Annotated in this window: 211 protein-coding genes, 4 tRNA genes and 7 pseudogenes (2 of these 222 cut by a window edge); 136 read left to right on the top strand and 86 right to left on the bottom strand. The window is 62.4% G+C overall.

Translation table 11 applies throughout. The features are described 5' to 3' along the window. The 6 genes in view from ctaD to WOC76_RS04570 are tightly spaced (at most 59 nt apart) and all read left to right on the top strand, a layout consistent with a single transcriptional unit that may run on beyond the window. A protein-coding gene (gene ctaD, locus WOC76_RS04595) for a cytochrome c oxidase subunit I (protein WP_341431295.1) crosses the window boundary here: on the top strand, positions 1-686 show its 3' portion. It extends 1,261 nt beyond the left edge of the window; only the last 686 of its 1,947 coding nucleotides appear in the window; the start codon falls outside the window, past its left edge; the stop codon is at positions 684-686. Then, entirely contained in the window at positions 679-1,269 is a 591-nt protein-coding gene (locus tag WOC76_RS04590) for a cytochrome c oxidase subunit 3 (RefSeq protein WP_341108634.1), read from the top strand. Before ctaD ends, WOC76_RS04590 begins: the two co-directional genes overlap by 8 nt. A gap of 4 nt (positions 1,270-1,273) precedes the next feature. Further along, on the top strand, positions 1,274-1,720 hold the full coding sequence (locus WOC76_RS04585) for a hypothetical protein (RefSeq protein ID WP_341108635.1): 447 nt from the start codon (positions 1,274-1,276) through the stop codon (positions 1,718-1,720). After that, complete coding sequence (locus WOC76_RS04580) at positions 1,708-2,976, top strand: cytochrome c oxidase assembly protein (protein ID WP_341431294.1); 1,269 nt, start codon at positions 1,708-1,710, stop codon at positions 2,974-2,976. The genes WOC76_RS04585 and WOC76_RS04580 overlap by 13 nt, the downstream gene beginning before the upstream one ends. Positions 2,977-3,035: 59 nt before the next feature. Beyond that, positions 3,036-4,166 carry an HlyD family secretion protein gene (locus WOC76_RS04575; protein WP_341108638.1) on the top strand — a complete coding sequence of 377 codons (1,131 nt, stop codon included), beginning with the start codon at positions 3,036-3,038 and terminating at the stop codon, positions 4,164-4,166. Next, entirely contained in the window at positions 4,163-5,719 is a 1,557-nt protein-coding gene (locus WOC76_RS04570) for a DHA2 family efflux MFS transporter permease subunit (RefSeq protein WP_341108639.1), read from the top strand. Before WOC76_RS04575 ends, WOC76_RS04570 begins: the two co-directional genes overlap by 4 nt. 4 nt (positions 5,720-5,723) lie before the next feature. Here WOC76_RS04570 and WOC76_RS04565 read toward each other — a convergent pair whose 3' ends face one another. The 6 genes from WOC76_RS04565 to WOC76_RS04540 all read right to left on the bottom strand — a co-directional run bounded on the left by WOC76_RS04565 (position 5,724) and on the right by WOC76_RS04540 (position 13,987). Then, positions 5,724-7,343: an amidase gene (locus WOC76_RS04565; protein ID WP_445928455.1), complete on the bottom strand. Its 1,620-nt coding sequence runs from the start codon at positions 7,341-7,343 to the stop codon at positions 5,724-5,726. Then, positions 7,340-8,779, bottom strand: a complete 1,440-nt coding sequence (locus WOC76_RS04560) for a SagB/ThcOx family dehydrogenase (RefSeq protein ID WP_341108640.1) — start codon at positions 8,777-8,779, stop codon at positions 7,340-7,342. The genes WOC76_RS04565 and WOC76_RS04560 overlap by 4 nt, the downstream gene beginning before the upstream one ends. Before the next feature lie 2 nt (positions 8,780-8,781). Next, the gene (locus WOC76_RS04555) at positions 8,782-11,037 is read right to left on the bottom strand and encodes a TOMM precursor leader peptide-binding protein (RefSeq protein ID WP_341431293.1); all 2,256 of its coding nucleotides are present in this window, start codon (positions 11,035-11,037) and stop codon (positions 8,782-8,784) included. 171 nt (positions 11,038-11,208) lie between these two features. Further along, the gene (locus WOC76_RS04550) at positions 11,209-11,568 is read right to left on the bottom strand and encodes a hypothetical protein (RefSeq protein WP_341108642.1); all 360 of its coding nucleotides are present in this window, start codon (positions 11,566-11,568) and stop codon (positions 11,209-11,211) included. A 162-nt stretch (positions 11,569-11,730) separates the two neighbouring features. Continuing rightward, complete coding sequence (locus WOC76_RS04545; RefSeq protein WP_341108643.1) at positions 11,731-13,410, bottom strand: carbamoyltransferase family protein; 1,680 nt, start codon at positions 13,408-13,410, stop codon at positions 11,731-11,733. Positions 13,411-13,576: 166 nt separating this feature from the next. After that, on the bottom strand, positions 13,577-13,987 hold the full coding sequence (locus WOC76_RS04540; RefSeq protein ID WP_341108644.1) for a hypothetical protein: 411 nt from the start codon (positions 13,985-13,987) through the stop codon (positions 13,577-13,579). Positions 13,988-14,502: 515 nt separating this feature from the next. Between WOC76_RS04540 and WOC76_RS04535 the strand changes: the two genes are divergently transcribed. Next, positions 14,503-15,366: an alpha/beta fold hydrolase gene (locus tag WOC76_RS04535; protein ID WP_341108645.1), complete on the top strand. Its 864-nt coding sequence runs from the start codon at positions 14,503-14,505 to the stop codon at positions 15,364-15,366. Positions 15,367-15,488: 122 nt separating this feature from the next. On the opposite strand, the gene WOC76_RS04530 is transcribed toward WOC76_RS04535, so the two are convergent. Then, the gene (locus tag WOC76_RS04530) at positions 15,489-17,627 is read right to left on the bottom strand and encodes an Ig-like domain-containing protein (protein WP_341431292.1); all 2,139 of its coding nucleotides are present in this window, start codon (positions 17,625-17,627) and stop codon (positions 15,489-15,491) included. A gap of 159 nt (positions 17,628-17,786) precedes the next feature. After that, positions 17,787-23,234 carry a peroxidase family protein gene (locus tag WOC76_RS04525; RefSeq protein ID WP_341108648.1) on the bottom strand — a complete coding sequence of 1,816 codons (5,448 nt, stop codon included), beginning with the start codon at positions 23,232-23,234 and terminating at the stop codon, positions 17,787-17,789. Between the two features lie 719 nt (positions 23,235-23,953). Here WOC76_RS04525 and WOC76_RS04520 point away from each other — a divergent pair. From WOC76_RS04520 to WOC76_RS04505, 4 genes are all read left to right on the top strand, one after another. Further along, complete coding sequence (locus tag WOC76_RS04520) at positions 23,954-26,095, top strand: type I secretion system permease/ATPase (RefSeq protein WP_341387511.1); 2,142 nt, start codon at positions 23,954-23,956, stop codon at positions 26,093-26,095. Beyond that, positions 26,095-27,570, top strand: a complete 1,476-nt coding sequence (locus WOC76_RS04515) for an HlyD family type I secretion periplasmic adaptor subunit (protein WP_341108649.1) — start codon at positions 26,095-26,097, stop codon at positions 27,568-27,570. Before WOC76_RS04520 ends, WOC76_RS04515 begins: the two co-directional genes overlap by 1 nt. Further along, positions 27,571-29,055, top strand: coding sequence for a TolC family outer membrane protein (locus WOC76_RS04510; protein WP_341431291.1), 1,485 nt, complete (start codon positions 27,571-27,573; stop codon positions 29,053-29,055). It abuts the gene before it with no gap. A gap of 103 nt (positions 29,056-29,158) precedes the next feature. Beyond that, complete coding sequence (locus tag WOC76_RS04505) at positions 29,159-29,428, top strand: hypothetical protein (RefSeq protein ID WP_341108651.1); 270 nt, start codon at positions 29,159-29,161, stop codon at positions 29,426-29,428. A 1,119-nt stretch (positions 29,429-30,547) separates the two neighbouring features. Here WOC76_RS04505 and WOC76_RS04500 read toward each other — a convergent pair. After that, positions 30,548-30,637, bottom strand: a tRNA-Ser gene (locus WOC76_RS04500). A 206-nt stretch (positions 30,638-30,843) separates the two neighbouring features. On the opposite strand from WOC76_RS04500, the gene WOC76_RS04495 reads away from it, so the two are divergent. Beyond that, positions 30,844-30,933 (top strand) — tRNA-Ser (locus WOC76_RS04495). Positions 30,934-31,376: 443 nt separating this feature from the next. Continuing rightward, on the top strand, positions 31,377-31,721 hold the full coding sequence (locus WOC76_RS04490) for a hypothetical protein (RefSeq protein ID WP_341387510.1): 345 nt from the start codon (positions 31,377-31,379) through the stop codon (positions 31,719-31,721). A gap of 335 nt (positions 31,722-32,056) precedes the next feature. On the opposite strand, the gene WOC76_RS04485 is transcribed toward WOC76_RS04490, so the two are convergent. From WOC76_RS04485 to WOC76_RS04475, 3 genes are all read right to left on the bottom strand, one after another. After that, a complete protein-coding gene (locus WOC76_RS04485; RefSeq protein WP_341108653.1) occupies positions 32,057-32,518 on the bottom strand; it encodes a hypothetical protein in 462 nt (153 codons plus the stop codon). A 153-nt stretch (positions 32,519-32,671) separates the two neighbouring features. After that, positions 32,672-34,531, bottom strand: a complete 1,860-nt coding sequence (ftsH, locus tag WOC76_RS04480) for an ATP-dependent zinc metalloprotease FtsH (RefSeq protein WP_341108654.1) — start codon at positions 34,529-34,531, stop codon at positions 32,672-32,674. Between the two features lie 199 nt (positions 34,532-34,730). Further along, entirely contained in the window at positions 34,731-35,837 is a 1,107-nt protein-coding gene (locus tag WOC76_RS04475; protein ID WP_341108655.1) for a fatty acid desaturase, read from the bottom strand. 543 nt (positions 35,838-36,380) lie between these two features. Here WOC76_RS04475 and WOC76_RS04470 point away from each other — a divergent pair. Beyond that, positions 36,381-37,685, top strand: coding sequence for a UDP-glucose dehydrogenase family protein (locus tag WOC76_RS04470; protein ID WP_341108656.1), 1,305 nt, complete (start codon positions 36,381-36,383; stop codon positions 37,683-37,685). Positions 37,686-37,784: 99 nt separating this feature from the next. Continuing rightward, positions 37,785-38,432: a YdcF family protein gene (locus WOC76_RS04465; protein ID WP_341108657.1), complete on the top strand. Its 648-nt coding sequence runs from the start codon at positions 37,785-37,787 to the stop codon at positions 38,430-38,432. A 30-nt stretch (positions 38,433-38,462) separates the two neighbouring features. On the opposite strand, the gene WOC76_RS04460 is transcribed toward WOC76_RS04465, so the two are convergent. After that, the gene (locus tag WOC76_RS04460) at positions 38,463-39,365 is read right to left on the bottom strand and encodes a FecR family protein (RefSeq protein WP_341108658.1); all 903 of its coding nucleotides are present in this window, start codon (positions 39,363-39,365) and stop codon (positions 38,463-38,465) included. A gap of 1,613 nt (positions 39,366-40,978) precedes the next feature. On the opposite strand from WOC76_RS04460, the gene WOC76_RS04455 reads away from it, so the two are divergent. After that, a complete protein-coding gene (locus WOC76_RS04455; protein ID WP_341108659.1) occupies positions 40,979-41,191 on the top strand; it encodes a hypothetical protein in 213 nt (70 codons plus the stop codon). Between the two features lie 101 nt (positions 41,192-41,292). Here the strand turns inward: WOC76_RS04455 and WOC76_RS04450 are convergent, their stop codons facing one another. From WOC76_RS04450 to WOC76_RS04435, 4 genes are read right to left on the bottom strand one after another with little or no spacing between them, the layout of a single operon-like run. Then, on the bottom strand, positions 41,293-41,457 hold the full coding sequence (locus WOC76_RS04450) for a hypothetical protein (RefSeq protein WP_341108660.1): 165 nt from the start codon (positions 41,455-41,457) through the stop codon (positions 41,293-41,295). Then, a complete protein-coding gene (locus WOC76_RS04445) occupies positions 41,454-41,693 on the bottom strand; it encodes a hypothetical protein (protein ID WP_341108661.1) in 240 nt (79 codons plus the stop codon). Before WOC76_RS04445 ends, WOC76_RS04450 begins: the two co-directional genes overlap by 4 nt. Continuing rightward, positions 41,690-41,908 (bottom strand): hypothetical protein, encoded by a 219-nt coding sequence (locus WOC76_RS04440; protein ID WP_341108662.1) that lies wholly within the window; start codon positions 41,906-41,908, stop codon positions 41,690-41,692. Before WOC76_RS04440 ends, WOC76_RS04445 begins: the two co-directional genes overlap by 4 nt. After that, the gene (locus WOC76_RS04435) at positions 41,898-42,026 is read right to left on the bottom strand and encodes a hypothetical protein (protein ID WP_341108663.1); all 129 of its coding nucleotides are present in this window, start codon (positions 42,024-42,026) and stop codon (positions 41,898-41,900) included. The genes WOC76_RS04440 and WOC76_RS04435 overlap by 11 nt, the downstream gene beginning before the upstream one ends. Positions 42,027-42,241: 215 nt before the next feature. Between WOC76_RS04435 and WOC76_RS04430 the strand changes: the two genes are divergently transcribed. Together WOC76_RS04430 and WOC76_RS04425 are read left to right on the top strand one after the other, a co-directional pair. After that, positions 42,242-42,460, top strand: coding sequence for a helix-turn-helix domain-containing protein (locus WOC76_RS04430; RefSeq protein WP_341108664.1), 219 nt, complete (start codon positions 42,242-42,244; stop codon positions 42,458-42,460). Between the two features lie 61 nt (positions 42,461-42,521). Then, positions 42,522-42,797, top strand: a complete 276-nt coding sequence (locus WOC76_RS04425; protein WP_341108665.1) for a general stress protein — start codon at positions 42,522-42,524, stop codon at positions 42,795-42,797. Here the strand turns inward: WOC76_RS04425 and WOC76_RS04420 are convergent. Continuing rightward, positions 42,774-43,256, bottom strand: a complete 483-nt coding sequence (locus WOC76_RS04420) for a hypothetical protein (protein ID WP_341108666.1) — start codon at positions 43,254-43,256, stop codon at positions 42,774-42,776. The two genes, WOC76_RS04425 and WOC76_RS04420, sit on opposite strands and share 24 nt — an antisense overlap. Positions 43,257-43,259: 3 nt before the next feature. Here WOC76_RS04420 and WOC76_RS04415 point away from each other — a divergent pair, with 3 nt between their 5' ends. Beyond that, entirely contained in the window at positions 43,260-43,460 is a 201-nt protein-coding gene (locus tag WOC76_RS04415) for a general stress protein (RefSeq protein ID WP_341108667.1), read from the top strand. Between the two features lie 2,033 nt (positions 43,461-45,493). On the opposite strand, the gene WOC76_RS04410 is transcribed toward WOC76_RS04415, so the two are convergent. From WOC76_RS04410 to WOC76_RS04370, 9 genes are all read right to left on the bottom strand, one after another. Further along, entirely contained in the window at positions 45,494-46,627 is a 1,134-nt protein-coding gene (locus WOC76_RS04410) for a phage major capsid protein (RefSeq protein ID WP_341431289.1), read from the bottom strand. Then, the gene (locus WOC76_RS04405) at positions 46,611-47,270 is read right to left on the bottom strand and encodes a hypothetical protein (protein ID WP_341108669.1); all 660 of its coding nucleotides are present in this window, start codon (positions 47,268-47,270) and stop codon (positions 46,611-46,613) included. The genes WOC76_RS04410 and WOC76_RS04405 overlap by 17 nt, the downstream gene beginning before the upstream one ends. A gap of 73 nt (positions 47,271-47,343) precedes the next feature. Further along, a complete protein-coding gene (locus tag WOC76_RS04400) occupies positions 47,344-47,805 on the bottom strand; it encodes a hypothetical protein (RefSeq protein ID WP_341108670.1) in 462 nt (153 codons plus the stop codon). Between the two features lie 349 nt (positions 47,806-48,154). Further along, a complete protein-coding gene (locus tag WOC76_RS04395; protein ID WP_341431288.1) occupies positions 48,155-48,835 on the bottom strand; it encodes a hypothetical protein in 681 nt (226 codons plus the stop codon). 355 nt (positions 48,836-49,190) lie between these two features. Further along, on the bottom strand, positions 49,191-51,578 hold the full coding sequence (locus WOC76_RS04390; protein ID WP_341108672.1) for a DUF3987 domain-containing protein: 2,388 nt from the start codon (positions 51,576-51,578) through the stop codon (positions 49,191-49,193). Beyond that, positions 51,578-52,003 carry a hypothetical protein gene (locus WOC76_RS04385; protein ID WP_341431287.1) on the bottom strand — a complete coding sequence of 142 codons (426 nt, stop codon included), beginning with the start codon at positions 52,001-52,003 and terminating at the stop codon, positions 51,578-51,580. Before WOC76_RS04385 ends, WOC76_RS04390 begins: the two co-directional genes overlap by 1 nt. Positions 52,004-52,215: 212 nt before the next feature. Beyond that, positions 52,216-52,443: a hypothetical protein gene (locus WOC76_RS04380; protein ID WP_341108674.1), complete on the bottom strand. Its 228-nt coding sequence runs from the start codon at positions 52,441-52,443 to the stop codon at positions 52,216-52,218. A 104-nt stretch (positions 52,444-52,547) separates the two neighbouring features. Beyond that, entirely contained in the window at positions 52,548-53,288 is a 741-nt protein-coding gene (locus tag WOC76_RS04375; RefSeq protein ID WP_341431286.1) for a hypothetical protein, read from the bottom strand. After that, the gene (locus tag WOC76_RS04370) at positions 53,285-54,472 is read right to left on the bottom strand and encodes a tyrosine-type recombinase/integrase (RefSeq protein WP_341431285.1); all 1,188 of its coding nucleotides are present in this window, start codon (positions 54,470-54,472) and stop codon (positions 53,285-53,287) included. The genes WOC76_RS04375 and WOC76_RS04370 overlap by 4 nt, the downstream gene beginning before the upstream one ends. 172 nt (positions 54,473-54,644) lie before the next feature. Between WOC76_RS04370 and flgF the strand changes: the two are divergent. From flgF to WOC76_RS04300, 14 genes and pseudogenes are all read left to right on the top strand, one after another. After that, positions 54,645-55,334, top strand: a pseudogene (gene flgF / locus WOC76_RS04365) (flagellar basal-body rod protein FlgF); the annotation flags it as partial. A gap of 6 nt (positions 55,335-55,340) precedes the next feature. After that, a complete protein-coding gene (locus tag WOC76_RS04360; RefSeq protein ID WP_341431284.1) occupies positions 55,341-56,660 on the top strand; it encodes a FliI/YscN family ATPase in 1,320 nt (439 codons plus the stop codon). Positions 56,661-57,246: 586 nt separating this feature from the next. After that, a complete protein-coding gene (locus WOC76_RS04355) occupies positions 57,247-57,975 on the top strand; it encodes a flagellar basal body L-ring protein FlgH (RefSeq protein WP_341108678.1) in 729 nt (242 codons plus the stop codon). A gap of 58 nt (positions 57,976-58,033) precedes the next feature. After that, positions 58,034-58,570 (top strand): flagellar basal body-associated FliL family protein, encoded by a 537-nt coding sequence (locus tag WOC76_RS04350; RefSeq protein WP_341387508.1) that lies wholly within the window; start codon positions 58,034-58,036, stop codon positions 58,568-58,570. Further along, positions 58,567-59,355 (top strand): flagellar type III secretion system pore protein FliP, encoded by a 789-nt coding sequence (gene fliP / locus WOC76_RS04345; protein WP_341108680.1) that lies wholly within the window; start codon positions 58,567-58,569, stop codon positions 59,353-59,355. Before WOC76_RS04350 ends, fliP begins: the two co-directional genes overlap by 4 nt. An 88-nt stretch (positions 59,356-59,443) precedes the next feature. Beyond that, the gene (locus WOC76_RS04340) at positions 59,444-60,655 is read left to right on the top strand and encodes a tyrosine-type recombinase/integrase (protein WP_341387507.1); all 1,212 of its coding nucleotides are present in this window, start codon (positions 59,444-59,446) and stop codon (positions 60,653-60,655) included. Positions 60,656-61,091: 436 nt separating this feature from the next. Beyond that, entirely contained in the window at positions 61,092-61,715 is a 624-nt protein-coding gene (locus WOC76_RS04335) for a hypothetical protein (RefSeq protein WP_341108681.1), read from the top strand. A gap of 12 nt (positions 61,716-61,727) precedes the next feature. Next, positions 61,728-61,931 carry a hypothetical protein gene (locus WOC76_RS04330; protein WP_341108682.1) on the top strand — a complete coding sequence of 68 codons (204 nt, stop codon included), beginning with the start codon at positions 61,728-61,730 and terminating at the stop codon, positions 61,929-61,931. 14 nt (positions 61,932-61,945) lie between these two features. After that, entirely contained in the window at positions 61,946-62,200 is a 255-nt protein-coding gene (locus WOC76_RS04325) for a hypothetical protein (protein ID WP_341108683.1), read from the top strand. Further along, complete coding sequence (locus WOC76_RS04320) at positions 62,197-62,508, top strand: hypothetical protein (protein WP_341108684.1); 312 nt, start codon at positions 62,197-62,199, stop codon at positions 62,506-62,508. The genes WOC76_RS04325 and WOC76_RS04320 overlap by 4 nt, the downstream gene beginning before the upstream one ends. A gap of 221 nt (positions 62,509-62,729) precedes the next feature. After that, positions 62,730-63,044 carry a hypothetical protein gene (locus WOC76_RS04315; RefSeq protein WP_341108685.1) on the top strand — a complete coding sequence of 105 codons (315 nt, stop codon included), beginning with the start codon at positions 62,730-62,732 and terminating at the stop codon, positions 63,042-63,044. Between the two features lie 118 nt (positions 63,045-63,162). Then, positions 63,163-63,483: a hypothetical protein gene (locus WOC76_RS04310; RefSeq protein WP_341387506.1), complete on the top strand. Its 321-nt coding sequence runs from the start codon at positions 63,163-63,165 to the stop codon at positions 63,481-63,483. 1 nt (position 63,484) lies between these two features. Next, a complete protein-coding gene (locus WOC76_RS04305; RefSeq protein WP_341108687.1) occupies positions 63,485-64,033 on the top strand; it encodes a hypothetical protein in 549 nt (182 codons plus the stop codon). 293 nt (positions 64,034-64,326) lie between these two features. Next, complete coding sequence (locus WOC76_RS04300) at positions 64,327-64,689, top strand: hypothetical protein (protein WP_341108688.1); 363 nt, start codon at positions 64,327-64,329, stop codon at positions 64,687-64,689. 62 nt (positions 64,690-64,751) lie between these two features. Here WOC76_RS04300 and WOC76_RS04295 read toward each other — a convergent pair whose 3' ends face one another. From WOC76_RS04295 to WOC76_RS04285, 3 genes are read right to left on the bottom strand one after another with little or no spacing between them, the layout of a single operon-like run. Continuing rightward, positions 64,752-65,222, bottom strand: a complete 471-nt coding sequence (locus tag WOC76_RS04295; protein WP_341108689.1) for an ImmA/IrrE family metallo-endopeptidase — start codon at positions 65,220-65,222, stop codon at positions 64,752-64,754. Continuing rightward, a complete protein-coding gene (locus tag WOC76_RS04290; protein ID WP_341108690.1) occupies positions 65,212-65,505 on the bottom strand; it encodes a hypothetical protein in 294 nt (97 codons plus the stop codon). Before WOC76_RS04290 ends, WOC76_RS04295 begins: the two co-directional genes overlap by 11 nt. Continuing rightward, entirely contained in the window at positions 65,502-65,774 is a 273-nt protein-coding gene (locus tag WOC76_RS04285; RefSeq protein ID WP_341108691.1) for a transcriptional regulator, read from the bottom strand. Before WOC76_RS04285 ends, WOC76_RS04290 begins: the two co-directional genes overlap by 4 nt. Positions 65,775-65,884: 110 nt before the next feature. Here WOC76_RS04285 and WOC76_RS04280 point away from each other — a divergent pair, with 110 nt between their 5' ends. The 9 genes from WOC76_RS04280 (at position 65,885) to WOC76_RS04240 (ending at position 72,088) form a co-directional block, all read left to right on the top strand. Continuing rightward, on the top strand, positions 65,885-66,055 hold the full coding sequence (locus WOC76_RS04280; RefSeq protein ID WP_341108692.1) for a hypothetical protein: 171 nt from the start codon (positions 65,885-65,887) through the stop codon (positions 66,053-66,055). 382 nt (positions 66,056-66,437) lie between these two features. Then, a complete protein-coding gene (locus WOC76_RS04275) occupies positions 66,438-66,698 on the top strand; it encodes a hypothetical protein (RefSeq protein ID WP_341108693.1) in 261 nt (86 codons plus the stop codon). A gap of 84 nt (positions 66,699-66,782) precedes the next feature. Further along, entirely contained in the window at positions 66,783-67,022 is a 240-nt protein-coding gene (locus tag WOC76_RS04270; RefSeq protein WP_341431283.1) for a hypothetical protein, read from the top strand. Between the two features lie 65 nt (positions 67,023-67,087). Then, positions 67,088-67,423, top strand: a complete 336-nt coding sequence (locus WOC76_RS04265) for a hypothetical protein (protein ID WP_341108694.1) — start codon at positions 67,088-67,090, stop codon at positions 67,421-67,423. Next, complete coding sequence (locus WOC76_RS04260) at positions 67,420-69,921, top strand: DUF3987 domain-containing protein (protein ID WP_341431282.1); 2,502 nt, start codon at positions 67,420-67,422, stop codon at positions 69,919-69,921. The genes WOC76_RS04265 and WOC76_RS04260 overlap by 4 nt, the downstream gene beginning before the upstream one ends. After that, a complete protein-coding gene (locus tag WOC76_RS24220) occupies positions 69,918-70,664 on the top strand; it encodes a single-stranded DNA-binding protein (protein ID WP_445928454.1) in 747 nt (248 codons plus the stop codon). Before WOC76_RS04260 ends, WOC76_RS24220 begins: the two co-directional genes overlap by 4 nt. A gap of 286 nt (positions 70,665-70,950) precedes the next feature. After that, a complete protein-coding gene (locus WOC76_RS04250) occupies positions 70,951-71,187 on the top strand; it encodes a hypothetical protein (protein WP_341108698.1) in 237 nt (78 codons plus the stop codon). Beyond that, a complete protein-coding gene (locus WOC76_RS04245) occupies positions 71,184-71,591 on the top strand; it encodes a hypothetical protein (protein ID WP_341108699.1) in 408 nt (135 codons plus the stop codon). The genes WOC76_RS04250 and WOC76_RS04245 overlap by 4 nt, the downstream gene beginning before the upstream one ends. 137 nt (positions 71,592-71,728) lie before the next feature. Next, positions 71,729-72,088, top strand: coding sequence for a Rap1a/Tai family immunity protein (locus WOC76_RS04240; RefSeq protein ID WP_341108700.1), 360 nt, complete (start codon positions 71,729-71,731; stop codon positions 72,086-72,088). 713 nt (positions 72,089-72,801) lie between these two features. Here WOC76_RS04240 and WOC76_RS04235 read toward each other — a convergent pair. From WOC76_RS04235 to WOC76_RS04205, 7 genes are all read right to left on the bottom strand, one after another. After that, positions 72,802-73,203, bottom strand: a complete 402-nt coding sequence (locus WOC76_RS04235; protein ID WP_341108701.1) for a hypothetical protein — start codon at positions 73,201-73,203, stop codon at positions 72,802-72,804. A 662-nt stretch (positions 73,204-73,865) separates the two neighbouring features. Continuing rightward, complete coding sequence (amoB, locus tag WOC76_RS04230) at positions 73,866-75,008, bottom strand: bacterial ammonia monooxygenase, subunit AmoB (RefSeq protein WP_445928453.1); 1,143 nt, start codon at positions 75,006-75,008, stop codon at positions 73,866-73,868. 278 nt (positions 75,009-75,286) lie between these two features. Then, a complete protein-coding gene (amoA, locus tag WOC76_RS04225; protein ID WP_341431281.1) occupies positions 75,287-76,045 on the bottom strand; it encodes a bacterial ammonia monooxygenase, subunit AmoA in 759 nt (252 codons plus the stop codon). Between the two features lie 323 nt (positions 76,046-76,368). Further along, complete coding sequence (gene amoC, locus WOC76_RS04220; RefSeq protein ID WP_341103640.1) at positions 76,369-77,136, bottom strand: bacterial ammonia monooxygenase, subunit AmoC; 768 nt, start codon at positions 77,134-77,136, stop codon at positions 76,369-76,371. A 561-nt stretch (positions 77,137-77,697) separates the two neighbouring features. Continuing rightward, entirely contained in the window at positions 77,698-78,177 is a 480-nt protein-coding gene (gene folK, locus WOC76_RS04215) for a 2-amino-4-hydroxy-6-hydroxymethyldihydropteridine diphosphokinase (protein ID WP_341103643.1), read from the bottom strand. Positions 78,178-78,180: 3 nt separating this feature from the next. Continuing rightward, positions 78,181-79,035, bottom strand: a complete 855-nt coding sequence (folP, locus tag WOC76_RS04210) for a dihydropteroate synthase (RefSeq protein ID WP_341389762.1) — start codon at positions 79,033-79,035, stop codon at positions 78,181-78,183. Next, on the bottom strand, positions 79,028-79,402 hold the full coding sequence (locus tag WOC76_RS04205; protein WP_341103644.1) for a 4a-hydroxytetrahydrobiopterin dehydratase: 375 nt from the start codon (positions 79,400-79,402) through the stop codon (positions 79,028-79,030). The genes folP and WOC76_RS04205 overlap by 8 nt, the downstream gene beginning before the upstream one ends. A gap of 104 nt (positions 79,403-79,506) precedes the next feature. On the opposite strand from WOC76_RS04205, the gene WOC76_RS04200 reads away from it, so the two are divergent. The 3 genes from WOC76_RS04200 to WOC76_RS04190 all read left to right on the top strand — a co-directional run bounded on the left by WOC76_RS04200 (position 79,507) and on the right by WOC76_RS04190 (position 82,186). Further along, entirely contained in the window at positions 79,507-80,475 is a 969-nt protein-coding gene (locus WOC76_RS04200; RefSeq protein ID WP_341431280.1) for a beta-ribofuranosylaminobenzene 5'-phosphate synthase family protein, read from the top strand. 138 nt (positions 80,476-80,613) lie between these two features. After that, positions 80,614-81,342, top strand: a complete 729-nt coding sequence (locus WOC76_RS04195; RefSeq protein WP_341103649.1) for a DUF5765 domain-containing protein — start codon at positions 80,614-80,616, stop codon at positions 81,340-81,342. 37 nt (positions 81,343-81,379) lie between these two features. Beyond that, the gene (locus tag WOC76_RS04190) at positions 81,380-82,186 is read left to right on the top strand and encodes a hypothetical protein (RefSeq protein WP_341103651.1); all 807 of its coding nucleotides are present in this window, start codon (positions 81,380-81,382) and stop codon (positions 82,184-82,186) included. Between the two features lie 78 nt (positions 82,187-82,264). On the opposite strand, the gene WOC76_RS04185 is transcribed toward WOC76_RS04190, so the two are convergent. From WOC76_RS04185 to WOC76_RS04165, 5 genes are read right to left on the bottom strand one after another with little or no spacing between them, the layout of a single operon-like run. Beyond that, complete coding sequence (locus tag WOC76_RS04185; protein WP_341103652.1) at positions 82,265-84,553, bottom strand: hypothetical protein; 2,289 nt, start codon at positions 84,551-84,553, stop codon at positions 82,265-82,267. Between the two features lie 45 nt (positions 84,554-84,598). Continuing rightward, positions 84,599-85,264, bottom strand: a complete 666-nt coding sequence (pdeM, locus tag WOC76_RS04180; RefSeq protein ID WP_341103653.1) for a ligase-associated DNA damage response endonuclease PdeM — start codon at positions 85,262-85,264, stop codon at positions 84,599-84,601. Then, a complete protein-coding gene (locus WOC76_RS04175; protein WP_341431279.1) occupies positions 85,261-87,726 on the bottom strand; it encodes a ligase-associated DNA damage response DEXH box helicase in 2,466 nt (821 codons plus the stop codon). The genes pdeM and WOC76_RS04175 overlap by 4 nt, the downstream gene beginning before the upstream one ends. Further along, positions 87,710-89,449: an ATP-dependent DNA ligase gene (locus tag WOC76_RS04170; RefSeq protein WP_341103656.1), complete on the bottom strand. Its 1,740-nt coding sequence runs from the start codon at positions 89,447-89,449 to the stop codon at positions 87,710-87,712. Before WOC76_RS04170 ends, WOC76_RS04175 begins: the two co-directional genes overlap by 17 nt. After that, positions 89,446-90,465, bottom strand: coding sequence for a ligase-associated DNA damage response exonuclease (locus WOC76_RS04165; protein ID WP_341389754.1), 1,020 nt, complete (start codon positions 90,463-90,465; stop codon positions 89,446-89,448). Before WOC76_RS04165 ends, WOC76_RS04170 begins: the two co-directional genes overlap by 4 nt. A gap of 132 nt (positions 90,466-90,597) precedes the next feature. On the opposite strand from WOC76_RS04165, the gene WOC76_RS04160 reads away from it, so the two are divergent. From WOC76_RS04160 to WOC76_RS04120, 9 genes are all read left to right on the top strand, one after another. Next, entirely contained in the window at positions 90,598-91,089 is a 492-nt protein-coding gene (locus tag WOC76_RS04160; RefSeq protein WP_341103659.1) for a hypothetical protein, read from the top strand. A gap of 102 nt (positions 91,090-91,191) precedes the next feature. Beyond that, positions 91,192-91,905, top strand: coding sequence for an ABC transporter ATP-binding protein (locus WOC76_RS04155; RefSeq protein WP_341103661.1), 714 nt, complete (start codon positions 91,192-91,194; stop codon positions 91,903-91,905). Beyond that, on the top strand, positions 91,902-94,367 hold the full coding sequence (locus WOC76_RS04150; RefSeq protein WP_341103663.1) for an ABC transporter permease: 2,466 nt from the start codon (positions 91,902-91,904) through the stop codon (positions 94,365-94,367). The genes WOC76_RS04155 and WOC76_RS04150 overlap by 4 nt, the downstream gene beginning before the upstream one ends. Continuing rightward, complete coding sequence (locus WOC76_RS04145) at positions 94,357-95,397, top strand: lipocalin-like domain-containing protein (protein ID WP_341103665.1); 1,041 nt, start codon at positions 94,357-94,359, stop codon at positions 95,395-95,397. The genes WOC76_RS04150 and WOC76_RS04145 overlap by 11 nt, the downstream gene beginning before the upstream one ends. A gap of 81 nt (positions 95,398-95,478) precedes the next feature. After that, positions 95,479-95,862 (top strand): hypothetical protein, encoded by a 384-nt coding sequence (locus WOC76_RS04140; RefSeq protein WP_341103667.1) that lies wholly within the window; start codon positions 95,479-95,481, stop codon positions 95,860-95,862. 136 nt (positions 95,863-95,998) lie between these two features. Next, positions 95,999-96,751, top strand: coding sequence for a bestrophin-like domain (locus WOC76_RS04135; RefSeq protein ID WP_341103669.1), 753 nt, complete (start codon positions 95,999-96,001; stop codon positions 96,749-96,751). Between the two features lie 25 nt (positions 96,752-96,776). Next, a complete protein-coding gene (locus WOC76_RS04130; RefSeq protein ID WP_341103670.1) occupies positions 96,777-97,118 on the top strand; it encodes a hypothetical protein in 342 nt (113 codons plus the stop codon). A 216-nt stretch (positions 97,119-97,334) separates the two neighbouring features. Further along, positions 97,335-97,712, top strand: a complete 378-nt coding sequence (locus tag WOC76_RS04125; protein ID WP_341431278.1) for a hypothetical protein — start codon at positions 97,335-97,337, stop codon at positions 97,710-97,712. A gap of 417 nt (positions 97,713-98,129) precedes the next feature. Further along, positions 98,130-100,133, top strand: coding sequence for a methanol/ethanol family PQQ-dependent dehydrogenase (locus WOC76_RS04120; protein WP_341103672.1), 2,004 nt, complete (start codon positions 98,130-98,132; stop codon positions 100,131-100,133). Positions 100,134-100,308: 175 nt separating this feature from the next. On the opposite strand, the gene WOC76_RS04115 is transcribed toward WOC76_RS04120, so the two are convergent. The 5 genes from WOC76_RS04115 to WOC76_RS04095 form a co-directional block, all read right to left on the bottom strand. Further along, positions 100,309-100,524: a SlyX family protein gene (locus WOC76_RS04115; RefSeq protein WP_341103674.1), complete on the bottom strand. Its 216-nt coding sequence runs from the start codon at positions 100,522-100,524 to the stop codon at positions 100,309-100,311. A 99-nt stretch (positions 100,525-100,623) separates the two neighbouring features. Then, on the bottom strand, positions 100,624-100,995 hold the full coding sequence (locus WOC76_RS04110; protein WP_341103676.1) for a hypothetical protein: 372 nt from the start codon (positions 100,993-100,995) through the stop codon (positions 100,624-100,626). Positions 100,996-101,079: 84 nt separating this feature from the next. Beyond that, entirely contained in the window at positions 101,080-101,730 is a 651-nt protein-coding gene (locus WOC76_RS04105) for a hypothetical protein (protein ID WP_341103678.1), read from the bottom strand. Positions 101,731-101,768: 38 nt separating this feature from the next. Further along, the gene (locus WOC76_RS04100) at positions 101,769-104,807 is read right to left on the bottom strand and encodes an ATP-binding protein (protein WP_341431277.1); all 3,039 of its coding nucleotides are present in this window, start codon (positions 104,805-104,807) and stop codon (positions 101,769-101,771) included. A gap of 152 nt (positions 104,808-104,959) precedes the next feature. Next, the gene (locus tag WOC76_RS04095) at positions 104,960-105,397 is read right to left on the bottom strand and encodes a hypothetical protein (RefSeq protein ID WP_341103684.1); all 438 of its coding nucleotides are present in this window, start codon (positions 105,395-105,397) and stop codon (positions 104,960-104,962) included. A 111-nt stretch (positions 105,398-105,508) separates the two neighbouring features. On the opposite strand from WOC76_RS04095, the gene WOC76_RS04090 reads away from it, so the two are divergent. Then, complete coding sequence (locus tag WOC76_RS04090; protein WP_341103685.1) at positions 105,509-105,793, top strand: hypothetical protein; 285 nt, start codon at positions 105,509-105,511, stop codon at positions 105,791-105,793. Between the two features lie 449 nt (positions 105,794-106,242). Here the strand turns inward: WOC76_RS04090 and WOC76_RS04085 are convergent, their stop codons facing one another. After that, positions 106,243-107,322: a PAS domain S-box protein gene (locus WOC76_RS04085; RefSeq protein ID WP_341103686.1), complete on the bottom strand. Its 1,080-nt coding sequence runs from the start codon at positions 107,320-107,322 to the stop codon at positions 106,243-106,245. Positions 107,323-107,517: 195 nt separating this feature from the next. Beyond that, entirely contained in the window at positions 107,518-107,670 is a 153-nt protein-coding gene (locus tag WOC76_RS04080; protein WP_341103687.1) for a hypothetical protein, read from the bottom strand. 273 nt (positions 107,671-107,943) lie between these two features. Between WOC76_RS04080 and WOC76_RS04075 the strand changes: the two genes are divergently transcribed. Continuing rightward, positions 107,944-109,068 carry an aminotransferase gene (locus tag WOC76_RS04075; RefSeq protein WP_341389739.1) on the top strand — a complete coding sequence of 375 codons (1,125 nt, stop codon included), beginning with the start codon at positions 107,944-107,946 and terminating at the stop codon, positions 109,066-109,068. 489 nt (positions 109,069-109,557) lie between these two features. Continuing rightward, entirely contained in the window at positions 109,558-110,070 is a 513-nt protein-coding gene (locus WOC76_RS04070) for a hypothetical protein (RefSeq protein ID WP_341103690.1), read from the top strand. Between the two features lie 89 nt (positions 110,071-110,159). Here the strand turns inward: WOC76_RS04070 and WOC76_RS04065 are convergent, their stop codons facing one another. Then, a complete protein-coding gene (locus WOC76_RS04065) occupies positions 110,160-110,351 on the bottom strand; it encodes a hypothetical protein (RefSeq protein ID WP_341103691.1) in 192 nt (63 codons plus the stop codon). A 163-nt stretch (positions 110,352-110,514) separates the two neighbouring features. Here WOC76_RS04065 and WOC76_RS04060 point away from each other — a divergent pair, with 163 nt between their 5' ends. The 7 genes from WOC76_RS04060 to WOC76_RS04030 all read left to right on the top strand — a co-directional run bounded on the left by WOC76_RS04060 (position 110,515) and on the right by WOC76_RS04030 (position 118,177). Beyond that, positions 110,515-110,733, top strand: coding sequence for an Arm DNA-binding domain-containing protein (locus WOC76_RS04060; RefSeq protein WP_341103694.1), 219 nt, complete (start codon positions 110,515-110,517; stop codon positions 110,731-110,733). A gap of 294 nt (positions 110,734-111,027) precedes the next feature. Then, complete coding sequence (locus WOC76_RS04055; RefSeq protein WP_341103696.1) at positions 111,028-111,435, top strand: hypothetical protein; 408 nt, start codon at positions 111,028-111,030, stop codon at positions 111,433-111,435. Between the two features lie 600 nt (positions 111,436-112,035). Beyond that, a complete protein-coding gene (locus tag WOC76_RS04050) occupies positions 112,036-112,254 on the top strand; it encodes a hypothetical protein (protein WP_341103698.1) in 219 nt (72 codons plus the stop codon). 101 nt (positions 112,255-112,355) lie between these two features. Then, positions 112,356-112,838 carry an ATP-binding domain-containing protein gene (locus WOC76_RS04045; protein WP_341103700.1) on the top strand — a complete coding sequence of 161 codons (483 nt, stop codon included), beginning with the start codon at positions 112,356-112,358 and terminating at the stop codon, positions 112,836-112,838. Then, complete coding sequence (locus WOC76_RS04040; RefSeq protein WP_341103702.1) at positions 112,745-113,503, top strand: hypothetical protein; 759 nt, start codon at positions 112,745-112,747, stop codon at positions 113,501-113,503. The genes WOC76_RS04045 and WOC76_RS04040 overlap by 94 nt, the downstream gene beginning before the upstream one ends. A 172-nt stretch (positions 113,504-113,675) precedes the next feature. Continuing rightward, a complete protein-coding gene (locus WOC76_RS04035) occupies positions 113,676-115,478 on the top strand; it encodes a hypothetical protein (RefSeq protein WP_341103704.1) in 1,803 nt (600 codons plus the stop codon). Between the two features lie 122 nt (positions 115,479-115,600). Continuing rightward, positions 115,601-118,177, top strand: a complete 2,577-nt coding sequence (locus WOC76_RS04030; RefSeq protein ID WP_341389732.1) for a hypothetical protein — start codon at positions 115,601-115,603, stop codon at positions 118,175-118,177. A 527-nt stretch (positions 118,178-118,704) separates the two neighbouring features. Here the strand turns inward: WOC76_RS04030 and WOC76_RS04025 are convergent. Further along, positions 118,705-119,022 carry a hypothetical protein gene (locus WOC76_RS04025; protein ID WP_341103707.1) on the bottom strand — a complete coding sequence of 106 codons (318 nt, stop codon included), beginning with the start codon at positions 119,020-119,022 and terminating at the stop codon, positions 118,705-118,707. 864 nt (positions 119,023-119,886) lie between these two features. After that, the gene (locus tag WOC76_RS04020) at positions 119,887-120,630 is read right to left on the bottom strand and encodes a hypothetical protein (RefSeq protein ID WP_341103709.1); all 744 of its coding nucleotides are present in this window, start codon (positions 120,628-120,630) and stop codon (positions 119,887-119,889) included. 687 nt (positions 120,631-121,317) lie between these two features. Between WOC76_RS04020 and WOC76_RS04015 the strand changes: the two genes are divergently transcribed. Beyond that, on the top strand, positions 121,318-122,010 hold the full coding sequence (locus tag WOC76_RS04015; RefSeq protein ID WP_341103710.1) for an RNA polymerase sigma factor: 693 nt from the start codon (positions 121,318-121,320) through the stop codon (positions 122,008-122,010). Between the two features lie 22 nt (positions 122,011-122,032). After that, on the top strand, positions 122,033-122,281 hold the full coding sequence (locus tag WOC76_RS04010) for a hypothetical protein (RefSeq protein ID WP_341103712.1): 249 nt from the start codon (positions 122,033-122,035) through the stop codon (positions 122,279-122,281). A gap of 374 nt (positions 122,282-122,655) precedes the next feature. Here the strand turns inward: WOC76_RS04010 and hemA are convergent, their stop codons facing one another. The 3 genes from hemA to WOC76_RS03995 all read right to left on the bottom strand — a co-directional run bounded on the left by hemA (position 122,656) and on the right by WOC76_RS03995 (position 126,534). Beyond that, on the bottom strand, positions 122,656-123,942 hold the full coding sequence (hemA, locus tag WOC76_RS04005; RefSeq protein ID WP_341103714.1) for a 5-aminolevulinate synthase: 1,287 nt from the start codon (positions 123,940-123,942) through the stop codon (positions 122,656-122,658). A gap of 224 nt (positions 123,943-124,166) precedes the next feature. Next, positions 124,167-124,442, bottom strand: coding sequence for a hypothetical protein (locus tag WOC76_RS04000; protein WP_341103716.1), 276 nt, complete (start codon positions 124,440-124,442; stop codon positions 124,167-124,169). A 547-nt stretch (positions 124,443-124,989) separates the two neighbouring features. Then, entirely contained in the window at positions 124,990-126,534 is a 1,545-nt protein-coding gene (locus WOC76_RS03995; protein WP_341431276.1) for a DHA2 family efflux MFS transporter permease subunit, read from the bottom strand. A gap of 335 nt (positions 126,535-126,869) precedes the next feature. On the opposite strand from WOC76_RS03995, the gene WOC76_RS03990 reads away from it, so the two are divergent. Both WOC76_RS03990 and WOC76_RS03985 read left to right on the top strand, forming a co-directional pair. Further along, a complete protein-coding gene (locus WOC76_RS03990; RefSeq protein WP_341103720.1) occupies positions 126,870-127,781 on the top strand; it encodes a LysR family transcriptional regulator in 912 nt (303 codons plus the stop codon). Between the two features lie 517 nt (positions 127,782-128,298). Beyond that, positions 128,299-130,026 carry a sensor histidine kinase gene (locus tag WOC76_RS03985; protein ID WP_341103722.1) on the top strand — a complete coding sequence of 576 codons (1,728 nt, stop codon included), beginning with the start codon at positions 128,299-128,301 and terminating at the stop codon, positions 130,024-130,026. An 867-nt stretch (positions 130,027-130,893) separates the two neighbouring features. Here the strand turns inward: WOC76_RS03985 and WOC76_RS03980 are convergent. Both WOC76_RS03980 and WOC76_RS03975 read right to left on the bottom strand, forming a co-directional pair. Beyond that, a tRNA-His gene (locus tag WOC76_RS03980) sits at positions 130,894-130,970 on the bottom strand. Positions 130,971-131,057: 87 nt separating this feature from the next. After that, positions 131,058-131,585 (bottom strand): DUF721 domain-containing protein, encoded by a 528-nt coding sequence (locus WOC76_RS03975; protein WP_341103723.1) that lies wholly within the window; start codon positions 131,583-131,585, stop codon positions 131,058-131,060. Positions 131,586-131,636: 51 nt separating this feature from the next. Between WOC76_RS03975 and mutY the strand changes: the two genes are divergently transcribed. The 4 genes from mutY to WOC76_RS03955 all read left to right on the top strand — a co-directional run bounded on the left by mutY (position 131,637) and on the right by WOC76_RS03955 (position 135,335). Further along, on the top strand, positions 131,637-132,698 hold the full coding sequence (gene mutY, locus WOC76_RS03970) for an A/G-specific adenine glycosylase (protein ID WP_341431275.1): 1,062 nt from the start codon (positions 131,637-131,639) through the stop codon (positions 132,696-132,698). Positions 132,699-132,720: 22 nt separating this feature from the next. Beyond that, complete coding sequence (locus WOC76_RS03965; RefSeq protein ID WP_341103726.1) at positions 132,721-132,981, top strand: Imm74 family immunity protein; 261 nt, start codon at positions 132,721-132,723, stop codon at positions 132,979-132,981. 730 nt (positions 132,982-133,711) lie between these two features. After that, entirely contained in the window at positions 133,712-134,122 is a 411-nt protein-coding gene (locus WOC76_RS03960; RefSeq protein ID WP_341389722.1) for a c-type cytochrome, read from the top strand. 34 nt (positions 134,123-134,156) lie between these two features. Next, positions 134,157-135,335, top strand: coding sequence for a S1C family serine protease (locus tag WOC76_RS03955; RefSeq protein ID WP_341103729.1), 1,179 nt, complete (start codon positions 134,157-134,159; stop codon positions 135,333-135,335). Between the two features lie 43 nt (positions 135,336-135,378). Here the strand turns inward: WOC76_RS03955 and glpK are convergent, their stop codons facing one another. After that, a complete protein-coding gene (glpK, locus tag WOC76_RS03950; protein ID WP_341103731.1) occupies positions 135,379-136,863 on the bottom strand; it encodes a glycerol kinase GlpK in 1,485 nt (494 codons plus the stop codon). A gap of 310 nt (positions 136,864-137,173) precedes the next feature. On the opposite strand from glpK, the gene WOC76_RS03945 reads away from it, so the two are divergent. Next, the gene (locus tag WOC76_RS03945; protein WP_341103733.1) at positions 137,174-137,410 is read left to right on the top strand and encodes a (2Fe-2S)-binding protein; all 237 of its coding nucleotides are present in this window, start codon (positions 137,174-137,176) and stop codon (positions 137,408-137,410) included. A gap of 25 nt (positions 137,411-137,435) precedes the next feature. Continuing rightward, the gene (gene bfr / locus WOC76_RS03940) at positions 137,436-137,912 is read left to right on the top strand and encodes a bacterioferritin (protein WP_341103735.1); all 477 of its coding nucleotides are present in this window, start codon (positions 137,436-137,438) and stop codon (positions 137,910-137,912) included. 91 nt (positions 137,913-138,003) lie between these two features. On the opposite strand, the gene WOC76_RS03935 is transcribed toward bfr, so the two are convergent. Continuing rightward, positions 138,004-138,621, bottom strand: a complete 618-nt coding sequence (locus WOC76_RS03935) for a helix-turn-helix domain-containing protein (protein ID WP_341103736.1) — start codon at positions 138,619-138,621, stop codon at positions 138,004-138,006. A 191-nt stretch (positions 138,622-138,812) separates the two neighbouring features. Between WOC76_RS03935 and WOC76_RS03930 the strand changes: the two genes are divergently transcribed. Together WOC76_RS03930 and WOC76_RS03925 are read left to right on the top strand one after the other, a co-directional pair. Continuing rightward, positions 138,813-139,667 (top strand): UDP-2,3-diacylglucosamine diphosphatase, encoded by an 855-nt coding sequence (locus tag WOC76_RS03930; RefSeq protein WP_341103737.1) that lies wholly within the window; start codon positions 138,813-138,815, stop codon positions 139,665-139,667. Next, the gene (locus tag WOC76_RS03925) at positions 139,668-140,756 is read left to right on the top strand and encodes a glycosyltransferase family 4 protein (RefSeq protein ID WP_341103738.1); all 1,089 of its coding nucleotides are present in this window, start codon (positions 139,668-139,670) and stop codon (positions 140,754-140,756) included. A 16-nt stretch (positions 140,757-140,772) separates the two neighbouring features. On the opposite strand, the gene WOC76_RS03920 is transcribed toward WOC76_RS03925, so the two are convergent. Further along, positions 140,773-141,795 (bottom strand): bestrophin-like domain, encoded by a 1,023-nt coding sequence (locus tag WOC76_RS03920; protein ID WP_341103739.1) that lies wholly within the window; start codon positions 141,793-141,795, stop codon positions 140,773-140,775. Between the two features lie 124 nt (positions 141,796-141,919). On the opposite strand from WOC76_RS03920, the gene WOC76_RS03915 reads away from it, so the two are divergent. Further along, positions 141,920-142,702: a HesA/MoeB/ThiF family protein gene (locus WOC76_RS03915; RefSeq protein ID WP_341103740.1), complete on the top strand. Its 783-nt coding sequence runs from the start codon at positions 141,920-141,922 to the stop codon at positions 142,700-142,702. Here WOC76_RS03915 and WOC76_RS03910 read toward each other — a convergent pair. Continuing rightward, positions 142,686-143,039, bottom strand: a complete 354-nt coding sequence (locus WOC76_RS03910; protein WP_341103741.1) for a RidA family protein — start codon at positions 143,037-143,039, stop codon at positions 142,686-142,688. The genes WOC76_RS03915 and WOC76_RS03910 overlap by 17 nt on opposite strands. Before the next feature lie 132 nt (positions 143,040-143,171). Here WOC76_RS03910 and WOC76_RS03905 point away from each other — a divergent pair. The 3 genes from WOC76_RS03905 to WOC76_RS03895 all read left to right on the top strand — a co-directional run bounded on the left by WOC76_RS03905 (position 143,172) and on the right by WOC76_RS03895 (position 145,623). Beyond that, positions 143,172-143,247: transfer RNA gene (locus WOC76_RS03905), tRNA-Phe, on the top strand. Positions 143,248-143,683: 436 nt separating this feature from the next. Continuing rightward, positions 143,684-144,364, top strand: a complete 681-nt coding sequence (locus tag WOC76_RS03900; protein ID WP_341103743.1) for a hypothetical protein — start codon at positions 143,684-143,686, stop codon at positions 144,362-144,364. A 479-nt stretch (positions 144,365-144,843) separates the two neighbouring features. Further along, the gene (locus WOC76_RS03895; protein ID WP_341108703.1) at positions 144,844-145,623 is read left to right on the top strand and encodes a prephenate dehydrogenase; all 780 of its coding nucleotides are present in this window, start codon (positions 144,844-144,846) and stop codon (positions 145,621-145,623) included. A gap of 97 nt (positions 145,624-145,720) precedes the next feature. Here the strand turns inward: WOC76_RS03895 and WOC76_RS03890 are convergent, their stop codons facing one another. Continuing rightward, positions 145,721-146,683 carry a helix-turn-helix domain-containing protein gene (locus WOC76_RS03890; RefSeq protein ID WP_341103745.1) on the bottom strand — a complete coding sequence of 321 codons (963 nt, stop codon included), beginning with the start codon at positions 146,681-146,683 and terminating at the stop codon, positions 145,721-145,723. A gap of 122 nt (positions 146,684-146,805) precedes the next feature. Between WOC76_RS03890 and WOC76_RS03885 the strand changes: the two genes are divergently transcribed. The 4 genes and pseudogenes from WOC76_RS03885 (at position 146,806) to WOC76_RS03870 (ending at position 150,653) form a co-directional block, all read left to right on the top strand. Then, positions 146,806-147,462: a cysteine hydrolase family protein gene (locus tag WOC76_RS03885; RefSeq protein ID WP_341103746.1), complete on the top strand. Its 657-nt coding sequence runs from the start codon at positions 146,806-146,808 to the stop codon at positions 147,460-147,462. Between the two features lie 679 nt (positions 147,463-148,141). Beyond that, positions 148,142-148,648 (top strand): GNAT family N-acetyltransferase, encoded by a 507-nt coding sequence (locus tag WOC76_RS03880; protein WP_341103748.1) that lies wholly within the window; start codon positions 148,142-148,144, stop codon positions 148,646-148,648. 570 nt (positions 148,649-149,218) lie between these two features. Continuing rightward, complete coding sequence (locus WOC76_RS03875; protein WP_341103749.1) at positions 149,219-149,743, top strand: DUF1993 domain-containing protein; 525 nt, start codon at positions 149,219-149,221, stop codon at positions 149,741-149,743. Positions 149,744-149,826: 83 nt separating this feature from the next. Further along, positions 149,827-150,653 (top strand): annotated as a pseudogene (locus tag WOC76_RS03870) (integrase core domain-containing protein). A 70-nt stretch (positions 150,654-150,723) separates the two neighbouring features. Here the strand turns inward: WOC76_RS03870 and WOC76_RS03865 are convergent. Next, the gene (locus WOC76_RS03865; protein ID WP_341103750.1) at positions 150,724-151,233 is read right to left on the bottom strand and encodes an HXXEE domain-containing protein; all 510 of its coding nucleotides are present in this window, start codon (positions 151,231-151,233) and stop codon (positions 150,724-150,726) included. Between the two features lie 149 nt (positions 151,234-151,382). Here WOC76_RS03865 and WOC76_RS03860 point away from each other — a divergent pair, with 149 nt between their 5' ends. After that, the gene (locus WOC76_RS03860) at positions 151,383-151,937 is read left to right on the top strand and encodes a hypothetical protein (protein ID WP_341103751.1); all 555 of its coding nucleotides are present in this window, start codon (positions 151,383-151,385) and stop codon (positions 151,935-151,937) included. Next, a pseudogene (locus WOC76_RS03855) lies at positions 151,918-153,292 on the top strand (carotenoid oxygenase family protein). Before WOC76_RS03860 ends, WOC76_RS03855 begins: the two are co-directional and overlap by 20 nt. 100 nt (positions 153,293-153,392) lie before the next feature. Here the strand turns inward: WOC76_RS03855 and WOC76_RS03850 are convergent. Further along, complete coding sequence (locus WOC76_RS03850) at positions 153,393-153,860, bottom strand: SRPBCC family protein (RefSeq protein ID WP_341103752.1); 468 nt, start codon at positions 153,858-153,860, stop codon at positions 153,393-153,395. A gap of 162 nt (positions 153,861-154,022) precedes the next feature. Here WOC76_RS03850 and WOC76_RS03845 point away from each other — a divergent pair, with 162 nt between their 5' ends. After that, the gene (locus WOC76_RS03845; protein ID WP_341103753.1) at positions 154,023-154,607 is read left to right on the top strand and encodes a TetR/AcrR family transcriptional regulator; all 585 of its coding nucleotides are present in this window, start codon (positions 154,023-154,025) and stop codon (positions 154,605-154,607) included. 185 nt (positions 154,608-154,792) lie between these two features. On the opposite strand, the gene WOC76_RS03840 is transcribed toward WOC76_RS03845, so the two are convergent. Genes WOC76_RS03840 through WOC76_RS03830 form a run of 3 tightly spaced genes read right to left on the bottom strand, consistent with a single transcriptional unit; the run spans position 154,793 to position 157,001 of the window. Then, complete coding sequence (locus WOC76_RS03840) at positions 154,793-156,103, bottom strand: sensor histidine kinase (RefSeq protein WP_341103754.1); 1,311 nt, start codon at positions 156,101-156,103, stop codon at positions 154,793-154,795. A 47-nt stretch (positions 156,104-156,150) separates the two neighbouring features. After that, positions 156,151-156,816 (bottom strand): response regulator transcription factor, encoded by a 666-nt coding sequence (locus WOC76_RS03835; RefSeq protein WP_341103755.1) that lies wholly within the window; start codon positions 156,814-156,816, stop codon positions 156,151-156,153. Next, positions 156,813-157,001, bottom strand: coding sequence for a PepSY domain-containing protein (locus WOC76_RS03830; protein WP_341103757.1), 189 nt, complete (start codon positions 156,999-157,001; stop codon positions 156,813-156,815). Before WOC76_RS03830 ends, WOC76_RS03835 begins: the two co-directional genes overlap by 4 nt. Before the next feature lie 300 nt (positions 157,002-157,301). On the opposite strand from WOC76_RS03830, the gene WOC76_RS03825 reads away from it, so the two are divergent. The 4 genes from WOC76_RS03825 to WOC76_RS03810 all read left to right on the top strand — a co-directional run bounded on the left by WOC76_RS03825 (position 157,302) and on the right by WOC76_RS03810 (position 159,261). After that, positions 157,302-157,589 (top strand): PepSY domain-containing protein, encoded by a 288-nt coding sequence (locus WOC76_RS03825; protein ID WP_341103759.1) that lies wholly within the window; start codon positions 157,302-157,304, stop codon positions 157,587-157,589. 107 nt (positions 157,590-157,696) lie between these two features. Beyond that, positions 157,697-158,263: a cytochrome b/b6 domain-containing protein gene (locus tag WOC76_RS03820; protein WP_341103761.1), complete on the top strand. Its 567-nt coding sequence runs from the start codon at positions 157,697-157,699 to the stop codon at positions 158,261-158,263. 130 nt (positions 158,264-158,393) lie between these two features. Next, positions 158,394-158,747 carry a DUF1924 domain-containing protein gene (locus tag WOC76_RS03815; RefSeq protein ID WP_341103763.1) on the top strand — a complete coding sequence of 118 codons (354 nt, stop codon included), beginning with the start codon at positions 158,394-158,396 and terminating at the stop codon, positions 158,745-158,747. Positions 158,748-158,763: 16 nt separating this feature from the next. Next, positions 158,764-159,261: a hypothetical protein gene (locus tag WOC76_RS03810; RefSeq protein ID WP_341103766.1), complete on the top strand. Its 498-nt coding sequence runs from the start codon at positions 158,764-158,766 to the stop codon at positions 159,259-159,261. A 255-nt stretch (positions 159,262-159,516) separates the two neighbouring features. Here WOC76_RS03810 and WOC76_RS03805 read toward each other — a convergent pair whose 3' ends face one another. Next, positions 159,517-159,801 (bottom strand): hypothetical protein, encoded by a 285-nt coding sequence (locus tag WOC76_RS03805; RefSeq protein ID WP_341103767.1) that lies wholly within the window; start codon positions 159,799-159,801, stop codon positions 159,517-159,519. Between the two features lie 325 nt (positions 159,802-160,126). Here WOC76_RS03805 and WOC76_RS03800 point away from each other — a divergent pair, with 325 nt between their 5' ends. The 9 genes from WOC76_RS03800 to WOC76_RS03760 all read left to right on the top strand — a co-directional run bounded on the left by WOC76_RS03800 (position 160,127) and on the right by WOC76_RS03760 (position 164,733). Beyond that, positions 160,127-160,471 (top strand): ArsR/SmtB family transcription factor, encoded by a 345-nt coding sequence (locus WOC76_RS03800; RefSeq protein ID WP_341103768.1) that lies wholly within the window; start codon positions 160,127-160,129, stop codon positions 160,469-160,471. Further along, the gene (locus WOC76_RS03795) at positions 160,455-161,357 is read left to right on the top strand and encodes an SRPBCC family protein (protein WP_341103769.1); all 903 of its coding nucleotides are present in this window, start codon (positions 160,455-160,457) and stop codon (positions 161,355-161,357) included. The genes WOC76_RS03800 and WOC76_RS03795 overlap by 17 nt, the downstream gene beginning before the upstream one ends. A 95-nt stretch (positions 161,358-161,452) precedes the next feature. Then, a complete protein-coding gene (locus WOC76_RS03790) occupies positions 161,453-161,818 on the top strand; it encodes a hypothetical protein (RefSeq protein ID WP_341103771.1) in 366 nt (121 codons plus the stop codon). A gap of 35 nt (positions 161,819-161,853) precedes the next feature. Further along, positions 161,854-162,279 (top strand): SRPBCC family protein, encoded by a 426-nt coding sequence (locus tag WOC76_RS03785; protein ID WP_341103772.1) that lies wholly within the window; start codon positions 161,854-161,856, stop codon positions 162,277-162,279. Beyond that, on the top strand, positions 162,273-162,797 hold the full coding sequence (locus WOC76_RS03780; RefSeq protein ID WP_341103773.1) for an SRPBCC family protein: 525 nt from the start codon (positions 162,273-162,275) through the stop codon (positions 162,795-162,797). Before WOC76_RS03785 ends, WOC76_RS03780 begins: the two co-directional genes overlap by 7 nt. 80 nt (positions 162,798-162,877) lie before the next feature. Then, on the top strand, positions 162,878-163,057 hold the full coding sequence (locus WOC76_RS03775; protein ID WP_341389698.1) for a VOC family protein: 180 nt from the start codon (positions 162,878-162,880) through the stop codon (positions 163,055-163,057). A gap of 268 nt (positions 163,058-163,325) precedes the next feature. Beyond that, positions 163,326-163,661, top strand: a complete 336-nt coding sequence (locus WOC76_RS03770) for a YciI family protein (RefSeq protein WP_341389696.1) — start codon at positions 163,326-163,328, stop codon at positions 163,659-163,661. A gap of 263 nt (positions 163,662-163,924) precedes the next feature. After that, positions 163,925-164,284: an ArsR/SmtB family transcription factor gene (locus WOC76_RS03765; protein ID WP_341103776.1), complete on the top strand. Its 360-nt coding sequence runs from the start codon at positions 163,925-163,927 to the stop codon at positions 164,282-164,284. Continuing rightward, positions 164,281-164,733 carry an SRPBCC family protein gene (locus tag WOC76_RS03760; protein WP_341103778.1) on the top strand — a complete coding sequence of 151 codons (453 nt, stop codon included), beginning with the start codon at positions 164,281-164,283 and terminating at the stop codon, positions 164,731-164,733. The genes WOC76_RS03765 and WOC76_RS03760 overlap by 4 nt, the downstream gene beginning before the upstream one ends. Positions 164,734-165,356: 623 nt before the next feature. Here WOC76_RS03760 and WOC76_RS03755 read toward each other — a convergent pair. Further along, on the bottom strand, positions 165,357-166,109 hold the full coding sequence (locus WOC76_RS03755; protein WP_341103780.1) for a class I SAM-dependent DNA methyltransferase: 753 nt from the start codon (positions 166,107-166,109) through the stop codon (positions 165,357-165,359). 339 nt (positions 166,110-166,448) lie between these two features. Between WOC76_RS03755 and WOC76_RS03750 the strand changes: the two are divergent. The 8 genes and pseudogenes from WOC76_RS03750 to trbL form a co-directional block, all read left to right on the top strand. After that, positions 166,449-166,693 (top strand): annotated as a pseudogene (locus WOC76_RS03750) (SRPBCC domain-containing protein); the annotation flags it as partial. Between the two features lie 350 nt (positions 166,694-167,043). Further along, positions 167,044-168,411, top strand: a complete 1,368-nt coding sequence (locus WOC76_RS03745) for an HTH domain-containing protein (protein ID WP_341389691.1) — start codon at positions 167,044-167,046, stop codon at positions 168,409-168,411. 155 nt (positions 168,412-168,566) lie between these two features. After that, on the top strand, positions 168,567-169,136 hold the full coding sequence (locus tag WOC76_RS03740) for a hypothetical protein (protein ID WP_341103783.1): 570 nt from the start codon (positions 168,567-168,569) through the stop codon (positions 169,134-169,136). Beyond that, positions 169,133-169,450, top strand: coding sequence for a winged helix-turn-helix domain-containing protein (locus WOC76_RS03735; RefSeq protein ID WP_341103784.1), 318 nt, complete (start codon positions 169,133-169,135; stop codon positions 169,448-169,450). The genes WOC76_RS03740 and WOC76_RS03735 overlap by 4 nt, the downstream gene beginning before the upstream one ends. Positions 169,451-169,547: 97 nt before the next feature. Then, positions 169,548-170,054 carry a class I SAM-dependent methyltransferase gene (locus WOC76_RS03730; protein ID WP_341389687.1) on the top strand — a complete coding sequence of 169 codons (507 nt, stop codon included), beginning with the start codon at positions 169,548-169,550 and terminating at the stop codon, positions 170,052-170,054. Beyond that, positions 170,051-170,461 (top strand): GNAT family N-acetyltransferase, encoded by a 411-nt coding sequence (locus WOC76_RS03725; RefSeq protein WP_341103787.1) that lies wholly within the window; start codon positions 170,051-170,053, stop codon positions 170,459-170,461. The genes WOC76_RS03730 and WOC76_RS03725 overlap by 4 nt, the downstream gene beginning before the upstream one ends. A gap of 30 nt (positions 170,462-170,491) precedes the next feature. Continuing rightward, positions 170,492-170,962, top strand: a complete 471-nt coding sequence (locus tag WOC76_RS03720; RefSeq protein WP_341103788.1) for an OsmC family protein — start codon at positions 170,492-170,494, stop codon at positions 170,960-170,962. A gap of 180 nt (positions 170,963-171,142) precedes the next feature. Continuing rightward, a pseudogene (trbL, locus tag WOC76_RS03715) lies at positions 171,143-171,766 on the top strand (P-type conjugative transfer protein TrbL); the annotation flags it as partial. Positions 171,767-171,777: 11 nt separating this feature from the next. On the opposite strand, the pseudogene WOC76_RS03710 reads toward trbL, so the two are convergent. Then, positions 171,778-172,197, bottom strand: a pseudogene (locus tag WOC76_RS03710) (transposase); the annotation flags it as partial. A gap of 92 nt (positions 172,198-172,289) precedes the next feature. On the opposite strand from WOC76_RS03710, the pseudogene WOC76_RS03705 reads away from it, so the two are divergent. The 5 genes and pseudogenes from WOC76_RS03705 to WOC76_RS03685 all read left to right on the top strand — a co-directional run. Continuing rightward, positions 172,290-172,963, top strand: a pseudogene (locus WOC76_RS03705) (DUF6596 domain-containing protein); the annotation flags it as partial. Between the two features lie 251 nt (positions 172,964-173,214). Beyond that, entirely contained in the window at positions 173,215-173,619 is a 405-nt protein-coding gene (locus WOC76_RS03700) for a VOC family protein (protein WP_341103790.1), read from the top strand. Between the two features lie 171 nt (positions 173,620-173,790). Then, positions 173,791-173,967, top strand: coding sequence for a hypothetical protein (locus WOC76_RS03695; protein WP_341103791.1), 177 nt, complete (start codon positions 173,791-173,793; stop codon positions 173,965-173,967). Between the two features lie 51 nt (positions 173,968-174,018). Further along, entirely contained in the window at positions 174,019-174,492 is a 474-nt protein-coding gene (locus WOC76_RS03690) for a VOC family protein (RefSeq protein ID WP_341103793.1), read from the top strand. 280 nt (positions 174,493-174,772) lie between these two features. Beyond that, on the top strand, positions 174,773-175,285 hold the full coding sequence (locus tag WOC76_RS03685) for a DinB family protein (RefSeq protein WP_341103794.1): 513 nt from the start codon (positions 174,773-174,775) through the stop codon (positions 175,283-175,285). Between the two features lie 1,394 nt (positions 175,286-176,679). On the opposite strand, the gene WOC76_RS03680 is transcribed toward WOC76_RS03685, so the two are convergent. The 4 genes from WOC76_RS03680 to WOC76_RS03665 all read right to left on the bottom strand — a co-directional run bounded on the left by WOC76_RS03680 (position 176,680) and on the right by WOC76_RS03665 (position 179,460). After that, positions 176,680-177,180: a hypothetical protein gene (locus WOC76_RS03680; protein ID WP_341103796.1), complete on the bottom strand. Its 501-nt coding sequence runs from the start codon at positions 177,178-177,180 to the stop codon at positions 176,680-176,682. Beyond that, positions 177,170-177,823, bottom strand: a complete 654-nt coding sequence (locus WOC76_RS03675; RefSeq protein WP_341103798.1) for a hypothetical protein — start codon at positions 177,821-177,823, stop codon at positions 177,170-177,172. Before WOC76_RS03675 ends, WOC76_RS03680 begins: the two co-directional genes overlap by 11 nt. Positions 177,824-177,996: 173 nt before the next feature. Continuing rightward, positions 177,997-178,977 (bottom strand): esterase/lipase family protein, encoded by a 981-nt coding sequence (locus WOC76_RS03670; RefSeq protein ID WP_341103799.1) that lies wholly within the window; start codon positions 178,975-178,977, stop codon positions 177,997-177,999. Between the two features lie 234 nt (positions 178,978-179,211). Beyond that, positions 179,212-179,460, bottom strand: a complete 249-nt coding sequence (locus WOC76_RS03665; protein WP_341389678.1) for a DEAD/DEAH box helicase family protein — start codon at positions 179,458-179,460, stop codon at positions 179,212-179,214. Positions 179,461-179,505: 45 nt separating this feature from the next. Here WOC76_RS03665 and WOC76_RS03660 point away from each other — a divergent pair, with 45 nt between their 5' ends. Together WOC76_RS03660 and WOC76_RS03655 are read left to right on the top strand one after the other, a co-directional pair. Continuing rightward, positions 179,506-179,853 (top strand): hypothetical protein, encoded by a 348-nt coding sequence (locus tag WOC76_RS03660; RefSeq protein WP_341103800.1) that lies wholly within the window; start codon positions 179,506-179,508, stop codon positions 179,851-179,853. A 1,177-nt stretch (positions 179,854-181,030) separates the two neighbouring features. After that, positions 181,031-181,303 (top strand): hypothetical protein, encoded by a 273-nt coding sequence (locus WOC76_RS03655; protein ID WP_341103801.1) that lies wholly within the window; start codon positions 181,031-181,033, stop codon positions 181,301-181,303. A 51-nt stretch (positions 181,304-181,354) separates the two neighbouring features. Here the strand turns inward: WOC76_RS03655 and WOC76_RS03650 are convergent, their stop codons facing one another. Continuing rightward, positions 181,355-183,322: a beta-galactosidase gene (locus tag WOC76_RS03650; RefSeq protein WP_341389674.1), complete on the bottom strand. Its 1,968-nt coding sequence runs from the start codon at positions 183,320-183,322 to the stop codon at positions 181,355-181,357. A gap of 162 nt (positions 183,323-183,484) precedes the next feature. Between WOC76_RS03650 and WOC76_RS03645 the strand changes: the two genes are divergently transcribed. The 3 genes from WOC76_RS03645 (at position 183,485) to WOC76_RS03635 (ending at position 187,044) form a co-directional block, all read left to right on the top strand. Next, positions 183,485-184,951 (top strand): pyruvate kinase, encoded by a 1,467-nt coding sequence (locus WOC76_RS03645; RefSeq protein WP_341103806.1) that lies wholly within the window; start codon positions 183,485-183,487, stop codon positions 184,949-184,951. 31 nt (positions 184,952-184,982) lie between these two features. Continuing rightward, positions 184,983-186,071: a CorA family divalent cation transporter gene (locus WOC76_RS03640; RefSeq protein WP_341103807.1), complete on the top strand. Its 1,089-nt coding sequence runs from the start codon at positions 184,983-184,985 to the stop codon at positions 186,069-186,071. Between the two features lie 82 nt (positions 186,072-186,153). Further along, positions 186,154-187,044: a GNAT family N-acetyltransferase gene (locus tag WOC76_RS03635; protein WP_341103809.1), complete on the top strand. Its 891-nt coding sequence runs from the start codon at positions 186,154-186,156 to the stop codon at positions 187,042-187,044. Between the two features lie 41 nt (positions 187,045-187,085). Here WOC76_RS03635 and WOC76_RS03630 read toward each other — a convergent pair whose 3' ends face one another. After that, positions 187,086-187,856, bottom strand: coding sequence for a lysophospholipid acyltransferase family protein (locus tag WOC76_RS03630; RefSeq protein WP_341103811.1), 771 nt, complete (start codon positions 187,854-187,856; stop codon positions 187,086-187,088). A 111-nt stretch (positions 187,857-187,967) separates the two neighbouring features. Here WOC76_RS03630 and WOC76_RS03625 point away from each other — a divergent pair, with 111 nt between their 5' ends. Both WOC76_RS03625 and WOC76_RS03620 read left to right on the top strand, forming a co-directional pair. Next, entirely contained in the window at positions 187,968-188,573 is a 606-nt protein-coding gene (locus WOC76_RS03625; RefSeq protein ID WP_341389671.1) for a CPBP family intramembrane glutamic endopeptidase, read from the top strand. Between the two features lie 111 nt (positions 188,574-188,684). Continuing rightward, positions 188,685-188,936, top strand: coding sequence for a YdcH family protein (locus WOC76_RS03620; RefSeq protein ID WP_341103813.1), 252 nt, complete (start codon positions 188,685-188,687; stop codon positions 188,934-188,936). Positions 188,937-189,122: 186 nt separating this feature from the next. On the opposite strand, the gene WOC76_RS03615 is transcribed toward WOC76_RS03620, so the two are convergent. The 6 genes from WOC76_RS03615 to WOC76_RS03590 form a co-directional block, all read right to left on the bottom strand. Continuing rightward, on the bottom strand, positions 189,123-189,647 hold the full coding sequence (locus WOC76_RS03615) for a DUF3833 family protein (RefSeq protein ID WP_341103816.1): 525 nt from the start codon (positions 189,645-189,647) through the stop codon (positions 189,123-189,125). A 200-nt stretch (positions 189,648-189,847) separates the two neighbouring features. Next, complete coding sequence (locus WOC76_RS03610) at positions 189,848-190,726, bottom strand: SDR family NAD(P)-dependent oxidoreductase (RefSeq protein WP_341103818.1); 879 nt, start codon at positions 190,724-190,726, stop codon at positions 189,848-189,850. Positions 190,727-190,737: 11 nt separating this feature from the next. After that, positions 190,738-191,970 carry a lipase family protein gene (locus WOC76_RS03605; protein WP_341103820.1) on the bottom strand — a complete coding sequence of 411 codons (1,233 nt, stop codon included), beginning with the start codon at positions 191,968-191,970 and terminating at the stop codon, positions 190,738-190,740. 97 nt (positions 191,971-192,067) lie between these two features. Beyond that, entirely contained in the window at positions 192,068-193,453 is a 1,386-nt protein-coding gene (locus WOC76_RS03600; protein ID WP_341103821.1) for a flavin-containing monooxygenase, read from the bottom strand. Between the two features lie 20 nt (positions 193,454-193,473). Further along, positions 193,474-195,171 (bottom strand): polyketide synthase dehydratase domain-containing protein, encoded by a 1,698-nt coding sequence (locus tag WOC76_RS03595; protein WP_341103822.1) that lies wholly within the window; start codon positions 195,169-195,171, stop codon positions 193,474-193,476. A gap of 40 nt (positions 195,172-195,211) precedes the next feature. Beyond that, the gene (locus WOC76_RS03590) at positions 195,212-202,588 is read right to left on the bottom strand and encodes an SDR family NAD(P)-dependent oxidoreductase (protein ID WP_341431274.1); all 7,377 of its coding nucleotides are present in this window, start codon (positions 202,586-202,588) and stop codon (positions 195,212-195,214) included. Between the two features lie 399 nt (positions 202,589-202,987). Between WOC76_RS03590 and WOC76_RS03585 the strand changes: the two genes are divergently transcribed. From WOC76_RS03585 to WOC76_RS03525, 13 genes are all read left to right on the top strand, one after another. Continuing rightward, a complete protein-coding gene (locus WOC76_RS03585; RefSeq protein WP_341389661.1) occupies positions 202,988-203,575 on the top strand; it encodes an ABC transporter substrate-binding protein in 588 nt (195 codons plus the stop codon). 29 nt (positions 203,576-203,604) lie between these two features. Further along, complete coding sequence (locus tag WOC76_RS03580) at positions 203,605-204,339, top strand: ABC transporter ATP-binding protein (protein ID WP_341103833.1); 735 nt, start codon at positions 203,605-203,607, stop codon at positions 204,337-204,339. Next, entirely contained in the window at positions 204,336-205,454 is a 1,119-nt protein-coding gene (locus WOC76_RS03575; protein WP_341389659.1) for an ABC transporter permease, read from the top strand. Before WOC76_RS03580 ends, WOC76_RS03575 begins: the two co-directional genes overlap by 4 nt. A gap of 49 nt (positions 205,455-205,503) precedes the next feature. Then, on the top strand, positions 205,504-206,376 hold the full coding sequence (locus WOC76_RS03570) for an MlaD family protein (RefSeq protein ID WP_341103839.1): 873 nt from the start codon (positions 205,504-205,506) through the stop codon (positions 206,374-206,376). 50 nt (positions 206,377-206,426) lie between these two features. Continuing rightward, a complete protein-coding gene (locus tag WOC76_RS03565) occupies positions 206,427-207,575 on the top strand; it encodes a patatin-like phospholipase family protein (RefSeq protein WP_341103840.1) in 1,149 nt (382 codons plus the stop codon). Next, the gene (locus WOC76_RS03560; protein ID WP_341389655.1) at positions 207,572-209,404 is read left to right on the top strand and encodes a hypothetical protein; all 1,833 of its coding nucleotides are present in this window, start codon (positions 207,572-207,574) and stop codon (positions 209,402-209,404) included. Before WOC76_RS03565 ends, WOC76_RS03560 begins: the two co-directional genes overlap by 4 nt. Before the next feature lie 187 nt (positions 209,405-209,591). Then, positions 209,592-210,257 carry a peroxiredoxin gene (locus WOC76_RS03555; protein ID WP_341389653.1) on the top strand — a complete coding sequence of 222 codons (666 nt, stop codon included), beginning with the start codon at positions 209,592-209,594 and terminating at the stop codon, positions 210,255-210,257. A gap of 74 nt (positions 210,258-210,331) precedes the next feature. Beyond that, positions 210,332-211,537, top strand: coding sequence for a SorA family sulfite dehydrogenase catalytic subunit (gene sorA / locus WOC76_RS03550; protein ID WP_341431273.1), 1,206 nt, complete (start codon positions 210,332-210,334; stop codon positions 211,535-211,537). A 13-nt stretch (positions 211,538-211,550) separates the two neighbouring features. Then, positions 211,551-211,862, top strand: coding sequence for a SorB family sulfite dehydrogenase c-type cytochrome subunit (gene sorB / locus WOC76_RS03545; RefSeq protein WP_341103844.1), 312 nt, complete (start codon positions 211,551-211,553; stop codon positions 211,860-211,862). Positions 211,863-212,108: 246 nt separating this feature from the next. After that, positions 212,109-215,786 (top strand): nSTAND1 domain-containing NTPase, encoded by a 3,678-nt coding sequence (locus WOC76_RS03540; RefSeq protein ID WP_341431272.1) that lies wholly within the window; start codon positions 212,109-212,111, stop codon positions 215,784-215,786. Positions 215,787-215,790: 4 nt separating this feature from the next. After that, positions 215,791-216,807 carry an amino acid ABC transporter substrate-binding protein gene (locus WOC76_RS03535; RefSeq protein WP_341389650.1) on the top strand — a complete coding sequence of 339 codons (1,017 nt, stop codon included), beginning with the start codon at positions 215,791-215,793 and terminating at the stop codon, positions 216,805-216,807. A 79-nt stretch (positions 216,808-216,886) separates the two neighbouring features. Continuing rightward, the gene (locus tag WOC76_RS03530) at positions 216,887-217,795 is read left to right on the top strand and encodes an SMP-30/gluconolactonase/LRE family protein (protein WP_341103850.1); all 909 of its coding nucleotides are present in this window, start codon (positions 216,887-216,889) and stop codon (positions 217,793-217,795) included. Positions 217,796-217,802: 7 nt separating this feature from the next. After that, positions 217,803-219,077, top strand: coding sequence for an alpha-hydroxy acid oxidase (locus tag WOC76_RS03525; RefSeq protein ID WP_341103852.1), 1,275 nt, complete (start codon positions 217,803-217,805; stop codon positions 219,075-219,077). Here the strand turns inward: WOC76_RS03525 and WOC76_RS03520 are convergent. The 4 genes from WOC76_RS03520 to WOC76_RS03505 are packed head-to-tail and all read right to left on the bottom strand — an operon-like array spanning position 219,074 to position 224,037. Then, on the bottom strand, positions 219,074-220,717 hold the full coding sequence (locus tag WOC76_RS03520; protein ID WP_341389648.1) for a GMC family oxidoreductase: 1,644 nt from the start codon (positions 220,715-220,717) through the stop codon (positions 219,074-219,076). The genes WOC76_RS03525 and WOC76_RS03520 overlap by 4 nt on opposite strands. Beyond that, entirely contained in the window at positions 220,708-221,331 is a 624-nt protein-coding gene (locus WOC76_RS03515) for a gluconate 2-dehydrogenase subunit 3 family protein (protein WP_341103853.1), read from the bottom strand. The genes WOC76_RS03520 and WOC76_RS03515 overlap by 10 nt, the downstream gene beginning before the upstream one ends. Then, on the bottom strand, positions 221,306-222,253 hold the full coding sequence (locus tag WOC76_RS03510) for a hypothetical protein (RefSeq protein WP_341103855.1): 948 nt from the start codon (positions 222,251-222,253) through the stop codon (positions 221,306-221,308). Before WOC76_RS03510 ends, WOC76_RS03515 begins: the two co-directional genes overlap by 26 nt. After that, on the bottom strand, positions 222,250-224,037 hold the full coding sequence (locus WOC76_RS03505) for a thiamine pyrophosphate-requiring protein (RefSeq protein WP_341389645.1): 1,788 nt from the start codon (positions 224,035-224,037) through the stop codon (positions 222,250-222,252). The genes WOC76_RS03510 and WOC76_RS03505 overlap by 4 nt, the downstream gene beginning before the upstream one ends. A gap of 231 nt (positions 224,038-224,268) precedes the next feature. Between WOC76_RS03505 and WOC76_RS03500 the strand changes: the two genes are divergently transcribed. From WOC76_RS03500 to WOC76_RS03490, 3 genes are all read left to right on the top strand, one after another. Beyond that, complete coding sequence (locus WOC76_RS03500) at positions 224,269-224,529, top strand: hypothetical protein (RefSeq protein ID WP_341103856.1); 261 nt, start codon at positions 224,269-224,271, stop codon at positions 224,527-224,529. Positions 224,530-224,633: 104 nt separating this feature from the next. Beyond that, complete coding sequence (locus tag WOC76_RS03495) at positions 224,634-225,461, top strand: cytochrome c oxidase subunit II (RefSeq protein WP_341103858.1); 828 nt, start codon at positions 224,634-224,636, stop codon at positions 225,459-225,461. Between the two features lie 46 nt (positions 225,462-225,507). Further along, positions 225,508-226,426, top strand: the 5' portion of a protein-coding gene (locus WOC76_RS03490; protein ID WP_341103860.1) for a cytochrome c oxidase subunit I. 848 nt of this gene lie beyond the right edge of the window; only the first 919 of its 1,767 coding nucleotides appear in the window; it begins with the start codon at positions 225,508-225,510; the stop codon falls past the right edge of the window.

The raw sequence follows: 226,426 nt of genomic DNA, 5'->3' as shown, positions 1-226,426 counted from the left end.
TCTATGTCTGGTTCCCCAAGATGACCGGGCGCCTCCTCGACGAGCGGCTCGGCCGCTGGAACTTCTGGACCGTCTTCCTGGGGTTCAACATCGCCTTCTTGCCCATGCACTGGACGGGCCTCGCGGGCATGCCGCGGCGCATTTACACTTATCCCGAGGGCCTCGGCTGGACCGCCGTCAATGTCGTGACGACCATCGGCGCCTTCATTCTCGCGGCGGGCGTTCTGCTCCTTCTCGTCAATGTCCTGGTGAGCCGCCGCCATGGCGCGCCGGCGGGGCCGAATCCATGGGGCGGCCCGACGCTTGAATGGGCGACGCCTTCGCCGCCGCCCCCTTATAACTTCGCCGTCATCCCTGCGGTCGCCAGCCGGCATCCGCTCTGGGAAAGGGATCTGCGGGAGAGCGGCGAACATTCCTCGATCCAGCGGGGCATGGCGCTGGACGAAGGCAAGGAAATGCTGTCCACATCCGCCCTCGACGCCGAGCCCGAGCTCATTCAAAAAATGCCGGAGGACACGCTCGCGCCGCTCCTCACGGCGCTCGCCGCGACGGCGCTCGGAGCGGCGGCGCTCGTCCACGCCTGGATCGCCGCCGCGATCCTCGCGCTTTTGCTCCTCGCCGCCGTTCTCGCCTGGCTCTGGCCCCGGCGCGAGATGGGTCAGATTTCGGAGCGGCGCCATGCATGACGCCCCGCTCATGCGCCTTCCCGTCGGCAGCGTCGGCCACAAGACCTTCGGATGGTGGGGCATGACGACCGTCGTGATGACGGAGGGCTCGCTCTTCGCCTATCTCCTCTTCATCTACTATTACTTCGTCGTCCAATACGGCCGCGTCTGGATCCCCGAGACGCCGAGCCTGCGGCTGGCCGCGCCCAACACGGTCATTCTCCTGCTGAGCAGCGTTTTCGTCTGGTGGGGGGAGAACAGCGCCGCGCGGGGGAGAACGCGGCGGCAGTCGCTCGGGCTGGCGATCGGCCTTCTTCTCGGCCTGATTTTTCTTGTCGTTCAGGCCTTCGAGTGGCGCGACAAGCCGTTCACGATGAGCTCGACGTCTTACGGCTCGTCCTATTTCGTCACCACCGGATTCCATATGGCGCATGTCGCCGTCGGGGCGCTCATGCTCGCATGCGTTCTGCTCTGGTCCCTGCTCGGCTATTTCGACCGGGAGAGACACGCGGCGCTCTCGATCGCCGCGCTCTACTGGCACTTCGTCGATCTCGTGTGGCTGACGATCTTCTTCACCTTCTATCTGACGCCTTACATGGGATGAGCCAATGTCCGACGAGATCATGAAAGCCTATGGCGTCGAACATCCGGCGCCGCATCGGACGCGTATCCCGGATGCGGCGCTCTTTTCGGCGCTGCTCGCGCCGCCGCTCGTCTGGTCCGCGCAGCTCCTCTTGAATTATGGGCTCGCGAGCCATGCCTGCTTTCCGAGCTGGAGCCCGAAAGCGTCGCCGATGTGGGGATGGCTCTACGCGAGCCTGCTCGCGATCAATCTCGCGGCGCTCGTGATCGCCATCGCAGCTACGGTCGTCTCTTTTGTCCTGTGGCGGCGCGTGAGCCGGGAAGCGGCCGGAAGCCATGAGGATCTACTCGACGCGGGACAGGGCCGCACGCGCTTCTTCGCCATCTGGGGCGTGTGGTCGGGCGTCTGGTTCATCGTGCAGATTCTCTTCGGAACGATCGCGGCCGTCGGAGTTCCCGGATGCGGAAGCTAACGCCGCTTCTCTGTCTTGCCGCAGCCTCCGCGCCGGGAGAAGCCTTCGCGGATGCGGGCCACATCGCGCAGTGGAGCCCCCATCCCTATGCGCTGCTCATTCTGACGCTTGGAGCCTTGCTCTATGGAAAGGGCGTTCACACAATCATCCTGCGCGGCGCCTTTGGCCGCGTCATCGGGGCGCGGCGCGGCGCCTGTTTCGCGCTCGGGCTCGCTCTTTCCTATGCGGCGACCGCATCGCCGGCGAGCGAATGGAGCGAAAGGCTGTTTTCCACCCATATGGCGCAGCATCTCGTGCTGATGCTGGTCTGCGCGCCCCTCTTCGTTTCCGCAAGAGCGTCGCAGGCCGTCCTTCTCGCCCTTGCGCCGGCGCTCAACGCGCGCGGGCTCTCGGCGCTGCTGAGGCTGTCGCGTTTCGTGGCGGGACCGGTGGCCGTCTGGCTGTGCTTCACCGGCCTCTTCCTGTTGTGGCATATGCCGAGCCTCTATGGCTGGGCGCTGCGCAGCGAGTCCGGCCATGCGCTGGAGCATGGAAGCTTCTTCATCGGCGCCTATGGCTTCTGGTCCCTGGTCCTCGCGCCCGTGCGCGGGCGGGCGCCGGGGCATGGCGCGCGGCTGCTCTTCGTCGGGACGGCGGCGCTCATGAGCGGCCTGCCGGGCGCGCTGATCGCTTTGGCCTCGCGGCCGCTCTATCAGATCGATTCCGCGCAAGCCGCGCGCCTCGGGCTGACGCCGCTCGAAGACCAGGAACTCGCAGGCCTCGTCATGTGGATACCCGGCGGGCTCGCCTATCTCGCCGCTGTTCTAGGGCTCCTCGCCGGCTGGATAGGAGAGGCGGAGAGACGCGCCTTGCGTCGCGCCCCCGGCGCGAAGCTTTCTCTTTTTCTCTGCCTCCTTTTCCCGATGGCGCTCGCGGGCTGCGACGACGTCTTGCCCGAAGGCTCTGGCGCGGAAGCCGCGACGATTTACGATACGGGCGGAAATCCGCAGAGGGGCGCGGAGGCCATCGCCGCAATCGGCTGCGGCGCCTGCCACACCATTCCGGGCGTGAACGGGGCGAACGGGCTCGTGGGCCCGCCGCTCAACCGCATCGGACGGCGGCTCTATATTGCGGGGCTCTTGAGAAACACGCCCGAAAATCTGGAAGCGTGGTTGCAGGACCCGCAGACGATCGTTCCGGGTAACGTCATGCCCAATATGGGCATCTCAAAAGAGCAGAGTCGCGACATCGCCGCCTATCTTTATACTTTGAGGTAATCTCCCGCATGGGCTTCCGGCCTCGCCACGTTAAGTGATCAAGGGCGAGGCTTTTGATTATGACACAGACAATCGAGCGACGTGGATCGGCTGGCGTCGTCGATGCGGCCGCCGCAGCGCGGCCCCGTCGCGCCACATGGCGGCGCCCGCTCACGATCCTTTTGTCTGTGGTGGCGGCGCTGGCGCTCGCGGGCGCGGGCTATCTCTATTGGGACCACGCCTCGCATTTCGAAAGCACGGACGACGCCTTCATCGACGCCCGGCAGTTTCCCATCTCGCCGAAAGTGTCCGGCTATATCACCGCTGTCGCCGTGACGGACAATCAGCATGTCGCCGCCGGCGCGCTCATCGCCAGAATAGACCCGAGAGACTACAGGATCGCGCTCGACCGGGCGCAGGCGCAGCTTTCCGCCGCCGAAGCGAGCGTCCGCAATCTCGACGCGCAGATCGAGGCGCAAAAGGCGCAGATCGCCGCTTCGCAGGCCAATGTGCAGCAATCTTCCGCGGCTCTGCGTTTTGCGCAGCAGGAAGCCCAGCGTTCAAGAACGCTGGTGCAGCGCGGAACCGGCACGGTGCAGCGCCAGCAACAGGCGTCGTCGACGCTCGCACAGGAAGAGGCGCGTCGCAGAAGCGCGACCGAGGGAGTCGAGTCGGCGCGCGCGAAAGTGCAGTCGCTCGAGGCGCAGCGCGGCAGCGCCGAGGCCAATGTGGCTCAGGCGCGCGCCGAACGGGACAAGGCGCAACTCGATTTGTCCTACACGACGGTCACGGCCGCCGAAGCGGGCCGCGTCGTGCGCCTCACGGCCGCCGTCGGACAGCTCGCGCAGGCGGGGACCAGTCTCGCCATGTTCGTCCCCGACCGGCTTTGGGTGACGGCCAATTTCAAGGAGACCCAGCTCGATCGCATGCGGCCGGGACAACCCGCCGACATTCGCATCGACGCCTATCCGGAGCATAGCGTCAAAGGAAGCGTCGTCTCCATTCAGCCGGGCTCGGGGACCGCCTTTTCGCTGCTGCCCGCGGAGAACGCCACCGGCAATTATGTGAAGATCGTCCAGCGCGTTCCGGTGAAGATCGCCATGAAAGAGACGCCCCCCGGCGCGACGCTCGGTCCCGGCATGTCTGTCGTTCCGACAGTGCGCGTGGAGGCTGCGCCGTCGCTCTACGAGCGTTTGAAGGACACCCTGTGACGGCGGCCGGCGGGCGGGGCGAGCGCAATCCCTGGCTCATCGCCATCGTGGTCTCCGTCGCGACCTTCATGGAAGTTCTCGACACGACGATCGCCAATGTCGCCTTGCCCTATATCGCCGGCGGCATGGCGGTCTCGGCGGATGAAGCGACCTGGGTCGTCACGACCTATCTCGTCTCCAATGCGGTGGCGCTGACGGCGAGCAGCCATCTCGCCAAGGCGCTTGGCCGCAAGCGGTTCTTTCTCATCTGCCTTGCGCTTTTCACCGGGAGTTCGATCCTCTGCGGCCTCGCATGGGACATTCGCTCCCTGCTCTTCTTTCGCATCCTCCAGGGGCTCGGCGGGGGCGGCATGGTGCCCGTGTCGCAGTCGATCCTCGCGGACGCTTTTCCGCCCCATAAGCGTGGTCAGGGCTTCGCGCTCTTTGGCGTCGCGGTCGTCGTCGCGCCCGTCGTCGGGCCGACGCTGGGCGGATGGCTTTCGGACAATTTTTCCTGGCATTGGTGCTTTCTCATCAACGGGCCCATCGGGCTGCTTTCCGCGGCGCTCGTCTCCATCGTCGTCGAGGAGACGCCCGCGCTCGACGGCGCCATGCGCTTCGACATCGTCGGATTCGTGCTGGTCTCGACCTTTCTCGGTTCGCTCGAAGTTGTGCTCGATCGCGGCGAGATCGAAGACTGGTTTTCCTCCTCCTTCATCCTCGCGTTCGCGGCCGTCGGCGCCCTTGCATTCGCCCTGATGATCCCCTGGGAAGCCCGGCATGAGAGCCCCGTCGTGGACATCAGGATGATCGCGACCCGGCAGTTCGGCTCCTGCTTCTTCGTGATGATGGCGATCGGCGCGATCCTGATTTCGACCACGCAAATGTTGCCGCAACTGCTGCAGCTGAATTTCGGCTATACGGCGATGCTCGCCGGCCTCGTCCTCTCTCCCGGCGGGCTCGTGACAATGGGCATGATGTTCGTCGTCGGGCGGCTCAGCGGACGCGTGCAGCCCAAATATCTCATCATGATCGGCGCCGGCGTCGTCGCGCTGTCGATGTATAATCTCACTTCGCTCTATGGCGATCTCGACTTCTGGTTCTTTGCGCGCTCGCGCATCTATATCGGCATGGGCCTGCCGCTGATCTTCATTCCGATCACCGCCGCCTCCTATAATGGAATCCCGCCGCATAAAACCGACCAGGCCTCGGCGCTCATCAATGTGGCGCGAAACATCGGGGGCTCCATCGGCGTTTCGCTTGCTCAGAACGTGCTGGCGCATCGCCAGCAGTTTCACATGAGCCGCCTCGCCGAAGCGACCATCCCCTCCAATATCGCCTATCAGGACGCCTTGCGGCGCCTCACCGACTATTTCGTCTCGCTCGGAAGCTCGGCCTCGGTCGCGCGGCGGCAGGCGACGCAATGGATCGGACGGCAGATCGAGACGCAATCGGCCATGCTCGCCTATATCGACGTGTTTTATACGCTGATGCTGCTCGCGGCGCTGGTGATTCCGCTTGCGATGATCCTGCGGCGCATTCCGCTCGGCGCGCCCGCGCCCGCCGCGCATTGAGCGTTCAGGCTTTGCGAGAGGCCCGCGGCTTGTCGTTCATCAGCGGGGGGGCAAAGCCGCCGAATGCGCGTTCGAGAAGCGCCGCGAAGGCGATGGTCGAGCGGTCCTCGAGAGAGGGGCCGATGATCTGCACGCCGATCGGCAGGCCCGAGCCGTCGCGGCCGATCGGCGCGACGGTCGCCGGGAGGCCCGCGACGGTCGCCGGCGCCGCCCAGATCGTATGAGCGTCGAGATAGGAATAGAGCCTGCCGTCGACGCGGAGGCGCCGGGCCTCCATGGGCTCCGAATGATCGTGCGGGAAGGCCGTCGTCGGCGCCGCCGGACACAGCACCACGTCGATCTCACGAAATAGCGCGCGCCATTTCTGCTGGATCGCCGCGCGTTCGGCCTCGGCGCCGCGCCATTCGCGAAAGCTCGAGACCGCGCCGCGCGCACGCTCGGCCGCGAGGCTGCGATCTTGCGAAGAAAAGGCGTCGGCGTCGCGGAAAAGTCTTTCATAGGCGCCGAAGGGAAGCCCCGCGCCCCAATAGGCGGAGAGAAGCCGCGCATGAAGCCGCGTCGCCTGCGCGAGGTCCGGAGCCAGATCCGATGCGAGGCCCCGCTTCTCGGAAACGCGCGCGCCGGCCCGGGCGAGATGTTCGGCCAATGTCGCGAGCGCTGCGCGGATGGAGCCCGCCGTCGGCCCCAGCGGATGCCTGTCGATCACAAGGACGCGAAAGTCGCTCAGCTTCTCGTGGCGCGGGGGCGGCAAAGCGAGCCGGTAGCCGAGGCCCGCGTCGATCTCGTCCGGCCCGGCCATCACGTCGAGCGCCAGCGCGAGATCGGCCGCGCTGCGCGCCATCGGACCGACGACGGCGAGCGCGTGCTCATTGGCCAGGGGCGCGTTTCCCGGCGGCGCATGGCCCCGGCGAGGGATCAATCCCAGCGTCGGCTTGTGGGCGTAGACCCCGCAATGATGCGCGGGCTGGCGCAAGGACCCGCCCATGTCGGAGCAAGCCGACAGCGCGCCAAAACCCGCCGCCAGCGCCGCCGCCGACCCGCCCGACGATCCGCCCGGCGTGCGGCGGAGATCGAACGGATTATTGGTCGTTCCGTAAACGGCGTTGTAGCTCTGCCAGTCGCTCAGCCATTGCGGCGCATTGGTCTTGCCGAGAATGACGGCGCCGGCCTTCTTCAGCCGCGAGACCGCGACCGCGTCGTCTTCGGGCATGAACTGCGCAAAGCGCGGGACGCCCCAGCATGTCGGCAGGCCGGCCACATTGAACGATTCCTTCACGGTGACGGGAACGCCGAGCAGCGCGCCGGTTTCTCCCTTCGCCCGCGCCTCATCGGCGGCGCGGGCTGCGGCGCGGGCGCGCTCGAAGTCTCGCACCGGCACGGCGTTGATGGCCTTGTCCAGCGCCTCGATGCGCGCAATCGCGAGATCGACGAGCTCCATGGCCGAGACGCGGCGGGCTTGCAGCGCGGCCAGGAGGTCGCCGGCCGAGGAATATTCCAGATCCGGCGCGGCCTGCGCCGCCATGATCGAGCCGCCGCAGGCCAGAGACGCGGCGCCGACGCCGGCCTCGATGAGAAAAGCGCGCCGCGTCGGGCAAGCGGCGGCCGGACGCCTGTCTTTGATCATCCCTCGTGATCGCGAGAATCCGCGGCGGCGCGGCCGATCGCCATCTGGCCGACGGCGCCTTCGACATGGAAAGGCAGGCCGGTCATGCGGGCGAAGAGGTCGATGTCGCCGGCGCCGATGGCGCAGGCGCCGAGCTCCATGTCCGTCGCCATCAGATAGAGGGTCTGCATGACGACGCCGACATGCTTGAGGACGAGCGAATAGGCGAAGCCGCTGTATTTCCAGGAGACGCGCCCAAAGCGCGCCGCCAGCGTGATCATGATTTGCGGCGGCCTCGGCGCGCCCATGGCGAATTGCCCGTCGTCGATCATCGCCCCGACCTGACGCTCGGTCGCGCCAATCGCCACGAGCGCGTGGCGGTCGGCGTCATAGTGATAGAAACCGCGCGGCAGCCCGTCGCATCTGTCGACGGCGAGATAAAATTCGAGCTCATAGCTCGCCCCGCCGGAGGGGTAAGGCCGCGCCGCGATCTCCGTCTCCCCTCCATGGTCGTCGCGAAACGTCCGCCGCGCGCAGATGCGCGCGGCGCCGTCCAGAAACCGCGCGACCTCGGCGAGCGTAATGGGATGCGCATCGTCGAAGACGCGATCGGAATGGCGCCGGCGCAGCAGCGCCGCCACATCGGAGTCGGCCGTAGCGGCGAATCTGTCGAGGTCGATCGCGGGGCCGGGCCAGGCGGGCCGCACGGCCGGCGGCTGCGGCGCGAGATGCGCCTGGGCGTACAATCCGCCGGTCGGATTGGCGTGCCGGCCGTTGGTGCTGCGCACATGGAAAAGGAGATCGTGAACTTCCCACAGCGCGAGCGCCTCGTCGCCCTCGCTGGCGCGCAGGCCTTTACCGGGGTCGGGCGTGAAGGCCATCTTGCAATCGACGAGCAGCCCGAGAAACGCCTCTCCGGGAAAGCCCGAGTCCGCGCTCAGTTCGGCAAGCGACGTCGGCTTCGAGAGGCGCGCTACGGCCCCGATGGCGCCGCCGTCGCCGAGGCGGATGGCGGCTCCGGAGAGAGGCGACTCGAGCACCATATCTTCTCCGCGCCGCCGCAGCGTGGCGAAGCGCGAGAGGATATATCGCCGCATCTCGTGGAGTTTCTCGATGTTGGGGCGGTAATCCCGCATCTGCGGCTCGATCGTCACGAGATCGGGGCCGTCCGGCGCGCGGGCGAGGCGATATTCGACGAGGCCGTGCAGGGCGAGGCGCTCGACGAGGGCGCGCAGCTCCTTTTCCTCGGGCGCTTCGCCCTCGCGGGCGCTGGACAGCGGCAGGCCCGTCGCGAGCGCATCGGCGCCGCGCAGCGCCGTGGCGCTGAACCGGCCGAGGAGTAGCGTTTGGCCGTCGAAGAGCGCCGACAATACGCCGCCTGCTCCTTCCTTCAGAGAGACGCCGGGGTTCAATCTGGCGAACAACCTTGCGGGCGCGGCGCGGGAGTTTTCGCTCACTGTCACGTCCGGGGGAAAAGAGGATTGAGGTCCCGCTCCCGCGTCGGCCGCTGCCGCCAGCCGAGCGCGACGGGGACGTCATAGAGCCGGCCCGGCCCGAACCGCCGGTAGAAATGGCGCAGGCCGGGCGCGATCACCCGCACGACCGGCGCCTCGATATCGGGCCGTGTCTGGTCGAGAACCAGGAAATCGAATCCCTTCCTCGCCATATGCGTCACGCAGGCGCGCACCTGTTCGCGCCGGTCGCGCATGGCGAACTCACCGAACGGCGACGGGCCGAAGACGGCGGCGCCCTCGGGACGCAGCCAGGCGTGCTTGCTCAGCGGCAGCGGATCGCTTCCGTAATCGTCGGCCCCGCTTCCTTCCGGCCGGCCCCTCAGCCGCTCGATGGCCAGGAACTGGTTGAGCTCGGTCATGGCGCGCAGCGTCGCGATGCGCGGATCGAAATGCGCGCCCGCCGCGACCTCGATGAACTCGCGCCCCTCTTCCTTCCAATGCGCCACGGCGATCACGACGGGAATGCCGATATCGTTGGTGACGTCGAGCGCCCACACGTCGCGGCCCATGGCGGCGAAGGCGGCGCGCAGGTCGCAGACATAGCTGTCGCCGAGCGCATCGAGGTCGATCCCCGGACGGCGCACCCTGTTGTACCACCAGATGGCGTAGGCGTCGCGCTCCACGAGTTCGAGAAAGCCCTGGAGAATGGCCTCCTCGATCGTATTGCCGGCGGCGCAGCCATTGGAGTCGGCGCTCAGCCGGTTTTCCGATTCCGACTCGTGGAAGAAATAGAGAAGGCCGGTCGGCGCATATTTGAAGCGGTCATCGCGCAGCGACCAGACCGGCGACCATTCGGTCTCGGCGGAAGGATCGAAGCGGCGCGGCGCGCCATCGCCCGAGCAGCAGCCCTTCGCGCTCTCCGCATATTGCGCGTCGCTGTAGTGGAGGATCTCTTCGGGATGGATCGCCTCGCCGGCCGGAAAATCCACGAAGCGGCGGGTCGTCCTGATCTCGTCGCCCTGGAAGATGCCGCTGTAGCGTTCGATCGCCTCCATCAGCGCGCTGGCTTCGCCCTGCTCCGCCGTACTGCCCTTGCCATAGCTGTCCCCGCTCAGGCCAGCCTGAAGCGCCTCGACGGTCTCCGGCGAAGGCGAGAAATTGTGACGCGCCACGAAGCTGGCGTCGAGCGGCTGATCGCTGCTGATTCTCTCGAGATGCGAAACGACGCCGGTCAGCGGACTCACATGCTTGCGATGGCGAGCGACCGTCTCCGCCGGCGTCATGGAGCGGTAGCCGCCGCTCGTCACGACGATCCGTCCTCCGGCGCGCAGCCTTATGGGAACGGGCGTGCGTTGCGGATCGCGCATCGTCGCGTCGCCGCAGACCGGGCATTGCGGGCGCGCCGGCACATAATGGCGCGCGACCTCCGAGCCCAGCATGTCGAGGCTCACGATGTGCTGCCCGAGATCGCTGCGGAAGCCGCTGGCGATGGCCTTGCCGATCTCCGCCGCCGCCAGCGAGACGCCGGCGCTCCCGAGAATCTCTGCGCCGAGCGGCGACGCCGAGACGCAGCGCGCTTCCTTGCGGTCGAGAAAGGCCCTGATCTGGCGGTTCCATTTCATCCGGTCGGAAAGGCATCTCCAGCAGGCGCCCCTGCCGGGGCTGAAGATGGGGCCGACGAGCGGAAAAAGCCCCGTGGCCTGAACGGGCAGCCAGTCCTGCTTGTCCTCGAGGCGCCGCTCGTTGAAGGCGGCGAGCCCCTCGTCGAGATAATCGCCCACGAGCGCGATCGTGAGATCGCTCGCGTCGTCCGAGACTCTGACCCCGAAGCCGCGCAGCGCGGCCGTGAGCCCCTCCCGCCCGCCGGCGCCGAGCGACTCGACACGAACGCCCACCTTTTGCAAATTCTCAGCCGCAGCGACCGGATTCAAACCGAGGCTCGCCCAATAGGCCGCCGTTGCGTCCTGAGCGACGGTGGAGGCGACGATGAAGCGGCGATCGAGCAACCGCTGGAACGCCTCCTCGATCTTTGACGCCGGAAACTGAACCGAAAGAGCGTGAACGATCGACGCCCGGTCTTCGCCAGACCCGATCCGCTCGGCGAGCGCGCAATACAGCGCGCCGCGCAGAAAGAACTTGCGGCTTTCGGAGTAGAGACAGACGACGTCGGGAGGCAGAAGATAAACGGAATAGTTCGGGGCGAACCGAAGGGTGTCCCCGATGCGTCCCTCTGATCGCCGCGCGGGCGCTTCCATCGTCATCTGTCGGCCGCCAGCTCAAAGCCCGTCGCGTCGAGGCGGATAGGCGCGCAGGCCGAACGACATGCCTTGCGCGACGAGAGGCGCATGCCGTCGGACAAGGGCGCATGACGCCGCCCGGGGGCTATGCCCGCGCGGCGCAGTCGACTCCAATGAGCTGCAATCTTGCGGAGTTTAGCCGCCGCAGCCGCGACAGCCCCTGCAGCCGCCGCAACCTCTACACCCGCCACAGCCGCGGCAGCCGCCGCAACCACGACAGCCGCGACAGCCCCATCCCCACCAGGCGACGGTTTCGGGCTTCGCGTCCTTGACGTCTTCACGGTCGAACAGGCGGAAGGAACTCAGGCCGACGTCGAAAACCTCCTGCTCCTGGAGATCGTCGATCATGCGGACATTGCCGCTCGCCGGCTGGGTCGCCGCTTCGGCGGGGCCGCTCTGGTTGCAGGCGACGCCTGCGATCAGGGATACGCCGAGGACGCCGAGCGCCTTTTTGCCTCGATGGGGGCCATTAGAGTGGTCCGATGATCGCGCCATTTGCCCTACCTCCGCAAAAAGATAAAAACCCACTACCCCAACAGCGGCAATTTAGCACCCGACCCGGCGCCGTCAATGCCCCCCGCAGGGCGGCTGAGCTTCTCACGGCTGCAATTCAGCCTGTTTGCTCATCGCCTCCGCGTGTCGATTCCTATCCGCGCCTCAGTTCTCCGCCGTCAGGCAAATGTCGCCGATGAACAGGGCGTCGAGCCCCGCGCCGCGAAATGTGGCGATGGCGTGGGACGGCGTGCAGACGATGGGCTCACTGTCGTTGAAAGATGTGTTCAGCACGAGCGGCACGCCCGTTCGCTCGAAAAAGCGGGAGATCAGCTCGTGGTATCGCGGATTGGCCGCTTGCCGGACGATCTGGACGCGGGCGGTGCCGTCCTCATGGATGACAGCTGGAATGCGCGCCGCGCGCCCGGGCTTGGTCGGGCAAGCGAAAAGCATGAATTCGTGACTGGGCGACAGCGGGCCGAGATCGAACCAGTCATCCGCCTGTTCGGCGAGGACGCTCGGCGCGAAGGGACGAAAATCCTCCCGATGCTTCACGCGGCGATTGAGGATGGCGCGCGTGTCCGGGCGGCGCGGATCGGCGAGAAGGGAACGGTTGCCCAGCGCGCGCGGCCCGAACTCCATCCGCCCCTGGAACCAGCCGACAATGTTGCCGTCCGCGATCATCTCGGCGGCCTCGAGCGCTGCATTGCTGCATTTTCGGGGTTTGAGGCCGGCGGCGCGGATGGCCGCCAGCGCCTCCCGCTCGCTGTAGTGCGGACCAAGATAAGGCGTCGCGCCGCCGGACGGGCGGCTCGCGCCGCGTTCCGCGCAATGGGCGACGAGCGCCGCCCCTATCGCCGTTCCGGCGTCATGCGGCGCCGATGGGATGAAGATGTCGCTGAAGCCGCCCCCACGAGCGAGCCGCGAATTCGTCACGCAATTGAGCGCCACGCCGCCGGCGAGGCAGAGAGCGCCGCCGCCCGTCTCTCTTTCCAGACGGCGCGCAAGGGACAGGACCGCGAGGTCGGTCGCATCCTGAAGCGCCGCCGCGACATGCATATGATGCGGCAGAAAGGCCCCGTCGGGCGCCCGCCTCGGCCCGAAGAGCGCGTCGAGGCCGCGCGGTTCGAGGGCGTCAAAACCGATGGCCTGCGGGTCCACCGCATAGCTTTCGTCGGCGACCCGGATGATCGAGGAGAATTCCCGACGGAAAACCTCGGGGTCGCCATAGGCCGCAAGACCCATGACCTTTGCGGCGTCATAGGCTGAAAAACCCAGATAAACGCTCGTATGCTCCCACACGAAGCCGAGAGAATGCGGGTAGGCGAGGCTTTCGATCACGCTGATACGGGCGCCTTCGCCGCGCGCCAGCATCGAGCAGTCGGCTTCGCCGATCCCGTCGATGACCAGAATGGCCGCTTTGTCGAAGCCCGAAGGATAATAGGCCGAGGCGGCGTGCGCGAGGTGATGGGGGATGTATTTGAGCGCGCGGCCAAAGCGCCGGCCCATCAATCTGGCCACAGCCTCGTCGATCTCGTCCAACCGCTCCAGGAAGATGTCTTCGAGGCTGCTGTCCGGCCACCATTCGGGCCGGAACTTCGTCCGCCTCAGCCGCGGCTCGAAGGAATAGGCGACCATGTCGACGTCGTGGGGCCGCAGCCCCGCATGATCGAGACAAAAGCGCACCGCCTGCTCCGGCAGTTCATGCGGATTGTCGACCCGCGCCTCCTTTGCGTGTTTGACCCGCGAGAACCTCTCTTCCTCACAGGCCGCCACAACTTTCCCACCGACCACGAGCGCCGCCGCGGATTCATGAAAGACGGAATTAATGCCGAGAATATTCATTGGCGGCAGGCTCGCTCTCGCCCGCGCCTCGCAATTTCGGGGAAGGCGCGGAGTTTTTCGTCTCGCGAGCCTGGGAGACAGACCCGCGCCCCGGACGGGCATCATGCCAAAAATGGATTGGGAAAGAAAAGGCGGCGCCCCGCCGCAGGGGCTACAGCGTCGCGGCTCAGGCTCCGCCGCAGATATGTTGCGCGTCGGGAAGAGACCACTTTTCGTGTGTCCTAAGGTTCACGGCGAGATAGGTTTTTCCGCGTTCGTCCCCTTTCGGGCATCCGACGTAACGCGAGACGAGACACAGTCGAACCCTGTCGCCCACCCTCGACCTTTCTGAAATGGCGGGGACATAATCATAAGAAACCCCGCCGACGCCGTTTGCGTAGCGGATCGCCGTCCCCACATCCTTCGGATCGCCGGGCACGAATTTCCCATTGATCTCCTCGCCGATCCGCGCGGATATCTCCGCGATCGTCGTTACCGAGCAGACCGGCGGCCTTACTTTCGTCTCGCGAGGTCCAGCGTTTGCCTGCATTGCCGCGCAGGAGGCCAACGCCAGGAGAATCAGACGCAGTGATCTCATTTCTCGCCTCCGGGCAATTTGTCGAACGCTTCTGCGCGCGGCGGCTGTGCGCCCGCTTTCGGAACCCGGCCGCCGATTGGGCGGTCGGGTCTCTGTGTTACTTCCCGATTGCGACCTTCTCGATCGCATGGGCGAGAGCCTCCGGAAGTCTCGCGATACGACGAAGCGCATCTGCTGTGGCCGGGATTATAAAGGCTCTAACCGACTCCGCGCTCTTGGCGACAAATTGGGTCATACTCGTCTGGCTCCCTATTAGCAGCCTGTTGTCCGCGCACGACTTTGCCTACGATCTTATGATGCCACACTTTCTGATCGGGAGACCGGATACGAGGATTTACCCTTAAGAAATACCTAAAATCCCTGCTGCCTGCTCGAAGAAGACCGATAACCGAGCCATTGCCCTTGTCTTTCGAGTACGTAACGATACCTATTATCAATGCGCCGCCGTCGCTCCTATGATCCGCAACGGGATTTCATTTACGTCAGTTTCTTTTGCAGAAGCATAGGAAATCGGAATGCAGGCAATTGATTTCGAGTGCGGAACGATCGCCACGCGCGATGACGTCAGGCTGCATTATATCGAGGCGGGCTCGGGAACGCCGCTGGTTTTCATCCCCGGGTGGTCCCAGACGGCTGCAATGTTCCGCTTCCAGCTGGAAGGTTTGCGGGAGCGCTTCCACGTCATCGCGATCGACATGCGCGGCCATGGCAAATCGGACAAGCCGGCCCATGGCTATCGAATTGCGCGGCTCGCGGCGGATCTGCACGACGCCCTCGACGCCCTCGAACTGTCAGGGGTCATCCTGGCCGGGCATTCGATGGGATGCTCCGTCATCTGGAGTTACCTCGAACAATTCGGTGAAAGCCGCATTTCCAAGCTTATTTTAATTGATCAGGCCCCAGTCATCACAGCCCGGCGAGCCTGGACCGAGCAGGAAAAGGCCGACTACGGCTCCATCTTCACGGCGCAGGACCTCTTCGACGCAGTGGAAAAATTCGAGGGACCGGGCGCGCTGCTGGAGACCCGGAAATTCATCGAAAAACGTTTCTTCACGCCAGCTTTTCCGCAGCAAATGATCGACTGGGTGACAGCGGAAAATCTCCAGATGCCCAGACCTCTTGCCGCCCGCCTGCTCCTGGATCACGGCGCTCAGGATTGGCGGGACGCCATCACCCGCATCCGGCTCCCTTCGCTCGTGGTCGGCGCCGAGAAAAGCCTGTTCACCGTTGCGTCCCAGAAATGGATCGCCGCCAGCATCCGCGGCGCGGAGTTGCAGATATTCAACGAGAGTGAGGGCGGGAGCCATTTCATGTGGCTGGAGAACCCGTCGAGGTTCAACGAGCTCGCCCAGGCATTCGCCTGCCGGCCGCCGCCATGAAGAGCGCCGGAGCCTACCGGCCCTGGCGGCGCCCTGAACGAAAACACGCCGCTGATGGATACGGCCATCAGCGGCGTGTTTTTCTTCAGCCAAGACGCACGAAGGGTCTCCCCTTCGACGTCTCACGTCACCTGGAAATCGCCGGCGGAGAGCGTGCCCACCATGCCCGACGGCGTCAATGTGGCGAACTGAATGGGCGCCGCGCCATTCTGTGAACCGTCGGCGTCGTACAGCAGCGCGCCGGTGGTCTGATTGAAAATAATATGTTGGCTCGCCGTCTGGGCGCTCGTCGCGTCGGGCGCGCTGTAGAAGGCGTCGGCGGAGAGGTTCCCGAGATCCAGCGCGGCGAAGGCGGATTGCGAGAGTTCGATGTAGTCTTCCTGAACTACAAAATCACGCACTACGTCGATCTGACCACTGACAGGCGTCGTGTCGAAAACGAAGGCGTCCTGCCCCGCGCCGCCGCGCAGGACATCCGAGCCCAGCCCACCCGACAGCCAGTCGTCGCCGACGCCGCCGGAGAGAAAATCATTTCCCAGGAGACCGGAGAGCGAGTCGGCGCCGGCGCCTCCACGCATGAAGTCGTTCCCCGCCGTTCCGGTCAGCGTATCGTCGCCCGGCGTGCTGCTTCCAAAGGAGTTATAATGCCGCCCAGACTCAGAAAGGAATGCATCGCGGTACTCCTGAAACAGGTCACGCGAATCATTCATGAGATTGGTGAAGAAGCTCGAAACGCGCGCCGCCAGAGAGCTCGGCTCCAGCGAATAGAGTTCGACGGCAGCCTTTGGCCCGGTCCCGTCCATGTCGACCGAAAGCGACCTTTTGGCGGGATCGAAGATAAGCTGCGGCCCTGCGGCTGTTGCACGGTCGCCGAAGACGAGATGATCGAGGCCCAGGCCGGAGCCGATTGCTTCCGCTGCGTTCGGACCCGTGCCGTCGCTGTCGAAAGACAGGGTGTTTGTCGTGAAGTCGTAGAGGAGCTGCGCTCTCGCCGCCGTCGGCTCGGCGCCGAAGACAAGCGCGTTGTCCGTCATGGCGGCCATGAAATTCGGATACACAGTCCCTGAGCCATTGCTCGCAGGCGCGGGATTTTGCGCGGCCAGCGGATTGAGGACGAGACTCTGGACCGGGCTCACATTGCCTGCCGGGTCCGTCTGAGTGGCGGAAACGCTGATCGACTGGGTCCCGGTGAAGGCGCCGGGCTTGGCGACGTAGAAGTCGAGACCATTCACGGTCGTCTTGACGAAATCCGCGGCGACCTGCTCGGCCGTGAGCTTCTGGCTCGCGACGAGGATCTCGACAGCCGCGCCCGCGGTGACGCTGAAGCCGCTGTCGATGTTGGCGGCCGAGCCGGCGATGTGGCTCAGAGCGGGCGCCGCCGGCGGCGCCGTGTCGACGACAAAGACGAGCGGCTGACTGAGCTGGCTCGTTTCACCCGCGAGGATCGCCGCGGCCGTGTAGCTGTAAGTCCCATCGGACAGCGCGCCGATCGTCTTGCTCCAGCTCCCGTCGGCGCCGGCGGTCACCCGATAGGCTTCGGAGCCGTTGCGATAGATCACCACCTCCGCGCCGGCCGCCGCTTTTCCCGAAAGCGTCTGGTCCACCGTATTGTGCGCGGCGTTGACAAAGCCATTCACGACGGCGATGTCCGAAATCGTCGGGGCGGTCCCCGGCGCGGGGACATTGTTGAGGAGCATCGTCTGAGCCGAACTGCGGTTCCCCGCATCGTCGGACTGCGTGGCGAGCACGGAAATGACTTCGTAACCCGTGAAGACCCCGGGATTTGCGAGATAGGTGTCGAAACCGTCCGCTGTCGTCCTGGTGAAGTCAGCCGCCAATTGCTGATCCGTGAGCGGCACGCCGCCGACAGACACGATGACCGCCGCGCCAGCCGTCACGCTGAACCCATTGTCGCGCGCCGGGTTGGAGGCGTCCGCGACATGCTTGAGCACGGGCGCCGCCGGCGGTTGCGTGTCGACGATGAAATCGAGCTGCGCGCTGGGGTCGCTGGAGACGCCGTTTACAGTAGCGACGGCGATATAGCTGTAACTGCCGTCCGGCAGGGTGCCGATGACCTTGGTCCACCGCCCGTTCTGACCGGCCGTGACCGTAAAGGCGGGAGACGTGCCGCCATTGAAGAAGATATGAATCGTGGCGCCGGGGTCCGCGGTCCCCGAGAGCATCTGGAAAGGCGCGTTATTATCTTTGTTGACGTAGCCGTTCGTCGCCCATGCGTCGGTAATGGTTGGCGTCTTCACCATCTCGAAATGCCCGCTGTTCCTGGTCAAACACAGACGCAACGCAACTCGTAAGGAGCCATCGCGCGGAACGGCGAGGGCTCCCGAAAAACCGGCAAGGCCTGGCGACTGACGCCGAGGACCGAGAGAGCGGGCGCCGACAAACCGGCGCCCGCATTGTTCTTAGAGACGAACGTTGGCCCCCGGGAGAGCGGTGACGCCGGTGAGGTTGATCGCAAAATCAGCCCCGGTCGCCCCGGTCGTATTCAGCTCCAGCGTGCTGTTGGCGCCATTGACGACGAGACGCGCCTGACCCGCGGCCGTAAACTGCTGGCCAGCCCCGAGCAGGGTGAACGCCTGATCTCCGGCAACCGCGCTGTTGGCGTCGATTCCACGCAGATCGATGATATCGCCCTGCGCGGCGGAGAAGTCGGTGATCGTGTCCGTGTAGAGCGACGTCGCGGCCGAGCTGTTGGCGTTGTTCGTCACGTCCAGGTTGCTGAACACGAAGGTGTCTCTCCCGGCGCCGCCCGTCATCACGTCATTGCCAGCGCGGCTGGTGATCGTGTTGGCGCGCAGATTGCCGTTCATCGTATCATTGCCAGCCGTGCCGGTGATGTTCGGCCGCGCCAGAGTCGACGTGAACGTCTGGCCCGGCGTCCCCGGATTCGCAGGCAGCGCGCCGCCGCCGCCACCCCCGCCCGTGGCGAAGATGAAGTCGGCATTGGTCAGCGACGTGACGCCGTCCATCTGGATCTGGAAATCCGAGACGCCGTCGCCGTTCGTGTCGCCAAACAGGACGCCTTGATCGAGACGCAGCTGGCCTGCGACGTTCGAGAAGGCGCTGGCCCCGATGTAGGTGAAGCCCTGCACGCCGGCCTGGTTCCTGTTGCCGTCGACGGCGGAGAGATCGAGCTTATCGGTCCCCGACGTGAAGTCGCGGATGATGTCCCGCGCGTTGACGGCGTTGCCGATGTCGGCCGCGGAGCTGAACACGAAGCGGTCGGCGCCAGCGGCGCCCGTCATCGTGTCGGCGCCCGCGCCGCCATTGATCGCGTCGACGCCGGCATGGCCGGTGATCACGTTCGCGGCGGCGTTGCCGGTGAGGGCCGCGGTGAGGCCCGCTCCGATCAGCGACGCATCGAGGTTCTCCACGTTGTTCTGCAGCGTGTAGGTCGTATTGACCGTGCTGCGGAGCCGGATGGTGTCGACGCCGCCCGTCGCCGCGGTGAAGCCCGCAGCCAGCGGGATCGCCGAAGACGGCGCATCGGTCCCCGTGACCGGAGCGCCAAAGACCGCGTCGGCGTTGGCGCCTTCGACGATCGTATCCTGGAGGCCGTTGCCGGCCCCATTCACGTCGACGAGGTAGACGTCGTCGCCAGCGCCGCCAACCAGCGTATCCGCGCCCGCGCCGCCATCCAGGATGTCGCCGGCGTCGCCGCCGGTGATGCTGTTGGCGAGCGCATTGCCCGTGCCGGTGAAGCCAGCGAGGCCCGTGAAGACGAGATTCTCCATGTTGGCGCCGAGAGCATAGCTCACGAGCGAGGTGCGGACCGTGTCGACGCCGCCGGTGTCGGTCACCACGTCGCCGATATTGTCGACGACGTAGATGTCGTTTCCGGCGCCACCCTGCATGTTGTCCGCGCCGAGGCCGCCGTCGAGCGTGTCGTTGCCGGTCCCGCCGACGAGCGAGTCAGCCCCATCCATGCCCCAAAGGACGCTGCCGGCGTTCGACGCCGTGAGCGTATCGGCGAAGGCCGATCCTCTCGCGTTCTCGATGCTCGTGAGGACGTCATTGTCGCTGTTCGCGCCGGTCCGGAGATTGACCGACACGCCCGTGGCCCGGTGCTCGTAGGAGACCGTGTCCGCGCCAGCGCCGCCGTTGATGCGGTCGGCGCCCGCGCCGCCCTCGATCTCATTCGCGCCACCGTCGCCCGTCAGCGTATCCGCAAAGGCGCCGCCGCGAATGTTCTCGATGCTCGACAGCGTGTCGTTGCCGTCCGCGCCGGTGGAAACGCCGCTATTGGGCGTTCCCGCGGGCGAACCCGCGGCCGGCGATGTCAGCGTGACAGTGACCGCCCCGGCCGCATGTTCATAGGAGACCGTGTCGAGGCCGTTGCTGCCGGTGATGGAGTCGTTGCCGAGGCCACCCTCGAAGGTGAACTTTACGAAGACATTCTGACCGTTCGTACCCGCGGCGTTCGGCACCACCTCCACGCCATACTGATTGACGAGCACCGGATTGCCCAGCGCGTCGTTCTGGTAGATCGGGTTCGGATTGGCGGCGTTGCCGCCCTGGCTCGCCAGCATCGTGTCGGCGAAGCGCGTGCCGCGAGCGCCCTCCACATTCAGATAGGAGTCGGGCGGGGTCTGCGTCGGCGGAACGATCGCCGCGCCGACGACGCCGAGGTCGATGGTCAGACCCGTGTTCGGGGTCGGGCCAACCGCGAGCGAATAGTCGACAACGTCGAAGCCGGTGCCGCCATCGACCGTGTTGCCACGGCCGAATTCGGCGGCGTCCATGACGAAGACGTCATTGCCTTCGCCGCCGGCCAGGACGTCGAGGCCCGTGCCGCCGATGATGGTGTCATTGCCGTCGCCGCCGTCGATCGTGTCGGCGCCGCCGCCGCCATAGATCGTGTCGTCGCCATTGCCGCCCTTCAGGAAGTCGTTGCCGAGGCCGCCTTCGATGAAGTCATTGCCGCCGTCGCCATAGACGGTGTCGTTGCCATCCAGCGCATTGATGCGGTCGGCGTTCGCCGTGCCGATGATGGTCTCGCTGGCGACGCCGGCGCCGTTCGGGCTGAGCACGCCGCGGGCGTCGAGATAGTCGCCCGCATTGCCGTAGAACGTATTGCCGACAAAGCCCGCCGTGCCGACCGTGACCGGATTGCCCAGCGCGTCGGTGGTGGCGATCTTCACGGCCTTCAGCGCCGCCAGCGTGCCGTAATCCTTGCTCTGGTCGGCCGACAGCTTGTTCATGTCGACCGTGTCGTCCGCCGCCGAGAAGATATCGGCGTAGAGATGCTGCGCATTGGTGTTGCGCATCACCAGATCGGAGAACAGCTGGCTGTCGATCGTCGTCAGCATGTCTGTCCCGGCGAGGCGGTTCAGATAATACAGGCGATCGGCGTTTTGCAGCTTGATGAGCTGGTTGGCGAAGACGAAGTCGAAGGTCGACCCGAGCATGCCGCCCGACACCTTCTGCTCGGCGAGGCCGCCGATCCACAGATCGATGCTGTTCATGGCGTCATAGGCGGCCGAGCCGGCCCCCGCCGTCATGAAGGCGGTGTCCTGGCTGGCGGCGATGGCCTTGGCGCGCAGATCGAGCGCGTTGAGCGCGAAGGTCTTCTGCTCGGGCGTCAGCGTCGCGTCGTTGTTGACGGCGTCGATTTCCGCCTGGGTCGCATGCACATTGGCGAAGTCCGTCTTGAGGACCGTCTCCGCATAGGCCGCGATGAAGTTCACGATCGATTCGGGATGCACGAGATTCGCGCCGAATTCATCCCAATTCGCATAGGGCTTCAGCGAGGTCAGGCCCGTCTGCGCGAAGAGGTCCGCGCGGACCACGTTCAGGGCGGCGGTTCCCGTGTCCCGGCCGCGCACCAGATTGAGCGTCGCGAGATCGAGCGGCAGGCCCACGAGGTTGTCGCGCAGAACCGGCGTAACCCACTCGTCGATCATGTTGCCGACGGCGTTGGTCGTGCCGCGCATGATGTTGCTTGCCGTATCCGCATTGTAGTTCAGCGGATCGAGGAAGCCCTGCAGCAGCGGAATGGAGACGTCCGTCCCGTCAGCAAGAGTTTCCTCGATGTTGTTCGTCATCATCGAGTGGCCGAAACGATAGACGGCGTTCGCGAACTCCGACGTCACGGCCGGATCGATCGTAATGTCGTAACCGGCGAAGGCGTTGATGTTCGGGCTGAGCTTGCGCGCGAATTCGGCGAAGACGAGATGCTGATACTCCATCTCGGTCGCGCCCTTGGCGGCCTGGAAGATATCCTCGCCCGTCCAGGCGCGGCCTTGCGTATCGACGTAATTGCCGTTCGCGTCCTTGAGGTAAACCGCGCCAGCCTCCCCAGCGACGCCGCTCGTCACCTGGAAGTGCGACAACACCTGCTGCACATTGTTGGCGTGCTCGCTGTGGAAGATGTCGTGGATCGTGGTGAGGCCCTGGTTTTCGTTGGCGCGACCATCGCCGGCGATGACATGGGCGTTGAGCAGCGCCGCATTCGTGGCGTCGATGATGTCGCCCGCAGCGTTCAGATTATTGCCGAGCGCGGCGTTCGCCGCGTGCGCAATATCGTCGAGGAACGCCTGCGGATTGGTCAGAAGCTCGAGATTCGCAGCGGCGAGCTTGTCCTTGGCCGTGTCCTGGACATAAACGACCGCGCCGGTCGTCTTGTCGGTCGCGACGAGCCAGGCCTTGCCATTGGCGTCGAAATAGGTGCTGCCGTCCGCATTGTGACGGAAAACCGGCACGCCATTCACATTGTAGTCGTGCAGGGTGATGCCGATGCGAAGCGCATTCGTCTTGATGTCCGACCAGCGCGACACGCCGGTGCTCGTCCCGCCATTGAGAACGGAGCCGCCCGCCGTATTGCCGCTGACGAGCTCGCCGGTCGCCTTGCCGTTCGCATCATATTCGCGAAGGAAGACAGTGTGATCGCCGATCGAGCCGTAAGACTGGCTGAGATCGATGAAGGGCGAAATCGTGTTGAAGCTGTCGCCCGCCGCGGGCGTCAGAGTAAGCCGACCTGCGCCGTCGAGCGACGCCGTGACCCCGGTCTCTCCCGTGACGGCGTTGATCGCCGACAGGATCGCCTGATCGCCGGCGGCGCCGCCGTTGCTGGCCGGAATGGCGATCAGCCGGCCGTTGAGAATGATATTGCCCCCGGCGGTCGCGCCGAGCGCGCCGGCGCCCGTCACCGCAGTGAAGGAACGGCCTCCCTCGACGCCATTCGCGCCGAGCAGATCCTGCAACACCTGGTCGGATCCGCCGGCGCCGAAAGCGACGGCCGCCGTATTCGTGCGCGACGCGAGGAAGCCCGGCGGGACATTGGCCTGAGTGGCCTGCGCATAGAGCGGATCGCCCGCGTCGAGCGGCACATAAACCACGCCGTCGGCGCCCTTCTTCACGAAGTCGAGACCGTGATCGAAGAACTGGCCAAAAAAGCCCATGAAGGAGCTGGCGGCCAGCGGATTATCCGCGCCAGTCAGCGGCGACACGCGACCATTCGGCGTCTTGGAAGGGTCGTCCTGCACAGCGAGCTTCTGCTCGCCCGGCGTGGTGTAACCCAGCGCCGCCAGCGCTCCGGGATTGGAATTCGCGACCCAATTGCTGATGTTGCGAGGCTGCCCGTCGATGAGGTTGACGCCGCGCGTCGCATAGCTCGTCGGCGTTAGGACCGGCTGGAACGTCGCGTCCAGCGTTCCCTGGGCGTTGCGCCACTGCGCCGCGGTGAGACGCGGGAAGAGCTGATTCGTGTTGCCCCAGCTCGGATTGAAAACATTGTTGCCGGCGCCGGAGACGTCGCGCAAACCGGTCGGATCGGTGGGGAACGCAGGGGTATTGTTCGGCAGATTGATCTGGTTCCACCAGAAGTTCAAATCGGTCAGCGTCAGTTTCATCCTACGTTCCTCGGCAGCGTGCAGCAGTAACGACTCTGGTTACATCGAGTTTCATTCGGCAACAAGATAAATTGGGGCCAAGATAGAAAAAAAGTTTGGCGCCAGAGACTGTTAACGATTTTTTAATAATTGAGCTTGCAGGCCGTACGCTCGCGCGTCGCCCGCGTTCCCCACGACAGGGCGCCGACGCCCACTGGCGGATAGCCGAAAGACGACGGGCGCGGACGTTTTGGGCGCCAGGATCAAACCCTCGAGCCGGCGATCATGATGAAAACTGATCGCTATCCTTTGCGTTCCCGCCTAATTATCCACGGTTTTCCGGGAAGCGCCCCGACGCGATTTTCGCGCCTTGTTTACTCACCGTTTCCGGGCGCAGCCCTGGCGTCTGCGCTCAAAAAAGCGGCACGCAGCCCCTGAAGCGCGTGTTTACTATCTATTTACGAATCCGTTTCGGTGAGTTACAAAACTCGCTCATGTATCCGAACGTGCGATTCGAAGAAACAAAGTGTGGTCGTCGGACCCGCGCATACGTTTGATTCGCGTTTGGTTTCGGCGCTGCGGCCTCACGAGCCGGGCGCCTGGATAGCGGCGCCGCGCGTGCGCCTTCCTTCATGGCCGGTTGTGAGAGGGTCCAGCACGCACATGTCTCCAAGCGCGTTTTTCCAGCCGCGACGCGTCGGTCGCCTCGGCGAGGTCGGTGGCGCGCAAGCTGAGCCAAGATGACCCAAAACGCACCCGACTCGGGCCTTCTCTCTTTTTGCGCCATCGCAGGATACTACCGCGTGGCGGCCGACCCCGCGCAGATTCAGCGCGAATTGTCCCTACAGGGGCGCGCTGCGGAGTCGCGCGATCTTCTCCATGCGGCGAAGCTGCTCGGCCTGAAGGCGCGCATGACGGACGCTGCCGTCGTCGAGCGCCTCATCAAGATCCCGGTCCCCGCGATTGCGCGGCGGCGGGATGGGCGTTTCGTTGTCTTCGGAGGCAAGCAACCTTCAGGAAAATTCCGCTTCGTCGATCCGGTCACGCGGCAGCATCAGGAACTCTCCCCCGAGGAGACGCTCGCGACGGTCGAACCGAACATCATCCTGGTGTCGCGTCGTCTCGGCGGCGCGGGCGTCGATCCGCAGACGTTCAGCCTTCGGTGGTTTCTGCCGTCGATCTGGCGCTACCGGAAGCCGCTGGGGCATGTGCTGCTGGCGTCGCTGTTCCTGCAGATATTCGGCCTCGTCACGCCGCTGTTTTTCCAGGTCGTGATCGACAAGGTGCTGAGCCACAAGGGCTACGATACGCTGTTTGTGCTGATGGGCGGGCTGCTGGTCGTCAATGTGTTCGACGTCGTATTGCAGTATCTTCGCACCTATGCGCTGACCCACACGACCAATCGAATCGACGTGGAGCTCGGGCGGCGCCTCTTCTTCCACCTGTTCCATCTGCCGATGAACTATTTCGAGACGCGCTCGGCGGGCCAAACGGTGGCGCGCGTGCGCGAGCTCGAAACCATCAGGGGCTTTCTGACCGGACAGGGATTGTTTTCTGTCCTGGACATTCTTTTCACCATCATCTTCATCATTGTTTTGATCATGTATTCCTGGAAGCTGACGCTGATCGTGCTGCTGTCGATCCCGCTTTATGTGATCGTCGCCGCGGTCATTCGGCCGGTTTTGCAGGAGCAGATCAAGGAGAAGTTCAATCGCGGCGCAGAAAGCCAGCAAATGCTGGTGGAAGCGGTCGTCGGCGCGCAGACGATCAAATCCGCGGCGATCGAGCCCGCCATGCAGGTTCAGTGGGAAGAGAAGCTTGCAGCCTATGTCTCCTCTTCGTTCGACGCCGGGCTTCTCGGCGCCTCGGGCCAATCGGCAATTCAGCTCGTCAACAAGCTGACGACCGCTCTTCTGCTGCTCTTTGGCGCGAAAGCGGTCATCGACGGCGATCTCTCCATCGGCGAACTGGTCGCCTTCAACATGATCTCGGCGCAAGTGTCGCAGCCGATCCTGAGACTGTCCCAGCTCTGGCAGGATTTTCAGCAGGTCCAGATCTCTGTCGACCGCCTCGGCGATATTCTGAATACGCCCATGGAGCCGCTGAACCTGGCTCATGGCAATCTGCCGCCGGCAAAAGGCGCGATCGAATTTCGGGGCGTCACCTTCCGATACAATCCGGGCTCGGCCGAGGTGCTCAAAAACGTCTCGCTGACCATCAGGCCGAGCGAGGTCATCGGCGTGGTGGGGCGCTCCGGATCAGGAAAATCGACGCTCGCAAAACTCATACAGCGCTTCTACATCCCCGAGGCCGGACAGGTCCTTGTCGACGGCGTCGACGTCAACCAGGTCAACCCCTCGTGGCTGCGCTCGCAAATTGGCGTCGTCCTCCAGGAAAATCTGCTTTTCAATCGGTCCCTGCACGACAATATCGCGCTTTCCAATCCAGGGATGACGCGCGCTCAGGTCATCCAGGCGGCGCGCCTGTCGGGCGCCGACGAGTTCATCAGTCGTTTGTCGAACGGCTATGACACGATCATCGAGGAAAGAGGCGCCAATCTTTCCGGTGGGCAGAGGCAACGCATCGCCATCGCCCGCGCGCTCGCCATCAACCCGCCGATTCTGATCCTCGACGAAGCAACCAGCGCGCTCGATTACGAGAGTGAGAAGCTGATCCAGGAAAACATGTTCAATATCGCACAAGGCCGAACCGTCATCATCATCGCCCATCGCCTTCAGGCGGTGCGCCGATGCGATCGCATCGTCGGCATGGAGGGCGGCCGCATCGTCGAGGTCGGCTCGCACGACGAGCTGCTGAAAAACGACAAGGGGCTTTACGCACATCTCTGGGCGCTGCAAACGCATATGACAGGAAACGGCTGATGCAGATTGGCCGCATGTCCCTGTCCGTCTCCGACAGAATCAAGAGCCTCGTCTTCGCGAAGCGTGCGCGTGACGATCAGGAATTTCTGCCGGCGGCAATTTCGATTCTCGAGACCCCGCCCTCGCCTGTTCAGGTCGTTTTGATCTGGGTGATTTGCGTTCTCGCGGTTTTTGCGTTGCTGTGGAGTTATTTCGGACAGATCGACATCATCGCCCTCGCGCAGGGGAAGCTCCAGCCGACGGGACGCGTCAAGACGATTCAGCCCTTCGAGCCCGGCAGGGTTGTCGATGTGAAAGTCGAGAATGGGCAGCGCGTCAAAGCAAATGACGTTCTCATCGAGCTCGACAAAACCGAGGCGGTTGCGGACGAAACGGCCTCGAAAAGCGCGCTCGAGTCTTTTCAGGCGGAGAAGCTTCGGCGCAGCGCAGTGCTGGACATCGTCAAAAAGGACATGCTGAAGGATACCGAGGCCAGCGCGCCCGCCATCAGCTGGCCGAGCCATATCACTGGCAAAATCAGAGAGCGTGAAGAGCGGGTCATGAAGGCCGATCTTCAGCAGCTTGAAAGCATCGTCAGGAATATCGACGCCCAGGTCGCTCAAAAGAAAGGGGAGATCGCCCGTCTCGAGGCGATGATCGTCTCGGAGGAGCAGCTCGTCGAAACATTGAAGCAGCGCGTGGATCTGCGTTCGGCGCTGCTCGCCAGAGGATCCACGCCGAAGGCCGCGGTCATCGACGCCATGGAGTCCCTGCAGTCGCAGCAAACGACGCTGGCGATGCAGAAAGGCCAGCTCGTGGAAGCCAACGAAGGGCTTCGCGTCCTCGCCAGCGAAAGGCAGAAGACGATCGACGCTTTTCTGGCGGAGAATGAAGCGAAGGCCAATGAAGCCGAGCGGCAAATCGACGATCTCGAACAAAAACTGAGCAAGGCGCGGGTCAGGACCGCGCGCATGGTTCTGACGAGTCCGATCGCTGGCACGGTTTTGGGTCTGACCGTGACGACGCGCAACCAGGTCGTGCAGTCTGGCGAAGAGTTGATGCGCATCGTGCCGGATGATGGGGGGCTCGAGGTCGAGAGTTACGCCCAAAACAAGGACATCGGTTTCATCAAGAACGGTCAGCCGGCGATCGTGAAGATCGAGGCCTTTCCCTTCACGAAATTCGGGACGGTGGATGCGCAGGTCACGAGAGTCGGTCGCGACGCCATACCGGATCCGGAAGCGCAAATGGCCGAAGGCAATCCCGCGAGGTCACAGAAATCAGGAATGTTCGTCGGCGCGCAGAGGATTCAGAATCTCGTGTTTCCGGTGACCTTGAAGCTCGGCAAGACATCCATTGGCATCGACGGCGTCGATGTGCCGCTAACGCCTGGCATGGCGGTGACGGTCGAAATCAAGACCGGCAAGCGACGCATCATCGAATATCTCTTGTCGCCATTGGTCGAAACGACCTCGAGAGCGATGAAAGAGCGCTAGATGCTGGCCGAGACGCAAAGCCAACCAGATGGAGCGGGCAGGACGGGGCAGGCTTTTCGCCGACGGTTGCGCCTCGTCTGCTGCATGGTTGCGCTTGCGCCGCTTGTTTGCCAACCCTCTCGGTCGGAGGCCGAAACAATTCGCGGCGCATTGGCCAAGGTATATGTGAATAATCCTGAATTGGATGAGCAACGGGCTGTCGTGCGCGTTCGCGACGAGGAAGTCCCGAAGGCGGCCGCAGGGCTGAAACCCAAGGCAAGTCTCTCGTTCAACGGCGGACCGCAGCGGACCTATATCAAGGCGCCCGCCGGCATCAATCAGTTCAGCGCTAGAGTCTTTCAGACGGACGAATACTCCGGCCTGCCGCGAACGGGCACATTCAATCTGCAACAACCTGTCTTCGACGGCTGGAAGACGAAAAACGCAATGTCTCAGGCTGAATCCATGGTCGAGGCCTCCCGACAGGCGCTTCGACAAACAGAGCAGCAGACGCTCGAAAAGGGCGCGACCGCCTATATGAATGTGCTGCGCGACACCGCCGTGCTGGGACTGAGAAAGAAGAATATCGAGGTTTTGCAGGAACAGTTGCGCGTGACCAAGGACCGTCAGCTGTTCGGTGAGGTGACACGGACGGATGTGGCGCAGGCGAACGCCGCGCTTGCGCAAGCTCAGGCAGATTACGCCGCCGCAGAAGGCGCCCTCCAGAACAGCGCCGCGATCTATCAGCAGATCGTCGGCGAAGAGCCAAAAAGGCTCGACCCCCCGCCATCGCTTGCGCATCTTCTTCCCCAGAGCCGTGAGGATGCGATTGCGCGCGCCTTTGCCGAGCATCCGTCCATCATCGAGTCCGGGCACCAGGTTGCAGCGGCAGAGGCGGCGGTTGGCGTTGCCGAAAGTCAGCTTATGCCGACTGCCAGCGTCGGCGCCCAGGTCATTCAGCAATATGACTCCTATTTCGGCTATCCGCACACGCGCCAGTTCGGCGCGCAACTCATGGCGCAGCTGAACGTGCCGCTCTATCAGGGCGGTTCCGAATATTCATTCATCCGGCAGGCCAAGGAGCAACTCGGTCAGGCGCGCATCCACGCAACCGTGCAGCGCAATGCCGTGCGTGCGGCCGTTGTTCAGGCGTTCAGTCAATTCTCGACAGCCCGGGCGTCGGTTACTTTCAACCAGAATGCAGTCAAGGCGGCGGAGATTGCTTTGCGCGGCGTTCGCGACGAGGCCGCTTTCGGGCAGCGCACGACGCTCGACGTCCTCAACGCCCAACAGACATTATTGAACACTCGCGTCAATCTCATCACATCGCAGCGCGACGTGGTCGTTGGCAGTTACGCCGTGCTGTCGGCGATGGGGAGCCTCTCCATCGACATGCTGGATCTGGAAGTGACGCCTTACGAGCCGAACAAACATTTCAGCCAGGTCAAAGACAAATGGATCGGCGTATCGGGTCCCGAAGACGCGACGGAAAGACGCTATCCTTAGTCCAATCGGCGCATGCACGCCGCGATGTGCGCTCCCGCACGGTGGGGCGCCCACGCCTCCTCTAGGTTGCTTTCATCGACAAAGCAGTTTCTTGGAGGGAGCCATGAAGACCGCAAGCAAGATCATCACCTGTTCGGTCATCGTTCTGGGCCTTGCGAGCATGATCGCGGCGACGCCGGCTTCGGCGGGCGGGTACTATCGTCGCTCGGGCCCGGATGCGGGCGCGGTCGCCGGCGCTGCGATTGCGGGCATGGCTGTCGGCGCGATGGTTGGAGCCATGGCCAGCCAGCCGCACTATGATCGTGGTGACTATGACCGTCCCGGCTATGGCTACGACCAGCCCCGCTACGGTTATGACGGCTGTGGCTATTAATAAGAGGAGCAGGGATCGGCTGCGCCGTCGCTCCCTCCAAACCCAAGCAAGGCGCAGTGTGGGAAGGCCGTCAGAAAATCTGGCGGCCTCCTGTCTTGTTAAATTTCGTCAGCGCACCGGAACGCGCCCCGTAAAGGGGCGGTAAGGCGTAGGCCGCCCCGGCCGCCCGACCCCAAGGCCAACTCTCCCCGGGCCACCGACGCCTCCGAACCCCCTGACGCCCGGACGGCCAACCCCCACGCCCGGCCCTGCGACCCATGCATTGGCTGTCGAGTTGGCCATGGCGAGCAAGGCCGCCGCGCCGATCATCATTAAAACTCTGCGCATGTTTGATTCTCCGTCCTCTTTGCGGCGCAAAACTTACACTTGAGCGGCCGCAGTTGAGAAGTGATTTGCTCTTCCGCAAGTGAGATTGCATGACCTGCGATTAGTTTAGGCCACAGCATTTCGGCCAGCGCGAACATGGCGCCGTCCCCTTTTGGAATCACGAAGTCCAGCCCGTTGAGCGGAATGCCCGTTGATGAGAAGTGTGGGCTCCGCGGGTCGCGGAGTGGCAGCGGGCGCTGATCGATGCATGTGATCTCTACTTGGAACGCCAAAGGCGCAATCGCCAATAGCAAGGCCATCGGGCGCAAGGCTTCTCGGCGGCCTCGGTCGCTCTAGGCCTCTAATCCAAATTGGCCGGCTGAATGCCCCTCTGCCGACCTGTTTAGACTGCCGCAATCCCAAGTATAGCGCCGTCGATATCGGCATGACGAAGACTGGCCTTGTTACTTGGCGCCGTCATGCTTGCGGCAAGGAGCGCGAGGTCTCCAATTGGCAAGGCACATTATGGGGCGTGAGCAAGGCCGCGCCAACGAGATAGCGATTCGCTTTTAAGCCGTTGCAGGGCGGAGCAACTTAAACGAGACTTTTACTCAGAGTTTGCAGGGAGTTGAGAACAAGCGCCCCTCCCGACAGAACCAAAGCGAGTGAGGTTCGCCCGGAATGAGACGAAAGAGACCGATTTCGGCTCGGCCCACCAGTCTCAGAGGTTCGGTGCGAAACCGCAAACCCTTCGGGAATATGAAAGGTTTCCGCCGCAGATCAGGCGGTCCCTGGAGTTCGCTTCTGCTTGGCTGGCGGAGGGGGCGGGATTCGAACCCGCGATACGGTTTCCCGTATACACACTTTCCAGGCGTGCGCCTTCAACCACTCGGCCACCCCTCCAATGGCGCGCACTATATTCATGGCGGCCGAGAACGCAAATGCAGATTGCAGATCCTCCCAAAAAGCGGCGCCGCGGTGTGAAATCTTCATGTCTGCGAGAAACTCACGCAGCCGCTCGGCTGGGGGAGCTTGATCAGGGGGGCGCCCCATGCTATTGGCCGCTCACCACACTGGTTTGGCCGTTCAAAGGCCGGATCCCGGGCCGCGGAGAGGTGGCTGAGTGGTTGAAAGCACCGCACTCGAAATGCGGCATACGGGCAACTGTATCGGGGGTTCGAATCCCTCCCTCTCCGCCACTTCCGAAATCGATGGAGAAGGCCCTTTTAGGGAGCGCCGACCAAGGGGGGCTCCTCCCTTATGGGGTCGAGGCGGCTCGTGATCAGGCGCGTCGTTTGTCTGAATCGCGGCGAGGCTATGGTCTCGACCGACTCGCCGCCTCTTGAGCAATCAGGACGGAGCGGCAGGCCCGAAGCCGGCCAAATCCGCGGCGAGCAATAGCCCCTACAACAAGCAGAAATTGACCTAGACCAAGGCCTTTGTAATCCTGGCAAGATTCTCGGGCGGCGGCGATTCGTTGCTCATTCCAAGGGGGTATTTTTTCACCATGAAAGACGCAGCCAGACGCCTCCCGGCAACGACTCAAGCCACAAAAGCTGCGGCGTTTTTGGTGGCTTTTATGCTGTCAGCGACTGGCGGGGCTGTCGCACAAGAGGAACCCAAGGATTTGCCCACCGGGCGCGTGAACATTGAACAGGTGCAGATTGCCTTCATGGGCTCCGGCGCTCTTGGAGGCGGAACGCTTCAGTTCCGCGGCAAGACCTACAAGTTCAAGATGGGCGGCTTGGGAGTCGGCGGCATTGGCGCGTCGCGCCTCAGCGCCTCTGGAGATGTCTATGGCCTGACCAATCTCGCGGACTTCGAGGGTCCCTATGGCGAAATCCGAACTGGCTGGGCCATCGGCGACATGGGCAAAGGCCGATTCTGGTTGCGCAACCCCAAGGGCGTCTATCTCAAGCTTCAAGGAACGCGAGAAGGGCTTCAGTTGAGTGGCGGCGCGGAAGCGGTCGTAATCAAACTCGAGTGACCGAAGAGGAACGCGGCGTGCTGGGATCGAGCCCCTGGTTCGGGCCGTTCAATTCGAGCTACGCCGCTAAACCTTCCGCTCCAGGCCGACCTCCTGCTCGTGGTTCAACGCCAGTTAGGGGCTATTCGGATCGCTCACGAGACCTCCCCAAAGACCGGCCGCAGAAGATCCACCGCCGATCCAGTCACACTGGGCATGTAACATTCGCGGAAAAAGGCCCCGCCGCTGTTTCCAAATGACGCCGCATCGCCCGACGGACGTTCGGCCGCGCGTCGTCGGGAGAAGCGGATCATGACGCACGGGCGGCGGCGGGGGATAGGGGCGCGACGCCGCCTTCAGCGGGCGGCGTTGCGGCCGGCGATTTCTTGCGGAGGCCGCCAGACAATCCCCGAAGCGGGCGCGTTCGCCGCCTGTCTGTTCGCGGGCTGATCGCGTGAGCTCGAGCGCGCCAGCGCAACAGCGTCCGCGGCGATCCGCCAGTCGTCCGTCGTCCAGTTTTTCGAGTTCGCCGCTGTCGAACCTTTTGGCTCCTCGCCAGACGTGGCCGCCTCGCCCGAGCTCTGGCCGGGAGAGGCGGAGCCAAAGGCGTTTGGCGGCGTCCGCCGCAGCATGGAGAGGAAGCTTTCGTTGGAGGATGTTTCGGGCTCGGGTGTGGCCACTCTGACGGCTTCGTCAGGGAGCCTTGCGATCCGACGATGGTCGCCCGCCATATTGGCCATATAACCCAGGCCAAGCAGCGCCAGCGCGATCGCCGAAACGCCCACCATGTGGCGGTTGAATTCGGGTAGCTTCACCATGGCTCGCTCCTGCGTTATTCCAAGGTGACGCCTCAACGCCTGCGAAGAGCGTTGGTTTCAATTCTGATCTGAGAAGAATCCGCTTGACGCCCGCAATCGCCGCGGGCGCAGGTTTCCTGCAAAGGGATTGGGCCGAGGCGCGCGCCTGCGTCGTCACGGCGCGGACCTTGCGGCCGGAAGGCTTTGCATCCTTTGCCTGACAGCCGCACAGATCGCGGCGAGTTCGCTCTCGCCGAAGGTTTCCTGATCGAGCAGGCGCTCCGCGGAATCAACATGCACCGCCGAACAGGCCGCCAATATTTCGGTGGCGCGGCGAAAGGCCTGTTCGACGAGATCGTTGATGGCCGAGTCTATGCGCGCATTGGTCTCGTCGCTCATTTCGGATTTCTGCGGTCCCAGACCCTGCAGATCGAGGTAACGTGGACGCTCCATGACAAAGGAAGCCTGGCCGATGTCGCGCTCCATGCCGTATCGCGTGACCATGGCGCGCGCGATCTCGGTCGCGCGCTGCAGATCGTCGGCGGCGCCCGTGGTCGCTTCCTTGAATATCAGCATTTCCGCCGCCCGCCCTCCCAGAAGGACTGACATGCGGTGCATCAGCTCCGTTCGCGTCATGAGATAGCGGTCCTCAGTCGGCATCTGCATCGTATAGCCGAGCGCGCCGAGCCCGCGCGGCACGATTGAAACCTTCTTGATCGGATCCACGTCCGGCAGGGCCATGGCGACGATGGCGTGGCCGATCTCATGGTAAGCGACGATGCGTTTTTCGCGCGGATTGAGAATCCGCCGGCGTTTCTCTGGCCCCGCCAGGACCCGCTCGATCGCCGAAGCAAAATCTTCGAACGACACGGCGTCGGCCTTTCGGCGCGTCGCGAGCATCGCCGCCTCATTGACGAGATTGGCGATGTCCGCCCCCGTGAAGCCCGGCGTCATCGCTGCGATCTTCGCCGGATCGACGTCGGGCGCCAATTTGATTCTGGTCAGATGCACCCCGAGGATCGCGAGACGACCATTCTTGTCGGGCCGGTCCACCGGGATCTGGCGATCGAAGCGCCCGGCGCGCAGCAGCGCCGGATCGAGCACTTCGGGCCGGTTCGTGGCAGCCAGCAGAACGACGCCAACCGTGGGGTCGAAGCCGTCGAGTTCGCTGAGGAGCTGATTGAGCGTCTGCTCCTTTTCGTCATGTCCGCCGCTCAGCCCGGAAATCCCCCTGGCGCGGCCGAGCGCGTCGAGTTCGTCGATGAAGATGATGCAGGGGGCCGCCGCACGGGCCTGGTTGAAGAGATCGCGTACGCGCGCCGCGCCCACGCCCACGAACATCTCCACGAATTCCGAGCCATTGATGGAGAAAAAGGGAACGCCCGCCTCCCCGGCGACGGCGCGGGCCAGCAGGGTCTTTCCGGTCCCCGGGGGACCGACGAGCAGGATGCCCTTGGGCACATGGGCGCCGAGTCGCCCATAAGTGACGGGATCTTTCAGGAAGGCGACGATTTCCTGAAGCTCTTCCTTGGCTTCGTCGACGCCGGCCACGTCCTTGAAACCGACCTTGATGTCGGTCTCGACGAAAATCTTGGCCTTGCTCTGCCCGACCGACATGACCGAGCCAAGCCCCTGCCCCACGCGCCGCGCGAGATAGCTCCAGATGAAAAAGAAGAAGGCCGCCGGCACGATCCAGGACAGAAGCGTCGAGATCCAGCCCTGCTCCGCCGCCCCCGAATATTTGACCTTGGCCGCTTCGAGCTCCTGGGCGAAATTCGGATCGACCCGGACGGCGACGATCTGCTTCCGGCCGTCCGGCAGCGGCTTTTTCAGCGTCGCGCGAACCGCCTTGTCGCCCACCTGGACCTCGGCGAGCTTGCCCTCGCGAAGATCGTCGTAAAATTCGCTGTAGGGAACGACGTTGGTCTCGCTATAGGTCTCCCAGACCTGTTGAAAGACGAGGATGGCGATCGCCGCCAGAAGGAAATAGCCGAAATCGAAGCGCCATCCCCTCTTTTCGTTCGCCACAGCCATCGCCGGCGCCTCTTGCGGAAAGGCTGCGGTCGCGGGCGCCGCCCTTTCGTTCCAAATCCCAGCTCCAAATGTTTTATCGGTAAAGGCGAGCCGCGTCCAAGGCGATGCGTCGAAACACCGCGCGGCAAGCGAAACGCGGGCAAGAAACGACGGCGCCGCCCATTGGGCGGCGCCGCTTCATTCAATAGGGCCGAAGCCTTCAGGCTTTCGCCGCCTCGCCCAGCGCCAGGAGAACCGCGCGCATCGCGTCGCCGTTCTTCAGCTCCTCATAGACGTAGCCGCATTCGGTCATGGCCTTGCGGGTCGCCTCGCGCATCTTGGGCAGATTGCGCCGCGCCATGGTCGGGAACATGTGGTGCTCGATCTGGCTGTTCAGGCCGCCGGTCAGCCAGTCCAGGAAAGCGGAGGTCGGCGTGTTGCGCGTCGAGCGGGCCTGCCGGTCGTAGAAGCCTTTCGCCTCGGTCGCGTCATAGATTTCCATCCCCGTGTGATTGAGGACGAAGACGAAAGCGAGGATGAAGCCGCCCAGAAGCTGCGCGCCGACGAACCAGAGCCAGCCCGTCCAGGCGGGGCCCGGCGTCAGAAAGCCTGCGAGCGTCAGCCCGACAATCCAGTGCAGGGCGCAAAGCGCGGCCTCGAGGTTTTTCTCCCGGCGCGCGGCGGTCTCGATGCTCTGCCAGCTCCAGTTGAAGCGGGCGAGAGAGAGTAGCGGGAAGAACAGGGGGACCTGAAAGCGCGGCATCACATAGGCGAGAAGCCTGGCGAAGGTCGAGTTGCGCGCCTTGTCGTTGTAATCCACGAGCGCCTTGTCCCAGACGATCCAGGGCACGGAATCGATGTCGCCGTCGATGGGGACGAGCACGCCGTCCTCGCCCATGCGGCAGCCGTTGGGAAAGGAGTGGTGCAATTCGTGTTTTTCGACCCACCAGGAGGCGCCGAAGCCCTGGAACAGGGCTACGAGACCGAGCATGGCGCGAGGTTTCGCCTCGTCGCGCGGCCCCCACTGGTTGTGGGCGAGGTCATGGCCGAGATACGCCGTTCGCGGATAGTGGACCGCGAGGAGGAGGGCGCCGGCGAGAGCGAGCGCGCCGCCCTGCGACAGCAGGAAGAAGGCGAGCGCCGGAACAGCCGCGAGTTCGACGCAACGAAGCGCCTGCTCCCACGCCGGGACGTTGAAATATCCCTTTTCCTTCGCCTGCGTTTTCAGTATTGCCATGCGCTGGGCCAGCGCCCTGGCGTCCGGCCCGCAAACGTCATGCCCGCAAACGTCATGGCCTCCGGCCGTGGTTTCGATTGTGTCGGTCAATTGTTTCCCCGCAGCGCCTGATTGGCTTGTTTTGTTTTTTTGCCGCGCCATTCCCTTCGACTATAGCTCTGCGCTTGTCAAATGTTTTGGGGTCAACCGGCGGGACCGGTTGCCTTTTTGAGAGAAAAAGCCGACTGGCGAGACGTTTTGCCGCGTCAAAAGTCCGGCAGAAGCAAGTGGCGCCAAGTTTGTGCGCCGGGCGACTGGCCAATGCGCGGCTAATTATTCCTGAACTTATCTCGCAATGCAGCAAATCAACTTGGGATTAATCGAACCCGCGCGCTGCGCTCTGGCCGAGCGACCTCCGACGCGGTCTCATCCGACCGTCATAAAATGGTTGCCAAGGACGCGCACTCCCTCCTCGGCGCAGGGAGGACGCGACGAGGCCTCGGAAGAGCGAACGGCCTATCTCCAAGACTCCAAAGCCCCTGGCGTCGACAATACTGTTGATTGCCTACCCCCGTCAGGGAATTTGACAAAGCGCCCGATGGAAACAATGACTGTCCGCCGCATCATCAGGCGTCCTCAGGAGAACTTTACCAGATGAACATCACGATGATTGGTTCTGGCTATGTCGGTCTCGTCTCGGGCGCCTGTTTTGCGGACTTTGGCCACACTGTGATTTGCGTCGATTCGGACGAGGGCAAGATCGAGCGGCTGAAGCGTGGCGAGATACCGATCTATGAGCCGGGCCTCGACGAACTCGTCGCCAATAACGTCAAGCAGGGACGGCTTGCGTTCACGACCGATCTCGCGCCGGCCGTGAAGGGAGCGGACGCCGTCTTCATCGCGGTCGGCACGCCCTCGCGTCGCGGCGATGGCCACGCCGACCTCTCCTATGTCTACGCCGCCGCCAAGACCATCGCCTCGGCGCTCGACGGCTTCACCGTCGTTGTCAACAAATCCACCGTGCCCGTCGGCACGGGCGACGAGGTGGAGCGCATCATTCGCGAGGTCAATCCGGCCGCCGACTTCACCGTCGTCTCCAACCCCGAATTCCTGCGGGAAGGCGCCGCAATCGAGGACTTCAAGCGCCCCGACCGCGTGGTCATCGGCGTCGAGGATCCGCGCGCGCGCGAGGTGATGGAGGAAATCTACCGCCCGCTGTCGCTCAATGCGCCGCCGCTCGTCTTCGTCGGCCGCCGCACCTCGGAATTGACCAAATACGCCGCCAACGCCTTTCTCGCGACCAAGATCACCTTCATCAACGAGATCGCCGACCTTTGCGAGAAAGTCGGCGCTGACGTGCAGGATGTCGCCCGCGGCATCGGCCTCGACAAGCGCATCGGCGCGAAATTCCTGCACGCCGGGCCCGGCTATGGCGGCTCCTGCTTCCCGAAGGACACGCTGGCCCTGATCAAGACGGGTCAGGACGAAGGGTCGAGCCTGCGCATCGTCGAGACGGTGGTCGCCGTCAATGACGCGCGCAAGCGCGCCATGGCGCGCAAGATCATTCAGGCGCTCGGCGGCTCGGTGCGCGGCAAGAGGATCGCGCTGCTCGGCCTCGCCTTCAAGCCCAACACCGACGACATGCGCGACGCGCCGTCCCTCGCCATCGTCGCCTCGCTCGCGGGCGATGGCGCGCAGGTGCACGCCTATGACCCCGAGAGCATGGCGCAGGCGCGCCCGCTGATGCCGGAAGTAACCTTCCACGACGACGCCTATTCGGCCATCGAAGGCGCCGACGCGCTGGCGATTGTGACCGAATGGGACGCCTTCCGCGCCCTCGACCTCGCGCGCGTGAAACGCCTGCTCAAGCAGCCGGTCCTCGTCGATCTGCGCAATGTTTACCGGCCTGCAGAAGCGCGCAAGCACGGCTTCGCCTATGTGAGCGTCGGACGCCGCTGATTGCAGCAGGCGCGCGGGCGGGCGTAAATGCGTTCAGCCCCGGCCGCAAGGGAATGGCGGGTCGCCTGCGACTGCGCGCGGCCGCCGAAGAGATCAGGAATGCTCGCACAAATCGTCGGACGCGTTTGCCTCGGCGCCCTGGTGACAGGCGTCGGTTTTGGCTTCGTCGCCTTCGACGATTTCCACACGCCGCCTGCCGATGTGATCCGCGGCGCGGTCGTCTCCATCGTCTTCACGGGCGCATTCGAACGTGTCGACGCCGGTCTCCGGCTCCTCGAAGCTGGCGAAACGCCGCGTCTCTTCATTTCAGGCGTGAATGTCGGCGCGGGCATTACCCCAGACCGGTTTCTGTCGATCTTCGCGCCGCGCAATCCGAAGATTGCCGACCTCCCCTGGCTGGTGGCCTGCTGCGTCGAAATGGGAGAAGTCGCCGACAACACCATCGAGAACGCTCTGGAAACAAGATCCTGGCTGGAACGACGCAAGATCGGCGGCCCCGTGGTTCTCGTTACCTCCCGGCTGCATATGGCGCGCGCCCGCGCCGCTCTGGCCGCCGAGATCGGCAGACGGCAAATCATTCCCTATCCAGTGGAAGATGAAACGAGCGCCGACGATCCGCTGCGGCAGAGGGCCGACGAATACGTCAAATATCTCGCGACGCTGGTCCTCGTCAGATTTCCGTGGCTTCTGGAGGACAAGCTCCTCCCTGCGAGACGTTCGATCCACGAGTCCCAGCTGCGCCGGTGAGCAAAAGCCAATCGACGGGCTGGCGAAACCTCACTCGCCCGTTCTTGGGGGCGGCGGGCGGCTGCCGTCGGCCGAGGCGGGGCTGCCCGAGTTGAAGAAGGGCGGCGGCAGTGAGCCATGGTCTTGCCCGGCCAAGCCACCCCCGATTCCGCCGCCGATCGCGCCGAGGGCGGCGGCGGGCGCAAGGATGGAGCCCAGGCCCTCCCCCGGAGCCTGTCCAAACTGCTGCTGAACCTCCGTGAAGGTTTCCCGAGTGCACATGGCGCCGCCGCAGTCGATCATCTGGTTCGGGGAGCCGTATTGCGCGACATTCAGCGAGCAGACATGAACGACGCCCTCCAGGACATTGATGGTCGACTTGCCCTCCCTGCCCTCGATGGTCGCGCTCTGCCCAGCGCCGATGTCGGCGCATTTGGGCTTGCATTTCTTGTCCCTCTCGCCTCCACGAGCCTCGCATCTTTCTTCGGTTTTCTCCCGCCGACCCGTGCCGGTGTAGGAGAACTCGAAAATCGTGCCGCGAACGCCAATGGTCGCGACCGGAGATTTTATTTCATAGGCGTGCTTGTCCGACGTGCCCGTCGCGAAGCGAAGCGCGCCCTTGGCGAGATTGATTGTCGCCTTCTGGTAGCTCGAATCGCCGGAGAAAACGAATTTGTCCAGCTTGACGACGGAATTCGGCCCGATGGAGAGATTTGTGCTGTCCGTAAACACCACCTTCGCGGCGCTGTCGGCGACTGTCTTGATGATCTCATCGCGAACGATGCCCTCGCCAACGTTGATCAAGGCCGTCCGGCTCGGCAAAACGCCATTGACGTCGTTGCGGACATAAGAGGCGACGCCGATATTGTCGTAGGCCCACGCGCCGCAGGCCATCGTGACGGCCGCCGAGGCGACTCCGGCAAAAAGCAATGTGTTGGGAAATTTCTTCAACATTTCACGCGCCCCTGTCCTAGGCGAATAACCAATGCGCAACTCATTAGCCGCGCGTCAGGCGGCGCGCAAACTTTGCCTTAAATTCCGTTAGGATCAAGCAAAATTGCATTGACGCGGCGCCCGAACGGCATGCGTCCCTGCGTGTTTTTTCGGCAGGCTCGACAATCTCCGACCCCGCCATTGATGCTGGCCAGACCCGGGATTTGTCAGGGTCAAGGTCGCGCGCGCCTCTGTTTTCATCCAAGGCGCGGCGCCTCGTCGCTGGATCGACGACGCGCGCCTCGCGCAAGCTTCACCCGTCAGAACCTTAAGGAAAGGAAAACGCAGGGCGCGTCATGCAACCAACTTTTTACGTTACGCTCTCCTGCAATGTTGCTTCGTATCTAGTTGTTTTTTAATGATATGACTGCGACGCTCAGGGGTTAGTCCCCCAGCCCACCCGCCAGCTTCCGCACGTTTATAGCGGAGCCGCCCCCCATGCCTTTTGATTCACTCCCTCCCGAAATAGCCGAGGCGATGCTCGCCGATCCGAAGCTCCAAGAGCTTCCGGCCACCTTGTTTAAGACTTGGGTAAACCTTCACCTTATAGCCGCGAGCTACGGCGGCGCTCTCCCGTCGCTGTCTGAGACGGCGTTCCACCTTCGCGCCGGCAAGAAAACGGTAGAGCGCCAGCTGGAGCAGCTGAAGGCCGCGGGCCTGCTCGAAGAGGTGGAGGGCGCATTAATCCCTACCTACCGGGAGCGCCGCCGGCCAACCGTTGAGCGCGCCGTGGTCGTCTCCTTCCCCGTCAAGGACCGCACAGCCGCGGAACGGGCACGGCGCTACAGGGAACGGCGGCGTGTGGCGGGAGGCGTGACGGAGACCGTGACGGAGAGCGTGACGCGTCACGGTGACAGAGAGATAGAATATAAAAATTCACAAATAACTCTCTCTCCCGACCGTGACGGCGTCACGCGTGACGGAGGTCCTTTTCGTCGCTTTTGGGGGGCGTTTCCCGACCGTGGCGACGACAATCCGCAGACCCCGGCAATTGTGGCGTGGCGGAAGGCGCTCGCGGCGGGCGCGGACCCGGAGCGGGTTATTGCGGCGGCGGCTGCCTATGCGGCGGCCGTAACGGGCCGAGAGAAGCGGTTTATTTGCTCGGCGGCCCGATGGCTCTCAGAAGGCCGCTGGCGCGACGCTGCGCCTGTCTCTGCGCCTTCTCAGCCTTCGGGCGTATGGCTAGCGGCCGGCTCTCCCGGCTGGAATGCTTGGTCTGCATGGTGGAAGGAGCATAGGGGAGTGACGCCGCCAAGGGATAGCAGAGATGGCTGGCGCTTCCCGGCGCCAATGCCTCCAGCACGGAAGGCTGCGTAACACGGATAAGGACTTTGTCGAGTGGGCGAACCGCTAGCGAGCTAAACGACATTTTGTCGTTTAGCTCTATTCCCCCCGGCTTTTCGGCTGTTTGAAATCAAGGGGCGGCATGAAAAACGCCCCGCCGATACATCCACGGTCGGGACGGCAGGAGAGGCGGCGCGAGATATGTCCATTGCCGGCTTTAGGGGAGGCACTACTTTGAGAATTGCCACGCCCGCCTGCGCCAATAAGGCGGAGTGAGAGGGGAGGATGACATGCGTGAGATCGCCTTTTTGATTGCCGCTTTATCGCTAGCGATCAGCGTTCCGGCGATAGCGCAAGGCTATCGCGAAGGTGACGAGCAAGACATTGGGGGCCATTATCGGCACATGCACCGCGATTGGAGCCGTCAGGAGGGACGCCACGTCCATAGTGTTTGCTGGGAATGGGACCCGGGAGAGGGATGGGTGTGGGTCTGCCGCGAATAACCGCAGAATGAAAAACGCCCCGCCAGTTCATCCGTGGTCGGGGCGTCTATGAGCCCGGCGCGCAGCTCAGGCACTGCTGATGTTTTAACTCACTGATTCCGCTAAGACAAGCCGCGACGCGCCGCTTGCGCTTCGCACGATTCCAGTATGCGCTTCCCGATCGCGGCGAGAAGCCGGTTCGGCCGGTCGGTTAGGTAGGCCGCGCGCAGTAGCGCCTTGGCGATCGCAAGGCGGGCCAGGAGGTCGCGGCGCCAGAGAAGGCTCATTTGTTGCCGTCCTTCGTATACAGAACGTGAAGCGCGGCGCTGGCATGGTCCGCGAGGGAGTCGGCCAGCTCCAAAACGGCGAGGTGATCCCGCTCGTCTATGAAAATGTTTTCGTTCGAAACCGCCACGTAAATCGCGCGCGCGAGGCGGGCCGTTATACGAACGTGATCTTCTAGCCCTTCGAGGCATTTCGCGCGGGAGGGCGCGTGAAGGATTTTCTCTCCGACGTTGCTCATTGCTCTTCCTCTTCCTGCTCGCGGGCAATCCGCTTCCCTAGGCTTTCCAGCTCGCCCATGGCTCCGTCGAGGATGGCGGACATGGCGTCGCCAGGCTCATTGTCGCCGATTGCATGGGCGAGCCCATAAATTGCCAAGCTAAGGCCGCGAAGATGTATCCTGATTTTGTCCAACGCGTCCTCGATGTCGCGACGTTCAAGAGGCTTAGCGGCCATTGCGGCCTCCTTTGCGAACGGCGGCGACGGCGCGGCGCGTCTCGGCGATCGTGAAGGCTGCCCACAAGGGCGCGAGCGGCGCGAGGGCGATCAGCGTCGCGGTCGATTGCCAGCTCATATTAAACCCCCAGCGATCACGGCGGCGACCAGGGCGAGCGACGCGGCTAGCTGGAGCCAAAGCATTGCGTCGATTGTTTTTCTGAGCATTGGATAAGCCTTTCCCGTTCGCCGGGAAGGGCATTTCCCCGGCGTTGCTCCTAAGAGCGGGTTGTGATATTTGCACTTGTGAAACTAGCACAAGGATTGCGACTTGTGAAGCCTGCACAAGTGAGGATGGCTAGAGCCGCCTTGAACTGGTCCCTTGCGGACTTGGCCGCCGCGTCGGGCGTCCATCGAAACACGATCTCGAATTTCGAAACGGGCAGATACGGCGGGAGCGAAGAAGCGATCTCCGCCATGCGCGCCGCCCTCGAAGCGGCCGGCGTCATCTTCGTCGACGAGAACGGCGAGGGGCCGGGCGTGCGGCTGCGGAAAACGAAGGCCGGCGCATAGGCCCGCCATTTGCAAATAGCGCAGCTTATGTATTACTGCGCGAAGAAGGAAACGGCGGGCCATGAACGAATTAGAACCAAAACCGAAGGGCAAGCGCGGCTTCGCTTCCATGGATCCGGAAAAGCGGCGGCAGATCGCCAGCCTCGGCGGGAAGAGCGTCCCGCCGGAGAAGCGCAGCTTCTCGCAAAGCGCCGATTTAGCCGCCGCTGCCGGGCGCAAGGGCGGTGTGGCCGTCGATCCGAAAAAACGATCCTTTTCGCGCAGCGCCGAGCTTGCTTCTAGCGCAGGAAAGAAGGGCGGCGCCGCATCGCATTCAGGCGGGAAAAGCAAAAGCTGAGTCCGCGCGCGCCGAGACGCGCTCGCCGGCCTTGGCGCGGTCTATGAGAGGCTTGCGTTCGTCGGGTGTCATCTTAGCAAGTGCGTCGAGTTCATATCCCTTGTCGAGGCTCGTTCCCTCTAGTCCATCAATATCGTCTCCAAGGGCCTTGCCGCGTGCGGCGGCGCGTTCAATTGTGCGACGGTCCTTTCCTGTTGCTTCGGCAGTAATTTCAGCAAACGACAAATTGTCGCTTGCTGATTTTTGACGAGCCTTACCACCAGATACGCCAGCCCGAGTCTCCGGGTGTAGTTCCTCATATATCGCTTTCCGACGCGAGACGGCCGCCGCCTGTTGCGCCGGGGTGTAATTTGAGCGCATCAGGTTCTCGTCGATCATCGCCAGTTCGGCGCGCAGATCGTCAATTGTTACAACGAGCGCGTCAATGCTTTCCCTTCCAAGTTTCTTGATCGCCGCCAACCTATGCGCGCCAGCAAAGGCGGGAAGAGCGTTCCAGCCGAAAAGCGTAGCTACTCGCAAAATCCTGAGCTTGCCGCCGCCGCCGGCCGCAAGGGCGGGCAGAGCGTCAACCCTGCGAACCGGTCATTTTCCAAGAACTCCGCTCTTGCATCGGAAGCTGGCAAGAAAGGTAGATGCGCGTCGCATGGTGGAGGCCGACCCTAGGACGCGTGACGCCCCAATAGACAATGCCCTCCGATATCCACGGCAGGGGCGTTCTCTGGTAAGGGGAAGAGGGTTGCCTGTAGAGCACACCCTTGCGCCGATTAGCACCAATTATCTTACTGTGCTGGCGGACATCTTCTCACGCCGATTCTCGAGGCGTTTAGTCTGTTTGATCTATTTTGCTGCTGGTAGCAGGAAGCAGTGCATGAGTTAGCGATGCGGAGCGCGTTGTTGCGATCAGCGTCGGAGCGAGCTCTCGCCAACGCCCCAGTAAAAACAGCGTTGCATTGCCCGTTACAGCTATCAAGTTGCCCAGAGGCTGATGTCAGAGCCGCTCTCCATGCTGCACATATATCCGGCGAGGAATAGCCGTTATTCCCTCGTCCACTCGATCTACCGCTCTCGTATTTCTCGCGTGTCCAACCGGGGGAGCCGGGTCCTTCAGCGGGCGTCCCTCCGCCGCCGCCACCGGAACCATGGGATATCTGGCGCTGCGGCAACTGTTGTGTCGGCTTCATGCCGCCGCTCTCGTTATCGCAACCCACTTCGAACCAACCTCCTTGAAAAGGACAACTAGGAGTGCTGCCAAACCGCGTGCAAGTAATATGGCCGTCTCCCAATGCGATTCCGTCGCAAATTCGTCTCCCTAAACGGTTGTAGGCACATACAGTGATGCGTTTTTCACAACCGTTATTAAAATGCCACTCAGTCGATGCATCATCTGTTTTCTCTTGCCCGGGCGTGATGCAATAACCATCGCCTGTTGGTTTGAGATGACGACAGTTAGCAATTGCTGGGGACAAGCCGCACAATACGAACAGGGCAATTAGATACACACCTTGAAGGAAGAACTGGTCATTCTTCTTTTTCATAGGACCGCCCCAGCTGTTGGCAATTTCGCGCGACTAAACACTGGCCGCAAATCAGAAATACCTTCGCCTTCACCCAGAGGCCGAAACAACTCAAGGGAAGCGTAAGCCAGTCTCTGCTCCACGGCGTGAAAATGTGACATGTTGAACTGGCTAGGGCAACGTGCGGAGCTGCATTAGCTCCCGTTGCGGACAATACAAGCGGGCGTTTCGGTGTTGGATAGCCATATTGTTGGGCGAGACATTCAGATTACCATGCCGCCGCAATACAACGAACCGAACTGGCGACCAACTTAACCTGCTCTAAGGGCCATCGGGCGTGCGCCCGACAATTGGACCAAAGCGTATGCGTAGCTTTTAAAGGTCGACAAAAGAAGCATCCGATGCGTCTGTAATAGCAAAGACGGGGGGAAGCCCCGGCGTGCGCCTGAAGCTTGCGGTCGTTCGCCAAGGTGTCGAGAACCGAGATCCAACTATCCGCTGGCGCTTCGATTTCCGCGACAGGATGTAGCAGCGCACGAGGCCGCCGATGGCGGCGATCCAAACCTCTCGCTAGGCGAACGTGAGAGAGTCCCAACGGGGCGCCATCATCGCGGTCCACCCGCCTTGAAGGCGTGGGAGGCGATCGCCGACGCTAGGGACTGACACACCCCTTTCCGCTTTACGTAAAGGACGCGCCGCTCTTGTAGCTCGGCGTCTGGACCTTTAGTCTGGGGAGGCTGGAAGCTGTCTAGCTTCTGTCTGGGAGCCTCGACGGCTGCAACCGCTTTGGCTCCCTTTTTCACGTCTTCCATCTTTCGTTATCTCGCCTCCATCAGCTCGGCTTAATCACCCGCGCAAGGCTCGCCAGCGTCATAGAAATCCGAATAAGGCGAGACGGGCGTGACCCTGATTTTTCTGCTGCGGACACGGCCATTCACTCCCCTAGATGAGGTGAGACTGAGGTGGCGACGCGGGCAGCGACTACGAGGTTACGCTGCCCGCGCCCGTTGCGCGTCGCCGGCAAGAGGGGCGCGCATCGGCCCAGGGAGACCAATCCCCGGGCGCCAGTTCCGCCGTTCTCAGGCCGGCGGATTCCCTGCAGGCGGAGCGCATGAACGTTAAGTTCAAATGCGCCCCGCCAATTTCGCGCCGTATGACACTAAGCGCGAAAACAAATCTCAATTACCGCGCTGCCAGCGTCGCGAAGGCGCTGCGCTGCGTTCCATCCGTCGCAGTCACCGGCGCGCCGAGCAACGGCGCTCCATCGACGCGGCAGACTGCGCGGAACACGGATTGATCGGAGGTAAAGCCTGCGTGTCCGCTCACGGCGATGCCGGTATTTCGCAGCAACGTGTAGAGGCTCAGGTCGGCGAGGATGATGTCGCCCAGGGAACCGAGCGCTGGGCAGTTTTCAGTCGGGATCACCGGGCGGCCGTATAGCGTCGCGTAACAATCGGCCGACGTTTCGCTCGGGCGAGCGTAGTAAAAGGTTCCGGGATTCGTCGCGTTGATTTTATTCAACTGGCGCTCGACGCCCTCGCCGATCAGCCACACGGCTCTCGAGCGCAGCGGATATGCAATCGCGTCAAAAAGCTTGTCGAGATTCTCTTTGACGATTGTTCCCCCAGCCTGCCCGACTTCCTTCGCGACTGTGATAGTCGCCGGGCTGTGAACAATGCCAAGAGGCTGTCCGGCCCCCGTGCCTTTAACGATGGCGTCTTCGATCCGGTATGCCAGTTCACCGGTGAAACTGCGCTCCAAAAACGGGCTCAGAAGATCATCGGAATCCATCACGAGCTCGTTCGTGGCCCATGCGATAGCCAAGACCTTGCGTGGCGTCAATTCGATCATCTCGACTTTCGGCTTTCCGGCAGTTGGCTGCGTTCCTTCGTCTACCCATGTCGAGACGACGCCGCCGAAACGAAGATTATCGGCGCGCGAGGTTTCGTCAATTCGAGGAAACTTGTGGGGCCGTCCGTCTGACGATTCGATAACCATGCAGCGGCTCAAAATTGGCGCTGCTTCATAAAGCGATTGCAGGAACTTCCGCTCATATTCGGGAGCGAAAAGGAAGCCGCCGCTCGCCGGATCGACTTCGCCCATGCCCTGCGGCGCGCGCTCAAGAGAAGCCCGCGCGAGACGGTCATTGTGCGTTTCAAAGATCCCGGAATCGAGCGCGGCGCGGGCCATGTCGCCGAGGCTCGCAAAAACGGTCCGGCCGCCCGTGCGCGCGACCTCCTTCAGTTCATCGATCGAGTATACTTCGCGTGCGGCGCTACCGCGTCGGTTGGCGGGAAAATTAACGGGCTTCGTCATCGGTCGTCACCGTGTTTTCGATTTTCGGGAGCGCCTCTTTGAGCGCGGCGATTTTCGCCGTGGCGGCGGCGTCATCGGGTTCGATCTGGAGGAGCGGAACCTCCTCTTGCAGAATACGAATGATGGCTTTCTGACGCGCCGCGAGAGCGGATGAGTTGCTTGTCACGGTCTCGCGCTTGCCGACGAGAGTCATTTCGATGTTGCGATCGATCACCAGATGCTTACGCAACCCGTAGGTTTCGTCGAGAAGCCAGCGCGCAAACTCTGCTACCTCGGGGGAGCAATTTTCGCGGAGTTCGCCAGCGTAAAGCTGCACAAGTCGGTCGTGTTCGAAGATCGCGCTTGCTTTCGCCGAACGAGCAATTCGCGCGCTCGAAATCGCATCCGCCCAGGCGAGCTCAGCCTCGCGAACGGCCTGGACGGCGCGTTCAATTGCGAGTTCGAGTTCCGGGATCTCGGCTGACAGCGCGGCGTCGGCTTTTTCGAGGGCGCGACGTAGCGCCGTCCGTTCACGCAAGCGCGACGCGGCCAGCTCGGCGCGAATTTTGCTGCCGATTTCGCTGCGTTCGATCGCGTCGAGAATGTGCTCGCGATCGGGCTTGCTCGGCGCGTGGGTGTGGTGTGCGGGCGGGGTGAGTTTCATGGCGGTTGCTGCTCTCGTCATGGCGACATGAGAGCGCACCGCCTGGCTCAAATCATCCTGAAAAATGAGCCACTTATTCGACGGCCCGCCGAATGGTCGAATATGATATGTCATAGGCGCCGATCTCGCGGGCGAACGCCTCGTGGCGGAATAGGTAGTTCTGGACCTCGTTTGAGAGCGTGCGCCCCTCGAGCCCAGGGAACTTTTCGGCCGCCAGAGCGCGCAGGGCCTCAATCCGCGTCTTGCGCTTGCGCCATGACGGGACTGGCGCGGCCGCCGCGCGCCGCCCGGCGCTATAGCCGCTCCACACCCCCTTTATGGCGACGTAGCGTGCTTCGGGCGGCAAGGCGTCGATGGCGTCCGCGAGGTCCTGCGGGATCGTGTAGAAGCCCTGCACCATGGGCACGCCATCGGGGCCGATCTCCCAGCGGGCGGGGCCGCGCTTCTTCGATGGCGCGCGGCTAATCCGCTCGGCGGGGTTTATAGGCGCGCTTTCGTCGCTCGCGTTGATTTCGGCTCCCGAAGTGATTTCCATCCGAAGTTTTCCCAAGTTTCCGAAGTTTCAAAGAGTTTCAAGTTTGCTTTTAACTTCAACGCGTTACGTCGCATGTCCGTTTGATTTTTTGAATTTTTTGAATTTGCTTTTCCGCTAGTATTCCAAAAGGGGCGACTGGCGCCTCGTCCGTGTTCAGGCGCGACTAGGAAGCATTTCCGAGGGGCTAGGAAGTTAATCCGAAGTCTTCGACCCACACCTAGTTTTCGGCCTGATTTGATTTTGTTCCCCAGCGCGAAAAATTCTCTGCGTGAGCCCATCGCCGGTAGCCGCTCCCGATTAAACCGCTCAAGAATAACCCCCCCCCTCCGGCAGGGCGAGCGCAGAATTATCAAGGCACAGCCATGGCGCTGGAGCCGGGCAGCATTGCTCGGTCGCGCTCAAACGCGCGCCGCAACAGCGCATCAACGCGGATTCGACTATCTCCAAATAGCCCCAAGCAGCCGTTGCGAACGGAAGACCGGATCAGGCGAACAAGTTCAATATCTTCGTCACAGAGGCAGAGAGCCTCAATACGGCTCAACCAATCGAGATGGTCGGCATCTATATCGTCCCACTGCGGCGGCGCTTCGCCACCGATAACGCGCTTTCGCCTTTCACTCTCCGCCTTGCGCTCGGCCCTTTCGGCCGCGCGTTGCGCCTTTTTGCGAGCCCTCTCTTCGTCACGGCGGGTTGATTCCACTTCACAGGCGCGAGCGCGATCGACTTCGCATTCCCTCCAGGCGGCGACAGTCTTTTCGATTTCGTCCATTTCGCGTTGTCGCTGGGATTGCGACATTGCCATCCACTCGCGCATCGATGCGTCTATGTCGAAATCGACGTTGCAGCTGCTCGATGAGGCGCAGTGGTAATAGGAAGCCCGTTCGATGGCCTCCCGCGAAAATTCGATCCCGAGGTCGGCGGCGAGCCGGCCGCCGACATGGCGGCACGCCTGACGCTGGCCTTCGGTAGCCGCGGGGTCCTCATGCAAAGCGAGGATTTTTTCCAGCTTGGCGAGGCGGGCGGCGGTCATGCTCTACCCCGCGCCGGCGCGCAGTCGTCGCAACGCCAAACCTCACGCCTGTTCCCCTCGGGCCACGCCATCATTGCCAATGCGCCGCATCGACACCAACGGTCGCTTATCCCACCCTTTCGGGCGGCTTCATTGCGGCGATCAGCGATGGACTGGAGGGCCTCGGGGTCGTAAATTGGCTTCGGGGAAGACGGACTTTCTGCGCTGGCCTCCTCCCTCGGATGCGCATCATCCGGCGAAAAACATAAACCCTCGGAACTGCCATTACTGCCAAAACCCCCTTTTGGCAGTTTTGGCAGTGGCTCAGGTGTGTGTTTTTGCTCGGTGAGGGCGCGGAGCTTTTGCAAGTAGCGGCTCATGCCAGCGCCCTCGGGTTAACAGTGAAGGTTGTGGTAGGGCGACCTCCACCCGTCCCATCCTTTTTGGTGGGTGCTAGATAGTTGAGGTCCGCCAGGAGCCAGACGCCCGCCTTCACATGCTCCAGATCGGTTAGGCCGCTCCATTTGTTGCGCCACAGCTCGCGGGTCGTGAATCCGTCCTTCAGGTCGCCGGAGCGGATACGCTTCAGTATAGCCGTAGCAGCGGTCGTTTCGGTCTCGCCTCCGGCTGCATAGGCGCGGCGGGCGTGGCTCTCCAAGTATTCGGCAAAGGCGAGCGCCCGCAGGACGGCCGTCTCTCCGATGGCGTCACGCCCACCATCAGAGACATGATTGATAAGCGCGAGCGCCGGGACGGTTTTACGAAACTTGGACAGGTGGCTTTCAAGCGCTGGGGACAGTTCCCCGGAGCGAAGCCGCTTCTCTAAATCCGCCCTCCATTCTCTGAAAGCGTCGAGAGCGGCCGGGGCGAAGCGGAAATAGGGGAGCCCTTCTTCCTCCTGCGTCGCCCCAAAAGCACAAGGATCATAACTGCCAAAACTGCCAAAAGTCTCATAGGCCCGTCGGCGGGGCTCAGTAAGCGGATAGCGGTCCTCGTCGCGCCATGCGGGCGACTGATCCGGCCATGCCAAAAGGCTAAAGCGCTGGATCATCCCATCATCGCCCGACCCGCCCGTCGTAGCGCGGCCGATATACTCGGCAAGCCGCCCCGGCTGTGTAGAGCCGAGCATCGAGACGCACGCGGCCTCAATATGAGTTTTGCCGCGCGTCACCCGGTCAAAGGCATAGCCCTGCGTGCCGCCCCAGGCGGTCAGATAGAATCCACGGGCGCCGGCATATTCCTCGCGGTCGAGCGTCTTCAAAAGCGATATCAGTTCGTCACGGTACGCGAGCACCCCATCAGGATTATCAGCGAGGATTTCGCCCAGCTTTTCATATGTCGTGTCGTTAGTAACAAACCGCCTGGCCTTTGGCTCTTCCGGCTCTCCGCATAGGAGAATGCCATCGGTGCTCAGTCCCTTCTTCAACGCATCGCGCGCCCGCGCGGCCTGTATGTCCTTCCCAATCTTGTGGAGCGCCACGTTGGCTTCATATTCCTTCAACTGCTCTTCATGATCCTTACGGGCATTGGCTTCGAGGCGATGCAGAGGCTTCAAAGCTTCCTGCATAGCGGGCGACTTCATTGCCCCCGGGCGCCCGACGATGCAGGCCCACAGGTTAGGAACCTCGGTCCAGTCAGTCTGAGCTTGCGGTCGAATGCCTACCTTCCGGCCCAATGCGGAACCGAGCGCAACGATAGCGGCGATGCCGACAAAATCCGGGGGACACTGCATCCGGTCGGAAATGTCGCCCACCCACGCCGAAATGCTTTCCGGCAGGTAGTCGAGGGCAAACGGCATGACTGGGAGCAGCCCGCAGGGAAGCGGCTTCGGCTCAAGCCATTCGCGCCCGCCGGCAGTCGCCTTGTCGCCCACCTCGAAAGCTTGCTTGACAGCGGCCTTACCGCGCTTGATCGCGAAGTCGTTCCAGTCCGTGCCATCGTCGCCGTCTCCACGATTAAACGGCGGGACTGCGACGGAAGCGCCAACTTTCTCGGCCGCTTCCCGCGCCTTGGTGAGTCCCGGATTGCCATCCGTTTTAAAGTCGTCATCGGCGGCAATGACGATGCGCGCATTCCGATGGTGCTCACGGATGGCACGCGCTGCCGGCCCGAGGTTGCCGGCGTTGAAGGCAATGGCGATGCAAAGGCCCGTCGCCTCAAAAATGCTGGCGCCAGTCGCGAAGCCCTCGCAAACGACGATGCGCTCGCCCGGCGCGCCAAGCGTGTAATAGAGCCCCGTCACGCGACCGCCCAGCAGGAAACGCTTTTCTCCGCTCGGCGCGATGCGCTGCAGGTTCAAGATGCGCTCGCCGTCCGTTATCGGGATCAGCAATTCGCCGTTGAGTTCACGGGCTCCGTTCGGCCCTATCTGTTTTTTGGCAAGGTAAGCGTGCGACGCCGATGCGCCGAGACCGGCGTCCTGCCACATCTGGCGCGCATTTTCGGCGGCCTCCTCCGCCTTGCGCTCGCGCTCCGCCTCGCGCTGCCTGATTTCCTCTTCCAGCCTGTCCCGCTCTTTTTGCGGGAGAGGTTCGGAACCGCGCGCCGACCATTTGAAGGATGCGTCGTTTCTTCGCCAATCGCCGAATGCTCCGGCCGGAATACCGTCCAAGTGAAGTTTATACCACCCAGCCGTGTCATTGCCGGCCTTCGTCGGGAACCTATGCAGAGCGCCGTCCGCGATTATTTCCTTCGGCGCAGTCCCCAAATTCATGATGATAGCGTCGCGAAAGGCGCCAATCGTTTCAGAGTGCGAAAATTTCATTAGCGTGTTCCACGGAAAGCGCGGGCGAGAAGGCGATCGACAACGGCAATCTGCTTGTCGGTGAGGTCATGGCGATGGAGCTGATCCGCGATTGACTCGATGAATGTGCGCTCCCAAGCGCTCAGCCATTTTTGCTGGATCAAGTAATCAACCGCTTCTAGGCGTTCGTCATCATCGAGTTCCCACCAGCTACGGACGCTTTGGCGGTCGGAATGTTTGCTACGGCGCGGCTCTTTTTTTCTGACATTTTCAGGGGCGACGGCTCCGCGCTCGAACGCAACAACCACGTCGTGCCAGTCTGCATTGGCGCCATTAAGCACGCGACCAATCGCTCGCGCGGTCGCGACAATTTCGCCCTCGTAATCCGAAGCCAGTCGGGGGATCATCGTGGCGATCTTGCGGGTTAAAGAAGGAACCAATTTCATCGCGTCGCCTCCAAAGTCGTGAAGGCGATCTCCGCCACGGCGATGGCCATAGCGGGTAACAAACGGAAGCGGCGCGCAAGAAAGGCGGCGCGACGGGTTGCGAGGTCGGGTGAGGTTTTGATAAACTCGTGGGCGTCGCTGCCGAGCTGACAAATCCCATGAGCCCCGCCGGTCTTATCCCCCGGCGGGCTCTTTGCTTTCGGGGGCATGGATTAAGCCGCCGCCTCCGTCTTCACGACACCGCGGCGCGGGATATAGTCGCGCGCGACCGGCCCCGCGATGCGGGTAGCCCGACCGAATTTCTCCACAGGGAGCAAACCGGCGGCGATATCCTCGTAAACAACAGACTTCGACGTGCCTTTGAACTGGCACAACTCGGCGATGCTCAGGAACCCGCCGACGATTAGGCGTTGGGCGATAGTGGGCGCAGTTGCTTTCATTCACTTTCTCCACTGCTATCCGCGCTGGATTGCGCGGCCTAACATGGAGAGTGGCGGAAGATTTACTGCGCAAAAACCGCGTAGGCGAAGAAAGTCGAAAGCCCCTACGCGGTATTTTCCTTCCTTGCTTTACGCCCCCTCTTCGGTGGCGTCCCGATTAGATCAGCGTCGCGGAGGATCGTGGTGAGCGCCTTTTCCTCGGGCATGGTAACATTAGCCGTTTGCAAAATCGCCCGAAGGGTCCTCACGAATATCCCTTGTTTTGCCGGACTTGGGCGCTCGCCAAATACGCGGTCATACGCAACTGCGATGTCTTTCACCAACGTCCTTACGGCCGGGTCGGTGCGGCTCTCAGACACCGCGCAAATCTTCTGCGTTAGAAGTGCGCCGGCGGCACTTGCTGCGCGTCCTGCAATATCGCCAGAGTTCTTTAATTCCCCGATATCGGCGCGAGCTTTCTGAAGCTGTCTATCGACGACTAGATTATCGTCCGATGGTTCAAATTTGCGAGTATCGAGAAAATAGCGCTCGGAAAGCTCCCCCCAGCTACCTCCGTCTAATCCCTCGATTGCCTCTCTATATTCCGACGCGGCCTTTTGCAGGCGCTCAAACTTTCGTGCTCTAACTTCCATTTCGCGTTGATGTGGGAGAGCGAACTTTTCGTAAAACTGGAAAGCCTGAGCAGCTCCGGCCGCGAATTTCTCGTGCTGAAATTTCGTCCCCGGTAGAATTTTCTGCAACTCTTCGAGTAAATCGCCAAGCTGATTTTTGTCCGCATTTCCGATCCAGACCGACTTAACGCGAGCGACTGGCGCTCGCCCTTTTTTCAGCCTGCAATTTGTCATGGCTGGCTCGCGGGTTCGTATTTCTCGTTCTGTGTGACGTAATCGGCCCACGCTTGCATCAGCGCGCGTCTCTTTTCGAGAGCATCGGAACGCCGGTAAGCGCGCTCAGTCGCGTCACCGACAACGTGGGCGAGAGCGACTTCCGCCAGCTCTCGGGGGAAATGCGTTTCGTTTCCGGCCCAGTCGCGGAAGGTCGATCTCAGGCCGTGAACCGTCGTGGCTTCGATTAAGCCCAGCCTCTTCAGCAGTTCATGAAAGGTGAATGCCGACATAGGACGCCCACGAGAACGGCCCGGAAATACGTAATCGGACAAGCGGCGTCCTCGGGCTTCGAAAACAATTTCCACGGCTCGCGTCGACAGAGGGACCCTGTGCTCACGTGCCGACTTCATTCGAGACGCGGGGACAACCCAAACGCGCTCTTCCAAGTCGAATTCCTCGAAGGTAGCGCCGAGCACTTCGGCCTTGCGAGCCGCCGTCAGAAGCAGGAACTCCAGCGCCAGCGCGGTTATCGTTTCATCGGCGCGGAGAAGTGCTACAAGTTCGGGGACGCGTTCATAAGGGAGCGCCGCATAATGCTGGCGCGAGAGCCTATGCCGCGGCGGCGGTAGGAGATGAGCGAGATGGCCACGCCACGCCGCGGGATTCTGGCCTGTTCGCAATCCGCGTGCTGTCGCGGCGTCGAGGACGGCCTCAATTCGGGAACGCAGCCGTGAGGCCGTTTCCGGCGTCTTTGTCCAAAGCGGCTTCAGGACACGTAACACAGCCTCCGTGTCCACCTCGTCGGCCGGGAGCGGACGGAGGGCGGCCGCGCCTTCAATAAGAGACGCGCGCCACTGCCTGGCGTGCCCAGGGTGCCGCCACGTCGGCTCTTTCGTTGCGAACAATTCGTCCGCGACCTGCCCAAAGGTCAGGCGACCAGCTCGCGCGTGCTGCCAGCGACGGCGTTCGTCTATCGGATTAATGCCGAGGCGGCGAAGGCGTTTCGCCTCGTCACGCAGCGCGCGAGCCTCGGCAAGCCCGACGCCATCGGCGACGCAGCCCAGGCCCATCTCGGGGCGTCGTCCGCCAAAGGAAAACCTGTAGACCCATGTCCGCGAGAGCGACTCGGAGACGATCAGGTAAAGGCCGTCGCCATCAAGCCATGCTCCGGGCCCGGCCGTCGCCACCTTTCTCGCCGTCAAGCGTCCTGCCAAGTCGCCAGCCCCCCGGGTAGTCCCCCAATTTAGCCTGGATTATAGTGGACAGGCACGGACTCGCAAGGAACAACGAACCTTGAAACGCGTCAAATCTCTGGTATTCTAGAAACGAAGGCGGAAGCCTGCGGACTAGGACTTCGAGGATACGCTCTCCTCGCAGGTCGCATTGGACAAGCGTCTGACGACGATTGCGGAGAATGTGGCCAACGCCTCGACCGTCGGCTATCGCGCCACGGGCGTGAGCTTCGATACGGTCCTGTCGAAAACGTCGCCCGCGCCGACCGCCTACGCTTCCGCCGGCGCAGATTTCATCTCGCGCGCCTCCGGCGGCCTGACCAAGACGGACAACCCCTTCGACGTCGCCGTGATCGGGGACGCCTGGTTCGGGATTCAGACGCCTCAGGGCGTGGCCTATACCCGCGACGGCCGTTTCAAGATGCTGGAGACGGGCGAGGTGCAGACGCTGCTCGGCTACCCCGTGCTCGACGCGGGCAATGCGCCCATCGTGCTCGACCCGACCGGCGGCGCGCCGATGATCTTTCGCGACGGCATGATCCAGCAGGGCGAGCGCCAGTTCGGCGCCATCGGCCTCTTCGAGATCGACCCGGCGGCGACGCTGCGCCGGGCTGAAAATTCGAGCGTCGTCCCGTCGACGCCCGCGACGGCGGTCGTCAATTTCACGCTCAACGGCGTGGCGCAGGGCCACCTCGAAAACGCCAACGTCAGCGCCGTGAGCGAGATCACGAAGCTCATCCTGGCGCATCGCAGCTTTGAAAACGCCACCGCGGCCTATGACATGCTGGACGCGTCGCAGCGCGCCGCCGTCCGCACGCTCGGGGGCGGCTGAGCGATCATGGCGGACGCGCTCTCGCGGCTCGGCGAGGCCGCAACTCATTTCGCCCGAAGGAACGCGCGCCTCTCCGTCAGCGGCGTCGTGACGGAAGTATCGCCTTCACATTTCCGGGTCGAGGGATTGTCGCAATTCCTGCGCCTCGACGATTGCGTGCTGCTCGAAGGCGCCGGTCGCGCCTGTCACGGACAGGCGATCCATATCGATCGCGCCGGCGTTCTGGTGAAATCCTTCGAGAGCAACGCCGGCGTCGGCCTCGGCGCGCGGGTGACGCATCTCGGCCCTGTCGAAATCGCGCCGCATCCTGGCTGGAAGGGCCGCGTCATCGACGCGCTCGGCGCGCCGATCGACGGGCTCGCCCCCCCGCCGCAGGGCGCGCCGCGCGTGCTCGACGCGCCTCCGCCCACGCCCATGTCGCGCGCACGCGTTCATGCGCCGGCGCCGACGGGCGTCGCCGCGATCGACGCATTCACGCCGCTGTGCCGCGGCCAGCGCGTCGGCGTCTTCGCCGGGTCCGGCGTCGGCAAGTCCACGCTTCTTTCCATGATGACCCGTTCCGCCGCTTTCGATTCGGCGATCATCTGCCTCGTCGGAGAGCGCGGACGCGAAGTGCGGGATTTCCTGAGCGAGGCGCTCGGCGCCAGCGCCGCCAATGCGGTGGTGGTGGTCGCGACCGGAGACGAAAGCCCGATGATGCGCCGCCTGGCGCCGCTGACCGCGACCGCAATCGCCGAAAGCTATCGTGACGAGGGCCAGTCGGTTTTGCTCATCATGGATTCGGTCACACGCTACGCGCATGCGCTGCGCGAGATTGCGCTCGCGGCCGGAGAACCTCCCACGGCAAACGGATTTGCGCCGAGCGTCTTCGCCGATATTCCGCGGCTCCTCGAGCGCGCCGGTCCCGGCGTCGACGGGGGCGGATCCATCACCGCCATTTTTTCGGTGCTGGTCGACGGCGACAATCACAACGACCCGATCGCCGATTGCATCCGCGGCACGCTCGACGGCCACATCGTGCTGGAGCGCGAAATCGCCGAACAGGGACGCTATCCGGCGATCAACATTCTCAAATCGATCTCGCGCCTCGCCGATCGGGTCTGGAGCCCGGCGGATCGCGAGACCGTGACGAAAGCGCGCGCGCTCGTCGCGCGCTACGAAGATACGCGCGATCTGCGTCTCCTCGGCGGCTATCAGCCCGGCGGCGACGCGGAGCTCGACAGGGCCGTGCAACTGACGCCCGCGATTTATCGCGCGCTTCAGCAGGCGCCGGAGTCGCCGCCAAAACCCGCCGTCATGGAGGAGTTGGCCGCCATTCTCTGTTGACGGCGACCTCCCCCAGTCACGCGCAAGCCCCCTCCCCTCCATGCTTCGTGAACCATGACAAAACGACTCGGGCCAAAGCAGAAAGAACACGCCGGCGCCAGGCGGCGGCCGGTGATGGGAAGCGCCATCGTCCCGCTCTTCATCACGCTGGCGAGCGCGCCGGACGCCGGCGCCGGCCAGGGCGCGGCGAGCCGCGAGCAGCAGCAATTTTGCGCCAGTGTCGCCGCCTCCGCCGAGACGCTGCGTCTGGAGCACCGCCGAAAGGAGCTTGCCCAGATCGAGACCGAAATCGCGGCGCGACTGCAGGCGCTCGATGCGCGGCAAACCGAGCTGCGCGTCATCATCGACCGCCTCGACGCCTTCGAGCGCAACGCCGGCGAGGCGCTCGTCGGCCTCTATTCCCGCATGAAGCCGGAGGCCGCGGCTGCGCAGTTTTCCGAGCTCGACGACGATGTCGCGGCGGCGCTGATGCTGCAGCTCAAGGGAAAGGTTTCGAGCGCGATCCTCAACGAGATGCCCCCGCGCGGGGCGCCGCGCTCATCAAGAAGATCTCGGAATTACGCAAATCCAGCGCCGCGAGAAAGCCATGACCCGCCCCTTCGTCGCCGGCGCGCTGGCGCTCGCGCTATCCGCCTGCGCCACCGACCCCCGCGACTTCACACGCGAGCCGATCATGTCGCCGGTCGGCGCCGGCCTCAATTTTTACGACGACGAACTGCCGCTCGGCAGGCTGCGCAGCGCATCGCTCGGTCCGGGCATGCAGCTCGACGAAAACCGCGTCAACCTGTTCAGGGACGTAAAGGCGATGAGCGTCGGCGACGTCGTCACCGTGGTCATTTCGATGGACGACCGGGCGATTCTCGGCAATTCGACCGACCGCTCGCGGGAAGCCAAGGTGAAATCCAAATGGAGCTTTTTGCTTGATCTCGTCCCCGCGCTCGGCGGCCTCGTCGGGTCGCAGACAAAACAAACCGGCGCCTGGCAGAACGATATCGACTCCAAGTCCGAGACGCAGGGCCAGGGGTCGATCAATCGCTCGGAGCAGATCAAATTCACGCTGGCCGCAGCCGTGACCGCCGTCATGCCGAACGGGAATCTCGTTCTGCACGGCTCGCAGGAGATTCGCGTCAACAATGAGCTGCGCATCCTCACCATCGGCGGCGTCGCGCGGCCGCGCGACATCAACAAGGACAACTCGATCTCCTACGACAAGATCGCCGAGGCGCGCGTGTCATATGGCGGGCGTGGCCGCCTGAGCGAAGTTCAGCAGCCCGCCTGGGGGCAGCAGCTCTACGATAATTTCGTCCCATTCTAGAGAGGCGATGATGGAAATCGGCGGGAAATCCAAAGACGCTGAAGGCGGATGGAAGCGGTTGCTCGTTCCTCTTATGGCGGTCACGGTCATGGGCGGCGGTGGAGGCGGCTTTGTCGGCTTTTCCCTCCTCGGCCCGAGAGAATCGGAGAAGGCCGAAGCCGCCCCCGTGGAGACGAAAGAAAGCGGCACAGATCATTCCGGCCAGGGGGCGCACGGTGACGCGCAGGGGGGCGGGCACGGCGGGGAACATGGCGACACGAAGGGCAAGGAAGCGGAGCACGGGCCCAAGGGAATGCGGGCGCAGCTGAAGGTGAGGGAGCTTCCGCCCATTGTCTCCAATCTCGGCGGCAAGGAGAGATCCTGGGTCCGGATTCAATCGGCCATCGTCTACGATCCCCACGAACTGGAGCATGTCGACGCGCTGATCCCGGTTCTGCTGTCGGACATCACGGCCTTCATCGGGACTCTGGAGCTTTCGTCGATCGAAGGGCCGGATGGCTTGCGGCGGCTTCAGGAGGAGTTGAACGAACGCGCATCGACCCGCTCCGAGCGGCATGTTCGGGAATTGATCATCGAAGCTTTGGTGGTCCAATGAGAGCCGCGCTTCTCATCGTCCTCCTGCTCTCGCCGAGCGCGGGTATCGCAGCGGAAGGTTTCGATCTCGGCGCGCTGCTGCCGAATGCCGGCGCCTCCACGAGCGGGCGGATGATTCAGCTCATGGGCGCGTTGACGATTCTGTCGATCGCGCCCGGCCTGCTTGTCATGGTGACGAGCTTCACGCGCTTCGCGATCGCGCTGTCGTTCCTGCGAGCCGGCCTTGGCCTGCAAAGCACGCCAGCCAATCTCGTGATGATCAGCCTCGCGCTTTTCATGACCTTTTACGTTATGGCGCCAAGCGGAGAGAAAGCCTGGGAAACCGGCGTCCGGCCGCTTGTCGAGGGCAAGATCGGCGAAGCGGAGGCTTTCAACAAGATTTCCGCCCCTTTCCGGCAATTCATGCTGGCTAATGTGCGGGACAAGGATCTCCGTCTTTTCGAGGACCTGCGGAAGCCGGAACCGTCCTCGTCGAAGGATGGCCCGCGGCTCGATGTCTTGGTGCCGGCCTTCATGACCTCGGAACTCAGGCGCGGATTCGAAATTGGCTTCCTGATTGTCGTTCCCTTTCTCGCGATCGACATCATCGTCGCGGTCATCACGATGTCCATGGGTATGATGATGTTACCGCCCACGACAATCGCGCTGCCGGCCAAGATTCTGTTTTTCATATTGATCGACGGCTGGAATCTGCTCATCGGAAGCCTGATCCGGTCACGTCCAATCCACGGCGATTTACGTCCGAACAAGCGGCTCCAAATGCCCTTTGAAAATCAAGGCCAATAGTCTATCGTGATCCACGAGAGCACACCGCAGGCCGATCCAATCGCGGCGCAAGTGGTGTGGTACCTGGTGTGGTACTTGGGGCGGAACGATGGCCGGAACCCTTTCAGCACGCTTTTTTGAGACCGTGAAGCACAAGGGGGGAGACAAGCCCGACCTCTATCTGGACGGCGATTGCCTCTATCTCGTGGTTTTCAGGGACGGCTCGAAAGGCTTCCTGTTCAAGCCTCGGTTCCGGGGGAAGAAGATCGAGATCAGGTTCGAGGCCGACAGCCTCAAGGAGGCCCGCGACAAGCGCGCCGCCTATGCGCTGCAAATGCGGGCCGGCCAGGACCCGCGACAGATCAAGCGCCAGGAAAAGGCGAGCGCCTCGAATGCGGACACCTTTGGAGCCGTGGCCGACCAGGTTTACCAGGCGAAGCGATCAGGCTGGCGCAGCGAGAAACACGCCGACCAATGGCGGCACTCTATATTTAAGGACTGCCCCAGGCTGTTGGGCATGCGCGTGGCGGAAATCACGAGCAAGGACGTGCTCGAAACCGTCCTGCCCATTTACAAACGCTCTTACACCGCAGGAAAGCGGACCCAGGAGCGCATTGCCGTCATCCTCGACACCGCCCGCGAAATGGGGCTCATGCCCTACGACCGGCGCAACGCGGCAGACATAAAGAACCTTGTGCCCGCGAAGCCGGATGTTGAGCGGAAGCATCATGAGGGCTGGCATTACAGCCAAATTCCGCAGCTTTTTGAGGCGCTTAGGAAGGTCGAGACGATCGCCGCCAGGTGTCTTGAGTTTCTCTATTTGACCGGTTGCCGCTCTAACGAGGCGCGCGCCGCGCGTTGGGAGGAGTTCGAGGGTCTAGGGGGCGAGAGCCCAACGTGGATATTGCCCGCCAGCCGCATGAAGCGCGGCCGCGCCCACCGCATTCCCCTCTCGCCGCAGGCCGCGCGCATCCTCTTGGACCTGAAAGCCAGGAGCGCCAGCCAGTTTGTGTTTGAGGGGCGCGGGAGGAAAGACCCTCATATCTCCAACCAGGCGCTCCACGACTGCCTCGACAAAAATGTGGATAAAACCCTCACCGTTCACGGGAGCAGATCAGCCTTTCGCGGCTGGCTGGACGAAGTGCGCCGCGTCCCGATCACGAGGGCCCGCCAGGCGCTTGCCCACAAGACCGGCACGGACATCGACGAGGCCTATCTTCGGACAGATGGCCTCGACGAGCGCCGAAAGGACATCGAGGCATGGGGGCGCTACTGCTACGGGATCGATGCCACCGTCACGCCCTTGCGGCTGCCGGCTTAACCCGCTTCGCTTTATGCTAGCCAGTTGTTTTCCTATCTCTTTGTTATATACGCGTAAAAGAAGAAGAAGCTTAGCAATAAGGGCTTTACACGACGCGAGGGCACACCATTGGCCGGTCGCTGAATTTTTGTAGAATGGCCCCCTCCCCCTACCCTCAAAACCCCTAGAACCGAGTCCGCAGGTTGCCATGGCGGACCTCGGGGCGTGCGAATTTTCGCGAAATGAGCCCTCCCCCCTACCCCTAAAACCCCCTAAACCTCTACTTGAGGAAGCTGGCGGGCTATCGACCAAGCGGGCCAGAATGTTTCAGCCGCTCGCTTGCGTCCGTTGGGCACGACCCTCCCCCCAATTCTCCATCCTGCGGCCACCCCGCCATTGACCCGCCCGGCCGATGTAATGTTATAACGTTACAATCCGCACGCGCAGGTAAGGCCGCATGAGCGACGCCAGCCAGATACGCCGACCCGCCCCAGACCGTTTCGAGAAGCTCGGCTATGGCCCGAGGCATCAGCGCAAGCCTCTCACGGCGCTCGACCTCCGCTCTCAGCTCATGCTTGAGTATATGCTCGTCGGCTGTCAGCACCGGGACATTTGCGACCGCATCGGCGTCCAGGTTGGCGAGCCCATGACGCAGCAGCAGGCGAGCGACGCCGTTGGCTTCCGGCGCAGAAACGGCCGCTTCGTCTTTCAGCAGGCGATCTTTCAGAAGGGCTTGGCCAAGGGCATCGAGGAGCTTCGATCCGGCGCCAGGGTCCAGGCGATCCGGCGGATGATCGAGCTGATGAACGACCCGGGCGACGGGTCCGCAGCCTGCAAAACTGTCCAGCTAAAGGCGGCCTCCGCGATCATGGGCGACGAGAGCAAATCGGCCGTCACCGTGAACGTCGGCGTTTCAGCTCAGCTTTCGCCGGGCGTGGTCATAAGACTTCCGGCCGAGGTCAAATCCCCGCCGCTCGAACAAGCCCAACCTCCGATTATCGAGCACGGCGGCGCCATGCGGACGAGCCCGATCGACGGCCAGCTCCGATACCTCCCCGACGACGAGGACGCCAATGGCTGACAATCCCGCTTCATGGCCGCAGAGCTGGCCGCCGACGCGGAGCGGGATTTTTCTTCGCTTCAGCGTCGCCGGCCAGAGATCGACGCGCGCCTCATGAAAATGGGCCAGGCCGAGCGCGATGAATTCCAAGCCGAGTTGCGGCGTCTTTTGAAGCGTCACGAAATCACGAAGAGCCAACCGAGTTTCCGGCGCGGCTGGAAGAGCGCCAAGGATTAACAGGAGAGAACGACATGGCGGCCAAGGGCATCAGCAACTCGCGAACCCCCTATAAATGCACGCAGGGCCAGACCTCGCGCATCGTCAATTCCGGCAAGACCGGCGCGGCTCCCCGCGTTGTCCCCAAGCCCGACGCCGCATCGTTGCGCAGAGTTGCCGAGGGCTCCATCGGCCGCGACCTGGCGCCGACGACCGGCCGCAAAACCGGCTTGCCGGCTGACCTCACGCCCGCCGCCGTCCAGGCCCGCAAAGAAGGACAGAGCCAGTGATCACCGCCGAAGCAACCCTCCGCTCGCCCGCCGGTTTCTTGCTCGCGATCCAGGCGAAGGCCGCGCGCCTTGGTTGGGATCATGCGCAACTCTTGGCCCGCGCGAACGTCTCCCCCGAGGAATGGACGGCCCTCGAAGAGGCTCTATCCGCAGCGAGCGGCGAGACGTGGCGTCGGTTGAGCAATGCCGTGAAAAGCCAGGCGTGCCTCAGCGTGCAGACCAGCAAAGTTATCGAAGACGCGACCGGCTGTGCGACCGATGCGAGCTACGGCTCCGAATGGTCGAGCCACTTCGGCGACCACGGCTGACACCATGTCAGAGGACCGCGACGAGCCCCGCCAGCAGACAGAGCCCGCCAGCTCTTGGGCCCCAGGCGAGCGCGTTGTCCCGCTGCATTCGGTTCCGCCCCCAACCGCTGATGAAATCTGGCGACGGCATCTTGAGGACAATCTTCGCCGCCGCGATGAGCAACCAAAACCGCCGCCGAGACCGCGCGGCATCCAACGAAGAGTTTGAACGGAGAAGAAACATGGCAAACGAACGCGGCTTTGGACGATTTGCGAATGGCGAGACGCGGGTTTACGCGTCGATAAACTCGCCGCTCGGCATCCTCCAGGCAATTCTCGATGTTGCCGATTTCCACGGCAAGTCGGTGGATCAGCGCGACGTTCTCGCGTTGGAGGAACAGCTCGGGCAGATCGACGAGAAGCTTTTCAGGCGCGTCTTGAACGGCGTCGATTTTCACCCGACGCAGCTCGTCCTAATCGAGGCATTCGAGCAGGTTCCGGCCCGCAGCACAATGCAGCCGCGCGACGTTGGTTCGCAGTTCGGCGCGGTCGCGTAACGCAGAGGGCGGCGCGATGACCGGAATTACAGTCTTTTCCTTGACCGTCTCGCCGCCGCCCGAGGGCATTGATCGTTTGCACCGCGTGCTCCTGACGCATGGCCGCATCCGCGATTGCATGGGCGAAATCGCCTATCACTATTTCGTCAAAGCCAGAGGCGACACAACCGCTGGCGTGTTGGCGGACATCGTGAACGCTGCGCTCCCCGACAATAAATTTTTCATCGCGCAGCTCCATCACGAACGCTTGGCCGGCTTTATCAGCGATGAGACAGTCGCATGGTTGAAAGCGGACGCGCCGCCGCCCCGCAGCGCGGATCACCAGCCAGACGCCGACGCGATCGCGCGCCTGCCACTATTGGCCGGCCTGCGATACGCCGCCCGCATGCGCCGCCGTTCCGAGCGGCTGATGCAATGCCAAATCGAAGGACACGCCTGACATGGGAGCCGCCGCACCTTTCCTCTCGCTTGCCGCCACCGGCTTGGGCGCCATGGGAAGCATTTCCGCCGGCAACACCGCTGCGGCAAACGCGCGACAGGCCGGACAAGACCAGTGGATGAGCGCCTTCTACAGCTCGGAGCAAGCGCAGTTGGCAAGCCAAGTTGGCATGCTCAGGGCGCAGCAAACCGACGCCTTCATGAGAAGGCAGCAAGAGGGCGTGAGGGCGAACCTCGACGCGGTTCTTGCGTTGAATAACGCTTCTGACCGAAGCCCAAGTTCATGGGCTGTTCGCTCGCGCTACGAGGCGCTTTCCGATGAGGCGCGCACTACCGCCGTCAGTAATATCCGAATGGATGCCGCTGCGAAGAGAAATGCCGCCGCTTTGTATGCGATGAGCGGCCAACGCGCGATGAGTTTGGCCGACGCGAACGCGAACAACCTGCAAATGAATGGAATACTCGGCGCGGCCGGTGGGCTGTTGAAAGCGATCGCGCCAAACCGACCAGGCGACCCCTATAGCAATGGCTTTGCTGGTTTCTATTTTTGACTTGCCTCGCGCCTGTCCCTCCGCTGGCTTGCCAGTGTAAAATAAATACGCGGACCGACACCAAAGCATCGCGGAAAGACCCCGTGGCGAGGGGATTTTATCCTCTCCGGGCGAGCAAGGCATTGAAAGACATCGACAAAGTAATGATGTAAAAAAAATACCGACGACGTAGATTTTCTACTGCAAAAACAGAGGCTTGCGCTGTTTACAAGCTGGCTGATTAGTGCATATTTATTGCTGTGGCCGATTTGTAATAGGCCGCGCAGAACTAATTAAGCAGAGGGATTTTTCAAATGGTCACCAAGAACTTGCAACGCGCGATCGACAAGCATCGCAAAGCCTTCAACGGCTTTTTCAATCACCCGAACATCGACACTATGCCAGGTGAAGATGCGAGAAAGCTTTGCTGGGCGGAAGAAACCGCCGCCCGCAGGATTGCGACAATGAAGCTCGCAAACGACGCGGACTTTATGCATGCGCTTCGATACCTGACCCTTCGTGCGCGCAAGATTTGGGGCGACCCGGACAACGGTTTCGATCTCAGCGACGTCGCCGTGCTGATCGAGCAATATTTCGGACTTTCCGACGAAGAGGCGGACCAGGTTTTTGGCGGTGCGCGAGAGGCGGCGCGCGACGCGGAGCAGATCGCCGCTTGAGAAACGAAAGGCCGGCCCCTGGCGGAGGCCGGCCGCTCTTCCGTTGGTCGCACAGCAACGATTTAAGCTGCGAAGCTTTTCAGGCGCAGTTCCTTGATCCTGATTTCAGCAACGGTTGGCGAGACATGAAACGCCTTGGCAAGTAGCTCAGGCGTATCGGCTCCAGCCTTCCATTTCTCGTCCACAAGCGGGGCAGGCATGAGAATAGACGCGGCGTAGCTATTAGCTTGCCGCTCAACTGCATCGCCTCTGTCGCTGCGATATAACGCGCTGTCCACTATTCCGTCTCCGATCAGGTGACGGTGCAAAATGTAATGGGCGATTTCATGGGCAAGCGTGAAGCGTTTACGCGTTTCGCTATGACGGGCGTTTATTGTAATCAGGTATCCGCCATCAAGGTCCCGTTCGATCTTTCCAGATGCATCGCCAATATTCGCGTCAATCACGCGCAGCCCGAGCGTTTTCGCCAACCCGGAGACGTTTACCGGGGCCGACTGAGTGTATTCACTGATCGCGTTGAGGCTAGCCCGCATTGCCGTCATCCTTCGCCGCGCCGGCTCCATATCCCTGGTCCTTACCGTATCTTCTATCCAGCTCTTCGGCTACCAGCCTGGGGCCATGTTCTTGCAGATACGATCGAGCTTCCTTTTGCGCGATCTTTTTAGCCGCCCTTGCCGCCGCTTTGGCGGCTTCTTTTGAGATTTGGGAGTAACCCCAGATCGCTGCAATGCCGATGAACACGGCGAGGACGGTGATGATTACTCCTAGAGCTGCGAGCATCGCAGCAAAGTAATCTGCTTGGCTCCAGCCGCTCATACCTTAGCGCCGCTCCCCTTCCGTAACCGAACCCCGGGCCCCTCGCCGTTCTCCTCGACAAAGATCACGCCGGCTTGCTCCAGCGTCGAGCGGACGATCGCCTGATTTGCCGCCGTCATCGCAATAGCCCCGTCGACATTCTCTGCCCTGCGGAGCGTAGCAATCCCTACCTTCGTCTTCTGCGCCAGCTCCTCGGCACTCCAGCGTAGCAGTGCTCTAGCCGCTCTGAGCTGCGCCCCGGTGATTGCTTTCAGATCATTTGATTGCATATTGACGATGTTCCGTATCAGATGATACGATTCATATCACAGGATGCGTAACCCATCAATCCAAACCAACGCCGGGACACCGCTTCCCGGCGAACGCCGGAGCTCGTCCGATGGACTGGAAAACCGCCGCCACCCTTCTCGCCGTCGCGCCTTTCCTGGCGCTGGCCATCGCCTTTCTTGCGGTCGAAACAGCCGCGATCTTCGAGGCGCTGACAGCCGGGCCGCGCGCCGCCGCCTGTGGACAAGCCGAGAGAGGCGAACCAGCGCCGCCGGCCGCGTGACAGATTATCGAACGCGCGGGGATAGGCAGGCCAGCCAACAAGCGGGAAAGCATCGCCCGTTTCCCCGCGTTCCATTCGATGCTCGCGGATGCTCGCGATGAACGAAGACGAATGGCTGGCCGAATGCGCGCGGCGCATAAATTCCGTCGCCGGCTTGGCTCCAGACACCGAAACCATTCTCGGCGTCCTGCTAATGGACGATCAGATATGGCGTAGATTTGAGAAAATTCTCGAACCGCCAGCGGAGCCAGTGAAGCCGCGCGGCCGCCCTCCGAAGATTTCCAGATGGAGACTGCGCGCCCTCAGAAAGGCTTACCAGGGATGGGCATCCGCCGATCCGCGCCGGAGAGCGAAGAGCAAGACCGACCAAGCCGGCTGCTTCATGAGACACCTGGCAGGCAAATTCGAGTGGGCGACGACCCGCTCGAGTAGAGGGGAGCCGGTCCCCGTGCAGACGAAATCCTTCGCCGCAGTCCTTCTGGAGGCGGAGAGGCAGGATCAATCCGAGCGCATGCGCATGATGATCCGCCTCGCGGCGCAGCTCGGGAAAAAGCCTCACGCGGCGCGCCGGCCAGGGGAGCTCGTGGCCGAGTACCTCGCCAGGGAGGAGCTTTTGAAGCTCTGGAGGAGCCGCGAGAAATAATTGCCGAGAAATTCGCCGCCTCGTTTTTCTCGGCAGTCTCTCAGGCTTCAATCCGGTCCACGAGAAACCGCATGAGTTGAGGCCATGGAGACAATTATCAACCACAGCGACATCCGGCCGGCCAGGGGGCGGCGCCAGCAGCCCGTAAGGTTCTCCCCGCTGGAGCGCCTGCACAACGGCGGCGCGCTCACGATCGACGAGACGTGCGCTTTGAAGAATGTCAGCCGCTCGAAGTTTTTCTTGGACCGCAAGGCCGGCCTCGTCGAGACGCAGGGCGGCCGCGTCCTCAACCCCTCGGCCCGCAAGTATCTCGGCCTCGACTAACAAAAAACCCCGCTAACGCGGGGTTTGTGGGCCGTGGCAACGGCGCTCGTTTTTAGGCAACAACGATGAACTACTCGCTCTTTGAAGCCGCGTCCAGTGACGCGCCACGCACCGCGCCGAGCCGTATCGTGGACCGCGCGACGAACTATGTCCGACTGGAGAAAAATAGCCGTAAAGGCTTCTTCGATCTTCATTTGACCTGCGGCATGGTCATTCGCCGCTGCGTCCACCACGACCAAGGGCACGGTCCGAAAGTTCAGTTGCCGGCCAGGGAGTATATCGACCCGAACGGCGCGATTAGGCCGGCTTACATATTCTCGTGGGCCGACGACGAGACGAAACAGCGATTCAATGCCGAGGCCCGCCAGGCGCTCCTCGAGCTTCTCGGAGTGCGCCAATGACGCCCGCCACCGTCGCCGCTCGCGACATCCACGGAAGGGGCTGGAAACCCCTTCCCCTCGAGGCCAAATCGAAGCGCCCGCTGGCCAGCGATTGGGTCAACTACACCCTCAACCCCGCGAATATCGAGACCGAGTTCGCGGGGGGAAAGAATGTCGGCGTGATCCTCGGCGCCCGCAGCGGCGGGCTCATCGACATCGACCTGGATTGCAGCGAGGCGGTTGAGCTCAGCCACCTCCTGCCCGCGACCAAATCGAAATTCGGGCGTCCGAGCCGTGGCGTCTCCCACTTCCTGTACCGCGTCACGGGCGACACCGGCACCAAAAAATTTGCGGACCCGGTGCGGCAGCACATGGCGAGCGCCGATCGCGCCTACCGCGAAAAGGCGATGATCCTCGAAATTCGCGGCGACGGTTGCCAGACCATGGCGCCCGGCTCGATCCATCCCGACAACGAGCCGGTCGAGTGGTACGAGAACGGCGAGCCGGCGGCGATCACCCGCGAGGAGCTCGAACGCGCCGTTCTCAATCTCGTTGAGGCAGTCCTTGTCGCGCGTCACGGCGAAAACGCTTACGAGTTCGACATCGTGAAGCAGTGGCGCATCGACATCGACCGCTTGCGGTCGAAGCTGTCTGAGCGGGCGATGGCGAAGCCGCCTGCCACGCCGGCAGGCGAGCGCAAGGCGTGGGGCGAGGCCGCGCTTGCGGATGAATGTCAGGCCGTGCGCGGGACTGGGGAGGGCGGCCGCAACGACCAGCTCAATGTGTCAGCCTTTCGCATCGGGCAGATCATCGCCGGGGGCCACATAGGGGAGCGCGACGCGCAGGAAGCCCTTTTGGCCGCCGCGCTCGATTGCGGCCTGCCCCGCAAGGAGGCGCTCGCCACCGTCCGCTCTGGCCTCAAGAGCGGCGCGCAGAGCCCGCGCGGGCCGGAGCCGAGGGCGAATAGCCTGCCAGAGGGGCGGGCGGTTTCCGCGTTCCAGGTCATCGAGCCGGAGAAGGCCGAGGCCCGCGACTGGCCGGCCATCGTTCCGATTACTGGCGCGCTCCTCCCCGTCGAGCCGTTCAACCCTGAAACGATGCTCCCGCCGGCCTGGCGCGGCCACCTCGTGGACGCCGCCGAGCGCAGCCAGCTCCCCCTCGATTTCTTCGCCGTCTCGGCAATGGTTTCTTTCGGCTCCCTTGCCGGCGCACGCATCCGCGTCCGGCCGAAATCTCAGGACACTGAATGGGCCATGCCGGCCAATCTTTGGGGCGCCCTCATCGGTCGCCCTTCGGTCGGAAAATCGCCGCCCATGGCGACGGCGCTCGCGCCGATCAAAGAGCTCGAGGCCGAAGCCAGGAAGGTCAACGAAGAAGAGAAGAAACAGAAGGCGGCGGCCGACCGGGCGCTTAAAATCAAGCGCCAGGCGATCGAGGCGGCGGCGAAAAAGGCTCTAGAAAAAGCCAAGACGGACGAGGAGCGGCAGAAGGCCGAGAGGATGCTGGACGAGCTGCCCGCCGAGGCGGAAGCCGATCCGGTCGCCATGCGGTTTCTCACGAACCAGCCAACGGTTGAGAAAGTCGGCGCGCTTCTCAACGAAAACCCGCACGGGCTTTTGCTCAACCGCGATGAACTGAGCGGCTTCCTTGCGCAGGTTTCGGGCGATGAAGGCCAGGCGGCGCGCGCGTTCTATCTGGAGAGTTTCAACGGCACGGAAAGCTACTGCCACGACACAATCTCGCGAGGCAGCCTTTACATCGAAAGTACATGCCTTTCGATCCTTGGAGGCATCCAGCCAAGTATCTTGCAAAAGCTCGTTCGTGGCGCGCGCAGCGGCGAGCAAGATGACGGATTAATCCAACGCTTTCAGCTCGCGGTCTATCCCGACGTTTCGGAGACGTGGCGATATATCGACCGGCCGCCCGACGCGCGCGCACGGAGCGATTACTTCAAATCGTTCCGCGACCTCTATGAATACCGGAAGGGCATTCAGGAGCGGATTTATTTCAGCTTCTCTCCGAAGGCGCAGGAAGCGTTTCGCGCTTGGCTTTCCGATCATGTTCCAGAAGTCCGCAGCGGTAAATTTTCAAGCACGCTGGAGAGCCATCTCGCGAAGGCCCCGAATGCCGTCGCCGCAATCGCTCTGCTGTATCAACTCGCGGACGGCGACCGATCCAAGGGCCTGATTGAAGAGCCGGCCATGGCTTGCGCGCTGGCATGGGCGAAATATCTGCGCTCGCACGCCGCGCGCATCTATGATTGTGGCGATGCGGCGATTGCCATCGCGGCCAAGACGCTCCTCGACCGGCGCGCGCAGCTTCCTCCTCGCTTCACCGCGAACCAGGTCGCCGGGAAGGACTGGGGGAATGGGCTCAATGACCGTGAGACGGTCGCCCGGGCCCTCGACCTGCTCGACCGCAAGGGCTACGTGCGCGGCGAGCGATCGAGGATTTGCGACGCCGGCGGCCGGCCCACGATCTACTTTCAGTGGAACCCCGCCCTTGAGACCGAGAAATGAGCCAGAGCGCCTTCGATATGGCTCTGGCTCGGGAGCGCGCCCGATGGGAAAGCGAAAAAGCAGCAGCGGCGGCGCCGCCCGCCGAACCCGCCACCTTATTCGACATCGAAGCCCTTGAGGAAAGGGCGCGCGAGCGAAACGCCGTTGCGAGAGCAGCGCACATCACCAACCGATTTTGCCGGTGTGGCCAGCTCGCACAGGTCGCCTTCACCGTCGATCACAAAGAAAACTGGGTGTGCGACGAATGCCGCGCGCCGTGGCAGCAGGAGAGAAAAACCATGTCGTTCACAGGAACCCTCTCGGGTTACGTTTTCCGTGATCCAGAGACGCGCACCGCCAAGAGCGGAAAAGATTATGCCATCGTCACTGTCAAAGACCGGAACGGCGAGCGCAACGACTTCTGGCGCTGCATGATTTTCGGAGACGCGATCGCAGCGGCCATGGAGCTTCGCGACGGCGAATTTTGCGAAGTGACGGGCGAGCCGAAGTTTGAACTCTACACCGACAAGGAAGGCAAACCCCGCATCGGGCTCAGCCTCTTGTCCCGTGAGATCGCGCGCGCGGAGCCCCAGCAGAAACGCCAGGCGCGAGAAGACGCGCCACGGCCCCCCGCTGGCCAGCCCGCCGATTGGAGAGCGCGCCAGGGGCGGCAGCGCACGCTTGAGGAAATGGCGGCGAACGGGGGCGACAGGCACATGCCTGCCCGCGGCCACGCGGGCTTAGACGATGACATCCCGTTTTAAGGCCAGCCAGTCGGTTGCCTTTCGCCCCGGCCAGGTCCGCCTCGCCGGGGTTTTTCGTAATTGGAGGGTTTCGGGGGTTTTGAGGGGCGGCCCCCCGGCCATTTTCTTTGAAATTCAGCCAGCCAGTGGGGTGCGCGACAGGGTTTCGGGGGTTTTGAGGGCTACCCACTCCCCCGTTTTCCCTGAAATTCATCCGCCCTCCGAGAGCGTTTCCATCCCGGTTTTAGGGGTTTCAGGGGGCCAGGGGGTAGCCGTTTTTTCCAAAATTCGAGAGGAGCGAGTCACCATGCGAACCGCATACGGACCCCACCCCGAGAAGCGCCGCATCCTGCGCGCGATCAAAAAAGGCGAGCTGACCATTCCGCAGGCCGCGCGGCGGTTCGAGCTGCCCATCGGCGGCGTTGTCACCATGATGCGCGCGGCAGGACTGCCCATCCCGCCGGAATACGAGCGGCCCCGCCGCGAGCGCAGCGGAGAGCCTCTATCGCGCGCGGCCCTGGGCCAGTGGAGGCGCGGGGAGTGACCGACCTCGACACAATCGACCTTACCCGCGCCAGAGCATTCGCGCGCGCCCGGAGATGGATCGTCTGCCCGAAGCCATTCTCATGGCGCATCCTGGCGGACGGCGAGCGCATCGACATTTGGGACCATGAGCCAGAGTTGCCGCCCCATTGCTCGAGGCCCGTCTTCTTCCGCCGGCACGATGGCCGCGTGACAGCCATCCTCGCGCAGCGTGTTAGGCCAGACGATCACGCCGCATGTCAGGATTTTGCCCAGGCGCATGGTCTCACCGTCGAGACGCCCGAGGAATGGCCGGGCGCCGTTCTGTGGACGCGTTGCCCCATCGCGATCAGGCGCGAGGAAGCCGCCAGGACGGAAGCGCGATGGCGCGAGATGGGGCGAGAAGCGCTGCGGAGGACACTTTAATCGGCGTCGCCCTGTAATGAGGTCCCACGGGAAGGCGAATACGCGATAGGCTCAACAGGAAGCCTACAATCTCAGTGCAAAGTCGACCTGGTACGCTAACGCAATTGCAAAAAAAACCAGACAGGAAGAAATCCTCCATGAAGATGAGAATCTTTTTCGCCGCTTGTTTAATCCCGATTTTAATTACAGAGAAGGCGGTAGGCGGCACCACTGGGAATGATCTTTTGCAGTCATGTATCGATTTTGTAGAGCAGAAAAACAATAGCGGGTTTTTCAACCAAGGCGTCTGCGCCGGTGCTGTTAATACAACTTTGATACTCTCCGAGATAATTTTGCAAAGAAGAAGTTGCCCACCGAACGGCGTAACAACAGCCCAAGCCGTAAGAGTAGTCATAGCCTACATGCAGCGTCACCCAGAGGGTCTGCACAATGATATTGCGGCTATCGCAATCGTTGCTCTCGCCGAGGCGTGGCCCTGCGCTAATCGCCAGCAATAAATTTTTCGTGCCCATGGGAATATTCAGGGGCCAAATTTTTTGGAGCCGGGCGTAAAAGCGACTTTCAGGCCAATAGTCCGGAATGTTTTCGGGCCACAGAATTTCGGGAGAGGGGCCGGGTGTTTCGGCGGGGGAGGCGTTGTGGAGATCGTGATAGCCTTGTGCTGCCGGCTCCGCTTGCTTGTGCGGGATATTTCACGGGTTATAAAAGCGCGGGTTACTGTTTTTCTCTGAGAACGAGCAATGTTTCAGGACGGTCGGAAGGCGCTCGCCGCCGCTATCGTGTTTGCAGTCGTCGTCTTCGGGTGGATGTTTCGCTACGAAGAGATCAGTGGTGGCTGGCATCATCGGAATCGCTTTACGGGGGTTTGGTGCCCCATTTCCCAAGACTGCTGGTTTAAGAGCGGCATCCAAGATTAGCCGCAACGCGCTACCAGCGAATCGGAGCCGAACCTCCGCGCGGGTGAAATTCCGAAGAACGCCAGAAGATCGAACTACAGACAGGCCGCCTGGAAACATCCAAGCGGCCAAAATGTTTTCAGCCAGCCAAATCTCCGAGACACCCAAAAAATTTAGAGAGGGGTCATTCCTGTCCGATCCTGGACCATAGGAACCCGATCGCCATTTTTCCCCTGGGTGGCATGGGGGTGGGGGTCTCGCGGCAGGAGGGCGCGACCATCCGACAGCCGTGGCCGCGACCGCACGGGCTGGCGTCAGCGCGTGGGGCGATCGAGCCGCTCCCAAGAAGCCAGTTCGATGACGGCCGGTGGTTCTTCGCGAGGCGCAGGGAGAGCGGCGAAGACGCGGTCGCTGGGCGGGCACAGGATCGGAAGACGAGAGATCGGACACCACGCGATGCTGGAGCAACGCCACGTGACCGGCGGAACCCAGGCATCGTCAGCGACGGCGATCAGCTTCATACCTAGAGCGCCGAGCATCGAGGGCATCGACATATCGCCCATTCTCTTTTTTCCACAAAACAGGGTCGAGCTATAGCCCGACTGCAAGCCCGCCGCGTCATCGAGCGCTAAGTTGGTGATGTTCAACTCCCGCCTGCGCAGATCGCAGGCTCCCGCTATTTCGGAAGGGCTCTCGACAATGGCGACGATATTCATGGAAGGCTCCGGTGTTGCTTCACCGGCGCGGACTGTAACCGAGCGCAAACGGTGTGGAAAGCGGTGTGGTTTATGCCATTGCCCGCCGGTATCTTATTGGTTTTCATGCAGGCATGATCGGAAGCCTGATCCGCTCATTTGGCTGACGCGCCCCCCGCGCAGACTTCAATCGGGCGGCGCGGGCGGGTCACAAAAACCGTCCAAGTGGAATGCGGTTCGGCGCAAGAAAGCGCGTCAAGACAAGGAGCGGGAGGCCCGGTCCGACGCACTCGGATCGAAAATGGCGCTCGTCGGCGATCCACCATTCCCGGCGATCGCCTGCCTCCGTGCGGGTGGGGCGGGCATCTGTCTTGATTGACGATCGGCAGCCTAAAAGATCGCGTCGCGGGTGATGTAATTTGAAATGGCCCAGCGGCGTTGAACTAAGAAGACCGGGCAAGGTGGACCCCGTGGGTGATATTCGCGCTTACCTCTTGGCATATATGAACGCCGTCGAGCTCTGCTCGGCGAGCGCGTACAGCGATTGGCGACAAGGGGCCCTCAAGGGGCCCTAACGCCTCGGATCGTGCAAAAGACGGAAATTCCGGCATTGGAGCCGGAAATAAGAAAACCGGCCGGATCTTTCGATCCGGCCGGCTTTTTATTCAGCGATCGCAGTTCGCTTAGGGCATGTCGCCGGCGACGAACTTCGGAATCACCGGGCCGCCGATTTCAGCCGCAAAGCGCTTGCCATCCGGCGTGAAGAAGAACAGCAGGCCGCCGATCTGGCTGTCGGTGTCGTAAGCCAGGTCAGACAGACGCTCGATGTCCCAACGCGCGTCCTGGATCTTCACAACGATCTCCTTCGACTCGCCGGGCGCGATCGTGTCGTCGTTCGACAGGCCGCGGTCAGCAAGCAGGTAGTCCGGGAAGTCAGGCTTCGAGGTGAACACCGACGGGTTCAGGAAGCGCAGGCCAGCGGCGGTATATTCGCCGAGGCGCACCGGCTGAGACGTGCCGTTCTTCACCTTCACGTTGATCGTCAGCTCACGGCCCGGAACCTTGTAGACGCCGCCGTTCAGCTCGGTCGTCACCTGCTCCTTGCCGACGCCAGCCGTGCCTTCCGTCTCGATCGGCGTCAGAGGCTTCTGCAAGCCGGCCTGAAGCGGGATCGTGCGCGGGAAGGTCGAGTTCGTCACGGCGTAGCCGACGATGGTCGCCAGGATCGTCAGAGCGAGAACAATCGCGCCAATGCGACGGTCGTCATCGCCGATCACGTCATCCGGACGGCCTTCCGCGACCTTGATGTAGGACGCGATGATGCCCTTGCGGATGAACCAGAACAGGATCCAGGCGGCGCCAACCGCCATCCACGGCAGATGCCACGCATAAACGCGGCTGATGCCGTAGTGCTCGAGGTCAACGGTCGAACCGTCGAGGAGCGTCACCGGGTCGGTGAAGTCCTTCATGTCGCCCTTGATCTCAATCCACTGGCCGGGTCCGATGATCGGGCCGCCGCCTTCAACGTTGATCTGGGCATGGACGTGCCAACGGCCAGCGCGACGGCCGCGCAGGTTGATCGAGAAGGCATAGTCCTTGCCGATCTCGAGCGAAACCGAACGCGGAGCGAACTGCTCGCCGATGAACTGCGCCGTGCGAACCAGAACCGGGCCGGGCTCGCCGGCGTTCAGGAACGAAACGCGCGGGTTGGCGACCGCCTGCGGCCACGCCGAGAAGACGTGAACCTTGCCCGACAGAACCATGTCCTCGTTGACGTTGACCGTCGTCTTCGACCACGCAACGTCATACCAGTTCAGCGTGCGCATGCGAAGGAACGCCTGCTGCGACTTCTCGCCGTGCGCCGAAGCCGGAGCGACCGCCCGAGCGTCGCCGCCACAGCAGCCGCCGCGCCAATGGCGGCGAGCTTGACTAGCTTTTTCATGAACAAACCTCCCAGGTTCCTCTTCCGGCCGGCGCCTCGCGCGCCAGCCGATTTTTTTCATCGCAGTCCGTCAGGCCAAATCGCCGATCCAACCCAAACAAAACTGCGTTTTTCCGTTTCGAGACAGGCCGCGACCCACAAGTAACCGCGGCCCAGCCCGCATCAGATGGTGTCGATCACCTTGGTCGTGGAATACCAGCGACCCATGAACCACCACAGGAAATACACCATCATCGAGACGAAGCCCGAGAAGAACGCCGCAACCGGCACAACGTCCTTACCGAACGTGCGCAGCGTGCCGCGCTCGACCATGCGGATGTATTCCGGCATCGACGTGCGGACGTAGTGGAGGCCGATCAGGTCAGCAAGCGTCATCAGCTGACCATGCTGCTCGGTCGCCTGGTGGAAAGCGGCAATCGCCGGCCAGTTGTTCGGATAGAACAGCAGACCCCAGCCCAGCGAACCGACAACCGCCGTGATCACATAGGAGCCCGACAGCAGCAGGATCACGTCAAGCCAGATCGCCGGAACGATCAGAGCAGACGGGAACACGAGGCTGATCGGGAAGTAGGTCCAGCCCCAGAAGTTGACGTAGCGGTTGATCCACTCGCCAATCAGGAGGCCCAGAGCCGCGAAAACGGCGCCGAACGGAAGGCGGAAGTTAACCCACCAGAAAGCCTGCGACGCCGCGCAGAAGGTCACGCCCAGAATCGGCACGACCGTCGGCCACATACGACGATCCTTCCAGTCGACCCAGAAGTCCCAGTCGCCCGCCGTCAGCATGAAGTGGACGTGGTAGCCGCCCAGAACGGCGAAAAACAGCAACACAAGAAGCATCCAGTCCGTCGCCTGAACGCAACCCGCCGCCTCGGCGACGGAGTTGAACGGACCAACCGCCCCCCCGCTTTTCGATTGTGACATCACTCTTCTCCTTGGTGTTTCTCGGAAGCGTCGCATCCGAGCTTTCTTTTTGTCGCGAGATCGGAACTCGCGCCCCGAACCCGCGCCCGAACCCAATGCGCCCGTAAGCGCCCCGCGTCCGGTTTTCTCTTGCGCAACGCCTGAAAACGAAGCGCCGCGAAACCTTCCCCTTACCGACCCGGCTCAACCCCGGATCGCGACACAAGAAGCCTTCCCCCGCCGCTCAGCAGCAAGTTCAAATACCGCTCATGTCAGTGGTGTAGCGAAAATCCCGCCAGGGCAATCCGCCCGCGCCTCACCGACGCGGGCGGTCTTGGTCCCGATTACTCGGTGAGGAGGGCGACGCCTTCCTTGCCGATCAGCGCATGGATGCGCATCAGGATCTGCAGCACGACGCCGAAGACGCCCAGGGCCATCCAGCCGAAGAACACGAAGCCCCAGTGAAGCGGAGCAACGAACAGCTCTTCCATGAACCAGAAGGTGTGGCCCCACTCATTCAGGCCAACGTTCGGGATGATCATGAACGGGCCGATGGCGACGATCAGGAACGCCAGCGAGTAGCCATGAGCAAAATACGGAATGCGGGTCTTCGCATAGAAGAACGCGCCAACCGCGATCACCGAATAGATCGGATAGCTCATGTAGAACTCGATGATGTGCGACGGCGTGAAGTCCGTGTCGCGAATCACCGTCATGTGCCACGTGCCGTCCTGCTCCGTGAAGAACGAAGCGCCCCAGTAAATGGCGATGCCGTAAACGACAAGCCACTGAACCAGAACAACCAGGCGGCGCATCTCTTCACGCGGCGAAACCGCGTCAACGTTGCGGTCGCGGGTCTTCCACAGATAGCCGGCAAGGCCCAGACCGGAGACGAGCTCCAGCGGAATCTCCGTCCACAGGATCGACATCCAATACGTCTGGAACTCAGGAGCAAAAGAGTCCAGGCCAGCGCGCCAGCCGTAGATCTGCTCGTAAATGCGGACGATCAGATAGAAGATGTTCAGGACCGCAAGGCCAATCCACATGCCACGCAGATCGACTACTTGTACCTCAGCAGCTGCGCCAGCAGCTGCGCTCGTCGTCGAAGCCATATTAACTCCTCCTATGTGCTCCCAGGGATATGCGCGTGACCGGTATCGCTCCGCCTCCCAGAACGGAACTGCTTCGTCCTCGTTTGTCGTAAACGTTAGGCAGGGCCCCCGTAAGGTCGCCACACGCCATACCGCCCTTTCTTGACGCGGCCTTCGAACGAACCGTCTCCAGAAAAAATTCCCGAAAGACCGAACATTCAATCCTGCCGCTTGTTGTTATCGGACGAACACCGACGTCGCCGCCTAAACAAAGCCTCCAACCCAGCCCTCCCGGACCAAACCAGAAGACCCCGTTTAGCGTGGCCCAACCATTCCCCCTCACCAACATAATGACAATATCCCTTGGTATAGCAAAACACTGTCTATCGAATAGTAATAACAGCCCCAGTGGGTGGGTTTTCGCCTACCTGAGTTCCGTCGGGAGCACGCGCGCGGCAGTTTCTTTAGACAGCGCAATATCCCTAGAATCGCCGGGTATAATTGACAATTTGGAAGTTTAGACGCGCGGTCGCGCCGCTTGCATGTTGCAATGCGGCAATACCACCATCGGGGGTAGGCGGATCAACCTTCGAACCAGGGTCTGACCCCCGCCGCATCCACCTCCCCGAGCGCCTGCGCGACAGGGACGCCGTCGAGCACGAGGTCGGGAGCGATCTCGACCAGGGGCATCAGCACGAATCCGCGCCCGAAGAGCTCCTTGTGCGGCAAGGTCAGCTCCGGGTCGTCGAGCGTGTGGTCGCCAAGGAAGAGAATGTCGACGTCGATCAGCCGCGGCCCCCAGCGGCGGGTTGGCTCCCTGCCCATGTCGGCCTCGATCGTCTTGACCGCCGCGAGCAGCTCATAGGGTGAAAGGGCCGTCTCGCCGATGGCGCAGGCGTTGGCGAAATCGCCCTGATCCAGCACGCCCCAGGGCGGAGTCCGGTAAATGCGCGAGACCGCCGTCAGCCGCGCGATCCCGCGCTCTTCCAGCAACCGCAGCGCCTCACGGATGTTCCCGGGTTTGTCCCCGATATTGCTGCCGAGCCCAAATCCCACCCGCATGGCTTACCCTTCCGCCCCGCGCAACGCCGCAAACACCTCGAACGCGGCGCGATGCTCTGCCACGTCGTGAACGCGAAAAATCTGCGCTCCCGCGCCCGCGGCCATCACATTCGCTGCGATCGTGCCAATGATTCGCCCCTCGATCCGGCCATCGGGCAAGCCCTTGAAGATCGATTTTCGTGATACGCCGATCAAAAGCGGAAAGCCGAGCTTCAGAAGCTCCGGCGTCGCCTTGAGCGCGGCGTAGTTCTGCTGGCGGCTCTTGCCGAAGCCCACGCCCGGATCGAGGGCGATATGGGCCGCGCTCACCCCGGCCCGCCGGGCGATCTCGAGGGACCGCTCGAAAAAGCGCAGCATCTCGTCGACAATGTCGACGTCTGGATCGACATCGGCGCGGTTGTGCATCACGACGACCCCGGCCCCCGCCTCGGCGATCGCCGGGGCCATGTCCGGGTCGCGCTGGAGACCCCAGACGTCGTTGACGACCGCCACGCCCACTGAGAGCGCCCGCCGCGCCGTGGCGGCCTTGTAGGTGTCGATCGAGACGGGAACCCCCGCCTCGGCGACCAGGGCGGCAAGAAGGGGCTCGAGACGCGCCCATTCCTCCTCGGCCGAAACCGGCGTGTGGCCGGGCCGGGTCGATTCGGCGCCCACGTCGACGATGTCGGCGCCTTCGGCCGCGAGCTTCTTCGCCTGGGCGAGCGCCGCCTCCCGCGCGACGAAAAGCCCGCCGTCGGAGAAGGAGTCCGGGGTGACGTTGACGATTCCCATGATGACTGGGCGCCGGGCGACGGGCGCAAAGAACCGGTCCCGGGCGGCGACGATGGCCGCCCGGTCGAAAGACGAAGGCTCAGTCATATTTTATATAGGCGAACCGCTGGTCTGTCTCCGGCGTGCCTTCGAGCGCGCCGCCCTCCTTGCCGGGGCGCCAGGCGACCACGTCCTCGATCTTTCTGGCGAGTTCGAAGTCCTTCTCGGTTATGCCCTTTGCGGTGTGCGTCATCAGCTTCACCTCGACCCAGGCATAGGAGGCGGCGATGTCTGGATGGTGCCAGGCGGCCTCGGCAAGATGGCCCACGGTGTTGACCACCATCAGCGTGCCTTTCCAGCTGTGGGTCTTGTAACGGCGGCGGATCCAGCCGTTCTCATAGCGCCAATGCGGCAGCTCGCGGCCGAGCCGCTCGACGACGTCGCTCTCCGGCAGCGCCTTTTCTTCCTTGCTCATCTCGAATCTTCCCTCCCGAGTCCCCGCCGGGGACTTCTTTCGCCCAAAGCAGATATAGCCTAAACGAATGGGAAGTCTTGCGCGATCGACGGACAGGGAGCGACATGTCGGCAAAAGTGAGCGTCACGGCGACGGCCCGGCTGCATCTCGGTTTTCTCGACATGAACGGCGGACTCGGGCGCAAATTCGGCGGGCTCGGCCTGTCTCTCGACGCCCCCGCAACGCGGCTGACCCTTTCCCCGGCTCCGCAAAACGCCGTCGAGGGGCCGGAACAGGCGCGGGCGGCGCAGCTTCTCGCCAAGGCGCAGGCCACGCTCGCGCCGGGCGCCTGCCACCGGCTCACCGTCGAAGACGCGATCCCGCCCCATTCCGGATTTGGCTCCGGCACCCAGCTGGCGCTCGCCATCGCGGCCGCCGTTCGGCGGCTTCAGGATCTGCCGCATGACGCCGCTGCCGACGCCGCGCTCATGTCGCGAGGCGCCCGGTCGGGGCTCGGCGCGGGGCTCTTCGTCAGCGGGGGACTGGTGGTCGACGGCGGTCGCGGGCCGGATACCCGGACGCCCCCGGTGATCGCCCGCGCCGAATTTCCGGAAGAGTGGCGGGTGTTGCTGGTCTGCGACCCTGCGGCGGTCGGTCTGCATGGGGCCGATGAGAAAGAGGCTTTCGTGGCGCTGCCCCCCTCGACGCCCGCCGAGAGCGGCGAGATCTGCCGGCTCGTGCTGATGCAGGCGCTCCCGGCGCTCGCCGAGCGGGCGCTCGGTCCCTTCGGCGCCGCCGTGGCGCGCATTCAGGACATCGTGGGCGACTATTTCGCGCCCCGCCAGGGCGGCCAGCGCTTCACCAGCGCCAGGGTCGAAGCGGCGATCGGCAGATTGACGCGCGAGGGCGCGACCGGCGGCGGCCAGACCTCCTGGGGTCCGACGGGCTTCGCCTTTGTAGAGAGCGACGCCGCTGCGCGCGCGATTCTCGCGCGGGTCGAGCCCGAGGCAAGGGCGGACGGGCTCGAGATTTCGATCCGCAAGGGGCTGAACCGGGGCGCGAAGATCGACGCGGTTTATGCGCGAATGGCTTGAAGACATAAGCCCGCTGGCGAGCTCATGGGGCGCTGGCGCCGGCCGGGGCGCCTAACCCCCTCCCGCATCACTTAAAAACCATTGCCAAAGCGTTGCCGTTAGGCCATCCTTGCCCCGAATCTGTGCAAGGAGCGCCTTATGTGCTGGGGTCCGGGCGTTTCCGCCACGATCGTTGGAATTGGCCTTGCCGCGACCGTCGTCACGGTCCGGCGCAAGGTCCCCGCCGCCTTCTCGGTCGCCATCGCGTGGTTCACGCTGATGGAGGCGCTCCAATTGGCCGGTTATCTGGTGATCAACCAGTGCGACAATCCGGTCAATCAGGCGATAACGCTGTTGTCCATCCTGCACATCGTATTTCAGCCCTTCTTCATCAACGCCTTTTCGCTCGAACTGGTCCCGGAGGACATCCGCCGACGCGCCCGTATTCCGGTCTATGTCCTTTGCGGGGTTTCCTCCGCGATCATGCTGTTGCAGCTCTATCCGTTCGCCTGGGCGGGAAGCTGCGAGCCGCATGTCAATATGTGCGGGTCGCCTCTTTGCACAGTGTCGGGAAACTGGCACCTCGCGTGGAACGTTCCCTATAACGGGCTCCTCGTCCACGTGGACCAGATGATCGGCATGCAATGGGGATTCCCCTCTTACATGGTCGTCTCGTTTCTCGTGCCTTTGTGCTACGGCGCCTGGCGATTCACGCTTTTCCACGCGATTTTCGGGCCTCTGCTGGCGGCGCGGCTCACCGGCAATGTGAACGAGGTGCCGGCCGTTTGGTGCCTGTTTTCGCTCGGTCTCGTGTTGATGGCCCTCAACCCGGTGTTTCGGCAGAATTTCGAATGGCGGCGGGCACGCGCGTCGAGCACGGCTTTCTAGAGGATCGGGCGTGACCCTTTCCAGCTTCGGATCCCGCATGACGAACCTCTTCCCGGCCATTCTTGCCTGCGCGCTTGTCGCGCCGACGGTTTCGAACGCCGCCGCGGCATGTGCGCCCGCGGAGCCGCCCGCCTCCTGGAGTTCAGAAAAAGAAGCCGCGCCAGCAAGCCCGCCAAACGACCCGAAATCCGTGAATCCGCTCACGCTCGTCATCTTCCGACATGCCGAAAAGCCTCTGGGAGACGATGGCGTAATGGTCGAGGATGGCAATCTGGGTCACGACGCCGAAAAACGCCTCTCGGGCCTCCCCGACAGTCTGCTGAGCCAGTTCGGTTGTCCGGATATGCTGGTGACAACCAATCCCTCGGGTAAAATGCTGAACAAGAAGACCGGGCGATATTTCAATTACGTCAGGCCGCTCGCGACGATCGCCCCGGTGTCTCGGCGCATCGACTTCCCGGTTTGGACGCCCTATGGCTACAAGGAAAGCGAGTATCTGGCGCGCGATCTCTTGAGCGACCACGCCTTTCTTCCTGATGAAAGCGGGAGACCGAAAACAATCTTCATTTCATGGGAACGCAATGCCGTCGGGAAGCTCTTCGATTATCTGAAAGACCTTGGAGGCCTCCGCTCGCTCTCCGGCGGAACTCTGACCGTCGATGGCGTTCAGACACGGTGCGAAGAGCCGAAAAAGTGGGCGCAATGCGATTTCGACTCGATCTGGCTGGTCCGGATCAAGGATGGCGCGATTTGTCTCACCGTCAAAAGCGAGGGGCTGAACTCCGAAAGTTTCCAGAGACGTTGCAAAGGCGCGGAAAGCACCACTGACAGCCAAAAACAATAGGCCCGCGCCCGTCGCGACCGGTCCCGGCGGTCTTGGCTGTTTCCGTTTCTGACTCTCGAACCTCGCTTCGAGAAAAATTCACCGTCGGCTCGAAAGCTCCCGCATCAAACCCGCGAGCGGCCTGAACGCGAAACGCACCACATGGCGTCCCTCGGGGATGGCGACCGCGCGGAACATCGTATTGGCCCGCAGGATTTCGGCGTCTTCCCCGTCGCGCGTGGCGAACCACCACGGGTGCCAGACGTCGTAGAGGACGAGCCACCCGCCACCGGGCGGCGCGTCGGCTTCGACGACGACCTCAGTATTGGCGTAGGAGAGAATCCGCGCCCGCGCGGCGTCGGGCGGCAGCCCCTTGCGCGAATGGCAGATCGGCGGCTCCTCCAGCAGCACGGTCTCGCGATAGTCGGCCTCGGGCCATTCGCCCGTCTTCTCCATGTCCTCGAAATCGACGTGAAGGGCGCAGGTTGCGACCATCACGCGCGGGAAGGCGCTCCTGTTTTCGTAGATGTGGACCTTGCCGATCCGGGTCAGCTCCGCGAAATCGCCGGGCTTGTAGCGCCTGTCGATCTCTTCGATCGGAACCCCGGTCGCGACGAAACGCAGGCCCAGCATGTCGGAGAGCGGGGAGCGATAGGCGGGATAGAGTTTCGAAAACTCACGTTGTTCGGGAAGCGCCAGATGGTCGCCGGCGCCGGTGGCGTCCTCCAGCAGTTTCAGGCGGATCGGATTGTAGCCGAGATCATGGTCGAGCCCATGGACGAGCGTGGCGTTCGGCCAGTGGAAGTCGATCGCCGCGAGCTCCACGCGGTCGCGCCGGTCGGGCGCGGCGGTCGCGGCGAGCCGCTCTTTCAGGAAGCCGATGACAGGGTCTCTGGAATCGGCGCGCAAAACGTCGAATTGCTCCGGCGGCAGCGCCGTCGATTCATTGGGGCCGTTGCTGAAAGCCAGATCGGCGGCCATGAGAGCGGCGACGGCGGCGAGGAGCGCGACGCCGCGCAGCCGCCCGGCGCCCGCCGAGAGAAGAAGAAGGACGGCGGCGGCCGCGAAAGCCGCGCCCATCGCCAACGGCGCCGCGGCTTGCGCGAGATGATCCTTCGAGGCCGCATGGACGGCGGCGAGCGCAAAGAGGCCGGCCAAGGCCGCCGCGAGCGGCAAGGGACTCGGCCGCGCCTCGCCGCGCTCGATCAACGTCAGCCCATAGCCGGCGAGGATCGCGAGGGCGAAGCCGAAAAGGAAGGTCGCGTCGGCCGGGCGGCGCCAGAGGTCGACGCCGGGGATGTGATAAAGGAGCGCGAAGGCCGGCGTGTAGCGGCCGAGGGCATAGAACGCGAAAAAGACCAGCGCGCCCGCGAAGAAACGCGCTTCCTTATCCGCGAAGAAGCGGCGCCCGAGCGCGGCGACGACGGCGGCGAGGGTCAGCGCGCCGGCGTAGACATCCGTCATGTTGCGGGCGAGGAAGAGATCGGCCTCGCCGTTGGGCGGTCCCCAGAAGGCCGCGAGCGGCCCATCCGTGCCGAACATGTTGGCGGACAGCAGCGTGAAGAAGGAGGCCGGCGGCAGCGACCCCTTGTGCGCGCCGTCGAGGCTGATCTCGGGCCGGTTGGAATGGGCGGCAAGTTCGAGCGTGAAGGCGAGCGGCGCGGCGAGGAGCGCCGCGCCGACGGCGGCGCCGGCAAGGAGCGGCGCGAGGGCGCTCTTCACGGGCGCCGCATCGGTTGCGATCCGGTGGAGCGCGTAAGCGGCGAGGAGGAGCAGACCGAGAAACGCGACCTGATCGCGCCCCAGCGCCATGAAGGCCGCGGCCGCCCCGGCGGCGGCGCCGTAGGCGGCCGAGCGGCGGTCGAGCGCGCGCGCCAGCAGCCACAGCGTGACCGGGAGCCAGGAGAGGCTCATGATCTGACCCGTGTGCTGAAGGCGCCAGGCCGCCGAACCGCCGAAGGCGAAAGCGAGCGCCGAAAGCAGAGCCCCGGCCGCGCTCCACCCCCGATCGCGGACATAGGCGATGAGCGCCAGCCCGCCCATGATCAGCATGCCGAAGACGATTCCATCCTCGAGGATGAAGGAGGGCTCGGGAACGAGCGCCGCCGCAAGGAGGAAGAAGGGCGCAAAGATCAGCGACTGCGGATCGGCGATCTGCGGCATGCCGGCGAAGACGTTGGGCGTCCAGGAGGGCGACTGGCCCGAATGCAGCGCATGGGCCAGAAAGGCGAACTGCGGCTGGAAATGCGCCTTGGCGTCCCAGGGGATGGTGACGCGGCCCGAGAGCCAGGGAAAAGCGAGCAGCAGCGCGCAGGCGACGAAGAGCGCGGCGGCAAGCGCATAGGGCTCGTCTCGCGCATCGAGCTTCCGGGAAGGGATCGTCCTCATGCCCGCGCTTCTAGCGCCTCCGCGCCGCGGCGCAAAATGGCCCCCTCAGCGCGGGACGGGGAAGAGACGCGTCCCCGTGGTCACGACGAGTTGGCGCCAGTCGCAGGGATCGACCGGATGGCCGCCGGTGAATTCGCCAAAGGCGGGCAACACGATTTCCCGGCCGCGCAGGCAATAACAGGGGAGCCGCAGCCTGTCGCGGCCGGGCCCCGACAGCCGCGCGACGGGATGAAGATGGCCGGCGAGGATCGTCGGGCCATCCTCGGCGCCCGACACGCGGGCCTCATGCCAGCCCTCGACGCCGTCGAGGGCGAAAGGCTCGTCGACGCTCGTAAAGCCGCATTCGGCCGGCGCGTCGCCGGCCTGTGCGTCGTGATTGCCGCGCACGACGATGCAGTCGAGATCGGCGCGCGCCTCCCGCCACCCGCGCAATTGCGCGAAAAGGCCGGCGTTCCGCCCGAGGCGTCCGTGCAGAAAATCGCCGAGCACGACGAGGCGGCGCGCCGCATGGGCGTCGGCGAGCGCGCCGAGACGGGCGAGATTCTCCTGCGTCGTGCCGCGCGGCACGGGCTGGCCGAGCGCGCGAAAGCTCGCCGCCTTGCCGAGATGCAGATCGGCGATCCAGAGCGTTCGCGTCTCCGCCTGCCACACGGCGCGCTGCGGCAGCAAGACGAGGCCGCGATGTCGGTAGGACGCCGCGTCCGGGTTCATGCGTCGGCGGCGGAATTGAGCTGCGCGAGCAGGCGCTCGATGCGCGCGTTGAAGCTTTCCGTGCTCAGACTCTCGCGGAAGCGTTCGGCGACGAGCGGAAAGGCGAGCGGCGAGCAGCGCTTCAGCGCCACGCAATCGAGGCGCCGCGCATTCATTCTCACGAGCGCCTCATGCAGTCGCTTCACCTCGAGTTCGTCCTCCAGAAGCTCCCGCTCGGCCTGTTTCAGCAGGCCGTTCTCGGGATCATATTTGCGAAAGACGTCGTAGAACAGGCTGGAGGACGCCTGCAACTGTCGCGCGCTCTTGCGTTCGCCCGGATAGCCCGTCGTCACGAGGCCGGCGATCTGGGCGATGTCGCGGAAGCGGCGGCGGGCGAGTTCGGCGGCGTTGAGGCTCTCGATCACCTCGTGGCGCGTCTCGTCCAGGCCAGGGGCGGCGATGAGGCGCGGCAGTTCGGCCGCCCAGTCGCGCGCGGAGGCGCTCAGCAGTTCGAAGCCGTAATCGTTCACGGCGATCGAGAAGGTGCCCGGCGCGATCGTCGCCGCGCGCCAGGCGAGGAGGCTCGCCAGTCCCAGATGCGCGTTGCGTCCGGCGAAGGGATAAAGAAAGAGGTGCCAGCCTTCGCGCGATTTCAGCGTCTCGGCGAGCAGCGTGCGCGGCGTCGGCAGCGCGGACCAGCGTTGCTGCAATCGGATGAGCGGTTCGGCCGCGCGCAGTTCGGGCGACGACATGTCGCCCTCGGCGGCGCGCGCGAAGGTCTCGACCATTTCGTCGGCGAGCGTCGTCGACAAAGGCATGCGCCCCCCCATCCAGCGCGGCGTGGCGCCGCCGCCCGTCGCCTTTTTGACGAAAGCGGTGAGATCGCGCACGCTCACGAGCGCCAGCAGGCGCCCGGCGAACCAGAATTTGTCGCCGGGCTTCATGCGCGCGACGAAACTCTCCTCGACGGTCCCGAGCTTCTGCCCGCGCGGAAAATATTGCACGACCATGCTCGCATCGGAGACGATGGCGCCGATGTTGAGGCGATGGCGCAGGGCCAGTCTTTTATCGCGCGTGCGCCACACGCCGTCAGGGTCGGGCGCGACCCGCCGGTAATCGGGATAGGCGCGCAGCGTCGGGCCGCCCTGCCGGACGAAATCGAGGCACCAGCGCCAGCTTTCTTCGGAAAGAGATTCATAAGCGACGGTGTCGCGCACTTCCTCGACGAGGTCGTCTGGCCGAAAGCCGCCGCCGAGGCCGATGGTCACGAGATGCTGCGCCAGCACGTCGAGCGGCGCGGAAGGCGAGACGCGGCTTTCGATGCGGCCCTTGCGGATCGCGGCCTGCGCGGCGGCGGATTCGACGAGTTCGAGACTGTGGCTCGGGACCAGCGTCACTCGCGAGACACGGCCCGGCGCATGGCCGCTGCGGCCGGCGCGCTGGAGAAGACGTGCGACGCCCTTGGGCGAGCCGATTTGCAGCACGCGTTCGACGGGCAGAAAATCGACGCCGAGATCGAGGCTCGACGTGCAGACGACCGCCTTCAGATCGCCGGCCTTGAGCGCGCGCTCCGCCGCGTCGCGCTCTTCCTGTGCAAGCGAGCCATGATGGAGCGCGATGCAGCCCTCCCAGTCGGGGCGCAGACGCAAGAGCTGTTGAAGCCACAGTTCCGCCTGCGCGCGTGTATTGGTGAAAAGTAGCGTACTTTTGTGGGCCTCGATCTCGGAGACGACTCTCGGCGCCATTTTGAGGCCGAGATGGCCCGCCCAGGGGAAGCGTTCCGGCGCCTCGGGAATGAGCGTGTCGATGACGAGCTTTTTCTCGAGCCGCGCCTCGACGAGCGCGCCCGCGCCGCGCGGCCCGAGCAACGCGCGCTTCGCTCCTTCGAGATCGCCGAGCGTCGCCGACATGCCCCAGGTGACGACGCCGGGGCGCCAGAGGCGCAGGCGCGCCAGAGCAAGCTGCGTCTGCACGCCGCGCTTGTTTCCCAGAAGCTCGTGCCATTCGTCGACGACGACGACGCGAAGAGTGGAAAAATAATCGCGCGCATTTTCGCGCGAGAGCAGCAGCGACAGGCTTTCGGGCGTGGTGACGAGCAGGCGCGGCGGCTTGCGGGCTTGCGCGGCGCGCTGGCTCGACGATGTGTCGCCGGTGCGCATGCCGAGCGTCCAGCGCGGCGCCGTCGGGTCGAGCGCCTCCAGGGCGGAAAACGCCTCGGTCAGCGCGCGCATGGTGTCGGCGGCCAGCGCGCGCATGGGCGTCACCCAAAGCAGAGTCAGCCCTTGCGGCGCTTCTCGCTCAAGCGCCTGCCAGGCGCCGAGCGCGACGGCGAGCGTCTTGCCCGCGCCGGTCGTCGCGTGCAGAAGGCCGCCCTCCCCCGCCGCCATGCGCGCCCAGACTTCTTTTTGAAAGTCGAAGGGCCGCCAGCCGCGCGCCTCGAAGAATCGCGCGATGGCGCGCCCCTGATCAACCCGCTCGAGCATGGGGCCCCGGCAGAAGTTCGCGAAGGCTTTGCAGCGTGTCGGCCTCCTCGACGGGCTTGTCGAGCCGCCAGCGCAACATGCGCGGGAATCGCACGGCGACGCCGCTTCTGTGCCGCTTGCTCTCCGCGATGCCCTCGAAGCCGAGTTCGAAGACAAGCGTGGGCGTCACGCTGCGCACAGGGCCGAAGCTTTCGACCGTGGTCTTGCGGATGATGGCGTCGACGGCGCGCATTTCCTTGTCGGTCAGGCCCGAATAAGCCTTGGCGAAGGGAACGAGCCTGCGCTCGGGCGCGCCCGGAGGATCGCTCCACACCGCGAACGTATAATCGCTGTAGACGCCGGCGCGCCGCCCGTGGCCGCGCTGCGCGTAGATCAGCACGGCGTCGACGCTCATCGGATCGAGCTTCCATTTCCACCAGACGTTCTCGCGATCCGAGCCCTTGCGGCGGCCAATGCCATAGGCGCCCGCGCGCGCTTTCAAAATCATGCCCTCGACGCCGAGCGCGCGGGCGTCCTCGCGTCGCGCATGAAGCGAGGGCCAGTCCGGCGCGGCAAGCTCCGGACTCAGCCGCAGCGGCAATGCGGCGCCGAAACCCCGCGCGCGCGACAGCGCGTCGGCGACGAGGGCTTCGAGCTTCGCGCGCCGCTCGACTTGCGGTCCGGCGCGCAGATCGGCGCCGTCCTGTTCGAGAAGATCGTAAGCGATGAAGGCGACTGGCAGGTCGCGCAGCATTTTCGCGCTCACGACCTTGCGTCCCAATCTCTGCTGAAGGAGCGCGAAGGGCTGGAGACCGGATAGATCCTGCGGCGAAGCGGCGCCCTCGGCGCGCATCACGACCAATTCGCCGTCGAGCGCCACGCCGTCGGCAAGCCAGCGGGCGAGTTCCGCAAGCTCGGGATAGGAGTCGGTCACGAGCTCCTCGCCCCGCGACCAAAGCGCGAAGCCGCCGCCGCGCTGGACATATTGAGCGCGAATGCCGTCGAATTTCCATTCGACGATCCAGTCGCGGACCGGCCCGAGCGCCTCGGCCATCTCCTCGACCGGCCGCTGAAAGGGATGGGCGAGATAGAAGGGATAGGGCCGGCCTTCCTCGAGCGCGGCGTCTTCGTCCGCGCTGGCGGGCGCGGTCAGCGCGGCGAAATCCGTGGCGCCGGGCGCGCGGCCCGCCTGCGTATAGCCCATCATGCGCTGCGCCATGCGCGTCTGATCGACGCCGGCGGCGAGGGCGAGCGCCTGCGTGACCTGCAGGCGCGAGACGCCGACGCGCAATTCGCCGGTGATCAGCTTGAAGAAAACGAGGCGCTCCGGCTGCGGCAAGGCGCGCGTCCATTGGCGCAGACGCGCGTATTTCTCGTCATCGGGCGCCGCCCGCAAGGGCAGAAGGCGCGCGCGCATCCAGCTGTCGAGCGAAACCTCCTCGGCGGCGGCGGCAAGCGGCAGCAGCAGCGCCAATGTCTCCGCGAGATCGCCGACGGCCTGATAACATTCGTCGAACAGCCATTCGGGAAGCGCCGCCTCTTCCTGCGCCAGGCGGCGAAGAAGCTTCGTCGGCGCGAGCTGGCGCGGCTTGCCGCCGGCCAGAAAATACACCGCCCAGGCGGCGCTCGCATGTTGCGCGGGATCGTTCATCGCGGCGCCGAGGTAATCCGCGAGCGCCTGCTGCTTTCGCTTGATGGCGGTCGCGGCGTCGAGGGCGCGATAGAGCGCGGCGAAGGCCCTCACGGGGCCTCCTGCGCGTCGTCGGCGGCGCTCTCGGCTTCCTCCTCCCCATATTCCGTATGCATCATGCGCGCGTCGAGCCCGGTCTCGCGCAGATAACGGGTGAGCGCGCCGGCCGCGCCATGGGTGACATGGATGCGCGCGGCGCCCGTCGCCTTTATCGCCGCGAGGAGCCCCGGCCAGTCGGCGTGATCGGACAAGGGGAAGCCCTGATCGAAGCCGCGCCGGCGCCGGTTGCCGCGGATCTGCATCCAGCCGCTCGCGAAAGCGTCCGAATACTCGCCGAAGCGGCGCGTCCAGGCGGTCCCCGCGGTCGAGGGGGGCGCGATGACGAGCGCGCGGGCGAAGGCGTCCTTGCCGGACATCTGCGAGACGAGCCGCGTCGGCGGCAGCGCGACGCCCTGCCGGCGATAGATGTCGTTGATCGGCTCGACGGCGCCATGCGCGACGATCGGTCCGATCGCGGGATCGACATGGGCGAGCAGGCGCTGCGCCTTTCCCAGTCCATAGGCGAACATCACGCTAGCGCGCCCGGCCTCCGCATTCTCGCGCCACCACGCGTTGACGTCGGCCATGATCTCGTGCTGCGGCCGCCAGCGATAGATCGGCAGGCCGAAGGTCGACTCGGTGATGAAGACATGACAGCGCACCGGCTCGAAGGGCGCGCTCACCCCGTCCGGCTCGGTCTTGTAGTCGCCCGAGGCGACCCAGACCTCGCCGCCGCATTCGACGCGCACCTGCGCCGAGCCCAGCACATGGCCGGCGGGATGGAGCGACACCGCGACGCCGTTGATCTCGATTCGCTCGCCGTAGTCGAGCGTCTCGATGGAGATGTCGCCCAGGCGCCTGAGCAGAATGGGCGCGCAGTCGCGATGGCAGAGATAGCGCGCCGAACCCCGGCGCGCATGGTCCGAATGGCCATGGGTGACGACCGCGCGCGCGACCGGCCGCCAGGGGTCGATGTGGAAATCGCCTTGCGGGCAATAGAGGCCCTGCGGCGTTGCGGTGATGAGATCCATCCAGGCGCTGCGATATGGTGTCTGGCTCTCAAGATGGGTTTTCGCGAAAAGCGCGGCAAGGCGCCGCCGCGGACCGATGGCGCCGTGTTTGCGAGGGTGCGCAGGGGAAGCGCGGGCGCGGAGCGCAGGCAGATGGATTTCTCTCTCAAAGAGGAAGGCGTCGATTTCGGCGCCCTTCCAGGCCCGGTCGACATGCTCTTGCGGCAGGGCGTCGTCGCCTGCCAAAGCGACAGGCTGCGCGCCGACCGCCTGTTCAGACAGGCGCTCGACCTCGCCCCGGAGGCCCTGCCCGCCTATTTTTGTCTGTATCGAGTCCACGCCTCCATGGGCAATCTCGACGCCGCCCGGGCCGCGGCGCGCGATGGGCTGCGGGAGGCGGCGCGGCAGGCGGGCTGGCCCGCCGATCCCCGCCGCTGGCCACAGAGCCAGTCCCCGACGGAGGGGCCGGCCCGTTTCGCGCTGTCCACGCTCCAGGCGCTGGCGCACATCGAGCTGACGCGCGGCGACCACGAGGCGGCGCAGGCGCTGTTCGACATTCTCGCCGCCGTCGACCCGGCGGGACGCGTCGGGCGGCCCGCGAGCTCCACAAGCGCCGATGGCGCGGTGACCGCCGTTTGGGACTGAATGTCTCAAAAGCGACGGGCGCGGCGTCAGGCTTTCGCCTATATGAGTAGTCGACCCGCCACGCGGGACCGATCCTGTCAACGCCAGCCAGAAGGCCCTCGCTTGAACGCCTTTACGGCAAGCGCGCCGTCCGCCGCGCCTGCGCCTCTCGCGCCGCTGCTCCGCGTCGTCGGCCTGCGCAAATCCTATCCGACGCCGCAGGGCCCGCTGCCCGTGCTCGCCGGCGTCGACCTCATGCTTCGCCCCGGCGAGACGCTCGCGCTGATGGGCGAGTCGGGAAGCGGCAAGAGCACGTTGCTGCATCTCGTCGGCGCGCTGGACCATGCCGACGGCGGCGAGATCTTCCTGAATGGCTGCGACATCGGCCGGCTCCCGGAAGCCGCCCGCGCCGCGCTGCGCCGGGAGACGATCGGCGTCGTCTTTCAGCAGTTCAATCTCATTGCGAGCCTCACGGTCGCCGAGAACCTCGCCTTTCAGGCGAGACTCGCCGGAAGCTTCGATCCCCTCTGGCAGGCGCGCCTCACCGAGCGTCTGGGCCTTGCGGCGCTCGCCTCCCGCTATCCCGAGGAACTGTCCGGCGGCCAGCAGCAGCGCGTCGCCGTCGGCCGGGCGCTCGCCGTGCGGCCCAAGCTCCTTCTCGCCGACGAGCCGACCGGCAATCTCGACGAAGCGGCGGGCGACGCGGTTCTGGCGCTGACGCTGGAACTCGTCGCGGAGACGGGCTGCGCCTTCCTCATGGTCACCCACAGCGCCCGGCTCGCGGCGCGCCTGGAGCGCCGGCTGGTTCTCGAAGCGGGAGCGCTCCTGTCGGCATGAGAGAGGCGCTCTACACTTTCATCGCGCTCATGAGCCATTGGCGCCGCCACAAGGCCAATCTGGCGACGCTCGTTCTGGGCCTCGCCATCGCCACGGCCTTGTGGAGCGGCGTGCAGGCGCTCAACCAGCAGGCGCGCAAGAGCTACGACAGCGCGGCGCGCATCTTTTCCGGGGGCGAGACCCAAAATCTCGTGGCCGCGCGCGGCGGGCTTTTCCCTCAGTCGCTCTTCGTCGACCTCAGACGCGCGGGCGTGAAGGTTTCGCCCGCGCTCGAGGGCGCGGTGCGCATCGGCGAGAAAAGCATCCGCCTCGTCGGCGTCGAGCCGCTGACGCTGCCGCAATCGACGCCGCTCGCGCCGCTGCGCGACGATGACGAAGCCAAAAACATCCTCGCCGGCGACGGCCGCGCCTTTGCGCGCGCGGAAACCTTGCGCGCGCTGCATCTGGCGGAAGGCGCGCGGGCCGCGACGGAACGGGGTTTTCAGCTGCCGCCGGCCTACGCCATGGAGGCGGCGCCGCCGGGCGCGATGATCGTCGATATCGGCGTCGCGCAAAAGGCGCTCGACAGGCCGCAGCGCCTCTCGCGCCTGCTCGTCTCGCCCGAAACGCCGATCGACGCGGCGCGCCTGCGCGACATCGCCGGAGACGCGCTGCGCCTCGTCGAGCCCGAAGAGGAGGGCGACCTCTCGCGCCTCACCGACAGTTTCCACCTGAATCTGACCGCCTTCGGCCTGCTCGCCTTTCTCGTCGGCTTCTTCATCGTCGCCGCCTCTTTCGGCCTCGCCTTCGAGCAGCGCCTGCCCATGGTGCGCACGCTGCGCGCGCTCGGCGTCTCGGCGCGCGCGCTGGCCGCGGCGCTCTTCTGCGAGCTCCTGCTCTTCACGCTGCTTGCCGGCGGGCTCGGCGTTTTGGGCGGCTATCTGATCGCGGCGGCGCTGCTGCCCGACGTCTCCGCCAGTCTCGAGGGGCTCTATGGCGCGGCGCTCTCCGGCGAGCTGTCGCTCGGCGCGCGCTTCTGGCTTTCGGGCCTCGCCATGGCCGGGGCCGGCGCGCTGCTCGCGGCGGGAAGCGGCCTTGCGAAAACCCTGCGCCTGCCCGTGCTCTCCGTGGCGCGGCCCGTCGCCTGGCGCGCGGCGCATCGACGCTATCTTTGGCGCCAGGGGGCGCTGGCGGCGCTGGCGCTGGTCGGCGCCCTCGTCGCGGGTCACGCGACCGAGGGGCTGCTGATGGGCTTTCTGGTCATCGCGGCGGCCCTGCTCGGCGCCGCGCTCCTCTTGCCGCTCGCTCTCGCCGCGCTGCTTTCGCTCGGCGAAGGCGTCGCGTCGCGCCCGCTCGCGCGCTGGTTCTTCGCCGATGGCGGCCGGGAAATCGCCGGCCTGTCGCTGGCGCTGAAGGCGCTGCTCCTCGCGCTCGCCGCCAATATCGGCGTCGGCGGCATGGTCGAGGGCTTTCGCTTGACCTTCACGGACTGGCTCGACGCGCGCCTGACGGCTGAAGTCTATTACGAGGCCGCAACGCCCGCCGACGCCGCCGATATCGAAGCCTGGGCGAAGTCGCGGCCCGAGATTTTTGCCGTGCTCCCCGTCTGGCGCGCCCGAACGCGCCTCTCCGACTGGCCGGTGGAGATCATCGGCATGGCTGCGCACGAGACCTATGCGGCGCATTTCCCGCTGCTCGAGGGCGGCGCGGACGCCTGGCGCGCGCTTCACGCGCAAGACGCTGCGCTCATCAGCGAACAGCTCGCGCGCCGGCTCGGGGTCGGCGTCGGCGCGACGCTCGCCATTCCAACTGAGACCGACGCCTGGCGCGCGCGCATCGTGGGCATCTTCCCCGACTATGGCAATCCGCGCGGCCAGCTGCGTCTCGATCACGCGCGTCTCGCGCAGCATTTCAGCGACGCGTCCCGCATCCATTACGCGCTGCGCGTCGCTCCCGCCGACGTCCCACAGGTCATGGAGGCCATGCGCGCCCGCTTCGGAGCGCGGATCGCGCGGCTCGTCAACAACGCCGAAGTGAAGAAGATATCGACAGACATCTTCGAACGCACCTTCACGGTGACCGCGGCGCTCGATACGCTGACGCTGCTCGTCGCGGCCGTGGCGCTGTTTTCCAGCCTGCTGACGCTCAGCAGCCTGCGCCTCGCGCAGATCGCGCCGGTCTGGGCCATCGGCGTGACGCGCCGCCGGCTCGCCGGGATGGAGCTGTTGCGCATCCTGCTCTTTGCGGCGGGCGCGGCGCTTGTCGCCATTCCCCTCGGCCTCTTCATGACATGGGCGCTGGTCGACGTCGTCAATGTCGCCGCTTTCGGCTGGCGGCTGCCGCTGCATGTCTTCCCCGCGCACTGGGCGCAGGTCTTCATCGTCGCGCTGCTCACGGCCTTCTGCGCCGCGCTGGTCCCCACCCTGCGGCTCGCCCGCAGCGCGCCCGTCGATCTCCTCAAGGTCTTCGCCAATGAACGGTAAGAGCCTCGCCCTTCTCGGCCTGCTGCTGCCGGCGCTGGCGCAGGCGCAGGGCTATGGCGGCCTGGCGGCGCCCGCGCCCGGCTTCGAGACGCCGAAGCCGGGAACGCCCATCGCCTTTCCGAAGGACCACGGTCCCCATCCGAGCTTTCGCACGGAATGGTGGTATCTCACCGCCAATCTGAAAGGCGCCGACGGCGCGCAATACGGCGTGCAATGGACGCTCTTCCGGCATGCGCTGGAGCCCGGCGACGGCAAGGGCTGGGATGACCGAAACGTCTTCATGGCCCATGCCGCGGCCACGAGCGCGGCGCGGCACGACTTCGCCCAAACCATGGCGCGCGGCGGCGTCGGCCAGGCCGGCGTGACGGCCGCGCCCTTCTCGGCGCAGATCGACGACTGGTTTTTCACCGCGAAGGACGAGAATTTCACGAGCGCGCGCGTCTTCGCGCAAGGGCCGCATTTCTCCTACCGGCTCGATCTGACGCGCCAGGGGCCCTTCGTCCTCCAGGGCGACGCCGGTTTCAGCCTCAAATCGACCGCCGGGCAGGCGTCGCATTATTACAGCGCGCCCTTCCTCGCGGTGGAGGGGACGCTGGCTTTCGACGGGCGCGACATCCGCGTCGCGGGTCGCGCCTGGATGGACCGCGAATGGAGCAGCCAATCGCTCGCGCCCGATCAGAAGGGCTGGGACTGGTTCTCGCTCCATCTCGCAAGCGGCGACAAGGCGATGATCTACCGATTGCGCGGGGCGCGGACCTATCTTTCCGGCAACTGGATCGCTCCCGACGGAACGACGAGCGTGCTCGCGGGCGACGATATTTCCCTGACCCCTCTCGACCATGTCGCAATCGACGGCAAATCCCTGCCGATCCGCTGGCGCCTGCGCGTCAAGAGCCGGGGATTGGACGTCGAGACGGCGCCGCTCAATCCGAAAAGCTGGATGGGAACGGCGCTCTCCTATTGGGAGGGGCCGATTGCGCTTGCCGGCTCGCGGCGCGGCGAGGGCTATCTGGAAATGACCGGCTACTGATCGGGGGCCAGCCAATTAACAGGCCGCTTCGCCTTGCAAACGACAAAGCGCGACTCGAAGATCGGCTCGGAGGTTTTTCAAATGAGGGTCCTGTTATTGCTCGCGCCGCTGTGTGCGAGCCCGCTTCTCGCTAGCGTCGCCACGGCGGCAGAGACGCGTGCGCCGCGGCCGCCGATGTTCATCGCTCCCGAGCCTGCGCCCGCATGGTCGGGCCTTTATGTGGGCCTCGGCGCCGGGCTCTCGTTTGCTGAGCGAAATACTGCAACTTCTTTCTATCAGAACGCGGCGCCGCAGTTTGCGTCGGTCCCGACGGGCGTGTTTGCAGGATTTTCGACGATCGGCGCGACAGGATGGAAACCGCCGGCGACAAACTTCTCGGCCGGTGCGCAATTCGGCTACAACTACAAAGTAAACGAGCGTCTCGTGCTCGGCGTCGAAGCGGACATTCAGGGCGCGCGCTTCTGAACGCTTTCATCCCTCGAGGGAACGACGTAAATATTGTCGAGATCGAGAAGCCTGCCTCTGGCTCGCTTTTTCTATTCCCGGCGGCTTGCGGGAGATCGCGCGCGAGTCGTCCTCCTTTGAAAGGCGCGCCGTCTCCATGAGCCCCTTGTCCATCAGCCTGGTTGCTTTTCTCTGTATTTTCGGCGCCGCAATCGCGGGAATATTTTTGAAGGAACATCTCCCAGACCATTTTCTGAGCGAGGAATCTCGGACGATCATAAAGGCGGCGAGAGGCGTCGTCGTCGGCCTCGCGGCCTTGACGCTCGGTCTTCTCATCGCCACCGCGAAAGGCTCCTTCGACCTCAAGGAGACGGAACTCAAGGACGCCGCGGCGAAAATGATCGCCCTGAGTCACCTCCTGCACAAATATGGAAACCAAGCGGAAAAGGCGCAGGCGTCGCTCCGTCGGGTCGCGCGCGGCGGCATCGAGGTCATCGAAAAAACGGCCAGGAGCGGCCTGCATGCAGACGACGTGAAAGGCACGACCATCGACGATCTGCTGACCGACCTGATCGCGCTCCCCGAGCAGAACGCCAGCCAGACATGGGTCAAGAACAGCGCCCTTTCGCTTGGAAACGAAATTGCGACATCGCGCTGGAAAATCTACCAGCGCTCTTCCAGCACGGTTTCTCCGCTGTTTCTCGCGGTTCTCGTCTTCTGGCTGATGACCATATTTTTTAGCCTCGGCCTCATTTCTCCCTTCAATGCGGCAGTCGTCTCGGCGCTCTTCACGGCGTCGCTGTCCATGACGGGAGCGATCCTCCTCACGCTGGAACTGGACCAGCCTTACGGCGGCCTCATCAAGATGACGACCGAGCCTTTGAAGATGGCGCTACAGCAGTTCAAGTGAATGGAGTCTGCCCGAGCCCCGGCCCATGTCGCTGCTTTACATTAGCGGTCGCACAAATCTTGTGTTGCGCCGCAGCGTCATTGCAATGGTGTCACAAAAGCGCAACGTGGCGCCAAAAATAAAGCAACTGGAGCAGTTTTCACTCGCGCGCATCTTGATCGATCGCCAAGTTGGCGCGACGTTATGTCATAGGTTTTGTAATTGCATCGCCGGTTTCGGCGAGGAGGCGCGTGATGAAGAAAAATCATCCGGGAGATCGGGATCCGATCAAGGAATTCTTGCAGAGCCTCGCCCCGACGCAAGCCTTTTCGCAGGCGGCCCTCGTCAAATGCGGCTTGCCGGCGCGGGCGCGCCCGGGGCTTTCTGAAAAAACCCGACTGGGCGACGCCCGGCGGCTCCTCATCGGCTGCCGGGCGAACTGATTTCTTATCGATCGACGCCGATCCGCTCGGGGCTCGCAGCGCGAAACGCGAGTTTTCGGATCGGCGGTTCGATGATTTCTTGCCGATGATTTCTTGCCATTGCCGTCGGCGCCTGCTCTCGGATAGGGTCGAAACTCTCCCTATTCCGAAATCATTTCGAAATGATCGGCATGACGCACCGCAGGATCGCCGCAATCGCCCTTGGGGCGTCATTGTTTTTCGTGTTCCCGTCCGCCGCGCAAGAAGCGCCCACTAGCGGCGACATCGCGCCGAACGCCGCGTCCGTCCCGCCGCACAACGTCAAACAACGCGCCCGGAGCAGGGGCGAGAGAAGCGCCGCCGCAAAGACCAGTCCCAAAAATGAGGCGCCAGAAGGCGCTTATATCGAAGCCCTGGCGAATGGGGGGTACGACGTCACATGGCCAGACGGCTGTGTGGCGCGCTATGACAAGCAAGGGCGGCCATTCAATTACAGCGAAGCTTGCGATGAACCGAAGGCCGCCGAGTCCCAGCTGATCGTCGACTCCTACAGGCGATGACCATGAGCATATGGCTGTTACGTTCACGCCAGGAATCTCGATCGTTTCGCTGACGCCTGTGTGCGCGAGACGTGGGCAGGGACAATCCGATATCGGAAGTTGTAAAAGGTGGAAGGCGGCCGGACTGGTTCTCGGTCGCGGCTTAGTTTATGAGATCGAGCGGGCGCCGATGATTTCGACAGCGGCCCTGGCGAGAGGACCCATGCCCAAGGCGCGGCTGCTTGCTGGGCGGGCGTCGAACGGCCGTTTTGGATGAAGGATTGGGCTGGGCTCCAGCCTGCCGCCGCGAAAGGCGCGGATTGGCCGAGATGCACGCTGGCGAGCACAGCCGGCTGTGCAGCTCCCGCAAAGGAAAAAATCAAAGCGATGGCGCGCCGCGGGGCGGCGGTGACGTCGCAGAGTGACAAGGAGTGAGGCATGAAAACAGATACACGCAATCTTCTCGCCACGACGGCGGCGATCTGGCTCGCGGGCGCGGGCGTTTATTATGTCGGCAACTCTCTGACCGAGAGCAAGGCGCCCCACCATGAAGCGTCCGGCGAGGAATCGAGGCATGCCGCGGCGCCCGCGCCCGCCTCCGAACCCGCCGCCTCGAGCCAGCAGGCGAGCGCCCCCGCCCCGCAAGCGGCCGCTCCCGCCGTCGCCTCTGCCGCCGCCTCGTCGTCCTCCGATGAACTGCTCGCGCTGCAGAAGGACGCGAAGCAGTGGGTGTCGCCGACGGGCGACTACGCCAATGTCCGCCACTCGGCCCTGAAGCAGATCACCGGCGACAATGTCGGCAAGCTTCAGCTCGCCTGGCAGTTTTCGACCGGCGTGCTGCGCGGCCACGAGGGCGCGCCGCTGGTCGTGGGCGACGTGATGTTTTTGCACACGCCCTTCCCGAATATCGTCTACGCCCTCGACCTGAAGGATCCGGACCACAAGATCCTGTGGAAGTATGAGCCCAAGCAGGACCCGTCGGTCGTGCCGGTCATGTGCTGCGACACGGTCAACCGCGGCCTCGCCTATGGCGACGGCAAGATCTTCCTCGCCCAGGCCGACACCACCCTCGTCGCGCTCGACGCCAAGACCGGCAAGCTCGTCTGGTCGGTGAAGAACGGCGATCCGTCGAAGGGCCAGACCTCCACCGCCGCGCCGCATGTCTTCAAGGACAAGGTGCTCGTCGGCATCGCCGGCGGCGAGTTCGGCGTGCGCGGCCACATCACCGCCTATTCGGTGAAGGACGGCAAGCAGGTGTGGCGCGGCTACTCCATGGGCCCGGACGCCGACACGCTGATCGACCCCGACAAGACCACCCATCTCGGCCAGCCGGTCGGCAAGGACTCGGGCATCAGCACGTGGCAGGGCGACCAGTGGCAGACGGGCGGCGGCACCACCTGGGGCTGGTACAGCTACGATCCGGAGCTGAACCTCGTTTACTACGGCTCGGGCAATCCCTCGACCTGGAACCCGGTGCAGCGTCCCGGCGACAATCGCTGGTCGATGACCATCTGGGCGCGCGACCTCGACACCGGCAAGACCAAGTGGCTCTATCAGATGACGCCCCACGACGAGTGGGACTATGACGGCATCAACGAGATGGTTTTGGCCGACCAGCCGATCGGCGGCAAGACGGTCAAGACGCTCGTCCACTTCGACCGCAACGGCTTCGCCTATACGCTCGACCGCACCAACGGCGACCTGCTCGTCGCCGAGAAGTATGATCCGGCGGTGAACTGGGCGACCAAGGTCGACATGGACAAGTCGTCGAAGACCTACGGCCGCCCGCTGGTCGTGGACAAATATTCGACCCAGCACAATGGCGAGGACACGAACACGCAGAACGTCTGCCCGGCGGCTCTGGGTTCGAAGGACCAGCAGCCGGCGTCCTATGACGCGGCGACGGGCCTGTTCCTGGTGCCGACGAACCATGTCTGCATGGACTATGAGCCGTTCCGCGTGAGCTACACGGCGGGCCAGCCCTACGTCGGCGCGACGCTGGAGATGTATCCGGCGGGCAAGGTGCTGGGCGACGGCACGAACAACACGGGCAATTTCATTGCCTGGGACGCCAAGGTCGGCAAGATCGTGTGGTCGAACAAGGAGCAGTTCTCGGTTTGGGGCGGCGCGACGTCGACGGACGGCGGCGTGACCTTCTACGGGACGCTCGAGGGGTATCTGAAGGCGGTCGACACCAAGACCGGCAAGGAGCTCTACAAGTATAAGACCCCGTCGGGCATCATCGGCAATGTGATCACCTATGAGGCGGGCGGCAAGCAGTATGTGGCGGTGCTGTCGGGCGTCGGCGGCTGGGCGGGCATCGGCCTTGCGGCCGGTCTCTCCAAGTCGAACGAGGGCCTCGGCGCCGTCGGCAACTACGCCTCGCTCGCCAATTACACGGCGCTCGGCGGCGTGCTGAGCGTGTTCGCGCTGCCGGAGTGAAGCGGGATCGACCCCGTCCCGGCCCTCTCCCGCTGATGCGGGAGAGGGCGTAGGCCGGGGCCTTCATCCACGCTGCGGACCACGCGCATTCCCTCTCCCGCCGTAAGCGTCTTTGGGCGCTCTACGGCGGGGGACGCCAGCGGATCGAAGATCCGTCCGGGCCGCCTCTCGCCTCTCAATAATGCGGCGGAGGCGGCTCGGGCGCGTCGCGCGCGCGATCGATATTCTGCATGTCCTCGCGCAGCCGAAGGAGCTGGCGTTCGAGCGCGTCGATCTTGCGCCATTGAGCTGCAATGACGTCATTCAGTTCCGAAATCGTCCTCTCCTGATGCGCCATGAGCGTCTCCAGCCTGTCCAGGCGGGACGAGGAATCGGATGCATCATCGCTCATGAGAAGTTTTTCCGGAGCGCGTCGGGGAGACGCGCGACGACCTTTCCATGAAAAAGCGGCGCGATGTCTCGCGCCGCGTGACATGGCCGGATAGGAGCCTTACCAACCGTAATAGCCGTAGCCCGGATAAGCGTAGTAGCCAGGATAACCATAATAATAATTATTCTGGGACGCTGCGGCCGCGGCGGCGGCGCCGGCGAGCCCGAGCGCCGCGCCTGCGGCGATCGCGGCGCCGGGATTATAGCTATAGCCTCTGCGGTAGTAACCGCCATAGTAACCGCCATAGCCGCGACGATAATAACCGCCGCGATAGCCGCCCCGATACCACGCCTGCCCCACTGAACCCTGCAATCCGACAGTGGCGGGCGCCGCGATGGACATCGGGCCGGCGGCCGCGTCGGTCGTCAGCGCGGGCGACGCGACCGCCGCGGCGAGAGCCGCAGCCAGCGCAACCTGTGAGAATTTGCTCATTACGATACCTCCTGTTTGCGAATTGGAGCCGATCCACGGGCGAGACGCAAGCGATCGGCAAAAGGATTTTCCTTTGACGTTCGTTTACCGGTCGATATTCGACTTTCCCTCGCCCGCATTCATGGGAAGCGAGGTCGCGTCTCGCCCCTTATGGGCCTGAACGGCTTCGGCGTCAGTCATCTGCGGAGCCGGAGGCGCCGGCGCCCGAACGGCTGATGGCGCCGCGGCCCGGCCTCTATCCTGCGGGGAAGCCGGCTGATGAGCCGCCTGCCTCGCCGCGACGCCCTGCGCCGGGGGTCGCGCAACCGCCAAGGCCTTTTGAGGCGGCGGGACCCTCGAGGCCCGCGGCGCCGCTGTTTTGGGCGCGTGACGAGGCGCGATGGCCTCCCGCACGACTCCCGTGTCCCTGGGTCTGAAGCCAGGCTCGCTTAGCCCGCGAGGAATGGGGCGAGGCCGATCGATATCGTAGATTTCCGGGGCGACCGCCATGCCGGGAGGTCTGCGATGAAACATCTCTTCCGGGACCGGCTCCGGCGGGTAGTCGTATTCATCGGGCCCGTAGCCCGGATGAGGGATGCGCGGAACAGACTCCATAGGAACCGGATCGTCATAGGACGGGGGCGGGTCGTACATGTCCTGAGCTCTGGCGCCCGCCGCGCCAGCGAGCATCCAGAACAGGCTCAGACCTCCGGCGCCGAGCCCGAGGGCGCGCCTCATCGATCCGCGGGCTTTCAACTCTCAACCTCCTTGTACGAGCGGATGACCGTCGCCTTTCAACGTTTCGCCGACGATGCCTCGTCGAGAGCGCCTCGCGCCGCCTTGATCTGAGCCATCCACTTGCGCTTGTCGTCGCTCAATCGGCCCGACTCCGCCAATGGCTGAAGTATCGCCAGCGCGGCGTCGAGATGCTCCCGCGCTTTCGGCTTGTCGAGATCAGCCAGCCACCAGTGCGGAACAACCGCGTAAACTGTCGTTTGCGGATCGGCCGGGTTGGCGCGCGTCAGCGTCTGGTAGATTTCAAGGGCGCCTTCGAACGCGGCGATGGCTTGTTTGGTTTCCTGCCGCTTCGCGAGCGCGATCCCGATCTTTTCATAACTGACCGCCAGACCGCGCCGCCAGTTCTGGACGCCGGGGTTTTCGGTCGTCAGCGCCTCCCGGACGGCCCGAGCGTCGCCATACGACTCGAGCGCGCCTTTTAGATCCCCTTGCGCCAACTGGACATCGCCGAGCTTTTCATAACTGACGGACATATCCCATCGCCGCTGCGCGTCGCGAGGCGCCGCCGTCGAGAGCGATCTGGCGATCTCCAGATCATCGCCATAGGACTTGCGCGCGCCCGCCAGATCTCCAGCCGCCGCCTGCGCGTCGCCAAGTTTTTCATAGCTTACGGAGAGGTCGCGCCGCCATCCCGCGTCTTGTGGGCGGGATGAGGACAACGCTCCCATGACGGCGACCGAACGGCGCGCGGCGGCGCGCGCGGCTTCAGTGTCGCCCTTCGCCAGGAACACCTCGGAAATATGGTTGAGCGCCACCGATTGGCTGCGACGCAGATCCTCGCTCTGCGCGTTGTAGTCGGCGAGCTGCTGCTGCAATTTCAAAAGATCGTCGAAGGCGTCGACGAGCAGCGACGCCTGGCTTTCAGTCTCGCCCGCGAGTTTTTTCGCAAGCCCATCCAGGCTGCGATTGATGGAGTTGATCGCCGCCGCGAGCGTCGCTTCGGACTGCATCAGCTTCGCTGTCGCGTCCCGTCCTGTTTCGGGCGGGGATCGCCACAGCCAACCCGCAAGACCGGCCGCCACGAGCGTGGTTGCGAGGCCGGTCCAGGCCAGCGCCTCCAGCCGGCGCGTTCTCCGCGAGTTGCGGAGCGAGTAGTCGCTCTTCCGGGCGACCCGCTCCTCCTCGGGGATTTGCAACTCCTCGGGGGGGTGTGACACGTCTGTCCGGGGCGTTGATTTTTGCCTCTCTCGGCAGGCGATGAGATAGGCGCGGTCGACGGCGTCGAGGCGCGCGAGAAACTCCGGCTTGGCGTAGATAGATTCCGCCTTCTGAAGCAGAGCCCCTGCGTGTTTGGCCCATTCTGCGGACCGCCCATGTGCGTCCCATTCCGACGCCGCGCGCTTCAGCTTCTCCATCGTCTCGTCGAGCGCGGGCTCTTCGGCGAGCCAGTCTCGGAGCTGTTTCCAGCGATCGAGCAATATGTCATGCGCGAGTTCGAAGGTCGGTTCGTCGCCAGGCCGGTCGACGCCGCGCGTCACCAGCCGCTCCTCGGCGAGAAGCTCGATCAACGGGAGCGAATCGAGCGGGATTTCTCTCATGCGCGCGCGACGCCGGCGCGCGGTCCCTGAGCCGGGAACGTTGCAGGCCAACCAGGGAATGAGCCCGCGCCGCAACAAGGCCAAGCGGGCGTCGCGATCTCTCGGCGCGCCCGGATCGGCGCCAGCGATCGCAAGGACGCGTCCTGCAGCGGCGTCGATCATCCCCGCGAGCCGCCCGCATTTTTCGTAATCGGCTTTTCTGATGATCCTGTCGTAGGCGCAGAGGCGATAGAGCGATTGCAAGGCAAACGCCAGCCTGGCCAGCGGATCATCGCCGCTCTCGTCGAGATCGTCGAGGAGCGCCTCCACCAAGGCGGGCTCGATCTCCATTCGACCGGCAGGCGGAAGGCGGCCCGCAGGGCCCTCGATCACCGATCGATAGGCGTCACGCGACATGCTCGGCAATGCAAACAGACAGGGTCGAAATCCAGCAAAAAGCTTTTCGCGCTGAAGCGCCCCATAGTCGCTCAGGCGCATGGCCAGGACGATGATGACCGCGGGACGATCTTCGCTCGCCAGGCCAGCGATCAGCGCCGCCAGACGCCGGCTCTCGTCATTGTCGCATAGCAGACTCTCCGCCTGATCGATTGCAATGACGAGCGTCGGCGGCGATGCGCCGATGTCGCGTTCGGCCGCCGTTCGGCTCGTCAGATCCTCGAGCAAGCGCCGAAACGACTCTCCGCCCGCGGCGATGGCCTCGCGAATGTCCGTATCCGGAAGCGGGCGCCCGCGCCTCCGGGCCGCGTCCGAGATCGCCTCCGCCAAACCACCCGGGCCGAACAAGCCTCCTTCCGTCGATCGAATGACAGGAAGAAACAGGAAGGACGCGTCATCGCAGCCAAGCCGAGGCGCGAGCCCGGCGCGTAGAAAAGACGATTTTCCGGCTCCGGCTTCGCCCGCGACGATGAACAATCGCCCCGGCCCGCCCGCAGCCAGGCTGCGGAGCGCGTCGAGCGCTTCGACGAGTTCCGCATCGCGCCCGAAGAAGACGCCGGCGTCGACCGCGTCCAAAGCCTCGAGGCCTCGATACGGAGCGCGGTCGGGCTCATTTTGCGGCGGCCAGGCGAAAAATCGCGCATTTACCCGCGTTTGGACCAGCGCAGCCCTCAACGCGTCGAGCCCCCTGATTGAAAAGGTGACGGCGCGGTCCGCTTCGAAACTGCGGACCATGGAGGCTTCGTCGTCCGGGGCCAATGCGAAGACGCGCCCCGAAACGCTCATTCCTGAGGGAAGGTCTTCGATGGGAAGGGCGTCGACAATGACGCAGAACACAGCCTTGCCAAGGCTGCGCGAGCGCCAGTATCCGGCGCGCCGCTCCTCATCCGCCAGCCAGCCGCGCGACACGAGGAATATCACCGCTTCGCAGCGGCGGATCGCTTCACCGGATGCGCCGTCGTCGATTAAGGCCTCGGTCCAGCCGTTTTCAAGGAGCCATAGGCCGAGAGCCTTCGCTTCGGCGCCATCGTCCTTTGAATATGACAGGCATATCGGTTGCATCGCAGGTCCCCGGACGGGGCTTTTGTCCCGCACCGAGGTCATAGGATCGAAGAATGGCGAAGCGTGGGCGGCGCATCCGATTCCCTCCCCTCCTTCGCGGCCGCGCGACATGGCTCCCGGCCTGCGCCCGAGCGGAGTCTCCGCGAAAGGTCTTATTGCGTGACCAATTGACGGGGGTAAGCGAGCATGAGGGCTTCCATCTCGCTCGGCGCAAAAAGGGCGGCCAACCGAAGTCCGACCCCGGCGCCTTTCAGGCGATCGCCCCCAAAGACCGGGATAAACCCGTAATTCCCGCCATCGGCCCGCCAGACGGCGAAGATGACATCGGCGTCGTCCAATTTTCGCCCTGCGGCGTCCGGGTCCGAGTCGGCCAGCGCGGCGAAGTCGCGCGCCATTTGAACCAGACGCGGAGCGACGCCCGCGTGGAGCAGCTTGAAATATTCGTCCGCGGTCATTTCTTTCACCAACCGACATCCCCTGCCGGCCGTCAGGCTAGCGCAATACGCTGAAATAGAAAAACAAATTTGGCTGAGCGTCGGCGCAGGCCCCACAAAGCGCCGCGACCGCGCGGCATTCATCGCCACGTTCACGGCGTATCTCTCAGCCACCCGAGGGCTCACTTTGGGTCCCGCCTGGGAGTCGCCCGCCGCTTTCCGGACCCGGCTGTCGCCCCAGCTATGCATGGGGGAAGGAGCACCGCCATGCGCTACAGCCGTGAACATAGTCGCGCAGCAAGAGAGCTTGCCCTGATCGCAGCCCGGCGTCTCTCTCTTCTCGCGCTGACAACCAGCCCGGAGGACTTCGAGGCCTTGTGCCCCGGAGAGATGGAAAACTTTGAAAACGAGCGTGAACGCGCCGCCGACGATATGCGGCTGGGGCATGGGAAGCTCAGATCCCTGTTCGAAGAAGAGGCGCTGGACGCATTCGAGGCGGAGACAAATCGAATTCGCGTATCGATGATTTTCCCCACCTGCGCCGCGCAGTAGGTTTCTCGACGAACTCTGCGCGGGGTGCGTCATTTTGTCCGGCGGTCGCCGAGGGTCCGGGTCAAAAACGACGGTAGGATATTCGGGTCCTCAAATCGCCGGGAAGCAGATGACGGAACCTCTCGAAAACTTGTACAGACAAGCCCTCAAGGAAGCGGAAATCTATTTTGCGGAGCACGCCGACGAGATTGACGCGCAAAGTCTCATACGCATATTCCTGACGTCTCTTTTGGACTGCGGATATGGAATCGCGCCTCTCGAAGCCACAGACGACATGATCGAGGAAAGCGAGCCCTCGGTCGGCGACTATCAACGCGCAATATACAGGAAAATGATGTCCCGCCGTCCCAGGTTGAATTTCTGACCTCCGCGGCCGCGCCACTTTGGCGCACGCCGGCCGCAGGCGGGCATATCCGGCAAGGGGGAGTTTTCGCCTCGGAGTTTTTGCCTCAAGGCGCCGCCAGCGGCGGGCCGTTCACCGGGATGCTCACCTGGAACCCGCCTTGCTCGGGCGGGGCGCCGGCCTCGACAGTCCAGCCATGCTGTTCGCAGATCGATTTCACCGCGGCGAGCCCCTCTTCGAGCCGCATGCGGGCGCCCGCCTCCCGGAAGCCGTTATTGTCTTCTCCCCTGCCCGCCTCCTTGCCGCCTATGCCGAGCAATATGCCATTTTTCTCCTTGTTGCGCGTCGCAGAGATAATTATCCCCGACGCGTTTCGTCGCAATGACATCGACGTCTCGACAAGGTCGCGGAGAAGACGCATGAACATGGGCTTGTCCGCCTTTATCCGGAGATCCGCCGGAACCGTATTCTCGATTTTCAGCCCGGCGTCGCCCGTCGTCTCCGAAAGCGTGTTCAGAACGGAGTCGACCTCGCTTCTGAGGTGAATAAATTCGAGATTGAGGATGGCTGACGCCTGCAGGCTATATTCCAGCAAGGCGTCCACGAGACGCTGGGCGTTCGACGTCGAATCGAGAACTCTGTCGTTCGCCGCCGCGGCTGCAACCATGTCCCCCGCCGCCAGCGCGCTTTTCGCCTCGGACACGGACGCGCCGATCCTCTGCAAGCGTTCTCGCAGATCGTTGGCTGCAAGCAAGGCGAACTTGGAAACGCGCCTTTTCGCTTCCTCCAGTTGCCTGCCCTTGAAGAGAAGCTCTCGCTCCGTTTGCTTGTATTGAGTGATATCGAAAATCGTGACGGAAAGGTAAGACGCCGCGACGGTCTCGATCGGACTGGTGCCGATCCGCAGGATGAGTTCCCGCCCTTGCTTCGTGCAGCCTCTTATTTCCTCGTGATCCCCTCTTATCCTGCGACCAGGAAAATATCTGCGGGGGACCGCCAGGTCCCGGTCCTGCGGGGACGCAAAAAGCACGTCTATCGGCTTACCCGTCAGTTCGTCGGGCCCGTAGCCGAAAAGGGTCTCTGCGGCGCGATTGGCGAAGATGATATTGGCCGCTCTATCGACCAGGAGTCGACTGGCGAAAGAGCTGTCGATCAGCAATCTTAGCCACGAATAGCCTTCATCCATGACCCGCAGGCTCCACCTTGGAGGGCGAGATTTAGGCCGCAAGGCTGCGTTTTCAAGAGCAGGACGCAGGCCCGAAGCCGGCGCGGGACTTTCGCTCCAGTTGAGAAACCGCCAGCGATCCGGCGGCCGTTGTGAAGCCAGCAAGGAGGCCGCCACGCCCCTGGGCGTTCGCGCTGCTCGCAGCCAGTTCGATCCTTATTCTTTCTTCTCCGTCTCTCTCGTGGCGGCTTCCCTCAAGCCCTGAGCGATCATGACGCCGAAAGCCTCATGCTCCTCATCGGTTAAATCCTCGAGACGCTTCCCAAGGGAGCTGGCGAATTTTTCTTCAAGCTCGGCGATCGACGGCATGCCGCCTCCGTTTGGTTTCATTGCCTCCTCAAAGCGCCGGCGGTCGCCGAAAGCAAGTAAAATCATACCGTTGACGAGATATTTCTTCGGCTGCCCGTGAAGGAACGAACGAGACAGCGGCGCGGCTCGTGGCCTGTGAGGGTAAGGCGCTTTCGCCGAACCCGTCGCGCTTTCATCGCCGCCGCGAACTCGATATCGGCGGTCGATACGAATTATTATATTGAGCGGCGGCGCAACATGCGCCGGGCGACGAATCCACAAGGAAGAGGACTCATGCACATCGAGGAATTTGGGGTCGAACAGTGGATGTACGCTTATGAGAATATGTGTGACCTCAACCTTGCGGAAACGTGCGTCGAGTCGCTGACCGTCGGCGAGCTCCTGAGGCTCGCGGGCAGGGAAGGGTCGCTGTTGCGCGAAATTCTGCCGATGAAGCTGACCTATGGCGACATCGACGGAACAGAGCGGCTTCGCGCCAATGTCGCGTCGTTGTACGTGAACCAGCGACCGACCAATGTGCTGATCACACATGGCGCGATCAGCGCGAACGCGCTCCTCTATGAGACGCTGATAGAGCCGGGCGATCACATGATTTCCGTGTTCCCGACCTATCAGCAGCATTATTCCATTCCGGCGAGCTACGGCGCCAAGGTGGAGATTCTGCCGCTGCGCGAGGAAAATGCTTTCCTGCCCGACCTTGGCGAACTGGAACGGATGGTCACGCCAGCGACGCGCGTGATCGCTATCAACAATCCGAATAATCCGACAGGCTCGTTGATGGAGCCCGCGTTCCTCGGCGAAATCGCGCGAATCGCGCGTTCCTGCGGCGCTTATGTGCTGAGTGACGAGGTCTATCGCGGCACGGATCAGCACGGCTCCGGCTTCACGACGTCGATTGCGGATCTTTACGAGAAAGGCGTCAGCACCGGCAGCATGTCCAAGACGTGGTCGCTCGCGGGCTTGCGCGTAGGATGGATCGTCGCGCCAACAGAGACGATCCGACGCGTGCAGATTCATCGCGACTACAATACGATCAGCGTGGGAATGCTGAATGACCTGCTCGCCTCGATCGCGCTCGAAAGCCGGGATGCGATCCTCAAACGCAATCACGCCATTTTGCGCGCGAACCTTTCGACCCTCGACAGCTGGATCAGCGATGAGCCGCGCCTGTCTTACGTCAAACCGAAGTCTGGCACGACGGCATGGGTGCGGATCGACGTCGGCATGACCTCCCGCGATTTTTGCGTCGCCCTTATCGAACGGACGGGCGTGATGTTCACGCCCGGCAGCGCGCTGCAATGGGAGGGCTATGTTCGGATCGGTTATGCGAACAACCCTGACGTGCTCAAGGCAGGTCTTGCAAGAGTGTCCGGTTTTCTGCGCCAGTTGGGCGGGTAGACCGGCGGCGCCAAGTCCCCGTGAGGCCGAAAGCGGAAGCTGCGTCGGCCGCCTCTCCACGCCTGATTATTACGCGGCGGGCTCGAAAGCCCCCGCCGCGCCGGGCGCGCGCAGAGCGGCTTTTGCGTCTCCAGACTGCACTGAAGCGCGTCCGCGCCGCGAAATTGCTGGAGAACATGGTACCGCCACCCCGGCTCGAACGCGGGGACCCCAGATCCACAATCTGATTTTCTAGCGTCTCCAGACGCTACGGCGTTGTCTCTCCATTTCTAAAACACAAGCAAAACCAAGCCGGGCCATGCTGGCGCGCGGTCTCCGCCAGCACATAGTGATCCTTGCCGCGCCCTCCGGAGCAGGGTGACCGGCTCGTTAGCCGCGCAACCCAGCGCGCTGCCTTTAGCCACAGGGAACTTTAAGCGGGAGTTACGCGTTGACGAAGGTCAATTTATGCGGTCCGCCATTGGATGATTTATTAGGGGGGAGCGGAAAATGTCTGATTTCAATTTTAGTGTGACACTGGGTAACATCATCCTTCCGTCGCATGTGGAGTGGCGCATCAACACCGGCGAAGACCAGAAGTTAATTGAAGTTTACACAGGCAGCGTCGTCGTAGAACACCATGGCGGCGACAGCACCGGCAGGGGAACCTTCTTCACCTATCTGCCTCTGAGCGCAGATCGAGAGGGTCTTACGTTACGATCATACGGAACTGATACTGCTCCATCCACGATCACTTCATCCGCCATATTGGCGACCCCCGTGAGCGTGTCTCTCGAAGAAGACCAAACCACCTTTGCTGTCGACGCCTGGGGTCTCCAACTATTGCCTCAGTCATTTCCGGGTGTTGGAGGCGCGCCGCAAGTTCTAATCCTTAACTTCGACACGGCAATACGAAACGGCGTTCTCATCCGAGTGGGCTACCACGTGACTTTAACCACGCCGCTTATTGCAGCTATCAACGATGGTTTAGTTCTTGGCGGGGGATTTGCGCCGCAGATATAGCCATCGTGCCGAAGGCCTCCCCTGAATTTCAGATGACGTGCGCCAGCGCCTTCCGGGGATTTTGTGAAACGAGCGCCCTTTGCCCGTCACTAGTTGCTCGTGCTGGCGGGCGTCACATCAACAATCTCGATACCGGCAAGACGACTGATCTCGTGCATGGCGACGAGATAGCTCGCCTTGGGCCGTCCGGCGGGGTTTGGCGATGCGCCCGGCAGCCATCGCCCGCCCGGCCCGCGACCGTCCGTCTTCACGTCGCTGCCCGCCTGTCCTGTCTTCGCCATGCAATGCCCCCGTCTTAGCTACACGCGCTGACGTTACACTATAGCATCGCTGGACGCTGCGGCGGCGGCTATTAGTCAAGTTCAAGCTAGTCCCCAGCGCCCGCAAAAATTTTCTGAAAACGGCAGCCCATCGCGAAGGGGCGGGGTTACGTTGGGAAAATGCATGGGCGAGCGCCAGACGAAACGACTAACAATCAAATTCATCGAAAGCGTCCAAAAGAACCCGCCGGCCAAGCCAACGGAGTATCCCGACGGCGACGGACTCTTCCTCACCGTGCGGCCGTCCGGCAGGATGAGCTTCAACTTGCGGTTTCGGCACGAAGGCCGCCCCCGAAACTACACTATTGGCCCGGCCGCGCTCGGCCTCGCTAAAGGCGCGTGAATTGGCCCGAGAGGCGCTTGTCGAGCTCGCCCGAGGCAATGATCCTGGCGCCATCAAGAAAGAGCGCAGGGCCGCCTCTGAGGCCGCGAAGCGGGACACCGTCGCCACCGCGGTCGAAGCCTATCTGTCCGCTCCCAATCCGAAAGCTAAGACTAAGAAATGGAAACCAGCTTGGGCGAAAGAAGCCGAGCGCCTCCTCCGCGTCGAGATCGTCGCCAAATTGGGCAATCAGACCGCGGCCGAGTTGACGAGCTGGTCCGGTTCCTCGCCCGCGGAAGGCCCATATCGGCAGCAGTGGCAAAAACGCTGGCCTACATTTTGGGCGGAGGAAAACTCCAGAGTTCCTCGCCCAAAGGGGAACGAATTGTCGTCAGTGTGCCAAGCGACACTCCGCGCGACTTTTTTCCGGACCTGGCTCTTACGCCCGACGGGAAACTGAAATTTATCTTGCCACCCGGAGCGCAACTCAAAACCATTCCGCCAAAAACGGCGCGCGGCCCGTTCTACGTGACCGTAGAAGAACGATTGCCGCCACACCGACCAGCCGACCCGACCAACGACAGATACTGGGTTGCCGCTGAGGAAGTTCGTAAGCGTGTGGAAGGGGGAGAGCAGTTTACTAAAGCGCTCAAGACTGTCTGCGCTAAATACAAGTCCAACATTAACCGCGTGATATCCTTCTACCGCATACTCGATGTGTGAACCACCTGGGCGGCGAAGCTCCCGGGCATTTGCGGGAGTCGCGGATTTCCGCGGCTCCTTTTTTTGCGCCTGCGGGTCCCATGGACAATTATAAAAAGCGTGTCGGCTTTCGATAATTATTATCAGAAGCGCGTGCAGTTTAAATAACTGAGAAGAAAGTGTTTTCTCGCTCACGCCCTCTAGCCGATCGACATCGCGCATGCCTAATTTGTCCATGCAAGGCGATGTCATATCTCGTCGCGAGCCCCATGGAGAAAACGAAATTGTTGGACACGGCCGATCCTCTAGAGCTGATCTCCGACCCGAAGCTCGCCAAGCTGCTAAATGTCTCTTTGCGGACCTTCGCGCGTTGGGACAGCGACCCGGGCAATGATTTTCCGCGGCCGGTCCGCGTCAACGGCCGGAAATTTCGCCGCCGCACTCAGATTGAGGCCTGGTTGGAAAGGCGCGCGCTCGCGTCGCTGAAACCCGCCGTGAAACCCGCATCTGCCACGCGTGCCAAGACCCGACCGGGAGTTTCATCAAGCGCGCCCCCCAGTGACGCGTTTTATGAAGCGTCTGGCGACACTTCACGGAACAGTGATGACATAAGGAAAACCCATGCAAACGCAGACCTCCGAACAAATCCAGGCCCAGGCCAAGCGCAGCACCCGCGAACTGCTCGCAAGCTCCATCGCGAACATTGGTTGGGTTCTCGTGATGGACACTAATGCGAAGGGCGTCTTGGAAGAAATGTCGCATGACTCCGCCAGGCTCGAGCGCATCACGGTAGTGGACTCCTCGCCAAAAAGAAACTCGACACGGCGCTCGCCGCCATAGAGCGCGGCAACGAGCTTGCCGTCAAAGCCATGGAGAAAGCGATCACAGACTTCCTGCTCTCGCTGGAACTGCCCGAATAAGCATCAGACGGCGCACGGCCAATGCTGCGCGCCTTTTCTCATGACAACGGCGTGCGCCGCGACGAAGACGGCGACTTTTGGTATGGCGAGGTCTCGCATGACGGTCTTGACGACCTCATCGAGGTTATGGCCGACGCGAAACTGCTGCGCGCCAGCGCAGCGGCGGGCGGCGATGACCGCCTCGACCCTCATCCGCCGCCTGGCTGCGACGACCTCCACTTCGGCTACGCCATCACCGCTCACACGGCGCAAGGCTCGCAATGGCCGAGGGTGCTGGTGAAGGACCAAAGTCAGGTCTTCTGCGGCGACGCGGCGCGCTGGCTCTACACGGCCGTTACGCGGGCCGCGCGCGAGCTGACGCTGGTCGGCGGCGCGGCGCCACGCGGCTTCTCAGGATGGGGAACGCGCCGATGGAAACGCCTCGTCCCAACCTCAAAGGCGTCAATGGCGGCGCCGGCCATGGCGGCGGCGATCGCCGCGAGGCGCCGACAGCGATCGAACTGACCCGCTGCCGGAACGCTGACGGCGCCTTATCGAAGCGCATCAAACTCGGGCCCGACGACAAGCTCGTATCCACGCTAGCCGCGAATATGGTTCGCAGCAGTATGGAGCGCATGCCGCTCGACGATTGGCGCCAGTTCGCAGAGATCCTCGAGCAGACGCCATCCGACGTCGCCTATACCCTCGGGCGCCTGCGCCCAGACCTGCCCGATCGCGTGCCACTGGCCATCAAGGGTAAGGCAGGCGCCGATCCCGCCAAAGGCGCGCCGCGCAGCCGTGAGAGTTTCACCTATACGGCCGGCGCGCCCGGTCTCGCGTTGATCGACTTTGACGTCAATGAAACGCCGGTCAAAGTCAGGGCTAGTATCGACGCGAAGGGCGGCTTTCTCGGCGAGCACGACTATCTGCTCGTCCTCGACGCCGCCGACGTTAAGCGGTGCTTGATACGCTTCACGCCCGCGCCTGGGCGCATGGCCTCGGCTGGCATATGCTCGGCAAGAACGGCGCGCTGCTTCAGCGGTCGATCGTCGATCGCAGCGCCTCCGCGCCCGAGCGGCTATGCTTCGAGGCGACGCCGCAACTTTCGCCGCCGCTGGCGCAACGGCGACCAAAGCCCGAAATCCACGACGGCCCGCAATTCGACAGCAAGGCGCTATGCCTTGAATTGACCGCCGACGAAAAGCGCGCGCGGCGATCGACGCCTCCGCCAAGGCGCTAAAGCCCGAGGCCGAGCGCGTCCGCCGAGAATGGGAGGCCCAACGGACTGCGGCGCTCGTCAAGCGCGGCATTAGCCAGGAACAGGCGGAACACACAGCGCGCCAATGGGCCGGCGGCGTTCTGTTGCCCGACGCTATCCTCGATTTTCGCAATCACAATCTCGGCGCGCCGGCTGTGCGCGACGTGCTGGCCGATCCGGCGCGCTATGAGGGCAGATGGTTCGCCGACCCGATTGAAGGCGCTTCTTTTTCAAGGAGCAGCGCCATTCTCCGGCAAGACGAGGGCGGGAAGGTTTATGTCCTGTCCTTCGCGCATCGCGCCGAGACGATCTACCGGCTGAAACATGACTTCGCCTCGGTCAGCGCGGCGATCCGGGGCGTGGCGAAGCCTGCCGCTGTGCGCATCCTCTGCAAGCTGGCGCCCAACGCTGAACTCGATCCAGCGGAGGAAATTGAGCTTGTAAGATTGGCCGGCGAACGCTTCGGCGGCGTCAATGCGGCCAAAGCCGCTCTGAAAGCCGCGCGGGGGGTGAAACAGGAGGAGGCGGCGAAGGCGCGTCGCGCACGCCTAGCGGCGGAGAGCGTAAAAATCCGGTTACGGCCGCCTTTGGCCGACGCCGAAGCAGGCCCGGTTATGGAGGCGTGGGACGAAGCCCTATGCAGCGTCACGGCGGCCGAGCCCCCTATGCGCGACGTGGAGAGCTGGCCGGTCGCCATTCGCTGCCGCGAGACCGTGAACACACACACATTGACGGCGAGCGGCGCCAACGCCGAAGAGGAAGAGGACGAGACCTCGCCACTGCCGCCGCCCAAGCATTTCCTGCTCACCAAGCACGACGCCTATAGCTTGGAGATCGCAATCGGCGACCACGTCACTTTCGTGGAAGATACGGCGGACGGCGAACGTTACGTCGCCCCGCCATCAAAATTCGTCAATCACTGTCTCCGCTACACCCGCTCAAAAACGCCAAGGGTACGCGCTGTGGCGACCATGCCGCTTGTGTTGCCGAATGGCGAGCTGCTGGCGCAGAACGGATTGCATCGGCAATTCAATTTTGTCATGCGCAATGATCCGGAGCTGTTGAAATATATCCCAGCGAAAAAAGACTGCACGGAGATTGCGGTCGCCAAGGCTTGGCGCGTTTTGACCGAGGGATGGCTCGTTGACGTAGCGACCGGCGTTGTCGGCAAGGCGATCCTCATTGCTCTCACGCTCAGCATCATCGAGCGCGTGCTGCTTCCCGAACGACCCGCGTTCTGGATTTCGGCCGGATTGCGGGGCAGCGGTAAAACCACGGTTATCACCATGATCATTCTCGCCGTGCTCGGCGCGAAGCCGGCGGCGGCGGCGGCGGCGGCGGCGCTGGCCGTGCGCAATGAGGATGAACGGCGCAAGGCGATATTGGCTCATCTACAAGAGGGCCTGCCCGTTATCGTGTGGGACAACATCCCTCGCGGCGCCAGGATTTCCTGCCCACATCTCGAGCGCGCCGCCACCTCGGAAATCTACAGCGATCGCCTGCTTGGCGCGACCCAGACCGTCCACGCGCCGGCCTATACGATCCAAGCCTTTACTGGAAACAATGTGGGACCGGCAGGCGACTATGCGTCCCGTAGCCTGCGGTTGCAATTGACGCTCGATCGCCCCGATCCCGAGAACCGGCCTTTTACGCACCCCAACCCGGTTCAATGGACGCTCGACCATCGCGGCGAGATCCTGAATGCGCTCTATACGATCCTGCTCGGCAATCCGCCGCTCGAACCCGGCTGTGACATTCAACCGCGGTTCAAGGCGTGGCAACGGCTCATTGGCTCGGCTGCAGAGCATGCGGCCATGACGGAGGCTTCACCGGGAGGCCTAGAGCGGGCTCGCTATTTTTGCTTGGCAGCGCCCCGCTCCCCGCCGGAAAGCATCACATCAATCTGAATGCCGGGGAGGGATCAAATTGGTCATGCTTCATTGCACTATCCTATGGCGTTAGGCCTCTTGACTTAAGCTTAATTTTTGCAAGAGAATAGTTATATTCTAACTTCGTTACGGGGGCGCTTATGTTGGGCGATTTTCGAAAGGCGGCTATCGTGAAAATGGTTCTAGGCGGCGCAAGTCTCGCTTTCACGACGCCGATTGTTGCGCAAGAGATCGATCCATTTTGTAGCCCACTAAGCGACCCCAAAATGCCGGCGATGAAGCTCAAATTCTACAATGATACAAATACGCCGCCTCCAGGCCAGTGGGTCTTTCCTGTTATAACGATGGGCAAGGGTCCGATTGACACATGGATGCAATTTTATTTTAGCGTCACTCAGAATCAAATGGAGGATCCCTCGGGCGCCTATAATTTTCCTCGGGACAAAGCCTATCGCCTCTATGTCAATCCGACGAAAGGCATTGCGCCTGGACAGAAAATCTGCATCACGCTACCTCTATACACCAAAATCAAAGACTCAGGCTCTGCGTCATTCGACGGGATAAATCCAAAGGATCCGGGTCAATTCATTGACTGGTGGCAAGGCGGTACAATTCAACTCTTCTACTCGAGCAACGCAAACGCACCGCGTGCATTATGGGACGACCGCAATTATTATCCCGTAAGCAATCCCATTGCAGCCCTGCGGCTGCTTAATTCCCTCTCCTTCCCCCTGCGCTCCTTAGGGAACGATTACAAACCCTTTAGCCAAAACCCGGATTTCGCAGGAAATAGGGACGCTTGGCCGCGACCAAACCAGTATGAAACATCCATTACGGCCGCTAACACCGTGAAGCCCGTTTGCAAGGGAACAAATCCTTGCGAAAGCCTGGTCATCCAAGAAGACACCGCTGATCTACCGAAGGCAGATCCCAGCCAACTGCTTGAGTATACTCTTGGCGCGCGGCAGGCCGTCGATCAACCTAAGGGAAAAGATTCACCTCCAGCAGTGCTGGATCTAAAGAATGTCGATTTCGACATTAGCTATGTGAATGTGGCTTATGGACCCGCCGCTATGGGGCCCGTCAATAATGACCAGGTCGGCTATGTCGGCACACCGCAGTCGTACGGAACCTTTTTGACAGCTTTGAACAACTTTAGATCGAACGGCCAATATCCAGGCTGGCCACGCTTTGTGCGGGAGTACAAACCATCGACAAAAAGCGGCGCCATCGAGCGCGTTACCGTTGAGAAGTTTGCTTCACCTTTAGAGGTGATGCCGTCGTTGACTGCGCCAAATCCACGCACGGACTTGGAGTCTGTTACGAAATGGAACACGGATATATGGGCCCCCATCGGGCGCCTGAGAGAAGCATGGCAGTATCATACGAGCCCGGGCAATGGCTATTGCTTGTCCGCCACGAACACGGGCACGAAGTTTTGCCAAGCCATCAACGACATCATTCCGATGATGCAAGAAAATTACAAAAAGTATCTCAGTCTTTTTGCAAATGGCACATGCCAGGGCACCGCCGTCAAAATGAAGCACGCCAATGGTGGCGAGGATTACAATTTCGACGCTACGACAGACTTCGTCATGTCCCATGTGTATGGCTGGACGCCTTTCACAGAAGCGGTCGAGGCCGACCCCACGAAGGGGTGCAAGCCAACCGACAATCTACTCGCAGACTCCTCAGCATATTATCAAAACGAAGTGGACTGTCCCACTCAGGACCAGCCCAAAAGAAAATGTAAGCTGTATGGACCCTATCTGGCTGCGAAAAAAGAATTCGACGAATTGAACTACGGCCAGCGGAATGACTCGCCCTATAATAGAGATAAGCCCGCGAGCAACTACTCGTTTAATCCTTGGGTTGTGCTTGTCCACGGTGATCCAACCGCTAAAAATGGCATGCGGAAATTCCTGAAAATCCCTGGGGTATATGCCTATTCAGTTGATGACGCTGTCGGAAATGTTCAGGCATGGGGAGAGGGCGTGGTAATTGACGTAGGAAGCACCAAGCATCTAGAAAATCAGAACCCCGCTACTCCGCCGATCACGATTACCGTTGGGAAGTTCGCGAACGCTGATGGTATGGACAGGCCCAGGTTCACGGACTACTTGCTGTGCCCGAGAAGCCTCAGGCAGAATGGTATGCCTGCCGCCGATGATCCACATTGGAGGCCGATCAACCAGCTCTACACTTCGTTTATCCTCAATTCCAACAACCCTTCTTGCCAAGTTTGGCTTCGAGACAACGGGGATAAGGTGAATTACCCCAAGACGACAAATCCCCTTAAGAAATCTCCCCAATACTATACATTCACGTTGAGAAAGGAGAGCCCGACAATAGATATACCGCCGTTCCTGCCTGAGTTTTCGGCAGATAAATCCCCAGGCTGGGACAATACGGGGGCTTATATCGACTGCAAGGGCAACCTTACGAGCAACGACCCGGCTTCAGACTATGGGAAGTTCCCTAGTAAATATTGGTGTTGCTCTGGGCCGACCCAGCCGATTAAAACTCTGGGGCGCGGTGTATTCGCCTATTCCAAGAAAGACCCGCTAAGCATCCACAGCAGTCTGGATCACTTCGTGAATGCAATGCCGCCCCTTTATATGCCGATCCCGCCGGCCTCGAACCCAGGGACAGAAGGTAACTTCAACCCTGACGATCCAACTTGCGATATAAAACCCGATAATTCGGCAAACAATTAAGCTACCAAAAGGTGGGCGCATAAGATCCTGGCGGGTTGCGATGCGCCGCCAGTCCTCGAGTTTGGCGAAGAGGTTCTCGATTTTGTGCCGCTGTCGGTAGGGCCCCTTGTCGTAGTCGAGAGGGGTCTTTCGGCTTCTGGTTGGCGGGATGCAGGGTATGGTTCCGCGCGCCACAAGCGCTTCCCGAAACCAGTCACTGTCGCAACCCCTGTCCGCGCTCAAAGGCCGAAGCAGGCGGCGGCGCCTTGAGCATCATCGGGCACCTTTGTGGTCGTTCATCTGCCCTTTTGTCAGTAGCATCACGAGGGGCTCCCCGCCCCCGTCGCAGACGAACGTGAAGCTTCGAGTTCAGCCCGTAGGCGCAGCGCCACGCCAAAGAGCGCCTTCGTCGCCTCGAGCGCGCTGAGAGCGGGACGATCGGCCGGCCATATATCGTCCGCGGGGATTGGGACCTTCTTGCGCGGAGCCCCGCGTGACGCCTCGCCTTTGTCGCCGGCCTTGGAGGCTTTCGGCGTCGCCCTCCATCCTTATCCGGGGCGCCGCGGCTTGCGCCACGCGCGCCGAGACCAATCGTCAGCGAAGACGCGAGCCTCGGCGCCTTCGATCGGCGCAATCCAACTTTCGGGCTCGATCTGTTCGAAGAGGCGCTGATAGACCGCCTCGGCGATAGCGGGATCGTTTTCGAGGCGTTTCAGGATCTCTGGCGTAAGATGCACAACGCCGGTCACTATGATGCGGTTACAATCGAGATCGAGTCTGACTACGGCGCCGACAGCCTCCGCCGCAGCGAGAAGATCCACAGGCGATAGGCGTAGGGCGGCTGGGTCGATTGCGCCGTTACTCATCGTCGCTGCCGTCTTGCCAATCAATGTCGAGGCCGAGCGCGGTCAAGACATTTTAGGCGCATCCTACGCTTCAGCTTCCTCGCCAATGCTTGTCGCGCCAGCAAACTCGCGCAATATCCGGGCCGCTCTCAATGTTCGCTAAATCGATCCAACGAACTCGCCGATCATCACGAGCGCTACACCATGCTCGCTGGCCAGATGATTAATATCTGTCCTTGCTTCTGCGAGCCCATAGTCGACCTTGACCCCTGGCCCGGTCCTTCATAGGCGCCACGCTCAACGCCAGAACGCGACACGCCATGAAGCGGAGGAGTCGCTATCAGTCCTGGTCCGCGAACTTCCACGGATGTGTCCCGGTTCGGAACGGGAGCGCTGGCCAGTGCGCCTTTAAATCGGGTAATCCAAAGATCGCCATTCTCCCACTGCAAATCGAATGCGGGTGGACCTGTGTCAGCGACTGTCCACCCTTCCAACAGGCCCTCGTCTGCACATCACTGGTCCCCAGATTCCAGATGGCCTCCCTAGGCCCCGCACCGCGCATTAAGCGCCCATAGCTTGCATCAATCGCCAGAGAGGCTTCGTTCAATCGATCCGCTTCGAAACGCCGCGACTCTTGGAGCCTCCATTAAGACATGGAAATGCGGTAGCGGCTCGCTCCGAGTCCAGCGACGGTCGGATCACGACGGCTGATATGCCCGAGGGCAGAACGCAGCAACAGGCAACCGGCCGAGCTGGTCAGGATTGCGCAGCCGGTCGTCTGTTGTGGTGAGATTGGCCGCAAAGGTCCTGAGCATCACAAGCCGAGAGCGGAATGCGAGCGATTCCGCGGTTTTCGCAATTGCGGCCCAGCCTGATTGGGATCTACTACTTCATGAGCGGCACAGTGTAGGACAGCGCCCCGATATTCCCTTTGTCGCCTTTGAAGTTCGCATGGCACATCACGCAGTTTTCGGAGACAACGGGCACGCCGGTCGCGACTCGCAAGTAGCGCTTGCCGTCCTTTTCCGAGAGCTCTTCATAATAGCTTTCACCATCTCGCAGCTTCTTCGCGGCTGTGCGCTCGAACAGATCGGCGGGGAGATCGTCCGCATCGCCGACAGCCTCGGTCAACCCCAGCAATCTGACATCGTACCATCCAGACTTCTTCATCGTAGCGAAAATCGCCTTGCCTGCAGCCGCCGCGGAAACGTCGCTCGGCGCTTTCACGTAAGTCTTGTCAACAAGGACGATGACGTTCTTAAAAAGCTCATCGAGCATCTTCACATGCTGCCTCGTCCTCACCACCGCGGAGTCCTCTTGTATCCCCTTCTTATCCTCGGCCAACGACGAAACCGATAGGCCTAAAGCGGCGAACGCTAACAGGATCATGCCCGACAGGATTTTCTTTTCCGTATGATGCATTTCAATGCCCTCAGATTGTGGGAATTGGGGAGTGGCCGAACCTTTAGAGAGCGGAGGTCCGATCAATCTTACTCCGTGCGACAAGAAATTTTTTGTCGGGAATCTCGGCCGTGCGCTGTCCGTCGCTAAAAGCGGCGCTACCACGGCATTCCCAGCAGCTTCGAAAAGCGAAGCGAGCGGCTCCGTCAGCGCCGCGCTGTGGGTCACTGCGTATCGATGTATGGCCGTTAAGCAACCTCGAGGACACGCGAAAAAAGGAGCGAACGAGGGAATATGACGTCTTTATCGTAGGGTGAACCCGCCCAGGGTCTGTTGGCGTCGTGATGGCTTCACAGTCGCAAGCGCCAGATCCCTCCCCCGCGTCAGCTCAGCCCCGGACCTGGGCGTATGGGATCGCTTTCGTGTTGTTGAGATCAGCTTTCTTGTATGAGGGTTTCAAGCGAGAATGATTTTTCAAGCCTGACAAGGTCGACGGTCTCGTCCCAGACTTCGTTGAGATGCGTCGCGTTTTTTAACTCGGCAGTAGAACCACGAATTGACTCGAAGGATCATTATTGACGGTGTCGCCGGCGGTATACGTTGACTTGATCGGATAACGCGCCTCAGCTCCATTTACTTATTTCTTTGGATCCAGATCCTCTCTAATTTGCGCTCCGTTTGGACTGCACCTCTTCCGACGGATTTTCCATGGCCATTCCGGCGGTATCCGCCGAGAGGATTGGGTGGATGAAACGAGATCGAGCTTGCGTCATTCCAGCTGTGGTTTGTAAATTCCTGTGGCGGAAGCTAACCTCTTCCCAGCTGCACGCCAGAGATAACTTAGCATCCTTTGGCTATCGTCGATGGCTCACACAGGACAAAGCATAGTCCTCAATCATCAATCCAGAGGCCTCGGTGGCGACAAGATCCAATGCTCAGTGGCTGATCTCTTTGCGCGAGACAGGGCAAAGCCAGGAGAACGCGGTCAAGGAGCTGCGACAATTATTGCGCCGCGCCATTCTCAACTTCCTGTCTCGTAAGCGAGCGCCTAATGCCGGCCTCCTTAACCATGGCTATGAGGATGTGGCGGAAGACTGCGCACAAGAGTCCGCCTTCCTCATTCAGTCCAAGCTGGATCAATTCCGGGGCGACAGCGAATTTACGACATGGGCCTATTCGATCGCGATCCGTGTCACCCTCAATGAACTGCGACGGCGCCGTTGGCAAGCAAGCGCGGCCGACCCGGCGCGACTCGGCGACGCCATGCCGCACTGGCCGATTGACAATCCCGGGCCAGAGCGAAGTCTCGAGCAGCAGCAAGCTTGGGCGATGCTGAGCGAGCTGATCGAAACCGCACTGACCCCCTTGCAGCGCAAGGCGTTGATTGCACACGCATTCCAAGAAATGCCGCTGGATCTGGTCGCTGAATGGCTGGGAACCAATCGGAACAGCCTCTATAAGCTCATTCACGATGCGCGCAAACGGCTCAAGGCGGCCCTCCTCTCAAGGGGCGTCACACACCGTGAGCTAATCGCCACATTCGATATGCCCCGGCAATCGCGATCCTATTTAGAAGATGGTAAGAATTCTTTATTTCAAGACGTCTAATGGTTAGAAACGAGAATCGAATATGAAACGAGCGGAGTTCGGACGCCTGATCGACACAATCTTCGCGGCGAACGCCGGTGAGGAGCTGTCGTGCAGCGATTATTTCGAGCAATTGCCGCACTATGCCGAGCTGCAAGCCGCTGGTAAGGACGCCGCGGCGCGCCTTCCCGCAGTGCGCCATCATATGCACCAGTGTCCCGAGTGCGAAGAGGTTTACCTGGGTCTCCTCGAGGTCTTACTGGCCGGAAATAAATCCGACGCCTCTAAGTAAGGATCCTCCCGGGCGCGCCTCTAAAGAGAGCGTGAAAGAATTTGACCTGTCGCCCAACGACGGGCTTATGAGAGCGCAGGTCTAGCTTTACGCGTCTCAGCGACGAATACGTCGTCGACGCTGCGGTCCACCTTTTTTATCGCACGGTGTTCGCCGGCGGGCGCATTGCAGGCTTCTTCGACTGCCCTGATATGAAAAACCAACTAACAAAGCGAAAAGCCTTTTTGACAAGGCGTTCTGCCACAGCGAGATCGGTAATCCCCTCTCCTCTCCTCGAAAGACGATAAAAAGTTAACCTACCGAGGTCGACGCCACCGACGTGAGACGATCACAATATCACCGCGAACATGGGGAACACGACATCGCTCCGTATCTTACTGCGCGGCGAGCTTGATCTCGGGATAGGCGCAGCGTTCGGCGCTCTTTTCGTCGACATGCAGATGCGACGGCGGCTCCACGAAGGGGATGCCGAGCGTGTGCCAGACATCGACCAGCGCCTCGACCAGATGGGCGATATGGTCCTGCGTGTGGCGTGGCGTGGGCGTGATGCGCAGGCGCTCCGAGCCCTTGGCGACGGTCGGATAGTTGATCGGCTGGATATAGACGTGATGGCGCGCGAGCAGCAGATCGCTCGCGGCCTTGCACAATTCCGCGTCGCGGACCATCACCGGCACGATATGCGAGGCGTTCTCCAGAACCAGCAGGCCAGCGGCGGAGAGCGCGTGCTTGGTGATATGGGCGGCGCGCTGATGGGCGGTGCGCAGATCCGGCCGGCGCTTCAGCAACCGCACGGCGGCGCCGGCGGCGGCGGCGACCGACGGCGGCAGCGCCGTGGTGAAGATGAAGGCGCCCGCATAGGAGCGGATTGCGTCGATCACGACCGCGTCGCCGGCGACATAGCCGCCCATGGTTCCGAAGCCCTTGGCGAGCGTCCCTTCGATCACGTCGATGCGATCCATGACGCCGGCCTGTTCGCAGACGCCGCCCCCGCGCGCGCCATACATGCCGACGGCGTGAACCTCGTCGACATAGGTCATGGCGCCGTAGCGTTCGGCGAGCGCGGCGATCTCGGCGACCGGCGCGAGATTGCCGTTCATGGAGTAGAGGCTCTCGAAGACGACGAGCTTGGGGCGGTCGCCAGCGTCGATCAGCAGCTCTTCGAGATGGGCGAGGTCGTTGTGGCGGAAGATTTTCTTTTCGGCGCGCGACCGCTTCACGCCCTCGATCATCGAATTGTGGTTCGAGGCGTCGGAGAGGATGATGCAATTGGGCAGCAGATCGGCGATGGTCGAGATGGCGGCGAGATTGGAAATCCAGCCCGAGGTGAAGACGAGCGCCGCCTCCTTGCCGTGCAGGTCGGCGAGTTCGCGCTCGAGCTCGACGATGGCGTGGCTGGTGCCGGAAATATTGCGCGTGCCGCCCGCGCCGGCGCCGACCTTGCCCGCCGTCTCGAGCATGGCGGCGATCACCTCCGGATGCTGGCCCATGCCGAGATAGTCATTCGAGCACCAGACGGTGACCTCCTGAATGGAGCCGTCGTCGCGATGCCATCTGGCGAAGGGAAAGGTGTCGACGTCGCGCTCAAGATGGGCGAAGACGCGGTAACGACGTTCGTCCTTCAGACGGGAAACGGCCGCCTCGAAATATCGCCGATATACCATGGAAGGAACCCTCATTCATTGAGCCCATGAATGTTTTGAACGTCCTAGGGCCTTCGCGGCCAGCTAGAGCGCGGGGGCGCGAAAAACGCCGCGCCCCCGCATCGCGTCATCGAGAGGAAAGTTGGGGGTTTCGATGACGGGATTTTTTAATCACGCAGATCAATTCAGTTTCTCGGCCATGTCCGAGGATGTGGTTGGTCGAAAGAGGGACTACAACTCCTGCGCTATGGCGTTGCGAACAAGAGCGCTACCGGGCCGGCCAATCCGCCAAGCACGAAGAGAAGTCCTCGCAGATCCTGGTTTGCTATCGGAATCAATCCCTGCCCGTCTCGCTCGCCGTTCAGGCTTTCCGGATAGTTAACATTCAGTCGCGGGCTTTGTCTGGAGGACAACGCAGCAGATGCATGCAAACCAGAACGTCCCGCGAGTTCATGCCGAGGCGATGCTGTAGCAAGTTGCGCTGTGTTGCATAGGATCAAGAGCACAAGAAGATATTTCATCGATGCGCCTCCTTTGATCTGGTTCAGAATCGAGCGACGGTTACGCTCCCGAAACGTCAGCTCCATTTGATGACTTTGCGTGCACATAAATCTCTAACGCGCGCGAAGTCCTACCGAGCGAGGTACTATCTCGCCGCCGCGATCACCTTTCTCGTGACCTTGCCCATTAGACGCATTCCGAGTTGGAGTTCTTACTCTCAAGAATGAAATTTATCCTTGAACGCTCACGATTGTGCTCTCCATTGAGGAAGAAGCGCTCGATAAACTCGTGAGCCCCTAGATTTCCGCATCCGTGGTCGGCGTGGTTCGACCTCTGGCGGCTGCTCGCTACAGCTTCCCAATCACTCGCGCAGTTCTTGATGCCGGCGCGAGATACGAATCGACGTGCGGTTAAAGCGGTGGCTCGGAAGGCAGCTGCGCCGCATACCCATGTCCGACTGATGCAAGGGCCACACGCGCGGCGCCGTGTACGGCGCACGCTCCTCATCGTCCCGGAAAACGGCCCGTTGACGAAGCCGAGAAAATGCCGACGGGTTAAAACTCCACCTCATGGCGACTCCATGAGCTCCTCCGCTCGGAGATGCGCCGCATCACCACGCCGCCAGAAGGCGATCATGGTTGGATGTGCGAACCAGAGGAGGGCGGCCAGCAACACGAAGACGACAGCGCCGACCAGAAACACGTCGTTCAACGCGAGCAGGGCCGATTGCTCACGTATGAGGTTTGCAAGCCGGCGCGTCGCCGTCGAGGAGTTTAGGCCCGCAGCTTCAAGTTTCGCGGTCGTCTGCGCGAAAAGATCCAGTGATGCAAACCGCCGCCCCCCGAGATGATCGGCGAGGTCGAGCTGGTGGAACGGTAGCCGCCGGAACTGTACGACAGCGAGCAACGAGATGCCGTAGGAGCCCGCTACGGTGCGCAACAACGCCAGTTCCTCGGCGGCGCGAATAAGCTTCGATCCAGAGAGCCCGTGCATGGCCAAGCTCGCAAGCGGGGCAAAGAAGAGGGCAATAAAAAAGCCGAAGAACAGCATCGGCGAGAATAGCTGGTCGAACCAGGCAAGCCGGTCGAATAGCCCGAGCCAAGTAAGCGTCCCAGCGAGCCCGGCAAAATCGAAGAAGCTGATTAGGCGCACGTCTATCGTTTTGTTGAGTTCATGGAGAATGGCGACAGCCGGCCCCGCGATGACGAACATCAATAGGTAAACCATTCCGGCAAGGGATGACGTATAGCCCATGAGCAACTGCAGTTGAAAGACAAATACCGACAATAGACCCTGGATGATCAGGAATCCAAACACGGAGCAGAAGGTCGCGATCGCATAGTTACGATGTCCGAACAAGCGCAAGTCGAGCACGGGATTGCGCTCGCCGAGCTCCCAAATCACAAATGCCGGGACCGCGATTTCAACAACGACCAGGGCTGTCACAAGGATCGGCGAGGCGAACCAATCAAAATCGTTACCCATGTTGAGGACTGTTTGGACGCCATAGACGATGACGGTAAGCAGGGCGACTCCTACGAAGTCGAATCGCACGATTCGCACGCTGAAACCCCGGCCATAAAGCAGCGCGCCCACAAGGGCGGCCACGAGCACGCCGACGATGACGTCGGTATAAAACACCCAGCGCCAGCTCAAGAATTCGGCGAACCATCCGCCAAGAAACACGCCGATCGTTAAGGGCGTCATGCTCAGCACGCCCCACAATCCGACGGCCCAGGTGCGTCGGCGCTCGGGAAACTCCCTGAGCGCCAGCGATTGCGCGAGCGGGAGGGTCACACCGCCCGCGAAGCCAAGCGCAATGCGGCCCGGCAGAAACGTCCAAAGGGTCTCGCTCGCTGCGCAAACCCATGCGGCGCAGGCGTAGAGAAGGAACGCGACGACATAGACGCGATAGTCGCCGAAGCGGCCCGAGAACCAACGCGCAAATGGCAGGCCAAGCGCCAGGCCAACCATATGGTCGGTCGTCCCCCACGTGCCGAAGCTCGGCGTGACGCCGCCAAGGCTCCCCGCCACATATGGCACGGTTATCGTGTAGCCGGGGACATTGGAAAGGACGACGACTGTGCCAAGCGCTAGGGTCGCAATGAACAACCAAAGCCGCCAGCCGCGTAACGGCCTGTTGTCAACGAACATCGCGCGCCCCAGGACCGGCGCGCTCGGGGAATGACGAGTGAAGGGGCAACGCTCTCTCCAACATGTCGTTCGCAACACAATTTCTGACTGCGTCCGGGGCGCCGGTCGCCAGCCAACTGAGCCTTGACCCCAGCCCTCAACGAAGGCGGCAGTCGCCAGAGGACCCGCTCCCATCCGCCACATTACGACGAAGCGGTTTGAGCCCCATTTCCCGGAAAACAGGTTCGCATTTGATTTGCGATCAGACAAATTTGTTTTATTGAATTTAATATCAATTTTTTTGATACTTACCCATGGACATCAACCTTGCTCGAACCTTTCTGGTGGTGGCTGAAAGCGGAAGCTTCATTGCGTCCGCCGAGCGCCTGCACCTGACCCAAACCGCCGTCAGCGCCCGAATTCGAGCGCTGGAAATGGAACTCGACCGGGTGCTTTTCATTCGAAACAAGGCGGGCGCCCGACTGACGCCAGCTGGTGAACGCTTCAAGCGCTATGCCGAGACACTTGTGCAGATTTGGGAGAGGGCCCGGCAACAGGTCGCGCTTCCCGCCAACAAAGCCGACAAAATCACCCTCGGAGGCGAACTGAGCCTTTGGCATCCCTTGCTCGCCGATTGGCTAATTTGGATGCGCCTGGAGTGTCCTGACATCGCGGTCAGAGCGGAAGTCGATGCTGCGACGCGCCTCGTCGAACGCGTCGAAGAGGGATCTCTAGACCTGGCGGTCGTCTATAGCCCGCCTCCGCGGTCTGGCCTCGTTTGCGAGTTGCTCATGGAAGAAAAGCTTGTTCAAGTGACGAGCTCGCCTGACGGAGACGTCGATCCAAGCACTTACATTTTCGTAGATTGGGGCGCCGCGTTCCAAGCTAATCATCAGGCGGCCTTCCCTGAGCTTGGTAGTCCCGCCACGTCGATTTCGCTTGGACCGCTTGCGCTGACCTTCCTTTTATCAGTCGGCGGTTCTGGGTATTTCCGCATTGGCGCGGCGCAACCCTTCATCGATGACGGACGGTTGCATCGAGTGCGAGGCGCTCCCGAGTTCTCCTACTCCAGTCACGCCGTCTACGCCGCCGGCCGAGCCGATGAAGCTCTTGCGCGTGTCAGAGAAGGCCTAAGACTCGCGGCCTCCGGCCGCGAAAAGCCAGGCCTCTTGACGGTCATTGAATCGCGGAAACGCCCAACCGATCTTTCCACCGCGGCCCGATAGGCCGAGCCAGCGACGATGGCCGGCAGCAAAACGCGCAAATGCTCAGCGCTCGCGTTTCCACCGCAGTCCCCACTTCAAATTGCTCTTGACGTCATTACATAGGCGTCCTATGCATAAGGTATGACCTCTGTTCCGCCAGAGCCCCAAATAACCCTCGCCGGATTCGCGACGGTCTCGATCGCATCTGCGCCGTCATGCGCGCGGATCAATGGGCGATCGCCGGGACAGCCGGGCTTAATCCGACGCAGGCCCATGTGCTGACCTATATTGCGTGAAATCAGTGCCGGCCTTCGTCATCGACGGTCAGGCGTATCACATCAATTTCGGAGCCGATCTCACCGCCCTGAAATAGCGCTCGCCCGCCTGCTATCGCGCGCGGGCCTCGGCCTAGAATGGGCTGAAAGCGACAAACGCGCAACCTATAGAAAAAGAGGGTCAAGTTATTAGCTGAAAAGGCGAGGCACAATAAGAAAACTAGAATCGGGCGCTTGACGGCGATCGCTACGGGGGGCAGGTCGTGAACATATCGGTTCGCCTTTTCACGGTGACGCTGATCGCGCTGCTCCCGACACTCGCGGTGCAGGGAATTAATGAAGTTCTGCGAGCCAACGAGCGAGAGCGGGAGATTCGCAGCTCGGCCTTATCGACAGCTGAACATCGAAACGCCGAGCTAGACGGCATTGTGAACGGGATCGAACGCCTATTGGGGGCCGTTGCGGAACTGCCGGTTTCAAAATCGCTGAATCCCCTGGAGTGCACGGAGACGCTCGGGGAACTTGCCAAGCAGTATCGAAAAGACCTTGTGCTCGCCATCGCCGACCGCGACGGCACGCTCCAGTGCGCGAGCATACCTGGGAATTCAGGAGCTACGATCGGCGATCGTAACTTTTTTGCGGAGACGCTGAAAACTGGAAAGTTCTCGACCGGCGATTACACCGTAAGCCGAATCAATGGTGAAAAGACCATCCCGTTCGCCCATCCAATTCGGAATGACAAAGAAGAGACTGTAGCGATCGCCGTCGCCTATCTGAGCTTGGACTGGTTTGCCGGTCACTTGCGCCGAGTTCCATTCCAACCTGGCGAGTCGCTTTTGATCACAGATCGGCACGGGACCATTTTGGCCGAGCTGCCCAGCGCGACCGGCCGCGTCGGAAAGAACGCAACTCCGGAACAACTGACAATGATCCACGCCGCTTCGCCCGCGACCGCGGAGCTAAAGGACGATCAAGGCAAAGATGTAATTTACGGCTACGTTCCGATCACGGTGCCCCCGCCGGATTTATTTATTCTTTTTGGGGTCGATCGCGAGCACGCATTTGCTTCGCTCTACGCCGAGCAGTGGCGAAGCTTTGCGCTGAGCCTTTTGAGCCTTAGCGCCGCCCTGGCGCTCGCGTGGGCGGTTGGCGCGAACGCCATCCGACGGCCCATCGAGCGGCTGCTCAAGGTGATCCGAGGATCGCAGCGGGATGATTACCAAGTCTATGTCCCGCGACGTCTGGAAGCCCCCGAGTTCCGCGAGCTCGGCGAGTCGTTCAACCGGCTGATGGAAACCCTGCACGCCCACGAGAGAGAGCTTTCCGCAGCGAATCAATTCAAAGGTCTGATCCTTGCTATCGCTGGACATGACTTAAGACAGCCGCTGCAAATACTCATGGCTGTGTCCAGGTTGCGCAGCCGCGCGCAGGATAAAGAAGATGAAAACCGATATTTAGCGGCGGCTGATGAAGCGGTCGAACGCCTCAACAGCCAGCTTGACGCCTTGGTTACCGCGACGCGACTCGATGAAGGGCCCCGTGAGCACAAGTCAGTCGCGATCGGACCATTGCTCCGCTCAGCCGTGGATCAGTGGGCGTCTAAGGCTGATCAGAAAGGCCTAAGAATCAGATTGCGATCGTGCGGTGAAAACGTATTAAGCGACCCCATCCTTCTCGAGGCGATCATTCGCAATCTGATTGGTAACGCGATTAACTACACGGTTAAGGGTGGAATTTTGATTTGCTGCCGACGAAGGTCCGGACGCGTTTTGATCGAGATTTATGACACCGGGATCGGAATTCCAAAAGATAAATGCGACAACGTTTTCGGAAAATTCAGCCGCCTAAATTCCGACACAGGCGGCCTTGGTCTCGGTCTGTGGATCGCTAGAACTGCGGCTGATACGCTCGGCCATGAGTTATCGGTCTGCTCCATTCCGGGCCATGGCTCACGCTTCAGCGTCGAGGCGCCACGTGCGTCTTGTGAATAACGTAATGAATCATCTCCGGAAGAGTCCGCTCGTCGGCCGACTCCATGGTGGAAGAAGCCTGAAGCGAGGGTCGGAGGCGATATTTTTTCCGCTTGCGTCGACAACGCCGTCTCGGGGGAGCCCGTCGTCGCTTGGCTCTTATTGAGCCACCATGCCGCACCCCCCATTACGAGAAGCGCCGCCGCAGCCGAGAGCAAGGGAAGGTGTGAACGAAATGCCCCACCCCTGTGCGCCGACGCTGCGATCGGTTGAGCGATCATTAGGGCCGCAGCCGCTCCGGTCGATGGCGGAAGCGCGCTCTGCGACGCCACGATCTCCGGCGGTTCGGGAGAAACTGACTCTTGATTTCTGGCCTCGATCTCGCGGACGCAAGGATCGTCGCGCCCCGAGGGCTTCACGTGCCCCAAGCGAGCGGATTCGCGGTGATCCTCCAGCCGCCCTCTTCCCTGATTGTCTGATCAAACACGACGGGACGGTTACGAAAACATTTGTCGCAGACAACGCGACCGTGACAGGGAAGGCTGTTCAATATTTCTTCCTCGCGCCTTTTCATCCGATCCATGTCGGCGCCTGCCTTAAGGCTGCGCTATTGTCAGCCACTTCAGCGTCCTTGCAGGTTTGGCCCCGGAAATCTTCTAGCGCGTCCCCGATGGCGCGGCGCGTCACGCCGCTCTTCCGCAAGCGCTCAACGAGCTGGCGCCGACGTGTACCGCGGTCAGGCCGTGCTTGTGCAAGACCTCCCTGACGGGCGGTCCGACGATTTTTTGGTCGTTTGCAACGGCGCGTGACCGCCCGCCGCCTGTTACGTGGGGCGTTACTTGGCCACTACAGTGGTCAAGCGCAAATTCAGCAAATTATTGATTTCTATGGTACCGCCACCCCGGCTCGAACGGGGGACCCCCAGATCCACAATCTGGTGCTCTAACCAACTGAGCTATGGCGGCCCGACGCGGCGCGAAACTATGCGCAAGCGGTCTGGATTGCAAGCGTTCTGACGCACGGGGCGGAATGTCTGCCTTTTCGACGCATTTTCAGCGCGTCCCGTCCTTTTGCCTGCCGGCCAGCGCCCTTTCGCCGAGCCGGATCAGCGCGGATCTCAGCGCCTCCTCCGCCACGCCCTCGGTCGCGGCTTCGGCCTTGGCGCGCGCAGCGGGGTCGGGGGCGGCGCGGGGTGGGCGGCGCGGCGCCGACCGAACCGCGAGCGCCTGCTGGCGCAGCGTGGCGCGATCGACGCAGCGCCAGCCGAGATGCGCGTTCACCCGGTCAAGAATGGCCGGGATCATATGCTGGATTTCGAGGCCGAAGCCCGGCTCCACCCGCAGGATGAGGGTCGCCGGCTCCTGGGGGCGGCCGGGCGCGGCCTTGCGGGCGCGCGCCGGCCATTGGAGACGTTCGGGCGCACAGACGTCCGCGACGCGGGCGCCGACGATCTCCGGCCAGCGCATCAGCAGCGCGGCTTCCCCAAAGCCCTGCCGCGCGGCGAGCGGGTCGATCTGCTTTTGCACATATTCGGCGAGGGGCCGGGCGAATCGCCCTTTTCCCCGTGGCGCGGCGCTCATGTGAGCCTTCTCCCTTGCCGGCGGGCCGGCGCGCCCCCTATGGCTGCGGCGATGATAAAGCCTTCCGCAAGCCCGCGAAAGCGCGCGGCCGCGCTCCTCGCCTGGTACGACGCCCATCGGCGCGATCTGCCCTGGCGGGCGCGGCCGGGGGAGCGCGCCGATCCTTACGCCGTCTGGCTTTCCGAAATCATGCTGCAGCAGACGACGGTCGCTGCGGTGAAAGGCTATTACGAGACCTTTCTTGCGCGCTGGCCGACGGTCGAGGCGCTGGCGGCGGCGCCGCTCGACGAGGTGCTCGCGGCCTGGGCGGGGCTCGGCTATTACGCCCGCGCCCGCAATCTTCACGCCTGTGCCGGACGAATCGCCCGCGACCATGGCGGGCGTTTCCCGCAAAGCGCAGCCGCGCTCAGAAGCCTGCCCGGCGTCGGCCCCTATACGGCGGGCGCCATCGCGGCCATCGCCTTCGATGCCCCCGCCGCCGCGATCGACGGCAATGTCGAGCGCGTGATGGCGAGGCTCCACGCCATCGCCGCGCCCCTGCGCCAGGCGAAGCCGCTCGTCCGGGAATTGGCGGAGGCCATGCTGCCGGCCGCGCGGGCGGGCGATTTCGCTCAGGCGCTGATGGATCTCGGCGCGACCGTCTGCACGCCCCGCGCCCCCAAATGCGGCGCCTGCCCGCTTTCGACCGAGTGCGCCGCTTACGCGGCCGACGCGGCGGAGGCTTATCCGGTCAAGGAGAAAAAGGCCGGCAAGCCGAAGCGGCGCGGCGCCATCTTCATCCTGCGGCGCGGCGATTGCGCGCTCGTCGTCCGCCGGCCGGCGAAGGGGCTCTTTGGCGGCATGACCGCCTTTCCGGCGACGCCCTTCGACCGCGACGCGCCGCCGGAAGCGTGGCTCGATTTCGCGCCCTGCCCCGCGAAGTGGCGGGCGCTGCCCGAAACCGTCGCCCATGTGTTTACCCATTTTGCGCTCGACGCCACCGTCTTCGTGGCGCAAACGACATCGGCGCGGCCGGCCGTCGCCGAGGGCCGCTGGGCGGCGCGGGGCGATCTCGACAAGGAAGGCCTGCCGACGCTCATGCGCAAGGCCGCGGCGGCGGCGGGGCTGCTTTGACGGGGCTGACGGAGGAAAGACGATGGCGCGGGCGAAGATCAAGGTCGAGATGACGGAAGGTGCGATTCGCGTGCGCCAGGACGGCCGAACGCTGACGATCCACGCCGAGGCCCCCGACGCCGAATCGGGTGAGGACACGGACTTCGTCGTGCGGCTGGACGAGATCGACCATTGGGACGCGCCCGACGAGGAGACGGAGATCGACATTGTCGACCTGCAACGGATCCTCGACGCCGTGGAGAAGGAACTCGCCAAGCACGGGCTCACGGTGGATTTCGACTAGGCTCGGCTGCGCTCCAGGCGTCTTCCGCTCGAGGCCGCACTCCGACGGAATGATCCGCTGCGACCTGTTGCCGCGCCGAATGTGTCTCGCAGACGGTGCGGAGACCCAGACAGATGCAGGGACAAAGAAAAAAGATAATATTTCAGGCGGATGAGTTTTGGCGTCCGCGCCCGCACAAGTAAATGAATAGAGACTCGACGCGGAGCGGGGCAGAATTTCGTGCTCCGGGCTTCGTTGTAAAATTGCTAATTGCGATTAAACTAACGTCTCAACAAAGAGACCTGTGCATGTCTGTGTATTCGTAAAAGCGATTGACGCAGATTGACGCTACACACCAGAAGACTCGAAACAAGTGATTTGAAGGCGGGCAATAAATTGAAAATGCGCAATATTTTTATCTTGACCGCGCTGATGTGCGCATCCGTTGGCGAAGTCGAGGCAATGCCTTCGGCAGGAAGTTCCCTTGGCGCCACATTGGCGCAAATGGGCCCTCCGATCTCCCAGATACGCTGGTTTTGCTACGATCGTCGCAATGGCCGGTTCATCCACTGGGGAAGATGTCGCCGACCGGCGCGGCATTTCCCGCGCGTCTACTGCGCGGATCGTTATGGGCGCTTCCTGCATTGGGGCTCCTGCTTCTGACGATCGCGCGAACAATGAAATCAATTCTGTAACGGAGGAATTGTGAATGATCAGGCTGAGAGGCGCTGCGTTTCTTCCTTGCGCTATTTTGCTACAGATCGGCGCGGCCGATGCGAAAGACTCGGACGCGGGCAAAGTGGAATTCGATGCAAAATGTGCGGTTTGCCATGGCGTTGATGGAAAAGGCGATGGGCCCCTCGCCGGTCAGTTGAAAACGCCGCCTGCCGATCTGACGCAGCTATCGAAAAAGAACGGCGGCGTTTTTCCGCTCGGCGCCGTCTACGAGAAGATCGACGGACGTCAGGAAGTCAAGGCGCATGGCACCCGCGACATGCCTGTATGGGGGTACCGCTACGCCCCTCTTCCGAGTTCTGCGCTCAGCCCGAAGCCCATGGAGTCCTGGCCTTTATCGGATCTGCCTGATCCCGAGGCGATCATTCGCGGAAGGATTCTTGCATTAGTCGATTATCTCTACCGCTTGCAAGCGCCGAAGAAATAGACTTTTCCTTTTCAAGTTTACAGGATTGAAGTTTGTGCGAAAGTTTCTTCCACAGCTCCTGATCGTTCTCGCAACCTTCGGAAATTTTGCCACGGCGGACGCCAGAGGTCTGAACATCGATCAGAACTATGGCAACATAGGCAATTGGGCCATAGGTTACAGCGACAATATCGGCGGCTGTCTCGCCAAAGTGGAATACAATAACCGCACGATGCTCTGGCTGGGCCTCGGGAGCGCCGAGTTTGGAGCATTCATTGCGCTGACGAATCCCAATTGGGACTGGGTTACAATCGGCAAGTCCTATCAACTGCGTGTGGAACTGCCCCCTTATGGACAGTGGAAGGGAGAGTTCACCGGCTTTCGAGGCGGCGACTATCCAGGATTGATTTTCGCCAATTTCAAGACACAGTTTCTCTATGACTTCGTTCGAGCCCGCGAAGCCGTTTTTTCGGAAGGGATCGGCCGGTTAGACCTGACATTATCGGGACGAGCGGTCCAGGCGCTGATCCAATGCCAGTCGGCTCGTGGGAACCCGGAGGGAACGGCGCCGGAAGAGGCGGCTCCAAAAGAAACAAAGCCTAAAGAGCCTGCCGAACGGCCCACCAAAATATCAACAGGCACCGGCTTCTTCGTTTCCAACGAGGGGGACATCCTCACTAATTTTCACGTGATTGAGGGATGCTCCGTCGTCGCGATATGGCAAGTCGGCGCGGGATACTACGAGGAGGGCATCGTAAAGAGCGTGGACACGAAAAATGACCTCGCTCTGGTGACGTCGAAAATCAAGCCGGCCGCCGTCCCTGCCTGGAACGCGGGGGTTCGTTTAGGCGAGACAGTTGCGGTTTATGGTTTTCCCTTGTCGGGCACCCTCACGCATTCGGGTAATTTCACAATCGGCAATGTAAGCGCCGTGGCCGGTCCCAACGACGATACCAGCTGGCTCCAAATCTCCGCGCCGATCCAGCCGGGCAACAGCGGCGGTCCGTTGCTCGACCAGACCGGCAATGTTGTGGGGGTCATAAATGCGCAGTTGAAAAAAGAGTTTTTGGCGCAAAACGTGAATTTCGCGATCAAGGCGGGCATCGCAGTGGGGTTTCTGGCAGCCAACGATCTGAAAGCAAACACCTCTCCGGACAAAACGCCGATCTCGCCGGACGAGCTCGCTACGCGCGCGAAGAAGTTTACTGTACAAATCTTGTGCCAACCGCGGTGATTGACGGTCGAAAAAACCAAAGGCTCGGAGCTTGGCGCCGAGCCTAAACCGCCCAGCCGAGCGACCTCTCCACGGCCTTCTCCCATGATCCGATCAGCCGGGCGCGCGCCTCCTCCCCCATCGCGGGCTCGAAGCGGCGCTCCGTGCGCCAATGGGCGGCGATGTCGTCCACGCTCTTGAAGAAGCCCACGGCGAGGCCGGCGGCATAGGCCGCGCCCAGCGCGGTCGTTTCGAGCTGGCGCGGCCGCACGACCGGGGCGCCCAGAATGTCGGCCTGAAACTGCATCAGCAGATCATTCGCCGCCATGCCGCCGTCGACCTTGAGCGCGCCAGGGGCGACGCCGGAATCGGCCGCCATGGCGGCGACCACCTCGCGCGTCTGATAGGCGGCGGCCTCGAGCGCGGCGCGGGCGATATGGCCCTTGTTTGAAAATCGGGTGAGCCCGGCGATGATCCCGCGCGCGTCGCCGCGCCAGCGTGGCGCATAGAGCCCGGAGAAGGCGGGCACGAAATAGACGTCGCCATTGTCGGGAACCGTCCGCGCCAGCGCCTCGATCTCATGGCTCGTCTCGATGAGGCCGAGATTGTCGCGCAGCCATTGCACCAGCGCCCCGGCGATGGCGACCGAGCCCTCCAGCGCATAGACGGGGGGCGCCGCGCCGAGCTTGTAGCCGAGCGTCGTCAGCAGGCCGCTTTGCGAGGGACGCGGCGTCGCGCCCGTATTCATCAACAGGAAGCAGCCGGTGCCATAGGTGTTCTTGGCGTCGCCGGGGCTCACGCAGGCCTGCCCGAGCAAGGCCGCATGCTGGTCGCCGAGCGCTCCGGCGAGCGGGACGCCGGCGAGCGGATCGAGGCAATGGCCGTAAATCTCGCTCGACGAGCGGATCTCCGGCAGGCAGGCGCGCGGAATGTCGAAAAGCGCCAGCAATTCCTCGTCCCAGTCGAGCGTCGCGAGATTCATGAGCTGGGTGCGCGAGGCGTTCGTCGCGTCGGTGAGATGGCGCCCGCCGGTCAGGCTCCAGATGAGCCAGGCGTCCATCGTGCCGAACAGCGCGTCGCCGCGCTCGGCCTTCGCGCGCGCGCCCGGAATCGCGTCGAGAAGCCAGGAAAGCTTGAGACCCGAGAAATAGGCGGCAGGCGGCAGGCCCGTTTTCGCCCGCAGAAGCGCGCCCGCGCCGCCGGCGGCGAGGCGGTCCGCCGCCGGCTGCGTGCGCATGTCCATCCACACCAGCGCATTGTGCAGCGGCGCGCCCGTCGCGCGGTCCCACAACAGGCACGTCTCGCGCTGATTGGCGACGCCGACGGCGGCAAGGTCGCCCGGCCGCAGCCCCGCCTTGGCCAGGGCGCCGGCGACGACCGCGCGCGTGTTCGCGAGAACTTCCGCCGCGTCGTGCTCGACCCAGCCGGGACGCGGATAGATTTGGGCGTGTTCGCGCTGGTCGATCGCGCAAATGTCGCCCGCCTCGTCGACGACGATGAAGCGGGTGCTCGTCGTTCCCTGGTCGATTGCGCCAATATGCCGCGCCATGGCGAGCCCTTCCGTAAAATTGCGTTCAGCTTCGCTCGAGCCGCGCCTGTCAAATTGGCGAGCCTGGTCGCCGGCCGCCAGGGAGAATGCGCCCAGGGCTGCGTCGTGGTCAAAATTTCAAGAGGTTGGCGTTGTCGGGCGGGGAAAAACTCCAAAATCTGTCTTGGGGACGCTCTTCTCGCGAATGTCCGGATGGCGGCCGGGCCCGATTCGAAAAAAGCCGGCACAGGCAGGGTTGCAAAAGCTGGGAAATTTTGTAACCTACTGATGTAAAAGGTAGTTTGCAATCTTTCCAAACTAGGCGAAGCGGATGATCGTCTGTTCCTGTAACGTCCTGTCCGACCGCGATGTGCGTGAAACGCTCCGCGCCCGCAGCGATCGGCCCTCGGTCGCGTCGGTTTTTCGCAACATGGGCTGCGAGGCCAAATGCGGGCGCTGCGTGCGCAGCATCGTCGCGCTCGTCGATCAGCATTCCGCGTCCAGACTGGACGAATGCGGCGGAAGCGGCGATTGTGACAGCTGCCGCGCCGACGGACTGGCGGCGTGAGCGGGACCATGGAAAGGGATTGCACATGCGCGGCGACGCGAAGGTTATCGATTATCTCAATCGTGGGCTGCGCGCGGAGCTGACCGCCGTCAATCAATACTGGCTGCACTATCGCTTTTTCGACAATTGGGGCTATCTCGAACTCGCCAAGAAATGGCGCGAGGAATCGATCGAGGAGATGAAGCACGCGGATGAGTTCGCCAAGCGCATTCTCTTCCTCGAGGGCTTTCCCAACATGCAGGTGCTCGATCCGCTGCGCATCGGCCAGACGGTCGAGGAAATCATCGCAGCCGATCTCGCGACCGAGATCGAGGCGCGCAAGCTCTACATTGAGGCGGCCGTCTATTGTGATTCGGTCGACGACCGCGTCTCGATGCAGCTCTTCGAGAGCATCATCGAGAGCGAGGAAGGCCATATCGACTTTCTGGAGACCCAGCAGGAGCTCATCAAGCAGCTCGGCTGGCAGCTCTACGCGCAAAAGCACATCGGCGGGCTGTCGTAAGAGGCGGGCGCGCCGCTTTTTCTGGAGGCAGGCGGCGCGAGCGGCCTGCCTTTTCTTTTGCGTCCGACGATGAGGACGAAACCGACAGGCCCTATTCCATCACCGCGGCCTTGAGCATGCAGATCATGGTCGCCTGCGCCTGCGACTTGCCAAGGTTGCGGATCACATGCGGCCGGTCGCAGCGATAGCGCAGCGTCTCACCGGCCTTGACGGTCTCGCGCGCGCCCGCGACCTCCACCTCGAGCTCGCCCTCGCGCACCGACAGGCTTTCGACCGAGCCGCGCTGATGGGCGTCCGATTCCAGCACGCCGCCGGGATCGGCCGACAATTCATAGGCCTGCAGCCATTCGACGGTCTTGATCCAGCCGATGATGGCAAGGCGGCATTTGCCGTCGTCCGAAAGCAGGATCGGCGTGTCGGCCTTGCTCGTCTTTTCGAGAAACGGTTCGTCCTCCGTCGTCTGCAACACGCGCTCGATGGAGACGTCCAGCGCCTGGGCGAGGCGCCAGATGGTGGCGAGCGTCGGATTGGTCTCGTTGCGCTCGATCTGGCTGATGATCGACTTGGCGACGCCGGATTGCTGCGACAGCTCCGAAAGCGACAGGTTGTAGGCCTTGCGCAGCCGCTGGATGGTGGCGCCGAGCTGGCCCGAGAGCGCCAGCGCGCCCGCCTCCAGAATCTTGTGCTTTTCCTTGCCCTCGACGCCCATTCTACCCGCGCCGGGCCGATCCGGCGTCGCTCCCTGTCTTTTGAAGTCGTGCGGAACACTATCCGATTTCGTTCGAAATATCGAACGGCGCAGGGGGACGTCAATGCGCGCCCCTCCCGCTGTCATCGGACTGTGACCTCGCTCTGATGAAAGAGCGTGAACGTCATCGACGGCGGGAGGCGCAGGCGCTCATGGCCGAAGACTTTGCTGCGAATATGCCGGGCGCCCTCGCCCTCGAGCCGGAGCCCAGACGCTACCGGACCCTTTTCCTGTCCGATCTGCATCTCGGCGCCAAGGCGGCGCAGGCGCATCTTCTTCTCGATTTCCTCAAGCACAATGACGCGGAGACGATCTATCTCGTCGGCGACATCGTCGACGGCTGGAAACTGCGCAAGGGCTGGCATTGGCCGCAGGCCCACAACGACGTCGTCCAGAAGCTGCTGCGCAAGGCCCGCAAGGGCGCCCGCGTCATCTATGTGCCGGGCAATCACGACGAATTCGCCCGCGACTACACGGGCTTGACCTTCGGCGGGATCGACGTGGTGGATCACGCGGTCCATGAAACCGCCACGGGCCGGAAGATGCTCGTCATTCACGGCGATCAGTTCGATATCGTCGTTCGCAATGCGCGCTGGCTCGCGCATCTCGGCGACTGGGCCTATGACGTGGCCATCGCCGCCAACACCTGGTTCAACCGCGCGCGCCGGCTCTTTGGCGTCGGCTACTGGTCGCTGTCCGCCTGGGCCAAATACAAGGTCAAGAACGCCGTGAACTTCATTGGCGATTACGAGAAAACGCTCGCCGCGGAGGCCGAGCGGCGTGGCGTCGACGGCGTCGTCTGCGGCCATATCCATCACGCGACGATCAAGACCATCGACGGCGTGCTCTATGTGAACACCGGCGATTTCGTCGAAAGCTGCACCGCCGTGGCCGAGCACGAGGACGGCAGTTTCGAGGTGCTCCACTGGCGCATGACCGCGGCCGAGCGCGACGCCGCCGCCACGCCCGTCAAGGCGCTGCCGGCGCCGAGAGCGGCGGCTGCGTAAATGCGCATCCTCGTCGCGACGGACGCCTGGCGTCCGCAGGTCAATGGCGTCGTGCGTTCGCTGGAATCGCTCGCCTGCGCGGCGGCGCCGCTCGGGGCCGAGCTGGATTTCCTCACGCCGCAGGACTTCTGCCGCGTCCCCATGCCCACCTATCGGGAGATTTCGCTCGCGCTCGCCACGCCGCGCGCGGTGCGCCGCCGTCTCGCCCAGGGCTACAACCACATCCATATCGCGACGGAAGGCCCGATCGGCCTTGCGACGCGCGCCGTCTGCCTGCGCGACGGACGTGTCTTCACCACCTCCTTCCACACGCGCTTTCCCGAATATATCCATGCGCGCACGGGGTTGCCCGTGGGCTGGAGCTACGCCGCGCTGCGCCGCTTCCACAATGCCGGCGCCGGGGTGATGGCGGCGACGCCGAGCCTCGCACGGGAGCTCGATTCGCGCGGATTCCGGCGCCTGCTGCGCTGGTCGCGCGGGGTGGACCACGCCATTTTCTCGCCCGAGGCGAAGGTCCCGCTCGATCTTCCCCGGCCCATTTTTCTCTACGCCGGCCGCCTGGCTGTCGAAAAGAATGTCGAGGCCTTTCTCGCCCTCGATCTGCCGGGGACCAAGGTCGTGGCCGGAGACGGGCCGGCGCGCGCGGCGCTCGAAGCGCGCTATGCAGATGCGCGGTTTCTGGGCTTCAAGACGCCCGGCGAACTGGCGGGCCTTTACGCCGCCTCGGATGTCTTCGTCTTTCCGAGCCGCACCGACACATTCGGCGTCGTGCTGCTCGAGGCCCTCGCCTGCGGCCTGCCCGTGGCGGCTTTCCCGGTCATGGGGCCGCTCGACGTCATCGGCTCGAGCGGCGCGGGGGTGCTGAGCGAGGATCTGCGCGCGGCGGCGCTCATGGCCCTCGACATTCCGCGCGACGCCGCTCGCGCCCACGCCCTCGCCTTCACCTGGGAAAACTGCGCCAGGCAGTTCCTCGACAATATCGCTTACGCCCGGGGCGCGGCCTCGCTCGGCGGCGTCGGCGTCGTCGCGCTGCGGGAAACGGACGACAAGCGCCAGACCGTCGACAAGGGCCAGCCCGTCCAGCCCTGAAGGCCGCGCCACTTCGTCACCGTCTTTGCTGCATGATTTTCTGAGTGAGAACAAAGCTGTTGTTCGAAACTCTCAAATCTCCAGAGAATGGATCGCCAAACAACAGCACAAGATACAGCGACGTCATGATCAGGGTCGCGATCAGGCCCGTCATCAAGACGTGGGCTAAATGATTATCGATCGTAAAGAAAAATGTAAAAGCCACCGTAATGAGAGCCCCGGCGATCAAAACGACCCATTCCGCGGTTGGTATACTGAAATTCGATGACTTCAATCTATCGCGCCGACTATCCCAAAGCTGAATGACCTCAGAAAGCATCACTGGATAGATGGCCTGTTGGTTCTGCGATTTCGGCTCGATTTTCTTCAAAATATCGACGACGTCGAGCAAGAGGTTGTGCGCTTTTTGACTCGTTTCGTCGGACTCCATCAGATGGAATTCATTATCCGCGACCTCGTCGGTATATGCTCGAAGCTTGTCTTGAAGCGACTTGCCTTCATTCGGGAACTGACTGGACAAGGTATAAAGCCCAACAATCGACCTGGTTTCGTTATCCACGGTGTCGCCCGCCTTGGAAAACTTGTCCATCGCAGAGAATACGATCAGTCCAAGCAGGACCGAATAAAACCCGCCAACGATAGCCAGATAATAACCGCCGACTTCGTGGCATTCTTTTATTATTTCTCTGCCGACCTTTTTCTTGATCAAGACCTGGGATACGGCAATGCAAATGGCGGAAAAAATAATAGTCGGAACGCCAATGACATATCGGTCCAGCGAGAACGATTCGAGCATCGCCATCCAGCTCCTTTTCACATTCCGCGCTGCGCGACTGCATGAGGCATGAGTTAGGTTGGCGCAGCAGACCGGAGGCGCGCCAATACTCTCTCGGCAGCAAGATTGCCTTATTGCACAGCTATATAGCTTGATCCCCTGCTCCGGGAAATCGGCAAAGTCCGAGGCCTGCGCAAGGGGGTGAAGCGTTTGCTGGCGCTTATTGGGAGCCTCTCCATCCGCCTCATGCGCGATCGCCTGCATATGTCTGGAGGCCGGGCGGCCGAGCGGCTATGTTCCGCGCCGAGCCGCCCAAACCGCCGCGAATCGATCCGGCAAGAGGGCCAGGCTCGCGAATTCGCCGAGCGCGTGTGCGCCAGGAGCCTCAATGAGCCTCTCGCCCGAGGAGATCGAACGCTACGCCCGCCATCTCGTGCTGCGCGAGATCGGGGGGCCGGGGCAGCAAAAACTCAAAGCCGCGCGCGTGCTCGTGATCGGCGCGGGCGGCCTCGGCGCGCCCCTGCTGCAATATCTCGCCGCCGCGGGAACGGGCGTCCTCGGCCTCGTGGACGACGACGCCGTTTCGCTCTCCAACCTTCAGCGCCAGGTGATCCACGACACGCCAAGCGTCGGCCGGCCCAAGGTGGAAAGCGCCCAGGACGCCATCCGCCGACTCAATCCGCATGTCGCCGTCGAACCCCATGCGCTGCGGCTGACGCGCGAGAATGCGCGGGCGCTGATCGCCGGCTACGACGTCGTCGCCGACGGCTCGGACAATTTCGCGACCCGCTATCTCGTTTCGGACGCCTGCTTTTACGAAAAGAAGCCGCTGGTGACGGCGGCCGTCGGCGGTTTCGACGCGTCGCTCACCACCCTGCGGCCCTTCGAGGCGGGGCCAGACGGCCGGCCCAACCCGACCTATCGCTGCCTATTTCCCGAACCTCCGCCGCCCGGAACCGTACCGAGCTGCGAGGAGGCGGGCATATTGGGCGCGCTGACGGGAATCGTCGGCGCCATGATGGCGCTCGAAGTGATTCGCGAGATCGCCGGCTTCGGAGAGGGCCTCGTGGGGCGCCTGCTCCTGATCGACACGCTCGCGATGCGCTTCGAGACGCTGCGCTACGCCCATGATCCGGACAATCCGCTGACCGGCGTCACCTCGCCGCGATGACGGCGATCTCGACCTTGTAATCCGGCGTCACGAGCTTCGCCTCGACGGTGGCGCGGGCGGGCGGGTTGCCCTTGTCGACCCAGACGTCCCAGACGCTGTTCATTTCGGCGAAGGTCGAGATGTCGGACAGATAGATGGTGGCCGAAAGGATTTTCGACTTTTCGGTCCCCGCCTCGGCGAGCAGCGCGTCGATGAGGTCGAGAATCTCGCGGGTCTGATCGGCGACCGGGCCGCCCTTGGTTTTCTCCGCGACCTGTCCGGCCGTGTAAACGGCGTTGCCGGAGACGACCGCCTTGCTCATGCGCGGCCCCGCGCCAATTCGCCTGATATCGCTCATTTTCCCTCCGTTCTGCTCGAGGCGGGTTTAGGGGAAGCGGCGCCTCCCGGCAAGAGACGCTAAAAATTGCGCCGACCCCGCTGGACAAGAGGCCGAGCCCTTTCTATAAGCCCCTCCACGCGCTCCGCGCGGGCCCAGGTAGCTCAGTTGGTAGAGCATGCGACTGAAAATCGCAGTGTCGGTGGTTCGATTCCGCCCCTGGGCACCATCCCATTTCCCCGAGACCCTGCACTAAAATACGATAATTCAATTATTTACGGGAACCCCATGGGTGCCCCTCTCTTCGCTATTTGACGCCCCAGTATCCGGCGACTTTCCTCCGCGCCCTTGCTGGCCCCTTGCTAGAATGGGCGTCCGCCTCTACCTTTGCGACATTCGAAATGCCTAGTTTCAACTCTTGAGCGTCACCATGCGCGACAGGATCACGAAGCGGACGGTCGAGGCGCTACACCCCGGCGAGCGCGAAACTTTCCTGTGGGACAGCGAAATTCCCGGGTTTGGGTGTAAGGTCACGCCAAAAGGCGGCCGCATCTACCTCTTGCAATACAGCCGCAGCGGTCGCGACCACCGAGTCACCATCGGACGGCATGGGGATCGAATTTACTGCCGAGCAGGCGCGCAACGAGGCGCGGCGACTGCGCGGCTTGATCGCCTCGGGCGGAAATCCTGCGCTCGAGCGATCACGCGACCGCGCCCTGCCGACCGTCGCAGACCTGGGCGAGCGATACATCGAAGAATATGCGCGCCCTCACAAAAAGCCGTCTGGCCTCGCCCAAGATCGTCGAAATCTCGACAACCATATCAAACCACTCATCGGCTCGATCAAAGTCTCCGAAGTAGAGCGCCAGGATGTCGCACGCGTCATGCGCGAAGTGGCTGCTGGTAAGACCGCGAAAGATGAGAAGACGAAGCTGCAAGGACGTCGCATCGTTCGCGGCGGCGAAATCGTCGCCAATCGCGTTCATGCGCTTCTATCGAAAATGTTCGAGTTGGCCGAAGATTGGAAATATCGCCCCGCAGCTTCCAACCCATGCCGCGGCGCGAAGCGCTTTGCGGAGCATAAGATCGAACGCTTCCTGTCATTCGACGAATTGACGCGTCTCGGAGAGGCGTTGGCCGCCGCGGAAGAAGGTCGTCTTGTCCTGGATGCGGACCGCGCGGTTCCTGAAGCTCCAGAGCGCCGCAAGCGCGGCGGCCAGATGCGAATGGGTCCGCGTGCCGAAAACCCATTTGCAGTCGCCGCTATTCGGCTGCTCCTGCTCACCGGGTGCCGGCTCGGAGAAATTCGGCGGACGCTATTGCCATGCAGATCACAGGCGCGATGAACCAATCGGGATGATTAGCGGTCACTGAGGCTCAGACAACACTTGCGCGGGCAGGGTCCAAGACGAGTTCGTTGCCCGTTTAGCGCCGCTGCTCGGCGATAAGGCTACCCAAAACGGGGACTGTTGAATGTGGCATAAGAAGGTAGCGCAGGAGCGCTACCGTCTTTCCCCACAACGCCCATACATACGCTATTGTCTCCAGTCGTACGCCTGACGCGAATTCTGGTCTTCGGGCAGGCGGGGAGGCCTGAAAATGCGCCGAACGTCTAAAGGGTCATATTGTCACTCAATGGAACGCTGTTGACATCCAGACCGAAGCCGACATAGTTAAGTTATGGCATTGTCTCCCTCCTCCTCCGGGCTCTATTCCGCGCCGCTTATTTAGCGGCGAGGTGCTTTGCCATCTTTCAACCGCTGCGTTGCTAGCGGTTGAACCCTGGAGGACGCCGTTGGCTTCGCATCTTTGCAGAGGTTCAACAGTGTCACCAAACAGGAAGAGCGCTTTCCACCCGTTTATTGGCGTCATTGGCTTTGGGGCGTTCGGACGCTTGATGGCGCAGCACCTTAGCGGGCATTTCGGGGTGTGCGCCTATGATCCGATCGCGCCGCACGGCGGCTTGGTCGAGATGCGCGGGGTCAGGTTAACCGACCTCCCGACTGCTGCGAAATGCCCCGTGGTCATCCTCGCGACGCCGGTTGACAGTTTTGAGGGAACGATTGAAGCGATCGTCCCTTACCTGCAGCCAGGAGCGCTCGTGCTCGACGTCGGATCAGTCAAAGTGATCCCGGCTGAAATTATGAAACGAAACCTTCCAGAGCAGGTTGAGATCGTAGCCACGCACCCGCTGTTCGGGCCGCAAAGCGCCCGCAACGGCATCAGAGGGCTAAAGATTGCGGTTTGCCCGATCCGGGGCAGTCGCGGCCGCCGGGTCGCCGCCTTCCTTCGAAAGGTTCTTGGCTTGCGCGTCATCATGACGACGCCAGAAGCCCATGATCGAGAGGCCGCCATGGCTCAAGCGTTGACGCATCTCATCGCCAAAGCGCTCATTCAGATGGGGCCGCTACCCACGCGCATGACAACAAGAAGTTTCGACCTGCTGATGGAAGCGGTCAACATGGTTCGTTACGATGCGCCAGAGGTCGTTCAAGCGATTACAAGCTCCAATCCATACGCCCAGCAGGTTCGTAGGCGCTTCGTTCAACTTGTTTGTTCTCAGGCGGGCATCCTGTCGGCGCCGATTGACGAGGAATATGTGTAATTGAATGAGCGGGATCTTTCGGCTGTGAATGCAACCGGAAAGCCTGCATCGACGCGCGACGCCTAAGGCGTCGCCAATCTCGCTTGACCTGAAGCGCTTACGTAGTGCTTTTCGAAAAGGACCTGCGGTAATGCGTGGGCGAAACCTTCAGACCGGATGCAAAATGCTGGCGTAGTGACGTTGCGGTTCCAAAGCCAGCGCGGAAAGCGATCATCTCGATCGTGTCGTCGGTCGACTCGAGTAGCTGTTGCGCCAGTTCGATCCGCTGGTGGATCAACCAGTCGCTGAAGCTGGCGCCCATCGCTTTCCGGAAGCGACGCGTAAACGTCCGCCGAGTCAGACCTGCTGTCTCGGCCACACTGTCGAGATCATGCGATTCGCCGAGCGTGGCGCGTACATTCTCTAGCGCCCGAGCGAAACGGTCAGTAGCGGGAGTTCTGGCGATTGGCCGTTCTATGAATTGCGCCTGCCCTCCCTGCCGGTGCGGTGAGAGAACAATGCGTCGAGCGAGGCGCAAGGCCGGCTCCGCGCCGTAGCGAGCCCGGATGATATGGAGACAGCAATCGAGCCCTGCGGCCACGCCTGCGGAGGTGACCACATCGCCGTTGTCCACGTAAAGCAGCTTGGGCTCAACAGCTATATCCGGATAGAGCTGGCTCAGCTTCTCGGAAAAAGCCCAATGCGTGGTTGCCCGTCGTCCCGACAGCAATCCTGTCGCCGCAATGGCAAAGGCGCCGAGGCAAAGTCCCACCAGCAGCGCGCCTCTCGCATGCGCAAGGCGTAGCGCCTCCACCAGGGTCGGGGGCGGGGGCTCATCGAGTTCATGCCAGCTTGGCAAGATGACTATGTCTGCGCCTTCAAGGCCCGTGAGGGTGTGTCGCGCGGTCAGCGTCAGCCCTGCCTCGGTCCAGATCGGCCCCTCTTCCAGCGCGCAGACGCGGAAATCGAAGCGCGGCAGGCCGAGTTGCGTTTGGTCCTCACCAAACACCAGGCACGGCACAGATAGGTGGAAAGGGCTGATGCCGTCAAATGCGACGACAGCGATGACCGGATTGGGCATGCGGACTCCGGAAGACGGACAAAATGTCCTGATTCTTTCGAATGATGTCAATCGGGTCAGTTTCGCATATCGACGCCCCTCCTATTCTGAGGCTCTCCTCGTCGAATCTCATAGGAGACAAAATGTCCATCGCACCTGTCCGCAATTCGTCACCACGTCGGGCCCTAATCGTTATCGATGTTCAGAACGACTACGATGGCGGAGAACTGGCTATTCAAAGTCCGCCCTTCCGCGTCAGCGTCGAAAACGTTACGCGCGCCATGGATGTGGCGACAGCGGCGGGCGTCAAGGTCGTTGTCGTCAAGCAGCTGGCGCCGGAGAGCAGCCCAATTTTCGCCAACGGAAGCCGTGGCGGCGAGATTCATGCCGAGATCGCCAGACGACCGCATGATCATTACGTGGAAAAACTGCTGCCAAGCGCGTTCACCGGCACCGACCTTGAGCAGTGGCTGCGCGCGAATGCGATCGATACAGTGACGATCGTGGGCTACATGACCCACAACTGCATTCTCTCGACCATTGTCCAGGCCCTGCATCTGGACTTCGCAGTCGAGTTTTTGTCGGATGCGGGCGGGTCGGTTTCCTATGCGAACAGTGCAGGCTACGCGTCCGCTGAGGATATTCACCGAGTCATATGCGTGGTCCTGCAATCGCGGTTCGCCGCCGTCCTCCGAACGGCGGAATGGGCCACTTGCCTCGAAACGAATTCCGTTCCCGAGCGCGACAACATTTACACGTCGTACCGGCAAGCAGTGGCGCAGGAGGCGGCGCGGAGGTGAATTGCAAGCGATGCGAACAGAACAGGTCGATTGCTTGTGGATTGCTTATCTTAGATCCATATCTAGGCAGCGCAGCGTTCTGGCGCTGGTCTGGCGCCCAGTTGCGGATCGAAGCACAACCAATCATCCCCAGCATTTCTTTTCTTGGCCGGGACTGGGAAATGAGCCACCGGCTGAGGGCGTGAATGGCATCGACGATCTTGTCGCCATGGTGCTCGCTGAGCTTAGCGAGCCGTTGACCTGATTACCCAATCCATAGACGGATTGGTCACGCGCGCGAGTCGCGCTTGCCGCACCGGAGAAAATCCGCCGCATGGTCCTGACTGCGACTTCGGCCGGCTTGCCGATCGATGGTCTCGGCGGCGCAAATTTGCGGCCAGATTACGAACAAGCCTTTCCAGCCGCCGCGCCCTGGATCACCGAAATCAGGGAAGACCTCTCAGCGCGAATTCCGACAATTTTCGCACCCGTGCTGCTGATTTGGGGAGACGCGACTAGATCAGCCCGCTAGCGGTTAGTAAGCGATTGCTTGTCCTGTTGCCGAGCGTCCACCTGCATGTTGTGAAGGGGGCAATCCTGATCACCCACGCTGCCGAAGTCGTGGCGGTTATCGCCGACCATATTCGGTGAATCCCTTTTTTCGAGGCCTGCCACCATCACAATCACTGAAAAGACCAATATGACCCTCGACATCAGATTTGCAGTCCAGAGCGACCTTGATCTCTTATGGGACTTTCTTGCGATTGCCGCGTACGAGCCAGATGCGCAATGCGCCCGCGCCGTGCCGTTGGTCGCCGATCATCTTCGCGGCTGGCAGCGCCCTTGCGACTTCGGATTTATTGCCTATCGGGATGGAGACGCCCTCGGCGCTGCCTGGGGACGCCAGTTCGAGCAAAAAGAGAACCCCGTATTTTTCGTGAACTCCCGTACCCCCGAAGTCTCGATTGGGGTCCGCGAAGTGGCTCGGGGCCAAGGGATTGGCCAAGCCCTTTTGAAGGCGTTGATCGATGAGGCGCATCGCCGCGATGTGGGTCTGTGTCTCAATGTCCGAGACACGAATCCTGCTTGTCGACTTTATGGACGTATGAGGTTTCGACGCATTTCCGGCTTGGAAATCCCCAATCGGGTAGGCGGTCTTTCATTCGGCATGATTCTCGGTGACCTGCCAGGACCTGGTTCAAGCTGATCTCTCTCTCAGAGTGTGCACTGCAGAGATCGGAGATCCTGTCACTCGCGGAGGTTAGTTCCGTCCCAACGATACGCCAGCCGCTCTCGGGCGTCTTGCACGATCCGCCGGTAATCGGCAGCCTGCGGAGCGCTCAATTACTTTTCAAGGTCGCAAAGAATGCCGTGAAGCACTGCGCATTCGCTAGGAGTCTCGAAATGCTGTGAGCTTGGCGTCAAAGCGTCTTTTTCGTCGATCCAACGAGACACTAAGCCAAAGAGAACGATCGCTTCGTCCGCGCTCAAGTGAACGCAAACTCCGTCTTGCATGTCGCTTCGGTCGCTCATGGGCATACAGTGACACAACCGGGATGCGAGCACCAGCTGACGGCGCGCACAACTTTCGCACCACACAAGAAAGCCGCTGATGACTGGCATTTCTTGAGGTTTTGACCCTTCGAAGGCGCTTTGGCTGCGGCCTCATAAATGAGAAGATTCTTGGACCGTGGTGTGGATATTGGAGCTTTGTTCTCCGCGACAGCGCGGCGTTCGCCCGGCGCCAGCGGATGTCGGTTCACATAAGGGAAAGCCGATGGCGACATCGCTCTACGACCTCAGCGTTCCGACCTTCCTTCAGACTGTGAGGGCCGTCGGAGGTTTTCTGAACCGCGCGGCCGAGCACTGCGCTGGGACCGGCGCAGACCCGGACGATTTCGTGCAAGCTCGGCTCTTCCATGACATGGCGCCGTTCCACTTTCAGATCGAAGCGGCGTGGCACCATTCCGTGTGGGGGCTGGAGGCCGTGAAGACCGATGTGTTCGCCCCGCCCGCCCTGGTCGGTCCGGTTCCATTCGCCGAGCTGCGGGCCATGATCGCCCGCGTGGAAACGGCGCTAGAGGCGTTAACTCCCGATGACGTCAACAGCTGGGATGGCAAAGACCTGGACCTTCAGATCGGCCCACGGAGACTCGCCTTCACGCCAGAAACCTTTATCCTCTCGTTCGCGCTGCCCAACTTCCATTTCCACGCCGTCACCGCCTACGATATCCTGCGCTCGCGGGGCGTGCCGTTGGGGAAACGCGATTACGAGGGCCAGCTACGCACCAGACCGGCCTAGCTGTGGTCTCCGAGGAGGTTGCTCACCCGAGCTGAAGGCTTGAGAGTGGTCGTTGCGACACGATGCACTCAGGACTTCTTCGGATGAACAACCCACACAAGAATGCGCGAACGACGCCGCTGGGTCGAGCGGAAATGGTGCGGCGGATACGCGAGGGGCAGCCGGTCGCGGCTGTCGCCGCCCGCTTCGGGATCAGCGAAAGGACCGCCCGCAAATGGCTGGAGCGGTTCGAGAAAGAAGGGCCGCCGGGGCTCGAGAACCGCTCGTCGCGACCCAAGCCAGTCGCCAACCACACCTGCGCGCCCCGGCTGGTCTCGATCGAGCGGCTGCGGCGGGAGTATCGCCTGACGGGCGAGGAGATCGCCGAAAAGCTGTCAATTGTCGATGGCTCGTTCGACGGTCGCCGGCTGGCTCACGCGCCTCGGGCTCGGGCGGCTTGCAGCGCTCGAACCCAAGGCGCCCGTGCGTCGCTACCAGCGTGACCGGCCCGGCGAGTTGCTGCATCTCGACATCAAGAAGCTCGCCCGCTTCGAATGAGTCGGCCATCGCATAACAGTCGACGACGGGCTTTCTCGTCCGCACGCTTCGCTGGTTCAGAGCGCGCGGCGTCGAGGTCGAGCGCGTCATGACCGACAACGGTTCGGGCTATGTCGCCAAGCTGTTCCGCAAAGCCTTGCGGATGCTGGGCATACGCCACATCCGCACGCGGCCTTACACGCCGAAAACCAACGGCAAGGCCGAGCGCTTCATCCGGACGATGCTCCGCGAATGGGCCTACGCCATTCCTTTCAAATCGTCCGATACGCGCGCCGCCAATCTCGCCCGATGGCTCGCGTGGTATAACGAGCGCCGGCCGCACTCGGCTCTCAACCGACGACCACCCGCTCAGGCCCTTCTCCGAACAACCTGATCAGAAGCCACACCTAGACAGCGAGCGGGGCGGTTGGTGATCGATCCCGCCCTGATGGCGCTCGGCGAAGTCAAATGGCGGAGCGCCATTCGAATTGGCAACCGCCCATCCTGCGACCGATCGCAAACAGCAATGGAATCGACGCAAGAAGGCCGATGACTACCAGGGGCCCAAATCCGAGAAAAGTTGAGGCATCGATGTAGCCCTCACGCATCGCCTGCGTCAGGAGGGCGGCGCCGATTGGCAGGTTGAAAAGCATCCCCGTCGCCGTTCCAGGCATGTAGCGGCGTAAAGCGAGACTCGCGAGGAGATGCGGGAAGATCGCGTTCAGCGCCATCGCCAACGCGTAACCTGCGACAAGATAGGCGCCCAGCCTCTCCTTGCCCTGCACCATGGCCAGCCAGGCTGAAATGACCGCCAAGATGGTCAACACGGCGACGGCGAACCGGAATTCCGTTGCGCCCACCGCGCGATGCCAACGGCCGGCTGTCCGGGACCATGCCGGCAGCCAAATCGCTTCTTCGGCATTGTGAACCGCGGTCGCCAACACGAAAAGCCAGGTCAGCGCAATGAAAGTCATGGGGCAGCCTCTATCGCTACAATTGGACGCACATTGATAGTGGTGCGCGGAAAGTCGCTCAACGCCTGCCAAACGCCTCGGGCTTCTGACGACTGCGTTGACAAACAACAACAGTTATATAACAGTCGTTATTATTGTTGAGGTCTCTCGTGCCGCCCAAAACCACGATTTCCAAAAACGCCCTCGAGCAGGCTGCTTTCGAGGTTTGCCGGGCGGAAGGCGCCGAGGCGCTCACCGCGCGACGGCTGGCGCAGGCTTTGGGCTGCTCCACCCAGCCGGTCTACACCGCCTGCGGCTCCATGGAGCAGTTGAAGAACGCCGTCGCCGAGCGGGTCAAAGACTTCACCATGCAGCGCCTCGCCGAGGGCGCCGGCGATGTCCCGCCCTATTTGCAGGTCGGCTTCGCCAGCCTGCGCCTCGCTCAGGACGAGCCGCATCTCTTCGGTCTCGCCAGCGCCCGTATGCGCGCGCGCCTCGACGAACCGCCGCCCCCGAAGATTGCGGAGGCGATGCGCGCCGACCCGCGCCTCGCGCCACTCTCCGAGGACCAGCTTGTGCGCGTCCATTCGTTGGTGTGGGTTTTCGCGCAGGGGCTGGCGACTTTGCTCGGCCCCGACGCGCCCGAAGGCGCCCTGTCGAGGGCCGAAAGCATGCTGCGCGACGCCGGCGACGCGATCATCGCGCATGAAACGCGTACCCGATAACCCCGTGCTCGGAGGATCGATGTCCAGCCTGAACCACAGCGTTGTCCGCACCCATGATTTCGAGCCCCTGACCGTCGAAGGGCGGCTACCCGAAGGGCTGGCGGGAACCGTCTATCGCGCGGGGCCGGGGCTGCTGGAGCGTTTCGGCCAATCGGCGGGACATCCTTTCCTCGCCGACGGCGCCATCACCGCGGTGCGGATCGGAGCGCGCGGCGCGCAGGGCGCCAGCCGTATCGTCGAATCCGCCGAATATCGCGAAGAGGAGGCGGAGGGGCGGCTTCTCTATGCGCCATCGGCGCCGCGGCCGCTCACTGCGCAATCTTGTCGGCGGCCGCAAGAAAGCGACCGGCAACACCAATCTGCTGAACTGGCGCGGACGGCTGTTGGCGCTCATGGAGGGGGCGAAGCCGGTCGAACTCGATCCGGATACGCTGGAATCGTTGGGAACGACCGATCTCGCCGTGGTGCGCGACGCGTTCGCCGCTCATCCGCACCGGGTTGAGGCGCTCAAAACCACCTTCAATTTCGGGATGCACGGTAAGAGCATCGATCTTTACGCCTTGCCAGACGGAGAGCCGGCGCGCTGGCTCGGCAGTTTCGATCTGCCCCGGATTTCAATGGTCCATGATTTCATCGCCACGGAAAAACATCTCGTCTTTGTTATCGGCCCCGCCAGGCTGGTCCTGTGGCGGGCGGCGCTCGCGATCGGCGACGTGACTGAATATTTGCGGCGGGACCCGAAGGCCGGCGCCATGATCGTCGTCGTTCCACTCGCCGATCCGCAAAATGCCGTAAAATTCACGGTTGACCCTTTCTGGGTGTGGCACTTCGCCAACGCGTTCGAGGATGGCGCGCATATCGTCGTCGATTTCTGCTGGCATCAGACCTGCGGCGTCTTCGCCGCCCCGAGTAGCGCAAATGCACAGCATGGCGCCCCGCAGCTGCGCCGTCTGTCGATCGACCCAGCGCGCAGAACGCTAAAGGACGAGACGTTGTGGGCGGCGCCCTGCGAATTTCCCTCAGTGCATCCGAACAAGACCGGCGGACGCCACCGCTATGTATGGCTGCAGTCCCTCTCCGAACCGCCGCAGCATCCGGGAGTCGCCCGGTTTGATTGCAAAACGGGCGAGGTCGAGAGCTGGGGTGCGCCCATGGCGCATCTGGGCGCCGAGCCCATGTTCGTTCCTGCCGGCGAAACGGAGGAGATGGGCTGGGTTTTGCAGCTCTTCCAGGATCCGGCGGCCGAGCGCAGTTATCTCGCCGTGCTCAACGCCGAGCGGCTGGCGGACGGACCTCTCGCGAAAATCTGGTTCAATCAGCCCGTCCCAATGACGTTCCACGGGATTTTCGTGTAGGGGCGGCGTGAAACAAAGGGCGGCGCCGGGATTCGCCGGACGACGCCTTTGTCACGCAACCGCCTTTTGGCTCGCGAGCGCGCGCTGCGAAATGCAAGCGCTAGGCGCAGGCAGGGCAGCGCGAAACAGATTTTTGTTCGAGTCCCTCGAGCACCTTTTGCATCAATTCCGTCATTTTCTGACGCAGCAGAAGATGGTCAAGCGCCTGACCCAGCAGTCCAAATTTCGGCGTATAGGTGATTTCCATGACGGCGAGAGATCCCGCGCCCTTTTGATTCACTGAAAGCCTCGTCCGTACGTCCCGGATCGGCATGGTGCCGGCGTAAATCTCGACGGTGTAGCTCTCGCCGGGCTGCCAATCGATAACGCGTTCCTCGATCCAGTTGCGCCCATCCTTGAGCTCGCAGCGCCGTTCGGCCCCAACCCCTTCGAGGGGCGTGCCGCCGATGTGGGAGGAGCGAGACAGGTTTGGATTGAATGCGTCGACGTGCTGGAAATCCTTGAGCAGCGCCCAAACGACGCTGGGGTCAGCCGCGATCTCGCGCTTGGCCATAAGCATTGTTGTCATCCATAGCTCCCTATGTCGTAACGGCCACAAAGAGACTTGATGTTCTCTTATTGGTCGGTCATAAGAGAACAGGCATTCTCTGTCAACAGAGATAGGTCGCAATGGAAAGGGACAATGGGACGGCCTAGAGGGTTTGACCCCGACGCAGCGGTGCGAACCGCCATGACGCTGTTCTGGCAGCGGGGCTACGATGCCGTGTCTTTAGATGCGCTGGTCGAAGAGATTGGCGCGAGCCGCAAAGGACTTTATGCGCTTTGGCCAGACAAGCGGACGCTGTTTGTCGCCGCCCTTCAGACCTACCGTCAGATAGTCGGCGACCACTTTCTGCACGGCCTTGAGAGACAGGATGCGGGCCTGGCAGAGCTGGCGGGATTCTGGAGTAATTTCGAGAGCGCTGCCCGCCGCCCCGGTTGGTCCGGTTGCTTAGTCATGCGAACCGTCACGGACAGGATCGCTGCCGATCCCGAAGTAGCGATGGAGATAGAGGCATTTTTTGAGCGTCTATCCTATGCGTTTGAGAATGCCTTGCACGGCGCTTTGAAACGCGGGGAGATTTCAGCAGACCCTCCCCCTCATATGCGCGCCCGTCAGTCTTTTGCAATCGTTGTCGCCTGTTCGGCAATTGGCTCGTTTGAAGGGTTCTCGCCGCGCAGTGGGGACCTGATCGAGGCCGGTCGAGCCGCTTGTAGCGTACCAGCGCGTGCGCCCGTCGCACAATCGCCTCGTCGGATATCGAAACAACAGTAGGTAACGCGAAGCGCCTTTGCCCCGAGAGAGAGAGAGGGGCACTTGTATGACGAAACGCACGAAGAACAAACGAAGCATTGGAGGGCCCCGGCGCGAGATTGCGCGTGTCAGGTTCCACCTCCGTGACGAGCACTTTCGCCTTTGGCTGCGTCCTAAAATCTGCAGCATGGTCGGACACCGCAATCTCAACTCGGGATCTGATAAGGAACAGAGACTTCAACGGAGAGCCCGCCGAGGTCGCTACGCCCGAGCCAAATCGTGCCACCGTAAGCCTCGACAAGCTCGCGTGCGATTGACAGACCGAGTCCCGCGCCATCGCCGGACGCGGTCAACTGTTCGCCCCGCCGCATCAAACGGTTGATCTGATCAGGCTCGAGCCCCTGCCCGTCGTCGCATACCGCAAGGCGCTGGGCGCTACAATCCGCGCCGCCGCTTATCCTGACAGTGGACACCGCGTGGCGCGTGGCGTTCTCAATCAGATTGCCGAGCAGTTCCTCGAGATCGGCCCGATCGATAGCCATGGAAAAATCGCTGTCGATGTCAAATTCGAACGCCTTGCCTGTCGCCGCCGGCGTCTTTGCCACCACCGCGGCCACGGATTCGGCGACAGGCCTGATTCTGACCCGCGGCGCGCCGCCGCGGCGGCCGACGATGCGCGCGCGCGTCAGCTCCCGAAGCACATTGCGATGCATCATCGCACCGAGCGCTTCGATGTCGTCTGCGATGTCAATTTGTCCCCTTTCGCGGAGCTTGCGCGCGTCTGCGTTCAGCGCCGTAAGAGGCGTCTTGAGGCCATGAGCAAGATCGGCAGCTCGTCCGCGCGCCCGTTCGATTGAGATGTCGCGCTCATCCAGCAGTGCGTTGATTTCGTCGGCGAGCGGAATAACTTCGCGCGGAAACACGGCGGGAAGGCGCAACTGTGCGCCTGAGCGGACACCGTGCAATTCGTCACGGATTGCGCTCAATGGGCGCAGGCCGAAACGTATTTGCGCGACAGATGCCGCGGCGAGCACGACGCCGAGCAACGCCAATGCGACGGCAAGATCGCGCGAGAAGGCGTTACGCGCTCGGTCAATTTCGGCGTAATCCCGAGCCACAACCATACGATAGGGCCTTACAACCCCGCCGCTCGTCAGCAGCACCGAGCGTTCCACCGCCAACAGTGCTGCGCCGCGCGGCCCTTTCACATCATGAATATGAACGCCGCCTTCGGGCACTTCGTCCGGCGGAAGCGAGATTTCTTCGTCCCAGAGCGAGCGTGAGCGAGCAATGACGACTCCGTCTAACTGAATCTGCCAATACAACCCGCTATAAGCTTCCGCGAATTGTTGATCGCCGGGAGAAGTGGCGATATTCAGGGCTCCGGTCTCCGAAACAGACGCCCCCGCAATCAATGTTCGCAACTGCGCGTCAGCCTCGGCGACGGCGCGACGCTCGACGTGCCGCTCGAACAGAAAGGCTAGCGCGAATCCCGCAAGAGTGAGCGCGGCCAGCAATGCGACGAAACCCGCGACGAGCAGCCGGAGGGTAAGCGAGCGTCCGCTCATGTCGGCCCCGGAACAATGTAACCGAATCCGCGCCGCGTCTCGATTAGATCCACGCCGAGTTTTCTGCGCACCCGTCCAATCAGAACCTCCAGCGCGTTGCTGTCCGGCTCGGCGTCATGGGCGTAAACGTGCTCCATAAGCTCATGCTGCGGCACAACGCGGCCGCGATTCCTCATGAGAAAAGAAACAAGACGATACTCTAATGCCGACAGAGCTAGCGGCGCGCCCTTGACGCTGACCCGCATCTGTCGCTCGTCGAGCGTCACCGAGCCGCATTCTATCAGGCTCGTCGCCTGCCCGGCGTGACGCCGCAGGACAGACCTTATACGCGCGAGCAATTCTTCTATCTGGAACGGCTTACCGAGATAATCGTCAGCGCCGGCGTCAATGCCTTCTACGCGCTCTGGCCATGTGCCGCGCGCGGTCAGGACGATCACCGGCATCGTCCGCCCATTCTGGCGCCAGCGTTTCAAGACAGCGAGGCCGTCAAGTCGCGGCAAGCCGAGATCGAGAACAACCGCGGCGTAATCCTCGGTGTCGCCCTTGAACCACGCCTCCTCGCCGTCAGCCGTCGTTTCAACAAGGTAGCCGTTCGCCTCGAGCACTGTTCGTATATCGCGTAGAATCGCCGCATCGTCTTCGACAAGCAAAATGCGGGTCATTTCCTCTTCGTCTCCAGAATCTCGCCGGTCCTGGCGTCCACATACACGTCAAAGCGCTGGCCGCCGCGATCCAGAACCTTGAATTCGTAGATCCAGCGGCCGTGCTCGCGTTCTATCTCGACCTTGATCGCCTCGCCGGGCAGCCTATCGCGCAGGAGGTCTTCGATTTCCGACAGCGACCGCATTTCGCCGCGTCCGACCGCCGTTCGGATTTCGTCCTGTCCGATCTTTTCGTCCGCTGTTCCGCCTTGAAGCGCGCAAAAGGAAAGGCCGACGCCAAGCAACAGGCCTCGGACTGAACACTGTCCAGCGGGTGAACGCCGCAGGGTTACGCGATCCAGAAACATCCCGACTCCATTATTGAACGACGCAGCCTGACAGTACGCTGACATGGGGCGTCAGGCGGATGCGGGGCCGCCCCTTTTACCGTCGGCTCATCGGTCGAATAGATCGCAGATAACCGCCAGGCGGAAGGACAAGCAATCATGTGCCGCTCAAACATCCTCTCGAACTTCCTCATTGCCACGGTTCTCACCTTCACTGCGAGCTCTGCCTATGCCGGCAGCTACGCGGCGGGTTGCACCAAGTCTCCCCAAGCTTCCTGGATGAAGATTGAGGATGTTGAAGCCAAAGTGAAGTCGGACGGCTATTCGATCATGAAATCCAAAGTGTCCGGCAGTTGTTACGAGGTCTACGCCACCAAGGACGGCAAGCGTTTCGAACTTTTCTACGATCCGACGACCGCCCAACTGGCGTCGACAATCCTCAAGTGAGACGAGCGAGCAAAGCCGGTGCGCAATGAGGCACTGGGGGGCCGGCGCCCGCCTTCGCCGGTCCCACGCTCCATCCTGCGCATTTTCTATTTGAGAGGGCAACCCCGATGACACAGCTGCTCGCCGAAAGCGAACTCGTTACTCAACGATCCGACGTGATAGTCTGGGATCCGTTCGTGCGCGTGTTCCACTGGTCGCTCGTCGGTATGTTCGTGATCGCCTTAGCGACGAAGGACACCTACGAGATTGTCCATCAAAGCGCAGGCTGCGCCATTTTAGCGCTTGTCGCACTGCGTTTTCTGTGGGGGTTCGTCGGCTCCGAGCATGCGCGTTTTCGCGATTTTTGCTTTTCGCCTCGGGAAGTGACGCGATTTTTCTTCGATTCCGCCAGGCTCCGAGCAACGCGCTATATCGGTCACAATCCCGCTGGCGGCCTTATGGTGATCGTGCTGATGTTGACGCTCCTCGCGATCTCGGCCACCGGCGTCATGCTGACGATGGACGCATTCTGGGGACAGAAATGGGTCGAGGAAGCGCATGAAGGCGCCGTGACGATCATGCTCGCATTAATCGGTCTGCATCTTCTCGGCGTTTTTGTCGCCTCCGTCGAGCATGGCGAAAACATCGTCCTATCAATGTTTACGGGCCGCAAGCGCGCGCCTGGTGACGAGTAGTGACCTCAAAACGCGCACGCAGAAGCCCGTCGCTGTCGCAGGATGATTCTGCAAACGACATAGCCAACGAAGGCCCCCCATCATGTCGGTCTCCCAACCCATCATACTTGCCGCCGCGGCTTTGGCTTTCTTGAGCACGTCGGCCGCGGCGATGAACCCCGCGCAAAAAGCCCTTTTCGAGACCTATGACGCCATCTCAAAAGGCGATGCGGCGCGCGGCAAAGCCCTGTTCTTCGCCACCCATGCCGGGGGAAAGGCAGAATCGTCGTCCTGCATCTCCTGCCATACCACCAATCTTTGGGGCCCAGGCAAGACGCGCGCGGGCAAAACAATTGAGCCGATGGCGGCTTCCGCCGCGCCCAATCGCTTCACCGACCGGGCGGAGGTGGAGAAATGGTTCAAGCGAAATTGTTCAGACGTTCTGGGTCGCGAATGCTCGGCTCAGGAGAAATCCGACATCCTCGCCTTCCTGCTTTCAATCTGATTTGAGGAGATACTCAATGGGGCGTTATGTGAATTCCGGAACGATCGCCGTTGTAGCCGCGTTGTCTGGCGTTGCTTTCGGTGCGCAGTCGTTATTGGCCGATGGGTTGAGCCTTACCCCGGTGCAAGACAAGACCGTCGCCAAGGAATGCGCCGCCTGTCATATGCTCTATCCACCCGGGCTTCTGCCCGCCCGCTCCTGGTCGTCGATCCTCGCCAATCTCAACAACCATTTTGGCGAGAACGCTGCCCTCGACGATGCCACGACCAAAGCTATTGCCGACTATCTTGTCGCTAACGCGGCTGACGCGGGAGGAAGCGGATCGAAATCGCTCCGCGACCTCGATCCAGAGGTCACGCCGGCACGTATCACGGACCTACCGTGGTGGAAATGCAAACATGAAAAGAGAAACCGGGTTGGTCCGGCGGCGCTTGCGGAGAACGGCGCAAAATTCAAAGGCGATTGCAAGGCTTGCCACAAGGGCGCCGAGCAAGGCTCGTTCGACGACGATTGAGAAATATTTTCGTGATTTGCCGAATGGCGGAGGGCGAAGCTGTCATCGGCGGCCCGATACGGCCTTGGCTCGTCGTCGCCAACATCAGCGACTCGGTCCGCTCGACGTAGCCGGGATCAACCTCAGCGGGGACCCGAAGTCGTCGCTCTACGGACACGCCTCGACGCAGGCCATTCCGCGCCGGGCTGACCAAGAGCCACGGAAAAAAAATGCGTCCAAATGCAGACACCGGAATGGGGGCATATCCAGACTAATTCATGCGCCCTGGTAGAACTTCCAACTCGAGAGCTGTTTCAATTCATCCTCCGTCAATTTCCATTTTTCAGTTTGGCTAGTCAGCGCGACGAGGTTCTCATACAAAATGCTTCGCGCAACTTTGGTTTTGTCTGCTTCATCAAATTCGTTTTTGTTTACCAAAATCGGAAAATCAAAGCTGCCGAACCCGCTATCAATGCAGAATGTCACCCGCGCAAAATCTCCCCGCTCTTTGGCATGAATCGTCTCAATTCTAGAGACCCATATTTTAAATTGCCCCTTCATATCGTTCCTGATTGTTTCACGCCTTTTCGAGTTTCGAATCAGTCCAGAGTTAGGCTCTTCTGCCTATAGTCAGTGGCATTTTCCGAGCTCAGTCCTTTGGAGCACACGCGCAGGCTTGGAAAACCATCAGACAGCGCCTGAAAAATTCGTGAAGCACCGGCGGCGGCGCCGGAAGGCTTCGCAAGCAATCCATTACGAGCGACGGCGGCGCCTCGAGTTCCACGACAATGTAGATGCGACCTATGGCGCGGCATTGAAACAGGGCTTGACGCGGACGGGCAGGCTCTTTAATTAACGCGTCAGTTATATAACCATGCAGGAAATAATGGTCGATCCCCTGAGCGCCACTCTTTCCGCTTTGGCGGACCCAACACGGCGCGCCATCCTCGCCCGGCTGGCGCGGGGCGAGGCGTCCGTGAACGAACTCTCCGCGCCGTTTTCCATCAGCCAGCCGGCGATATCGAAGCATCTCAAGGTTCTGGAACAGGCTGGCCTGATCAGCAGGGGGCGCGTGGCGCAGTCCCGACCGTGCCGGCTAGAGGCCGCGCCCCTGCGCGATCTCGCCGGATGGCTCGAGAGTTATCGCCAATTCTGGGACCAAAGCTTCGATCGCCTGGACGCCTATTTGAATGAACTGCAGAAGGGGAATCCCGATGAGCCTCGCAACTGATCTTGCGCCTCCGCCGCTCGTTGTCTCTCGTCGCTTCGCCGCGCCGCCGGAACTTATCTTCGACGCGTGGTTCGATCCGAAAGCCGTGGGAAAATGGCTGTTCGCTACTCCGGGCGGGGTTTCGGAACGGGCAGAAATAGACGCGCGCGTCGGCGGCGGCTTTTCAATTCATGAGCGGCGCGGCGAGACCCTCGTCACACATTTTGGCGAATATCGAGAGATCATTCGACCCAAGCGCATCGAATTCACGCTCGGACATGACAAGGACGGCCCATTCAGCCCCGTTACGGTGGATGTCCAACCGAATGATCAGGGAAGCATCCTGACGCTCACGCATATGACGCCGCCAGAATGGGCGTCGATCGATGTCGGCGTGAGGGCCGGTTGGGAAAGCATATTGGAAGGCCTCGCGCGTACGACGGGCGAAGATGGAAATGGCCATACGCTCGTTATGCGCCGAACATTCGACGCCCCGCGCATTCTCGTGTGGAAGGCCTGGACGGAATCCGATCATCTTCTGCGCTGGATGTGCCCGGCGAATTTCAAAGTGATCTTTGCCGAAAATGACTTGCGTATTGGCGGCCAATGGCGCTCGGGGATGCGTTCGCCGGAAGGAGAGAATTTCATTCACTGCGGAGAATATCTGGAAATCGACCCGCCCGCCCGTCTCGCCTTCACGCATAGATGGGAGAAAAACAGCCTGGAACCGGTTGCGAATACGAAAATCACCATCGTTCTCGACGAGATCGGCGAGAAGACCCAGATGATCTTCGTCCATGCGGGCCTCGCAACCGAAACCTCCGCATGTTCGCATCAACACGGCTGGACAGGCGCTTTCGAAAATCTCGCTCGGCTCGCAAGCGAACTCGTCCAGAAAAATCACTGAACGTGTCTCGACATGTCAGGTCTTTAGGCCTCGCCGTCCCACGTCGCAACCTTGGGGGCGAACTAACGCGGACCCCGTATACGAAAGGAGACGTCATGACTACGAATAACGCTTTCCTCGCCATTTTTATCGGCAGTAAGACCAGCCCGAAAATGACGGCATGGAACGCTCTCTCTGAAGCTGAAAGGCAAAAAAAGACGCAGGAGGGCATCGCCGCCTGGAAAGGCTGGGTCGATAAGCACCAGGCGGCCATTGTCGTAATGGGTGGGCCCTTAGGCAAAACGAAGAAGGTTTCCTTGAACGGGATTGAGGACGTCAGCAACGCAATGGGGGCGTTCACCGTTGTTAACGCCGAGTCGCATGAAGCCGCTGCAAAGCTCTTTGAAAATCATCCGCATTTCACACATTTCCCCGGAGAATCGATCGAGGTGATGCCCGTTCTTCCGATACCAGGCGCCTAACAGTTCTTTGATCATCAGCACAGGAAACGAACACGATGAACATTACCGTTGAAACGACGGTCGCGGCGCCAATCGACCGTGTCTGGCGCGCCTATACGAACCCTGACGACATCAAACGATGGAACGCCGCGTCCGACGATTGGCACACGACGGCTGCAACCGTCGATCTACGCGAGGGAGGAGCCTTTTCCTCCCGCATGGAGGCCAAGGACGGCAGCATGGGCTTCGACTTTGCCGGGACCTACACGAAGATCGTCGCGCCAAGGCTCATAGAATACCGCTTCGGCGATCGAACAGCCGTGGTCGAATTCACTGACGGCGCGGGGGGCGTCAATGTGCGGGTGACGTTTGACGCGGAGGCGACGCATTCGATCGAGCAGCAACGCGGCGGCTGGCAAGCGATCCTCAACAACTTCGCGCGCTATGTCGAAAATCCGCAACACGGAGATTTGCGATGCTAATATTTTTCTCATGTTTGGTCGGCCTTCTCGGGGCGCTCCTGATTTATGCTTCGACCAAACCGGATGCGTGTCATTTCTCGCGTTCGGTTCACATTTCGGCGCCGCCAGAGAAAATATTTCCGCTGATCGACAATCCGCGGGCCATGAATGAATGGAACCCTTTCGTGAAATCCGACCCCAACATCAAACTCACATACAGCGGCCCCCCAAACGGCGTCGGCGCCGCCAATGATTTCGAGGGCGACAGTCGAGTCGGCGCGGGTAGAGCGGAAATCGTCGAATCCGCGCCACCTCTGAGCGTGATCGTGGCGCTGCGCATGGACCGCCCAATGAAATGCCAAAATCGCGTCGAATTCACGATTGCGCCGGCGGACGGCGGAGCCGACGTCACTTGGGCGATGACCGGCAAACAACCCTTCCTGGGAAAATTGTTCAGTGTCTTCGTCAATACCGAAATAATGGTCGGCGACGCATTTGAATCGGGCCTTGCAGATCTCAAAGCCAGAGCCGAGGCCTGACTTCAAAAGGGATATAGGCCAATGACAATCACGCAATGGGTCCTCGCCCCCGCCTGTGGTTCGATACAGAAGACCGGTAGGTGGTCAATTTTTGCGCCTCTCTCATTCCGAGCTCGCGTATCCTCGATATGGCCCGACGCAGCGATGCCGCGCCGGGGGAATTCGGCTCCGTTCTCATTGTGACGTTCGAACTCGCCGCTGCTCAGTACCGCACATTGAACGGCGACCCGATCTTCCAATTCACCGAGGCGATTTCGTGATCAGGCGGAAGTCGACTATCTTTGGGCGGGGCTGGGGCCGGTGGATCCTACGGCCGTTGTGACTGGCTTAAAGATCGCTACGGCTTGTCTTGGCCGATCGTTCCGAGGCGTCTGCCCGAACTGTTCAACGGCGCTGACAAACCCGGCGCCAGGGGTACGACGAAGGCCATCCTGCAAATAAGAAAAATCGACGTCGCGACGCTCGCACGGGCATACGCTGGAGGCGCCTAGCGCCGCGGTACGCCCGAAACACAGGAGATCATCCAAGATGCAGTACCTGGTTTCCGTGATCGACAACAACACCGGCTCCGCCACGCCGACCGAGATGGCTGCCATCAGCGCGTTCAACAACCGGCTCAGGGCTGAAGGTCACTGGGTCTTCGCCGGCGGCCTAGAGTCGCCCAACGCGACAACCGTCATCGACAACCGTTGCGGGGAAGCGGTGTTCACCGACGGGCCCTTCCAGGAATGTAAGGATTACGTTGCCGGCTTCTGGATAATCGAGACCCCCAACCTCGACGTGGCTCTCAAGCTTGCCGCCGAGGGGTCGAAGCATTGCAACCGGAGAGTCGAGGTACGGCCGTTCCTGGGCGGCCGACCGTGATCGACGTCCCGGGATCACGTCCAAGTAAATGAGCTTCGGCGGCAAATTGCCAGTTATATTCATTCGCGCAGTTTTACCGGGTGCATGCGGATCGTTTGCAAATTGGGCCTGCGGTTTCACTCGGCCTCGTCTTTCAAGCGCAAACACGTAAAAGCTGGCCGAGGTGGAGCTCTGGGACAAATACGATCCCCGTCGACCGATTCGCCGTACGAACACTAAAGTATGTGCTTGACTAATATCTGGCTGCCGGAATACATAAGCAAATGCTTGACAAACCAGTTTCCCTCGATCTGGTGTTTCACGCGCTCGCGGATCCGACGCGCCGCGCGATCGTGGAGCGCCTGACCCGTGGTCCTGCCTCAGTCAGCGAGTTGGCCGCGCCGATGTCGATGTCGCTGGCGGCGGTAATGCAGCATCTACATGTGCTGGAGGAGAGCCGACTCCTGCGCACCGAGAAACAAGGCCGAGTGCGGACTTGCAGGATCGATCCCGACGTGCTCAGGCGCGCCGAAGTCTGGCTCACCGACCGCCGCACCTTCTGGGAAAACCAACTCGACCGGTTGGGCGAAATGCTTGCCGAGGACGCCCTTACATCCAACAAGCGCAGACGGAGAAAGTCGTGACCAAAGCCATCCACGGATCCTTCACCGTCGAACGCGTCTACGATGCGTCGCCGGCCCGCGTGTTCAAGGCCTTCGCTGACCCCGCATCCAAGGCGCGCTGGTTCGTTGGGCCAGGGGGATGGCAGGAGATCAAACGCGAGCTGGATTTCCGCCCAGGCGGCCAGGAGATCGCGCACGGGAAATTCCCGAACGGTCCCGAAACCAAGTTCGTGGCGCGCTATCACGAGATCGTGCGAAACGAGCGTTTGGTCTACGTCTATGACATGCACGTCGACGGCGTCTTCATGTCGGTGTCCCTTGCGACCATCGAATTGACGCCCCAAGGGAGCAAGACTGAGCTGCGGATCACCGAACAGGCGGTCTTTATCGACGGTCACGACGGCAACGAATCGCGCCGCGAGGGCACTAAGTATCTTCTCGAACAAATCGCCGCCAATTTGCCCGACTAGAATCCAGCCTCATAACGCCCACTAACCTATGGCGGCGACAAGGCAGATAGACGTGATGAAGTCACCTTTGCGACAAAAAAAACTCGCCAGAGCCGTGCTGAGGCGTCAGAAACCGGAGGGCTCGTCGGTCATAGAGGCGTAACCCATTTCGACAGGAGCAATGCTTCATGGCCGCTGGCAAGCACGTCAATTATATTGAGGTTACCAGATCAATGGCTGCGCCCATTGCGTGAAAATGCTCACGCGTGAAACGCGTGACGACGGAGAAAAGAACGAACGGCTCGACCGCCCGGTGATGTGGGAGCATGTCCTTCGCGACCAATGACGAGCGCACAGCCAGGCGCGTCTCCGACGCACTTCGCGCCGCAACGGAAATGCGGGCCACGAAAAACGACACCGGCCATGAACTGAACCCTTACTCGCGCCAGTTCATGACCCGATGACGCTGGCAGGCAATGTTGCGTCTGCCCTTCGAATGAAGCTTGAATGGCATAGGTCGCTCCCGACACAAAAATTGGAAACCCTTTGCGCTGACAATCCCTAAAAGCCAGACTCCCAGCCATCCATGCAACAAGCAGACCTCAGATTCCACAACAATGCCTGTTCGCGGCGCGAAAGAAGTCCTACCGGTCCCGTAGTTGCGGCTTGCTAGCAGATATAGCGTGCATCCCTCCGAGGACTGCGTTGTGGCCGACGCGGAACCCGATTTCCTGCAACTCAAGAGCCAAGTCCGCTGGCGAGAGACGCAATTTCCGGTAGCTACTCTTCTGGAAAGTCCAAGTTTGTCCGTCGCGGACATGGACCAGGTCGTTGACAACTACGGTATCCGGTTCGTAATCCAATACGCAGGTCATGATGCGACCGTCGTCGGCACGGATTGGCAGAAATCGGTCCAATCCTTTCAGTTCGGTCAAAAGATCGCGAAAGGTAAGCACGAAGCGCCCCTCGGGCGCCAGGTGCTCAAAGGCATCCTGGAAGAGCTTAGTCACGTCCGCCCTGGTTTCCAGATGGGTAAGAGTGTCGCCCATACAGACGATCGCGTCTGCCCCCGAGGGCGTTACAAATTTCGAAAACGCGCGCAGATCTGCGTGAACCGCTTTTACAGGTGCAGGCCCGCGCGCGGCCTCCAGCTCGTCGAGCAAGAAACGACTCGTGTCGATGGCGATTACGGCTTCGTAACCCATATTCGCTAGCGCGAACGACTGGTATCCCGGTCCGCAGCCCAAATCTACGGCGAACCCGCGCACGTTCCCAGGAAGTCCTAACATTGCCAGGAGCGATTGCTGTTCCGCAATCTTGTCTGTGAGTGAGAGGTCGACCATCCATGAATAATGTGGCGCCAAGAAATCATCGTAGTGTCGCATTACATCGCTCATCTCAATCTCTCTGCACGTTTTTCTGAAGAGTTCAGTCCCGAGCACCCGACGGTTGATCGTGCTACGACCGACTTCAAAGCCGCCCGCAAGCCACGAGATGCTTCTGCATGGCGAGCGCCAGAAAAGATCACTCAGCATCGCGGTTACCGAGCACCCGTGCTTCTCCTCGCCCGGCAATTATGCCCCGCTCGCACTGTCCGCACCAGAACCGCCTCGTCAACATCCGAATATTGTGGGCTTCGCGTCTAGGCGCGCCGACCATACACCCGGACCACCTCTTGAGCGGTCGGGAACCTTCGTTGCCCCCTACCTCGTCAAATTGACAGCAATTGAAGCATCACGACCGCGTCTGTCGAATTTCGCGAAGGCGGCGCTTTCTCCTCACGGATGAAGGCGAAGGATGGTAGCATGGGCTTCGATTTCGAGGCGACCCACACAAATATTGTCCCGCAAAAGCTCATCGAATACGCCTTCGGCGACCGCAAAACGGAGGTCGAATTCACGGATGGGGCCAAGGGGCGTCAAGTGCGGCTGATATTAGATGCTGAACCACGCATTCGGAAGAACAGCAGCGCGGGGGCTGACAAGCAATCCTGAATAATTTCGCTCGCCACGTCGAAAAAGTCGTAATGCGCGGCCTGATGCTCAATGACGGCAAGGTAAAGGTGGTCGTGGTTCCCGGCGGCCTCCTTGCTTCGGCCTTGACCGCGCATTTAGTGCGCGCAATCTCGTAATTGGATGACGGCTTTTTGACAGATATTGCAAACGCGTGGTTTTGGACGGAAGTCCCAGGCGTAAAGCGCGTTTTCTGCACCGGGAACGGCGGTCAGAATCGATGCAGAATCATGCCGCTAAGGTGGTCTTCCAAGAATTTTTTTGCCATGATCAAGGCTTAACGGATCGCATCCGTGTATGAGGCTCAAAATCCTGGCCCATGTCCCGCACCCATCGATTGTTTGATATCTTGCAGGCACTGCGTCGCCGTCGCCGACCGGTAAGCGGGGCGGAGCTCGCGCGCGAGGCAGGCGTCTCATTGCGCACGCTATATCGGGACATTGCCGCCTTACAGGCGATGGGGGCTGAAATCGAAGGAGAGGCGGGCGTCGGCTATGTCCTGCGGCCCGGGTTTCTCTTGCCGCCCCTTATGTTCTCAGAGGAAGAGATAGAGGCGCTCGCTTTGGGCGCGAAATGGGTGGCGCGCCGCACTGACGACGCGCTTTCCGAGGCGGCCCGCAATGCTGTTGCGAAGCTCTCGGCGGTTCTCCCTGAGGATCTGACGGCCAAGCTGAATGACGAGGCGCTTCTCGTCGGCCCGGGATGGGAGCATCCTCACCATGTCGATCTCAAGCTGCTGCGCCGGGCGCTGCGCGATCAACGCAAGCTCGCGATTTCCTATCGAGACGAAAAGGGCTCACGAACCGAGCGGGTCATTTGGCCCGTGGCGCTCGGTTTTTTCGAATCGACTCGCATTCTTGCAGGCTGGTGCGAGTTGCGGGCGGCCTTCCGCCATTTTCGCGCGGATCGTATCGAGGTGGCTGAAATCCTGAACGATGCGCCGCCGCAGCGCAGACAGACGCTTTTGAAGCAATGGCGGCAAAGCATGCTGACAGGAACTGACAGCATGCTGGCTTATCGTCGCCGTGCCTCAAACGAGGTCAAAGGAGAAGCCATGGCAAAGGAACTCATATTCTACACCAATCCTCAGTCCCGCGGCATGATCGTGCATTGGATGCTGGAGGAAATCGGCGTTCCTTATTCGATCGAAGTCAGGGAATATGGAACCTCGATAAAGGCGCCGGAGTATCTGGCCATCAATCCAATGGGCAAAGTCCCGGCCATCAAACACGGCGACACGGTGGTGACCGAAACGGCTGCCATTTGCGCCTATCTCGCCGATGCTTTCCCTGAAGCCGGGCTCGCGCCGACGCCCGCCGAGCGCGGCGAATACTATCGCTGGCTCTTTTTCGCCGCTGGCTGCGTGGAAGCGGCTATGGGCAATCACGCCGTCGGCTGGGATCCGACGCCGGAAATGCAGGGACGCTTCGGCTATGGCTCTTACGCCACTGTAATCGACACCCTTGCAAAGGCTGTAGCAGATCGCCGGTATATTGCCGGAGAGAAATTCACAGCCGCCGACATCTATGTCGGGTCGATGATCGGCTTCGGTTTGCGCTTTGGCGCGCTTGAGAAGCGTCCGGAATTCGAGGCCTACTGGAGCGGCCTAGAAAACCGCCCTGCGCGGCTGCGCGCCGGCGCTCAGGTGGAAAAGCTCGCCTCGAAGCGCGCCTGGGAACCAGCCTGATCCTGCTCCCTCTCTGAATTTCTGGGTGCGAATCAACCCGCCTTGCGACGGGTTGGTTCCTCTTTCCACAAGTAGAGATTTGGATCGCGGACGACGTCGAACATTGCAATGCGCACGACTCTGTGCTACAGAGTCCTCTGTATAGGAGGTCAGCCATGGACATCCAAGATCAGGCCACCGCCGCACTCGCGGAAATCGCAGCCGTCGAACGGCGGACGAGGACCGCGCTCACCTATCGGCGCGCCAGCGCATTCCTTATTCTTTGGGGAGCTTTGGTCGCGATTGGCGCGGCGCTCAATCAAGCTTTTCCCGACCGATCCGGGGCGATCTGGTATAGCGTCGATGGCGTCGGTCTGGTGGCAACCTGCGTTCTAGCCTTCCGTCGCGCGCAGGACGCGCGCCAAGCCGACCCCGCTGCTCTGCGGGTGGTCGCAAGTCTGGTTGTGCTCTGCGCTTACGGCGTCGCGTGGTCATATCTGCTGGCGCCGGCCGGACATGATCGACTGGCCGTATTCTGGTCCACGCTGATGATGATGGGCTATGTCGTCATCGGCGTGTGGCAAGGGCCGCTTTTTACAATACTTGGCGTTGGCGGGACCGTTCTCAGCCTTGCCGCCTATTTCCTTGCCGGTCCCTGGCTGCATCTATGGATCGGCGCGATCTTCGTCCTCGCCTTCGTGCTGGGCGGATTGCTCCTGCACCGTCAGGGCGTCGGCGACTCATGAAACCAAACGAAGTCGTTCACCAATCCACACGTCTACGCATCATGGCGGCGCTCAACGTGCTGGAAGCCCGCGAATGGATCGAGTTCACGCGCCTGAGGGCGATCGTCGATGCGACGGACGGAAATCTGGGCGCCCATCTCGAGACGCTCGCCCGAGCTGGATATGTGACGATCGACAAGCAATTCGTCGGGAAAAAGCCGCAAACCCGCGTAAGAGCGACCAATTCGGGGAAACGCGCTTTCGCCGACCATGTCAATTTTTTACGCTCCCTCTTAAGCGAACATTTGCTTTCGAAAGATCGCTCACCCGCCTGACGGAGGATCTACAGTTATGAGTCTGTCGTTTGAGAATTTGCTGCGCGACAGCTTTGGGCGCCCGAGGGGCCTGCTGGGTAAACTGGGCGGACCAATCATGGCCCGCACGAATCGCGCGAGCGTCGCCTGGGTGATCAAGTTCCTGGCGGTCAAACCGGGAGACCGCGTGCTGGAAATCGGCTTCGGTCCTGGCGTCGGTCTCGAGTTCCTCGCGCGCGAGGCACCCAGGGCAAAATTCTCGGGCGTCGACGTTTCCGAGGAAATGTTCCGGCAGGCGACAGCGCGCAACCGTGGGGTGATCGATGACGGCCTGTTGGAGCTCCGGCTCGGATCGGCGGAACATCTCCCCTTCCTCGACGGCGCCTTCGACAAAGCGTTTTCGGTAAATTCTCTCCAAGTCTGGACCGACCCCGCGGCGGGCCTCCGGGAGGCGAGGCGCGTCCTGAAAGACGGCGGGACCATCGCCTTCGCTTTCACTCGCCATTCGGGTCAGCCAAAGGATGGTCTCGTCGAACGTTTCGGGAAAGCGGGCTTTACCGACGTGCGCATCGTCGACGGCGACGACTGCTTTTGCGTGCGAGCGATGAAGGGCGACAAAAGTTGAGCGCTCAAATTTCTTACGCCCACGAACCTGACCTGACTGCCGCCCAGTTCCAGAATATCCTCGACGCTTCGACGCTGTCAGCGCGACGCCCAGCCGACGATCTTACTCGGCTCGACAGAATGCTGCGCAACGCCGACATCGTCATGGTGGCGAGGGATGCCGGACGCATTGTGGGCGTCTCCCGCGCGATTACCGATTTCGCCTATTGCTGCTATCTTTCCGACCTTGCCGTGCATCAGGATTACCAACGCCAGGGGATCGGAAAGCGTTTGATCGCAGAAACTCGCGTCGCCGCCGGCGAGGCGACGACTCTGATCCTTGTCGCTGCGCCACTCGCCGAGGGCTACTATCCGCGAATCGGAATGACCCATTTTTCGAGCTGTTGGGCCATTCCGAGGGAGCGCTGAGCCAGACAAACCGCCTACGGGAATCATCTCGTGACCAAGCAGCATCGGTATCATGTCCGCGTAACCTGGACAGGCAATACTGGATCGGGCACCGCGAATTATCATGGTTACAGTAGGGACCATGAAATTTTGGCGGGGGGCAAGCCAGTCATTCTTGGATCATCGGATCCAGTTTTTCGTGGCGATCCAACAAAATGGAATCCTGAGGAGCTGCTTGTCGCCTCGGTTTCGACCTGCCACAAGCTTTGGTATCTTTCCCTTTGCTCCCGGGCCGGCATTGTCGTCATTTCCTACGATGATCACGCTGAGGGCCTGATGCTCGAGGAACCTGCCGGTTCGGGGTATTTTACCGCCATCGTTTTGCGCCCCGTCATCGAGCTGGCTAAGAACTCGAACGTCGAAGCGGCGGAGGAGCTTCATAAAAAGGCGCACGAGATGTGTTTCATTGCCCGGTCGCTCAACTGCTCAGTAGAAATTGAGCCAACAATCACGCGCATCTAAAGTGGTATATTCTGACCACGACAAAATGAGGGCGAATTCGACGTAATTTATCTGATAGGGTTCGATCCCGCAGCGCCCCCAATTAGAGTGAGAGGACGCATCTCATTGACATGTTTCCCTCGCATCGCTCGCCCGCCGACGCCGCGTCCCCGAAGCCTGCGCGAAAGAGCGAGTAACGCCATGGGTGGAACCGGCGTCATCGATCGCGTCCTCGAAACTTTCACCCGCTATATCGACTCGGACTTCGGCCTGCTCGGCGGCGAAATTGGGTTTCTGGCGACGACCCTGGCGTCGATCGACGTCACCCTCGTCGCGCTCTTCTCGAGCATGGGCGAGGCGAAGACATCATTGCCCGCCTTGTGAAGAAAACCACTCTTTGTCGGTGTCTTCGCTTATCTCATCGGCAACTGGAACAACCTCGCCCGTATCGTCTTCGAAAGCTTTTCCGAGCTTGGGCTCAAGGCCGTCGGTGCCGGGCTTTCCGCCACCGACGTTCTGCGGCCCGGCCGCGTCGCCCAGGTCCGGATCGACGCCGGACGCCCGCTGCTCGACTCTCTCTCGCAGCTTCTCGGCTATATCTCGTTCTTCGAAAACGCAATCCAGATCGCTATTCTCCTCATCGCCTCGCTCATCGTCCTCCTGAGCTTCTTCATTCTGGCGATCCAACTCTTCGTCACGGCGATCGAATTCAAGCTGACGACCCTGGCTGGCTTCGGCCTCATCCCCTTTGGCCTTTTCGGCAAGACCGCCTTTTTCGCCGAACGCGTTCTTGGCAATGTCGTTTCGTCGGGCGTGAAGGTGCTGGGGAAGCGATCGAGCAAAGAGCCGATCGTTCGCCAAACGCCTTCTGGCGTTCGCTTATCGGCTTTTCGCAACAGCTTTTTGAGCTTCTCGAAGACCTGCTCGATCGGATTGAGGTCTGGGAAATATTGTGGCGGGAAGTGGCGCAGTGCGTCCTTGGCGCGAATGGCTTTGTCGATCGCCGCGCCCTTATGGGAGCCGAGATTGTCCATGACGACGATGTTGCCCCGCTTCAGGGTAGGCGCGAGGACCTGCTCGACGTAAGCGAGGAAGCTCTCGCCGTTGATAGGCCCGTCGAGCACGAGGGGCGCGGTGATTTCGTCGTATCGCAAGGCAGCTAGGAAGGTCATCGTCTTCCAATGTCCTTGTGGCGCTTTGGCGACGCGCAGCACGCCGCGTCTGCTCCAGCCATGCATTCGCGTCATGTTGGTCTTGGCCCCGAGGCCGGCGTTGTGAGGGTTGTCGACCTAGATACTCTGTGTTACAGAGCACTCTGCACACATGGAGAGCAGCCGTGGAAGACAACCGTGGGCAGGCGACAGGCGCGCTTGCTGAGATCTACCTCCTCTTCAACGAGAGCTACACGACCGACGTCGCGGAGCAAGGAGCCAGGCCCGCGCTTTGCGAAGAGGCGATTCATCTCTGCCGACTGCTGCTGCGGCTGTTTCCGGCCGAGCCCGAGATCATGGGGCTTGGCGCCCTCGTCCTGCTGCAGCACGCGCGCGCCGTCGCGCATTTCGACGCCTATGGCGCGGTCGTGCTGCTCAAGAATCAAGACCGCTCTCTCTGGGACCGCCGCAAGATTGCCGAAGGCCTCGCCCTCGTCGACAAGGCGCTACGCCATCGCAAACCCGGCCCCTATCCGGCGCAGGCGGCAATCGCCGCCTTGCATGCCCGCGCGCCGACCTTCGCGGACGCGGACTGGGCGCAGATCGAGTTGCTCTATGGGGCACTCGAACGCATGCAACCCTCGGCCGTCGTCACGCTCAATCGCGCCGTCGCAGTCTCGAAATCCCGCGGCGCCGCCGAAACGCTGACGATGATCGAGCCGCTGGCGCGCCGAAACTTGGAGGCTATTTCTATTTTCACCGGGCTCGCGGGGCCTTCCTGAAGCAACTCGGTCCCGCCGAGGAGGCGCGCATCGTCTTCGACGGGGCCATCGCGCTCGCCAATACGCCGGCCGAGGCGGTGCATATCTAGGAACAGAAAGAGAGCCTGTCGACGCCACCGGAACTGCGACGCCGCCATCTTCCGTCTTCGACATCCGGCGTCCGAACGGCGCCGACGCCCCTCTGCCCCAGGCCTGCTCGACATTTGGCGAGGGCATCGGCGGGATCGAGAAGGCGGAGGGCTGCAAAAGATTTTCCCAAGGCGTGTCGGATGGCCATTTGCCCGAACGTCTTCACGAGGCAATGGACATTATCACCGATACGCCAGCAACGGAGACCGTAATGACCAAAATGTTCGTCAATCTGCCCGTCAAAGACCTGAAAAAGACGATGGCCTTTTACAAGACGCTCGGTTTTTCCTTCAATCCGCAATTTACGGACGACACGGCCGCCTGCATGGTCATCTCCGAGCACAATTATGCGATGTTGCTGACCCACGAGAAGTTCAGTCAATTTTCGGCGAAACCAATCCCCGATGCGCACGAGACGACGGGCGTCCTCGTCGCGCTCGCACTGGCGAGCAAGGAGGCCGTCGACGAGATGGTCGAAAAGGCCGTGAAAGCCGGCGGCAAAGAGCCGCGCCCGAAGCAGGACTACGGCTTCATGGTGCAGCGGACTTTCGAAGACCTCGACGGCCATACCTGGGAGCCCTTCTTCATGGACCCCGCGCAGGTGCAGAACGGCTAACGAACCGTAAATTGTAAAGGAGAGGCGCAAGAGCGCGAATTATACCTATCTCGTTGTTTTTCTTGGGACCAAAACCAATCTGGGAATGACGGCATGGAAAGCTTTGCCCGAAAATGAACGACGCGCAAAAGAACAAGAAGGCATAGCCGCCTGGAAAGCGTGGCCTTTCATGTGAACGACGCCGAATTTGACGCCATTTTCGGCCGTGTAAAGGACGGCCATCTTCCCTTTGGCGGCGCGCCGGGCACGTTTGACGACGGCGAGATCAACCACTGGAATGGCGGGCGCGGGGTCTATTTCAAAAGTTCGGACGGCCGCATATTGGAGTTGATGACAGTCCCGCTGTGAGCTGCGGGGTCTTGCGGCTGTGAAATCTTGACGTTTGGAAGGGGACACGAAATGGCCAAGAACACCATCTGTCTTTGGTACGACAAAGATGCGGAGACCGCGGCTCGCTTTTACGCCGAGACATTTCCGCAAAGCTCAGTCGGCGCCGTCCATCGCGCGCCCAGCGACTATCCGTCCGGCAAGGCCGGCGATGTCATCACGGTTGAGTTCACCGTCGCGGGCGTTCCTTGCATCGGCCTCAACGGCGGTCCCACATTCAAGCAAACCGAAGCTTTCTCCTTCCAGATCGCCACGGACGATCAGCAGGAGACGGACCGCTACTGGAACGCGATCGTCGGAAATGGCGGACAAGAGAGCGCATGCGGATGGTGTAAAGACAAATGGGGCGTCTCCTGGCAAATTACGCCGCGCGTATTGACGGAGGCGATGGCGGCCGGAGGGGACGAAGCAAAGCGGGCGTTCGAAGCGATGATGAAAATGAAGAAGATTGACGTCGCTGCAATCGAGGCGGCGAGGCGCGGCTGATTCTTGTAGCAAGTTCGAGACAACGCGCAGCGGTAAACGTCGCTGAGAAACCGGGGCGGCGCCAACGCCAGTCGGACAGTTCGGGAGACGCCAGTTGGCGACATCTTCTTGAAAACCGCAGCGCATTCTCGGTCGTCGCCATTATTCTGCTTGCGAAAGCCATCGCGCTGTAAGGGAGCGAAAACTCGCGGGTCGCTCTTTGTTCGCTGATCGATCCCAACAGAAGAAACCGTCGAATTGGGCAGGTCCCAATTTCGCAGAAACAAAATCGAGGTAAATTATGATCGATCCCGCCTATGTTCGCACGATGGCGCGCTACGCACGCTGGCAAAACGACAATCTTTACTCAGCCGCCGATACGCTCAGCGAAGAGGCGCGTCATCAGGATCGCGGCGCGTTCTTCAAATCCATTCACGCGACGCTAAATCATCTGCTTTGGGCGGACACCATGTGGATGAGTCGCTCGTCCGATTTTCCGCAACCGACTGTCGGATTGTCTGGTTCGGCATCATACTTCAACGATTGGGAAGCGCTGAAACGAGAGCGCGCCGCGATGGACCGGAGAATAGTCGATTGGGCGCGCGCAATTGGCGTTGCCGAGCTAGCCGGGGATCTTGCATGGCGTTCTAGTACTAATACGGATTTCGTGAAACCACGTTGGCTCGTTATCACGCACATGTTCAACCATCAAACGCATCATCGTGGCCAGGCCCACGCCATGATCACTGCAGCCGGCGCGACGCCATACATCACGGATTTAGTCATCATGCCGGGCTGTACTTATTCTATTTAACTCCCGGGATTGGATTGAGTTTAACCGGCGATGAATTCTCGTCCAAGCGACGGGCGCGAAGAAGGAGACGAACCAGGAAACGGTCGCCGAGGCTGGATAGATAGCGCTTGATAAGTAGTTCGTTGGGAAGAAGCAGCAGACTCGCGTGCGCACGACCGACGCTGGGAGGCGAGCCTTCCCCGCCCCTGTCGCATATTTGCGCAGATTCATGCTTGAGACCCCTGATTGCGAGCGGCCGCTTCGGGGCATAATGAAAATGCCACTTTCGACGGCTTCTCGCCTGCAAGTCGCTTTCGAACTGCTGCGCCTTGAAGCATGCGAAGTGACGTGCTTCTGCGTCTCGCTCCCTGCGCCGTCAGTCGGGGGAGCAGCTTCACCGCAATCTGAGAATCGATCGCTCAAGGCGGCGGCTCGCGGCGCAGCTTTGCCATTTCTGGCTCCGCAAGCCATTGTTCAAGCATGAATTTCAGCTCTCGACTCCAGGACTGGTCGATTTCGTTACGCAAACCGACAGCGCGTGCCGGTTCGCCATGATCGCTCGGCTTGCGCCGTCCGTAACGCGGACGCGCCAGGACGTCTCATAGCTCTTCATCCAGCATCGCCTCGATGAAAACGCGAACCTGAGCGCAGACTATGCGTCCATGATGGCGTCAGCCCAATCACCGAAAAGCAGAATGTCGGCGGCAACAACCGCCGTCTTCATGGTATTTTTCTTCATGGCATGGCCTCCCTTCCGTCGCTCCACCAGCGGAATCGTTTGGGTTAGGTAACCCGGAGACCGCGCCAACAAATTTCAACCACCTTCGCGACGGGACCGCCTACCCGGTCGTCCAGGCGTTCTGGCAAGAGCGTCAGTTGGGATCGATCGGCGCCTTTTAAAAAACGTCCCGTCATCTTCCCCATCGAGCGACGAGGGAATTGAAACTTACTCGCGCGTTCTTACAGCCAGGATCATGAGCTGGCATTGTACCCGGGGGTCGCCGTTCGCGCGACATCTTTTGCCCCTCGCTCGGCGAAGCTGTGAGGCGTAGCTGGGGACGTGCAAGTGGAGCGACAATTGACCGCGCCGCCTCCATCTCAATTCAATTTAAGAAGACCGTAGCTTCGCCCAGGCTCTGCGCAAGCGAGCATTTGACATTGCAATAGCGGGAGATCAATCAATTACGAATGCTCCTGCGCGGGCTATCTTTGCTGAAGTTTTCCAAACTGATGGAAAACAGTCCTCCAAGACATTGAAATCCAAAGCGAGACATCGCGAAATCACATCGCATTCTATCCTTGCTAAGGTCTGATTGGACAGCGCCTCTCGCCGGGTTTCGGCGAGGGCGCATTTTGCCCTCATCGCGGAACTTAGCCCACGCCGTTTGGGGCAACCATGCCGAATGTGGTTAACGTTATATGTTCTCGCTTGCCATAGCGGTGTCTATCAGTTCCGCGGGCAAGTCGAGATTTGCCCCGCACTCAACCACGGCTAACGCGAACCTCGCGCGTGAGAAGCCGACGTAGGTTTCCTCCGGGCGCATTGGAAGGTGTCCACCGATTACGAGAATGATTGTATCAGCTTCAAGTCCCTTAAAGGCCGAAAGATCGAACACTTGGATGTCATCAAATGTCGCTTCGCGCCGCTCCGCGACGAGCCGGAAGTTTTTCGGTGTAGGCAACCCGTCCGACCAGTCTTCACGCTCAAAATGCATCAAAAATTCAGCGGCGACAAGAGTGGCAGGGTCTCTACGATGTAGTTTGAGCTTCTGGTCCTTTAACCGCCAGCGCAGGTAATTCCGGGGGTGCCAATACGAAAGCACCTTCTGCCGAACATCTCGCGATATGCTAAAAGCCCCCGCAATCTCACGGACTAAAGCGGCATCTTTCGCTGTCGGTAAAGGCTCACGGCTCAAGTTGGTTAGCCGTGCACGGACGCTCTCCAATGCATTTGGTTGGTATAGTGACACCATCTCGATCGTACAAACAAATTACACCCTCAAAGCATCTGGCCACAGCGCCCTGCCACGGTTCTGATGTCGAAACCTGAATGGTATTTCCAATTAGCGGCCATGAGGAAACTTGGAGCCCACCGGATAACAGGATAACAATTTTGCTCTCAGTAAGACTTGTTTTTACCGCGTGCGACAAAACTCGACGGAGTCCGTCAGTCTCCAGACCGATTGGAACTCGTTCGATCCAAGCTTGTCCCTTCGATCGCAATTGCAATTCGGTTTCGGGTGCTTGGGCATGAAAATAACGCACCAAATCGAAGACTTTCGCTGAATTGCGGCAATTGCGAGAAAGATCAGGTACGGCATCAACGTCAGGATACCCCGCGCGATGTGGCAAGAGCGCCTGATGATCATCATGAAAAATATAAAGGATACCAGCATCAGGTGCGATCAAGGCGGCTTCTACGAGGAGCCACCATTCCGATCGGAAGTCCTGCCCTTCGTCGACGATAATGGCATCAAACCTTTGACCGCCTTTCAGTAGAGCATCGAATGCTGCTTCCAACTCGGCCGACTCCGGCTCATCGTAGTTCGACCATGACATCGGTTGTTCTTTGCGCAAAGATATTGCAAGACAACGCACCCAGTCTCCAAAGGAATACACCACGGCCCCTGTGCCACGTGTCAGCCCAGTAATATGCTTGGCCAACAGAGGGCTGTGACACAGCACTAACGTTGAGATGCCAGCGTTTGAAAGCCGAATAGCTTTCTCTGCTGCTACGAGGGTCTTTCCTGACCCAGCGCAACCAGTAATTCTGGCTCGCCGATTTGGCCAAGTTGGCGTATTACACGATACTGCTCCTGTGTGAGCGCCCCGATCTTTCGTTGCACTTCACTCATATGCTTGCGCAGTGGAGCAGAGAAGTCTCTTGGCTCCTTGTTAGACCGATCTCGCTCGTAAATACACCTCTCTGCCTTGAGTGCGTCGGTCGACGACGAATTGGTATTGATGGCGAGAGCTGTCTCTGAGATAAACTTACAAAGCAAGCGATGCTGAATTGCTGCTCTGTCCTTTGGTTTTGCAATTGAAAAATGGTCTGACCCGGCGATCTTAAAAGGCTCACCGAAATATCGCGCACCAGCGAACGGCTCTACGACTTGCCTTCGCCAAAACTTGTCAAAAATTACGAACTTGTCTACTGTCAGGTCTTTGCCTTTGAGTTTCAGTTTCCCGCCTTCCTTCAAATTTATGAATTCTTTATCTAGGTCACTAAGCCATGCGTTGCTGCGCACAAAACGTAATGCGTCGGCCTGGGCATGTCCAAAGAGCTGGGCCAACGGGGATAGTAAATCCGCATAAGATGAGCCTAAGGAAGGCGAGGCCACAAGGAATAGACCTACTTCCTTGTTAGCCATGATCAGTTCGAACGCCCGCTCAACGATCAACTTCCTGACGACCAAGCCGCCCATACTATGGCAGACGAAAATAAGGCGATCACTTTCGAGCACATGATCTAGTCGCATGTGCTCCTTTAGGGCGTCGACAACATCGCTCAGGCGATAGCTGCCGCTAAATATTCCTGTCTCGTAAGTGAAAACGTAAATGCCTAAGGGCTCGAGTTTTGGCTCGTGTTTCAGTAGATCCGGCCAGTAGCTGCCGTCACCGTCTCGCCAGCAAGTTTCACCGCTCGAAAGTATGCCGTGCACAAAGATAACGGAGTCTGTGCCTGTTGGTCTCCTTATCCATTCGCCCTGCATCGTGACACCTAAAATTTACCGGCTAGAATAATCTTGAGCTAATGGATACCGGGCGCTCTTAGGCACCTTCATGATGTTGGCAGCGATACAGCGCAAGGACAAGTGTTCTGTCGTGAGTTGAGGTTGCGCCCCCACCTCCGCCATGGCGCATTGCGAATGGTCACCCCAGGGTGTGGAGAATTCTGGGCCGCCCAGATCAGCACGTCGGCGTCCCAGATAGTCGCCATCCCGTGCTCAATGGCGGCCAGAATTGGTGGCGAAGATCGCAGTCGCTAGCTCATCGCGCCAGTGCCCCTCATTCTCTGCGCACCGAATGGACCGCAGCCCAAAGGCCGCGCCGACATCGATCCATTGGTCAACCAAATGGATGAATGGCGCAACGATCAAAATCGCCAATGATCGCCCTTCGAGGGCGTCGTAAAGCCGCGCCGCGATCGACAAGGCCGTGATTGTCTTCCCAGAGCCCGTAGCCATCGCGAGCATGCCCCTTCCACCCGCTTCGGACCACCGGGAAATAGCTACTCTCTGGTGCTCGAACAACTCGCCCGGGAAGGGGACGAGTCGCTCAGGGGGCTCGTATCGCACGGCCGTGGGCTCCGCAGGCTGTTCATCATCTATTACTGGCCCCAATCGCGCCTCAAGCCATCCATCGCGATAAGCGTTGAGCAGTGGGACGATTTCGAGACCTTCCGTCTTGTTCGCCAGCATAGCGGCAAACTGATTCCGAAAAACAAAGATAGACGCTCAGGCTCTATCCAAGAACGGAAAACCTCGAACCGTTCAAAGCTGGCGCGCAGCGCCAATGCGGACTCGTTACCGCTGCCTGATATGGCCATCGCTTCCGCGCCGTCAGAAAAGATGGCGAATTTCTCATGATATATAGCCGGTGCAAGAGCGCCCTTAGGGCGTGCGATTAACATGCGTAGCCGTTCCCGCCGCAGTAGCTCCCCGAACACCACCGGCGCCCCCAAACATTTCTTGCTCAAGCGATCGAAGAGTTCAGGGAGAGTATAGTGGGAATGCTCTGTCTCACGCTCCAGGTAGTAGCGCCGAATGGCTACCAAATCGCTATGTCCAAGCTTTGGAGAGGTCACAAGGACCATTCTACCGCCGCGCTCGAAAAAGTTCATCAGATCCGGGGCGAGTGCCTGCAGCGCTGAGCTTGAGAAGAACCCGGCGGCCCGATGATAGACGACTGACCGCTGCAGCGCGGCACCAAACAAGTCGCCGGCGAGATCGTCTACCCCGCTGCGATAGCTGGCGGCGAAAGGGTGGTCCTGAATTCGGGACGACAACTGGGGACCTTGGCGTGGAGTGGGTGAGACCTCAAACCGAACTTGCCGGCTCATCAGCCGCGTGTCTCGAGAAATCCATGGTTTCACGGTCACAAGCTAATGCGTCAGCGCCATCAGTTTATAGTTTACAGGCAGGGCAAGAAAAACGGGTCCATTGCAAAACTTTTCATGCGGCCAGCCTTGGCCGTTCGATATGAGATCGACGACGTCAGCCTCATTCGATGAACAGCGCTTTGCCCGAGATCGGCAGGCGCAGGTCGAGAATCGACATTGGCTAGGCCGCCTCCTTTGCCGGTCTCACGGCCATTGAAGTCGAAAAACGCACTGAATTCAATTGGAATGGCTGCAGCAGGGCTCCGCTACCTCTGGTACTCCCAGAGTTTCGATTCGCGAAAAAAGGAGAAACCCCTCCACCCTTGCTGAGACCTTGCTGAAAAATTTTTGCTCGGAGAAATTCCTGTAAATACAATATACTAATCGCTTCAGTGCCGCGACTGAAAATCGCAGTGTCGGTGGTTCGATTCCGCCCCTGGGCACCATCCTCCTTGCAATCCCTGCTTCTCACCCAGCGGCTCGACGCCCCTGCGTAACCGCGCCCGCGAATATCCCGCGCGGCGACGCTCTCGCGGGTTTGGCAAAAGGCGCGCTTTTCGGGTAATTTACCGCATGAGCCAACCAGAACGCCGTTTTCGGCGTATCCCTGCGGCGCAACTAGCGCCCGCGGCCATCCGGACCCATGTCCGACGCAGAGAGAGGGGATGATGGACCGACAGGAGAAAATGCTCACTGAGGCTTTGGCCAATGTCGACGACTTCGGCGACATCGCCCCGGCCCATGTGCAGGACCCGATGACAATGGTGCTTCGCCAGAGGGCGCTTCTGGCGGATTTGATGCGCTGGGACGATTATCGGGGCCGTTACGTGCTGACGGGCACCGGGCGGCGTCGCCTCACGGCGCGCCATCACACGCCAAGCGCGGTCGTTCCGTTTCGGAAGGGCCAGGAAAAGAGAAACAAGGCCAAGGAGGCCTGAAGATCGCCCGGCGGCGCCATGCCGCCGTTTCAACATGCCGCCGCCGACCTGTTACGGCGACTCGGCGCTCCGGCGACAGACCGCGACGCCGCAGGGCTCCAGAACCCTCTCCCCGAGGAGAAGGACCGCGCCCGTCAGGAGCGGGCCAATATCGACCGGTTGCGGGCCATAGTTGAAAATATGCCGCCACGGGCCATTGTCCCGGATTCGAATGTCTCGGTGCAACTGAACGCCGGCGAGACCCGCGGCGGCGAGGCAGCGTCGCAGAACGTCGTCGACGAGAGCCTCGTCGGGCCATCCGGCGAGATAAAAATGCTTTCCGCTGCGCGCCAGCGCCGTCCCCCCGTCGGCGCCCGCCGCTTCGGCCGTCACGCCCTCCGCAAGGACGAGTTTTTCTCTCCAGCGCAGCAGCGACCCCCTCGCCTTCTCGACCGGCACTGAGGCGCCCGGCCGCAAGCTTTCCACGCGCGTGACCGTCACGTCGACAAGCTCGCGAAACCGGTCCGGCGGCAGCCTCGGCGGGATCTGGAAATCCGCCGTTTTCGAGCCCGAACGGGGTCCGAGAAGAACTGCTGCGCCCGATCGCCGCAGGGCGCCGACAAGCGCGGGGTCTGCCCGAAACAATCCGGGCGCCAGCACGAAGGCGCGGTTTGCGATCGCCTCGGCGGAAGCCGGGACGACATCGATCGAAAGACCCGCCCGCCGCAGCCCCCGATAAAAAGCGAAAACGAGTTCGAAGTAGGAAAAATCCTCTCCCTGCGGCTCGATATCCCAGGCCCAGACGCTCTCGTAATCGAAGACGAGGGCGACATCCGCGCGCGATGCGGTCACGGGGCCGAGAGTTTCCAGCTCGCGGGCGACGCGCGCCGCTTCGTCGAGGGCTGGCGCCGGCTGGCTGTCGGGCAAGAGCAGGCCTTCGTGCATTTGCTCCTGGGCGAAAGGCGCCTGCCGCCAGCGAAAATAGCTGACGACCTCGGCGCCGGCCGCGAAAGCCTCATGCGTCCAGAGCCTGACCGCGCCCGCCGCCGGCGCCGGATTCCACGGCGCCCAGTTCACGGCGCCCGGCTGCTGCTCCATCACCCAGAAACGGCCGCGCCCGCAGCCGCGATAAAGATCGTGATGGAAAGCCTGATAATCCGGGTCGCCCACGCGCATGTAGCGCAGCTTGAACTCCTCGCTGTTGCGGCTGCGTTCGAGAAAGCCGAGCGGATAGCTGTCCCACGCCGCGGCGTCGAGGTCGTCTCCGACCTTGTGGTGATCGAAGGCGGTGAAGGAGCCCATGAAATTGTGCAGGATCGCGCGCCCCGGCGACAGCCGACGCAAAATCTCCGCCTGCCGCCGGTTGAAGGCCACGACCTGATCCGACGAGAATCGCTGGAAATCGAGCAGATGCGACGGATTGGCTTCCGTCACCGTCAGATCGGGAAGGTCGATGTCGTCGAAGCCGGAAAGCTCCATCGACCAGAACACATTGCCCCAGGCGCGGTTGAGCGCGTCGATGGTCTCGTATTTGCGACGGCACCAGAGGCTGAAGGCGGCGCGCGCCGCGGCGGAATAGCTTTCGACCGTGTCGTGGCAACCGAATTCATTGTCGGTCTGCCAGGCGACGACCGCCGGGAGCCGCCCGAAATGTTCCGCCAGGGCAGTCACGATGCGGTCGCTTTCCCGCGCATAGCCCTCATGGCTGAAGCAATAATGCCGGCGTGAGCCGAATTTTCTCACGCGGCCGTTGCGATCCACGGCCAGCATGTCCGGCATCTTTGCAACGAGCCACCGCGGCGGCGTCGCCGTCGGCGTTCCGAGCACGATGTCCAGGCCTTCGCCATGCAGGACCTCGATGGCGCGCGCCAGCCAGGCGAAGTCGTACTCGCCCTCCTTGGGCTCGAGCCGCGACCATGCGAACTCGCCGAGCCGGACGATATCGAGCCCCGCCTCCTTCATTCTGCGCGCATCCTCGCGCCAGAGGGAAACAGGCCAGTGCTCCGGATAGTAACAGACGCCGAGGCGTGGTCGTGTCATCTGGACAATCGAAAAAGAGGCCGAGCGTGCGGCGGATTCGGATTCAAGATGCGCATTAGAAACGCCGCATGAAGTCTCCATGACAGGAAAGATCGGGCGGCCACGCTGGCGCGGGATCGGCCTCGTCACAAAATTGCAATGGGCGGGACGGAAAAGAGCGCGATGACGCCTCCCTGTGATCCCTGCGCCGCGGAGCTTCGTCGGTTGCGGGACGATGTGGCGGCGCTGCGTCGGGACGTCGCCGACGGCGGCGCCGCGCGTCTGGCGCAATGGGGGCGCGCCGCCCCGGACGCCCGGCTTGGCAATCTCGCCCATTATCTCGCCTTGCGCAGCCGGGACCTCAGCGCCCTGCAATTGCGGCTCTCCGCCCATGGCCTTTCGTCGCTCGGCCGCAGCGAAGCGGATGTTCTGATTTCGCTCGACGCCGTGCTCGCGACCCTGCGGCGCCTCTGCGGCGAGGAGGCGCCCTACCCCTCGGCCGCCGAACGGCGTGCGGGCGAAGATGCGCTCAACCATGCCTGCGCGCAGGTTTTCGGCGAGTCGGACGATCCGCGCCGCACGCGCATCATGGCCACGCTGCCGAGCGAGGCCGCCGACGATCCGCGGCTCGTCGAAGAGCTGCTGCGGGCCGGGATGGATTGCGCGCGGATTAACTGCGCCCATGACGACAGGCTGGCATGGGAGCGCATGATCGAAAACATTCGCGCCGCCGCGCAGCGGCTCTCTCGCCCGTGCCCGATCCTCATGGACATTGCCGGACCCAAGCTCAGGATCGCCGACGTGCAGGCGCCCGAGAAGTATCGCCTGCATCAGGGCGAGCGGCTGCGCCTCGTAAGGCGCCTCGCTGGCGACGAGGGTCCGGTTTCCTTTTCGATCAACATGCCCGAGGTCGTCTCGCAACTCGGGGCCGGCTCGAAAATCGCCTTCGACGACGGAAAGGCGCTCGGAAAGGTCGTCGCCGTCGAGGGCGCGGACGCGGTCGAAATCGAAATCGTCGCGGCGCGGGCGAAGGGGCTGAGGCTCAAACGCGACAAGGGCGTCAATTTCCCCTCCACCGACCTCGACCTCGCCCCGCTGACGGCGAAGGATTTCGCCGATCTGGACATCATCGCCCAGCGGGCGGACCTCGTCGGGTTTTCCTTCGTCCAGCGGGCGGAGGATGTGAGGCTTCTGCAAACGGAGCTCGCGGCGCGGCGCGGCGACGCGCGGCCGCAGACCCTCGTGCTGAAGATCGAGACGCCGCTTTCCGTGCGCAATCTCCCGCAGCTCATCGCGCAGGCGGCCGCGCGCCATCCGACCGCCGTCATGATCGCGCGCGGCGACCTGGCCGTGGAGCTAGGCTTTGCGCGTCTCTCCGAAATACAGGAGGAAATTCTCTGGCTTTGCGAGGCGGCCCATGCGCCCGTCATCTGGGCGACCGAGGTGCTCGACCGACTCGTGCACGAGGGCGTGGGCAGCCGCCCGGAGACGACCGACGCGGCGATGGCGCAACGGGCCGAATGCGTCATGCTCAACAAGGGCGCCTATCTGTCCGACGGCGTGCGATTTCTCAGGAGCGTGCTCGATCGCATGGAGCGGCATCACGCGAAGAAATTCCCCCGCCTGGCGCGCTTGCGCGCCTGGTCGTGACGGGCCGTTCTTTTCCGCCCGCGGGGGTCATATGCTGATGAAAAACATGCGGGCGATCGTCCCCCAACCGGAAATCGCGGGCAGCTTGTGGCTGATGCGCTTCGACGGCGCGGGCGCCCTCCTGCGCGATCGCGCCGACGATGCTGCTTCCTTCAAGCTTCCGGATGAAGGTTTCGTCTGGCTGCACATGGACCTCGCGGATGTCCGCGCGCGGCCCTCGATCAACCAGATCGCCGAATTGTCGGACAATGCGCGCGAGGCGCTCTGCGCGGCGGTCGATCATCAATATCTCGAATATTCGGACGGCTTCGTCAGCGGCGCATTGCTCGACCACGAGCGCACGCTGGCCGGACCGGCCGCGCGCACCGATTACCTTCGCTTCGCCTTCGACGAAAGACTGATCGTCACCGCGCGCCGGCGTCCGATGAATTGCGTCGAGAACGCCCGCATCGCGGTCGAGCGCGGCGCCCGCGTCGAGCAGCCGCTCGCTCTTTTCGAACGGATGGCGGGCGCCATCATGAGCGACCTCGGCCGGATCATCAAAGAGATCGGCGCGGATTTCGACCGCGTCGAAGACCTTCTGATCGATGGGCGCAGCCGTGAGGCACGTTCGTCGCTGGGCTCTGTCCGCCGCGACGCGGTACGCATTTCACGGCAGATCGGCGGTCTGGCCTCGACCCTCGCGCGTCTGGAGGATATCGACGACAATCCGGAGGAGACGCGAGACGACGCCTTGCGGGAAGCGGCGGCGCGGCTCGTGCAGCACACGGAATCGCTCGTGCGGGAAGTGTCGAACCTGCAGGACCGCGCGCGGCTTCTGCAAGACGAGCTGAATGCGCTCCTCAACCTCGAAACCAACGACCGTCTCTTCGTGCTGGCGCTGGTGACGACGCTGCTCCTGCCCGCGACTTTCGTGACCGGCTATTTCGGCATGAATACGAAAAACCTGCTGTTTTCCGAAAACGAGAATGCGAGCCTCTATGCGACGTTTCTGTGTCTCGCGGCCTCCGCGGTGGTGCTGTTTTTCATGCGGCGTTCGGGGCTGACGCAACGGCCCGGCTCGGAGACCGAGCGGCGGCGCGCCCCATCGGAAACCACGCCGTCGGATCATAGTTTCTAGAAGCCGCGCGCGCCCGTTCGTCACAAAAGTTTCGCCGGCGGATGCTTTTTCCTCTTCAGGCGCCGAAGGGGAAAACAGCGGAATGTGGACATTGCACGCTCACCTTGGCCAAAGCATCGCGACCCTTGCCGGATTCCAGAAACCAGCCCTCGAGGTTGAATCGCTCGAGGGCAGCCTGGGCCGGCTCGGATCTCTCGAAGTTCGACTCGCCCGCGGCAAGAAGGAAATTCGCAAGGCGCAGCGTCTTCGTTATGAAGTGTTCTACAAGGAGGGGGGCGCGATTCCTTCCGCCCGCACCGCCTTCACCCGCCGCGACGCCGACCGCTTCGACAAATATTGCGATCATCTCATCGTGATCGACCACGCGTGGAAAACGCAGCTCGGCAAGACGAAATCGAAGATCGTCGGCGTCTATCGGCTTTTGCGCGACGACATGGCTCGGAAGGCCGGCGGCTTCTACTCGGCCGGCGAATATGACATTGCGCCGCTGCTCGCGCGCCACGACGGCAAGCGCATCCTCGAACTCGGGCGCTCCTGCGTTCGGGCTTCGCATCGCTCGAAACGCACGATCGAAGTCTTGTGGCGTGGGCTTCTCGCCTATATCCGCGCCCACCGGATCGACGTGCTGATCGGTTGCGCAAGCTTTCCTGGCGCGAGCCCCTTCGTCCATGCGCAGGCGCTGAGCTATCTCGCGCATTACGCAAGAGCGGAGGGAGAGTGGGCGGTAAGGGCGCACACGGATCTCTACCGGCCTATGGCGATGGCGCCCAAGGACGCGATAGACGCAGACAAGGCGAGGGAGTCGCTTTCGCCTCTGATCAAAGGCTATCTGCGGCTCGGCGCCCGCTTTGGCGACGGCGCCGTCGTCGATGTGGATTTCAATACGACCGACGTCTTCGTCGTCATGCCGGTCGCTAGGATCGGCGCCCGTTATATCGACTATTTCAGCGGGACGGGGCGGCGCGCCGCATAAATAAAGCCGCCCCCTGTTTCAGTCCTTTCGAGCCGCGACCGTCATAAGACCTTTTCGAGCTCCTGGCCCGTTGTCTCGCCGACATGCGCGGAGCAAAGCAATCGACGCACTTGCGCTTGCGCTTCGACCGCCAGTGCCTTCCGGTCTCTGCCGCGCGGTACGATCGCGTCGCCGTAGACGATATGACAACATGCGCCGCCCCGTTTCATCAAACGCCACAGATGCGGAAGGAAGCTCATGTCTCCATACCAGCCGATGTCGATCGGGGTTCGGCCGTCCGTATAGAAAAGCGCGACCGGCACGATCACTGCGCCGCTCTCGCAGGCCGCGTCGAAATGGGCTGACTTGAAACGCGGGGGCTTGGCGCCGTCGGTGGAGGTCCCCTCGGGAAATATGACGAGGTCGCGTCCTTCGTCCAGCACGGCGGCGAGAGCGGCGTTGACGCCTGGAATATTCTGTGGGGCGCTGCGCTCGACGAAAACCGTCCCCTGAAGCCGCGCAATGAAGCCGAGGATCGGCCAGCCGGCCACCTCGCTCTTGGCGAGAAAAACGAACGGATGCAGACTCGCAAGCGCGATAACGTCTGTCCATGAGAGGTGGTTGGCCGCGATCAACCGCGGGCCGAAGCCAGGCAGAACGCCCCCAGGCGCAACCTCGATCCCGATAATGCGGCAGAGGGTGCGGCAGAAGCTCTTCTGTATCTCATTTTGCAGCCTCCACTCGCGCCGCCGCGCCAGCGCCTGGATGGGCGCAGCGAACAGCAAGGCGCCGGTCATGGCAAGGATGAAGAGAGCGGCTCGAAGATAACTCATCGAACGATCGATGCGACGCTCGCAAGACGCGCATGTGACAGCGGCGCGCGCGGATCGAGAAGCTGCGTCGATGTGCGGGAACGACGCCGGCGCAGCCGTGTTTGAACTCGTATGACAGTCTTGCAACGCCCGCAGCCCATGGCTGCGTTTTCGGTCTATTCTCTTATTGTGCTCGCACCGCCCCTCGCAATGAGCGCGGGGCTGCTTCCCTTCGATTTGCGTTTTCACGCGCTCGTCGTGGCGTCGAGCTTTTGCATGACCCAATGCGTCGCCGCAGGCTATTCGCTGGCCGATCTCGGGCTCGCCGGATATGGGAGCCGGCGCCAGTGGCTTTGCGCCGCCGCAGTCTCCCTTTTGCTCATGGCGCTTGCATTCTGCGAGGCCAAGCTCGTCGCCGTTCCGCGCCCGCCGCCCGACTGGCGGCTGTTTGCGCCATTCTACCTCTTGCTGTCGAGCCCGTGCCAGGAAATCGTCTGCAGGGCCATGCCTCGGGTGATCGCGACGCAACTCGGCGCAAGCCGGTCCGCTTACGTCCTGTTTTCCTCTGCGGCCTTCTCGCTCATGCATGTCGCCTATGGAGACCCCTTATTGCTCATCAACACGTTTTTTGCAGGAGTCGCCTGGTCGATCGACTATTTACTGACCCGAAATCTCTGGCCGCTCATCGTCTCGCACGCCGCCGTCGGAACCTTCGCCTTCTGGATCGGCGCGGCCTGAGAAGACCCCCCTGGATCGGGGGCCCGGCGCGCATATAACTCGGAGAGGCTGGAGGCTTCCAAGGCTGTCTGATCCGAACCGGGTCGGGCGGCGTAAGCGGAGCGCATTGCCATGATGCGGATTCCACACGAGCTGAGCGACGAGTTTTCGCAGGAGTTCCAGCTCATCGAGCGCATGATTGGAGCCAACCGCGAATTTGCGCGGCTTGCAACGGATTACGAAGAGACCAACAAGGAAATCTTCGGCATAGAATCCGAGGAGCACCCGACGACCGACGAGGTGCTGGAGACGCTGAAGAAGCGCCGCCTCCTCCTCAAGGACGAAATTGCTTCATTCCTCAGGAAGCTCCATCGACGCATGTAGCCTGATCGACAGACATGGCCGCCGCGCGCGTCGATGCTAGAGCCTTTCCGATCCGATGGAATCGGATCGAGGCTCCAGCTTATTGTTCCGCTTTCTAACGCCGAACCGGTTCCCACTTCGGTGGAAAGCGCGCGAGCGGCGCGTGGCCATGACGTTGCGTGAGCGAAACGGGGCGACGCGTTCGAGCTATTGCGCGGAGGCGAGTTTCTTGACGTCGAGCGCCGCGCCGGCGACAGGAATGAAGAACTTCGACACCTTGATCTCGAGCTTCGCCGCACCGGGTCCCCTGAACGTCAGGGTTTCGACAAAATCGAGAGCCTGCTCCCTGCCATTGGGCAAAACGACATTGGCCCGATAGGCGATGTCGACCCTGTCTCCGTTCTGCGCGACTTTTGCCTTACCGATCAGGTCAGGACGCTGGCCGATGTATTCGCCGTTCTCTTTCGTGAACTTCCAGACAAACTTCCGCTTCTCGCCGTCCGAATAGGCCATCTCTTCGACGAGGCTGAGCGTTGCGCCGCGCGCCTCTCCCTTTATCTTGACCTGCATGGTTCTCGTCGAGCCCGAGACGTAGTCGCTGATTTTTCCATCCGCGACGAGCTGGCCGGTGAGGAAGGCGCCGAATTCCTGGCCGGGCTGCTGCTGCGTCGCGCCGGCCGCAGAAGCGACGACGATGATCGGAAATAGTGCTGCACGAACGAATTTACGCATGGGAAAACCTCGGTTGGTCAGGCATGTCTCCTGCCCGCGACCCTCTTGCCCGCGTTTGGCGGCAAAGCGGCGCCTGTGACGACGCGCCGTCTCGTCATGCAAGAGGCAACAGCAAAATCATTTATGATGGCTAAATTATGAAGTATCCGCGAAGAATTACTGAGCGCCGAAAGTCTTGATGGAGGTCAATACCAACTTCACTATTGTTCACTGAACGGTGAGCGCCCGCTTCGGCCGGTCGGGCGAGGCCGCAGGCTCTCCGCGAGCGGCGCGCAACGACCGGCGAGCCAACCGTCGAACAAGGGGTAAAGGCCGCGCAGCGCGAAGGTGACGCGCATCATGGAAGGAATGAACAGCCGTGCTTTCCGTCTCTCGACCCCATCGACAAGCGCCCGCGCGACCGCGCCCGCATTCTGGACCGGCATGACGCCGAGCAGGCGGGTCGGCATTCGGCCGAGCAGAGCCATCGCCTGCGGCGAGGCGAAGGCGCGGCGGGCCATCGCCGTATCGACGAAACCGAGATAAGCGGTGCCGCAACTGGCGCCGCTGCCCGAAAGCTCGAAGCCGAGCGAGCGCATGAAGGACTCGAGGCCCGCCTTCGACGCGCCATAGGCCGCGCCCAATGGCCAGGGAAGCAGAGCCGCGACCGATGCGATGGCGAGGATGTGCCCGCCGGCCGCCGCAACAGGCCCCAGCGCAGGCTTGACGATATTGAAGGCCCCGAGAAGATTGACCGCGATCACGCGCGCGAAATCCTCCGCCTCCATGTCCCAGGCCGGGCCCACGCGCTCGACGCCGGCGTTCACGATCACGAGATCGAGTCGACCGTATTGCGCCAGCACCTGCGCGACCGCGGCGCGCGCCGCCGCGGCGTCGCTCACGTCGCAGACGAGCGCCTCGCCACCCGGCGCCAGTTCGCTGCGAAGCGTGCTCAATGCGGCGGCGTCGAGATCGAGCCCGACGACATGGGCGCCGCGTCGCTGCAACTCGAGCAAAATCTCGCGCCCCAGCCCATGCGCCGCGCCGGTCAGCAGAACAACGGCGCCATTTAGAGAGAGATCATGTTTGCGATTCCGCATCTCTTCGCCATTCACTCGATGAGTCTCGCCTGCGCGCACCACTCGCGAAAGCCCCACAGAATTTGTCTTTCATCGGGGTCATAAAGGCCTCTTGCGAAGAAGCTTTGCTCCTTGCCGGCCGCGAGAACCGCCGGATTGTCGGTCGCGAGCCTTTGAACGTCGGCGAGCGCCTCGAAATGAGCGTCCACCAGCGCCCGGCAGGCCGCCTCGCTCGAATTCAGAATGGCTCTCGGGAAATCCGGCGTCAGCCAGCTCGCCACAACCGTCGCGGCCTGATTGACGAGAAAAGCCGGCGCCCGGGCCCAGTCGCCAGGCGGGACGATCAACGCGCGTTCCGCGCGCAACAGGACAGGCGCGCCGTCCCTCGTGAAATAGACGAGATCGCCGATATGCGCATAAGGCGAGCCGAGAATGATCCAGAGCGGGAGAGTGGCGTCCGGCGGAAGGCTCGGCACAATGTCGTTCTCGCGTTCGAATCGCATCCAGCCCTGCCCGGCCAGCGTCGCTTCCGCCGCGACCGCCGCCGTCACCGCCTTTGGAGCGGCGAAGGCATAAACAACCTGCGTCGCGGCGCGTGGCCCCGCGAGCGCCTCTCCATCGAGCCCTGCAAGCATGGCCAAGGCGCCGCCCTTGCTGTGGCCGGTGAGGTACAACGCGCCGCCGTGACGCATCCGCCCGACAAAGCGGCGAAACCTGCTGCATTGCCCACGACCCGCCGACCCGCCGCAATCCTGGAGCAGATGGCCCTTCAGCCGCTCCCAAGAGTCGTCGAAGCCAGAATGGCGGCCCCGCCCATTAGCGATGGCGTCGAGATCGTTGAGAATGTCGGCGACGAACGTCCGCCACGGATGGACGCCCCGCCGCGCGTCGCGGGCGGCGCCGTCCGTCAGGACCGGCGGCGGCGCCGTCCCCCTGAAGGCCAGGATGAGCCCCTTGCGCATTCTCACCAGCAGATAGGCGTCTTCCGGCCGATCCGGCGCAACATAGGTTTCCGTGTCTTGCAGGGCGACGATCAGCGGCGCCAGAGCCTCCGGGTCCTCGCGCGCCGCGGCGCGAAGGCAGGAGACGGCCCGCGCACGCCCGAAATCGGCGTCCGCCTGATTGACGGCGTAAGCGCAATAAGACGCCGTCGCGAGCACATAGGCGAGCCGGAGATCGACGCTTTCGGACGCGGCCGACGGCGTCCTTTGCAAGAGCAGCAGCAGGAGGGCGAAAAGAGCCCGAGCGACAGCCCGTCCGGCCACGGAAAAGCTCCAGTCAATGATTTCGCGCGCCCTGGGGGCGCCAGATCGCAATAGAAGCGATTCGCGCGCCCGGGAACAGAGGCGAACGAAAACCTCTCTATCCGGCGCCGGCCGGGGCGGCGCGAAATGGAACGGGAGTCGTCTTGTAACGCGCCTTGATGCCCCGCGGCGCGTCGCCGATATCGACGCTTGCAGTCAGGAGCTCCCGGCGCAACTCGTCCCTGAAAGCGTGATAGTCGACTTCCGCCGCATGTCTTTGCCCTCCTGAAAATTGGTAATGCGGATGGCGCGTCTCATGATCTATTGCCGCCTGCATGTCGCTCGGACGCTTGTAATGTCCGATGATCTCCTCGCAGGCGAGGCGCGCCTGGTAATCGGCGAGCGGCCAGATGCTGCCGATGGGCTGAAACAGTCCGATGAAATAAAGATTGGCGTAATCGGCGTGCATCATCTTGCGGTAAAGCGGGACTTTATCGGCGTGTTTGAAATCGATGAGCGCCGTGTCGAAAAAGGGGAAGGTCGTCCAGTAGCCCGTGCAGGCGCAGACGATGTCGAAGGCTTCCACGCGGCCGTCGACGAACGTCACATCGAGGCCCGACCATTCCGCAATGGCTTTTCTTGGATGGATGCGCCCATGGCGTATAAAGTCGAGGACATCGGAATTCACGGTCGGGTGATGGCTGAGCGGCGGCAGGACGTTTTCAGGCAGGCCGTAGCGTGCATAAGGCCCCTGCCACAAGCGCAGAACCAGCTGCATGGCGCGCTGTCTGATCTTGGGCGGAACCCAGCTGAACCGCGCCAGCAGCGTATCCGAAGGCGCGCCCATCATGAATTTCGGCACGAACCACTGCGGGCTGCGCATGGAGAGGCACACTTTACGCGCGACGCGCGCGGCCTCCACCGCTATGTCGCAACCCGAATTGCCCGCGCCGATGACGAGCACCCGCTGGCCGCGCCAGCTGTCGTCCACTCTCTTGAAATCGTGCGAATGCAGGAGCCGCCCGGAATAGTCTCCCGGATATTCGGGATATTTCGGCTCGTTGTGATGGCCGTTGGCGACCATGAGCGCATCGAAGATTTCCGTTCGAGTCTCTCCGCGCGCATCCGAGAAAACGATGCGCCAGCGGCCGTCGTCTTCAGGCGTCGCGGCCTCGACCCTGTGGCCGAAACGAATATGTTCATAGACGCCGAAATGTCTGGCGTAGGACTCGAAATAGGCCTGCATCTGATCGTGGCGCGGATAGTCCGGATATTCCTCCGGCATGGGAAAGTCTTCATATTCGGACCATATCCTCGAGCTGATCGTATGAGTGTTCTCATAAACGCTCGAATGTCCGGTCCTGTCGTTGAAGACCCAGTTCCCGCCGACCTTGTCGCCTTTCTCGAAAACGACCACGTCGAGGCCGCTCAGCAGGCAGTTCTTCGCCGCGGCGATCCCGCTCGGGCCGGCGCCGATGACACAGATGCGAGACGCCTTGTTCATGCAATCCGTTCCTTGTCGCTTCAGGTCCAGGCAATGATGACGTCGCCGTCGCGCAACGTCGTGACCCGGCGCGAATGGGCTTCGCCTCTTGGCAAAATGTCGATTGCCCCATCCGCCGAAATTGCGATCGCCGCCAATTTTCGCACGGCCCCGTCCACGCCCGAGCCTCTGTGCTTGCCGAGGGCTTCCTTGGCGCACCAAAGCCGCGTCATCCATTCATCCGTGGTTGCGTCGCAGGCTTTCGCCCGCTCATCGAGCAGCAGCCGCTCGGCAGGCGCGCAGAGCGTTTCGCAAAAGGCCGCGTCTCGCGGCGCGACGGGCTCGATGTCGATTCCGACCGGCTCTTGATGCGCGGCGGCGATTGCCCGGTCGTCGCAATGCGCGATGCTGATCTTCGGAAGCCGCGCATCGGGAAGCGCCGCATGACGGATCACGGGCTGCCGCGACTCGTCATGGACGATGCGAAGCGCGGCCGGGTGAATCGCCTCCGCGCCGGCTCTCTTCAACCAGGCGCGGACGGCGTCCTTTGCCGCGACACGTCCGAGGAGCCATTGCCGCTGGCGTCGCGGCGCCCCGGCCTTTTGTGTGAAAGCCGGCATTTCCTCGACATGCAGATAATGGCGCGCGAGCAGGGCGAGGTCGAAATCCGAAACGTCGGAGAGCCGGATCATGCGGCAGACGCCAGCGAAGCCCTCCAGCGCATAATCGTCGCTCAGCGCCTCTCTGGCCGGCGCGCGGCGGAAATCGACAAAGCGCCGATCCCAGCGGAACTTCCACATGCGCCAGCCCTCGATGCGCATCCAGACTCCGCCGGCGCCGTCCTGCGCCTCGATATTCGCCTCCAGCGTCTTGCCGGAGTCGGACGTGATGTCGATGCGCACGGGAAGGCGCGTCCCGGCGGCCGGAGACGGCCTGTACAATTCGAGTCGTTTGAGTCCGATCGGAAAGACGTAGCGTTCGCGCGCCATCGCCCAGACGCCGATGAGCTGCCCGATGCCGTCCAGAATCTGCGGATCGAGCAGCAACTGGGGCCGCGCATTGCTGCGAAACAGGCCGGCTGCCGAAAGAGCGCGCATCTCGCATGCGACGCCCTCGTCGGCGAGCGTGATCGGGCCGGCAAGGCACTGATAGGCAGGTCCGTGAAAGAGCAGTCTTTCGCGATAGATTTCCTCGCCCGTGAGCGCGTGCGGATGGGGCCTGGAGAAGGCGCTGAGCGTGAAGGCGAGATCGAGCCGATAGCGCTTCGAGAAGAAGAATAGCGCCGTGACGGCGGGCGCGGGTGCGCCATCCGGCTGAATGGCGGCTCGGATTTGGTGAACGTCGCGCGAGGCGTCATAGGCCTCGTGGCGGGCCACGATGCGCAAGGCGAGCCGGTCGACGTCGGCGAGTTCGATCCAGCGGCTCGCCTTCGCCTCGGCGGCGCCGATGAGCCCGTAGCCCGGGGCGAGACAGGCGGCGGCCTCGGCCATGGCCTCCAGACTGAGCGTCATCGGCAGCACGGGCAGGCAGGCGGACAGCGGCTTCACGCCCGGCGCATGGACGAAGGCGTGGTCGGCGAGATGAAGATCTTCGGCAAGATCCAGAATGCGCTCGACGACGAGGCTCTCGCCCGGCCGATACTCGACCGTCCGCCCGATAAAGGGCAAGGCGCCCGCCATGTCGTCGGGGGCCTGCTCTACGCCGTCGTCGGCGGCCGGCGCATCGACGAGCCTGATCATCGCCCCTCCGGCGCGCGCACGGGACTTCGGCAAGCCCGGCTCAAACCGTCGCGTCCAGCGGCGCCGTCTCGCGGTTCTCGGACGGCGTCGCCGATTTGCGCACGCGCGCCGCGGCGATCTTCTCGAGGGTGGCGGCGATGACGACTTCCGCTTCGCCGGGACGCCGGGCGAGTTCGGCGAGGCACAAGCGCGCGCCGACCTCCAGCGGGATGGGTTCGATATCCTGCCTGGCCATCAGCCTGAGGATCTGCGCGTTCGCCATCCCCCCTTCCCATGGCCCCCAGTTGATCGAGACGACCCTGACATGCAGCCATTCCTGTGAGAGACGATCGGCGAGCTTGTTCAGGACCTCGTTGGCCGCCGCGTAATCCGACTGGGCGGCGTTGCCGAAGCGCCCCGCCACCGAGGAAAAGAAGGCGATGAATCTGAGGAACTCCGGCCGCAGCTTGCGGGAGAGCGCAAGCGCCGGCGAGACCTTCGTTTCATAGACGGCGTCGAAGGAATCGAGCGACTTTTCGCGCGTCGGCCTGTCATGGATGACTCCGGCGCCGTGAACTACGCCGTCGATGCGGCCCCATCTGGCGTAGAGCCCGTCAAGCAACCGGCCGAAGGCCTCGGCGTCACGCACGTCGAGCGCATGGTACTCCACCTCGGCGCCGCACGCCCGCATCGCCGAAAGATTGCTCCTGATCTCACGATCCTTGAGGAGGCGCGCCAGGGCCCGCTCCACCTGCGCGGGCTTCGGCCTGCCGGAGGCCTTCTTCCCAAGCTCGCGGATCAGCGTTTTCCTGAGCGTCTCGTGGTCTTCGACGCCGCGCGTTTCGTCGCTTTCCTCGGCGGGCTCGGCGCTGGCGCCGACGATGACGAGGCGCGGCCGGCGCCGCTCGGCGAGCGCAAGGGCGACACGCGCCGTGACGCCGCGGGCGCCCCCGGTGACGAGCACCACGCTTTCCTCGTCGAGATCGAGTTCGCTTGCTTCCGGTTTCAGGCGGCTGTCGCGATCGAGTTCGAGCCGCCAGCGCCCGGCCGGCGTGACGCCGACTTCAAGGGAGGCGTCGTCCTCTCGCGCGCGCCACTCGGCGAGGAAAGCCGTGGCCACCGCCTGCGCGGACAGCGCGGGGTCGAAATCGAGACATTTGACGCTGACGCCCGGCCACTCGCGCCCGATGGATTTCGCGACGCCGTGTGCGCCTGCGGCCTCGGGCGCGAAATCGGCTCCACCGCCGAGACCGAAGCGCCCGTCGAGAGCGGTCGCCGTCACGAGCCAGGCTTCGCCCGCCACGGCGGCCTTTCGCAGATCGGGCTCGAAGATCTTGGCGGCCAGGAACGTCTCGCGCGCCGCCGAATCCGGGGCGGAGGACAGGCCAAGGAGTGAAATGAGCGCGCCGATCGGCTCGACGCCTTCGACCGCGATCAGCCGCCGCAGCTCTTCGACGGAAGCCTGCGACGAGAAATCGACCTCGAAGCGCCCATCTCCCAGAGCGCGCGTCTCGACGCCCGGCGCGGCGCGACAAACCTGCTGGCCGTCATTTGTCAGCGCCTCGATCAGCGCCTCGCTCACCGGGGTCGCCGGACCCAACAACAGGACGGGCGCGTCCATGGCGCGCGGCGGGCGCCCGGCGGGGAGCGGCTCCGCCGCCGCAGCTCTCAAGACATAGCGGTCTACAGAGGCCGACGGCGACGCGGGCGCCAGAGGGGGCGCCTCGGGGAGAGAGGGGGGCAGGGAAACCGGATCGACCGCTTTCCCCTCGGCCGCCGGCGCGCCGCTCGTCATGCCGTCGTACCAGGCGACGATCGCGTCGAGCGTCTTGAGGCCCGCAAGCTCGTCGAAGACGGTTTCCTCGTCGCGCCCGGCCATGAAGTCGTAGCGATCCTTGAGTTCGCTGAAGACCTCGATGCGCTTGATGGAGTCGATTCCAAGATCGGCTTCCATATCCGCCGCCGGATCGAGCATGTCCTCCGGATAGCCGGTGCGCACCGAGACGGCGCGCAAAAGATCGGCGCGAAACTGCTCGGTCGTCGCCCATCCGGCGCCGGGCTCCGTCTTGTCCTTCACCCGCTGGGCGGCGATCGCCGGCTGCGCGGGCGGCATCGTTCCGGCCATGGCCTCGGGCGTTGCAGCCTTGGCCGGCGACGCGTCATGCGACGGCCCGGCGGCGGGCTCCCCGCCCGGCGCGGTCGGGATCAGGCGCGGCAGGATCGGCGCCGGCGGAACGCCCAGGGTGGGAAGGCCGGGCGCTTCCCCAACGGCGGCCGCTCCTGCTCCGGACGCTTCCAGCAGTCGGCTCTGCAAATCGAGAAAGCGACGCAGAGTCTCCTGCTGTTCCCGCTGCAATTCGATGAACTGGGCGATGTTCTGCTGAACCTGATCGACCTGCGAAGAGCCGGCGAAAGGCTGGCGCGGCTTGTCGTCCACTTGGCTCGGCTTGTCGTCCACTTGGCTGATGTCCTCGTTTTTTGCTCGAACTGAAGTTTTCGCCGGGCGCGGCGCGGCCTCGGCTCGGTTGGCTGGCGTCATCGCCGCAGCCTCACGCCACGGCGCCGCGCGGCCGCCGTTTACGCGCCAGACCATCGGGCCCGGCTCCGCCTCCGCGCGCGCCTGTTCGATCACCCGCTCCGGCGTGCTCGCGACGAGCCCGCGCCCCTCGAACCAGGCGCGCAGGTCGACGGGGCAGCCAAGCGCGGCAGCCTCCGCGAGCAGATGCGCGAGCTGAAGCCAGCCGGGCCGCGCGGGCGCGTCGATGGCGAGCGCCGCATGCGGCTTTTCCGCGAGTATCCGTTTGACGAGGCCGCTCAGAACCTGGCCCGGACCGACCTCGACGAAAATGCGCGCGCCCGCTTCGTAGAGATTTTCGATCTCGTCCACGAAACGGACCGGCTCGCGAATGTGCTGCGCCAGCAGCGCGCGAATTTCGGCCTCCGTCTCCGGATAGGGCTTCGCCGTCGCATTGCTGAACACGGGAATTTTCGGCGGCTGAAAGCTGAATTTTTCGAGCCGCTTCCCGAGAGCGACGCGCGCGCGCTCCATCGCCGGCGAATGAAAGGCCGTGCCGATCGGCAGACGGGCGACGCGCAACCCTTGTTCACGCAGGACCGGCGCGGCGGCGTCGATCGCCTCGGGAGCGCCGGCGATGAGCGTCTGATCGGGCGCATTGTGATTGGCGACGGAGACGGCCAGCCCGCGCTCGCGCAGGAGCGCCTCGACGCGCGCCGCGCCGGCGTTCACCGCCGCCATTGTTCCAGGCGATCGCGCGCCCGCCTCCGCCGTCACGCGCCCGCGCAGATCGGAAAGACGGATCAACTCGTCGGGGCCGATCACGCCGGCCGCGCAGAGCGCGACATATTCCCCGTAACTGTGGCCCGCGACGAAATCCGGCGTCAGGCCGAATCCACGCAGCGCCTCCAGCGCGGCGAGTTCGACCGCGCCCAGCGCCGGCTGCGCGATGCGCGTCGCGTCGAGCGCGTCGGCCTGCGCCTTGCGCGCCTCCTCCGAGAAGCACGCGATCGGGTAGATGTGACGGGAAAGCTTTTGCGGCAGATCGCCGAGCAGGGCGTCCGCCCGCTCGAAGACAGCGTGCAGACGCGGCATGCCGACAACGAGATCGCGCAGCATGTTCAGTCTCTGCGACCCCTGGCCGGGAAAGAGGAAACACACGCTCCCCGGCGCCGCCGCCCCATCGCCGATATAGATCCCGCCCGGATGCTTGCGGGCGCGCCCCTCGGCGAGCATGTCCCGCGCGAGCGCCAGCTTGGCCGAGAGGTCTGCGGGCGAAGCCGCGAGGAGCGCGAGCCGGCAGCCGTCCTCCACTGCCCCGCCCGATGCTTCGGGCCGGGCGAGCGCCTGGGCATAGGCGAGCGCCGCCACGTCGAATTCGGCGCACCCGGCGATCAGGCGCTCGAGGCCGGCGACAGCCTCGGCGACATCGGCCGGCGATCGCCCGCGAAAGACGAACAGCTCCGCGTCGCGGGGACCGAGATCGGCGCGGTCGCCGGGGCGATAACCGCCCGCATATTCCTCCAGCACGACGTGGAAATTCGCGCCGCCGAATCCGAAGGCGCTCACGCCGCAGCGGCGCGGATGGTCGGGGCTCGACAGCCAGGGCCGCGTTTCCGAATTTATGTAGAAAGGCGTCCTCGCGAAGTCGACCCGCCTGTTCGGCGTTTCGACGCCGAGGGTTGGCGGCAGGGTCTTGTGATCGAGCGCCAGCACGCTCTTGATCACGCCCGCGAGCCCGGCGACCACCTTGGCGTGGCCGATCATGGATTTGACCGAGCCGATCGCGCAGCCTTGCCGCGCGATGGCGTCGTCCGCGAAGGCGAGGCAGAGCGACTCGATCTCCGATTTGTCGCCCGCGGCCGTTCCCGTGCCATGCGCTTCGATGAGTTCGACCGTCGCCGGATCGACCGCAGCGTCCCGATAGGCGCGGCGCAGGGCCGCCACCTGACCCTGCGGATGCGGCGCGGTCAGACTCTTGTTGCGCCCGTCGCTCGACCCGCCGATCCCCTTGATGACGGCGCGGATGCGGTCGCCGTCCCGCTCGGCGTCGGCGAGCCGCTTGAGGACGAGCACGGCGACGCCCTCGCCGATGGCGATGCCGTCGGCGCCATCGTCGAAGGGCCGGCAGCGACCGCCCGGCGAGAGCGCGTGCGTCTGGGCGAAGGCCATGAAGGAAACGGAATTGTTCGTCCCGTCGATGGCGCCGACGACCGCCATGTCGGCGTCGCCGTCGCGCAGATGCCGCACGCCGATTTCGAGCGCGGCGAGCGAGGAGGCGCAGGCCGCGTCGACGGTGAAATTCATGCCGCCGAGGTCGAAACGATTGGCGACGCGGCCGGCGACGACGTTCCCGAGAAATCCGGGGAAAGAGTCTTCGGTCCAGTCGGGGAGTTCGTGCGTGCGAAGCCGGTCCACGATCTCCCTGCGGGTCTCTTCCGCGAGGCCGGGAACGCGCTGGAGATAGCGTTCGAGTTCGGTGCGGAAGACATAGGCGATGCCCATGTCGTGCAGGCCGCCGGCGCCGAAAATGGCCGAGGTTCTCTCCCGCGGAAAGGGCCGCCTGTCGAGCCCGGCGTCCTCAATCGCGCGCCGCGTCACTTCGAGCGCGAGCAGTTGCATGGGTTCGATCGAGCGCAGGCTCGCCGGCGGAATGCCGTAGCGGGTGGGATCGAATGGCGTATCGTCCAGGAAGCCGCCCCATTTGGAGCAGACCTTGTCGGCGACGGCGCGGCGCGGGTCGTAGAAGGTTTCGGCCTCCCAGCGCGCCGGATCGACCTCGCGCATGGCATCCACCCGGCGCAGAATGTTGCGCCAGTAGGCGCCGACGCCGGCCGCGCCGGGGAGCAGGCAGGCCATGCCGACGATGGCGATATCCCCGTCCGCATCGCTTTTCCCCCGCGTCCGCGGCCGGGGGGCCTGCGCGAAAGCCGCAAGCAGCGCCATGCTGTTTTCGCTCACGTCCCGATGGAGGGCGGCGATCGTCGTCGGCCGCGTTTTCAGGATCGCGGCGTCGCCCAGCATGAAGAGGCCCTCACGACGCTGCGTGTCGGAATCGACGGTCACATATCCCTCGCCGCTGGCGGCGCGCGCGACGCCTTTCGACGCAATGCGCAGGCGCCCGATGTTGAGCAGCTCGAGGCGGCGGATCATCTCCTCCCGGGACGCCCCCTGCATCATCAGCTCGCGCCGCACGCGGTTGAATTCATCGCAGAACGGCGTATGCGCGCAGCGCGTGTAAAAACCCAAGCCGGACTGAAGCAGCTCGGTTGTGCGGCAGGCGACGGCCTCCTCCTGGAACGCCTGCGCCAGCGCGCCGGTGCGGACGATTTCCTCGGTGAAGAGATAGGCCGTCCCCATCACGACGCCGATTTTTGCGCCCCTCGCCGCGAGCGGCGCGGCCATGACGGCGACCATGGCGGCCGACAGGGCGTCATGCACCCCGCCGGCGAACAGAATGGCGATCGAGGACGGATCGGCTTTGGCGGACAGCAACGTCTCTATGGCGAGCTCCCACAGAACGAAGCTCGTGCGCGGGCCGGTATGGCCGCCGCATTCATTGCCCTCGAAGACGAAGTTGCGCGCGCCTTCCTCGAGAAAACTCTCGAGCAGGCCCGGCGAGGGCGCATGGAGATAACTCGTGACGCCGAGTGTTTCGAGCTCGCGCGCCTGGCTCGGCCGCCCGCCCCCGATGATGGCGAAGGGCGGCGCCGCGGCGGCGATCGCCTCGAGTTGCTCCCGCCGCAGCTCCAAAGGGGCGAAACCGAGAAGGCCGACGCCCCAGGGACGGTCCCCGAGCAGCTCACGCGTCTTCGTCAGCAAGGCCTCCGCCTGCGGCTTGCGAAGCACGCTCAACGCCACGCAGGGCAAGGCGCCGGCCTCGGCGACGGATTGGGCGAAGCGCGCCACGTCGCTGACGCGCGTCATCGGGCCCTGAACGATCGGGAACGCGGTCCCGTGCATCTGCGCGAGGGGCGCGCCCGCCGCCAGCAGGGTCTGCGCCCCCGCGTCGCGGACCGCGTCCTCGATCGTCTCCCGCAGCGTCGCAAGAATGCGGCCGGCGGAGCCGTAGCGATTGGCCAAATATCCGGCGAAAGCGATCTCCTGGCCCATGGGAACCAGCGGCGCGTCAGCCTGCGAGAGATGGCTGCGCAGCAGATCCTCGCAAGCCTCGCCCTCCAGCGCCGCCGCCTCCAGCTCCCGAAGCCGGCGTCGCCCCGACCGCGCGAAAAAACGGTAAGGCCCGCTTTGGGCGGCGAGGAGAAAGGTCTCGCTCCCATCGCAGTTCGCGAAAAGCTCTTTTTCGCGCGCGGCGAACGGACTTTCCTCCGTCAGCCACAATTGTTCGCGAAGAACGACGCCCGCCGCGCCGGCGAGGATGGCGGCCGGGGCGCTGCGCAAGCCGACGCCGCCCTGAATCCAGTAGGGAATGTCGATCTTGCCTCGAAGCTCCTGAAGCAGGATAAAGCTCGAGCGAGGCCCGACGCGCCCGCCCGCTTCGTGCCCTTTCATGAGGAGGCCGTCGCAACCGAGCGCCGCCGCCGCGCGCGCCGTTTCGAGACAGTAGGCCTCGATGAGAATCCTGCCTGACAGCTTGCGGAAACCGGCGAGACTGCGGGTGATCCTTGCGGTAGACCCTCCCCGGAGATCCAGTCCCGCCAGGACGAGGACCGGCGCGGGTGAATGTAACGCCTCGGCGAGCGCGTCCGCATTCCGCGACTCGAGAGACTGCGTGTCCCAGCGAACGCCCCACTCGCCCCGTTTGCCGGCAAGGGAGGCGAGCCTGCGGATCTCGGACGCCACGCCCGCCGCCGCATCCCGCAGGCCGAGATCAAGAACGCCGCATTCCCCCGCCCTGCAGCCCGCTATTGCAATCCCGGCGTCCAGACGATGCTCGGGTGTCAACGCAATATTGAATTTCATTCACGGCCCTCGTCCGCTCGACCCTTCCATATGCGTTTCGCGCAAAAGGCGCAGAACCAAGCGGCGTTCCAATTGGCGCTTTTTCTCAAGTCCAGAGGATAACTGTCTTACCGGCTCGCGCAGGCCGAAGACAATGCTACCCCTTCTCTGTGGAAAAGCCCATCAGCAACCGGGCGTCTACGCCCACGCTAACGCTTGTCCGTTGCAACCATGATTGTCTCATTTTCTCATGAGCTTATCCCCGGTCAGAGTTGTCCCGTCCTTCGGCGCCGGCGTCTCCTTGCTTTAAAATGTCGCAGACGAAAGCTTATGCATGAACGGCAAAAGCGAGGGCGCTTTGCGCCGCCGGGCGAAAGGGGGCTAGAAAGAGTCTCGGCGCCCCGAGGGAGGTCTTTCTGCGTGGTTCATCGTCTGCTTCCGCTGTGGATCGCCGCGACGCTGACGGCTGGCGCTTTGCCCGGCTACGCCGCGGCCGAGGGCGGCGTGGCGGCGCTGGACCCGGCGGTGAAAGCCATCGTCGCGACGATCGTGGGGCAGACCGCCGAACTGGCCGGCAAGCCAGCTGCGGCCGCCGAAAGCGCTTGCGCCCGCCAGTCGGCGTCGCTCATCGACATCGACGCGGTGGCGAAGGTCGGCGCGGAAAGGATATGGAACAGCCTCTCTCCCGCCCGGCGCGAGGCCTATCGCAGCGCCGCGATGCGCTGGATCGTGCGCAAATGCGTCCAGCAGAACCAGGACAACAAGGGCGAGGCGCCGAAGGTCGTCGGCCTGCGCAAGGGAGAAGCGGGAGACCAGCTGCTCGCGACGCAGACGCAGGATCCGCCGCATTTCGCGATCTGGCGGCTGCGGGGCGCCAAACGGCTGCGCATCGCAGACGTGATTCTCGACGGCGTGAGCATGTCCCTGACGCTCAGGGACCAGACAAACGCGTTGCTCGACCAGACGAACAATGACATCGACGCGACGACGAAGGCGATCGCGCGCTAGCGGCCACGAGGCGGGGGGCAGGTTCCATCATGACGAGTGACGCGCCGCTGATGCGCGCCGAAAATGTCTCCCGCATCTTTCCGGACGGGGCCGTGGTCGCCCTGCGCGACGTGAACCTTTCCATATATGCAGGCGAATGCATCGCGATCCTGGGGCGGAGCGGCAGCGGCAAGAGCAGCCTGATTCATATCCTCGGCGGCTGCGACACGCCCTCGTCGGGGACGATCTATTGGCGGGAGCAGCCGGTCCGCGACCAGGAAGGATGGAGGCGTCTGCGGGGCCGGCAGATCGGCATCATCTTTCAGGAATTCCTGCTCCTGCCGGCTCTGACGGCGCATGAGAACGTCGAAATGGCGCTGATGGGAAAAGGGCTGTCGGCCAGAGAAAGACGCGCCCGCTCGGCGGCGCTGCTCGAAAGAGTGGGCCTCGGCGCGCGGTTCGATCATCTGCCCTCGAGCCTTTCGGGCGGCGAACGCCAGCGCGTGGCGATCGCCCGAAGCATTGCGAACGACCCGCAACTGCTGCTCGCGGACGAACCGACGGGCAATCTCGACAGCGCCAATTCGGAAGCCATCGTCGATCTCCTGCTCGAAATCCAGAGAACGCACGGAACAGCCCTCGCCATCGTGACACATGACGAAACCATAGCGGCGCGATGCCCGAGGCGCATTCTCCTGAAGGACGGCGCGATCGTCGAGGACATGCAAATCGCCGGCGCTCCTTGCGCGGCGCCGTCGACCCAGCCGGAGGAACAGCTGTCTTGAACCTTCTGACGCTCGCCCTGCGGAACCTGCAACGCCGGTTTGCGCGCACCGCAATCGTGTCGCTCAGCGTCGGTCTGGCCGTCGCCTCGTCTCTCAGTCTGGTCGCCCTCGCGGACAGCATCGAGCAGGGCGCCGGCGAGGGCGTCGAGGAGCGCGGCGCCGACCTCGTCGTTCTCTCGAGAAGCGCCTCCGACCTTTTCGAGAGCTCCATTGCGGAGAGCTACAGGCCGGCGCTCGCGGCCATCAAGGACGTCGTCGCGGCCGATGGCGAAATCATCATGTTCGCGCCCATCGACAACAAGCGGCAGAGGCTGGTGATGGGGTCGCCGGAAGACAGCGTCTTCTGGAAGAAAATGCCGATCGCGCAGGGCCGCCGCCCCCTTCCCGGCGAAACCGGCGCCGCCGTTCTCGGGCAGGATGCGGCGGCCGCCCTGAACAAGAAAGTCGGAGACCGGCTCACCATTCTCGACGAGCCTTTCACCGTCGTCGGCGTCTCAAATTACCAGTCGGCGCTGAACCGCTCGCTGATTTACACGGTTCTTTCGAAGCTCCAGACCGTGTCCTTTCGCAACAAGAGCGTCACCATGTTCCATATCAAGCTGGCGCCGGCCGTGACGCCGCAGCGCGTGGCGGCGATAAGGGCGCAGATCGCCCGGCTCGGCCCCCTTTCGGCCGCTCCGACCGACGAGCTTTTGCAACGCGATCGAAATCTCGCGGTCCTCAAGGCCGTCGCCAAAGCCATATCGATCATCGCGCTTACGCTCGGCGCCCTCAGCGTCCTCAATGCGCTGCTCATGGCGATCCAGGAACGGACGCGCGAAATCGGGATCATGATGGCGATCGGCTGGTCGCGCTGGCGGACAATGGCGTCCATCGTTCTGGAGGGGCTCGTCATCGGATTGGCCGGGTGTCTCATCGGCGTTCCCGCATCCTTCGCCATCTCCCATTCGTTCAAATACCTCCCGACGGTCGGCGAGATACTGGCGTTTCGCCCCTCGCTTGCCATCATCCTGCCGATCCTGTTCGCCGCCGTCGGCCTCTGCGGGCTGGGCGCCCTCTATCCCGCCTGGCGCGCCGCTTCCATGCGTCCGGCGGACGCCCTCCGTCGGGTCTGATGAGATAAATCGCGGCGTCGAAACGCGCGTTGGAGCAAAAGAGGCGCATATGGAAATCCGGGCCAATTACCTGCTCGTTGGCGTTTTCGTCCTCGCCACGCTGGCGGCGGCGCTCCGCTTCGCCTTCTTCATCCTGGCGCCGGCATGGACGTCCAACGACGTTCTCTACGAGATGGACTTTTCGGGCCCCGCCGTGGGCCTCACGCTCGGCACGCCTGTCTATTTCAATGGACTGAAGGTCGGCGAGGTCACGAAGATTTCAATTCCGGCGGATTCTGCGAGCGCCGTCGTTCTTGCGAAAATCGACAAGGCGACGCCGGTCAGAACCGATACGACGGCGAGACTGAGACAGACAGAGCTGATGGGCTCCGCCTTCATCAGCCTCATCGGCGCCTCGGCCGATGCTCCGGATCTGACAGCCCTGCCGGGCCAGCGTTATCCAAGGCTCCTCGTCGAGGATGCGCGCCGGAACTATCCCGACCTCAGGGAGCTTTATGCTCATTTTTCGACGACCTACGGCCGGCTCACCGAGACGCTGAACGGCGTGCCGAGCTCTTTGAGCGCGCTGAAATGGAATCTCGGCCAGGTCGACGAGTCCCTGCAACCGCTGTTGCAGAAGCCCGGCGGCGGCGATGGGGCGCGACCCGCCACGATCAATTTCGAGAACCTGGCGACGGCGGTGGATCATCTCGACAGGCTCGTGGTCGCCGCGGACCAGTTCGTCAGAAGCCGCAAGCTCCAGAAGCTCACGGAGGTCTCGATCAAGCTGAACGACATGTCGTCGAGCGATTTGGAGAAGATGCAACGGCTCGCCGTCGAGCTGCGAGAAAAAATCAATGGCTTCGATCAAAAGCTCCGAGCGCTCGGTTTGGCGCCCGCGGGCGCGGCCGGCGCTCAGTCCACGCTCCCCAATCACAAATAGATTTCAAGAATGACGCACCCGTTTCCACCTGCGAGGGACTCTCGACCGCCATGGACGACACATATGCGCGCCCGCGTGACCGCCACCTCTTCAGCCCTGGGAGAAAGCGCATTCTCTCGCTCGACGGCGGCGGCGTGCGCGGCGCCGTCTCGATCGCCTTCCTGGAGCGAATCGAGCACGTGCTCGCCGACATCGAGGGGCGCGACGTGCGCCTTTGCGAATATTTCGACCTGATCGGCGGGACATCGACGGGCGCCATCATCGCGGCCGGATTGGCGACGGGATTTTCGGCCGGCGAAATTCATACCTTCTATGAGAGGCTGGCGCCGAAAGTATTCAGATCGTCGATGTTCCACCTGCCAGGGTGGCATGCGAATTTCGACGGCGCGGCGCTTCACGAGGAGCTCGACAGGACATTCTCGGGCTGCACGCTCGGCTCCGAAAAGCTCAAGACCGGACTGTGCATGGTCCTCAAGCGGCTCGATACCGGAAGCTGCTGGATCGTCATGAACAATCCGCGCTCGGTCTTTTGGGAGACGCCGCAGGACAATTCCTTCGTCGGCAACAGCTATCTTTCGCTGCCCGACGTGATCCGGGCGAGCACCGCCGCGCCCTATTATTTCGATCCGCAGACGATCGAAATCGTCAAGGGCATGGAGCCCGGCCTTTTTCTGGACGGCGGCCTTACGCCGCACAATAATCCCTCGCTCGCGCTGTTCCTCACGGCGGTTCTTCCGCCCTATCGCCTAGAGTGGAAGACCGGCGTCGACGATCTTTTCATTCTGTCCGTTGGAACCGGCTCCTACCGGCCCAAGCTCACCACGAGAGAAGCACAAAGAGCGCCCTCGCTGCTCCTCGCGATCAACGCGCTCGCCGCGCAAATCTCCGACAATCAGGAACTGACTTTGACGCTCATGTCCTGGCTCGGGCAGTCGTCGCTTCCATGGCCGATCAACTCCGAACTCGGCGATCTGAAAGACGCGACGCCGCCTTTCGGAAAGCTCTTTCATTTTCACCGCTGCGACATCAAGCTGGAACAGCAGTGGCTGACGCAGAATGTGGGCGTCACGCTGAGCGCCGACGATATTGTCAAATTGCGGCAGATGGAAAATCCCGACAACATTCCTTCGCTCTACAGCTTCGGGAAGATCGCGGCTGAAAAACAAATAACGCACGAGTTGTTGGAGAGGGCGTTATGAGGGATCTGTCTTCGGCGCGCACTGGCGTCGTTTCGGGACTCCAGTGCAGACTGCCGCTCATCATCGGCGTGACGGGGCATCGCGACCTGCGCGAGGGGGACATCGGCGCCCTGGAACGCGAGGTCAGGGGGGCCTTTTCCAGGATCAAGGCGGATTATCTCGGCGTCGACGAGGACACGCCGCTGATCGTAATGTCGTCGCTTGCCGAGGGCGCGGATCAGCTCGTCGCCCGCGTGGCGATGGAATTCGGCGCGGGACTCGTCGCCCCGCTGCCGATGCCCGCGGGGGAATATCGGCGCGATTTCCTGCCGGACTCTGCGGCCGCCGCCGAGTTCGACCGCTTGCTGAGCCTCGCCATAACGGCGCCGGAGATGCCCCTCGCCGGAGGCGCGAGCCTCGACTCCATCCGGACCGACCCGGCGCGCCGGGCGCTTCAGTACAGGGAAGCCGGCCTGTTCATCATCCGGCGCTGCCATATCCTCCTCGCCCTTTGGGACGGCGATTCACACGACGCCAAGACGGGCGGCACGGCCGAGATCGTCTCGATCAGGAGAACGGGCTTCGGCCTGAACTCCGGCAGGGCCATCAGGGACTGCCTCGACGGCGCCGGCGCAGGCCCCGTCATCGTGATCACCGCGCCGCGTCGGACCGCGCGAGACGACCGCCTCTCGGTTCGAACATTACCCTGGGGCAGAGACTTTCAGGCGGCTGGATCAGAGACATCCGGGCAGGAGGCGGATGCAAAGGTCTGGAAGGATTTCGACGCCTATATCAGGCTCACGACCCATTATAACGGGGATGCGAAGCGCCTGCTCTCCTCTCATGCGGGCGAAGCGCTGTTCCGCCAAGCGCTGATCCGGCTTTCAGATGCGCCGGACCCGACCGGCGTTGCGGAGCAGGACCGCTCTCTCGTTCTGCATGCGGCGCCGCTGCTCTGCGCGACCTATGCGGTCGCCGATCTGCTGGCGCAATACTATCAAAACCGCTTCAAGAACGTCTGGAGACTGTTGTTCGCGCTGGCGTTTCTCATGGCGATCGCGCTTGGCGTTCCCTCCATTGAGCCGGGCCTCAAAGCCTATGCGCTCATCATTTATCAGCTCCTGTTTTTTTGTTCCTTTGCGCTTTATTTATTCGCGCGGCGGCGCGAATATCAGGCGAGATATCTCGATTATCGCGCTTTGTCGGAGGCGGCGAGAGTCGGCATTTTCTGGAAAATCGCCGGAATAAGGCAGACAGTGGCGGAGGCCTATCCACTCTGTCAGACGCTCGAACTCTCATGGGTCCGCCTTTCGCTGAAATCCCTCGAGTGTTTCCAGGGCCACGGACTCGCGCTGGGCCTGTCTCTCGACGCATCGCGATATGGCGTCTGTCGCGATGTATGGGTCAAGGGCCAACTCGCCTATTTCCGCGCGCGCGGCGCGCATCACGCGCAGGTCGCGCGCCGCAGCAAATCGATCTCGGTGAGCTTCGTGGCGCTTGCGGGCGCCGGCACTTTTCTGATCGGCGCCAGCAAATATTTCTCCGTCGACTGGAAAAATTTCATCCCCTTTCACGGCGCCGCATATGTGCCGCTTCTGCTCGAGCTCTTGACCGCGGCGGCGGCCGCGATCCAGGGTTATGCGGAACAGCTCGGCCGGACGGCGCAAGCGATGCAATATGAGAGAATGAACCTGCTCTTCGGCCGCGCGCTCACGATCCTGCCAGAAACGCTCGAGGACTCCGAACAGGACAGGGTGCAGGACGTTTTTCAGGAACTGGGCCGTGAGTCGATCCAGGAGGCGGCCTCATGGACGTCTATTTTCAGACTCCGCCCGCTCAGGCCGATCTGACCCTCATCACCCGCAGAAGCGGCGCTCGCGCCGGCCGTTTGGCCACCCTTGCGCCGCCTGCATGGAAACCCGCGAGAAAATGAGCGGCCCAACTGGCGCTCCCCCTTGCGGGCGGCGCGTCAGGGCGCAATTCTAACCGCTTGGCTGGCGGACTCGGGTGTTCGACGGCTCCAGTAGGGAGGTCGAGATGTCTTTCCAGATTGGCGACGCCGCCCCTGATTTCGAAGCGGAAACGACACAGGGACACCTGCGATTCCACGACTGGATCGACGGCTCGTGGGTCGTCTTCTTTTCTCACCCGAAAGATTTCACGCCGGTTTGCACGACTGAACTCGGATATGTGGCGAAGATGAAGCGCGAGTTCGACAAGCGCAACGCGAAGCTGATCGGCCTGAGCGTCGATCCGGTCGACGACCATGCGAAATGGGCGACGGATATCGAGGAAACACAGGGCGCCTCGCCGAATTACCCGATGATCGGGGATCCCGACCTGCGCGTTTCCAAGCTTTATGGGATGCTCCCGGCGAGCGCCTCGGGCGACGCAGCCAAGCGCACCCCCGCGGATAATCAGACCGTCCGAAACGTCTTCATCATCGGGCCGGACAAGAAAATCAAATGCATCCTCGTTTATCCGATGACGACGGGGAGAAATTTCGACGAGGTGCTGCGTATCCTGGACTCGCTTCAGTTGACGGCGACGCACAAAGTGGCGACGCCCGTGAACTGGCGGCCGGGGGAGGATGTGATCATCGCCGGCTCTGTCTCGGACGAGGAGGCGAGGAAAATCTATCCCGACGGCTGGAAGGCGCCGAAGCCCTATCTGAGGATCGTGCCGCAGCCCCGCAACACGTGACGCCCTCTCGCCGCCGCTCATGGCGGCACAGCCGCCGCCATATTTTTTGAACGTCCTGTTTTCGGAGGGAATTGATGATCGACCGGCGGTCCCTGCTGCGCGCGGCGGGAGCTTTCCTGACGGGCGGCGCGGCCGGAGCGCCGGCGGCGATCGCGCAGGATTTGGCGATGTTGCCGTTCAAGAATGGCGAGCGGCCGCTTGCGTCCTATCCAGGGAAGCGGCCGCTCATCCGCCTCACCTCGCGCCCGCCCCAGCTCGAGACTCCTTTTTCCGTTTTCAACGGCGGCGCGATCACGCCGAACGACGCGTTCTTCGTTCGTTACCACCTTGCCGATATTCCCCTTTCCATCGACCCCGACTCCTTTCGACTTACCGTCGCCGGGAAGGTCGACCGGCCTCTCAGCCTCGGGCTGAAAGACCTGAAGGAGGCGTTCGAGCCCGTCGAGATCGTCGCTGTTGCAGAATGCTCCGGCAACAGCCGCGGCTTTTTGGAGCCCCGCGTCGCGGGAGGTCAGCTCGGCAATGGGGCAATGGGAAACGCACGCTGGCGGGGCGTCGCGCTGAAGGCGATCCTGGACAGGGCGGGCGTCCAGGCGGGCGCGCGCCAAGTCGCATTCAACGGCCTCGATCGCTCGGTGTTCGAGCAGACGCCGGATTTTGTGAAAGCTCTGGACATCGACCACGCCGGCGATGGCGAGGTCATGATCGCCTATGAGATGAATGGCGAAGAATTGCCCTGGCTCAACGGCTATCCGGTCCGGCTCGTCGCGCCGGGCTATTATGCCACCTACTGGGTCAAGCATCTGAACGACATAAGAGTCGTCGACGACATTTTTGACGGCTTCTGGATGAAGAAGGCCTACCGCATTCCCGACACTCCCTGCGCCTGCACGCAGCCGGGGGAGCCCGCGCGCGCGACAGTCCCCATCAACCGTCTGAATGTCCGCTCCTTCATCACCAGTCTCGAAGACGGAGCGCAGATCGCAGCCGGCGCCGACATCCTCGTCAAGGGGATTGCCTTCGACGGCGGCTATGGCGTCTCGACAGTGCTTTTCTCGAGCGACGGCGGAGCAACATGGCTCGAAACCAAGTTGGGGAAGGACTACGGGCGCTATTCGTTCCGGGAATGGAGCCTCCAGACGCGCCTAAGCGCGGGTGCGCATGAATTGCGTGTCTGCGCGATCAACAGGATCGGACAGACGCAACCCATGGCGCCTCTCTGGAGCCCCTCTGGCTATATGCGCAACGCTGTGGAACGAATCCAGGTCATTGCTCTGTGAAGGATGCCGGCGCATGCGAAAGCCGCGAATATGTTTCACTTTCCTCCTCACCGCCCTCGTCTTCAGCCCGGCGTCTGCGATCGCCGAAGTCAGGACGTATGATCTGCCGGAGGAAAACGCGGAATTGCGGCCCGGCCCCGGCCAGGAGACGGCGCAAGAGAACTGCCTTTCCTGTCACTCCGCCGATTATGTGAGCACGCAGCCGCGCGGCCTCGGAAAAGCATTCTGGGAAGCCGAAGTGACGAAAATGAGAAAGGCCTACGGCGCGCCCATCTCCGACGAGAATGCAAAGATCATCGTCGAGTATCTGACAGGCGTCTATTGAGCCTGCGCGAGCCGCCCGGCTCGCCGGAACCGGGACGTTTCGACGCAGCGGGACGCGTCGATGTGTCGTAACCCTGTCCATTTACGGCAGCCGGACGCCGGTATTAGAGTGTCGGGGGCCTTGCGTTTCGCGCAGCGGTCGCAGCCCTGCCGAGCCTTGCGGCTTTGTTTGCCCCGCGTGAGCGGGAGCGCTAGAGTCGGCCCAAGCGCATGGCTTGTGACATTCCTTCCTCGGGCGCCGCCAAAGATGTCTCGAATCTTCCTGTCGCATTCCAGCAAAGACAATGTCGCCGCCGTTGCGCTTGCCGACTGGCTCAAGGAAGAAGGCTGGGACGACACCTTCCTCGACCTTGATCCCGTCCAGGGGATTCACCCCGGAGAACGCTGGGAGCGCGCGCTCTACACACATGCGGCCGACTGTGAGGCCGTGCTGTTTCTCGTCTCGCGGAAATGGCTCGACTCCGAATGGTGCAAGCGGGAGTTCGACCTCGCCCGCAAGCTGAACAAGCGCTGCTTCGTCATCTTGATCGAACGGATCTCGATCGACGAACTGCCGCTCTTTCTGAAGGAGACCCACCAGACCGTCTCCCTTGCGACGGGAGAAGATCACAAGGTCTTTCGGCCCAAGCTGCCGATCACCCATGAAGAGGGGTACATAACCTTCTCGACGGAGGGTCTGGCGCGGCTCAAGATCGGGCTCGAGCGCGCAGGGCTCGATCCGCGCTTTTTTGCATGGCCGCCCGCCAACGAACCTCAACGCGCGCCCTATCGCGGCCTGGAAGCGCTCGACGGGATCGACGCCGGAATCTTCTTTGGAAGAGACGGCCCCATCATAGAGGCGCTCGATCGTTTGCGAGGCCTTCGCGACGCCACGCCGCCGCGCCTCTTCGTCATCCTCGGGGCTTCGGGCGCAGGAAAATCATCTTTCCTGCGGGCGGGACTTCTGCCGCGACTGGCGCGCGACGACCGCAACTTCGTCATCCTACCGGTCATCCGCCCCGAGCGGGCGGCCATCAGCGGACCTTCGGGCCTCATCGCGTCCATCGCGGACGCGATCATGCAGAGGGGCCTGACGACAACGCGGGCGCGCGTCCGCCAGGCGATCGCCGAGGGCGCCGGCGCATTGCGGCCCATTCTCAAAACCCTGCTAACGCACGCCGACGAAGAGAAGCCGCCGACCATCGTGCTGACGATAGACCAGGCGGAGGAGCTCTTTCGGGCCGAGGCCGCGGAGGAAGCGGAGCAGCTGCTCGCCCTCCTCAGCGCGCTCATGGCCGTCGACGATCCCTCCACGCTCGTCATATTCGTCATCCGTTCCGACAGCTATGACGCCCTGCAGCGGTGCAAGGCCTTCGAAGGGCTGAAGCAAGACACATTCGCGCTGTTGCCGATGCCTCACGGCGCCTATCAGACGGTCATCGAGGGGCCGCTCAAGCGTCTTCGGCTTTCGGGCCGAAAGTTCGAGATCGAGCCTGGCCTCACCGAGGCCCTGCTGGAGGACATCGAACAGGGCGGCGGCAGCGACGCCCTTCCCCTGCTGTCCTTCACGCTGGAGCTGCTCTATCGCGACCACGAGGCGGCCAGACACATCAGTCGCGACGATTACCTCGATTTCGGCGGACTCAAGGGCGCAATCAACGCGGCGCTGAAAAGGGCCTTCACTGCGGCGGACCTCGATCCCCGCATTCCAAAAGATTACGAAGCGCGCCTCGCCTTGCTGCGGCGCGGCTTCATCCCCTGGCTCGCCGGCGTCGATCCGGAAACGCGATCATTGCGCCGTCGCGTCGCCCACGCGGCCCAAATCCCGGAAGAAGCGCGCCCGCTGATCGATCTCCTGGTCGAACAAAGGCTCCTGACGCGCGACGTGGACAAGGAAACCGGCGAAGCGACGGTTGAGCCCGCCCATGAGGCGCTGCTGCGGCAGTGGGGCGGCCTCAAGGGTTGGCTCGAGGAAGATTTCGGCCGGTTGGCGGCGCTGGAGGGCGTGAAGCGCGCTGCAATGGACTGGGACGCCAACGCCCGCAACGCCGCCTGGCTCGCGCATGGCGGGGGCCGTTTGTCAGAGGCGGATCAGCTCGATCTCCGACCCGACCTGTCCGCGCTTCTCAACGGAACCGACCGGGCCTATCTCGCCGCCTGCCGTCAGAAAGAAAAACAAACGCGCGAGGACGAAGAAGAAAAGCGGCGCGCCGAAGCGGAGCTCGTGCAGGAAAAACAGGAAAGGCTCCAGCAGCGCGCGCGCGACATGAAGATCGTCGCGTCTCTCCTCTCGGGAGGCGTCGTTCTCTCGCTCGCTCTCGCGGCCTGGGCCTTCCACGAGCGCGACACGGCCGAAAAGCAGATCGAGGCCGCGACGAAGACGTCCAATGATCTCATCAGGGATATCGTCGGCAATATCAAAAGCATATCGGGCGTCCCGACCTCCACGGTGCTTCACACCCTGGACATCGCGCATCAATTGCAGGAAGACCTGACGAAGAGCGGCTACAGGAATGTCGAACTTCAGCGCAGTCATGCGCTGTCGCGCGAGGAAACGGCTCCAATCTGCCTGCAGTTCGGCGATCTCCCCTGCGCGCTCGACGCCGCGGAGGAAGCCATCCAGCTGAGAACGGCGGTGCTGAAGGCAGACCCCGACAATCCGGTGAAAAGGCTGGATCTGGCCAGAGCGCAAACCCGTATGGGCGACGTCAAGAAAGAGCTTGGGGCGCTCGCTGAAGCGGAGTCGCTCTACGCCAGCAGCCTCGCAGCTCAGGACGCCGTCGCGCCCCCGGAATCGAACAGGCTCGAGTGGCTCCGCGATCGCGCGACGAATCAGGAAGGGATAGGGGATGTTCTGCGCATGCAGGGCAAACCCGAGGAGGCGCATCAATACTATCGCGCCGCCCAGGCCGAACGAGAGACTATTCTGCACGCCGAGCCGAACAAGGCGGAGTGGCTCCGTGACAGCGCGGGCAACGATCAGAAAATGGGCGAGGCGCTTTTCGACAGGAACGAGCGCAGGAGCGCCCAGAAATCCTTCGACAGGGCGACGTCCAAGATTGCGTCCCTCGTGGAGAAAAACCCCAACAACTCCGAATTCAAGGAGGAACTTGCCGCCAGCCGGGAGAAGATCGGCGATATCCAGCTCGGGATGAACAAGCTCGACCCGGCTCTGGCGTCGTTTGAACAGAGTTTTGCGGTCATGAACGCTCTCGTCGCAACCGACACGGCGAAAGCCCGGTGGCAACGGCAATTGGCTGGAATTCAGAACAAGCTCGGAGATGTCCATCTCGCCAAGGGAGAGCTGGATGCAGCAGAAAAATCCTACTCGGACGCGCTTGCCCGCATCGAACAGGTCGCGCGCAAAGACAAGGCGAATGCGATTCTACAGATCGACTGGTCGCGAAGCCTCAGCAAGATGGGCGATGTGCGCCTGATCAAGGGCCAGCTCCCCGAGGCGCTTCGCTACTATCGGGAGAGCCTGGAAAAGCTCGCGCAAAACCCCCTGCTGGATTCGAAGGACCAGCGCCGGCGTCTCGATGTGGCGCGTCTGAATGAATTCATCGGATCCATTCTCTATAACCAGAAGGATTACGCCGGGGCGACGGCGGCGTTCGAACAAATGCTCGAGGCGCTCGAGTCCGTGTCGCGCGCCGATCCCGACAACGCCGAGCTTCAGTTGCGCATCGTGGAGACACTCAAACAGCTCGCCCTGGTCGACGACCGAGCAAATATCGAAAAGCACATAAAATCGGCCGAAGCCATCCTCGACCATCTCTCGGCGAAGACGCCCGAGGACGACGCCGATCAACGCCGATTGCTCGATTATGAAAAGACCCAGCTCAGCAACGGCCGCATCGATCTCTACAATCTCGTCGGCGCCCATGCGCGCCTGACGGAAAACGCCGCCCATGACGACGCAAACAAGACCGTCTCCAAGAGGTAGATAAATGAAGCGGGCACGCTTTCTGCCAATTTCGATCCTTTTGTCTTTCGCCTTGGTCGGCGTCACCGAAGCGGGAACATTGAAAACCGTTCGGGACAGGAACAACGTCGTATGCGGCGTCAGCAACAACGTCCGGGGTTTTGCGTCTGTCGACGACAGCGGCAAGTGGAAGGGCTTCGACGTCGATCTCTGCCGGGCGATTTCCGCGGCCGTCTTCGGAGATGCGAACAAAATAACGATTGTGCCTCTGGCGCCAAATGAACGGTTCGGCGCCCTGAAATCGAAGAAAGTCGATGTCCTTACATCAAACGCAACATGGACGTTGTCTCGGGAAACGGACAATCAGGTCGCCTTCACCGGCGTAACATATTTCGACCAGCAAGGATTCATGGCGCCGAGAAGCAAAAAGATCGTCTCGTTGCGCCAACTGGATGGCATGAAGATCTGCATCGAGTCGGGCACGACCAACGAAAGCAATCTGATCGAGTATGCGCAGGAGCACGGCATCGCCTTCGAACCGGTGAAAGCGGCGCAATTCAGCGCGCTCATCAAGGATTATGAAGCCGGCAGATGCGACGTCATCACCAGCGACCATTCTCAACTCTACGCCCAGAAGCTTGGGCTTTCAAAACCCGAGGATCACGAAATCATCAAACCCGTGATTTCGCAGGAGCCGATCGGGCCGGCCGTGCGGCAGGACGATCTTCAATGGTTCGAGATCGTCAAATGGGTCAATTTCGCTCTGTTGAACGCAGAGGCGCTGGACCTTTCTCAAGCAAACATCGACTCGGCGAAAGAGTCGCAGAAACAGGACGTGCGTCGTTTCGTCGGACTCGACGGCGAATTGGGGAAAAAGCTCGGGCTCGCGCCGCAATGGGCCTACAATATCGTGAAGCTGGTGGGCAATTACGGGGAAACGCTCGAGCGGAATCTAGGGGAGGGCTCGGAGCTCGGGATCAAACGCAGCCTCAACAAGCTGGTCAAAAAGGGCGGCATTCAATACGCGCCTCCCATGCGATAGCGCCCCTTGCCGCCAAGGATGACCGGCGTTCGCTTTGACCTAATTACAGCGTCGATCGCCAGCGTCCCCGGAGCATGGCATGGGATCGCACACCGAGCGGCACTGCGAAGCCGAACTCGTGCTCGACGTGAAGGCCAGGACCGGCGAAAGCCCGGTCTGGAGCGAAGACGAGCAGGCGCTTTACTGGATCGATATTGAAGAGCCGGCTCTGCATCGCTTCGATCCGCGCGAATCCCGAGATGAAAGCTGGGAAATGCCGAGCGAGATCGGCGCTTTTGCGCTTTGCCGCAGCGGTGGCGTGATCGCCGCGCTTCGCACCGGCCTTGCGAAAGTGTCTCTGCAGGACGCAGGCTGGTCGTCGCTGTGCCCGGCTCCTTACAATCCGCTCCAGCGCCGGTTCAATGAAGGCAAATGTGACGCCCGCGGCAGGTTCTGGGTCGGCGCCATGTACGAGCCCTTGCGTAGGCCGCAGAAGCGCGCGCAGACCGCGTCCGCCCGTGAAAACCCTTTGCGCGTTTTCACCAATGAAGGCTTGAAAGAAACAAGCCCCGCCGCCGTCATCGCCAACGGGCTCGCCTGGAGCCCCATGTCGGACAAAATGTATTTCACCGACAGCGCGGCGCGGATCATTTGGGTCTTCGATTACGACCTCGAAAGCGCCCGTCTCTCCTCAAGGCGCGTCTTCGCGCAGTTCGACTCCTCCCAAGGCGCGCCCGACGGCGCCGCCGTCGACGCCGAGGGCTTCTACTGGTGCGCGCTTTACGGAGGCGGGCGCGTCATACGGATATCTCCCGAAGGCAGGATCGAGCGGGAAATCAGACTTCCCGTCAGCCAGCCGACGATGTGCGCCTTCGGCGGCGACGATTATCGAACGCTCTTCATCACCACGGCCTCTCACGGCGTAGAACAGCGGGAACTCCATGCAGGCGGCCTGTTTTACGCCTTGCCGGGCGTTTCAGGGCTCCCCGCGCCCCTCTTCGCGGATTGAGGAAAAGATGAGGCTTCCACTGAGGCGCATCAATGGCGGCAACGGAGGAACGCCCGTCGAGGCGAGCGCCGCCGGGGCGCGGCTCGATCCCACGCCCGCGACGAGCGGACACACGCCAACGCGCCATGTCTATCAAGGGCACAAGCTCGAGCGGGCGCGCACGATAGACGATCTTCGCGCAATGGCGCATCGTCGGCTGCCCGATTTCGCGGCCGAATATCTCGAGGGAGGCGCCGAAGAGGAGGCGACGCTCGCGCGCAATCTTGCGGCGCTCGCCAGCTTCCGACTGCTTCCCCGCGCTTTGGTCGACGTGTCGCAAAGGGATCAGAGCGTTTCCCTGTTCGGGCGCAAGTCGCGGCTTCCATTCGCGATTGCGCCCACGGGACTGAACGGCCTGTTCTACAGGAAGGCGGACGTCCTGCTGGCGAAGGCTGCGGCAAAGGCTGGCGTTCCGTTCATACAGAGCACCATGTCGAACGATCGCATGGAGGAAGTCGCTGCGGTGCCCAATCTCAGGCATTGGTGGCAACTCTATGTGTTCGGCGAGACGAAGATACGCGAGGCGCTGATAGCGCGCGCCGAAAAGGCGGGCTGCGAAGCCCTCGTTGTCACCGTCGACGCGCAGTTCTACGGCGACCGGGAGTGGGAGCAGCGCCGTTTCACCCATCCGGGCCGGCTGACGATCGGCTCGATCCTCGAAACCGTTCTGCATCCCCGCTGGATCGCAACGACATTGAGCGCAGGCATGCCCTGCTTCGCCAACGCCATCGACTTCATCCCCGAGGACCGCCGAGGCTTCTTCGACAGCGCTTTCTGGATCCGGGCGAATATGGAACATGCACTCGACTGGGAGGAGATGGCGCGCCTGCGCAGGCTTTGGCCGCGCAAATTTCTCATCAAAGGGCTTCTCAACCTCGAAGATGTCGACAAGGCCGCTCGGGTCGGAGCCGACGGCGTCGTCCTGTCCAACCATGGCGGGCGGCAGCTCGACTGGACGATTGCGGGGCTCGATGTCCTGCCGGAGGCGCGGCGGCGCGTAGGCAACAGGCTGACGCTGATCGTCGACGGGGGCGTTCGTCGCGGCACGGATGTCTTGAAGATGCTTGCGCTCGGCGCGGACGCGGTGCTGCTCGGCCGCGCGACGCTTTACGGCCTCGCGGCGGCGGGTGAGAAGGGCGTGCAAAGAGCGATCGACATTCTGCGCGAGGAAATCGACCGCGACCTCGGTCTCCTCGGCGCGCGCGCCGTGAAGGATCTGGGATCCTCTTTCCTGGCCCGCTAAATTTCTCCCGCCGCCGCCAGGCGCGAAATCCGTTCCGCCGCCCGGCACGCCAGGGCCTGTATCGTGAGCGATGGGTTGACGCCGCCGCAGGTCGGAAAGAGTGATCCGTCGCAAATCCAGAGATTGGGGATGTCCCAGCTGCGTCCATCGGCGTCGACGACGCTTTCGCGCGGATCGTCGCCCATGCGACACGTTCCAAGCAGATGGCTCGTGTCCTTGTAATTGACCCATATGTCATGGCCGCCGGCGGCGTCGAGCACGTCGCTCATGAAGCGGACGGCGTGCCGCTGGAGGCGCTTGTCGTTTTCCGAGTATGAGAACAAGACTTTTGGAATACGCAGGCCGAATTGATCCGTCTCATTCGCAAGCTCCACGCGATTTTCGCGACGAGGCTCGGTCTCTGCTACAGGAACGAAGCCTGCCATGTGGTTATATTTCCACATCTCCTCCCGCAGCGCCTGGCCCCACAGGCCGCGCGACGTGGCGAGCGTTTGCGCCCATGCCATTGGCAGCGGTCCCTGGCTCATGAACGCATAGCCGCCGACGAAGTCCTTTCCTTCATCGGCATAATTCCAGTGCTCCGTCACGGCCATGTTGGGCGGGCCTTTGTACCAGCGGATTTCCTCATCGAATGTCGCCCAGGCGCCAGGCCCGGCATGAGTCGTCAAGTGCGTTCCGACAAGGCCGGAACTATTGGCGAGACCATCGGAGAAAAGGGCGCATGCCGAGTTCAGGAGAAGACGCGGCGTCTCGATCGCATAGCCCGCGACGACGACATTGCGCGCCCGCTGAAAGCGCCAGACTCCTTCACGGAAATAGAGCACGCCAGCAACGCGCCCGCGCGAATCAATTTCGATCCGCCCCGCCATGGCGAGATCACGCACCTCCGCGCCCGCTCGAAGCGCGCGCGGGATCCAGACAGTCAGCGCGCTTTGCTTCGCATTGGTCGAGCAGCCATAATTGCAGAAGCCGCGATAGACGCAGGGCGGGGACTTGCCGCGCGGAGCCGAGACGGTGGCCAACGGGGTCGCCGCCCATTCAACGCCGAGCTTCTCGGCGCCTCGCGCAAGCACGAGCCCTGCGGCGTTCACTTCATGAGGCCTGTAAGGGTAGCGGCGACGCGGCGGACCCCAGGGATAGTTGACGGGGCCAGCGACCTTCAGCGCCTCTTCGGCTTCCTCGTAATAGGGCGCGATCTCCTCATATGAAATCGGCCAGTCGAAACCGTAGTCGAGCTTGCTGCGCGACTTGAACCATTCGGGTCGGAAACGAAGGGCTATCATGCTGAAATGCACGGTCGAGCCGCCGACGCCGCGGCCGGAATTATTGCCGCCGAGCGAAATCGGATCGTTTCCGCCGACGATCCGGTCGTCCGTCCAGTAGAGAATCTGTTGCGCGAGTTCGTCGGATGCGAAATCGTCGAGCGGACGCCAGAATGGTCCGGCATCCAGAATGACGATCGAAAACCCCTTTTCGGCGAGCCGGCAGCCGAGCGTGGCGCCGCCGGCGCCGGCGCCGACAATCAGGAAATCGACTTCATCGGTTTGCGCATATTCGCGCATCGACTCCCAGCCCCCCGGCGTGAAGACATCGGGCGCCCTTCCTCCCTTCGCGCGCGGTTCGGAAAAATTCACTTCCATTCCTTTGCCTCCCAGGGATCGCGCGCGTCGAACCCCAGGCGGACATAGCCGCGCGGGCTCGCAGGTCCGCCAAAGCCGATGTCGCTCCACGCAGACGGGTGCGTATAGACCAGACCGGCGATGGTCTTGAGCAGCGTGTCCGTGAAGAAATCGCCTGGATCCAGACCGCCCCACAGCGCGCGCTCGCCCTCGCCGTTTTGAATGACGCGGATCGTGATGTCCCTTGCCGATGTCTCCAGGGCCACGAAGGGCGCAGAGAAGAGGCGCCGTGCTTCGGCGTCTATGGCGGCCAGCCCCAACCGCCACCTCTCCTGCAACGGCGGCGCGCCGTCTTTCCGGAAGCCCTCGCCAAGATTGAGGTCGAGCCGCTGATCGATCCATCGCGCGATCAACTCGGGCGAGAGGCCGGGCGCGGCGGGCGCGAGGCGTCGCACCAGGGCTTCAACCAGGCCAAATTCTTCTTGCGAGAAAAAGCGCATGGGCGGAACGTCGCGCAAGCGCCTCGACACCGCCTCGCGCGTGCGGTCGTCGAACGACGGCGAATTCCATTTGGCGAGAACATCATAGCCTGCGTATGGCGCCCTCGCGTCAGACCTCGCTTTGTCGAGCTTCATGCGCATCCTTTTCGATCAGCGACAGCGCCGACAGACCCACGAGGGAGAGCGCCGAGAAACTCGGCGGCGCGGGCAGGGGCGGACCGTCGATCAGGTTCTGACTCCAGTTGCGCCAGCCGCCCATGGCGCGAGAAACCCCATAGGCGTGAAAGCCGGCGCCGATCAGCCCGAGAGCCGCCGTCGCCCATAGCCAGGCTCTTGTGAACGGATGCTTCTCCGATTGCCGCGACAGCGAGGCTTTCGCCATGAGTACGGAAGCGACCGGCGGAAGGCTGACAGGGGCCCACATGAAGGGGTTTTGAAACGCGCCTCTGAAATGCAGCAGCGCCGCCTCCGCCACCGTTCCCGCGAGTGTAAAGCTCGTGAAAGCGGCAAGCGCGCGGCCGGCGGAAAACCACAATAGTCGCGCCGGCGCGCGCGTCTCGTCCGCGAGCTGCTCGGCGGCGAGGCCCGTCAGCCCCGACACGGATAGCGCCGCGGGCGCGCCAACGGGCGCGCCATAGAAGAGATTGAGCCAGCTCAACCCGCCGGGCCGCTTGAAGATGTTGTAGAGGTGAAAGCCGAGCCCCAGAATCCCGATCCCGCCGGATAGCATAAAACTTCTGCGACGGAATTCGCGCGCCCCGAGCGATCCGACTACGACGCCTTCAGTTCCGGCAGCGAGCGCCAGGGCAGAGCTGATCAAAGGCGCATACATGCCGGGGTTTTCAAAAGAACCACGAAAATGCTCCATGGCGCTGTCGGCGAGCACCGAGGCGGCCAGCAAAGCGGCGGAGCCGTGCAGCTCGCGTGTCGCTGCCGTTGGCCGGCTGATGTCGCCGACCGGCGCCCGATAAAGCGCAAGACAGGACCGCAACGCTCTCGCACCGACCAACCCCAGAACGAAAGCGCCAATGAGCCTGGGGGCCGGTTTCGCCGTCATTCTTTGTGGCCGGGTAACAGAGAGGCGGCGAGCTGCCTTGCGGCGCCGGCGATCAACCTGCCCTCCTCGGGGTCCCCCTTTATCAGCGTCGCTGCGAAATTCCGCGCCTGTTCGAAAGAAATATGCGCCGGCAGAGGCGGCACCTCGGGGTCCGTCTTCACTTCGAGCACGACCGGCAGATTCGACGACAAGGCTTCGTCCCACGCCGCCGGGAGTCGCTCCGGGCGGTCGATGAAAATGCCCTTGAGCCCGATCAATTCCGCGAAGCGATGATAGGGAACGTCCGGGATGTTTTGCGTCGCCTCGAATTTCGGGTTTCCTTCCATCACCCGCTGTTCCCACGTAACCTGATTGAGATCCTGATTATTGAATACGCAGCAGATCCATTTCGGACTCTCCCAGTCCCGCCAGTATTTCGCGACGGTAATGAGCTCCGCCATATTGTTCATTTGCATGGCGCCGTCGCCGACAAGCGCGATCACGGGCCTTCCGGGATGGGCGAATTTGGCGGCAATTGCATAGGGGACAGCCGCACCCATGGATGCAAGCCCCCCGGAGAGAGAGCACATCATCTCACCACGGATCTTCAGATCGCGCGCATACCAGTTTGCGCAGGAGCCGGAGTCGCACGTGATTATCGCATCCTCCGGAAGGCGCGGCGAGAGATCCCAGGTTACCCTTTGCGGATTGATCGGGTCTGCGTGCGCCAGGGCGCGACTCTCTAGCACATCCCACCAATCGACGACATTTTTCTCGATACGCTCACGCCAGCGCGCGTCTGTCTTTTCCTCGAGACGCGGCAATAGCTCCCGCAATGTCGCGGCCGCGTCGCCATGAAGATTGACCTCCATGGGGTAACGCATGCTGAGCATCGATGCGTCGACATCGATCTGAACGCCGCGTGCCTGCCCCTCTTGCGGAAGGAACTCCGAGTACGGAAAGCCGGAGCCCACCATCAGCAGCGTGTCGCATTCCATCATCATGTCATAACTTGGCTTGGTGCCGAGAAGGCCGATCGAACCGGTCACCCAGGGCAAGGTGTCGGGCGCGGCCGCCTTTCCGAGAAGCGCCTTTGCAACGCCAGCCTTCAGCGTTTCAGCAACGGCAATGATCTCCTCCCGGGCTCCGAGCGCACCCGCGCCAATGAGCATGGCGACCTTTTCGCCCTCGTTCAGCACATCCGCGGCGCGCCGCAAGTCGGCATCGCAGGGAATAACGAGAGGAGCCGAATAGCCCACGCCCGTGGTCACGGCCCCGTGCTTGCGAGGCGGTTCTTCATAGTCTAGATCCTGCAAATCACCCGGCAACACGATGACCGAAACGGCGCTTTGCGCCTTGGCGATACGTATCGCTCGATCGACGAGCATTCTTACCTGCGACGGAACCTCGGCCTCCTGCACAAAAGCCGCAACATCGGAAAACATACGATCAAGATTGAGCTCCTGCTGATAATGCGCGCCCCTCGCGGTCCGCGGAGCCTGACCAGCGATCGCAAGGACCGGCATGTGATCGCATTTGGCGTCGTATAATCCGGTTATGAGATGGGAGGCGCCCGGACCTCCAGTTGAAAGGCAGACCCCTAGCTCACCTGAGAATTTTGCATGCGCCGAGGCCATAAAGGCCGCCATTTCCTCGTGACGCACCTGAACGAACTCTATCTTGTCTTTGGCTCGCTGCAGAGACCCGAGAACCCCGTTGATGCCGTCGCCCGGATAACCGAAGATACGGCGCACGCCCCATTCGTGGAGCCTGTGGACAAAGAAATCGCCAACAGTCTTGCTCATTGCGCCCACGCTTTTCAAAGTGAAGATGGCGATTGTTTACGCATCTTCTTTTGTCGCAATAACAGGCGTCATTGTCCCGAGTTCCGGACGGCCTCTACGGTCCCCCGGCGGAATTTCGTTTCGGGCGCATGCGGCGCTGTCCATCTCCCAAGAACCTTTTCGAGCGCCTTTGCGTTATTTGCCAGCAAGCGCGGAATCGCCACCGACGCGTGACAAACCGGAGGATGTACGATGATTTCGGTCGAGACATTTTATCTGACCGCCCTACTCAGCGCCTTCATCGGACTGATCGCTCTTTTCGCACTTCCTCAACCACCGGCACATTTGGCGAGAACAGGGGGATTCCTGGGAAGGCTAATCGTAATCACGGCGGTAATATCCGTCGCCTCCTTCTTTTTCTATGCGTTGAGTCCGCGCATCGCCGCCCGGCAGGTCTACGGGCAAGCCTACGGGCCCGTAGACTCAGGCTTTCTTCGCATTCAGCAAAGCTAGAGAGCGCCAGACATCCACCGCATCTGTTGCGTTCTACCGATCAACCATTGCCTGGGTGTCTGTCTGCTCTACCTGCCTTTGGTCCCGCTGAGAGGTGAAGCCGCATGGTGGTCGCGCTGGTCATGGTCCTCGTCGTCGTCGGATCGCTTCTATTTCATTTCCTGAGCCCGTGGCGCGCCACGCCGATTGCGTCGAACTGGGGATTCATCGATGATACGATGACGCTGACCTTCTGGATCACGGGCATAGGCTTCGTCGCCGTCGTCCTGTTCATGTCTTATTGTATTTATCGCTTCGAAAGTCGGACCGGCCGGCTCGGCACCTACGAACCGGAAAACCGACGGCTCGAGCTTCTGCTTGGCGGCGTCACCACCTTAGCGGTCATCGTTCTACTCGCACCGGGGCTGCTGGTCTGGGGTCGATACATAACGCCACCCCAAGGCGCGATACAGCTCGAGGCTGTCGGCGTTCAATGGAGCTGGAGCTTCAGACTGCCGGGCAAGGACAAGCAATTCGGCGCGACCGATGTACGTTACATAGACGGCGAGAACGCGCTTGGCGTCAGCCCCGCAGATCCGCGCGGCCGTGATGACATTATCATCACAAACGGAGAAATTCACGTGCCGCTTGGCGAGCCAGTCAAAGTCCTCTTGCGCTCAGTCGATGTTCTCCACGATTTCTATGTTCCAGAGATCCGCGCAAAAATGGATCTCGTTCCAGGGATGGAGACCTATTTCTGGTTCACCCCCACAAAACTCGGCCAATATGAAATCTTGTGCGTCGCATATTGTGGGATCGGACACCCTCAGATGAGAGGCACGCTCGTCGTCGACTCCGAGGATAACTATCGCGCCTGGGCAGATAAGCAGCAGACATTCTCATACCTCCACAGAAGCCAACACAACCAGACAGCGCGAGCTTCGAGCCCTTGACCCTTAGCTCGTGAAATATTTTGACACGCACCAGGAGGCCTGTTTGATGAGCGATGTTTCGGTAGAGGAAGGCGGCGCTGTTCCACCGCAGGAAGTCGAAGACGTCGAACTCTATCACCCGACGACATGGCTGACGAAATACGTCTTCTCGCAGGATGCCAAGGTGATCGCTATTCAATACGCCTGCACGGCGATCGCCATCGGCCTCGTGGCGCTGGTGCTGTCGTGGATCATTCGAATACAGCTCGCCTTCCCCGGAGCTATCCATTTCATCGACGCAAACGTCTATTATCAATCGGTTACCATGCATGGCATGATCATGGTCGTTTACATGCTCACCGCCATTTTTCTCGGAGGCTTTGGAAATTATCTCATCCCCCTGATGGTCGGCGCCCGAGATATGGTTTTTCCTTTCGTCAACATGCTGAGCTATTGGGCCTATTTGCTTGCAACTGTTGTGCTCGCAGCAAGCTACTTTGTGCCCGGAGGCCCGACAGGAGCAGGCTGGACGCTTTACCCGCCCCAATCCATCCTCACCGGAACCCCCGGTCATGAGTGGGGCATCATACTCATGCTCGTTTCACTGATCATATTCATCATCGGCTTCACCATGGGCGGTCTCAACTACGTCGTGACCGTTTTGCAAGGACGCACGCGCGGCATGACATTGATGCGCATGCCGCTCACCGTCTGGGGCATTTTCACTGCGGCAGTGATGGCTCTTCTCGCGTTTCCAGGGCTATTTGTCGCCTGTGTGATGCTGCTGCTCGATCGCACCCTGGGAACGAGCTTTTTCGTGCCGTCGATCGTTGAGATGGGAGAGCGCCGGAACTACAGCGGCGGTAGCCCCATCCTGTTTCAACACCTGTTCTGGTTCTTCGGCCACCCGGAGGTTTACATCGTCGCGCTTCCGGCCTTTGGAATGGTTTCGGATCTCATCAGCGTCCATGCAAGAAAGAACATTT

Origin of the sequence: Methylocystis sp. IM3 (assembly GCF_038070105.1) — a bacterium.
Taxonomy (GTDB): Bacteria; Pseudomonadota; Alphaproteobacteria; order Rhizobiales; family Beijerinckiaceae; genus Methylocystis.
The sequence above is the reverse complement of the archived record's forward strand: the minus strand, read 5'-3'. Positions and strand labels throughout refer to the sequence as shown.

Bases quoted from the DNA above. Each gene is read 5' to 3' on its own strand.
- WOC76_RS04030 (WP_341389732.1), top strand. From the start codon at position 115,601: ATGTTGGGCGATTTTCGAAAGGCGGCTATCGTGAAAATGGTTCTAGGC.
- WOC76_RS04575 (WP_341108638.1), top strand. From the start codon at position 3,036: ATGACACAGACAATCGAGCGACGTGGATCGGCTGGCGTCGTCGATGCG.
- WOC76_RS04010 (WP_341103712.1), top strand. From the start codon at position 122,033: ATGAAACGAGCGGAGTTCGGACGCCTGATCGACACAATCTTCGCGGCG.
- WOC76_RS03915 (WP_341103740.1), top strand. From the start codon at position 141,920: ATGAGCCTCTCGCCCGAGGAGATCGAACGCTACGCCCGCCATCTCGTG.
- WOC76_RS04540 (WP_341108644.1), bottom strand. From the start codon at position 13,987: ATGAGATCACTGCGTCTGATTCTCCTGGCGTTGGCCTCCTGCGCGGCA.
- WOC76_RS04555 (WP_341431293.1), bottom strand. From the start codon at position 11,037: ATGACGATGGAAGCGCCCGCGCGGCGATCAGAGGGACGCATCGGGGAC.
- WOC76_RS03845 (WP_341103753.1), top strand. From the start codon at position 154,023: ATGACGCTGTTCTGGCAGCGGGGCTACGATGCCGTGTCTTTAGATGCG.
- WOC76_RS03740 (WP_341103783.1), top strand. From the start codon at position 168,567: ATGGACATCCAAGATCAGGCCACCGCCGCACTCGCGGAAATCGCAGCC.
- WOC76_RS03745 (WP_341389691.1), top strand. From the start codon at position 167,044: ATGTCCCGCACCCATCGATTGTTTGATATCTTGCAGGCACTGCGTCGC.
- WOC76_RS04025 (WP_341103707.1), bottom strand. From the start codon at position 119,022: ATGAGTAACGGCGCAATCGACCCAGCCGCCCTACGCCTATCGCCTGTG.
- WOC76_RS03850 (WP_341103752.1), bottom strand. From the start codon at position 153,860: ATGACAACAATGCTTATGGCCAAGCGCGAGATCGCGGCTGACCCCAGC.
- WOC76_RS04590 (WP_341108634.1), top strand. From the start codon at position 679: ATGCATGACGCCCCGCTCATGCGCCTTCCCGTCGGCAGCGTCGGCCAC.
- WOC76_RS04295 (WP_341108689.1), bottom strand. From the start codon at position 65,222: ATGCGGGCTAGCCTCAACGCGATCAGTGAATACACTCAGTCGGCCCCG.
- WOC76_RS03885 (WP_341103746.1), top strand. From the start codon at position 146,806: ATGTCCATCGCACCTGTCCGCAATTCGTCACCACGTCGGGCCCTAATC.
- folK (WP_341103643.1), bottom strand. From the start codon at position 78,177: ATGCGGGTGGGATTTGGGCTCGGCAGCAATATCGGGGACAAACCCGGG.
- WOC76_RS04185 (WP_341103652.1), bottom strand. From the start codon at position 84,553: ATGAGGACGATCCCTTCCCGGAAGCTCGATGCGCGAGACGAGCCCTAT.
- WOC76_RS04585 (WP_341108635.1), top strand. From the start codon at position 1,274: ATGTCCGACGAGATCATGAAAGCCTATGGCGTCGAACATCCGGCGCCG.
- WOC76_RS04200 (WP_341431280.1), top strand. From the start codon at position 79,507: ATGTCGGCAAAAGTGAGCGTCACGGCGACGGCCCGGCTGCATCTCGGT.
- amoC (WP_341103640.1), bottom strand. From the start codon at position 77,136: ATGGCTTCGACGACGAGCGCAGCTGCTGGCGCAGCTGCTGAGGTACAA.
- WOC76_RS04070 (WP_341103690.1), top strand. From the start codon at position 109,558: ATGTCTGATTTCAATTTTAGTGTGACACTGGGTAACATCATCCTTCCG.
- WOC76_RS03530 (WP_341103850.1), top strand. From the start codon at position 216,887: ATGGGATCGCACACCGAGCGGCACTGCGAAGCCGAACTCGTGCTCGAC.
- WOC76_RS03765 (WP_341103776.1), top strand. From the start codon at position 163,925: ATGCTTGACAAACCAGTTTCCCTCGATCTGGTGTTTCACGCGCTCGCG.
- WOC76_RS04435 (WP_341108663.1), bottom strand. From the start codon at position 42,026: ATGAGCTGGCAATCGACCGCGACGCTGATCGCCCTCGCGCCGCTCGCG.
- WOC76_RS04410 (WP_341431289.1), bottom strand. From the start codon at position 46,627: ATGACGAAGCCCGTTAATTTTCCCGCCAACCGACGCGGTAGCGCCGCA.
- WOC76_RS04120 (WP_341103672.1), top strand. From the start codon at position 98,130: ATGAAAACAGATACACGCAATCTTCTCGCCACGACGGCGGCGATCTGG.
- WOC76_RS03890 (WP_341103745.1), bottom strand. From the start codon at position 146,683: ATGCCCAATCCGGTCATCGCTGTCGTCGCATTTGACGGCATCAGCCCT.
- WOC76_RS03965 (WP_341103726.1), top strand. From the start codon at position 132,721: ATGGCGCGGGCGAAGATCAAGGTCGAGATGACGGAAGGTGCGATTCGC.
- WOC76_RS03785 (WP_341103772.1), top strand. From the start codon at position 161,854: ATGAACATTACCGTTGAAACGACGGTCGCGGCGCCAATCGACCGTGTC.
- ftsH (WP_341108654.1), bottom strand. From the start codon at position 34,531: ATGGCTGTGGCGAACGAAAAGAGGGGATGGCGCTTCGATTTCGGCTAT.
- WOC76_RS04545 (WP_341108643.1), bottom strand. From the start codon at position 13,410: ATGAATATTCTCGGCATTAATTCCGTCTTTCATGAATCCGCGGCGGCG.
- WOC76_RS03500 (WP_341103856.1), top strand. From the start codon at position 224,269: ATGATTTCGGTCGAGACATTTTATCTGACCGCCCTACTCAGCGCCTTC.
- WOC76_RS03540 (WP_341431272.1), top strand. From the start codon at position 212,109: ATGTCTCGAATCTTCCTGTCGCATTCCAGCAAAGACAATGTCGCCGCC.
- WOC76_RS04000 (WP_341103716.1), bottom strand. From the start codon at position 124,442: ATGAAATATCTTCTTGTGCTCTTGATCCTATGCAACACAGCGCAACTT.
- WOC76_RS04260 (WP_341431282.1), top strand. From the start codon at position 67,420: ATGACGCCCGCCACCGTCGCCGCTCGCGACATCCACGGAAGGGGCTGG.
- WOC76_RS03565 (WP_341103840.1), top strand. From the start codon at position 206,427: ATGGACGACACATATGCGCGCCCGCGTGACCGCCACCTCTTCAGCCCT.
- WOC76_RS04065 (WP_341103691.1), bottom strand. From the start codon at position 110,351: ATGGCGAAGACAGGACAGGCGGGCAGCGACGTGAAGACGGACGGTCGC.
- WOC76_RS03865 (WP_341103750.1), bottom strand. From the start codon at position 151,233: ATGACTTTCATTGCGCTGACCTGGCTTTTCGTGTTGGCGACCGCGGTT.
- WOC76_RS03510 (WP_341103855.1), bottom strand. From the start codon at position 222,253: ATGACGGCGAAACCGGCCCCCAGGCTCATTGGCGCTTTCGTTCTGGGG.
- WOC76_RS03665 (WP_341389678.1), bottom strand. From the start codon at position 179,460: ATGCTCGCGATGGCTACGGGCTCTGGGAAGACAATCACGGCCTTGTCG.
- bfr (WP_341103735.1), top strand. From the start codon at position 137,436: ATGCGCGGCGACGCGAAGGTTATCGATTATCTCAATCGTGGGCTGCGC.
- WOC76_RS04195 (WP_341103649.1), top strand. From the start codon at position 80,614: ATGTGCTGGGGTCCGGGCGTTTCCGCCACGATCGTTGGAATTGGCCTT.
- WOC76_RS03795 (WP_341103769.1), top strand. From the start codon at position 160,455: ATGAGCCTCGCAACTGATCTTGCGCCTCCGCCGCTCGTTGTCTCTCGT.
- WOC76_RS04315 (WP_341108685.1), top strand. From the start codon at position 62,730: ATGGCAAACGAACGCGGCTTTGGACGATTTGCGAATGGCGAGACGCGG.
- WOC76_RS04510 (WP_341431291.1), top strand. From the start codon at position 27,571: ATGCTGGCCGAGACGCAAAGCCAACCAGATGGAGCGGGCAGGACGGGG.
- WOC76_RS03640 (WP_341103807.1), top strand. From the start codon at position 184,983: ATGCTGATGAAAAACATGCGGGCGATCGTCCCCCAACCGGAAATCGCG.
- WOC76_RS04090 (WP_341103685.1), top strand. From the start codon at position 105,509: ATGCGCTACAGCCGTGAACATAGTCGCGCAGCAAGAGAGCTTGCCCTG.
- WOC76_RS04425 (WP_341108665.1), top strand. From the start codon at position 42,522: ATGAACGAATTAGAACCAAAACCGAAGGGCAAGCGCGGCTTCGCTTCC.
- WOC76_RS04275 (WP_341108693.1), top strand. From the start codon at position 66,438: ATGAGACACCTGGCAGGCAAATTCGAGTGGGCGACGACCCGCTCGAGT.
- folP (WP_341389762.1), bottom strand. From the start codon at position 79,035: ATGACTGAGCCTTCGTCTTTCGACCGGGCGGCCATCGTCGCCGCCCGG.
- sorB (WP_341103844.1), top strand. From the start codon at position 211,551: ATGCGAAAGCCGCGAATATGTTTCACTTTCCTCCTCACCGCCCTCGTC.
- WOC76_RS04580 (WP_341431294.1), top strand. From the start codon at position 1,708: ATGCGGAAGCTAACGCCGCTTCTCTGTCTTGCCGCAGCCTCCGCGCCG.
- WOC76_RS04445 (WP_341108661.1), bottom strand. From the start codon at position 41,693: ATGAGCAACGTCGGAGAGAAAATCCTTCACGCGCCCTCCCGCGCGAAA.
- WOC76_RS04175 (WP_341431279.1), bottom strand. From the start codon at position 87,726: ATGCTCGAGCGGGTTGATCAGGGGCGCGCCATCGCGCGATTCTTCGAG.
- WOC76_RS03535 (WP_341389650.1), top strand. From the start codon at position 215,791: ATGAAGCGGGCACGCTTTCTGCCAATTTCGATCCTTTTGTCTTTCGCC.
- WOC76_RS03515 (WP_341103853.1), bottom strand. From the start codon at position 221,331: ATGAAGCTCGACAAAGCGAGGTCTGACGCGAGGGCGCCATACGCAGGC.
- WOC76_RS03810 (WP_341103766.1), top strand. From the start codon at position 158,764: ATGGGGCGTTATGTGAATTCCGGAACGATCGCCGTTGTAGCCGCGTTG.
- WOC76_RS03735 (WP_341103784.1), top strand. From the start codon at position 169,133: ATGAAACCAAACGAAGTCGTTCACCAATCCACACGTCTACGCATCATG.
- WOC76_RS03675 (WP_341103798.1), bottom strand. From the start codon at position 177,823: ATGTCATGGTCGAACTACGATGAGCCGGAGTCGGCCGAGTTGGAAGCA.
- WOC76_RS04515 (WP_341108649.1), top strand. From the start codon at position 26,095: ATGCAGATTGGCCGCATGTCCCTGTCCGTCTCCGACAGAATCAAGAGC.
- WOC76_RS03830 (WP_341103757.1), bottom strand. From the start codon at position 157,001: ATGCGGTCGCTGTCGGAAATCGAAGACCTCCTGCGCGATAGGCTGCCC.
- WOC76_RS03800 (WP_341103768.1), top strand. From the start codon at position 160,127: ATGGTCGATCCCCTGAGCGCCACTCTTTCCGCTTTGGCGGACCCAACA.
- WOC76_RS03625 (WP_341389671.1), top strand. From the start codon at position 187,968: ATGACAGTCTTGCAACGCCCGCAGCCCATGGCTGCGTTTTCGGTCTAT.
- WOC76_RS04060 (WP_341103694.1), top strand. From the start codon at position 110,515: ATGGGCGAGCGCCAGACGAAACGACTAACAATCAAATTCATCGAAAGC.
- WOC76_RS04465 (WP_341108657.1), top strand. From the start codon at position 37,785: ATGCTCGCACAAATCGTCGGACGCGTTTGCCTCGGCGCCCTGGTGACA.
- WOC76_RS04390 (WP_341108672.1), bottom strand. From the start codon at position 51,578: ATGAAATTTTCGCACTCTGAAACGATTGGCGCCTTTCGCGACGCTATC.
- WOC76_RS04085 (WP_341103686.1), bottom strand. From the start codon at position 107,322: ATGGATGAAGGCTATTCGTGGCTAAGATTGCTGATCGACAGCTCTTTC.
- WOC76_RS03990 (WP_341103720.1), top strand. From the start codon at position 126,870: ATGGACATCAACCTTGCTCGAACCTTTCTGGTGGTGGCTGAAAGCGGA.
- WOC76_RS04125 (WP_341431278.1), top strand. From the start codon at position 97,335: ATGATCGGCATGACGCACCGCAGGATCGCCGCAATCGCCCTTGGGGCG.
- mutY (WP_341431275.1), top strand. From the start codon at position 131,637: ATGATAAAGCCTTCCGCAAGCCCGCGAAAGCGCGCGGCCGCGCTCCTC.
- WOC76_RS04305 (WP_341108687.1), top strand. From the start codon at position 63,485: ATGGGAGCCGCCGCACCTTTCCTCTCGCTTGCCGCCACCGGCTTGGGC.
- WOC76_RS03630 (WP_341103811.1), bottom strand. From the start codon at position 187,856: ATGAGTTATCTTCGAGCCGCTCTCTTCATCCTTGCCATGACCGGCGCC.
- WOC76_RS03975 (WP_341103723.1), bottom strand. From the start codon at position 131,585: ATGAGCGCCGCGCCACGGGGAAAAGGGCGATTCGCCCGGCCCCTCGCC.
- WOC76_RS04110 (WP_341103676.1), bottom strand. From the start codon at position 100,995: ATGAGCAAATTCTCACAGGTTGCGCTGGCTGCGGCTCTCGCCGCGGCG.
- WOC76_RS03805 (WP_341103767.1), bottom strand. From the start codon at position 159,801: ATGAAGGGGCAATTTAAAATATGGGTCTCTAGAATTGAGACGATTCAT.
- WOC76_RS03920 (WP_341103739.1), bottom strand. From the start codon at position 141,795: ATGCAGGCGATCGCGCATGAGGCGGATGGAGAGGCTCCCAATAAGCGC.
- WOC76_RS04505 (WP_341108651.1), top strand. From the start codon at position 29,159: ATGAAGACCGCAAGCAAGATCATCACCTGTTCGGTCATCGTTCTGGGC.
- WOC76_RS03600 (WP_341103821.1), bottom strand. From the start codon at position 193,453: ATGAACAAGGCGTCTCGCATCTGTGTCATCGGCGCCGGCCCGAGCGGG.
- WOC76_RS04250 (WP_341108698.1), top strand. From the start codon at position 70,951: ATGCGAACCGCATACGGACCCCACCCCGAGAAGCGCCGCATCCTGCGC.
- WOC76_RS03700 (WP_341103790.1), top strand. From the start codon at position 173,215: ATGACCAAAATGTTCGTCAATCTGCCCGTCAAAGACCTGAAAAAGACG.
- WOC76_RS03595 (WP_341103822.1), bottom strand. From the start codon at position 195,171: ATGATCAGGCTCGTCGATGCGCCGGCCGCCGACGACGGCGTAGAGCAG.
- WOC76_RS04460 (WP_341108658.1), bottom strand. From the start codon at position 39,365: ATGTTGAAGAAATTTCCCAACACATTGCTTTTTGCCGGAGTCGCCTCG.
- WOC76_RS04550 (WP_341108642.1), bottom strand. From the start codon at position 11,568: ATGGCGCGATCATCGGACCACTCTAATGGCCCCCATCGAGGCAAAAAG.
- WOC76_RS04525 (WP_341108648.1), bottom strand. From the start codon at position 23,234: ATGAAACTGACGCTGACCGATTTGAACTTCTGGTGGAACCAGATCAAT.
- WOC76_RS03925 (WP_341103738.1), top strand. From the start codon at position 139,668: ATGCGCATCCTCGTCGCGACGGACGCCTGGCGTCCGCAGGTCAATGGC.
- WOC76_RS04380 (WP_341108674.1), bottom strand. From the start codon at position 52,443: ATGAAAGCAACTGCGCCCACTATCGCCCAACGCCTAATCGTCGGCGGG.
- WOC76_RS04040 (WP_341103702.1), top strand. From the start codon at position 112,745: ATGGAAACGCCTCGTCCCAACCTCAAAGGCGTCAATGGCGGCGCCGGC.
- WOC76_RS03820 (WP_341103761.1), top strand. From the start codon at position 157,697: ATGACACAGCTGCTCGCCGAAAGCGAACTCGTTACTCAACGATCCGAC.
- WOC76_RS03875 (WP_341103749.1), top strand. From the start codon at position 149,219: ATGGCGACATCGCTCTACGACCTCAGCGTTCCGACCTTCCTTCAGACT.
- WOC76_RS03770 (WP_341389696.1), top strand. From the start codon at position 163,326: ATGCAGTACCTGGTTTCCGTGATCGACAACAACACCGGCTCCGCCACG.
- WOC76_RS03790 (WP_341103771.1), top strand. From the start codon at position 161,453: ATGACTACGAATAACGCTTTCCTCGCCATTTTTATCGGCAGTAAGACC.
- WOC76_RS04470 (WP_341108656.1), top strand. From the start codon at position 36,381: ATGAACATCACGATGATTGGTTCTGGCTATGTCGGTCTCGTCTCGGGC.
- sorA (WP_341431273.1), top strand. From the start codon at position 210,332: ATGATCGACCGGCGGTCCCTGCTGCGCGCGGCGGGAGCTTTCCTGACG.
- WOC76_RS04330 (WP_341108682.1), top strand. From the start codon at position 61,728: ATGGCCGCAGAGCTGGCCGCCGACGCGGAGCGGGATTTTTCTTCGCTT.
- WOC76_RS04335 (WP_341108681.1), top strand. From the start codon at position 61,092: ATGAGCGACGCCAGCCAGATACGCCGACCCGCCCCAGACCGTTTCGAG.
- WOC76_RS03495 (WP_341103858.1), top strand. From the start codon at position 224,634: ATGGTGGTCGCGCTGGTCATGGTCCTCGTCGTCGTCGGATCGCTTCTA.
- WOC76_RS04050 (WP_341103698.1), top strand. From the start codon at position 112,036: ATGCAAACGCAGACCTCCGAACAAATCCAGGCCCAGGCCAAGCGCAGC.
- WOC76_RS04080 (WP_341103687.1), bottom strand. From the start codon at position 107,670: ATGCCGTCGATCGCCGAGCTTGAAGAAAAATTCGCCAGCTCCCTTGGG.
- WOC76_RS04530 (WP_341431292.1), bottom strand. From the start codon at position 17,627: ATGGTGAAGACGCCAACCATTACCGACGCATGGGCGACGAACGGCTAC.
- WOC76_RS04045 (WP_341103700.1), top strand. From the start codon at position 112,356: ATGCTGCGCGCCTTTTCTCATGACAACGGCGTGCGCCGCGACGAAGAC.
- WOC76_RS04140 (WP_341103667.1), top strand. From the start codon at position 95,479: ATGAGGGTCCTGTTATTGCTCGCGCCGCTGTGTGCGAGCCCGCTTCTC.
- WOC76_RS03570 (WP_341103839.1), top strand. From the start codon at position 205,504: ATGGAAATCCGGGCCAATTACCTGCTCGTTGGCGTTTTCGTCCTCGCC.
- amoB (WP_445928453.1), bottom strand. From the start codon at position 75,008: ATGCGCACGCTGAACTGGTATGACGTTGCGTGGTCGAAGACGACGGTC.
- WOC76_RS04355 (WP_341108678.1), top strand. From the start codon at position 57,247: ATGACCCGCCCCTTCGTCGCCGGCGCGCTGGCGCTCGCGCTATCCGCC.
- WOC76_RS04160 (WP_341103659.1), top strand. From the start codon at position 90,598: ATGGATTTCTCTCTCAAAGAGGAAGGCGTCGATTTCGGCGCCCTTCCA.
- WOC76_RS04205 (WP_341103644.1), bottom strand. From the start codon at position 79,402: ATGAGCAAGGAAGAAAAGGCGCTGCCGGAGAGCGACGTCGTCGAGCGG.
- WOC76_RS04190 (WP_341103651.1), top strand. From the start codon at position 81,380: ATGACGAACCTCTTCCCGGCCATTCTTGCCTGCGCGCTTGTCGCGCCG.
- WOC76_RS03945 (WP_341103733.1), top strand. From the start codon at position 137,174: ATGATCGTCTGTTCCTGTAACGTCCTGTCCGACCGCGATGTGCGTGAA.
- WOC76_RS03620 (WP_341103813.1), top strand. From the start codon at position 188,685: ATGATGCGGATTCCACACGAGCTGAGCGACGAGTTTTCGCAGGAGTTC.
- WOC76_RS03615 (WP_341103816.1), bottom strand. From the start codon at position 189,647: ATGCGTAAATTCGTTCGTGCAGCACTATTTCCGATCATCGTCGTCGCT.
- WOC76_RS04135 (WP_341103669.1), top strand. From the start codon at position 95,999: ATGAGCCCCTTGTCCATCAGCCTGGTTGCTTTTCTCTGTATTTTCGGC.
- glpK (WP_341103731.1), bottom strand. From the start codon at position 136,863: ATGGCGCGGCATATTGGCGCAATCGACCAGGGAACGACGAGCACCCGC.
- WOC76_RS03555 (WP_341389653.1), top strand. From the start codon at position 209,592: ATGTCTTTCCAGATTGGCGACGCCGCCCCTGATTTCGAAGCGGAAACG.
- amoA (WP_341431281.1), bottom strand. From the start codon at position 76,045: ATGTCACAATCGAAAAGCGGGGGGGCGGTTGGTCCGTTCAACTCCGTC.
- WOC76_RS04265 (WP_341108694.1), top strand. From the start codon at position 67,088: ATGAACTACTCGCTCTTTGAAGCCGCGTCCAGTGACGCGCCACGCACC.
- WOC76_RS04115 (WP_341103674.1), bottom strand. From the start codon at position 100,524: ATGAGCGATGATGCATCCGATTCCTCGTCCCGCCTGGACAGGCTGGAG.
- WOC76_RS03835 (WP_341103755.1), bottom strand. From the start codon at position 156,816: ATGACCCGCATTTTGCTTGTCGAAGACGATGCGGCGATTCTACGCGAT.
- WOC76_RS03685 (WP_341103794.1), top strand. From the start codon at position 174,773: ATGATCGATCCCGCCTATGTTCGCACGATGGCGCGCTACGCACGCTGG.
- WOC76_RS03930 (WP_341103737.1), top strand. From the start codon at position 138,813: ATGGCCGAAGACTTTGCTGCGAATATGCCGGGCGCCCTCGCCCTCGAG.
- WOC76_RS04235 (WP_341108701.1), bottom strand. From the start codon at position 73,203: ATGAATATCGTCGCCATTGTCGAGAGCCCTTCCGAAATAGCGGGAGCC.
- WOC76_RS04280 (WP_341108692.1), top strand. From the start codon at position 65,885: ATGGACTGGAAAACCGCCGCCACCCTTCTCGCCGTCGCGCCTTTCCTG.
- WOC76_RS03560 (WP_341389655.1), top strand. From the start codon at position 207,572: ATGAGGGATCTGTCTTCGGCGCGCACTGGCGTCGTTTCGGGACTCCAG.
- WOC76_RS03910 (WP_341103741.1), bottom strand. From the start codon at position 143,039: ATGAGCGATATCAGGCGAATTGGCGCGGGGCCGCGCATGAGCAAGGCG.
- WOC76_RS04300 (WP_341108688.1), top strand. From the start codon at position 64,327: ATGGTCACCAAGAACTTGCAACGCGCGATCGACAAGCATCGCAAAGCC.
- WOC76_RS03590 (WP_341431274.1), bottom strand. From the start codon at position 202,588: ATGAAATTCAATATTGCGTTGACACCCGAGCATCGTCTGGACGCCGGG.
- WOC76_RS04165 (WP_341389754.1), bottom strand. From the start codon at position 90,465: ATGGATCTCATCACCGCAACGCCGCAGGGCCTCTATTGCCCGCAAGGC.
- WOC76_RS04455 (WP_341108659.1), top strand. From the start codon at position 40,979: ATGCGTGAGATCGCCTTTTTGATTGCCGCTTTATCGCTAGCGATCAGC.
- WOC76_RS03645 (WP_341103806.1), top strand. From the start codon at position 183,485: ATGACGCCTCCCTGTGATCCCTGCGCCGCGGAGCTTCGTCGGTTGCGG.
- WOC76_RS04150 (WP_341103663.1), top strand. From the start codon at position 91,902: ATGAGAGAGGCGCTCTACACTTTCATCGCGCTCATGAGCCATTGGCGC.
- WOC76_RS04440 (WP_341108662.1), bottom strand. From the start codon at position 41,908: ATGGCCGCTAAGCCTCTTGAACGTCGCGACATCGAGGACGCGTTGGAC.
- WOC76_RS03520 (WP_341389648.1), bottom strand. From the start codon at position 220,717: ATGGAAGTGAATTTTTCCGAACCGCGCGCGAAGGGAGGAAGGGCGCCC.
- WOC76_RS24220 (WP_445928454.1), top strand. From the start codon at position 69,918: ATGAGCCAGAGCGCCTTCGATATGGCTCTGGCTCGGGAGCGCGCCCGA.
- WOC76_RS04285 (WP_341108691.1), bottom strand. From the start codon at position 65,774: ATGCAATCAAATGATCTGAAAGCAATCACCGGGGCGCAGCTCAGAGCG.
- WOC76_RS04240 (WP_341108700.1), top strand. From the start codon at position 71,729: ATGAAGATGAGAATCTTTTTCGCCGCTTGTTTAATCCCGATTTTAATT.
- WOC76_RS04375 (WP_341431286.1), bottom strand. From the start codon at position 53,288: ATGACAAATTGCAGGCTGAAAAAAGGGCGAGCGCCAGTCGCTCGCGTT.
- WOC76_RS04310 (WP_341387506.1), top strand. From the start codon at position 63,163: ATGGGCGAAATCGCCTATCACTATTTCGTCAAAGCCAGAGGCGACACA.
- WOC76_RS04400 (WP_341108670.1), bottom strand. From the start codon at position 47,805: ATGGAAATCACTTCGGGAGCCGAAATCAACGCGAGCGACGAAAGCGCG.
- WOC76_RS03730 (WP_341389687.1), top strand. From the start codon at position 169,548: ATGGCCCGCACGAATCGCGCGAGCGTCGCCTGGGTGATCAAGTTCCTG.
- WOC76_RS03935 (WP_341103736.1), bottom strand. From the start codon at position 138,621: ATGGGCGTCGAGGGCAAGGAAAAGCACAAGATTCTGGAGGCGGGCGCG.
- WOC76_RS04130 (WP_341103670.1), top strand. From the start codon at position 96,777: ATGTCGCTGCTTTACATTAGCGGTCGCACAAATCTTGTGTTGCGCCGC.
- WOC76_RS04565 (WP_445928455.1), bottom strand. From the start codon at position 7,343: ATGATCAAAGACAGGCGTCCGGCCGCCGCTTGCCCGACGCGGCGCGCT.
- WOC76_RS03780 (WP_341103773.1), top strand. From the start codon at position 162,273: ATGCTAATATTTTTCTCATGTTTGGTCGGCCTTCTCGGGGCGCTCCTG.
- WOC76_RS03690 (WP_341103793.1), top strand. From the start codon at position 174,019: ATGGCCAAGAACACCATCTGTCTTTGGTACGACAAAGATGCGGAGACC.
- WOC76_RS03650 (WP_341389674.1), bottom strand. From the start codon at position 183,322: ATGACACGACCACGCCTCGGCGTCTGTTACTATCCGGAGCACTGGCCT.
- WOC76_RS04325 (WP_341108683.1), top strand. From the start codon at position 61,946: ATGGCGGCCAAGGGCATCAGCAACTCGCGAACCCCCTATAAATGCACG.
- WOC76_RS03755 (WP_341103780.1), bottom strand. From the start codon at position 166,109: ATGAGCGATGTAATGCGACACTACGATGATTTCTTGGCGCCACATTAT.
- WOC76_RS03525 (WP_341103852.1), top strand. From the start codon at position 217,803: ATGAGGCTTCCACTGAGGCGCATCAATGGCGGCAACGGAGGAACGCCC.
- WOC76_RS03670 (WP_341103799.1), bottom strand. From the start codon at position 178,977: ATGCAGGGCGAATGGATAAGGAGACCAACAGGCACAGACTCCGTTATC.
- WOC76_RS04290 (WP_341108690.1), bottom strand. From the start codon at position 65,505: ATGAGCGGCTGGAGCCAAGCAGATTACTTTGCTGCGATGCTCGCAGCT.
- WOC76_RS03655 (WP_341103801.1), top strand. From the start codon at position 181,031: ATGATGGACCGACAGGAGAAAATGCTCACTGAGGCTTTGGCCAATGTC.
- WOC76_RS04520 (WP_341387511.1), top strand. From the start codon at position 23,954: ATGACCCAAAACGCACCCGACTCGGGCCTTCTCTCTTTTTGCGCCATC.
- WOC76_RS03610 (WP_341103818.1), bottom strand. From the start codon at position 190,726: ATGCGGAATCGCAAACATGATCTCTCTCTAAATGGCGCCGTTGTTCTG.
- WOC76_RS04485 (WP_341108653.1), bottom strand. From the start codon at position 32,518: ATGGTGAAGCTACCCGAATTCAACCGCCACATGGTGGGCGTTTCGGCG.
- WOC76_RS04100 (WP_341431277.1), bottom strand. From the start codon at position 104,807: ATGCAACCGATATGCCTGTCATATTCAAAGGACGATGGCGCCGAAGCG.
- WOC76_RS04270 (WP_341431283.1), top strand. From the start codon at position 66,783: ATGGAGACAATTATCAACCACAGCGACATCCGGCCGGCCAGGGGGCGG.
- WOC76_RS03580 (WP_341103833.1), top strand. From the start codon at position 203,605: ATGACGAGTGACGCGCCGCTGATGCGCGCCGAAAATGTCTCCCGCATC.
- WOC76_RS04075 (WP_341389739.1), top strand. From the start codon at position 107,944: ATGCACATCGAGGAATTTGGGGTCGAACAGTGGATGTACGCTTATGAG.
- WOC76_RS04535 (WP_341108645.1), top strand. From the start codon at position 14,503: ATGCAGGCAATTGATTTCGAGTGCGGAACGATCGCCACGCGCGATGAC.
- WOC76_RS04450 (WP_341108660.1), bottom strand. From the start codon at position 41,457: ATGAGCCTTCTCTGGCGCCGCGACCTCCTGGCCCGCCTTGCGATCGCC.
- WOC76_RS03880 (WP_341103748.1), top strand. From the start codon at position 148,142: ATGACCCTCGACATCAGATTTGCAGTCCAGAGCGACCTTGATCTCTTA.
- WOC76_RS04340 (WP_341387507.1), top strand. From the start codon at position 59,444: ATGGCCGGAACCCTTTCAGCACGCTTTTTTGAGACCGTGAAGCACAAG.
- WOC76_RS04430 (WP_341108664.1), top strand. From the start codon at position 42,242: ATGGCTAGAGCCGCCTTGAACTGGTCCCTTGCGGACTTGGCCGCCGCG.
- WOC76_RS03505 (WP_341389645.1), bottom strand. From the start codon at position 224,037: ATGAGCAAGACTGTTGGCGATTTCTTTGTCCACAGGCTCCACGAATGG.
- WOC76_RS03825 (WP_341103759.1), top strand. From the start codon at position 157,302: ATGTGCCGCTCAAACATCCTCTCGAACTTCCTCATTGCCACGGTTCTC.
- WOC76_RS04360 (WP_341431284.1), top strand. From the start codon at position 55,341: ATGGCGGACGCGCTCTCGCGGCTCGGCGAGGCCGCAACTCATTTCGCC.
- WOC76_RS04395 (WP_341431288.1), bottom strand. From the start codon at position 48,835: ATGACCGCCGCCCGCCTCGCCAAGCTGGAAAAAATCCTCGCTTTGCAT.
- WOC76_RS04405 (WP_341108669.1), bottom strand. From the start codon at position 47,270: ATGAAACTCACCCCGCCCGCACACCACACCCACGCGCCGAGCAAGCCC.
- WOC76_RS04145 (WP_341103665.1), top strand. From the start codon at position 94,357: ATGAACGGTAAGAGCCTCGCCCTTCTCGGCCTGCTGCTGCCGGCGCTG.
- WOC76_RS04415 (WP_341108667.1), top strand. From the start codon at position 43,260: ATGCGCGCCAGCAAAGGCGGGAAGAGCGTTCCAGCCGAAAAGCGTAGC.
- WOC76_RS04385 (WP_341431287.1), bottom strand. From the start codon at position 52,003: ATGAAATTGGTTCCTTCTTTAACCCGCAAGATCGCCACGATGATCCCC.
- fliP (WP_341108680.1), top strand. From the start codon at position 58,567: ATGAGAGCCGCGCTTCTCATCGTCCTCCTGCTCTCGCCGAGCGCGGGT.
- hemA (WP_341103714.1), bottom strand. From the start codon at position 123,942: ATGGTATATCGGCGATATTTCGAGGCGGCCGTTTCCCGTCTGAAGGAC.
- WOC76_RS03635 (WP_341103809.1), top strand. From the start codon at position 186,154: ATGTGGACATTGCACGCTCACCTTGGCCAAAGCATCGCGACCCTTGCC.
- pdeM (WP_341103653.1), bottom strand. From the start codon at position 85,264: ATGAACCCGGACGCGGCGTCCTACCGACATCGCGGCCTCGTCTTGCTG.